At 68.7% G+C, this 230,203-nt stretch carries 194 protein-coding genes and 1 tRNA gene (2 of these 195 only partly in view); 96 read left to right on the top strand and 99 right to left on the bottom strand.

Annotation, left to right across the window (positions count from 1 at the left end; translation table 11 throughout):
• The 3 genes in view from FBZ87_RS11375 to FBZ87_RS11365 are tightly spaced (each overlapping or abutting the next) and all read left to right on the top strand, a layout consistent with a single transcriptional unit that may run on beyond the window.
• A protein-coding gene (locus tag FBZ87_RS11375) for an acetoacetate--CoA ligase (RefSeq protein WP_145610414.1) crosses the window boundary here: on the top strand, positions 1–769 show its 3' portion. The gene continues 1,274 nt to the left of window position 1, outside the view; only the last 769 of its 2,043 coding nucleotides appear in the window; its start codon lies beyond the left edge, outside the window; the stop codon is at positions 767–769.
• Entirely contained in the window at positions 766–2,178 is a 1,413-nt protein-coding gene (locus FBZ87_RS11370; protein ID WP_246134349.1) for an MFS transporter, read from the top strand. Before FBZ87_RS11375 ends, FBZ87_RS11370 begins: the two co-directional genes overlap by 4 nt.
• Positions 2,175–3,851 carry a tannase/feruloyl esterase family alpha/beta hydrolase gene (locus tag FBZ87_RS11365; RefSeq protein WP_145610413.1) on the top strand — a complete coding sequence of 559 codons (1,677 nt, stop codon included), beginning with the start codon at positions 2,175–2,177 and terminating at the stop codon, positions 3,849–3,851. The genes FBZ87_RS11370 and FBZ87_RS11365 overlap by 4 nt, the downstream gene beginning before the upstream one ends.
• 177 nt (positions 3,852–4,028) lie before the next feature.
• On the opposite strand, the gene FBZ87_RS11360 is transcribed toward FBZ87_RS11365, so the two are convergent.
• Positions 4,029–5,453, bottom strand: coding sequence for an amidase (locus FBZ87_RS11360; protein ID WP_145610412.1), 1,425 nt, complete (start codon positions 5,451–5,453; stop codon positions 4,029–4,031).
• 196 nt (positions 5,454–5,649) lie between these two features.
• Here FBZ87_RS11360 and FBZ87_RS11355 point away from each other — a divergent pair, with 196 nt between their 5' ends.
• Complete coding sequence (locus FBZ87_RS11355; RefSeq protein ID WP_145610411.1) at positions 5,650–6,531, top strand: LysR family transcriptional regulator; 882 nt, start codon at positions 5,650–5,652, stop codon at positions 6,529–6,531.
• Positions 6,532–6,617: 86 nt separating this feature from the next.
• Here FBZ87_RS11355 and aptA read toward each other — a convergent pair whose 3' ends face one another.
• The 3 genes from aptA to FBZ87_RS11340 are packed head-to-tail and all read right to left on the bottom strand — an operon-like array spanning position 6,618 to position 9,674.
• Positions 6,618–7,961 carry an omega-aminotransferase AptA gene (aptA, locus tag FBZ87_RS11350; protein ID WP_211106915.1) on the bottom strand — a complete coding sequence of 448 codons (1,344 nt, stop codon included), beginning with the start codon at positions 7,959–7,961 and terminating at the stop codon, positions 6,618–6,620.
• 10 nt (positions 7,962–7,971) lie between these two features.
• On the bottom strand, positions 7,972–9,420 hold the full coding sequence (locus tag FBZ87_RS11345; protein ID WP_145610410.1) for a sodium:solute symporter family protein: 1,449 nt from the start codon (positions 9,418–9,420) through the stop codon (positions 7,972–7,974).
• Complete coding sequence (locus FBZ87_RS11340; RefSeq protein ID WP_145610409.1) at positions 9,417–9,674, bottom strand: hypothetical protein; 258 nt, start codon at positions 9,672–9,674, stop codon at positions 9,417–9,419. The genes FBZ87_RS11345 and FBZ87_RS11340 overlap by 4 nt, the downstream gene beginning before the upstream one ends.
• Positions 9,675–10,019: 345 nt before the next feature.
• Here FBZ87_RS11340 and FBZ87_RS11335 point away from each other — a divergent pair, with 345 nt between their 5' ends.
• Positions 10,020–12,383: a TonB-dependent receptor gene (locus FBZ87_RS11335; protein ID WP_145610408.1), complete on the top strand. Its 2,364-nt coding sequence runs from the start codon at positions 10,020–10,022 to the stop codon at positions 12,381–12,383.
• A gap of 71 nt (positions 12,384–12,454) precedes the next feature.
• On the opposite strand, the gene FBZ87_RS11330 is transcribed toward FBZ87_RS11335, so the two are convergent.
• From FBZ87_RS11330 to ptsP, 5 genes are all read right to left on the bottom strand, one after another.
• Complete coding sequence (locus FBZ87_RS11330) at positions 12,455–13,348, bottom strand: LysR family transcriptional regulator (protein WP_186454703.1); 894 nt, start codon at positions 13,346–13,348, stop codon at positions 12,455–12,457.
• Positions 13,349–13,733: 385 nt separating this feature from the next.
• On the bottom strand, positions 13,734–15,011 hold the full coding sequence (locus FBZ87_RS11325; RefSeq protein ID WP_246134348.1) for a carbohydrate porin: 1,278 nt from the start codon (positions 15,009–15,011) through the stop codon (positions 13,734–13,736).
• 118 nt (positions 15,012–15,129) lie between these two features.
• Complete coding sequence (locus tag FBZ87_RS11320; RefSeq protein ID WP_145610405.1) at positions 15,130–16,911, bottom strand: fructose-specific PTS transporter subunit EIIC; 1,782 nt, start codon at positions 16,909–16,911, stop codon at positions 15,130–15,132.
• Between the two features lie 41 nt (positions 16,912–16,952).
• Positions 16,953–17,933 carry a 1-phosphofructokinase gene (gene pfkB / locus FBZ87_RS11315; RefSeq protein WP_145610404.1) on the bottom strand — a complete coding sequence of 327 codons (981 nt, stop codon included), beginning with the start codon at positions 17,931–17,933 and terminating at the stop codon, positions 16,953–16,955.
• Complete coding sequence (ptsP, locus tag FBZ87_RS11310; protein WP_145610403.1) at positions 17,930–20,461, bottom strand: phosphoenolpyruvate--protein phosphotransferase; 2,532 nt, start codon at positions 20,459–20,461, stop codon at positions 17,930–17,932. The genes pfkB and ptsP overlap by 4 nt, the downstream gene beginning before the upstream one ends.
• Positions 20,462–20,624: 163 nt before the next feature.
• On the opposite strand from ptsP, the gene FBZ87_RS11305 reads away from it, so the two are divergent.
• Positions 20,625–21,617, top strand: a complete 993-nt coding sequence (locus FBZ87_RS11305; RefSeq protein WP_145610402.1) for a LacI family DNA-binding transcriptional regulator — start codon at positions 20,625–20,627, stop codon at positions 21,615–21,617.
• A 295-nt stretch (positions 21,618–21,912) separates the two neighbouring features.
• Here the strand turns inward: FBZ87_RS11305 and FBZ87_RS11300 are convergent, their stop codons facing one another.
• Both FBZ87_RS11300 and FBZ87_RS11295 read right to left on the bottom strand, forming a co-directional pair.
• Positions 21,913–22,512 carry a cytochrome b/b6 domain-containing protein gene (locus FBZ87_RS11300; RefSeq protein ID WP_246134347.1) on the bottom strand — a complete coding sequence of 200 codons (600 nt, stop codon included), beginning with the start codon at positions 22,510–22,512 and terminating at the stop codon, positions 21,913–21,915.
• On the bottom strand, positions 22,512–22,823 hold the full coding sequence (locus tag FBZ87_RS11295; RefSeq protein ID WP_145610401.1) for a PepSY domain-containing protein: 312 nt from the start codon (positions 22,821–22,823) through the stop codon (positions 22,512–22,514). Before FBZ87_RS11295 ends, FBZ87_RS11300 begins: the two co-directional genes overlap by 1 nt.
• A gap of 113 nt (positions 22,824–22,936) precedes the next feature.
• Here FBZ87_RS11295 and FBZ87_RS11290 point away from each other — a divergent pair, with 113 nt between their 5' ends.
• The 7 genes from FBZ87_RS11290 to FBZ87_RS11260 all read left to right on the top strand — a co-directional run bounded on the left by FBZ87_RS11290 (position 22,937) and on the right by FBZ87_RS11260 (position 32,222).
• Positions 22,937–23,257 (top strand): PepSY domain-containing protein, encoded by a 321-nt coding sequence (locus FBZ87_RS11290; protein ID WP_145610400.1) that lies wholly within the window; start codon positions 22,937–22,939, stop codon positions 23,255–23,257.
• Positions 23,254–23,916 carry a winged helix-turn-helix domain-containing protein gene (locus FBZ87_RS11285; protein ID WP_145610399.1) on the top strand — a complete coding sequence of 221 codons (663 nt, stop codon included), beginning with the start codon at positions 23,254–23,256 and terminating at the stop codon, positions 23,914–23,916. The genes FBZ87_RS11290 and FBZ87_RS11285 overlap by 4 nt, the downstream gene beginning before the upstream one ends.
• A complete protein-coding gene (locus FBZ87_RS11280; RefSeq protein WP_145610398.1) occupies positions 23,913–25,271 on the top strand; it encodes a sensor histidine kinase in 1,359 nt (452 codons plus the stop codon). The genes FBZ87_RS11285 and FBZ87_RS11280 overlap by 4 nt, the downstream gene beginning before the upstream one ends.
• Positions 25,272–25,399: 128 nt before the next feature.
• Positions 25,400–26,341: a glutaminase gene (locus FBZ87_RS11275; RefSeq protein ID WP_040843375.1), complete on the top strand. Its 942-nt coding sequence runs from the start codon at positions 25,400–25,402 to the stop codon at positions 26,339–26,341.
• Positions 26,342–26,524: 183 nt separating this feature from the next.
• Positions 26,525–27,793 carry an NHLP bacteriocin system secretion protein gene (locus FBZ87_RS11270; protein WP_145610397.1) on the top strand — a complete coding sequence of 423 codons (1,269 nt, stop codon included), beginning with the start codon at positions 26,525–26,527 and terminating at the stop codon, positions 27,791–27,793.
• A 38-nt stretch (positions 27,794–27,831) separates the two neighbouring features.
• Positions 27,832–29,994 (top strand): NHLP family bacteriocin export ABC transporter peptidase/permease/ATPase subunit, encoded by a 2,163-nt coding sequence (locus tag FBZ87_RS11265; protein WP_145610396.1) that lies wholly within the window; start codon positions 27,832–27,834, stop codon positions 29,992–29,994.
• Positions 29,995–29,996: 2 nt separating this feature from the next.
• On the top strand, positions 29,997–32,222 hold the full coding sequence (locus FBZ87_RS11260) for an NHLP bacteriocin export ABC transporter permease/ATPase subunit (RefSeq protein WP_145610395.1): 2,226 nt from the start codon (positions 29,997–29,999) through the stop codon (positions 32,220–32,222).
• Here FBZ87_RS11260 and FBZ87_RS11255 read toward each other — a convergent pair.
• Both FBZ87_RS11255 and FBZ87_RS11250 read right to left on the bottom strand, forming a co-directional pair.
• The gene (locus FBZ87_RS11255) at positions 32,201–35,056 is read right to left on the bottom strand and encodes a type 2 lanthipeptide synthetase LanM family protein (RefSeq protein ID WP_186454701.1); all 2,856 of its coding nucleotides are present in this window, start codon (positions 35,054–35,056) and stop codon (positions 32,201–32,203) included. The genes FBZ87_RS11260 and FBZ87_RS11255 overlap by 22 nt on opposite strands.
• Before the next feature lie 35 nt (positions 35,057–35,091).
• Positions 35,092–35,388, bottom strand: a complete 297-nt coding sequence (locus FBZ87_RS11250) for a Nif11-like leader peptide family natural product precursor (protein WP_145610393.1) — start codon at positions 35,386–35,388, stop codon at positions 35,092–35,094.
• Between the two features lie 455 nt (positions 35,389–35,843).
• On the opposite strand from FBZ87_RS11250, the gene FBZ87_RS11245 reads away from it, so the two are divergent.
• The 22 genes from FBZ87_RS11245 (at position 35,844) to hypF (ending at position 56,189) form a co-directional block, all read left to right on the top strand.
• A tRNA-Glu gene (locus tag FBZ87_RS11245) sits at positions 35,844–35,919 on the top strand.
• Between the two features lie 385 nt (positions 35,920–36,304).
• Positions 36,305–37,405 carry a hydrogenase small subunit gene (locus FBZ87_RS11240; RefSeq protein ID WP_145610392.1) on the top strand — a complete coding sequence of 367 codons (1,101 nt, stop codon included), beginning with the start codon at positions 36,305–36,307 and terminating at the stop codon, positions 37,403–37,405.
• On the top strand, positions 37,405–39,204 hold the full coding sequence (locus tag FBZ87_RS11235; RefSeq protein ID WP_145610391.1) for a nickel-dependent hydrogenase large subunit: 1,800 nt from the start codon (positions 37,405–37,407) through the stop codon (positions 39,202–39,204). Before FBZ87_RS11240 ends, FBZ87_RS11235 begins: the two co-directional genes overlap by 1 nt.
• Before the next feature lie 18 nt (positions 39,205–39,222).
• Positions 39,223–39,804, top strand: coding sequence for a HupE/UreJ family protein (locus tag FBZ87_RS11230; protein ID WP_145610390.1), 582 nt, complete (start codon positions 39,223–39,225; stop codon positions 39,802–39,804).
• Between the two features lie 13 nt (positions 39,805–39,817).
• On the top strand, positions 39,818–40,540 hold the full coding sequence (gene cybH, locus FBZ87_RS11225; protein ID WP_145610389.1) for a Ni/Fe-hydrogenase, b-type cytochrome subunit: 723 nt from the start codon (positions 39,818–39,820) through the stop codon (positions 40,538–40,540).
• Positions 40,541–40,780: 240 nt separating this feature from the next.
• Complete coding sequence (locus FBZ87_RS11220; RefSeq protein ID WP_145610388.1) at positions 40,781–41,503, top strand: HyaD/HybD family hydrogenase maturation endopeptidase; 723 nt, start codon at positions 40,781–40,783, stop codon at positions 41,501–41,503.
• Complete coding sequence (locus FBZ87_RS11215; protein ID WP_145610387.1) at positions 41,503–41,820, top strand: HypC/HybG/HupF family hydrogenase formation chaperone; 318 nt, start codon at positions 41,503–41,505, stop codon at positions 41,818–41,820. The genes FBZ87_RS11220 and FBZ87_RS11215 overlap by 1 nt, the downstream gene beginning before the upstream one ends.
• Positions 41,817–42,260 (top strand): thioredoxin domain-containing protein, encoded by a 444-nt coding sequence (locus FBZ87_RS11210; RefSeq protein ID WP_145610386.1) that lies wholly within the window; start codon positions 41,817–41,819, stop codon positions 42,258–42,260. Before FBZ87_RS11215 ends, FBZ87_RS11210 begins: the two co-directional genes overlap by 4 nt.
• Positions 42,261–42,270: 10 nt before the next feature.
• Positions 42,271–43,122 (top strand): hydrogenase expression/formation protein, encoded by an 852-nt coding sequence (locus tag FBZ87_RS11205; protein ID WP_211106913.1) that lies wholly within the window; start codon positions 42,271–42,273, stop codon positions 43,120–43,122.
• Positions 43,119–43,343 carry a rubredoxin gene (locus tag FBZ87_RS11200; RefSeq protein WP_088872952.1) on the top strand — a complete coding sequence of 75 codons (225 nt, stop codon included), beginning with the start codon at positions 43,119–43,121 and terminating at the stop codon, positions 43,341–43,343. Before FBZ87_RS11205 ends, FBZ87_RS11200 begins: the two co-directional genes overlap by 4 nt.
• Positions 43,340–43,882 carry a [NiFe]-hydrogenase assembly chaperone HybE gene (hybE, locus tag FBZ87_RS11195; protein WP_145610385.1) on the top strand — a complete coding sequence of 181 codons (543 nt, stop codon included), beginning with the start codon at positions 43,340–43,342 and terminating at the stop codon, positions 43,880–43,882. Before FBZ87_RS11200 ends, hybE begins: the two co-directional genes overlap by 4 nt.
• The gene (locus FBZ87_RS11190) at positions 43,879–44,841 is read left to right on the top strand and encodes a hypothetical protein (protein ID WP_145610384.1); all 963 of its coding nucleotides are present in this window, start codon (positions 43,879–43,881) and stop codon (positions 44,839–44,841) included. The genes hybE and FBZ87_RS11190 overlap by 4 nt, the downstream gene beginning before the upstream one ends.
• Positions 44,841–45,182, top strand: a complete 342-nt coding sequence (hypA, locus tag FBZ87_RS11185) for a hydrogenase maturation nickel metallochaperone HypA (protein WP_145610383.1) — start codon at positions 44,841–44,843, stop codon at positions 45,180–45,182. Before FBZ87_RS11190 ends, hypA begins: the two co-directional genes overlap by 1 nt.
• A complete protein-coding gene (gene hypB, locus FBZ87_RS11180) occupies positions 45,182–46,060 on the top strand; it encodes a hydrogenase nickel incorporation protein HypB (protein ID WP_145610382.1) in 879 nt (292 codons plus the stop codon). Before hypA ends, hypB begins: the two co-directional genes overlap by 1 nt.
• A gap of 8 nt (positions 46,061–46,068) precedes the next feature.
• Positions 46,069–46,350: a HypC/HybG/HupF family hydrogenase formation chaperone gene (locus tag FBZ87_RS11175; protein ID WP_145610381.1), complete on the top strand. Its 282-nt coding sequence runs from the start codon at positions 46,069–46,071 to the stop codon at positions 46,348–46,350.
• Positions 46,337–47,479 carry a hydrogenase formation protein HypD gene (hypD, locus tag FBZ87_RS11170; RefSeq protein ID WP_145610380.1) on the top strand — a complete coding sequence of 381 codons (1,143 nt, stop codon included), beginning with the start codon at positions 46,337–46,339 and terminating at the stop codon, positions 47,477–47,479. The genes FBZ87_RS11175 and hypD overlap by 14 nt, the downstream gene beginning before the upstream one ends.
• A complete protein-coding gene (gene hypE / locus FBZ87_RS11165) occupies positions 47,476–48,504 on the top strand; it encodes a hydrogenase expression/formation protein HypE (protein ID WP_145610379.1) in 1,029 nt (342 codons plus the stop codon). The genes hypD and hypE overlap by 4 nt, the downstream gene beginning before the upstream one ends.
• Before the next feature lie 12 nt (positions 48,505–48,516).
• Positions 48,517–50,031, top strand: coding sequence for a sigma-54-dependent transcriptional regulator (locus FBZ87_RS11160; protein ID WP_145610378.1), 1,515 nt, complete (start codon positions 48,517–48,519; stop codon positions 50,029–50,031).
• 3 nt (positions 50,032–50,034) lie between these two features.
• Complete coding sequence (locus FBZ87_RS11155; RefSeq protein WP_145610377.1) at positions 50,035–51,375, top strand: sensor histidine kinase; 1,341 nt, start codon at positions 50,035–50,037, stop codon at positions 51,373–51,375.
• Positions 51,359–52,384: an NADH-quinone oxidoreductase subunit B family protein gene (locus FBZ87_RS11150; RefSeq protein WP_145610376.1), complete on the top strand. Its 1,026-nt coding sequence runs from the start codon at positions 51,359–51,361 to the stop codon at positions 52,382–52,384. Before FBZ87_RS11155 ends, FBZ87_RS11150 begins: the two co-directional genes overlap by 17 nt.
• Complete coding sequence (locus FBZ87_RS11145) at positions 52,381–53,835, top strand: nickel-dependent hydrogenase large subunit (RefSeq protein ID WP_145610375.1); 1,455 nt, start codon at positions 52,381–52,383, stop codon at positions 53,833–53,835. Before FBZ87_RS11150 ends, FBZ87_RS11145 begins: the two co-directional genes overlap by 4 nt.
• A gap of 17 nt (positions 53,836–53,852) precedes the next feature.
• Positions 53,853–56,189, top strand: a complete 2,337-nt coding sequence (gene hypF, locus FBZ87_RS11140; RefSeq protein ID WP_246134346.1) for a carbamoyltransferase HypF — start codon at positions 53,853–53,855, stop codon at positions 56,187–56,189.
• Between the two features lie 49 nt (positions 56,190–56,238).
• Here the strand turns inward: hypF and FBZ87_RS11135 are convergent, their stop codons facing one another.
• From FBZ87_RS11135 to FBZ87_RS11070, 15 genes are all read right to left on the bottom strand, one after another.
• Positions 56,239–57,087 carry a CPBP family intramembrane glutamic endopeptidase gene (locus FBZ87_RS11135; RefSeq protein WP_145610373.1) on the bottom strand — a complete coding sequence of 283 codons (849 nt, stop codon included), beginning with the start codon at positions 57,085–57,087 and terminating at the stop codon, positions 56,239–56,241.
• Positions 57,088–57,124: 37 nt separating this feature from the next.
• Entirely contained in the window at positions 57,125–59,701 is a 2,577-nt protein-coding gene (locus tag FBZ87_RS11130; RefSeq protein WP_145610372.1) for an excinuclease ABC subunit UvrA, read from the bottom strand.
• A gap of 70 nt (positions 59,702–59,771) precedes the next feature.
• Positions 59,772–60,002 carry a DUF2783 domain-containing protein gene (locus FBZ87_RS11125; protein WP_145610371.1) on the bottom strand — a complete coding sequence of 77 codons (231 nt, stop codon included), beginning with the start codon at positions 60,000–60,002 and terminating at the stop codon, positions 59,772–59,774.
• On the bottom strand, positions 59,995–61,518 hold the full coding sequence (locus FBZ87_RS11120) for an FAD-dependent oxidoreductase (protein WP_145610370.1): 1,524 nt from the start codon (positions 61,516–61,518) through the stop codon (positions 59,995–59,997). Before FBZ87_RS11120 ends, FBZ87_RS11125 begins: the two co-directional genes overlap by 8 nt.
• 54 nt (positions 61,519–61,572) lie before the next feature.
• Positions 61,573–63,309 (bottom strand): ubiquinone-dependent pyruvate dehydrogenase, encoded by a 1,737-nt coding sequence (gene poxB, locus FBZ87_RS11115; RefSeq protein WP_145610369.1) that lies wholly within the window; start codon positions 63,307–63,309, stop codon positions 61,573–61,575.
• 254 nt (positions 63,310–63,563) lie between these two features.
• On the bottom strand, positions 63,564–64,181 hold the full coding sequence (locus FBZ87_RS11110) for a helix-turn-helix domain-containing protein (protein ID WP_145610368.1): 618 nt from the start codon (positions 64,179–64,181) through the stop codon (positions 63,564–63,566).
• A gap of 172 nt (positions 64,182–64,353) precedes the next feature.
• Positions 64,354–65,175 carry an alpha/beta fold hydrolase gene (locus FBZ87_RS11105; RefSeq protein WP_145610367.1) on the bottom strand — a complete coding sequence of 274 codons (822 nt, stop codon included), beginning with the start codon at positions 65,173–65,175 and terminating at the stop codon, positions 64,354–64,356.
• A 308-nt stretch (positions 65,176–65,483) separates the two neighbouring features.
• Positions 65,484–66,446 carry an alpha/beta hydrolase gene (locus tag FBZ87_RS11100; protein ID WP_145610366.1) on the bottom strand — a complete coding sequence of 321 codons (963 nt, stop codon included), beginning with the start codon at positions 66,444–66,446 and terminating at the stop codon, positions 65,484–65,486.
• 21 nt (positions 66,447–66,467) lie between these two features.
• Entirely contained in the window at positions 66,468–67,028 is a 561-nt protein-coding gene (locus FBZ87_RS11095) for a helix-turn-helix transcriptional regulator (protein ID WP_186454700.1), read from the bottom strand.
• A gap of 148 nt (positions 67,029–67,176) precedes the next feature.
• A complete protein-coding gene (locus FBZ87_RS11090; RefSeq protein WP_145610364.1) occupies positions 67,177–69,657 on the bottom strand; it encodes an ATP-binding protein in 2,481 nt (826 codons plus the stop codon).
• Between the two features lie 77 nt (positions 69,658–69,734).
• Entirely contained in the window at positions 69,735–71,294 is a 1,560-nt protein-coding gene (locus tag FBZ87_RS11085; protein WP_145610363.1) for an MFS transporter, read from the bottom strand.
• A complete protein-coding gene (locus tag FBZ87_RS11080) occupies positions 71,291–72,379 on the bottom strand; it encodes an HlyD family secretion protein (protein WP_246134345.1) in 1,089 nt (362 codons plus the stop codon). The genes FBZ87_RS11085 and FBZ87_RS11080 overlap by 4 nt, the downstream gene beginning before the upstream one ends.
• Positions 72,380–72,384: 5 nt before the next feature.
• Complete coding sequence (locus FBZ87_RS11075) at positions 72,385–73,500, bottom strand: FAD binding domain-containing protein (RefSeq protein ID WP_145610362.1); 1,116 nt, start codon at positions 73,498–73,500, stop codon at positions 72,385–72,387.
• Between the two features lie 3 nt (positions 73,501–73,503).
• Positions 73,504–73,644 carry a hypothetical protein gene (locus FBZ87_RS29150; protein WP_186454699.1) on the bottom strand — a complete coding sequence of 47 codons (141 nt, stop codon included), beginning with the start codon at positions 73,642–73,644 and terminating at the stop codon, positions 73,504–73,506.
• A 141-nt stretch (positions 73,645–73,785) separates the two neighbouring features.
• Positions 73,786–74,784 carry an MBL fold metallo-hydrolase gene (locus FBZ87_RS11070; protein ID WP_145610361.1) on the bottom strand — a complete coding sequence of 333 codons (999 nt, stop codon included), beginning with the start codon at positions 74,782–74,784 and terminating at the stop codon, positions 73,786–73,788.
• 226 nt (positions 74,785–75,010) lie between these two features.
• Between FBZ87_RS11070 and FBZ87_RS11065 the strand changes: the two genes are divergently transcribed.
• From FBZ87_RS11065 to FBZ87_RS11050, 4 genes are all read left to right on the top strand, one after another.
• Complete coding sequence (locus FBZ87_RS11065; protein WP_145610360.1) at positions 75,011–75,988, top strand: DUF6662 family protein; 978 nt, start codon at positions 75,011–75,013, stop codon at positions 75,986–75,988.
• A gap of 84 nt (positions 75,989–76,072) precedes the next feature.
• Positions 76,073–76,594 carry an FMN-binding protein gene (locus FBZ87_RS11060; RefSeq protein ID WP_145610359.1) on the top strand — a complete coding sequence of 174 codons (522 nt, stop codon included), beginning with the start codon at positions 76,073–76,075 and terminating at the stop codon, positions 76,592–76,594.
• Positions 76,575–77,429 carry an FAD:protein FMN transferase gene (locus tag FBZ87_RS11055; RefSeq protein WP_145610358.1) on the top strand — a complete coding sequence of 285 codons (855 nt, stop codon included), beginning with the start codon at positions 76,575–76,577 and terminating at the stop codon, positions 77,427–77,429. Before FBZ87_RS11060 ends, FBZ87_RS11055 begins: the two co-directional genes overlap by 20 nt.
• Positions 77,426–77,917, top strand: coding sequence for a DUF4405 domain-containing protein (locus tag FBZ87_RS11050; protein WP_145610357.1), 492 nt, complete (start codon positions 77,426–77,428; stop codon positions 77,915–77,917). Before FBZ87_RS11055 ends, FBZ87_RS11050 begins: the two co-directional genes overlap by 4 nt.
• Here the strand turns inward: FBZ87_RS11050 and FBZ87_RS11045 are convergent.
• Positions 77,914–78,921 (bottom strand): LacI family DNA-binding transcriptional regulator, encoded by a 1,008-nt coding sequence (locus tag FBZ87_RS11045; protein WP_145610356.1) that lies wholly within the window; start codon positions 78,919–78,921, stop codon positions 77,914–77,916. The genes FBZ87_RS11050 and FBZ87_RS11045 overlap by 4 nt on opposite strands.
• 127 nt (positions 78,922–79,048) lie before the next feature.
• Between FBZ87_RS11045 and FBZ87_RS11040 the strand changes: the two genes are divergently transcribed.
• The 6 genes from FBZ87_RS11040 to FBZ87_RS11015 all read left to right on the top strand — a co-directional run bounded on the left by FBZ87_RS11040 (position 79,049) and on the right by FBZ87_RS11015 (position 84,971).
• On the top strand, positions 79,049–80,176 hold the full coding sequence (locus FBZ87_RS11040; RefSeq protein WP_145610355.1) for a Gfo/Idh/MocA family protein: 1,128 nt from the start codon (positions 79,049–79,051) through the stop codon (positions 80,174–80,176).
• Between the two features lie 25 nt (positions 80,177–80,201).
• Positions 80,202–81,254, top strand: a complete 1,053-nt coding sequence (locus FBZ87_RS11035; protein ID WP_145610354.1) for a sugar phosphate isomerase/epimerase family protein — start codon at positions 80,202–80,204, stop codon at positions 81,252–81,254.
• A 34-nt stretch (positions 81,255–81,288) separates the two neighbouring features.
• Positions 81,289–82,269, top strand: a complete 981-nt coding sequence (locus tag FBZ87_RS11030) for a sugar phosphate isomerase/epimerase family protein (protein ID WP_145610353.1) — start codon at positions 81,289–81,291, stop codon at positions 82,267–82,269.
• Positions 82,270–82,606: 337 nt separating this feature from the next.
• Positions 82,607–83,245, top strand: a complete 639-nt coding sequence (locus FBZ87_RS11025) for a TetR/AcrR family transcriptional regulator (RefSeq protein WP_145610352.1) — start codon at positions 82,607–82,609, stop codon at positions 83,243–83,245.
• Between the two features lie 83 nt (positions 83,246–83,328).
• The gene (locus FBZ87_RS11020; protein WP_211106912.1) at positions 83,329–83,979 is read left to right on the top strand and encodes a glutathione S-transferase family protein; all 651 of its coding nucleotides are present in this window, start codon (positions 83,329–83,331) and stop codon (positions 83,977–83,979) included.
• Between the two features lie 59 nt (positions 83,980–84,038).
• The gene (locus FBZ87_RS11015; protein WP_145610351.1) at positions 84,039–84,971 is read left to right on the top strand and encodes a DUF2268 domain-containing putative Zn-dependent protease; all 933 of its coding nucleotides are present in this window, start codon (positions 84,039–84,041) and stop codon (positions 84,969–84,971) included.
• 4 nt (positions 84,972–84,975) lie between these two features.
• Here the strand turns inward: FBZ87_RS11015 and FBZ87_RS11010 are convergent, their stop codons facing one another.
• The 4 genes from FBZ87_RS11010 to FBZ87_RS10995 are packed head-to-tail and all read right to left on the bottom strand — an operon-like array spanning position 84,976 to position 88,523.
• On the bottom strand, positions 84,976–85,884 hold the full coding sequence (locus FBZ87_RS11010) for a TauD/TfdA dioxygenase family protein (protein WP_145610350.1): 909 nt from the start codon (positions 85,882–85,884) through the stop codon (positions 84,976–84,978).
• Entirely contained in the window at positions 85,881–86,690 is an 810-nt protein-coding gene (locus FBZ87_RS11005) for an ABC transporter permease (protein ID WP_145610349.1), read from the bottom strand. The genes FBZ87_RS11010 and FBZ87_RS11005 overlap by 4 nt, the downstream gene beginning before the upstream one ends.
• Positions 86,683–87,510: an ABC transporter ATP-binding protein gene (locus FBZ87_RS11000; protein WP_145610348.1), complete on the bottom strand. Its 828-nt coding sequence runs from the start codon at positions 87,508–87,510 to the stop codon at positions 86,683–86,685. Before FBZ87_RS11000 ends, FBZ87_RS11005 begins: the two co-directional genes overlap by 8 nt.
• Positions 87,511–87,515: 5 nt before the next feature.
• A complete protein-coding gene (locus FBZ87_RS10995; protein ID WP_145610347.1) occupies positions 87,516–88,523 on the bottom strand; it encodes an ABC transporter substrate-binding protein in 1,008 nt (335 codons plus the stop codon).
• Positions 88,524–88,953: 430 nt separating this feature from the next.
• Here FBZ87_RS10995 and FBZ87_RS10990 point away from each other — a divergent pair, with 430 nt between their 5' ends.
• The 5 genes from FBZ87_RS10990 to FBZ87_RS10970 are packed head-to-tail and all read left to right on the top strand — an operon-like array spanning position 88,954 to position 96,751.
• Positions 88,954–90,327: an efflux transporter outer membrane subunit gene (locus tag FBZ87_RS10990; protein WP_246134361.1), complete on the top strand. Its 1,374-nt coding sequence runs from the start codon at positions 88,954–88,956 to the stop codon at positions 90,325–90,327.
• A 4-nt stretch (positions 90,328–90,331) separates the two neighbouring features.
• On the top strand, positions 90,332–91,540 hold the full coding sequence (locus FBZ87_RS10985) for an efflux RND transporter periplasmic adaptor subunit (protein ID WP_246134344.1): 1,209 nt from the start codon (positions 90,332–90,334) through the stop codon (positions 91,538–91,540).
• The gene (locus FBZ87_RS10980; RefSeq protein WP_145610345.1) at positions 91,537–94,671 is read left to right on the top strand and encodes a multidrug efflux RND transporter permease subunit; all 3,135 of its coding nucleotides are present in this window, start codon (positions 91,537–91,539) and stop codon (positions 94,669–94,671) included. The genes FBZ87_RS10985 and FBZ87_RS10980 overlap by 4 nt, the downstream gene beginning before the upstream one ends.
• A gap of 27 nt (positions 94,672–94,698) precedes the next feature.
• Entirely contained in the window at positions 94,699–95,382 is a 684-nt protein-coding gene (locus tag FBZ87_RS10975) for a winged helix-turn-helix domain-containing protein (protein WP_145610344.1), read from the top strand.
• Between the two features lies 1 nt (position 95,383).
• Positions 95,384–96,751 carry a sensor histidine kinase gene (locus FBZ87_RS10970; protein WP_145610343.1) on the top strand — a complete coding sequence of 456 codons (1,368 nt, stop codon included), beginning with the start codon at positions 95,384–95,386 and terminating at the stop codon, positions 96,749–96,751.
• On the opposite strand, the gene FBZ87_RS10965 is transcribed toward FBZ87_RS10970, so the two are convergent.
• Positions 96,748–97,440 (bottom strand): DJ-1/PfpI family protein, encoded by a 693-nt coding sequence (locus FBZ87_RS10965; RefSeq protein WP_145610342.1) that lies wholly within the window; start codon positions 97,438–97,440, stop codon positions 96,748–96,750. The genes FBZ87_RS10970 and FBZ87_RS10965 overlap by 4 nt on opposite strands.
• 107 nt (positions 97,441–97,547) lie before the next feature.
• Here FBZ87_RS10965 and FBZ87_RS10960 point away from each other — a divergent pair, with 107 nt between their 5' ends.
• From FBZ87_RS10960 to FBZ87_RS10945, 4 genes are all read left to right on the top strand, one after another.
• On the top strand, positions 97,548–98,486 hold the full coding sequence (locus FBZ87_RS10960; protein ID WP_145610341.1) for a GlxA family transcriptional regulator: 939 nt from the start codon (positions 97,548–97,550) through the stop codon (positions 98,484–98,486).
• Between the two features lie 252 nt (positions 98,487–98,738).
• Positions 98,739–100,712 (top strand): methyl-accepting chemotaxis protein, encoded by a 1,974-nt coding sequence (locus FBZ87_RS10955; protein ID WP_145610340.1) that lies wholly within the window; start codon positions 98,739–98,741, stop codon positions 100,710–100,712.
• A gap of 73 nt (positions 100,713–100,785) precedes the next feature.
• Complete coding sequence (locus FBZ87_RS10950; RefSeq protein WP_145610339.1) at positions 100,786–100,977, top strand: hypothetical protein; 192 nt, start codon at positions 100,786–100,788, stop codon at positions 100,975–100,977.
• 110 nt (positions 100,978–101,087) lie between these two features.
• Positions 101,088–103,190, top strand: a complete 2,103-nt coding sequence (locus tag FBZ87_RS10945) for a S9 family peptidase (protein ID WP_246134342.1) — start codon at positions 101,088–101,090, stop codon at positions 103,188–103,190.
• Positions 103,191–103,246: 56 nt separating this feature from the next.
• Here FBZ87_RS10945 and FBZ87_RS10940 read toward each other — a convergent pair whose 3' ends face one another.
• From FBZ87_RS10940 to FBZ87_RS10905, 8 genes are all read right to left on the bottom strand, one after another.
• Complete coding sequence (locus FBZ87_RS10940; protein ID WP_145610338.1) at positions 103,247–104,014, bottom strand: alpha/beta fold hydrolase; 768 nt, start codon at positions 104,012–104,014, stop codon at positions 103,247–103,249.
• Positions 104,015–104,129: 115 nt separating this feature from the next.
• A complete protein-coding gene (locus tag FBZ87_RS10935) occupies positions 104,130–107,234 on the bottom strand; it encodes an efflux RND transporter permease subunit (protein WP_145610337.1) in 3,105 nt (1,034 codons plus the stop codon).
• Positions 107,231–108,355, bottom strand: a complete 1,125-nt coding sequence (locus FBZ87_RS10930; RefSeq protein WP_145610336.1) for an efflux RND transporter periplasmic adaptor subunit — start codon at positions 108,353–108,355, stop codon at positions 107,231–107,233. Before FBZ87_RS10930 ends, FBZ87_RS10935 begins: the two co-directional genes overlap by 4 nt.
• 97 nt (positions 108,356–108,452) lie before the next feature.
• The gene (locus tag FBZ87_RS10925; protein ID WP_145610335.1) at positions 108,453–109,088 is read right to left on the bottom strand and encodes a TetR/AcrR family transcriptional regulator; all 636 of its coding nucleotides are present in this window, start codon (positions 109,086–109,088) and stop codon (positions 108,453–108,455) included.
• Between the two features lie 269 nt (positions 109,089–109,357).
• A complete protein-coding gene (locus FBZ87_RS10920; RefSeq protein ID WP_145610334.1) occupies positions 109,358–110,266 on the bottom strand; it encodes an alpha/beta fold hydrolase in 909 nt (302 codons plus the stop codon).
• Between the two features lie 60 nt (positions 110,267–110,326).
• Positions 110,327–111,865, bottom strand: coding sequence for a cation:proton antiporter (locus FBZ87_RS10915; RefSeq protein ID WP_145610333.1), 1,539 nt, complete (start codon positions 111,863–111,865; stop codon positions 110,327–110,329).
• A 61-nt stretch (positions 111,866–111,926) separates the two neighbouring features.
• Positions 111,927–112,577 carry a helix-turn-helix domain-containing protein gene (locus tag FBZ87_RS10910; protein WP_145610332.1) on the bottom strand — a complete coding sequence of 217 codons (651 nt, stop codon included), beginning with the start codon at positions 112,575–112,577 and terminating at the stop codon, positions 111,927–111,929.
• 30 nt (positions 112,578–112,607) lie between these two features.
• Complete coding sequence (locus FBZ87_RS10905) at positions 112,608–113,762, bottom strand: NAD(P)/FAD-dependent oxidoreductase (protein WP_422394500.1); 1,155 nt, start codon at positions 113,760–113,762, stop codon at positions 112,608–112,610.
• Between the two features lie 262 nt (positions 113,763–114,024).
• Between FBZ87_RS10905 and FBZ87_RS10900 the strand changes: the two genes are divergently transcribed.
• The 4 genes from FBZ87_RS10900 (at position 114,025) to FBZ87_RS10885 (ending at position 118,955) form a co-directional block, all read left to right on the top strand.
• On the top strand, positions 114,025–115,659 hold the full coding sequence (locus FBZ87_RS10900; RefSeq protein ID WP_145610330.1) for a serine hydrolase domain-containing protein: 1,635 nt from the start codon (positions 114,025–114,027) through the stop codon (positions 115,657–115,659).
• Positions 115,659–117,152 carry a M81 family metallopeptidase gene (locus FBZ87_RS10895; protein WP_145610329.1) on the top strand — a complete coding sequence of 498 codons (1,494 nt, stop codon included), beginning with the start codon at positions 115,659–115,661 and terminating at the stop codon, positions 117,150–117,152. Before FBZ87_RS10900 ends, FBZ87_RS10895 begins: the two co-directional genes overlap by 1 nt.
• Positions 117,149–118,438 carry an MFS transporter gene (locus FBZ87_RS10890; protein ID WP_145610328.1) on the top strand — a complete coding sequence of 430 codons (1,290 nt, stop codon included), beginning with the start codon at positions 117,149–117,151 and terminating at the stop codon, positions 118,436–118,438. Before FBZ87_RS10895 ends, FBZ87_RS10890 begins: the two co-directional genes overlap by 4 nt.
• Positions 118,439–118,571: 133 nt before the next feature.
• On the top strand, positions 118,572–118,955 hold the full coding sequence (locus FBZ87_RS10885) for a VOC family protein (protein WP_145610327.1): 384 nt from the start codon (positions 118,572–118,574) through the stop codon (positions 118,953–118,955).
• Between the two features lie 103 nt (positions 118,956–119,058).
• Here the strand turns inward: FBZ87_RS10885 and pyk are convergent, their stop codons facing one another.
• The 10 genes from pyk to FBZ87_RS29145 form a co-directional block, all read right to left on the bottom strand.
• Positions 119,059–120,477: a pyruvate kinase gene (pyk, locus tag FBZ87_RS10880; RefSeq protein ID WP_145610326.1), complete on the bottom strand. Its 1,419-nt coding sequence runs from the start codon at positions 120,475–120,477 to the stop codon at positions 119,059–119,061.
• Between the two features lie 206 nt (positions 120,478–120,683).
• Positions 120,684–121,481, bottom strand: coding sequence for an enoyl-ACP reductase FabI (gene fabI / locus FBZ87_RS10875; RefSeq protein WP_145610325.1), 798 nt, complete (start codon positions 121,479–121,481; stop codon positions 120,684–120,686).
• Complete coding sequence (locus FBZ87_RS10870; RefSeq protein ID WP_186454697.1) at positions 121,481–122,695, bottom strand: acetate/propionate family kinase; 1,215 nt, start codon at positions 122,693–122,695, stop codon at positions 121,481–121,483. Before FBZ87_RS10870 ends, fabI begins: the two co-directional genes overlap by 1 nt.
• Positions 122,696–122,699: 4 nt before the next feature.
• A complete protein-coding gene (locus FBZ87_RS10865) occupies positions 122,700–123,683 on the bottom strand; it encodes a phosphate acetyltransferase (RefSeq protein ID WP_145610324.1) in 984 nt (327 codons plus the stop codon).
• A gap of 24 nt (positions 123,684–123,707) precedes the next feature.
• Entirely contained in the window at positions 123,708–125,933 is a 2,226-nt protein-coding gene (locus tag FBZ87_RS10860) for a DUF3141 domain-containing protein (RefSeq protein WP_145610323.1), read from the bottom strand.
• Between the two features lie 363 nt (positions 125,934–126,296).
• A complete protein-coding gene (locus tag FBZ87_RS10855; RefSeq protein ID WP_145610322.1) occupies positions 126,297–127,664 on the bottom strand; it encodes an efflux transporter outer membrane subunit in 1,368 nt (455 codons plus the stop codon).
• Positions 127,661–128,767: an HlyD family secretion protein gene (locus tag FBZ87_RS10850; RefSeq protein ID WP_145610321.1), complete on the bottom strand. Its 1,107-nt coding sequence runs from the start codon at positions 128,765–128,767 to the stop codon at positions 127,661–127,663. The genes FBZ87_RS10855 and FBZ87_RS10850 overlap by 4 nt, the downstream gene beginning before the upstream one ends.
• Positions 128,764–130,335, bottom strand: coding sequence for an MFS transporter (locus FBZ87_RS10845; protein WP_246134341.1), 1,572 nt, complete (start codon positions 130,333–130,335; stop codon positions 128,764–128,766). The genes FBZ87_RS10850 and FBZ87_RS10845 overlap by 4 nt, the downstream gene beginning before the upstream one ends.
• Positions 130,332–130,793, bottom strand: coding sequence for an ester cyclase (locus FBZ87_RS10840; RefSeq protein WP_145610320.1), 462 nt, complete (start codon positions 130,791–130,793; stop codon positions 130,332–130,334). The genes FBZ87_RS10845 and FBZ87_RS10840 overlap by 4 nt, the downstream gene beginning before the upstream one ends.
• A 153-nt stretch (positions 130,794–130,946) precedes the next feature.
• Positions 130,947–132,740, bottom strand: coding sequence for a hypothetical protein (locus FBZ87_RS29145; protein ID WP_186454696.1), 1,794 nt, complete (start codon positions 132,738–132,740; stop codon positions 130,947–130,949).
• Positions 132,741–132,944: 204 nt separating this feature from the next.
• Here FBZ87_RS29145 and FBZ87_RS10830 point away from each other — a divergent pair, with 204 nt between their 5' ends.
• From FBZ87_RS10830 to FBZ87_RS10770, 13 genes are all read left to right on the top strand, one after another.
• Positions 132,945–133,460, top strand: coding sequence for a hypothetical protein (locus FBZ87_RS10830; protein WP_145610319.1), 516 nt, complete (start codon positions 132,945–132,947; stop codon positions 133,458–133,460).
• A 561-nt stretch (positions 133,461–134,021) separates the two neighbouring features.
• Positions 134,022–135,710, top strand: a complete 1,689-nt coding sequence (locus FBZ87_RS10825) for a GspE/PulE family protein (RefSeq protein WP_145610318.1) — start codon at positions 134,022–134,024, stop codon at positions 135,708–135,710.
• Between the two features lie 5 nt (positions 135,711–135,715).
• A complete protein-coding gene (locus FBZ87_RS10820; RefSeq protein WP_145610317.1) occupies positions 135,716–136,939 on the top strand; it encodes a type II secretion system F family protein in 1,224 nt (407 codons plus the stop codon).
• On the top strand, positions 136,923–137,384 hold the full coding sequence (gene gspG, locus FBZ87_RS10815; RefSeq protein ID WP_186454695.1) for a type II secretion system major pseudopilin GspG: 462 nt from the start codon (positions 136,923–136,925) through the stop codon (positions 137,382–137,384). The genes FBZ87_RS10820 and gspG overlap by 17 nt, the downstream gene beginning before the upstream one ends.
• Before the next feature lie 3 nt (positions 137,385–137,387).
• Positions 137,388–137,831, top strand: coding sequence for a prepilin-type N-terminal cleavage/methylation domain-containing protein (locus FBZ87_RS10810; RefSeq protein ID WP_145610316.1), 444 nt, complete (start codon positions 137,388–137,390; stop codon positions 137,829–137,831).
• A gap of 27 nt (positions 137,832–137,858) precedes the next feature.
• Complete coding sequence (locus FBZ87_RS10805) at positions 137,859–138,293, top strand: type II secretion system protein (RefSeq protein ID WP_145610315.1); 435 nt, start codon at positions 137,859–137,861, stop codon at positions 138,291–138,293.
• Positions 138,290–138,997 carry a prepilin-type N-terminal cleavage/methylation domain-containing protein gene (locus tag FBZ87_RS10800; RefSeq protein ID WP_145610314.1) on the top strand — a complete coding sequence of 236 codons (708 nt, stop codon included), beginning with the start codon at positions 138,290–138,292 and terminating at the stop codon, positions 138,995–138,997. Before FBZ87_RS10805 ends, FBZ87_RS10800 begins: the two co-directional genes overlap by 4 nt.
• On the top strand, positions 138,998–140,026 hold the full coding sequence (locus tag FBZ87_RS10795; RefSeq protein ID WP_145610313.1) for a PilN domain-containing protein: 1,029 nt from the start codon (positions 138,998–139,000) through the stop codon (positions 140,024–140,026).
• Position 140,027: 1 nt separating this feature from the next.
• A complete protein-coding gene (locus FBZ87_RS10790) occupies positions 140,028–140,642 on the top strand; it encodes a GspMb/PilO family protein (protein WP_145610312.1) in 615 nt (204 codons plus the stop codon).
• Positions 140,620–141,420, top strand: a complete 801-nt coding sequence (locus tag FBZ87_RS10785; RefSeq protein ID WP_145610311.1) for a hypothetical protein — start codon at positions 140,620–140,622, stop codon at positions 141,418–141,420. The genes FBZ87_RS10790 and FBZ87_RS10785 overlap by 23 nt, the downstream gene beginning before the upstream one ends.
• Entirely contained in the window at positions 141,417–143,723 is a 2,307-nt protein-coding gene (gene gspD, locus FBZ87_RS10780) for a type II secretion system secretin GspD (protein ID WP_145610310.1), read from the top strand. The genes FBZ87_RS10785 and gspD overlap by 4 nt, the downstream gene beginning before the upstream one ends.
• Positions 143,724–143,746: 23 nt before the next feature.
• On the top strand, positions 143,747–144,592 hold the full coding sequence (locus tag FBZ87_RS10775) for a hypothetical protein (RefSeq protein WP_145610309.1): 846 nt from the start codon (positions 143,747–143,749) through the stop codon (positions 144,590–144,592).
• The gene (locus tag FBZ87_RS10770) at positions 144,592–145,359 is read left to right on the top strand and encodes a prepilin peptidase (RefSeq protein WP_186454694.1); all 768 of its coding nucleotides are present in this window, start codon (positions 144,592–144,594) and stop codon (positions 145,357–145,359) included. Before FBZ87_RS10775 ends, FBZ87_RS10770 begins: the two co-directional genes overlap by 1 nt.
• A gap of 3 nt (positions 145,360–145,362) precedes the next feature.
• Here the strand turns inward: FBZ87_RS10770 and FBZ87_RS10765 are convergent, their stop codons facing one another.
• The 4 genes from FBZ87_RS10765 to FBZ87_RS10750 are packed head-to-tail and all read right to left on the bottom strand — an operon-like array spanning position 145,363 to position 147,609.
• The gene (locus tag FBZ87_RS10765; RefSeq protein ID WP_145610307.1) at positions 145,363–145,740 is read right to left on the bottom strand and encodes a hypothetical protein; all 378 of its coding nucleotides are present in this window, start codon (positions 145,738–145,740) and stop codon (positions 145,363–145,365) included.
• Between the two features lie 29 nt (positions 145,741–145,769).
• A complete protein-coding gene (locus FBZ87_RS10760) occupies positions 145,770–146,513 on the bottom strand; it encodes a permease prefix domain 1-containing protein (protein WP_145610306.1) in 744 nt (247 codons plus the stop codon).
• Positions 146,506–146,844 (bottom strand): PadR family transcriptional regulator, encoded by a 339-nt coding sequence (locus FBZ87_RS10755; RefSeq protein WP_145610305.1) that lies wholly within the window; start codon positions 146,842–146,844, stop codon positions 146,506–146,508. The genes FBZ87_RS10760 and FBZ87_RS10755 overlap by 8 nt, the downstream gene beginning before the upstream one ends.
• A gap of 15 nt (positions 146,845–146,859) precedes the next feature.
• Positions 146,860–147,609, bottom strand: a complete 750-nt coding sequence (locus tag FBZ87_RS10750; RefSeq protein ID WP_145610304.1) for a hypothetical protein — start codon at positions 147,607–147,609, stop codon at positions 146,860–146,862.
• A gap of 311 nt (positions 147,610–147,920) precedes the next feature.
• Between FBZ87_RS10750 and FBZ87_RS10745 the strand changes: the two genes are divergently transcribed.
• The 3 genes from FBZ87_RS10745 to FBZ87_RS10735 all read left to right on the top strand — a co-directional run bounded on the left by FBZ87_RS10745 (position 147,921) and on the right by FBZ87_RS10735 (position 151,412).
• A complete protein-coding gene (locus FBZ87_RS10745; protein ID WP_145610303.1) occupies positions 147,921–149,498 on the top strand; it encodes an aldehyde dehydrogenase (NADP(+)) in 1,578 nt (525 codons plus the stop codon).
• 71 nt (positions 149,499–149,569) lie between these two features.
• Complete coding sequence (locus FBZ87_RS10740; protein ID WP_145610302.1) at positions 149,570–150,496, top strand: Gfo/Idh/MocA family protein; 927 nt, start codon at positions 149,570–149,572, stop codon at positions 150,494–150,496.
• 421 nt (positions 150,497–150,917) lie between these two features.
• Positions 150,918–151,412, top strand: coding sequence for a YybH family protein (locus FBZ87_RS10735; RefSeq protein ID WP_145610301.1), 495 nt, complete (start codon positions 150,918–150,920; stop codon positions 151,410–151,412).
• 308 nt (positions 151,413–151,720) lie between these two features.
• Here the strand turns inward: FBZ87_RS10735 and FBZ87_RS10730 are convergent, their stop codons facing one another.
• The 6 genes from FBZ87_RS10730 to ytfQ are packed head-to-tail and all read right to left on the bottom strand — an operon-like array spanning position 151,721 to position 158,895.
• The gene (locus tag FBZ87_RS10730) at positions 151,721–153,529 is read right to left on the bottom strand and encodes an IlvD/Edd family dehydratase (RefSeq protein ID WP_145610300.1); all 1,809 of its coding nucleotides are present in this window, start codon (positions 153,527–153,529) and stop codon (positions 151,721–151,723) included.
• Positions 153,530–153,585: 56 nt separating this feature from the next.
• Positions 153,586–154,320 (bottom strand): FadR/GntR family transcriptional regulator, encoded by a 735-nt coding sequence (locus FBZ87_RS10725; RefSeq protein WP_145610299.1) that lies wholly within the window; start codon positions 154,318–154,320, stop codon positions 153,586–153,588.
• A 9-nt stretch (positions 154,321–154,329) separates the two neighbouring features.
• Positions 154,330–155,400 (bottom strand): galactofuranose ABC transporter, permease protein YjfF, encoded by a 1,071-nt coding sequence (gene yjfF / locus FBZ87_RS10720; RefSeq protein ID WP_246134360.1) that lies wholly within the window; start codon positions 155,398–155,400, stop codon positions 154,330–154,332.
• Positions 155,400–156,413 (bottom strand): ABC transporter permease, encoded by a 1,014-nt coding sequence (locus FBZ87_RS10715; RefSeq protein ID WP_145610298.1) that lies wholly within the window; start codon positions 156,411–156,413, stop codon positions 155,400–155,402. The genes yjfF and FBZ87_RS10715 overlap by 1 nt, the downstream gene beginning before the upstream one ends.
• Positions 156,410–157,942 carry a sugar ABC transporter ATP-binding protein gene (locus tag FBZ87_RS10710; protein ID WP_145610297.1) on the bottom strand — a complete coding sequence of 511 codons (1,533 nt, stop codon included), beginning with the start codon at positions 157,940–157,942 and terminating at the stop codon, positions 156,410–156,412. Before FBZ87_RS10710 ends, FBZ87_RS10715 begins: the two co-directional genes overlap by 4 nt.
• Positions 157,942–158,895, bottom strand: a complete 954-nt coding sequence (ytfQ, locus tag FBZ87_RS10705) for a galactofuranose ABC transporter, galactofuranose-binding protein YtfQ (RefSeq protein WP_145610296.1) — start codon at positions 158,893–158,895, stop codon at positions 157,942–157,944. The genes FBZ87_RS10710 and ytfQ overlap by 1 nt, the downstream gene beginning before the upstream one ends.
• A gap of 336 nt (positions 158,896–159,231) precedes the next feature.
• On the opposite strand from ytfQ, the gene araD1 reads away from it, so the two are divergent.
• The 3 genes from araD1 to FBZ87_RS10690 all read left to right on the top strand — a co-directional run bounded on the left by araD1 (position 159,232) and on the right by FBZ87_RS10690 (position 165,250).
• Positions 159,232–160,227, top strand: a complete 996-nt coding sequence (gene araD1, locus FBZ87_RS10700; RefSeq protein WP_145610295.1) for an AraD1 family protein — start codon at positions 159,232–159,234, stop codon at positions 160,225–160,227.
• Positions 160,228–160,645: 418 nt separating this feature from the next.
• Entirely contained in the window at positions 160,646–163,585 is a 2,940-nt protein-coding gene (locus FBZ87_RS10695) for a TonB-dependent receptor domain-containing protein (protein ID WP_246134340.1), read from the top strand.
• Positions 163,586–163,834: 249 nt separating this feature from the next.
• Positions 163,835–165,250, top strand: a complete 1,416-nt coding sequence (locus FBZ87_RS10690; protein WP_145610293.1) for an amino acid permease — start codon at positions 163,835–163,837, stop codon at positions 165,248–165,250.
• A 71-nt stretch (positions 165,251–165,321) separates the two neighbouring features.
• Here FBZ87_RS10690 and FBZ87_RS10685 read toward each other — a convergent pair whose 3' ends face one another.
• Positions 165,322–167,085 carry an alpha-amylase family protein gene (locus FBZ87_RS10685; RefSeq protein WP_246134339.1) on the bottom strand — a complete coding sequence of 588 codons (1,764 nt, stop codon included), beginning with the start codon at positions 167,083–167,085 and terminating at the stop codon, positions 165,322–165,324.
• Positions 167,086–167,212: 127 nt separating this feature from the next.
• Here FBZ87_RS10685 and FBZ87_RS10680 point away from each other — a divergent pair, with 127 nt between their 5' ends.
• From FBZ87_RS10680 to FBZ87_RS10670, 3 genes are all read left to right on the top strand, one after another.
• Entirely contained in the window at positions 167,213–168,805 is a 1,593-nt protein-coding gene (locus tag FBZ87_RS10680) for an alpha-N-arabinofuranosidase (RefSeq protein ID WP_145610292.1), read from the top strand.
• Entirely contained in the window at positions 168,802–170,310 is a 1,509-nt protein-coding gene (locus tag FBZ87_RS10675) for a glycoside hydrolase family 27 protein (protein ID WP_246134338.1), read from the top strand. The genes FBZ87_RS10680 and FBZ87_RS10675 overlap by 4 nt, the downstream gene beginning before the upstream one ends.
• 96 nt (positions 170,311–170,406) lie before the next feature.
• Complete coding sequence (locus tag FBZ87_RS10670; RefSeq protein ID WP_145610291.1) at positions 170,407–171,048, top strand: GntR family transcriptional regulator; 642 nt, start codon at positions 170,407–170,409, stop codon at positions 171,046–171,048.
• Positions 171,049–171,087: 39 nt separating this feature from the next.
• Here FBZ87_RS10670 and FBZ87_RS10665 read toward each other — a convergent pair whose 3' ends face one another.
• Positions 171,088–171,723, bottom strand: a complete 636-nt coding sequence (locus FBZ87_RS10665) for a glutathione S-transferase family protein (protein ID WP_145610290.1) — start codon at positions 171,721–171,723, stop codon at positions 171,088–171,090.
• Positions 171,724–171,882: 159 nt separating this feature from the next.
• Here FBZ87_RS10665 and FBZ87_RS10660 point away from each other — a divergent pair, with 159 nt between their 5' ends.
• Positions 171,883–172,791 carry a sigma-70 family RNA polymerase sigma factor gene (locus tag FBZ87_RS10660; RefSeq protein WP_145610289.1) on the top strand — a complete coding sequence of 303 codons (909 nt, stop codon included), beginning with the start codon at positions 171,883–171,885 and terminating at the stop codon, positions 172,789–172,791.
• Here the strand turns inward: FBZ87_RS10660 and FBZ87_RS10655 are convergent.
• The 7 genes from FBZ87_RS10655 to FBZ87_RS10625 all read right to left on the bottom strand — a co-directional run bounded on the left by FBZ87_RS10655 (position 172,759) and on the right by FBZ87_RS10625 (position 181,844).
• Positions 172,759–173,226, bottom strand: a complete 468-nt coding sequence (locus tag FBZ87_RS10655; RefSeq protein ID WP_186454693.1) for a YybH family protein — start codon at positions 173,224–173,226, stop codon at positions 172,759–172,761. The two genes, FBZ87_RS10660 and FBZ87_RS10655, sit on opposite strands and share 33 nt — an antisense overlap.
• An 82-nt stretch (positions 173,227–173,308) precedes the next feature.
• Positions 173,309–174,286 carry a glycosyl transferase family protein gene (locus FBZ87_RS10650; RefSeq protein WP_145610287.1) on the bottom strand — a complete coding sequence of 326 codons (978 nt, stop codon included), beginning with the start codon at positions 174,284–174,286 and terminating at the stop codon, positions 173,309–173,311.
• A 20-nt stretch (positions 174,287–174,306) separates the two neighbouring features.
• Positions 174,307–175,098 carry a uroporphyrinogen-III C-methyltransferase gene (gene cobA / locus FBZ87_RS10645; RefSeq protein WP_145610286.1) on the bottom strand — a complete coding sequence of 264 codons (792 nt, stop codon included), beginning with the start codon at positions 175,096–175,098 and terminating at the stop codon, positions 174,307–174,309.
• A complete protein-coding gene (locus FBZ87_RS10640) occupies positions 175,079–177,766 on the bottom strand; it encodes a nitrate reductase (protein ID WP_145610285.1) in 2,688 nt (895 codons plus the stop codon). The genes cobA and FBZ87_RS10640 overlap by 20 nt, the downstream gene beginning before the upstream one ends.
• 11 nt (positions 177,767–177,777) lie before the next feature.
• On the bottom strand, positions 177,778–178,116 hold the full coding sequence (gene nirD, locus FBZ87_RS10635) for a nitrite reductase small subunit NirD (protein ID WP_145610284.1): 339 nt from the start codon (positions 178,114–178,116) through the stop codon (positions 177,778–177,780).
• The gene (gene nirB, locus FBZ87_RS10630) at positions 178,116–180,587 is read right to left on the bottom strand and encodes a nitrite reductase large subunit NirB (protein WP_186454692.1); all 2,472 of its coding nucleotides are present in this window, start codon (positions 180,585–180,587) and stop codon (positions 178,116–178,118) included. The genes nirD and nirB overlap by 1 nt, the downstream gene beginning before the upstream one ends.
• Before the next feature lie 45 nt (positions 180,588–180,632).
• Entirely contained in the window at positions 180,633–181,844 is a 1,212-nt protein-coding gene (locus FBZ87_RS10625) for a nitrate/nitrite transporter (RefSeq protein ID WP_145610283.1), read from the bottom strand.
• A 423-nt stretch (positions 181,845–182,267) separates the two neighbouring features.
• Here FBZ87_RS10625 and FBZ87_RS10620 point away from each other — a divergent pair, with 423 nt between their 5' ends.
• The 3 genes from FBZ87_RS10620 to FBZ87_RS10610 all read left to right on the top strand — a co-directional run bounded on the left by FBZ87_RS10620 (position 182,268) and on the right by FBZ87_RS10610 (position 185,105).
• Positions 182,268–183,965, top strand: coding sequence for a bifunctional protein-serine/threonine kinase/phosphatase (locus tag FBZ87_RS10620; protein ID WP_145610282.1), 1,698 nt, complete (start codon positions 182,268–182,270; stop codon positions 183,963–183,965).
• A gap of 180 nt (positions 183,966–184,145) precedes the next feature.
• A complete protein-coding gene (locus tag FBZ87_RS10615; protein WP_145610281.1) occupies positions 184,146–184,577 on the top strand; it encodes a DUF1842 domain-containing protein in 432 nt (143 codons plus the stop codon).
• Positions 184,578–184,652: 75 nt separating this feature from the next.
• A complete protein-coding gene (locus tag FBZ87_RS10610; protein ID WP_145610280.1) occupies positions 184,653–185,105 on the top strand; it encodes a DUF1842 domain-containing protein in 453 nt (150 codons plus the stop codon).
• A 57-nt stretch (positions 185,106–185,162) separates the two neighbouring features.
• Here the strand turns inward: FBZ87_RS10610 and FBZ87_RS10605 are convergent, their stop codons facing one another.
• From FBZ87_RS10605 to FBZ87_RS10575, 7 genes are all read right to left on the bottom strand, one after another.
• The gene (locus tag FBZ87_RS10605; protein ID WP_145610279.1) at positions 185,163–186,188 is read right to left on the bottom strand and encodes an ABC transporter substrate-binding protein; all 1,026 of its coding nucleotides are present in this window, start codon (positions 186,186–186,188) and stop codon (positions 185,163–185,165) included.
• Positions 186,185–186,775, bottom strand: coding sequence for an ANTAR domain-containing response regulator (locus FBZ87_RS10600; protein WP_145610278.1), 591 nt, complete (start codon positions 186,773–186,775; stop codon positions 186,185–186,187). The genes FBZ87_RS10605 and FBZ87_RS10600 overlap by 4 nt, the downstream gene beginning before the upstream one ends.
• A 92-nt stretch (positions 186,776–186,867) precedes the next feature.
• Positions 186,868–187,152 carry a 4a-hydroxytetrahydrobiopterin dehydratase gene (locus FBZ87_RS10595; protein WP_088873057.1) on the bottom strand — a complete coding sequence of 95 codons (285 nt, stop codon included), beginning with the start codon at positions 187,150–187,152 and terminating at the stop codon, positions 186,868–186,870.
• Between the two features lie 11 nt (positions 187,153–187,163).
• Positions 187,164–187,859 (bottom strand): SDR family NAD(P)-dependent oxidoreductase, encoded by a 696-nt coding sequence (locus tag FBZ87_RS10590; RefSeq protein WP_145610277.1) that lies wholly within the window; start codon positions 187,857–187,859, stop codon positions 187,164–187,166.
• A gap of 20 nt (positions 187,860–187,879) precedes the next feature.
• Positions 187,880–189,199, bottom strand: coding sequence for a fumarylacetoacetase (fahA, locus tag FBZ87_RS10585; RefSeq protein WP_186454691.1), 1,320 nt, complete (start codon positions 189,197–189,199; stop codon positions 187,880–187,882).
• Positions 189,196–190,515, bottom strand: coding sequence for a homogentisate 1,2-dioxygenase (gene hmgA / locus FBZ87_RS10580; protein WP_246134336.1), 1,320 nt, complete (start codon positions 190,513–190,515; stop codon positions 189,196–189,198). The genes fahA and hmgA overlap by 4 nt, the downstream gene beginning before the upstream one ends.
• A 219-nt stretch (positions 190,516–190,734) precedes the next feature.
• Positions 190,735–191,205: an Lrp/AsnC family transcriptional regulator gene (locus FBZ87_RS10575; protein ID WP_145610276.1), complete on the bottom strand. Its 471-nt coding sequence runs from the start codon at positions 191,203–191,205 to the stop codon at positions 190,735–190,737.
• Positions 191,206–191,360: 155 nt separating this feature from the next.
• On the opposite strand from FBZ87_RS10575, the gene FBZ87_RS10570 reads away from it, so the two are divergent.
• Positions 191,361–192,554, top strand: a complete 1,194-nt coding sequence (locus tag FBZ87_RS10570; RefSeq protein WP_145610275.1) for an amino acid aminotransferase — start codon at positions 191,361–191,363, stop codon at positions 192,552–192,554.
• Positions 192,551–192,943, top strand: a complete 393-nt coding sequence (locus FBZ87_RS10565; RefSeq protein WP_246134335.1) for a Rieske (2Fe-2S) protein — start codon at positions 192,551–192,553, stop codon at positions 192,941–192,943. The genes FBZ87_RS10570 and FBZ87_RS10565 overlap by 4 nt, the downstream gene beginning before the upstream one ends.
• 10 nt (positions 192,944–192,953) lie before the next feature.
• Here FBZ87_RS10565 and galE read toward each other — a convergent pair whose 3' ends face one another.
• Together galE and FBZ87_RS10555 are read right to left on the bottom strand one after the other, a co-directional pair.
• Positions 192,954–193,991 (bottom strand): UDP-glucose 4-epimerase GalE, encoded by a 1,038-nt coding sequence (gene galE / locus FBZ87_RS10560; protein ID WP_145610274.1) that lies wholly within the window; start codon positions 193,989–193,991, stop codon positions 192,954–192,956.
• Positions 193,992–194,068: 77 nt separating this feature from the next.
• Complete coding sequence (locus FBZ87_RS10555) at positions 194,069–195,445, bottom strand: glycosyltransferase family protein (protein WP_145610273.1); 1,377 nt, start codon at positions 195,443–195,445, stop codon at positions 194,069–194,071.
• Positions 195,446–195,804: 359 nt separating this feature from the next.
• Here FBZ87_RS10555 and FBZ87_RS10550 point away from each other — a divergent pair, with 359 nt between their 5' ends.
• The 7 genes from FBZ87_RS10550 (at position 195,805) to FBZ87_RS10520 (ending at position 203,346) form a co-directional block, all read left to right on the top strand.
• A complete protein-coding gene (locus FBZ87_RS10550) occupies positions 195,805–197,079 on the top strand; it encodes a glycosyltransferase family 4 protein (protein WP_186454690.1) in 1,275 nt (424 codons plus the stop codon).
• Positions 197,080–197,226: 147 nt separating this feature from the next.
• Positions 197,227–198,330, top strand: coding sequence for a GDP-mannose 4,6-dehydratase (gmd, locus tag FBZ87_RS10545; protein WP_145610271.1), 1,104 nt, complete (start codon positions 197,227–197,229; stop codon positions 198,328–198,330).
• The gene (fcl, locus tag FBZ87_RS10540) at positions 198,299–199,273 is read left to right on the top strand and encodes a GDP-L-fucose synthase (RefSeq protein WP_145610270.1); all 975 of its coding nucleotides are present in this window, start codon (positions 198,299–198,301) and stop codon (positions 199,271–199,273) included. Before gmd ends, fcl begins: the two co-directional genes overlap by 32 nt.
• A gap of 147 nt (positions 199,274–199,420) precedes the next feature.
• Complete coding sequence (locus tag FBZ87_RS10535; RefSeq protein ID WP_145610269.1) at positions 199,421–200,965, top strand: lipopolysaccharide biosynthesis protein; 1,545 nt, start codon at positions 199,421–199,423, stop codon at positions 200,963–200,965.
• Positions 200,962–201,795 carry an FkbM family methyltransferase gene (locus tag FBZ87_RS10530; RefSeq protein ID WP_145610268.1) on the top strand — a complete coding sequence of 278 codons (834 nt, stop codon included), beginning with the start codon at positions 200,962–200,964 and terminating at the stop codon, positions 201,793–201,795. The genes FBZ87_RS10535 and FBZ87_RS10530 overlap by 4 nt, the downstream gene beginning before the upstream one ends.
• Positions 201,796–201,884: 89 nt before the next feature.
• Positions 201,885–202,856 (top strand): hypothetical protein, encoded by a 972-nt coding sequence (locus FBZ87_RS10525; RefSeq protein ID WP_145610267.1) that lies wholly within the window; start codon positions 201,885–201,887, stop codon positions 202,854–202,856.
• 73 nt (positions 202,857–202,929) lie between these two features.
• A complete protein-coding gene (locus FBZ87_RS10520) occupies positions 202,930–203,346 on the top strand; it encodes a hypothetical protein (RefSeq protein WP_145610266.1) in 417 nt (138 codons plus the stop codon).
• Between the two features lie 12 nt (positions 203,347–203,358).
• Here the strand turns inward: FBZ87_RS10520 and FBZ87_RS10515 are convergent, their stop codons facing one another.
• The 15 genes from FBZ87_RS10515 to FBZ87_RS10445 form a co-directional block, all read right to left on the bottom strand.
• The gene (locus FBZ87_RS10515) at positions 203,359–203,604 is read right to left on the bottom strand and encodes a hypothetical protein (protein WP_145610265.1); all 246 of its coding nucleotides are present in this window, start codon (positions 203,602–203,604) and stop codon (positions 203,359–203,361) included.
• A gap of 27 nt (positions 203,605–203,631) precedes the next feature.
• A complete protein-coding gene (locus tag FBZ87_RS10510) occupies positions 203,632–205,074 on the bottom strand; it encodes a hypothetical protein (protein ID WP_145610264.1) in 1,443 nt (480 codons plus the stop codon).
• A gap of 60 nt (positions 205,075–205,134) precedes the next feature.
• Positions 205,135–206,559: a hypothetical protein gene (locus FBZ87_RS10505; RefSeq protein ID WP_145610263.1), complete on the bottom strand. Its 1,425-nt coding sequence runs from the start codon at positions 206,557–206,559 to the stop codon at positions 205,135–205,137.
• Positions 206,556–207,755, bottom strand: a complete 1,200-nt coding sequence (locus FBZ87_RS10500; RefSeq protein ID WP_145610262.1) for a glycosyltransferase — start codon at positions 207,753–207,755, stop codon at positions 206,556–206,558. Before FBZ87_RS10500 ends, FBZ87_RS10505 begins: the two co-directional genes overlap by 4 nt.
• Before the next feature lie 171 nt (positions 207,756–207,926).
• The gene (locus FBZ87_RS10495) at positions 207,927–209,438 is read right to left on the bottom strand and encodes an undecaprenyl-phosphate glucose phosphotransferase (protein ID WP_145610261.1); all 1,512 of its coding nucleotides are present in this window, start codon (positions 209,436–209,438) and stop codon (positions 207,927–207,929) included.
• Positions 209,439–209,621: 183 nt separating this feature from the next.
• Positions 209,622–210,884 carry a glycosyltransferase gene (locus FBZ87_RS10490; protein ID WP_145610260.1) on the bottom strand — a complete coding sequence of 421 codons (1,263 nt, stop codon included), beginning with the start codon at positions 210,882–210,884 and terminating at the stop codon, positions 209,622–209,624.
• Positions 210,874–212,193 carry a glycosyltransferase gene (locus FBZ87_RS10485; RefSeq protein ID WP_145610259.1) on the bottom strand — a complete coding sequence of 440 codons (1,320 nt, stop codon included), beginning with the start codon at positions 212,191–212,193 and terminating at the stop codon, positions 210,874–210,876. The genes FBZ87_RS10490 and FBZ87_RS10485 overlap by 11 nt, the downstream gene beginning before the upstream one ends.
• A 21-nt stretch (positions 212,194–212,214) precedes the next feature.
• Positions 212,215–214,506, bottom strand: coding sequence for a GumC family protein (locus tag FBZ87_RS10480; RefSeq protein ID WP_145610258.1), 2,292 nt, complete (start codon positions 214,504–214,506; stop codon positions 212,215–212,217).
• Positions 214,506–215,183, bottom strand: a complete 678-nt coding sequence (locus tag FBZ87_RS10475; RefSeq protein ID WP_145610257.1) for a polysaccharide biosynthesis/export family protein — start codon at positions 215,181–215,183, stop codon at positions 214,506–214,508. The genes FBZ87_RS10480 and FBZ87_RS10475 overlap by 1 nt, the downstream gene beginning before the upstream one ends.
• 195 nt (positions 215,184–215,378) lie before the next feature.
• Positions 215,379–216,695 carry an outer membrane beta-barrel protein gene (locus FBZ87_RS10470; protein ID WP_186454689.1) on the bottom strand — a complete coding sequence of 439 codons (1,317 nt, stop codon included), beginning with the start codon at positions 216,693–216,695 and terminating at the stop codon, positions 215,379–215,381.
• 186 nt (positions 216,696–216,881) lie between these two features.
• Positions 216,882–218,345: a mannose-1-phosphate guanylyltransferase/mannose-6-phosphate isomerase gene (locus FBZ87_RS10465; RefSeq protein WP_145610255.1), complete on the bottom strand. Its 1,464-nt coding sequence runs from the start codon at positions 218,343–218,345 to the stop codon at positions 216,882–216,884.
• A 263-nt stretch (positions 218,346–218,608) separates the two neighbouring features.
• A complete protein-coding gene (locus FBZ87_RS10460) occupies positions 218,609–220,609 on the bottom strand; it encodes a sulfatase-like hydrolase/transferase (protein WP_145610254.1) in 2,001 nt (666 codons plus the stop codon).
• Positions 220,610–220,757: 148 nt separating this feature from the next.
• Positions 220,758–222,284: a sensor histidine kinase gene (locus tag FBZ87_RS10455; RefSeq protein ID WP_186454688.1), complete on the bottom strand. Its 1,527-nt coding sequence runs from the start codon at positions 222,282–222,284 to the stop codon at positions 220,758–220,760.
• Positions 222,229–223,113, bottom strand: a complete 885-nt coding sequence (locus tag FBZ87_RS10450; protein ID WP_145610252.1) for a response regulator transcription factor — start codon at positions 223,111–223,113, stop codon at positions 222,229–222,231. Before FBZ87_RS10450 ends, FBZ87_RS10455 begins: the two co-directional genes overlap by 56 nt.
• Positions 223,049–223,576 carry a hypothetical protein gene (locus tag FBZ87_RS10445; RefSeq protein ID WP_145610251.1) on the bottom strand — a complete coding sequence of 176 codons (528 nt, stop codon included), beginning with the start codon at positions 223,574–223,576 and terminating at the stop codon, positions 223,049–223,051. Before FBZ87_RS10445 ends, FBZ87_RS10450 begins: the two co-directional genes overlap by 65 nt.
• Before the next feature lie 737 nt (positions 223,577–224,313).
• Here FBZ87_RS10445 and FBZ87_RS10440 point away from each other — a divergent pair.
• A complete protein-coding gene (locus FBZ87_RS10440; RefSeq protein WP_145610250.1) occupies positions 224,314–225,537 on the top strand; it encodes a glycosyl hydrolase family 28-related protein in 1,224 nt (407 codons plus the stop codon).
• A 77-nt stretch (positions 225,538–225,614) separates the two neighbouring features.
• Here FBZ87_RS10440 and FBZ87_RS10435 read toward each other — a convergent pair whose 3' ends face one another.
• A complete protein-coding gene (locus FBZ87_RS10435) occupies positions 225,615–226,373 on the bottom strand; it encodes an SDR family oxidoreductase (protein WP_145610249.1) in 759 nt (252 codons plus the stop codon).
• Between the two features lie 122 nt (positions 226,374–226,495).
• Here FBZ87_RS10435 and FBZ87_RS10430 point away from each other — a divergent pair, with 122 nt between their 5' ends.
• The gene (locus FBZ87_RS10430) at positions 226,496–227,395 is read left to right on the top strand and encodes a helix-turn-helix transcriptional regulator (protein ID WP_145610248.1); all 900 of its coding nucleotides are present in this window, start codon (positions 226,496–226,498) and stop codon (positions 227,393–227,395) included.
• On the opposite strand, the gene FBZ87_RS10425 is transcribed toward FBZ87_RS10430, so the two are convergent.
• The 3 genes from FBZ87_RS10425 to FBZ87_RS10415 all read right to left on the bottom strand — a co-directional run bounded on the left by FBZ87_RS10425 (position 227,385) and on the right by FBZ87_RS10415 (position 230,030).
• Complete coding sequence (locus FBZ87_RS10425) at positions 227,385–228,452, bottom strand: alpha/beta fold hydrolase (RefSeq protein ID WP_425465728.1); 1,068 nt, start codon at positions 228,450–228,452, stop codon at positions 227,385–227,387. The genes FBZ87_RS10430 and FBZ87_RS10425 overlap by 11 nt on opposite strands.
• 174 nt (positions 228,453–228,626) lie before the next feature.
• Positions 228,627–229,088, bottom strand: a complete 462-nt coding sequence (locus FBZ87_RS10420; protein ID WP_145610247.1) for a Dps family protein — start codon at positions 229,086–229,088, stop codon at positions 228,627–228,629.
• Positions 229,089–229,331: 243 nt separating this feature from the next.
• Positions 229,332–230,030 (bottom strand): pirin family protein, encoded by a 699-nt coding sequence (locus FBZ87_RS10415; protein WP_145610246.1) that lies wholly within the window; start codon positions 230,028–230,030, stop codon positions 229,332–229,334.
• Between the two features lie 146 nt (positions 230,031–230,176).
• Between FBZ87_RS10415 and FBZ87_RS10410 the strand changes: the two genes are divergently transcribed.
• Positions 230,177–230,203, top strand: partial view of a LysR family transcriptional regulator gene (locus tag FBZ87_RS10410; RefSeq protein ID WP_145610245.1) — the 5' end (the start) only. 897 nt of this gene lie beyond the right edge of the window; the window shows 27 of its 924 coding nt (coding positions 1–27); it begins with the start codon at positions 230,177–230,179; its stop codon lies beyond the right edge, outside the window.

Below are 230,203 nucleotides of genomic sequence, written 5' to 3'. Positions count from 1 at the left end.
CAACATCTCCGGCGGGACCGACATCGCCGCCGCGTTCCTGTCGGGGAACCGGGAATTGCCTCCGACGCCCGGCCGTCTTCAATGCCGCCACCTGGGCGCCTCGATCGAGGCCTGGGATGAGGATGGACATGCGCTGCGGGGCCGCGTCGGCGAACTTGTCTGTACGCGGCCCTTCCCCAGCATGCCGCTGTTCTTCTGGGGTGACCAGGACGGCAGCCGCTATCGCTCGACCTACTTCGACGCGTGGGACGGCATCTGGCGGCATGGCGATTGGCTGACGGTGGAGGCTGATGGAAGCTGCGTCATCGCCGGACGGAGCGACGCCACGATCAACCGGCACGGCTTGCGGATGGGCACCGCCGACATCTATGCCGCCGTGGAACGCCTGGGGTCCATTGCGGACAGCCTGGTGATCGACCTCGAGGATGGCGCCGGCGACAGCAAGCTGCTCATGTTTGTCGTCCCTGGTGATGGGCGCGCCTGGGGTCCGGAGCTGGAGGCGGCCGTGGTCGCGGCCATCCGGGACACGCTCTCACCCCGGTTCATCCCCGACGCGTTCATTCCGGCACCGGCGATTCCGCGTACCCTGTCCGGCAAGAAGCAGGAACTGCCGATCAAGCGCCTGTTCCAGGGTTGGCCCGTGGCAAAGGTCATTGATCCCAATCTGACCGAGAATCCCGGCGTCATTCCCTGGTACATCGCGAAGGCTGAGGCTTGGCGGGAACGATCGGGCGCTGCGGAAACGAAAGCCGGGGGGGATATTGGATGAACGCGCGGCAGGTGGATAAAGCGTTGCGTCAACCGTCTGCCGCGCAGCCCGTGGCTGACGGGCGGGCGCCGGCCCGGAAAGAAAAAATGATGGGTTCATCAGCGGTGAACAAAGGGTCCTCGCTCTTCAAGGTCGCGTTGACGGCCGGTGCCGGCGCCACCATCGAATGGTACGATTTCTTCGTCTACGGGACGGCGGCCGCCCTGGTCTTTCCGAAGATCTTCTTCGCGGCGGACTTGCCTCCGCTGGTGGCCCAGCTGGCGGCGTTCAGCACCTTTGCCGTGGGCTTCATCGCCCGGCCGTTCGGCGGCATCGTATTCGGCCATTTCGGGGACCTGTTCGGCCGCAAGAAGGCGCTGCTGGTCGCGCTGCTGACCATGGGCCTCGCCACCACCGCGATCGGATTCCTGCCGACCTATGCGGGTGTCGGCGCCCTCAGCCCGCTGCTGCTCCTGGCCTTGCGCTTCGTCCAGGGCATCGCCGTCGGCGGGCAATGGGGCGGTGCCGCGCTCATGGCGATAGAAAGCGCTCCCCCGGGCCGGGGCGGCTTTTACGGCAGCTTCGTCCAGATCGGCGTTCCGTTGGGCGTGGTCCTGTCCAACATCGTTTTCTTCTTCATGGTGGCGGCCTTTCCGCAAAACGCGTTCGAAACCTGGGCTTGGCGCGTGCCGTTCATCCTGAGCATCGCGCTGGTTTTCGTCGGCCTCTATATCCAGACGAGGCTGGAGGAGTCGGTGGCATTCGAACAGACCGCCCGAACGCAGGATTTGACCCAGAAGGAAAAGCGCAAGTCGCCGGTCCTTCAGGTTCTGGCGCGCCACCCCAAGAAGATCGTGCTGGCGGGTGGGGCCTTCATAGCCTCGAACACATGCTTCTACGCGGCGATCACCTATGCCGTTTCTTATGGTGACTCGGTCCTGCACCTGTCGCGAAGCGCGATGCTTGCGTCCGTGGTGGCGGCGAGCGTCGTCATGGTACCCGGCCTGCTGTTTTTCGGGGCGCTGTCGGACCGGTGGGGACGATCAACCCTTTTCATGGCCGGGGCGGCACTGACCGGGCTGTGGTCCTTCGCCTTCTTCCCGTTGCTGGAGACGCTGTCCTATCCGGCCGTCCTGGTGGCGCTCATCGTGGAACTGCTGTGCCTGAGCGTGATGTATGGCCCGCAGGCGGCGCTTTTTGCCGAATTGTTCCCCGTGGAGGTGCGCTATTCCGGCGCCTCGCTTGGTTACCAATTGGGCGCCGTCATCGGTGGCGGGTTCGCCCCGATCATCGCGACGGCCTTGTTCGCGAAGTACGCGTCGACCCTGCCGATCTCCATCTTCCTGTTCGGCGTGTGCTTCATATCGCTGACATGCACCTATTTCTTGACCCGGGACGCCAAGTCATCTTCCGCCAGGCGAGGTTCATGACCATGAAGGTTTCGACCCTTAACTTTTCAAGATTCTTCGCCCCGCTCGCCATGGCCATGGCGGCTGTCGCGCTCGCCACGCCGTCACCGGCGGCCGAGACGGCGCCAGCGGCCGATGCCGCCCGCTGCGAGGCGCTTACCCAATTGCGCCTCAAGGACACCACCATCGACAGCGCGGTGATGGTTGAAAAAGGTGCGGGGGCCACTCCGGGGCTCCGCGACGCGTCGCCCCTGCCGGCCTTCTGCCGTGTTGTCGCCCATGTGCGATCGGCCCCCGATTCCGATATCGGGGTCGAGGTCTGGCTGCCGGCCGGCACCTGGGCCGGCGTCTTTCACGGCAACGGCAACGGGGGGTTCGCCGGCGTGCTTCAGGGCGGGTACGGCAGCATGGTCGGCGGGTTGCGGCGCGGGTACGCCGTGGCGACGACCGATACGGGAACGGCACCCGCGACGCCGCTGGACGGCGATGCGCTTATCGGTCATCCCCGCAAGTGGAAGGACTGGGGCCGTCTGTCCACCCACGTCATGACGGTGACCGGCAAGGCCATCACCCAGGCCTATTACGGCCGGGGTGCCACGCGCTCCTACTACACCGGCTGTTCGACCGGGGGACAGCAGGGGCTGATCGAGGCGCTCTATTACCCGGCGGACTATGATGGCATCCTGGTCGGCGCGCCCGTCATCAATCGGACCTGGGGCCACGCCGCTGTCCTGTGGGACTTCATCGCCGCCAATCGCACACCCGGCAGCCGCCTGTCGGATGCCAAGCTTCGGGTGCTGAACGACGCCGCGGTCGCAAGCTGCAACCGTCGCGGCTACGGCCTGCAGGGGGATGCCTTCATCACCGATCCCCTCAGCTGCCGCTTCGATCCTGCGGAACTGGGCTGCCAGGGGGCGGAGACCGACCAATGCCTGACGCCGGCCGAGGTCGCGACCGCCCGCGCGTTCTATAATGGCCCTACCACCACAGACGGGCGCGCTGTCTTTTTCGGCTGGCCGCCGGGCAGCGAGGTTCAGGGCCGGTTCGGCTGGGCGTTCCTGCAGAGCGCCGCCAACGGCCAGCCGCAATTCGGCAGCCTGTTCAAATGGGTGTTCGGCGCCGATTGGGATTGGCGGGGCTTCGACCTTGATCGTGACATGCCCGCGGTCGACCGCGCCTTGGGCGGCGACGTCAACGATGCCACCCGGGGAAGCCTGCGTGCGTTCAAGGCGCGCGGCGGCAAGCTGATCATCTATCATGGCCTGGCTGACACGCTGGTGCCGCCGGGCCAGTCGGTCGCGTTCTATGACCGCCAGGTGCGGGAACTGGGGGGCATGGACCAGGCCCGGGATGTTGCCAGGCTCTTTTTGGCGCCTGGGCTGATGCACTGCGGTGGCGGCCCCGGCCCCGATGCGTTCAACTCGGCGCTTGGCGGCACGCCGCAACCTCCCATCGGCGGTCCGGGGGACGACCTCTTCGCCTCATTGGTCGACTGGGCCAGCGGGGGACGCGCGCCCGACCGCGTGATCGCCACGAAGTTCGCGATGGGGGACCCGAAGACGATCCAGCTTCAACGGCCGCTGTGCGCCTATCCGCAAAAGGCGTCGTATGACGGACGCGGTTCGACCAGCGCCGCGGAAAGTTTCGTTTGCTCATCCACGCCCAACCGCTCGGAGGAGGGCGGGCAACATTGACGCGATGGGCATCTGGCTAACTGGGCCGCACGGCCTTCGACTGTCGGGGCGGTGCGCGTGAAGTCGTCGACCAGGGGTGGACATCGCCTGCCTTGAAAGCCCCTGAATGGAAGGTGGTGACCGTATCAGCCGGGGGGATCCACGGCCGATACGGCATTCAGGCGATGGCCGCCATCTTCACGACCCACGCCCCTGCAAAGAACCCTCCAATAATTCCGCCAATTCACTCCAGGGGCGCTGGGGTCCTCGTGCGTCCTCGAACCAGCGGGAAACGCGCAGTACCCCCAGGTCATCGAAGCGCCGCCCCACGATCTGCAGGCCGATGGGCAGGCCCGTCGCCGTGTAGCCGCAGTTGATCGAGCTGGCGGGTTGCTCGGTCATGTTGAAGGGCATGGTGAAGCCGATGTGGTCGAAGGGCCGCGCGGGGTCGTTGTTGGGGCTGGGCAGCTCGGCCGCGAAGGCCGGCATGGGCGCCACGGGCGAGAGGATGTAGTCATAGGCTTGGCTGGCCCGTACGCCCTGTTCGCGGATGGCCATCAGGCCGCTGAAGCCGCTGTAGACGGTCATCGCGTCATAGGCCGCGGCCGGTTCCACCCAGGCCCGGATATAAGGCAGGATCTTCCGGTAGCGGTCCTGGGGCAGATCCTTGGTTTCGGCCCAGAAGCGCATGCGGAAGAAATGGTCGAAGCCGTCGAACATCTCCGGCGTGACGAAGGGCGCCATCGGCTCCACCACCGCCCCTGCCTGCTCGAACAGGCGGGCCGCCGCCGTCACGGCTTCGGCCACTTCCGGCTCGGTGGGGGAACCGCACCCCGCGTCCAGCATCAGGCCGAAGCGCAGGCCCCGGACGTCGCCCGCCAGGTTCCGCCATGGCAGATCGGCGGGTGGCAGGCTCATGAAGTCGCGCGCGTCGGGGCGGGAGATCACCGTCATCAGCAGTGCCGCGTCGTCCACCGTGCGCGTCATGGGGCCGGCGGAGCGCCCCATGTAAGGCGGGTCGATGGGAATGCGGCCGTTGTTGGGCTTGAATCCGAAGACGCCGCACCAGCCCGCCGGCAGCCGGACCGAGCCGCCGATGTCCGTGCCGACATGCAGCGGGCCATAACCCGCCGCCGCTGCGGCCCCCGCCCCGGCGCTGGACCCGCCGGGGTTGCGCGACAGGTCCCAGGGGTTGCGGGTCAGCGGGTGAAAGCTGGAAAGCCCGGAGGAAAGCATGCCGTAATCGGGCACGGTGGTCTTGGTGAAGGCGATCGCCCCGGCCTCACGCAGGCGGGCCGTGATGGGCGCGTCCTCCGGTTGGGGGGTGAGCTCCACAGCCGCCGTCCCCATGGGCTTGGGCACCCCGCGCGTGGCGATCAACTCCTTGAGTGTCACCGGCAGCCCGTCCAGCGGGCCCAGCGCCGCCCCTTTTCGCCACCGCTCCTCCGAAAGCCGCGCGGCCGCCAGCGCACCGTCGCCGTCCAGCGCGTAGGTCGCGTGCAGCAGCGGCTCCAGCCTGTCCACCCGATCGAGAACGGCCTCCATCACCTCCACCGGGGAAAGCGCGCCCGCGGCGAAGGCGTCGGACAGGGCGGTCGCGGTCAGGTCGGCGAGGTTGGTCATCAGGCTGTCTCTTTCAGTTGGCCGGGAGAAGGTGGGGACGGGGAAGGGCCTCAACGCCAAGGTGGGGATGACGAAGCTCTGGTGGATCACCGCTGCGCCCGAGGGCCAGCGGCGGCTTTCGACTTGAGGATAGGATAAAGACCGGGCATATGTGGAAAAATGCGCATTATCGAGAAACTGTTGGGCGAATATGCCTATGCCGGACTGGGACGACGTGCACTTATTTCTGGCTGTTGCCCGCAGCGGGCGCCTGGTCGCGGCCGGCAAGGCGGTCGGCGTGGACCATACGACCATCGCCCGCCGGCTCGGCGCGCTGGAGGCGGCGCTAGACGTGCGGCTGTTCGACCGTTCGCCCCGCGGCGTGACATTGACGGAGGCGGGGCGCCTGCTGCTGCCCCATGCCGAGCGCATGGAAAGCGAGATGGAGGCGGCGGTGGCGCGTCTGGGCCCCCGGGGGGCGGCACCGTCAGGCGTGGTGCGCATTGCCACCCCGGAGGCGTTCGGCATGGCCATCGTGGCCCCGCATGTTGCGGAGTTCCACCGGCGTTATCCGGACCTGCGGCTGGACCTTACGCCCGAGCCGCGGCAGGTCAGCCTGGCCAATCATGAGGCCGACATCGCCATCGTGCTCAACCGCCCGCCCAAGGGGCGCGTTTTTGCGCGGCGTCTGGTGGATTTCCGCCTGTGCCTCTATTCGTCGGCGGATTACTTGGCGGAGCACGGCCCCGTCGCCAGCCGGGCGGAGCTGCGCCGGCATCCCTTCGTCTGGTACATGGACGAGAAGATCGACGATCCCGAGTTGCTCTACCTCAACGAGGTGATTCCCGATGCCCGGCCGGTGTTCCGGTCCACGTCCATTTCCGCGCAGCAGGGGGCGGTGGCCGCGGGGCTGGGGCTGGGGCTGCTGCACGCCTTCGCGGCCGAGGCCGATGCGCGCCTGGTGCGGGTGCTGCCGGAGGTGGAGGTGAAGCGCAGCTACTGGCTGGTGTTCCACGTCGACCACCAGCACCAGCCGCGGGTGCGTGCGGTGGTGGAGTTCCTGGACGAGCTGATCGAACGCTATCGCCCGCAGTTCTGAAACGCCCGTGGTTCTGAATCGCCCGTGGTTCTGAATCAATGGTCCCGGCGGCGCTCTGCCGTCGGGACCAGCGGGGCTCTACGATGTCAGGCGAGGTCGGCCAGGACCTTGCCGATCTGTTCGAAAATGCGGGCGATCTGCGTCGGCGTGACGATCAGCGGCGGCGACAGCGCGATGATGTCGCCCGTCACACGCACCAGTACCCCCTCATCGAAGCAGCGGTGGAACACCTCCATCGCCCGCGTGCCGGGGGCACCGGGGCGGGGGGCCAGTTCGATGCCGGCCATGAGGCCGAAATTGCGCACGTCGATCACATGGGGCGCCCCCCGCAGGGAATGGGCGGCCGTTTCCCAATGGTCCTCCAGCGCCCGGGCGTGAGCGAACAGCCCGTCACGCTCATAGATCTCCAGCGTGGCCAGCGCCGCGGCCGTGGCCACGGGATGGGCCGAGTAGGTATAGCCGTGGAAAAGCTCGATGCCCGGCTCGGCACTGTTCACGATGGTGTCGTGGACGTCGCGCGAGACGGCGACCGCGCCCATCGGCACGGTGCCGTTGGTGATGCCCTTGGCCATGTTGAGCAGATCCGGTGTGACCCCGAACCGCTCGGACGCCGTGGCTGCGCCCACCCGGCCGAAGCCGGTGATGACCTCGTCGAAGATCAGCAGGATGCCGTGGGCGCGCGTGATCTCGCGCAGGCGTTCCAGATAGCCGGCCGGCGGCACCAGCACGCCGGTGGAACCGGCCACCGGCTCGACGATGACCGCCGCGATGGTGTGCGCCCCGTGCAGGGCGATCAGCGCCTCCAGCTCATCGGCCATCGCGGCGCCGCCGGCCGGCTGGCCGCGGGTGAAGGCGTCCGCCGGCCGATACGTGTGGGAAAGATGGTCCACCCCCGGCAGCTGCGTCTGGAACCCCTTGCGGTTGCCACCGATGCCGCCCACCGCCATGCCGCCGAAATTGGTGCCGTGGTAGCCGCGCGCCCGGCCGATAAGCCGGTTGCGGCCGCCTTGGCCCCGGGCCAGGTGATAGGCCAGTGCGATCTTGAGCGAGGTGTCGGCGGACTCCGAACCGGAATTGGTGAAGAAGATGCGGTCCAGCCCGGCCGGCATGACGGCCGACAGCCGGCTGGCCAGCTCGAAGGCCTGTGGGTGGGCCAGCTGGAACGTGGGGGCGAAGTCGAGCGTGGCGGCCTGCCGGGCGATGGCGTCCACGATCTCCGCCCGGGCGTGGCCGGCATTGACGCACCACAGGCCCGCCGTGCCGTCCAGGATTTCCGCCCCATCGGGCGTGCGGTAGGTCATGCCGCTGGCGCTGGCCAGCAGGCGCGGGTTCTTCTTGAAAAAGCGGTTGTTGGTGAACGGCATCCAGAAGGACGACAGGTCGGCCTCGTTGCTCCGTAGCGGCGGGCTGCCGGCGACATCTTCAAACATTTTCAAGATCCTAGCCATGTGAAGGAAGGGAAGGGGCCGCGCGCAAGCGCGTCAGCAGGGTGGCGGCCTCCCGACGCGGGTGCAGGGCCGCGGCGGTGAGCATGACGGCGCTATTGAGCACCAGCCCCACCAGTCCGGCGTTGAGGCCGCCCACATCGATGGCGGCCAGGTAAACCCAGAAGGCGGTGGCGTAGCCCGCCCCCATGCCCAGGATCACCGCCCTGGCGCCGACGCGCGGCAGGAACAGCGCGGCGAAGAAGGCGGGCAGCGACTGGGCGATGCCGAAATAGAAGATGTTGTTGAGGGTCACGATGAACTTGCCCGACACCTCCGTGCCGATGATGGACAGCAGGATGTAGAGCGCGGTGACGACCTTGGCCCAGCGCCGCTGCCCGGCCTCGTTCAGGCCCGAGACGATGTTGCGGGTAACCAGGGGGCTGATGGCCAGGCACACGCTGCTGAGCAGCACCAGGCCCGAAAGCGTGATCGTGGCCAGCACCACGCCCACCATCCATTCCGGCAGCAGCGCCTGGGCGGTGGTGATGAACACGAAGTCTGGCTGCGGCGGCTGCAGGCCGTGGAACCGGGCGAAGTAGGCCACGCACATCAGCAGGGGAAAAAGCAGCAGGTATAGCGGCGACACCACCTGCGCCCTGCGGATGGCACCAGGGTCGCGGGCGGAGAAAAGGAAGGCCCAGGTCTGCGGGATCATGGCAAAGCCCGCCGCCTGCAGCACCATGGTCGACAGGGCGAAGACGAGGCCCTTATGGTCGCTGCCGGCCGGGGCGGATGCTGCCAATGCCGCCGCGCCGCCGACCTGCCCACCACCGGCCTGCCCGCCATCGATGTGCCAGTGGGCGATGGCCACGCCGCTGACCAGCAGGATCGCCGACAGCATCAGCACGTCCTTCAGGATGGCGACGAAGGCGGAGGCGCGCAGCCCGGCGATGACCACGTAGAGGAAGGCCATGCCCCCCGCCAGCGCCAGCAGCACCACCGGCGCCACCGGCAGGTCCAGCGAGGCCAGCACGATCTTCAGCCCCATGAACTGCGTGGTTCCCACCGGCACCAGCAGCAGGATGGCGGAGCCGGCCATCACCAGTTCCAGGGCGCGGCTGTCGAAATGGCTGCGGAAGAAATCGGGGATGGTGGCGGCGCCGTAGAGCACACCGGCCCGCCAGATGACCGGCCCCACGCAATACAGCACCGGGGCCGCCAGCAGGATGTAGCCGAAGAACCAGGTGATGAAGTCGCCGCCCTTGGCATAGACCCCGCCGGGGAAGCCCAGCATGCTGGTCACGCTGTACGTTTCCCCCACCGACAGGAAAAAGAACAGGACGGCGCCGAACTGGCCGGAGGCGGTGAAGAACTCCTTCGCACCCTGATGGGCGTGCCCGCGCTTGGAAAACAGCGCCAGCAGCAGGGAGGCGGCGATGATCGTGACGAAGGCCGGGATCATGGTGTTCCCTTTCCCCGGCCCTTCCCCTGGGTGCCGAAAAGACGGTTGCAGGCCAGAAGGCACAGGCTGGTGGCCGGCGCGCAGGCGAACAGGCACCAGATCGAACCCCGGATGCCCAGGAACGTGACCGAGGCGAAGGGCGCCCAAAGCGTCAACCCAAAGAGCAGGGTGACCGGCAGGCCCAGCGCCAACAACGCCAAACCCGACCGCGGCATGTCACTGCCCAGCCCGTCCTCTGTCCGTTTTTCTGCCATGCGGGGCTCCTTCCGGCTTGGTTTGGGGGCGACCTCCACGCGGGCACCCGCGAAAGGGGGCCGGCCCATGCTCGAAGGATGCCGTGCCCGCCCGCTGCCGCCTAGCACCACCTGCGGGACAGGGTGTCGCGCAAATCGGCCGTCATTGCAGGGGGTTACCGGCAGAGGACGTGCCCCGGAAAATGCGACAGGGTGACCGCCTCAAAGTGCTTTCGCCCGATTGTGCGTTGCAGCAGCATGAATGCGAACAGGCAGGTACGGCGCATAAACCGCCAGAAAACAGCGGAGCGCCCGGGTTGAGAGAGGGGGAGCCCCCCTATGACCATTCATGTTTGGGGATGACAGATGAACAGCCTTGTCCTTGATAAGGGCGCCCATCCGGGGCGCGATGACTTCGGTGGCGGCGTGCCCGGCAAAGGAAGAAGCGCGGGATTGAACCGGGCGGCGCTACGCACCGGCACGGCGCTGGCGCTGCTGCTGGCCCTGGCGGGCAATGCCGCCCGGGCGGCCGACCAGGCGCCGGCGGCGGAGCAGGCCGCCGACAAGGGGGCCGGGCTGGAGGAAATCGATGTCCAGACCATCCTGGTGACGGCCAACCGCCGTCTGGAGAACGCCCAGCGGGTGGGCACCTCGATCGACGTCGTGACGGGCAGCGACCTGGTCGACCGCAACGTCCAGAACGTTTATGACCTGCAATACCTGACGCCGTCGCTGCAGGTGACGCCCCAGTTCGGCAGCGGCCAGCCCGCCTACCAGATCCGCGGCGTGGGCTTCAACGACTACGCCAGCAACAATGCGCCGGCCGTGGGCATCTATATCGACGAGGTGGCCTACCCCGTCCCCTTCGCCAGCAGCGGCGCCATGTTCGACGTGTCGCGCGTCGAGGTGTTGCGTGGGCCCCAGGGCACGCTCTATGGCCGCAACACCACGGGTGGCGCCATCAACTACATCATGAATAAGCCGACCAAGGAGATGACGGCCGGCGTCGCGGTCCAATACGGCAGCTTCGACGCCGTCACGTCGGATGCCTTCGTCTCCGGCCCGTTGAACAACAAGCTCGCCTTCCGCGTGGCGGGGCAGGTGCAGGAAGGGGGCGCCTGGCAGCATAACCGCGACACCGGCGAGGCGCTGGGCGACGCGGACAGGCAGGCGTTGCGCGCGTTGCTGGATTACGACAGCGGTTCCAACCTGCGTGTGGGCCTGAACTTCCACTGGAGCCGCGATCGCTCCGACGCGGCGGGCACCTATCTCCTCAGCCCGCTGACAGCGCTCAACGCCAAATATCCCAGCCAGTATCCGGTCTATCCTGCCGATATCGCGCGGGACGCCACGGGATGGGGCACGACGCCGCAGTTCGCCTCGGAAATCGGCATCTCGCCCACCACCAAGCCCTTCTCCCACATCGACACGGTCGGCACCAGCGTGCGGGCAGACTGGGACTTCGAGTTCGCCACCCTGACCGACCTGGCCAGCTTCGATCACGCCACGCGGCAGGAGTACGACAATTTCGACGGCTCGCCCCGCAGCACGGGCGATGTCTATTTCGATACGCGCGCCAACGTGGCCGCCAATGAGTTGCGCCTCACCTCGACCGGGGACCAGGACTGGCACTGGGTGACGGGCCTGTATTACGCCAACCAGGTCCTGCACGATCGCTACGCCACCGGCTATTACGAACTGAACGGCTTCGACCGCAACGTCACCTACGGGCAGACGGTGAACACGGGCAGCGCCTTCGGCCAGGTGACCTACGACCTGACCGACAAGCTCAGCCTGACCGGCGGCCTGCGCCTGGAATACGAGAAGCGCGAACTGCGCGACTTCGGCGCCTTTTACGTCAACAACGGCGTCGTCACCAACCCCGGCAACGTCGTGCCCTATCGCGATACCGATTTCCTGGAACCGTCGGGCAAGGCGGAACTCCAGTACCGCTTCACCGACGACGACATGGCCTACGTCTCGTTCAGCCGGGGTATCAAATCGGGCGGCTTCACCGCCTACAACTCGAACGTCGCCCAGACCTCCACCACGCCCTTCAAGCCGGAAACGATCTTTGCCTATGAGATCGGCAACAAGCTGGCGGTGCCGGAATATCACCTGCGCTTCAATATTTCGGCCTTCTATTATGATTACCGCGACCAGCAGGTGCAGTCGGCGGTGGTCAACCCGCTGACGGGCCTGGTCGGTTCCATCATCAACGCGCCGAAATCCCACCTGTACGGTGGCGAGGCCGACTTCATCTGGGAGCCGATCAAGAATCTGCGCATCAATGAATCGCTGGCCCTGGCCAAGGGTTCGTTCGACGAGTTCTCCACCATCGGCACCGCGGTGAAGGTGGGCGGGATCTATGTCGGCGTGCCGACCAACCGGGTCGGCGAGACCGAGTTCGCGCCCAAGTTCACCTCGAACGGGTCGGTTTCCTATCTCTGGAACCTGGGTGATTACGGGCTGACGACGGACATGTCCTATTCAAGCCGCAGCACCTACAACTCCATCTTCGGTTCGCTCTACAATGTGGCCGGCTACACGCTGGTCGATGCCAGCGTGACCCTGGCGCCCAAGGACGACCGCTGGAGCCTGAAGCTTTTCGGGAAGAACATCTTCGACAAGCGTTATGACGTGACCCGCAACTTCTTCGTCGCGGGCAACAACATCGCGCTGGCCGGCAAGCCCGCCACCTGGGGCGTGCGCTTCTCGGTCACCTACTGACCGGGGCCGGGGGACGAAGAACGGGGGCCGGCGTTTCCACCCCCCCGTCCTTCGTCTCCGGGCTGCCCGCGTCAGGCGCCCTCCAGCGCGTGACCGATGGCGGCCGACAGCTTGCGCGCGGCGAAGGACAGGCGCCGGCCGCGGGCACAGCAAAGGTCCACCGTGGTGATCATCGCGTCGCGCTCCTCAAAGGGCAGCGCGATCAATTGTCCCGTCTCAATTTCGCGCTGGCAGCACATCACGGGCAGCACCAGGGCCGCCACCTTGCGCAAAGCCAGTTCCTTGTGGACCTCGACGGAGCTGCTCTCGAAAACCGGTTCCAGCATCACGTGGGCTTCGCGCGCCATCTGGTTCAACCGCATGCGCGACCCATGGCTGGCCCCCGCTAGCACCAGCGGCACGCTGGCCAGCTGGCGCAGCGACACCCGTTCCTCCCCGGCCAGCGGGTGGCCGGGCGCTACGATGATCTTGTGCTCGACATAGCTGCTCAGGCGGATTTCGACCTTGCTGGTCTCGGGCGAGAACATGGTCAGGCCCAGGTCGGCCTTGCCGCTTTCCACCGCGTCGAACACGTTGCTGGCGCTCGCCGTCTCGATGTGGAAAAGCAGGCCGGGGTACTGGACGTGCAGATCCGCCACCACGCGGGCCAGGATGCCGGCCGCCGGGGCCCCGGCGGCATAGATGGTCACGCTGCCGCGCTCCAGCCCCCGCAGTTCGTCCGTTGCCGCGCGCGCCTCGCGCACGTTGGCCAAGATGGTGCGCGCATACCCCAGCAGCAGCCGACCGGACTCGGTCAGCGTGATCCCTTCAGCGTTGCGGTCGAAAAGCTCCGTGCGGAAATAGTATTCGAGCGCCTCGATCTGGCGGCTGATGGCGCTGGCCTTCACCCCGTGTGCACGGGCCAGCTGGCGGAAGGATTCCGCCTCACCCAACTCGACAAAAACCTCCAGCGCCTTCAAACGCATGTCGCCGCCCAGCCTTGCCGCACCTGCCTTCACCAGGGCACCCGCGCGTCCAGCTGGGAAACACACGTGCACCTGTTCTATATTTTTCCCTGTGGATTCAGGCGTCAAGCCGGCCCCCGGGGTCGCCGCCGCCCCCACAGGGATTAACCCTGACGATGTCGGCTTTGGCCCGGGGAAGTCAAGCGGCATTGGGCGGTATGACCTCGGTGGCGGCGGTCCAGCCCACCCGCGGCCGGCCCCTGGCCGCTAAAGGAAGGGGCAAAAGAGCATGCTCCTGACCAGCGCCGGTCGGGACCCTGCCCCAATACAATTCTGCCGATTTGTCAGGCTGTTGAACGCGAGGAAGCTCGGGGCTGCCTTTCGGCGCCGATTCACCACCGGGGCGCTAGCGTCCCCGGAGCAGCGCCGCGAGGTCCAGGTCGAACCGTAAGCCGATGACGAAAGCGTCCGGGGCGTTGTGCAGGCGGGCGGGGTCGCTGAACTGGTCTGGATGGATGACATATTGCAGGTTGGGCTGGACGCGAACGGCGCGGGCCAGTTGCACGCCATAGCTCAACTCCATCATGATCTGGTCATCCGCCGGTGTGCCGCGGCCGCCAGCCGCCGCGCGGGCCAGGCGCAACGCTTCCAGGGCGTCGTGGCTGTACTTCTGCTGGTTGACGACGAAGCCGATGGTATCGTCGTCGCGCCCCGCGAAGGTGCCGCGTTGGACCAAGCCCAATTCCAGGAAATGGTCTTCGATCAGCCGGCCACTCACGCCCGTCATTGCCACGCCGAACAAGGTCAAGCCCCGCTGCGACGTGTCGTCGGGGCGCAGCACCATCTGTTCGAAACGGAAGAACACGCCTGATCGGCCGTTCAGGGTGGCGTTGGGCTGGCCGCTGACCACGGCGGCGCGTCCGCTCGCGTCGCGGAGCGGGTCGGTATAATCGGCGCCATCGTACCAGCCGCCGACTTCGTACTTGCGGGGCAAGCGGTCGTTGTCAAACGTCGTCTGATACCCCAGCGCCATCGGCGCGATGGCGCCTGTGGCGGTGGCCGTGCCCCAATCGAAGCCATGCTCGGTGCTGGACTGGTGGCTGGGGTTCACTTCGTAGGCGCCGACATGCAGATAGACCGTCGGCGTCAGCCAGGCGGTGGCGTGGGCACCCCAGCTGGATACCGGCCACCAGGTGAAGCTGCTGGTTTTGAAGACGAAGGTGGGGTTGCCGCAGGCGGAGTTGATCTGGAAATTGGCGCACAGCGCTGACCCGAGGAAGCTGATGTTGGCCACCGTGCGCCCACCCTCCACCACCAGACGACCGTCCAGCAGGGACTGTTCCACCGTGAAGCGGGCCAGGCGCGTGTTCTGCGCGCCATAAATCTCCTGCAGCGAGGTCGTGCTGCCCAGATACTGGGCCGCCAGGTTGCTGCCGTGGCGGTTCACCGCGGCGACATGCAAGGTGCCCCCGCCCCAGTCCATGGCGTTGTTCAGGTTCACGTCCGCGCCCAGCAGGATTTGGCCGGCATAGGCCGCCCCCTGGCGCATGCCGCCGCTGGGATTGGCTGCCGCCTCGCCCGTGTAGCTGGCCAGCCAGTCAATGGTCTCGCCCGTGCCTGGTTCGGCGGCCAGGGCGGTACCGGACAGCATCATGGCCAGGACGGCGACTGGAAACGTTTCCACAACAGGGCGCAAAAATGGGGTCGGCACCGAAGGTGCGATGTGACGCATGGATCATCCCTCCCTGGGTTCTTCTGGGCACGGCCTTGAGGCGGCCGTGTTGATTGGGTGGTCCCGGCCTTCAGACCGGGCGCTTCAGGACGCGCAGGGCGACGGCCGTGATCCCGGCGCCGATGGCCAGCGCCGCGACATAGCCGCCGACATGACTGACGGCGTTGGGGATAGGCAGCACGAACACGCCACCGTGGGGCACCCGCAGTTCCGCGCCGATGGCCATGGAAATGGCGCCCGCCACGGCGGACCCCGCCACCAGGGCCGGGATGACCCGCAGCGGATCGCGGGCGGCGAAGGGGATGGCCCCCTCGGTCACAAAGGCCAGGCCCAGCACCGCCGCGGCGCCGCGCGTCTCCCGCTCCTCCGCCGTGAAGTGGTTGGCGAACACTTGGGCGGCCAAGGCCAGGCCCAAGGGCGGGGTCATGCCGGCGACCATGGCCGCCGCCATCGGGGTGTAGACCTGGCTGGCGATCAGGCCCGTGGAAAAGGCGTAGGCCGCCTTATTGATAGGGCCGCCCATGTCGAAGGCCATCATGCCGCCGATCAGGACGCCCAGCAGGATGGCGCTGCTGCCCTGCATGCCCTTCAGCCAGGTGGTCAGGGCGGCCAGCGCGCCGGCCGTCGGCCCGCCCACGACGTAGATCATCAGCAGGCCCGTCAGCAAGGTGCCCAGCAAGGGCAGGATCAGCACCGGCTTCAGGCCCTCCAGGGTCCGGGGCAAGCGGATATGGCGGTTCAGGAAGGCGGTGCCGTAGCCGGCGATGAACCCGGCCAGGATGCCCCCCAGAAAGCCCGCCTGAAGATTGGCCGCCATCATGCCGCCGATCATGCCGGGCGCGATGCCCGGCCGGTCGGCGATGGAATGGGCGATGTAGCCCGCCAGCACGGGCACGATCAGCACGAACGCCCCCTTGGCCCCAACCTGGAACAGGGCGTAGGCCAGCGTGCCCTTGTGGGCGTCGTCATAGGCGTAGATGCCGCCCAGCGCGAAGGCCAGCGCGATCAACAGGCCCCCCGCCACCACGAACGGCAGCATGAAGGAAACACCGGTCATGAGATGCTTATAGGGTCCCGTGCGCCCGCCGCGCCCGGCCTTCGCTCCGGCGACGGCCGGCGGCGAAGCGCCTGCGCCCCGCCCCTCGTCCGGCGCGCCGTCTTCCGCCCCGGCCAAGGGCGTCGCCTCGGCGAGAGCCCGCTGGATAAGGCCGGCGCCATCGGAGATCGCGGGTTTGGTCGCCGACTGGAACACCCGCTTGCCGGCGAAGCGGCCCAGATCCACTTGGCGGTCTGCGGCGATGATGACGATGTCGGCGGCGGCGATCTCGTCGTCCGTCAGACCGTCGCGGGCTCCGACCGATCCTTGCGTCTCCACGCGGATGATGTGCCCCAGTGTCTTGGCACCCTGCTGCAGGCCCTCGGCCGCCATGAAGGTGTGGGCGATGCCCGTCGGGCAGGAGGTGATGGCCACGATGTGTCGTGGACCCTCGGCTTTCGACAGTGCGGCGGCCTGGGCCCGCCTGTCCCGATGCGGCTTGGCTGATTCCGGTTCAGCCAGGACCAGCGCGTCCAAGGCCGCGGCGGGGTCGGCCAGGACGGCCTCGATGCTGGTGCTGTGATGGGGCAGTGCCCCAAAGCGGTCAGCGTCCAGGATGCCCGATCCCACCAGCAGGACGGCGTGCGCGTCCTGAATCTGCGCCGGTTCCAAGGCGCCAAGGACGCCCTGCCCGGTACGCACCTCCACGGCGATGGTATGGCCCCCGTTGCTGGCGGCCTTGCGCAGGGCCTCCGCCGCCAGCAGGGCGTGAATGGTCATTTCGCCGGCGCCGATTACAGCCAACAGTGTGGACATGGTTCCTCCCCGGGCCGGGTCTTCGGCCCGCCCTTCATCCTTCAGTGCGGCGCATGCGTCGCGGTGGTTGATGCCCAATCATCGGCGGGTGTCATCGTGACCTGGTCGGCCAGGGCCTGGACGATCTCCACCCCGGGGAGGTTGGGGCCGGCGCGGCCCAACTTGGCCACGGCGAACCCGGTCGCCAGGCGGGCGATCGCCTCCAATCCCAAGCCGGCATGCAGCCCGGCCGCCAGCCCGGCCACCATCGCGTCGCCAGCGCCCACGGTGCTGCTGCCCCGCACCTCGGGGGCTTGGGCGTGCAGGGCGGTGTCGCCGTCCACGAACAGGGCGCCGCCGGTGCCCAAGGACACGACCACCAGGGGGATGCCATGCCCTTGCAGGTGCCGCGCCGCTGCCAGCAAGTCAGGCGGAGCCAAGGGCCGGCCGGTCCAGCCCTCCAACTCATGTCGGTTGGGCTTCACGCAATAGGGCAGGACGTCGGCGGCCAAGGCCCGCGCCAGCGGCTCCCCGCTGCTGTCCAAGACAACGCGGGCGCCGGTATGGGCCAGGCCGGCCACCATGCTGGCATAGGTGTCGGGGGGCAACCCGTCAGGCAGGCTGCCGGCCAGCACCACCACGGTGCCGGGGCCGACGGATTCCTCGAGATAGGTCTGGATCCGCTCCACCGTTTCCGGGGCTACCGCCAAGCCTGGCAGGTTGATGTCCGTGGTGCGGCCGTCGTGGCGATCCAGCAGCTTGATGTTGGTGCGGGTTTCGCCGGGCACGCGCAAGAAGCGGTCGAGGATGCCCTTGGCGGCGAACAGCGCCTCGAACGGGGCGGTGTTGTCGATGCCCAGCAGCCCGGTGGCAGCCACATGCAGGCCCCAGTCGGCCAGGCAGGAGGCCACGTTCACGCCCTTGCCCCCGGCATTGTGGCGCACGGCCACGGCCCGGTGCACCTGGCCTGGCCGCAAGTCGTCCAGGGTGACGGTCTCGTCGATGGCCGGGTTCAGGGTGACGGTGTGCAGATCAATGCTCATGCCATGCCTCCTTCCAGCGCCCGCACGTCCTCGGCCGCCTCGCAAGCCAAGGCCTGGGCCGCCAGCGCGCGCAGCGCCGTCAAATCGCTATCGCGCAGGCGCGCCTTCACCGCCGGCACCTCCCGCGGGGTCATCGACAGTTCCTGCACGCCCAGGCCGGTCAGCAGGGCGGCGCCGAAGGGGTCGCCGGCGATGCCGCCGCAGACGCCAACCCAGCGGTCATGCTTGGCCGCGCCCGCCACGGTGGCCTGAATCAGACGCAGCACGGCGGGATGCAGGCTGTCCGCCTGCGCGGCCAACTGCGGGTTTTGGCGATCGATGGCCAGGGTGTACTGGGTCAGATCGTTGGTGCCGATGGAGAAGAAGTCGGCATGGCGGGCCAGGCTTTCGGCCTGCAGGGCCGCGGCGGGTACCTCGATCATGATGCCCAGCGGCACCGCCGGCGCCTCGACCTCGGCCTGGATGCGCTCGCTGACCGTGCGCAGGGCGATGATCTCGGCCGCCGTGGTGATCATGGGGAACATGATGGACAGGCTGGCGCCCGCGCGCGCCGCGCGATACAGGGCGCGCAACTGCGGCTCCAGCAGGTCGGGCCGGCGCAGCAGCAGCCGGGCCCCGCGCACCCCCAGGAAGGGGTTTTCTTCATGCGGCAGGTTCAGATGGACCACCTGCTTGTCGCCGCCGATATCCAGGGCGCGGACGATCAGCGGCCGGTTGCCCAGGGCCACGGCCATGGCGCGATAGATGTCGAACTGTTCGTCCTCGCTGGGGCTTTCGCCCCTTTCCAGGAACAGGAACTCGGTGCGCATCAGGCCGACGCCCTCTGCCCCCTGCGACAGGGCGAAGGCCGCCTGGTCGGGCAGGTTGATGTTCGCCCCGATGGACACGGTGTGGCCGTCGCGGGTGCGCGCGGGCAGGGCGCGGGCCTCCGCTTCGCGGGCGCGGGCCTCCGCCTTGACCGCCAGCCATTGCCGGGCGGATGCCAGGTCGGCGCCGCCCGGTTCCAGGTACAATTGTCCCGACTGGCCATCCAGGATGGCGCTGGTGCCATCCGCCAGTTCCAGCAGGGCGGCGCCACCCCCCACCAGGGCCGGCAGGCCCAATGTGCGGGCCAGGATGGCGGTGTGTGAGGTGGGGCCGCCCGACGCCGTGGCCAAGCCCACCACGCGGGCCGGGTCCAGGCCGGCAGTGTCCGATGGGGACAGGTCCGGTGCCACCAGGATGCAGGGTGTGTCGGGCAGGTCGAGCAGCGAGTTGGCGCGCAGGGAAGGGTCGATATGGCCCAGGACCCGGCGGCCCACATCGCGCAGATCGGCGGCGCGGGCGGCCAGGACGGGATTGCCCAGCGCGGCCAACCGGCTGGCCATGCGATCCACCGTCTGATTCCAGGCCCAGGCCACGCCATGACCGTCCACCATCAACTGGCAGGCCAGGGTGATCAGGTCGGTGTCGTTCAACAACTCCGCCTGGGCCTTGAAGATGCCGGCATCGGCCGCACCCAGCCGGCGGGCGGTGTCGTCGGCCAGCGCCTTGAGTTGTTGGCGCGTGCGGCTCAACGCCTCCTGCAGCAGGCTGCCCCCCTCCGCCAGGGCGGCGGGATTGTCCGGCACCACCGGGTCCGCCGCCTTCAGCACATGCAGCGGGCCGATGGCCAGTCCCGGCGCCGCCGGCACGCCGCCGATGGCGGTCAGCGGCGCCGGGGGCGTCCAGCCGGTGCGGGGCGCTTGGCGGGCGCGGCTGGCCGCCAGGGCCGCGTCCATCTTTTCCTGGGCGCTCAGGCCGGTCATGGCTTGGCGCATGGCCGCCATCGCCCCCGCGGCGTCACCGCCGGCGGCCGACACCACCACCGTGTCACCGGCACGCAGGCCCAGTTGCAGCAGTGCGATCAGGTTCTTGGCGTCCGCCGCTTGGTCGCCGTGGCGGACCCGGACCTGGGCGGCGAAGCGGCGGGCGGTGTCCACCCAGTGGGCGGCCGGCCGGGCGTGCAGGCCGCTGGGATAATCCACCGTCCAGTCGAAACCGGGCGCGAGGTCACCCACCGCCGCGCCGGCCGCGTTTTGGTCCGCCCGCTCGCCCGGGGGCGTTTCGCGGCCCAGGGCGGCCGCGATCTCGCCGGCGTCGGTGGTCACCAACAGACGATCCAACCGGTCGCCGTCCTGGATCAGGCGGGTCAGGCGGCGCAGGATGGTGATGTGTGCGTCGGACTGGGCGGCAATGGCGACCACGAGGCGCGCGCGTTGCCCGGCGTTCCACTCCACGCCGTCAGGTACCTGCAGGATGGCCAGGCCGTTGCGGCGGACCAGGTGGCGATCCTCCCCCAGGCCGTGGGGGATGGCGACGCCCTGGCCCAGGAAGGTGTTGGCCACCTCTTCCCGCCGGACCATGCTTTGTTCGTAGGCGGGGTCGACGCACCCGGCGGCGACCAGCAGCTGTGCCGCCTCGCCAATGGCGTCACGCTTTCCAGCCGGACGCGCGCCGAGGCGGATCAGCTCGCGGGGCAGCAGGTCGCTCTCAACGGCGAAGGGCATTCTCGGAACCTCCCGATTTCATTCTTGTGCTTAGTGGTAACGTTTCCACAAAAATTGTCAAAGGGAATCCCCAGGCGGTGTCTGGGCGTATGCGCCATATTCCCTTTGAACGCACGCTGGAAGGCTTTAGACTAGGGCAAAATAACTGGAAACGATTGCGAACATGACGGTCAACATCAAGGACGTCGCCCGGGTTGCCGGTGTATCGGTTTCCACCGTGTCCCGCGCCCTGGGGGAGGGACCGGTCAGCGCTGAGGTGCGGGAACAGGTGCAGGCGGCGGTACGCGCGACCGGTTACAAGCCCAACCTGTCGGCGCGGCGGCTGCGCTCGCAACGCACCCAGACCATCGGCTTGATCGTCGCCGACATCCGCAACCCCTTCTTCACCGCCGTCGGCCGGGCGGTGGAGGACGCGGCCTACCGCGCCGGCATGCGGGTTATCCTGTGCAACACCGATGAGGACCCCGCGCGCGAGGCGCTTTACCTGACCCTGATGCAGGAGGAACGGGTGACAGGGCTGATTTTCGCCCCGACCCGCGCCACCCTAGACCGGTTGCAGGCCGATGCCCTGGATTTTCCCATGGTGCTGATCGACCGCGCCGGTCCGGGCGGTCAATTTGACACCGTGTTGCTGGACAATCGTGAGGCCAGCGCCACCCTGGTCGATCATCTGGTGTCCCGGGGATACACCCGCATCGGCGGCCTGTTCGGTGCCACCAGCACCACCGGCGTCGAACGGCGCGACGGCTATCTGGCTGCCATGGCGGCCCGGGGCTTGACGGGGGAGGCGCGCTTCGTGCCGCCGTCGGCGGAGGCCGCCGAGAACGCCGCTGCCGCCTGGCTGCGCCAGCCCGACCGGCCTCAGGCCCTGCTGGTCAGCAATGGGCTGTTCCTAACCGGCGTGGTGAAGGCGGCCCGCACCCTGGGGCTGCGCATCCCCCACGACATCGCCGTCGCGGGCTTCGACAACGAACCTTGGACGGAATTGGTTGAACCGGGCCTGACCGTCATTGAGCAGCCGGTCGAAACCATAGGCCGCGAGGCTATGGCCCTGTTGTTCCAGCGCCTGAGGACCCCCGACGCTCCGACGCGCAAAGTGGTGCTGTCCGGCCGTTGCGTTGCCCGGGGCTCGACGGCTGCCCTGCCGCGCACGTGATGGAGGCCGCAGGCCCGCACCTGGTCGCGCGCCTGCGCCCGATCGCATACAAGCCGTTATACTTGCTGAAAAAGGAGCGGGCATCCAAATCAATGTGGCACCCTCAATCGAGGACTGCTTTGCCCCGAATGCCCTATACCACGCAGCGGCGCCCACCCCGCCTGCTGAAGTATAAAATCGGCGTATTCACATGACTCCGCGGATTTTAAAATAATCAGACAGTTGATGTGCTGATCGGCCCCCGAACCGCATCTGATTCACTTAAGGCAGGGGGCTTCACGCAGGCCGTGGGGCCTCAGGCCCGCTTGCGCCCCGTGACCATGGCGCGGACCAGGTTTTCCCGGTGCAGCATGCTGGACAGGATCACTCCGCCGATGTGCAGGGCCACCAGGATGAGGGTCACCGTGGCCGCCGCGCCGTGGATGTCCTCCATCGCGTCCTCTCCCAGAACGCCGCCACCCGTATCCAGAACGATGCCGGTGGCCACGGTCAGGAGCAGGCTGGCCAGAAGCGCCACGATCATGGCGCCGCCCGCCGGGTTATGGCCCACATACCGGCCCGCCCGCCCCTTCACCAGGGCTCCCATGTAGGAGAGGAAGCCCTTTGGGCTGGGTACGAACTCGGCGAACCGGGCATGTGGGGTGCCGACGAGGCCCCACAGGGACCGCACCCCAACCGCCACCAGGATCACGAAGCCGGCGGCCTCATGCACCGGCATGATCTCCTCGGCCGACAGCCAGGCGATGGCGAAGGAGGCGGCGATGGTCCAGTGCAGAATGCGGATGGCCGGATCCCACACTCTCACCGTGCCGGTGGAAACCGCGGCGTCGGGGGAAACGGCGCCCTTGGGTACGCTGTGGGTAGAGGCGCCATCGGAGGTGATGGGCATGGTCATCAGTCCTCATCCTTTTCCGTTTTCAGGATATCGCCCGTGCGGGCATCGACGGCCAGTTCGACGCGCTTGCCCTGCGGATCACGGGCTTCGACCTTGTAATTCTTGTCGCGGTGCCGCTTGATTTCGGTGATGTCGGAATAGCCCTGGGCGGCCAGGCGCTCGACCAACTGCGGGACGGTCAGGGCGCTTGCGTCCCCCGTTTTCCCTGGCTGAGCCTGACCGGCGGGCGCGGTCTCGACGGCCAGCGCGTAGCCACCGATGGCCAGGGAACCCGCCAGCAGCGCCGCCGCAGCAATTTTGCCATACATCATGGTGTCCTCCGTATTGGGATTGGATGGTGGCATCATCCTGGCGGGGTTCCGTTGAACGGGACCTGAACGGCGCGTTCAGGCTGCGTTCAGGAAAGGAACGGTCAACTGTGCCGATGAGATGGATCGTTGCTCTTCTGCTGCCCCTGCTGGCCGTGCCCGCCGCCCTGGCGGACGCGGATCAGGACCAGGACCGCGCGCGCGCCGCCGTGGAACAGGGGCGCGCGCTACCCCTGCGCACCATTCTGGACCGCGCGGCGGCCCGCTTCCCCGGCCAGCTTCTGGAAGCGGAATTGGAGGAGGAGCACGGCCGATTGGTCTATGAGATCAAACTGCTGATGGACGGCGGGCGTGTCGTGAAACTGCATTACGACGCCCGCACCGGTGACCTCTTCGCGGTCAAGGAACGGGGGGCGGAGAAGGACCGCAGGCCATGAGGATACTGCTTGCCGAGGATGATGCGGCGCTGCGCCGTCAGCTTGCAGAGGCGCTGGCGGATGCCGGCTACGCCGTCGATAGGGCACCTGACGGCGAAGAGACCGCCTTCCTCGGGGAGAGCGAGCCCTATGACGCCGTGGTGCTGGATCTGGGATTGCCGGTGCGCGACGGCCTGTCCGTCCTGCGCGCATGGCGGGCGGCGGGCATCACGGTGCCGGTGCTGATCCTCACGGCCCGTGGAACCTGGCAGGAGAAGGTGGCGGGCATCGACGCCGGCGCCGACGACTACCTGGCCAAGCCGTTCCGGATGGAAGAACTGCTGGCCCGTGTGCGCGCCCTGATCCGCCGGGCCGGCGGGCTGGCGGCGGCGGAACTGCGCTGCGGCCCCGTGGCGCTGGACACCCGCACCGGCCGGGTGACGTTGGACGGTCGGCCCATCGCACTGACGGCGCATGAGTTCAAGGTGCTGTCCTATCTCATGCACCATCCCGGCAAGGTCGTGTCCCGCACCGAGTTGACCGAGCATGTCTATGCGCAGGATTTCGACCGCGACAGCAACACCATCGAGGTGTTCATCGGCCGGCTGCGCCGCAAGCTGGGCGGCGACCTCATCCGGACGGAACGGGGCTTGGGGTACCGTCTGGAGGCGGTGCGGTGACACCTTCTTCGCTGACGACCTCGTCACTGACCCGGCGCCTTTTCCTGCTGTCGGTCCTCTGGATCGCTCCGGCGCTGGTCATCACCGGCATCATCCTGACCGACCTGTTCCGCACCCATGCCGAGGCCGAGTTGAGCCGGCGCATGGCCCAGCACCTGGATGAGTTGGCGGCAGTGCTGGAAGTGACGCCGGACGGCGCGGTGGCGCTGGCCCGGGACCTGAGCGACCCCCGGTTCCGCCGCCCGCTGTCAGGGTTGTATTGGCGGGTCGATGGCCCTGGGGACCGGGTGCTGCGGTCGCGGTCGCTCTGGGACCAGGCCCTGGACCTGCCGGCGGATACCCCCAAGGATGGTGAGGTTCATCGCCACAGCCTGACGGGACCGAACCGGGCCCCGCTTGTGGCATGGGAGCGCAGCCTGCGCCTGCCGGGAGCGGCAACACCGGTGCGCGCGGCCGTGATCGTCGACGCCAGCGACGTGCAGGCCGCGACGGCCGGCTTTTCCCGGGTGTTGGGCGTGTCGCTGGCGCTGTTGGCCGCCGGTCTGCTGGCGGCGGCGGCGGTCCAGGTGCGCCTGGGGCTGGGCCCGCTGCGGCGGATGCGAGCGGCCCTGGCCGATCTGCGCGCCGGGCGGTCGAACCGTCTGGAAGGCGCCTTCCCTGGCGAGGTCCAGCCCGTCGTGGACGACCTCAATCTGCTGATGGAGGAGAACCGGACGATGGTGGAGCGGGCGCGGGCGCAGGCGGCTGATCTGGCGCATGCGCTGAAAACCCCACTGGCCGTCATCGCCAACGCCGCCGCCGCGCCGGGCGGCATGGACCCGGCGGTGGTGGCGGCCGAGGCGGAGCGCATGCGGGGTCAGATCGAACGGCACCTGGCCCGGGCACGGGCCGCGCCGACGCTGCTTCATTCCTCAGGCGGAACGGTTGTCCTGCCGGTACTGCGGCAAATAGCCCGCACCGTGGCTCGCCTGCATACCGAGCGCGGGGTGGACATCCAGATCGACGGCGATGCGCGGGCCCGGGTGCGCGCCGACCCGGTGGACCTGCAGGAAATGGCCGGCAACCTCATCGACAACGCCGCCAAATGGTGCACGGCGGTGGTCCGGGTGACGGCCGTAGCGGCCGGCGGCGGGATTGTCATCACCGTCCAGGATGATGGACCCGGCATTCCGGCGGACAGGCGGTCGGACGTTCTGGCCCGGGGTGCCCGCCTGGATGAGGCGGTGCCGGGTAGCGGCCTGGGGCTGACGATAACGGAGGAGTTGGCGCGCCTCCATGGCGGAAGCCTCAGCCTGGAAACCTCGCCGACCGGTGGGCTCAGCGTCTCGCTCCATCTGCCACAGGCGGCCCGCTAATCCCCAAATGGCCCGGTTGACCCCACGGGACCGGCCGGTGGCGGCGTGACGCTGTGGGACGCGACTGCTACCCTGCCCAACCGCCGGGGCACCCGCCCCTTTCCCGCCCGTCTGATATGGCAGCGCCCGTGACTCTCCAAGGTATCATCCAGGACATCGTCGACGAGATGCGGGCCGCGCCCGATCGTGGCAAGGTCGCGACCTACATCCCCAGCCTGGCCAAGGTCGACCCCGCCAGGTTCGGCATGGCGGTCTATACCGTCGATGGGGAATGCCATGCCGGCGGGGATGATGAGGTCGGCTTTTCCATCCAGTCGATATCCAAGGTCTTTTCCCTGACGCTGGCCCTGGGCAAGGCGGGGGACCAGCTGTGGGAGCGGGTGGGGCGCGAGCCCTCCGGCACGGCATTCAATTCCATCGTCCAGCTTGAGGCGGAGCGGGGCATTCCGCGGAACCCCTTCATCAATGCCGGCGCCATCGTCGTGACGGATGTGAATCTGGCGGGGCATCCGCCCCGTGAGGCCATCGGCGAACTGGTCCAGTTCGTCCGCTATCTGGCGGAGGATGAATCCATCGCCATCAATGAGGAGGTCGCCCGGTCGGAGGAGCGTACGGGCGAACGCAACCGGGCCCTGGCCCATTTCATGAAATCCTATGGCGTGCTGCGGCATGCGCCCGACCTCGTATTGGGCACCTATTTTCATGCCTGCGCCATCGAGATGACCTGCCGCCAGCTTGCCGCCGCCGGACGCTACCTGATGCTGGATGGCCGCCATCCCGGGGGCGGACGCACCATTTCATCCATACGGGCCCGCCGCATCCTGTCCCTGATGCTGACCTGTGGCCACTATGACGCCAGCGGCGACATCGCGTTCCGCGTCGGGATCCCGGCCAAGTCCGGCGTCGGCGGCGGCATATTGGCCATCGTTCCCGGCCGGGCCTCCATCGCCGTCTGGTCCCCCGGCCTGAACGCCAACGGCAACTCCCAGCTGGGCAGCCTCGCCCTGGAGCGCCTGGCCGAGGCCACGGGGTGGAGCCTGTTTAATCCAGGCCGCCTGTCAGATCGATGACGCGGCGTGGTGCCGGCCTGGACGGAAGAGTCGCGACCGCACCGGGGGTTGCAATCGCATTTTGCGAAGGCGGTCGTTGGTCTCATGCCGTTGGCATTACTTCCGGTCATCCTCGCGCACCTTGCCTTTTCGGATGAACTTCCGCACCAATGACGTTTGTTTCCCGTCATAGCGGTCGCCTTTATGAGTTCTTCCGCCCCCGCCTTCCGGCCTGCGAACCCGGACCAGCTCGACCGCATGGTGCGGGTGTCGTTCCCGCTGGGCTGGCTGGTGTTCGGCATCTTCCTGGCGGCCGTGCTGGGCGGACTGGCCTGGTCCCTGGTCGCCACCGCGCCGGTCAAGGTGGCGGGCAACGGCGTGCTGCAGGGCAGCGGCGGCGTGGCCCTGGTGACGGCGCCCAGCAGTGCTGCCATCACGGCGCTGAAGGCCAGTGTCGGCGGCGCCGTTCATGAGGGGGAGATCGTCGCCGTGCTGGCGGACCCGGTACTGGACGCCCGGCTGGAGACGGTCCAGGCCCGCCTGGCCCGGCTGGAGGCGGAGGAGGGGCGGCTGAAGGACTTCCAGGCCCGCGCCCGGGCGGCCCGCACCCGCGATGACGAGCAGCGGCGCCAGGGGTGGGAGCAGGCCTTGCAGCAGGCCCGCCAGCGGGAGGCGGCGCTGGGCCAGGTGTTGGCCAGCCAGCATGAGCTGATGGGGCGCGGCTATGCCACGCGTGAGCGCATCCTGATGACGGAGAACGACCGCGCCCAGGCCCAGCGCGACATCACCGCCGCCCTGAACGCGCTGAACACCCTGGGCGTGGAGGCGGACGAGCGCGCCATCGAGGATGAGCGCGAGCTGCTGGAGCTGGAGAGCAAGATCGGCCAGGGTCGGCAGGATCTGGCCGAGGCTATGGCCGAACGCGCGGCGCGGACCGAGGTTCGCGCGCCCATCACCGGCCGGGTGATCGAGCTGTCGGCCGCCACCGGCGACCGGGTGGCCGTAGGTTCGGCCCTGATGCGCCTGGTGCCGGAAGGTCGGGTGGTGGCGGGCGACGGGCTGGTGGCTATCCTCTACGTCGCCCCAGCCGATGGTAAGAAGATACGCCCCGGCATGGCGGTGCAGATCATTCCCTCCACCGTTAAGGTGGAGCGTGACGGCTTCATCCATGGCGAGGTCATCCGCGTGTCCGAGACGGCGGCGACGCGGGAGGCGGTGCAGCAGACGCTGAAGAACGACGCTTTCGTCACCAGTCTGATGGCCAACGGTCCGCCGTTCGAGGTGCGGGTGGCCCTGCGGCGCGATCCGGCGACCGTCAGCGGTTTCGCCTGGTCATCATCCCGGGGCGCCGCGCGGCCGGTGGAAAGCGGTACCGTCATCAAGGGCGGGGTGGTGGTGGAGCGCACGCGCATCATCGCCCTGGCCTTCCCCGCCATCGAACCGGTGCTGGACGCCCTGGGGCTTGATCCGTGACGGCAGCGGCGGCGGTATCGGGCGCGATCCGGAAGGTGATGGCGGCACGTCCACGCCCCATTCCAACGGTTTTCCAGATGGAGGCGGCGGAGTGCGGCGCCGCCTGCCTTGCCATGGTGCTGGCCCACCACGGCAAATGGGTGCCCCTGCCGGAGTTGCGCGAGGCCTGCGGCGTTTCCCGCGACGGCAGCCGCGCCTCCAACATCGTGCGGGCGGCCCGGGCCTATGGGCTGGAGGCTAAGGGCTTCCGCTGTGAGCCGCACCACTTGGCCGACATCGCCATGCCCTGCATCGTCTTCGTCGGCCTCAGCCATTATGTGGTGCTGGAGGGCATGGCGGGCGGCAGGGTGCAGCTGAACGACCCCGCTGCCGGGCGCCGCGTCCTGACAGCGGCGGAGTTCGACGCCCTGTTTTCCGGCATCGTGCTGACCTTCCAGACGGGGGCGGATTTCCGTCGATCCGGCGCCGTGCCCAGCACCTGGCGCGACATCGCGGCCCTGGTGGCGGGAACGAACGCCCCCCTGGCGCTGGCGGTGCTGGCGGGCGTCGCCCTGATCCTGCCTGGGCTGGTGGTGCCGGCGGCGACGCAGGTGTTCGTCGACTATTACCTTGTGCAGGGCCAGGCGGACTGGGGCATGCCCCTGTTGGGGGTGTTGCTGGCCACGGCGGTGGTGCAGTGGGGACTGACGGGCCTGCAGAATGGCCTGCTGGTGCGCCTGCACACCCGCATCGCCATCCTGGCGGCCGGCCGCATGGTCTGGCGCATGCTGCGCCTGCCCGTGCGCTTCTTCGGCCAGCGCCACGCCGGCGCCCTGGCTGGCCGCGTGGACTTGGCCCGTCCCCTGGGCCTGCAGGCGGCGGAACAGCCGGTGAAGGCGGCGCTGGCCCTGGCGTCCAGCGTCTTCTTCACCCTGGCCATGCTGCTCTACAGCCCCATCCTGACCCTGGTCACCCTGCTGGCCGCCGCCATTCCCATCGCCGCCCTGGCGCTGACGCAACGCCGGCTGGAGGAGCGGGTCCGCAAGGCCGGCATGGCGGCCATCAAGGTGCATGGCCGGGCCATCCAGGGCATCGGCATGGTGGAAACCCTGAAGGCCAGCGGTACCGACGACGTGTTCTTCGGCCAGTGGGCCGGCCTGCTGGCCGCCCTGGTGCGCGACCGTCAGGCGGCCGGCCGTATCGAGGCGCTGCTGGGCGCCGTGCCCGACGGTGTCATGCTGCTGAACCGGGGCCTGGTGCTGGCCCTGTCCGCCGGCTTCGTCATCGCGGGCAACATGACGGTGGGCGAACTGGCCGCTTTCCAGACCCTGATCACCGCCTTCGCCGCTGCCTTGTCCACCCTGATGCGTCAGGTCACCAGCCTGAAGCAGGTGCGCGGCCCGCTGGATCAGCTGGCCGACGTCGCCACCACGCCCCTGGCCTGGGAATTCGCGGGCGACCGGCCGGACGCGCCGGCGGCACCCGCCATCCGCGATGGCGCCAAGCTGAGCGGCGCCCTGGCCGTCCGCGACCTCACCTTCGGCTACACCCCTCAAGGGGCGATGGTGGTCAACGGCGTGGATCTGGACATCGCTCCCGGCGCCCGGGTGGCCCTGGTCGGGGCGTCGGGCAGCGGCAAGTCCACCGTCGGCCGTCTGGTGGCTGGGCTGTTCGACCCGCTGGGCGGCCACATCCTGTTGGATGGCCATCCCTTGCGCGCCGTGCCGCGCGACCGGCTGCGCGCGTCGCTGGCCATGGTGGACCAGGATATCCTGCTGTTCGAGGGCACGGTGCGCGACAACCTGACCCTGTGGGACGAGGCCGTGCCCGAAGCCCGGATCATCCGCGCGGCCAAGGACGCCATGATCCACGACGACATCGTCGCCCGCGTCGGCGGCTACGGTGGCCGGGTGGAGGAGGCCGGCCGCAACTGGAGCGGCGGCCAGCGCCAGCGGCTGGAGATCGCCCGCGCCCTGGTGATGGAGCCCAGCTTGCTGATCCTGGACGAGGCCACCAGCGCCCTGGACCCGACCATTGAACAAGCGTTGATGGACAATGTCCGCCGTCGCGGCTGCGCCTGCCTGATCATCGCCCACCGCCTCAGCGCCATTCGCGACTGTGACGAGATCATCGTCCTGAAGGATGGCAGGGTGCTGGAACGCGGCGGCCATGAGGCGTTGATGGCGGCGGGCGGCGCCTATCGCCAGTTGGTGGAGTCGTGAGCATGGAGGATGCCGACCGGCTGGAGGGGGAGGAGCGGGCAGCCCGCGATCGCCATGCCGGCCTGCTGGCCCTGCAGGCGCTGAGCGGGGTATTGGGGGGCGGGGTATTGGGACCGGACCGCGGCGCCACTCACGCGTCCCTCTTGGCTCCCCTGTCGGAACAGCCCCTGGTATTGGCCTTCGCGCATCTGGGCGCGGTGCTGGGCTTTGAGGTGCGCCTGCCGCCCCGCCAGCAGGAGGGGGCGCCGATGCCGGCGCTGGAGGCGCTGGCCCGGGCCAGCCGCGTGCGCCTTCGGGGCGTCCAACTGGATCCCGGCTGGTGGCGGCAGGACAGCGGCGCCTTCCTGCTGCTACGGCCGGCGCCGCTGTCGCCCCTGGCGCTCAGCCCCGGCGGGCGGGGCCGCTACACCGTTTATGACCCCGACACACGCGTGGCGCGGCCGCTGCCGGCGGCCGAGGCGGTACTGCTGGCCGGCCAGGCCTACGCCCTGTACCCGCCGCTGCCGGACCAGGCACTGACGCCGGGCAGCCTGGCCAAGGGGTTGCTGCGCGCCCGGATGGGCGACATCGCCACCCTGGCCGGCGGCACCCTGCTGGCCGGCGTGTTCACCATGGGTGTGCCGCTGGCCATGGGCTATCTGCTGGAAGGCGCCATCCCCGACAGCAATCTGGGCCGGGTGGTGCAGGTGGCCGTCGCCCTGGCCTTACTGGCGGTCATGACCCTGCTGCTGCGCCTGGCCACCCAACTGACCATGCTGCGCATCGAGGGGCTGGAGGGCAGCCGGGTGCAGGCGGCGGTGATGGACCGCCTGCTGCGCCTGCCCACGGGCTTTTTCCGGGGCTACTCCACCGGTGACATGGCAACCCGGGTCATGGCCGTGGCCCGCCTGGAAAAGACGCTGACCGCCTCCACCATCAACGCCGTGATGACGGGGATGGTGGCCTTGGTTTCCTACGCCGTCATGCTGGGCTATTCCTGGCGCCTGGGCCTGGTGGCTATCGCGCTGACCTTGATGTTGGCCGTCGTGACCGTGGTGCTGGGCCTGCGCCGCGTCCGGCACGAGGCGGCGGCCATCCGGGGTGACGCCCGCATGTCCGGCTTGACGCTGGAACTGGCCAGCGGCATCGCCAAACTGCGCCTGGCGGCGGCGGAGGACCGGGCCTTCCTGCGCTGGGCGCGCCTGTACGCCGAGGCCAGCCGCGCCCAGTTCGGCGCCGACCGGGCGGCCGGCCTGCTGGACACGGTGGGCGTGGGCTACCAGGCCTTCGCCACGGCGGCGCTGCTGGCGGCCTGCGTCATGGGCGGCTGGACCGACACCGTCGCCCTGGGCCTGCTGGCCGCCTTCGTCACCGCCTTCACCGCCGCCCTGGAGGGCCTGCGGGGCCTGGCGGCGGCCGCCGTGGAAATGGTGGGCCTGGCGCCCATCGTGCAGCACGCCCGCCCCATCCTCCAGGCCCTGCCGGAGGCGGCGGACAAGGCCGACCCGGGCACGCTGACCGGCGCCATCGAGCTGTCGCGCGTCACCTTTCAGTATAAGCCGGACACTCCCCGCATCCTGGACACCCTGTCGGTCAGCGTCCGGCCAGGGGAGTTCGTGGCCTTCGTCGGCCCGTCCGGAACGGGCAAGTCGACGCTGTTCCGCCTGCTGTTGGGCTTCGAGCGGCCGGATGCCGGCCTGGTGCTCTATGATGGCGTCGATCTGGCGGGCCTGGATCTGCGGGCCGTGCGCCGACAGTGCGGCGTGGTCCTGCAGCACGGCCGCCTGATGCCCGGGACCTTGATGGACAATGTGCTGGGTGCCGCCACTCACCTGGGGCAGGAGGCCGCCTGGGACGCGCTGGCCCAGGTGGCGCTGGCCGACGAGGTGCGGCGCATGCCGATGGGCCTTCACACCCTGATCACCGACGGCGGCACGGGCCTGTCGGGCGGGCAGGTCCAGCGCCTGCTGCTGGCCCGTGCCCTGGTGGCACGGCCTCGGATCATGATGCTGGATGAGGCGACCAGTGCGCTGGACAACCATACCCAGGCAGCGGTGACCGCCAGCCTGGACAAGATCGCCGGCACCCGCCTGGTCATCGCCCACCGCCTCAGCACCGTGCGGCGGGCCGATCGTATCATTGTGCTGAACCAGGGCCGGGTGGAGGAAGAGGGCGCCTTCGATACCCTCATGGCCCGCGACGGCTTCTTCGCCGCCTTCGCCCGGCGTCAACTGACGCGAGACACCTGACGGGGCAGCAGCACGTCGCAGGCGAAGTCCGGTGCCAGACGTCGGACCAGCAGGTGGCCCAGGCCGGCATGGCCTCGGAACAGGGCGGCATCGTCGGGTGCGCCCGCCACGTCCGCCGCCATCAGTCGGCCCCGTCCGGCCGCCCAGTCGGCCAGCCGGGTGTTCAGGGCGGTGTCGATTTCATCCTCCACGCCCGGCAACCGGGCGGCCAGCGTGGCCAGGATCTCCAGCCGTCCGGCCTCGCCACAGCACAGGTCGTCCACTTGGCCCAGGGAGGATGCCCGCAAGGTCGCCAGTGCGGTGTGCAGGTCGCCGGCCAGCCAGCCGTCCTTGTCCCCCATCAGGTCCATCAAGAGCGCGCGGGCCAGGGCAATGCCGGGCGCGCCATGGCACCATGTGGACGAGCTCTGCTGACGGCCTGCCCGCCAATCGCCGGCGGCCGGATTGAACAGCGTGTTCTCATAGGCCACGGCCTCCCATGCGGCGGCGTGGCACCGGGCATCGCCGGTGGCCGCATGGATGTGGGCCAGGGCGGTGGCGATACCGGCGGCGCCGTGGGACAGACCGGCCAATCCCGCCCGCCGGCGCCCGGGCCAATGCCGCCCGCCCACGCCATCGGTTTGGGAGGCGGCCAGCAGCGCCGCTCCGCAGGCGGTCATGGCCTGGGCAACGATCGGCCCGGGATTCAGGACGGCCAAGCCCCAGGCCAGGCCGGCGGCACCGTCCATCACATCGGACGCATCGCCCACCGGCCCATTCTCGATCGCCAGGGCCTGGGGCGTCGCGACCGCCAGCGCCAGGGCGTCGTGGGCCAGGGCCGGGTCGTCCAGCAGCCTCGCGCACCAGGCCAAGCCGGCGATCATCCCCCCCAGACCGCGCCCATAGCCGGGCCCGAAGCGGCGGGCCAGGCGTGGTGCTTCCCCCCGGTGGATGGCGGCCCGCAAGGGCTGCTGCGCCTGCCGCGCCAGGTCCAGCAGGCGCTGGTCGTCCAAGGCGCGCCCGGTCTCCGCCAGGAAGACGGCAATGCCACCGGCGCCGTAGCATAGGCCGGGCCCCGCCGGGGCGGTCAGGGCCGGCATCTGCTCCCATAGCCGCACCCAGCACTGCGTTCCGGGTTCCTGAGCCACGGCCAGACCGGCCACCCGGTCGGCCAGCGCGCGCAGGGTGGTGCGGACGTCGGGGCTTGGGATGGCTTCCGCCACGAAGCCCACGCCCTGGGGAGGCAGGGCGGGGGGGCGCAGGGCGGCGCGCAGCAGGGCCGTTGTCCGGTTGATCGCACCGTCATCCAATGCGGCGAAGGCCGCCGTCACCTGGTCGTACGGGGGGATGGCGAATACCGGGCCCAAGGGGCTGGCGGCCGTGCCGGCGGGTTCAACGCTCCAGGCCACGCGGTCGCCGGGACGGAAGGTGAAGGCCGGGATGTCCAGACGGTCCAGGGCCCGCGCTTCCGCCGCCAGCGCCCGCCGCCAGGCGGCCGGATCGCCCAGCAGTGGCGCGCGGCCTGCGGCCCGCGCCAAATGTCGGGTAAAGGCGGCCTCATCCTTGGCCCCCTCGCCGATCAGCGCGGGTGCCAGGACCAGCCCATAGAGGTTGGTGGCGGCCAGCAGCAGGCGGCAGCGGCTATTACGAAACCGAGCCAGCGCGCCCTCCGGCGCCATCAGCGCCGTCTTGTGTGCGACCAGGGTGCGCAGGGTGGCCTGGAAACCGTTCAGGACCGCCGCGCTGAAATCCCGTACGTCCAGGGGGACGCCGCCCAAGCTGGGACCGGGGGTGAAGCTGGGCACCGGCTGTTCGCCCAGGTGTAGCCAATCCGTGCCGGCGTGACGCACCACGGTTTGCGGCCTAAGTGCCAGGGGGCCGGAGCCGGCGGCGGCCAGGGGCGCCAATGTCGCCCCACCGTCGAAGGAGGTGTAGACCGGCAGGATGCCGTTGGTGAACAGGTGTGGGTCGTCAAAGGGATCGGCCACGCCCAGATCCGCCGGGCCGGGCTGAAACAGGCATTCCAGGTCGACAATGACGGGAAAGAGGCCCGCCGGGATCAAGTTGTCGGGATGGATGTCGCTGCCGCGCAGCAGGAACATGAGGGCCAGAAGGCCGCCGCACCGTTCCATATAGGCGTGCGCCCCGGCCGCATCGGGCAGGGGGGCAGGGTTCACCCATTCCATCCACCCATGGTCGCCGCCGTCCATCACCCACGGGACGCGGTGGGCCGGGGCGGTGCCGGCGACGTTCAGCCAGTCCAGCAGGTGCCCGAACGCCACCTCCGCCGCCAGGGCGCGGGGCTTGTAGGCGATGCGCGTGCCGTCGGCCAAGGTGACGCGAATGACCGTGCAGCCGCCGCCATGGGGGTCGGACAGGCCGGGGGTGAGGTCGATCACCGCCGGCACGGCGCCCCGCCACGCGGGATGTCGGACGGCCAGGGCGGGGGCGTCCTGGTGGAAATGGCGGGCGAAGGCCGTGATGGCGTCCACCCAATCGGTGCACATCCGGTCCAGGCGGTGGCGCAGCACGGGCCAGTCGGCCAGCAGAGCAGCGGCTTGCGGTCCCTGCGCGGCCTCGGCGAAGGCGCGATAGCGGTCGCGGGGCACCCAGGCCGGTGGCTCATCATAAAGGCGGGCGATGGCAGGCACTGCTTCCGCCGCCTGGAACGCCGCCGTCAGGGCCGGGCCGGCAATCTCGCCCAGGCGGGCCGCCAGCGCCCGTGTCGCGCCCCGCCTGGCCGGCAGCGGCAACACGATGCCGCCGGCCAGAGACCGGTCAAGATGCTCCGCCGCCCGGTCGACCAGCGGCGCCAGGATGTCCAGGAACGGGATGTCCAGGAGCGGGGTGTCCACGGGCGACGCCGTCACCGCGGGCGACTTGCCCGGTCTTACTTGGTGAAGATGCAGTAGCAGCCTTTGGTGTATATGCAGTAGGGGGAGCCGCCGCCGGAAACGTGATCCAGCGCATCGTCGTCCAGCGGTTCCATCTGCGTGGGCGCGCTGCCGGCCCGGGCGGCGAAGACGCCCTCGATCTCATCGGCGGTCAGCTGGATGCCGCGCGTGGCCGCGAAGTCCGCCAGCGCCTTGGCCGCCGCCTTCACATCACCCCCGCCGGCTATGCCCTTCAGTATTTCCGCGTCCGAGGCGATCAGGGCCTTCAGCTTTTCCAGTTCCGACTGCGACATGACATCATCCCCCACCAGTGTCCGGTCCCGGATACACGGTAAAGAGCAAGGCATCAATACGCCGGTAAGTTGCTATCGCTTTAGTGCGGGGTAGCGGGGGCGGACTTTCAAAGGCCACCTGGCCTTCAGAAGTTGGCGGCCAGCAAAGCCATAGGTCCGTCTTCAAAGAACCCCTGGGCGCGGAGAGTCCAAGCCTCGCAGGCTGTTCGCCCCCACTTCCGCGTGGGAGCCGGCACGGCATCAGAAAGATGTCTGATACCTGCGAAACCCAGTTGCGTCAGGCCAATGCCATGTGCCATATGTTCACCCCGCTTGCGGCGCCCTGATTTTTTCAAGGGGTGGCGTATCCTCCGCAAGCGAATACAGTATCTTGTACCCCTGCGGCACAGTCTGCCGTAGAATGCCATCCCCGAGGGTGGCCGCACATAGGGTGGATCACCCTCCATCCGCCTCATGTCCCCTTCGTCTAGAGGCCTAGGACACCGCCCTTTCACGGCGGCGACACGGGTTCGAATCCCGTAGGGGACGCCACGCTTCCAGCGTTTCGGCTGGATTTTGCGGGACAATCTGGGACAGAGGGATCCGCGGGACGCCAGCGGAAGTACATTCCCATAGCGACGATCACCCTCGGAAGAGCCGGGACGGCTCGCCGCGGCCGCGGGTGCCGATGAGGCAAAGGGCGGCTGCGGGAACGGCGCCTCCGCGATCATGGGCTCATCCATCCGCTGGTCAGGCGCCGTGGCTTCCGCATGCGCGGTTACCTTACAATTGGAAAGGTGCTTTCCACCCCTGAGGGGAAGCGCCGATACCATTAAGCCTTTCGCGCCCTCAATTTTTTGCCTGGCACGCTTTTTGCCCAAATGTCACCGATGCGGAGCGAGACAGCCCCGCCGGGGACGTTGGAGGAAATGCCGGAATGGCGAGCGAGACGTTTTACGAGGTGATGCGCCGGCAGGGCATCACCCGGCGAAGCTTCACCAAATTTTGCAGCCTGACGGCCGCAGCGCTGGGCCTGGGTCCCTCCTACGCCCGGGCCATCGAAACCGCCATGGAGACCAAGCCGCGCATCCCGGTGCTGTGGCTGCACGGCCTGGAGTGCACCTGCTGTTCGGAAAGCTTCATCCGGTCGGCCCATCCCCTGGCCAAGGACGTCATCCTGTCGATGATCAGCCTCGACTATGACGATACCATCATGGCGGCGGCGGGCTTCCAGGCCGAATCCATCATCGACGAGACCATCGAGAAGTATAAAGGCAACTTCATCCTGGCGTGCGAGGGCAACCCCCCGCTGAACCAGGAGGGCATGAGCTGCATCATCGGCGGCAAGCCGTACCTGGAACAGTTGAAGAAGGCGGCCGACCACTGCAAGGCCATCATCAGCTGGGGCAGCTGCGCCAGCTGGGGCTGCGTTCAGGCCGCCCGGCCCAACCCCACCCAGGCGACACCCATCCACAAGGTGCCCGGCTTGCCGGCGAAGCCCATCATCAAGGTGCCGGGCTGCCCGCCCATCGCCGAGGTCATGACGGCGGTCATCGCCTATATCCTGACCTTCGACCGGTTCCCGGAACTGGACATGCAGGGCCGGCCGAAGATGTTCTATTCCCAGCGCATCCATGACAAATGCTATCGCCGCCCGCACTTCGATGCCGGCCAGTTCGTGGAAAGCTTCGATGATGAGGGCGCGCGCCGCGGCTACTGCCTGTATAAGGTCGGCTGCAAGGGCCCGACCACCTACAACGCCTGCTCCACCGTGCGCTGGAACGGGGGCCTCAGCTTCCCCATCCAGGCCGGTCATCCCTGCATCGGCTGTTCCGAGGACGGCTTCTGGGACAAGGGCGGCTTCTATGAACGCCTGAGCGATGTCCATGGCTTCGGCATCGAGGCCAACGCCGACAAGATCGGCGGCACGGCGGCCGGCATCGTCGGCGCCGCCGCCGCGGTGCATGCCGCGGCCAGCGCGGTCAAGCGCGCCCGCTCCAACAGCGGTGCCAACGATAAGAGAGAGGGACGGGACTGATGCCCACGCTTGCGACACCCAACGGCTACCAGCTCGACACCAGCGGCAAGCGCGTCGTGGTCGATCCGGTCACCCGCATCGAGGGCCACATGCGCTGTGAGGTCAACCTCGACGGCGACAACGTCATCCGCAACGCCGTCTCCACCGGCACCATGTGGCGCGGGCTGGAGGTCATCCTGAAGGGACGCGATCCGCGCGACGCCTGGGCCTTCACCCAGCGCATCTGCGGCGTCTGCACCGGCACCCACGCGCTCACCTCCGTCCGCGCGGTGGAAAATGCCCTGAACATCCAGATTCCGGAAAACGCCAACAGCATCCGCAACATCATGCAGCTGTCGCTGCAGGTACATGACCATCTGGTCCATTTCTACCACCTCCACGCCCTGGACTGGGTGAACCCGGTCAACGCCCTGAAGGCTGACCCCAAGGCCACGTCGGAACTGCAGCAGGCCGTCTCGCCCCACCATCCCAACAGTTCCCCGGGCTATTTCCGGGACATCCAGACCCGCCTGCGCAAGTTCGTGGAATCCGGGCAGCTGGGGCCCTTCAAGAACGGCTACTGGACCAACCCGGCCTACAAGCTGCCGCCCGAGGCCGACCTGATGGCGGTGACCCATTATCTGGAGGCGCTGGATTTCCAGAAGGAGATCATGCGCGTCCGCACCATTTTCGGCGGCAAGGACATCCATCCCAACTGGCTGGTGGGCGGGGTTCCCTGCGCCATCAACCTGGATGGCGACATGGCAGCGGGCGCGCCGGTGAACATGGCGTCGCTGAACTACGTCTCTTCCATCACCGATCGCTGCATCGAGTTCGTGGAGAACGTCTACATCCCCGACATCATCGCCATCGGCGGGTTCTACAAGGACTGGCTGTACGGCGGCGGTTTGTCGAACAAGTCGGTGCTGGCCTACGGCGACATCCCCGACCGGGCCAACGACTACAGCCCCCGCAACCTGCTGATGCCCCACGGCGCCATCATCGACGGCAAGCTGTCGGAGGTGCACCCCGTCGACCTGACCGATCCCGAGCAGGTGCAGGAGTTCGTGCCCCACAGCTGGTACAAGTACCCGGATGAAAGCAAGGGCCTGCATCCCTGGGACGGCGTGACCGAACCCCATTACCAGCTGGGCCCCAACGCCAAGGGCACCAGCACCAACATCGTCCAGCTGGACGAAGGGGCGAAGTACAGCTGGATCAAGGCGCCGCGCTGGCGCGGCCATGCCATGGAGGTGGGGCCGCTGGCCCGCTACCTGGTCGGCTACATGCAGGGCAATGCCGAGATCAAGGATCAGGTTGACCGCACCCTGGTGGCGCTGAACGTGCCGCTGGACGCGCTGTTCTCCACCCTGGGGCGGACAGCGGCGCGTGCGCTGGAGGCCCAGTGGGCGGCGCGCAAGCAACGCTATTTCCTGGACAAGCTGATCGCCACCATCAAGGCGGGCGACACCTCGACCGCCAACACGGCGAAGTTCGATCCCAAGACCTGGCCGTCCGAGGTCAAGGGCGTGGGCTTCACCGAGGCGCCGCGCGGCGCGCTGGCCCACTGGATCCGCATCAAGGACGGCAAGATCGATAATTACCAGTGCGTGGTACCCACCACCTGGAACGGCAGCCCGCGCGACAACAAGGGCAATATCGGCGCCTTCGAAGCGTCGCTCATGAACACCAAGGTGGCCCGTGCGGAAGAGCCGGTGGAAATCCTGCGCACGCTGCACAGCTTCGATCCCTGCCTGGCCTGCTCCACCCATGTCATGGGGCCGGACGGGCAGGAATTGGCCGAAGTCAAAGTCCGCTGAACCAAGGAGACTGATCCTATGAAGAGCTTCATCACGAAATCGGTCCCCCGCGTCTCGGCGGCTGTCCTGGCGGCGGGTTTCACCGCCACCCCGGCCGTGGCCCATCCGGGGCATGACGGGGGCTTCGCCGCCGGCATCATCCACCCGCTGACAGGCCTGGACCATCTGGCGGCCATGCTGGCGGTTGGCCTGTGGGCGGCCACCCGGCCGGCGGCACGCGCCTGGCAGGCGCCGGCGCTGTTCGTGGCCATGCTGGCGGTCGGCGCGCTGGCCGGCCTGGCCGGCGGCGCCTTCACCCCGGTGGACACGCTGGCGGCGCTGTCGGTGACCTTGCTGGGCCTGATGCTGATCGTGGCCCCCCTACTGCCCGACGCCGCGGGCCTGGGCCTTATCGCCCTGTTCGCCACGGTGCATGGCTATGCCCATGGCATGGAGGCGGGAGGCCACCTGCCGGGCTATTTTGCCGGCTTCATGGTGGCGTCGGCCCTGCTGCACGCCGCCGGCTGGCGCCTGGGCAGCGGCCTGCTGGCCACCCGCTGGGGGCGTTGGGCTTCCGGCCTGACCCTGGGCGTCGCGGGCCTCGCGCTCGCCGCACTGTAAGGGGGGACGCGCCATGAGCGAGGCCTCCCTGGGAACTCATAAGGCGGGAACACATAAGGAAGAGGCGGTTTACGTCTATGAGGCGCCGGTGCGCTTGTGGCACTGGGCCAATGCCGCCGCCATCCTGGTACTGTGCGTTACGGGCTATCTGATCGGCTCACCCCCGCCGTCCATCCATGGTGAGCCCAGCGCCCATTTCCTGTTCGGCTGGATCCGCTTCCTGCATTTCTCGGCGGGGCAGATCCTGGTCGTCGGCTTCGTCTTCCGCTTCTACTGGTCCTTCGTGGGCAACGACCACGCCCGCGAAATCTTCCGGCCGCCGGTGTGGCGCAAAAGCTTCTGGCTGGGCGTGATCCATGAGATCCGCTGGTATGCCATGCTGGAGCGCGAGCCCAAGAAGTACAGCGGGCACAACCCGCTGGCCATCTTGTCCATGCACGTCCTGTTCGTGTGGGGCACGCTATTCATGATCGTCACCGGCTTGGCCCTGTATGGCGAGGGCCAGGGGCCGGGCTGGATCCACCGGCTGTTCACCAGCTGGGTCATTCCCCTGTTCGGGCAGAGCCAGACGGTTCACACCTGGCACCACATGGCCATGTGGGTGATCGTGATCTTCGCCATCGTCCACATCTATGCCGCCGTGCGGGAGGACATCATGTCCCGGCAGTCCATCATCTCCTCGATGTTCTCGGGCTGGCGCACCTTCCGCGATGGCGGGCCCACCGACGAACCCTGAGGTCCAGGCAAGTTTCCAATCGGAAAGGGGGGCTTCGCGGCCCCCTTTTTCATTTGGAAAATGAACTTCCAGTTCCCCTTCCAACTGGAAGGATTCTATCCGGTAAGGCGCTGAGGATGGCCCGCCATCCCCCAAAGCTTCAGCCGTTTCGGCGCTGAACGGTGCGCTGGCATGTCCCTTGCTGAACCACCCCCAACATCCGGCCCGTCGGATGACAGGGGAGTGAAAGGCGTGGAAGTGATGACGGCAAGCGGACCCCGCGTGCTGGTGCTGGGCATCGGCAACCTGCTGTGGGCCGACGAAGGGTTCGGCGTGCGGGCTGTGGAGCACATGCACCGCCATTATGCCTTTCCTGCCAACGTCCGCCTGATCGACGGCGGCACGCAGGGCATCTACCTGGTTCAGGAAATCCGCGAGGCCGACATCCTTGTCGTCTTCGATGCTGTCGATTACGCCCTGCCGCCCGGCACCCTGAAGCGGGTGGAGGGGGCGGAGGTGCCGAAGTTTCTGGGTGCCAAGAAGATTTCCCTGCACCAGACCGGCTTCCAGGAGGTACTGGCCATGGCGGAGATGATGGGCGACAGCCCCGCCCACCAGCTGCTGATCGGCGTGCAACCGGTTGAGCTGGAGGATTTTGGTGGCAGCCTGCGGCCGGAGGTCAAAGCCCAGGTGGAGCCGGCCATCGCGCTGGCGCTGGAGTATCTGGCGGGCTTTGGCGTCGCCGCCACCCCGCGCCCGGTGCCGCTGCCGGCGGAGCAGGGGATTGGGTCGCTGGAAATGATGCTGGACCGTTATGAGGCGGAACGTCCGGACGAGGCGACGGCCTTCCGCGGCGGCGACGCGCGGGTACTGGGCGCCGGCGGCTGGACGGGGCCCGCGGATTTCGAGGTGGAGATGCAGGCCCTGGTGGCCCACCCCCTTGTAGCCCACCCCATGGCGGGCGCGCCCGGGATGGACGCCTGATGTGCATCGGCATTCCCATGCAGGTGGTGGAGATCGGCGCCGGCCATGCCCGCTGCCGGTCCGGCGCGGAGATACTATCCATCGACACCAGCCTGGTGGGCGACGTCGCCCCGGGCGTTTGGCTCATGACCTTTCTGGGCGCCGCGCGGGAGGTGATGAGCCCTGAGGCCGCCCAGCGGTCCCTGGCGGCGCTGAGCGCCCTAGAGGCGGTCATGCGGGGGCAACCGGCCGACCTGGACGCCGCCTTCGCCGACCTGATCGGCCGTGAACCTCAACTACCCAGCCATTTGCGTCCCACTCCGGAGCCTGAAGCATGAGCGATGCGCGCGACGACTTTTCCCCCCTGCTGCAGTCCGTCATGGCCCGGTGCGACTACCGGGTGGTGGGGGAGGCGGAGCTGGCGGATATCTGCGCCGGGGAGCCGCTGGCGATGCTGTTCCTGTCCGGCGACCACTGGCGGGTGGCGGAGAGCGACGATGTCGCCGCCATCCTGCCGGAGCTGGACGGTGCCATGGGCGGCCATGTCGTGCCCCTGATCGCCGCACGGGCGGATGAGCGCGCGCTACAGCGGCGCTTCCGCTTCGCTCGCTATCCCGCCCTGGTCTTCCTGCGCCTGGGCGGCTATCTGGGCGCCATCGAAGGCATCCGCGACTGGGCGGACTATATGCGTGAGATTCCCGAAATCCTCGGGCGCGAACCCAGCGTTCCCCCTGCCTTCCGCCTGCCCGCCGGCTGCGGCACCGACGCTGTGCATTGAGGAGAGACTGATGAACGACGCCCATGGCGGTGCCCTGGTCGGGCCCGGCAGCCAGCCCGAAGATTTCGACGGCGGCCGGCTGGACTACATGGTGATGCCCGACGGCATGGCCATCTTCTCCGCCGCCAACGTGCCGGAGGCGGATGCCGCCCAGGCGGTGCCGCAGGGTGTGGCGGCGGGTCACGCCATCCTGGCGGCCTTGATCCGCGCGGTGGACGGCGCGGGACCGCAGCGGGTGGACCTGACGCGACTGGATGCCGCCAACCTGGCGTTCGTGGACCAGTTGCTGGGCGAGGGCGAGGTATCGGTGGTGTTCGGGACCGACGTCCAGGCCCAGGAATCCGTCTTCGCCGGGGTATGGCGGGTGCGCGAAAGCGACGCCGCCGGCCGGCGCCTGCGCGACTATGTCGATTGTGCCCCTTTCCCGACAGGGCTGGTCGAGCGCGCCTTCAACGGCGCGAGGGGCGCGGCCGTCCTGCCGGAAACGGCACGCCCCAACATCTTCAACGCGCCGCCGCTGATCGCCGAAATCAATGAGCATATTCCCCGCGTCGGGGAGGCCGGCGGCGCGGGCCATGTCATCAACCTGTCCCTGCTGCCCCATACCGAGGAGGACCTGGCCTTCCTGGATGAGGCGCTGGGGCGCGGCGGCCTTGTCATCCTGTCGCGCGGCTACGGCAACTGCCGCATCCGGTCGACGGGGACGCGAGGCTGCTGGTGGACGCAGTACTTCAATTCCCAGGACACGCTGATTCTCAACAGCATCGAGATTTGCCCCATCCCGCAGGTCGCCCTGGCGGCGGAGGAGGACTTGGCGGATTCCGCCGAACGACTGCGCGAGATCATGGAGATTTACCGGTGACGGATCATTTCTTCGCCGGATCGTTCGGGGGCGATGTCAGCAAGATCAGCCCCGGGACGAAGCTGGAGTGCAAGATCTGCTGGCATGTCTACGACCCGGCGGTGGGCGACACCTACTGGCAGGTGCCGCCCGGCACGGCCTTCGCGGACCTGCCGGAGCATTGGACCTGCCCCGAGTGCGACAGCGCCAAGGCCGGCTTTATGGTGATTGCTGACGAATGACCGACGCGCCCGCCCTTTCCACCCGCATCGAGACCGTCTTCGCCCGTATCGCGGCGACGCGCATGGCCGGCGTTCCGGTGATGAACCCGGCGCTGTCGGTGGCGATGCGGGGGCTGCACCGCCATGGCGGGCATTGGGTGGGCGTGCTGGTGACCCCGTGGTTCATGAACCTGCTGTTGCTGCCCGTGGCGGAGGAAGGGCCCCGGCAGGTGGGGGCGAAGGCGGCCCTGGCGTTGCCGTCCGGCAGGTACGAAGGCATCTGGGGGCATGAGGAGGAGTTGGGCGGGTATTGGAGCTGCTCCTTGTTCTCCCCCATGTTCGACTTCGCGGATCAGGAGACGGCAGTGGCGACGGCGGACGCCGCCCTTGCGGAAATCATGGCGGCGCCTGAGCCGGACGCCGATGACGATGGCATGGCCACGATCTGGGCGGGGAATCCTGCTGTCCCTGCGCCCGCCAAGCCGGAACCAACGGCGCCGCCCAGCCGGCGTGCGCTGTTCGGCCTGGGCCAGACGGGACCATCGCAGGCGGGATCATGACCCGCCCGGCCATCATCCTGCGGCTTCCGGCCGATGCCGGGGGCACGGCCGCGCTAAGCTACGCGCCACGTGGTGATGTCACGGGCCTGCTGGCGGCCGCGCCGGTGGAACGGGTGCCATCCCTGGTCCGGGCGCTGTTCGCCATCTGCGCCAATGCGCAGGGGCATGCGGCGGAGCTGGCGATGGAAGCGGCGCTGGGCCTGGAAGCCACCACCGGTGAACTGATGGCGCGTGAAATCCGGACATGGACGGAGGTGGTGCGGGAGCACGCCCTGCGCATCAGCCTGGACTGGGCCCGCCTGCTGGGGGAGGCGCCGGATCTGGCCGCCGCGCGCGCCTTTATGGCGCTCTCCGCCGCCGATGACCCCGCAGTCCTGATCGGGGAGGCGGTGGCCGGCCTGTCGCCCGAACGGTGGCTGGCGATGACCTCGACGGTCGAATTGGCCCGCTGGGCCGGGGCTGGCCGTACGGTGGCCGCGCGCTTCATCGCCACCCTGTTCGACGCGTCGATGCTGACGCCGACGGGCGAGGTGGATCCGGGGTCGCTGGCGGCGCGTCATGCCGACCACCCCCTCCTGTCCCGCGCCCTGCCTGCCGGTTCGCTCATCGCCTGCCATGTCGCCCGGCTGATCGATCTTTGCCGCGTGCCGGCACGCCTGAACGTGTTGCGCGCCGGTGATGCCGCCCCCTTGCGTGGCACGACGGCCGGGCCGGGCTGGGGGATGGCGTCGGTGCCCTGCGCCCGGGGCACCCTGGTCCATGAGGTGGGCGTGGTGGCCGGGCGGGTGGAGCGCTATCGTATCCTGTCACCCACGGATCGCGCTTTCGCGCCGGGTGGGTGGGCGGAGCGGCAGATCCAGGGGCTACGCGCGTGGCCGTCCGCCGATCGCGCACGATGGGCCGAGGTGATGATGCTGGCGCTGGACCCGTGTGTGGACTACGCGGTGGAGTTGGCCTGATGCATGAGATGGCCATCTGCGAGAACATCCGCGTCCTGATCGAGGAACAGGCCCGGACCCGGCATTTCAGCCGGGTGGAACGGGTGTGCCTGGAAATCGGCGCCCTGTCCGGCGTGGAGGTGGAGGCGCTGCGCTTCGGCTTCGACGTCGTCATGCGCGGCAGCGTGGCCGCCGCCGCCCGGCTGGAGATCGTCGAGACGGCCGGCACCGCCTGGTGCCTGCCCTGTGCCGTGACCGTGACAATCGGCCGGCGCTATGACCCATGCCCCCGCTGCGGCTCGCACCAGATCCAAGTGACGGGCGGGGAAGAGATGAAGATACGCGAACTGGAGGTGACGTGATGTGTACGGTCTGCGGATGCGGCGAGGGCCAGGTCAAGATCGAGGTCGACACCCATGGACATGATCACCACCATGATCATGACCACGATTACCACCATCACCATCATGACCATGATCATCACCACCACGGCGCGGACGGGACGCTGGATTACGGCGGCGGGCCTGCGGGCACTGCCGTCCCGGGCATGAGCCAGGCGCGCCTGATTCAGATCGAGGCCGACATCCTGGGCAAGAACAACGGCTATGCCGCCGCCAACCGCGCGCGGTTCGCCGAGGCGGGCATCCTGGCGCTGAACCTGGTGTCCAGCCCGGGGTCCGGCAAGACGACGCTGCTGTGCCGCACGCTGGGCATGTTGGCGGGTGAGTTCCCCTGCGCGGTCATCGAGGGCGACCAGCAGACCAGCGCCGACGCCGACCGCATCCGCGCCACGGGCGCCCCGGCCATCCAGATCAACACCGGCAAGGGCTGCCACCTGGACGGCCACATGGTGGGCCACGCCGTCGACCACCTGAATCCTGCCGACGGTTCCGTCCTGTTCATCGAGAATGTCGGCAACCTGGTATGCCCGGCGGCTTTCGATTTGGGGGAGGCGCACAAGGTGGCGATCCTGTCGGTGACGGAGGGGGAGGACAAGCCCCTGAAATACCCGGACATGTTCGCCGCCGCCGACCTGGTGCTGATCAACAAGACCGACCTGCTGCCCCATCTCGACTTCGACGTCGACCTGGCCATGGCCAATGCGCGCAAGGTCAATCACCGGGTGCGCCTGCTGAAGGTTTCGGCCCGCACGGGCGAAGGCATGCAGGCCTGGCTGGATTGGGTCCGCGGCGCCCGCCTCATGGCGCTGTCCGGCCGGCCCTCCCAGGCAGCGGAATAGGGGGAACCATGTGCCTGGCCATACCCGCGCTGGTGACGGCGCTGCATGACGGCGCGATGGCGAGCGTCTCGGTCGGCGGCATCGCCAAGCAGGTCTCCGTGGCCCTGCTGGAGCAGGTTGCGGTGGGCGACTACGTGCTGCTGCACGTCGGCTACGCCCTGCACCGTGTCAGTGAGGAGGAGGCGCGGCGCACCTTGGCCATGATGGCCGAGGCGGGACTGCTGCAGGCCGAGGTGGCGGATATGGGCGCGACAGCGAAGAGCGCGGGGGTGGTGCATGAAATACGTTGATGAATTCCGCGACCGGGATTTGGCGCGCACCCTGGCCGCCGCCATCGCCGCGGCGGCGGACCCGGCGCGCGACTATAATTTCATGGAGTTCTGCGGCGGGCACACCCACGCCATCTTCCGCTATGGCGTGCAGGACTTGGTACCGGCCAATGTGCGCTTCGTGCACGGCCCCGGCTGTCCCGTCTGCATCCTGCCCGCCCGCCGCCTGGACGACGCCATCGAATTGGCGGAACGGCACGGCGTCATCCTGTGCAGCTATGGCGACATGCTGCGCGTGCCGGGCACGGGACGGCGGTCGCTGCTGAAGGCCAAGGCAGATGGCGCCGACATCCGCATGGTCTATTCGACGCTGGACGCGCTGGACATCGCCCGCGCCAATCCGGGGCGCGAGGTGGTTTTCCTGGGCATCGGGTTCGAGACAACCACCCCGCCCAGCGCGGCCGCCATCGTCCAGGCCCAGGCGGAGGGCATCGCCAATTTCTCCGTCTTCTGCAACCATGTGCTGACCCCGCCTGCCATCCGCCATATCCTGGAGGCGCCGGAGATCGATCCCAGTCAGGCCGCCCGCCTGGACGGCTTCCTCGGCCCCTCGCACGTCAGCACCATTATCGGTTCCCGGCCCTATGAGTTCCTGGCCGCCCGCTATGCCAAGCCGGTGGTCATCGCCGGGTTCGAGCCGCTGGACGTGATGCAGTCGGTCCTCATGCTGATACATCAGGTGAACGAGGGGCGAGTGGAGGTCGAGAACCAATACACCCGGGTGGTGACGCGGGACGGCAACGCCAAGGCGCAGGAACTGGTGGATGGCATCTTTGAGCTGCGGCCCAGCTTCGAATGGCGTGGGCTGGGCAGCGTGCCGGACAGCGCACTGGCCATCCGGGCGGAGTATGCTGCCTTCGACGCAGAGAAACGCTTCACCCTCAGCGAGAAGCGGAGCCGCGAGACCAAGTCCTGCGAATGTCCCGCCATCCTGCGCGGCGTGAAGAAGCCGAAGGACTGCAAGCTGTTCGGCAAGGCCTGCACGCCGGAAACGCCCATGGGCGCCTGCATGGTTTCCTCCGAAGGGGCGTGCGCCGCCTATTGGACCTACCGGCGAATGGAAACCCTGGCGGAGATGGCGGCCGAATGACCACCCCGTCCCCCGATCTTTCCGGTGCCGTGGACATGAGCCACGGTGGCGGCGGCCGGGCCATGGCCCGGCTGATCCGCGACATCTTCCTGCGCCACCTGGCGAACCCGCTGCTGGACCAGGGGCACGACGCGACGCGCATCGACGCCGGTTCTGGCCGCATCGCCGTGACGACGGATGCCCATGTCATCTCGCCCTTGTTCTTTCCCGGTGGCGACATCGGTTCCCTGGCCGCGCACGGCACGCTCAACGACTTGGCCATGGCCGGTGCCCGCCCGGTGGCGCTGACCGCCGCCTTCATCATCGAGGAAGGCTTTCCCCTGGCGGACCTGGACCGCATCGCCGCCAGCATGGGGCAAGCTTGCCGGGCGGCCGGCGTGCCGGTGGCGACGGGTGACACCAAGGTGGTGGAGCGCGGCAAGGGCGACGGCGTTTTCATCACCACCAGCGGCATCGGCGTGGTGCCGGCGGGCGTGGACATCGGCCCACGCCGGCTGCGCCCTGGGCAGGCCGTCTTGCTGTCCGGCCCCATCGGCGACCATGGCATCGCCATCCTGTCCAAGCGCCAGGGCCTGGAATTCGGCACGGAAATCCGGTCCGACAGTGCCGCCCTGCACCGCATGGTGGCCGACATGGTCGCTGTCGTCCCGGGCATCGCGGTCCTGCGCGACCCTACCAGGGGCGGCCTGTCCGCCACGCTGAACGAACTGACCAACGCCGCCGGCGTGGGCATGCTGCTGGATGAGCGGGCCATCCCGGTCCGGCCGGAGGTAGCGGCGGCCTGCGAGCTGTTGGGCCTGGATCCACTCAACATCGCCAATGAAGGCAAGCTGGTCTGTGTTTGCGAGCCGGAGGACGCGGAGACGCTGCTGGCAGTGATGCGGGACCATGCGGAAGGCCGTGACGCGGCGCTGATCGGTCATGTTACCGTGGGCCAGCCCGGCTTCGTCCGCATGACGACGGCCATCGGCGGCCAGCGCGTGGTTGACTGGCTGTCGGGCGAACAGCTTCCGCGCATCTGCTAGCGGAGAGGAGCGATGGCCGACCTTCCCACCGTCCTGATCGTCGATGACGAACTGCGCTCCCTGGAATCGCTGCGGCGTATCCTGGAGGAGGACTTCGACGTGCTGACCGCCGCCAGCACCATCGAGGCCGAGCGGCGGCTGGCCGACAATCCGGTGCAGGTGGTGCTGTGCGACCAGCGCATGCCGGAACGCAGCGGCGTGGAATTCCTGACGGAGGTCAAGGAGCGCTGGCCGGAGGTCGTGCGCATGATCATCTCCGGCTATACCGACGCCCATGACATCATTGACGGCATCAACCAGGCCGGCATCTTTCAGTACGTCACGAAGCCCTGGCACCCGGAAAACCTGCTGCTGACATTAAAGGGCGCCTGCCGCCTCTATGCCTTGCAGCGGCAGAACGAACTGCTGGCGGTGGAGATGAAGATGCTGCCGGCCGCCGCGTCCCGCGTGGTGGGGGAGCGGAAGGAGAAGCTGCGCCGCGCCTACAATTTCGACGACGGCATCGTGCGCGCGAAGGGCAGCCCCATGGAGGCCGTGTGCGGCAGCCTGGCCCAAGTGGCGCCCTTCGACGTGCCGGTCCTGCTGTTCGGTTCCTCCGGCACGGGCAAGGAGTTGGCGGCGCGCGCCCTGCACTATGGCTCGCTGCGCTGGAACCAGCCCTTCGTGGTGGAGAATTGCGGCGCCCTGCCCGACGAACTGCTGGAGAGCGAGCTGTTCGGGCACAAGAAGGGCGCCTTCACCGGCGCCATCGAGGACCATGTCGGCCTGTTCGAGCGGGCGGACGGCGGCACCGTCTTCTTGGATGAAATCGGCGAGGTTTCCCCCGCCTTCCAGGTCAAGCTGCTGCGTGTGCTGCAGGAGGGGGAGATACGGCCCCTGGGGGGAACCCGCACGCGCAAGGTGGAGGTGCGGGTGATCGCCGCCACCAACAAGGATCTGGAGGAGGAGGTTCGGGCCAAGCGCTTCCGCGCCGACCTGTTCTATCGCCTGGCCGGCATGATCATCCGCCTGCCCGACCTGAAGGACCGCAAGGGCGACCTGCCCCTGCTGGTGGAGGTGCTGCTGGACCGCGCCATGGCGCAGATGGGCAAGCGCGTGCCCGGAATTTCGCCGGAAGCGCTGGAGTGCCTGGCCCGCTATGACTGGCCGGGCAATGTCCGCGAGCTGCAGAATGAGGTGCAGCGCCTGATGGTGCGGGCCACGGAAGGCCGGCGGCTGGAGGCGGATCTGCTGTCCCCCCACATCCTGCGGGCGGAACCGCACGGGGTCGGCGCGCGCGAGGACGATTTCGCCGACATCGCCGGCCTGGCCGGCGACCTGCGCGAGCGGGTCAGCGCCATGGAGGCGCGCATCATCCGGGAAACCCTGATCCGCCACCGCTGGAACAAAAGCCAAGCGGCGCGGGAACTGGGGCTGTCCCGCGTTGGGTTACGGGCCAAGCTGGAACGCTACGGGCTGGAGAACGTCCACCCTCTGGCACCCCCTGCGGCGCCCCCTGGGGCGCCCAAGCGCGTGACGGGGGGCTGAGCCATGGGCAGCCACGAGCCGGCGCTGCCCTTCGGGGACCGGCCGCCAGAGGCGGAAGGCGAGGGTGAACAGCTGTGGATCGACGTCATCCGCCGCATGGACGTGGTCTACAGCGACCTCGTGGCCTCGCAGGTGGCGCTGGAGGAACAGAACCAGCGCCTGCAGCAGGCGCGCGACTTCATGCACTCCGTCCTCGGGGCCATGAATGACGTGCTGATCGTTTGCGACGCGGCCGGCGCCGTGTTGCGGGTCAACGCCGCGCTGACGGCGGCGCTGGGGCGGGAGGAGGGTGATTTACTGGCGGTCCCCTTGCTGGATCTGTTCGATCCCGCCGACCATGCCGACATCCGGGCCTGCCTGGCCGAGGGGCGCGCCATCGAGGACAAGGGCTGGCACCTGCTGGCGGCGGACGGCCAGCGGGCGGCGGTATCCGTGAATGGGGCGCCCCGTCGCGATGCGCGCGGCCGGTTCGCGGGCATGGTCCTGGCCGGCCGGCCCGTGGGCGAACTGCTGCGCGCTTACCGGGATCTGGACAAGGCGCACCAGCGCCTGCGGCAGACCCAGCAGCAGCTGCTGACGTCGGAAAAGATGGCGGCGCTGGGCCGGCTGGTGGCCGGGGTGGCGCACGAACTCAACAACCCCATCAGCTTCGTGTTCGGCAACATGTACGCGCTGAAGCGGTATGGCGCCGCCATCACCGGCTATCTCGCGGCCATCGATGCCGGCAAGCCGCGGGCGGAGCTGGCAGCCCTGCGCGACAGCCTGCGCATCGACAAGGTGCTGGCCGACATAGGCCCCCTGGTCGACGGCACGCTGGAAGGGGCGGAGCGGGTGCGTGACATCGTGCAGGATCTGCGGCGCTTCTCCTCCAACCAGCGTGAGGAGCCCGAGGCGTTCAATCTGGTCCGCCTGATCCACACGGCCACCGACTGGGTGATCAAGACGCAGCGCACCAAGCCGGAGGTGCGGCTGGAGTTGCCGGCCGCGTTGGATGTGGTGGGCCTCAAGGGCCAGCTGCACCAGATCCTGGTCAATCTGGTGCAGAACGCGGTGGACGCCGTGAACGGCCGCGACGGCGCCCTTATCCGCATCACAGCGGGGGAACAGGACGGGTGGATCGTCCTGACGGTCGCCGACAACGGCCCTGGCATCCCGCCGGAGAACCAGGGCAAGATTTTCGAGCCCTTCTTCACCACCAAGCCCATCGGCAGCGGTACCGGCCTGGGGCTGTACGTCAGCTACAACATGGCAGAAAAACTGGGCGGCAGCCTGAGCCACGCCGAAGCGGAAGGCGGTGGCGCCGCCTTTACCCTGAAGGTGCCGGTCGATGACCGCAGTATCTGAACCGCCCCGCCCGCTGCGGCTCTTATGGCTGCAATCCGGCGGCTGCGGCGGCTGCACCCTGTCCCTGCTGGGGGCGGAGAAGCCGGATCTGCTGACGGCCCTGGCGGCGGCCAACGTCGAACTGCTGTGGCACCCGTCCCTCAGCGAGGCGACGGGCGGGGAAGCGCGGGCCATCCTGGAGGCCGCAGCCGCGGGCGACCAGCCGGTGGACATCCTGTGCCTGGAGGGGTCGGTCATCAACGGGCCCGGCGGCACCGGCCGCTTCCACCTGATGGCCGGGACGGGCAAGCCCATGCGCGACTGGATCGCCGCCATCGCCCGCCGGGCCGGCTATGTCGTGGCCGTGGGCAGCTGCGCCGCCTTCGGCGGTATCACCGCCGCCGGCGGCAACGAGGTGGAGGCGTGCGGCCTGGCCTATGACGGCACCCGCGTCGGCGGCCTGCTGGGGGCGGGATTCCGCTCCGCCAAGGGTCTGCCCGTCATCAATATCGCCGGCTGCCCCATCCACCCCGGCTGGTTCACCGACACGTTGCTGCAGATCGGCGCCGGCACCTTGAGCGCGGCTGACCTGGATGAGTGGGAGCGCCCCCTGGCCTATACCGCCCACCTGGTCCACCACGGCTGCGCCCGCAACGAATTCTATGAGTTCAAGGCCAGTGCGGAACAGCCGGGCGACCTGGGCTGCATGATGGAGAATCTGGGCTGCAAGGGCACACAGGCACGGGCCGACTGCAACATCCGGCCGTGGAACGGCGGCGGCTCCTGCCTGGACGGCAACTACGCGTGCATCAATTGCACGGCCCCGGGGTTTGAGGAGCCGGGCCACGCCTTCGCTGTCACACCCAAGGTGGCCGGCATACCCATCGGCCTGCCGACGGACATGCCCAAGGCGTGGTTCGTGGCGCTGGCATCCCTGTCCAAGGCGGCGACGCCCAAGCGGTTGCGCGACAACGCCGCACGGCCAGCACCGGTCCTTCTTCCCCATGACAAGCGCAAGGACAGCGCATGAGCCGCCTGATCGTCGGTCCTTTCAACCGTGTCGAGGGCGATCTTGAGGTGCGCCTCGACATCAGCGCCGGCATGGTGGCCGATGCCCGCGTCGTCTCCCCGCTCTATCGCGGGTTCGAGGCCATGCTGGTGGGCAAGCCGGCGCTGGACGCGCTGGTCTACGCGCCGCGCATCTGCGGCATCTGTTCCGTGTCGCAATCCGTGGCCGCGGCGCGCGCGCTGGCGGCGACGGGTTCCGGGCCCTTGCCGGCCAATGGCGGCCTGGCCATGAATCTGATCCACGCGGTGGAGAACGTCGCCGACCACCTGACGCACTTCTATCTGTTCTTCATGCCCGACTTCGCCCGCGCCGTTTACGCGGGGGAGCCTTGGTATGCGGGCACGGCCGCGCGGTTCACCGCGGTGAAGGGCGGCGCTGCGCAGGAGTTCCTGCCCGCCCGGGCGGAGCTGATGAACCTGCTGGGCATCCTGGCCGGCAAATGGCCCCATACCCTGGCGGTTCAGCCCGGCGGATCGACGCGCGCCGTATCGCGGGCCGAACTGGCGCGGCTGGGCGCCCTGCTGGCCGCCTTCCGCCGCTTCCTGGAGCGCACCCTGTTCGCCGATGCGCTTGAGGCGGTGGCGGCCCTGTCGACCCGCGACGCTTTGCTGGCCTGGATGGAGGCGCGGGTGGATCGGGGTGACTTCGCCCGCTTCGTCGCCGTGTCCCAGGCGGTTGGCCTGAACCGCCTGGGCCGTACCGACCTGCGGCATATGAGCTTCGGCGCCTATCCCTCCGCGGAAGGGCCGCTGTTCCCGCGCGGTATGTTCAGGCAGGGCGTCGGCAGCATCCTGCCGGTCGACCGCATCACGGAGGATGTCAGCCACGCCTGGTACCGGTCCGACCCGGACGCGGCACCGCGCCCCCCGCGCGAGCCGGGGATGCCGCCGGATGCCGCGCGGGACGACGCTTACTCCTGGTGCAAGGCGCCGCGCCTGGACGGGGAGGTGGCGGAGGTGGGCGCCCTGTCGCGGCAGCTGGTCGCGGGGCACCCGCTGCCGCGCGACCTCGTGGCACGGGACGGCGCGACGGTCGAGGCGCGGGTGGTGGCGCGGCTGCTGGAGGTCGCCCTGGTCACCATGGCCATGGAACGCTGGGTGCGCGCCGTCGACCCGGCGGCTCCCTTCATCGACCATACACCCCTGCCGATGGTGGGCGAGGGGGCTGGCCTGACGGAGGCCGCCCGGGGCTCCCTGGGTCATTGGGTGACCATCCAGGGTGGGCGCATCGCCAATTACCAGATCATCGCCCCCACCACCTGGAACTTCTCCCCCCGCGACGCCGCCGGCACGCCCGGCCCGCTGGAGCAGGCGTTGCGCGGCGCCCCCGTCCGCGAGGGGGAGGGCGATCCGGTGGCCGTGCAGCACATCGTCCGTTCCTTCGACCCCTGCATGGTCTGCACGGTGCATTGATGGAGGCCGCCGGCGCCATGGCGGGCCGTTGCATCCGGGTGCGGGGCCTGGTCCAGGGGGTAGGCTTCCGGCCCCACGTATGGCGCCTGGCCCGCGTGCTGGATATTGCCGGTGATGTCGCCAATGACGGGGAAGGCGTGATCATCCACGCCTGGGGTGATCCTGCGGCGCTGGACGGCTTTCAGGACCGGCTACGCCGCGAGGCACCGCCCCTGGCGCGCATCGACGCCATCGAGGTCGTCCCCCACCGTGGTCCGGCGCCCCATGGCTTCACCATCGCCGCCAGTGCCGCCGGATTAACGCGGACAGGCATCGTGCCCGACGCGGCCACCTGCCCCGCCTGCCGGGCGGAACTGTTCGACTCCGCCGACCGGCGCCAGGGCTATGCCTTCGGCAACTGCACCCATTGCGGTCCCCGGCTGTCCATCGTCAGCGCCATCCCCTATGACCGCGCCAACACGGCCATGGCAGCCTTCACCATGTGCCCGGACTGTGCCGCCGAATACGCCGACCCCGCCGACCGCCGCTTCCATGCCCAGCCGACGGCCTGCCCCGCCTGCGGTCCCCGGCTGTGGCTGGAGCCCGCCCCGGAGGAGGGGGCGGACCCGCTGGACGCGGCGGCCGCGCTGCTGTGCGCCGGCGGCATCATCGCCGTGAAGGGTATCGGTGGCTTCCACCTGGCCTGTGATGCCGCCAACACCAAGGCAGTCGCGGAATTGCGGCGGCGCAAGGCGCGCGATGCCAAGCCCTTCGCGGTGATGGCCCGATCGGTGGATGAGGTCGGCCGGTATTGCCGGCTGGACGACGCGGCCTGCGCCCTGTTGCAATCGCCTGCGGCGCCCATCGTGCTGCTGCCCAGGCGGCCCGATGGCGCGCCGCTGCCGGACGGGCTGGCGCCGGACCAGGACCATCTGGGTTTCATGCTGCCCTACACGCCGCTGCATCACCTGCTGATGGCCCGGGTGGACGGCCCCCTGGTGATGACGTCGGGCAACCGGTCGGATGAACCGCAAGTCATCACCAACGAGGACGCGCGGGCCCGCCTGGCCGGATTGGCCGATGCCTGGTTGATGCACGACCGCGCCATCCTCAACCGCCTGGACGACAGCGTGGTCGCTGCCACCGGCGGTGCGCCCGCCATCCTGCGCCGGGCCCGGGGTTACGCTCCGGCGCCGTTGCCTCTACCACCGGGCTTCGGCGATCTGCCGTCCACCCTGGCCATGGGCGGCGAGCTGAAGGCGACCTTCTGCCTGCTGCGGGAGGGGCAAGCCATCCTGTCCCAGCATGTCGGCGACCTGGAAAACGCGGCCGCCCTCGATGACTACCGGGTCCTGCTGCGTCTCTACCGCGACCTGTTCGATTTCACGCCGGCGGTGATCGCCGTTGACGCCCATCCGGATTATCTCTCGACCACGCTGGGCGCCGCGATGGCGCGGGAATGCGGCGCCCGGCTGGTGTCCGTGGGGCATCATCATGCCCATATGGCCGCCTGCCTGGCGGATGCCGGTATCGGATTGACGGAGGGGGGGGACGCCACCTTCGGCATTATCCTGGACGGTCTGGGCCTGGGCGCGGATGGAACGCTATGGGGCGGCGAGATCCTGCGCGGGGGATACCGTGGCGTGACCCGCGCCGCCCATATCGCCCCCGTGGCCCTCGCCGGCGGGGCCGCCGCGATGCGTCAGCCGTGGCGCAACTTGGTAACCCAGCTACGCCAAGCCTTCGGTGAAACGTGGCGGAACCAGGCCGCGCCCGTGCTGAAGCACCTGCCGCCTGAGGCGCATGTGGCCGTGCTGGAGCGCATGCTGGAAACCGGCACCAACGCGCCACCCTGCTCCTCGGCGGGTCGGCTGTTCGACGCGGTCGCGGCGGCGCTGGGTATCCATCCCGCGCGCATTGGGCATGAGGCGCAGGCCGCGATGGCGCTTGAGGCGCTGGCGCGTCCTCATATCGCCACCGCGCGTCCTTATCCGGCGGCATTTGGGGCCGACCATCCCGTGGTGATCGACTGGGCCCCGATGTGGCAGGCGCTGTTGGGCGACTTGACCGCCGGAGAGGCGCCGGGGCTGATCGCAGCCCGCTTCCACCTTGGCCTGTCCGAGGCGCTGGTGCAGGCGACGGGGCGGGCGGGGGCGGGGCCCGGCGCCCTGGTCGCGCTGTCGGGCGGTGTCCTGCAGAACCGCATCATCCTGCACGAACTCCAAGCCCGCCTGCGGGCCGCGGGCTGGCGGCCTGTGATACACGGCCAAGTACCGGCCAACGATGGTGGCTTGGCGCTGGGCCAGGCCGTGCTGGCCGCCCTCATCGCTGACGGCCGCGGACTTGATCGATGTTTTACACGACATCAGAAATAGGTTTCCTCTCGGCCCCAGGCATTCGGATGGCGCGGCCGGCGGGCGGCGGTCATCCCGCCGCTTGCAGCATGGGATAGGTGAACAGGAAGAAGTGGGTGGCGTTCAGGCCCACGTGGGCCAGGATGGCCGCCGGCAACCCGCCCCGGCGGTAGACCAGGCCATAGCCGACGCCGGCGACGGTGCCCAGCACCACCCAGCGCGGGCCGCCGCCCAAGTGGGCCAGCCCGAAGAGGGCCGAGGCTGCCAGCAGGGCGGCCGTCCGTCCCCCTCGCCAGCGCTCCAATAGGCGCGTCAGTCCGCCCTGGATGTAGCCGCGGAACAGCGCCTCCTCCGCCACGGTCACGAAGGCCAGGTTGTCGACCAGCCAGAGGCCGGCATCGGCCGGGCATTTCGGTGCCCAGGTGACGGCCCCCAGCGCCAGGGCTGCCGTCAGGCAGGCGGCTGAGGCGCCCAGCCAGCCTGCCGCGGCCGCAGTCAGCGTGGCGCGCGGCGGCCGCAGATCGCGGATCGCCGGCATCACCATCAGCAGCCACAGGCCCACCAGCGGCTTGTCCAGGTTCAGGTAGAGGCTGAAGGGCACGGCATCCGGCGTGATGCGCACCGGCCCCAGGGCGCGCGGGTTGTGAAAACCCGGCCATAGATGGGCGGACAAGGCGGCGGCCAGCGCCAGGAACAGGCCGTTACCCAGGGACCGGACCAGGGGTTGGCGGCGCGATCCCACCGCCCAGGCCGCGAGGCCCAGCAAGGCCAAGGCCCCGCCCGCCGGCCAGCCCAGCTGTCCATTCACGGCCGCCGCCGCGTAGCCCACGGCCAGGGCCCCCAAGGCCCAGAGACGGAAACGATCCGTCCAGGCGGCGGCCGTGGCCAGCACCAGGGCGATCCAGGGAAGGGTGGTCATCGGCGTCCGGTTTGGGGTGGGGGCGGCTCGGCCTTCCCTAACCCAAGCGCAGGAAGGGCCGCAAGTGGGGCGCCGTGCGGCTGTCGGGCGATGCCGCCACCACCGCCGGCACTCCGGCCGCCACCACGCGCCCGCCCTCGTCGCCGGCGCCGGGGCCGATGTCGATCACCCAGTCGCTGGCCGCCGCCACGCCCATGTCGTGGTCCACCACCACCACCGTGTTGCCGGCCGCGACCAGGGCATCCAACTGGGCCACCAGCCGCTCCACATCCGTGGGATGGAGGCCCGTAGTAGGCTCATCCAGCACATAAAGGGCGCCGCCCCGCTGGGCCCGCTGCAGTTCCGTCGCCAGCTTGATACGCTGCGCCTCCCCGCCGGAGAACTCGGTGGCCGGCTGCCCCAGCCGCAGATAATCCAGCCCCACGTCACGCAGCACCGTCAGCGACCGTTGGATGGCCGGCACGTCATGGAAGAAGTCGGATGCCGCCGCCACCGTCAGGCCCAGGACGTCGGCGATGGTCTTGCCGCGATAGGTGATCTCCAGCGTCTGGGCGTTGTAGCGGGTGCCGTGGCAGACGGGGCAGGGGGCGTAGACGCTGGGCAGGAACAGCAGCTCCACCATGACGGAGCCCTCGCCCTCGCAGCGGGGGCAGCGCCCCTTGGCCACGTTGAAGGAGAAGCGGCCGGCATCGTAACGGCGCCGCTTGGCCTCGGGCGTCTCAGCGAACAGGGTGCGCACATGGTCCAGCAGGCCGGTGTATGTCGCCAGGTTGGACCGGGGTGTGCGGCCGATGGGCTTCTGGTCCACCCGGATCAGGCGCTTGATGCCGCCCAGCGCATCCTTGGGCCCGCCCTCGATGCGGCCCTCGGTCTCGGCCACTGGCTCCTGTTCCAGCATGGCCTCGGCATCGGCCGGCGGCTCTTCCACCGCCACCGGCGCGCCCAGGGCCTTGCCCACCAGGTCGACCAGCGCCTGGCTGACCAGACTGGACTTGCCGGAGCCGGAGATGCCGGTGACGGTGGTCATGACGCCCAGCGGGAAGGCGCAGTCCAGGTTGTTCAGGTTGTTGCGGGTGACGCCGGCCAGGCGCAGCCAACTCTGGGGCGCGCGCGGCGTCCGCCGCGGTCCGCCCTCCGCCGCGAACAGATGGCGGGCGGTCTCGGAGGCCGCCACGCGCCGCAGCCCTCTGGGCGGCCCGCTGTACAGGATGCGCCCGCCGCCCTCACCGGCCGCGGGACCGACATCGACGATCCAGTCGGCATGGCGCACCACGTCCAGGTCGTGCTCCACCACGAACAGGGAATTGCCCATGGCCTTCAGCCCGTCCAGTGCCCGCAGCAGCGCCTGGGTGTCGGCCGGGTGCAGGCCCGCCGACGGCTCGTCCATCACATAGACCACGCCGAACAGGGTGGAGACGACCTGGGTCGCCAGGCGCAGGCGCTGCAGCTCCCCGGGTGACAGGGTGGGCGTGCTGCGCTCCAGCGTCAGGTAGCCCAGGCCCAGGTCCAGCAGCACGGCCAGGCGCCGGCATAGGTCGGCGGCGATGCGGGCGATGACGATGGCCGTTTCCGGCCGCGTCCGGCGCAATTCCCCCAGCCGTTCCGAGCCTTCGCCGGCATAGGCGGCGAACAGGGACGCTATGCGCTTCAGCGGCAGCTGGCCCATGGCCGCGATATCCAGGCCTTCGAAGGTCACCGCGAGCGATTCCGGCCGCAGGCGGCGGCCGGCGCAGGTGGGGCAAGGGCTGCTGACCATGAAGCTGGCCGCGCGCTTTTTCATCATGGCGCTGTGGGTGGTGGCGAAGCTGTGCATGACGTGGCGGCGCGCGCTGGAGAAGGTGCCCATGTAGTTGGGGGGCAGCTTGCGGCGGATGGCCTCCTTCACCTCGGCGGCGGTGAAACCCGGGTAGACCGGCACCTCCGGCTGTTCCTCGGTGAACAGGATCCAGTCGCGCGTCTCCCGGGGCAGGTCGCGCCAGGGCATGTCGACGTCGATGCCCAGGGTGATCAGGATGTCGCGCAGGTTCTGCCCGCCCCAGGCCGTGGGCCAGGCCGCCACCGCCCGTTCCCGGATGGTCAGCGACGGGTCCGGCACCATGCTGGCCTCCGTCACCTCATGCACCCGGCCCAGGCCATGGCAGGTGGGGCAGGCCCCCTCCGGCGTGTTGGCGGAAAAGGCCTCCGCCTCCAGCAGGGGCTGGCCCGGCGGATAGTCGCCGGCGCGGGAGTACAACATGCGCAGGAGGTTGGACAGGGTGGTAACGCTGCCGACGGAGGAGCGCGCGGTGGGCGATCCGCGCTGCTGCTGCAGGGCCACGGCCGGCGGCAACCCCTCGATGGTGTCCACATCCGGCACGCTCATCTGGTGGAACAGCCGGCGGGCGTAAGGCGACACCGATTCCAGGTAACGGCGCTGCGCCTCGGCGTAGAGGGTGCTGAAGGCCAGGGAGGATTTGCCGGAGCCGGAGACGCCGGTGAACACCACCAAGGCATCGCGCGGAATGTCCACGTCGACATTCTTCAGATTATGCTCCCGCGCGCCCCGTACCCGGACGAAGCCGGCCTTGGCCGTGTCTGTATCGGCGGCGTCTTCGGGATCATGACGGTCGTGCATCCATGCCTCCTCGCGCCGGGCAAGGTCCCGGGCCAGGGTCAAGGTGCCATAGCCGGCCGGCCCGTGGCATTCAACCTTGGTCGGGCGCTGCCGTTCGTGCCCGCTCGATGGCGGCCAGCACTAGGGGCACGTCACCCACGGCGTTGGCCAGCAGCAGGACCAGGCGGGCGTTCAGGGCGGCGCTGGCCTCGAACGCCAAGCCCTCATGCGCGGCCAGCAGGGCGGCGTAGATGTCGTCACCCTGCCCCCCTAAATGGTCTTGGGCCAAGCGGTCCTCGGCCAGGGGATCGATGTCAGTCATGGGCGGGTCCTCCCAGGGCGCGCTGATGGGCGCGGCGGATGGTGGTGGCGTCGACCCCGACGGGGAAGCGGGCGGCGACATGCTGGTCGGGCCTGATGAGATAAAGCGCGCCGGCGCCGTAGCGCTGGGCGGCCAGGCCGCCGGCCGGCAGCCGCAGCAAGGGCAGGCCCGTTTCCGCCGGGACCACGATGTCGCCCACCGCCAGCAGGATGAACCCCCGCCCCAGATGGTCCAGCAGGAAACCATCATCCAGTGGCGCGTCGGGGCAGGGCGTGCCGGGGGCCAGCAGACCGGGGGCGCCAGGCTCGGCCGGGGTCTGCAGCGACAGGCCGGCCAGGGAACAGGGCAGGGACAGGCGGCCGGAATTGACCAGGCGGCGGGCGAAGGCGTGGTCGGCCGCCAGGTCCAGCACCGCCTGGCGGAACAGGCGCTCCATGGCGCTCTTGGGCGTCATGAATGTGGTGGCGCGGGCGGAGTTCAGGATGTTCTCGTCCGCCCCCCGGCCGCGCTCCTCATCGTAACTGTCCAGCACGGCGGCCGGCGCCCGGCCTTGGACCACCAGGGCCAGCTTCCAGGCCAGGTTGTCCGCGTCCTGGATGCCGCCATTGCCGCCCCGGGCGCCGAAGGGGGAGACGACGTGGGCGCTGTCGCCGGCGAAGATCACCCGCCCGTGCCTGAAGCGCGCCAGCCGCCGGCACTGGAAGGTGTAGACGGAGGTCCAGACCAGGCGGAAGGGCCGGTCACCCACCATGGCGCGAATGCGGGGGATGATGCGCTCCGGCCGCATTTCCTCCGCCGGATCGGCATCGGGGCCCAGTTGCAGGTCGATGCGGTAGATGTCGTCGGGCTGCTTGTGCAGCAGGGCGGACGGGCCGTTGTGGAAGGGCGGTTCGAACCAGAACCAGCGCTCCGCCGGGAAATCGGCTTTCATCTCCACATCGGCGATGAGGAAGCGCTCCTCGAAGGCTTGGCCGGCGAAATCCAGGCCCAGCAGGCCGCGCACCGGCGACCTGCCGCCATCGCAGGCAACCAAATAGTCCACCGTCAGGTCATGGGCGCCGTCGGGCGCTTCCACCCGCACGGCCACACCCGCGTCCTCCGGCGTGACGCCCACCACCCGGTGGCGCCAGCGCAGGTCGATCAGGTCGGGAAAGTCGGCGCAGCGCGCCACCAGCAGGCGCTCCACCTCATGCTGGGGCAGGTTGATGAAGGCCGGCATGCGGTGCCCGTCCTCCGGCAGCAGGTCGAAGGCGTAGACCTGGCGGGGACCATGGAACAGGCGTCCCACCTTCCAGGTGACACCCCGGTCCACCATGGGCCTGGCGACGCCCAGCCGGTCGAAGATCTCCAGCGTGCGCTTGGCCCAGCAGATGGCGCGGGAGCCCACGGGCAGCCGGTCATTGTCGTCCAGCACCACGGTCGCCACGCCGCGCAGCGCCAGGTCGATGGCGGTCGCCAAGCCCACCGGTCCGGCGCCCACGACGACGACCCGCGGGCGCCTCTCGTTCCGATCCATTCCCCGATCCCCCCGGGCGCACTGTAGACGCCCGGGGGAAGGCGGGCAAAGGCCTTACCGCCAGAGGTTGGTCCTGGCCAGGTCCACCAGTTCGTCGCCCCGGCCGTTCATCACCGCCTTCAGCATGTACAGGGTGAAGCCCTTGGCCATTTCGACGTTGATGGCTGGCGGAATGGGCAGCTCGGTGCGCGCCACCACGGCGTCCACCAGCACGGGGCCGTCATGGGCGAAGGCCTCGCGCAGGCCGGGTTCCACCTCATATGGGCGTTCGAGGCGGATGCCCTTGATGCCCACCGCCTCCGCCAGCGCGGCGAAGTTGGGGTTGTCCAGGCCGGTGCCGAAAGGCAGGAAGCCGGTGGACTTCTGCTCTACCTCGATGAAGCCCAGGGCGCCGTTGTTGAAGACGATGATCTTGGCCGGCAGGCCCCGCTGCTTGAAGGTCAGCAAGTCACCCATCAGCATGGTGAAGCCGCCGTCGCCGGACAGGGACACCACCTGCCGACCGGGGAAAGCAGCCTGCGCGCCCAGCGCCATGGGCATGGCGTTGGCCATGGATCCATGCCAAAGGGAACCGATCAGGCGTCGCCGGCCGTTCATGGCCAGATAGCGCGCGGCCCACACCGTGGGCAGGCCGACGTCGAAGGTGAAGACGGCGTCCTCGGCCGCCAGGTCGCTGACGGCCTTGGCCACCTGTTGCGGATGGATGACGCCGTGGCCGGTGCCGGGGGTGGCCAGGGCGTCCAGGTCCGCCCGTGCGCTACGGTAATGGCGCACGGCCTTGTCCAGGTGGGCGGTGTCCGTCCTCAATGCCAGGCGGGGCAGCAGGGCGCGCACGGTGGCGCCGACATCGCCCACCACGCCCAGGTCCAGCGACGCCCGTCGGCCCAATTGCCCGGGGCGGATATCGACCTGCGCCACCGCGACGCCGGCCCCCTTGGGATAGAACTGGCGGTAGGGGAAGTCCGTGCCCAGCATCAGCAGCATGTCGGTATCCAGCATGGCGTAATAGCCGGAGGAAAAACCGATCAGGCCGGTCATGCCCACGTCATAGGGATTATCGTATTCCACATGCTCCTTGCCTTTCAGGGCATGGACGATCGGGGCCTTCAGTGCTTCCGCCAGCGCCACCACGGCGTCATGGGCGCCGGCGCAGCCCGAGCCGCACAGCAGGGTGACGCGGCCGCTGCGGTTCAGCAGGTCGGCCAGGGCGTCCAGCTCCGCGTCCGCCGGCACCACCACGGGCGGCTTGGGCACCAGGCCGGCGGGATTGGGCCGCACCTCCGTCACCGCCTCCTTCAAGGCGACGTCGCCGGGGATGACGACGACCGAAACGCCCTGCTCGCCGATGGCGGTGCGGATGGCGATTTCCAGGCTGCGCGGCATCTGGGCGGGATCGGACACCAGCTCGCAATAATGGCTGCATTCCCGGAACAGGTCCTGGGGATGGGTTTCCTGGAAATAGCCGGATCCGATCTCGGGCGAGGGGATATGGGCGGCGATGGCCAGCACAGGCACGCGGGACCGGTGGCAGTCGAACAGCCCATTGATCAGGTGCAGGTTGCCCGGCCCGCAGCTGCCGGCGCAGACGGCGATGGTGCCCGTCAGGTGGGCGTCGGCGCTGGCGGCGAAGGCCGCCACCTCCTCATGCCGTACGGGGATCCATGTGATGTCGCCCCGCCGGCGCAGGGCGTCGGTCAGGCCGTTCAGGCTGTCGCCCACGACCCCATAGATGCGTTTGACGCCGGCGGCGGCCAGCGTGGCGGCGAATTGGTCGGCAACGGTCATGGACATGGGCGGTCACCTCGCGGCATTGGGGGTGTGGATAAAGCCGGCCCCGGGACGGGGAGTTCCCCCGGGACCTTGCGGGTCACGACGTGCGACGGCGCCTGGCCCCATCGCCGTCGGTGGTGCGGATGCCCCCCATCTTTCCCTCGCGGATGGGTGCCGGTCTTGTTGGAGGTGGCGGTACTTTGAAGGTTAGGCGGGCAAGGGCGGGCCGTTGCCCGCAACGCTGCGACCGGCGCCGAAAACCGGAACGGACGCCTTCAATTGTCCCGGCTGTGTGTGGGCCGCCCCCAGGTGCGCCGCCAGCGCAACGGCGTTTCCCCCACGAACTGGCGGAACAGCCGGGTCAGGTGCGCCTGGTCGGCCATGCCGCAGCCATAGGCGATCTCGCTCAACGGCTGGTCGGTGGTCAGCATCAGGATCTGGGCCTGGCGCACGCGGCGCTTCACCACATAGGTATGCGGCGTTTCGCCGACACTGGCGCGAAAGGCGCGGGTGAAGTGGTTGGTGCTGAGGTTGGCCAGGGCGGCCAGCTGATCCACCGGCAGCGGCCGGGCCAGGTTGGCCTGGATATGGCCCATGACGCAGCGCAACTGCCAGGGGGCCAGGCCGCCCTTGTTGGCCCCGGTCTCGGCCGTGGGCGCCGCCGGCAGCAGGATGGCCTCATCCACCGGTGCCTTTTCCGTGCCGTCCAGCAGGGCCGCCAGCTGGTCCAGGCAACCGCGCGCCCGTTCCAGGTCGTGGTCCAGCGCCGCCTGGGCGGCGGTGACGAGCGTGACGATGCGCCGGTCGTCCCACGGCGCCGCATGAGGCAGCGGAGCCGGTGGGGGCGAGAGGAAGGAAACGGGCCGCGTCGGGGTCTGGAGGTGCGCTTGCATGGGACAGGCTCCTGGGCAGGGCGTGTTGACGTCGCCACGGTGCCCTTTCGCCCGCCCCGGAACATCCCATACCTAGGTTTGCTACCCCCCTACGCTGGTTTGTGGGGCTTCTGACAGAAACGGGGCGGGAGACAATCCTGCCCCGCCCCGTGCCCCGGCATCCGCTTGGGCCTCAGCTTCGCAGGAAGGCCAGCAGGTCGGCGTTCACCTGGTCCTTGTGGGTGGTGCAGGTGGCATGGGGCGCGCCGGGATAGATCTTCAGCTCCGCCCCGGGGACCAGGCGCGCCGTGGCCATCGCGGTCGGCCCCATGGGCGCCGTCTGGTCGTCATCGCCATGGATGATCAAGGTGGGTAGGCGGATCTCCGCCATCTCCCGCCGGAAGTCGGTTTCGGAGAAGGCGGTGACGCAGTCGATGGTGGCCTTGATGGATGCCTGTGCCGCCATCTGCAGCGTCTGGTCCAGGATCCCCTTGGACACTGCGGCCTCCGGCCGGTTGGTGCCGAAATAGAGGACGCTGAAATCCGCGACGAACTGGGGCCGGTCCTGGGCGATGGCGGCGCGGATGCCCGCGAAGCCTTCGGCCGGCATGCCCTCGGGATTATCGTCGGTCTTCAGGAAGAAGGGTGTCACCGCGCTGACCAGCGCCAGCTTGGCGACGCGGCCGGCACCGTGGCGGGTGAGATAGCGCACCATGTCGCCCCCGCCCATGGAAAAGCCCACCAGCACCACATCCCTCAGGTCCAGATGCTCGATCAGTTGCGCGACGTCGTCGGCCAGGGTGTCGTAGTCATAGCCGTCCCAGGGCTGGCTGGAGCGGCCGAAACCCCGGCGGTCGAAGGCCACGGCGCGGTAGCCGTTTCGCGCCAGGTGCAGCATCTGGTATTCCCACATGTCCGCGCTCAGCGGCCAGCCGTGGCTGAACAGGACGGGTTGGCCGTGGCCCCAGTCCTTGAAATAGAGATCGGTGCCGTCGCGCAGGGTCAGGGTGCTCATGGGACTACCTCGGTTTCATGGGGGGAAGGGCGGACGGTACCGGCCATCAGCGGGGCGGGCTTGAAGGAAAGGCGGGCGTCTGTCCGAAATCTCCGCCCGTTATAAGCGGCATCCCGTCTTTCTTCCGCCCGCCCTGTCCATTGCCCGACGCCCAGGTCCGCAGGCGGGGCATCAGCCAGTCGACCTGGGCCAGCAGCAGGGCACCGCCGCCGGGACCGGTGCAACAAGTGCCGGCCAGGGCCAGCAGAACACGCAAGGCGGGGGCGTTGGGTGCCATGGAGCGCTCCGTCGAAAGTGGTTTGGGTGGCTTAGCGGCCGAAGGCGTCGGTCAGCGCGCGTTGCGCCACGGCCAGGGCCGACAGGGTGGGGGCGGTGTCCGCCAGCCCATCCAGCCAGAAGAAGTCGTGGATGGTGCCCATCAGTCGCAGGGCGCTGGCGTCCACCTCCGCCCGCATCAGGCGGCGGGCCAGCGCTTCGCCGCCCTCCCGGGCCAGGTCCGCCTCCGCCGTCAGGATCAGCGTGGGCGGCAGGCGGCGCAGGCGATCGGGGGCAAGGTCCAGGGGCGACAGCCCCGTCCAGGCCGGCTGGCCGGGGAAGGCCTGGGCCATCAGCGCCGGCAGGTCGCAATGGTCCAGCCAGGGGGAGGACGGGGTGTCCGGCGCTGCCGGGCCCAGCAGGGGATGGAACAGCAGCAGCAGGCGAAAGCCCTCGCTGGGCGGCAGGCTTGCGGCCAGCAACGCCGCCATGGCCCCGCCGCTGCCGTCGCCGGCCGCGGCCATCCGCGCGGTGTCCAGCCCGTGGTCCCGTCCTTGAGCGCGCGTCCAGTCCAGGGCGGCGCGCGCCTGCCTCAGGGACTGGGCGGCTGGCATCCCGCCATGGTCGACGAAGACCAGGGCGGCGCCGCAGGACCGGGCCAGCGCGGCGGCCGCGCCGCCATGGGTGTCCCAGCCGCCCAGCGCCCACAGGCCGCCGTGCAGGTAGAACACCACCGGTACCGGGCGCGCCGTCCCATGGTTGGGACGGCAAAGGTACAGTGATATCGCTTCGGCGCCCGGCACGGTGAGGTGGACGACGGGTTCTTCCACCGGTGGCGCGTCCGCCTGCAGGCGCGTGGCGATGGCCCGCCGCGCGGCCGGGTCCAGGCCGGGGGCGTAGGGCAGCAATTCCGCCTCAACCACGCGGTCAAGAAAGCCTTGCACGCCCGCATCCAGGGTCAGGCAGTGCGCGGCAGGGTCCAGCCGGGGGCTCTTGGCGGTCAGGTCGTGGATCATGGGGCTATGGTCCGGCACGGGTCAGGCGATCAGGGAAACGTCGACGGCGTTGGCGCGGCGCCAGCTGGCGGGGCTGCTGCCCGTGGCCTGGCGGAACAGGCGGCTCAGGTGCGCCTGGTCGGCGAAGCCGCAGGCGTCGGCGATCCCCGCCAGGGCGTCATCGGTGTCCAGCATCAGGGCCTTGGCCCGTTCCACCCGTCGGCTGACGATGAAGGCGTGCGGCGACATGCCGAAGGTCTGGCGGAAGGCGGTGCAGAAATGGCTGGTGCTGAGCTTGGCCTCGGCGGCCAAGTCCTCGTTGCACAGGGCGCCGCCCAACCGCCGCTCCACCAGGGCCGCCACACGGCGGGCCTGCCAGGGCGCCAGGCCGCCACGCGCCGCCTCTTCCTGCGGGCGGTGCAGCAGCAAGTCGCGCACCTTGACGATGCGGTCGCGCGCCTGGGCCACGTCATGCTCCACGGCATGCATGGCCTCCTCCAGCAGGCGGGCGATGGTGGCCAGGTGGCCGGCGGCCGGCAAGCCGGCGGGGGGCAGGCCGGCCAGGGTGTGAAAGGCGTCCAGGGCGGCGGCAGGGGCGGTCATGTCTTCCTCCATCCGGTGGGCGTCCCCTTCCGCGGCGTGTCGGGCGGGGGACCGTGATGAAGGCAGTGTCGGTCAGGCGACCACCAGGCTGGGAGTTAAGCGATGTGAAGCGTTGTGTACCGGTTCCTATGCCGTTAAGCCGGGGGTGTTAAAGCAGGGGGCCGTGCCAGCCGGCGTGAGGCTCCGGCCGTGCCAGGACCATGGCCCGCGCCTCGGCATTGCCGGCCACGGCGAACATCTCAACCTGCATGGCGCTGGCGGCGGCGATGGTGTGGCCCCCCAATCGGCCCAGGGCGGCGCCATAGCCATGGACGAAGATGTTCCAGTGGTCCAGGGCGTGGCGGGTGGTGCGTTGGGCCAACCGGTCGATCCAGCCGGTGGCGAGATCCCTCTCCCCGGCGGCAATGGCCACCGGGATGGCGCCGATGGCCAGGCAGTAGCACAATGACAGGGCGTGATCGATGGATGTGGCGTCCTCCGTCGCCGCGCGCGCCAAGTCCAGGGCGTCGCGGACATCCCCCATGGCCCAGCGCAGGCGCATCAGCAGGGTCAGGGCGGCCAGCTTGGCGTCCACCTGGGCATGGTTGGCCAGGTTGACACGCACCGGATCGGCATCGGCCGCCATGACCGTTTCCAGCAATGCCAGGCCTGCCGCATGTTCCCCCCGGAAATGGTGGGACATGGCGCGCATGCGCATGCCCGTCAGCCGCTCTGTCAGGCCACCCTCGGGCCCCACGCGGGCGGCGAACGCCTCGGCCGCCGCCAGACTGTCCGCGTAGGCGCCGGCCAGGGTGTGGTGGGCCCAGATGCCCCATTGGGCACGGCGCGCCAGTCCCTCGTTGCCAATGCCTTCCGCGATCTCCAGCGCCTGGCGGAAGGCTTGGCCCATGGCCGGCACAGGCCCCCGGGTGTGCCACAGGGCGTGGCCATAGGCGGCCAGCAGTTCCACCCGCCGTGCCGGGTCGGCGGCGCCCTGTTCATCCAGGATGGCCAGGATGCGCTCCGCCCGCCCCAGGAACTCATGCGGCAGCGACAGATGGAACCACAGCGAGGCGCTGGCGACGATCAGTGTGAGGCCCAGGCCGATGTCTCCGTCCTCGCCCACCGCCCAGTCCAGGGCGCCGCGCACGTCATCGATACGGCGGCTGTGGGTGGCCAGCCAGTCGCGCGGTGCCTTGCCCTCCCACGAGGCCTGGGCGTCGCTGAACAGCGAGATCATGTGGCGGGCGTGGGCGGCGCGGACGCGGCCATCCAGGCCGGTGTCGACCAGGCGCTCATGCCCGTAATAACGGGTGGTGTCCAGCAGGCGGTAGCGGGTGGTGGCGCCGTCGCGGCTGCTGACCACCAGGGACTTGGCAACCAGGTCGGCCAGGCCGTCCAGCACCTCCATCTCCCCGCCGCTGGTCAGCCCCCGGGCATCCGCCGCGTCGAAGCCGGCGCGGAACACCGACAGGCTGATCAGCAGCACCTTTTCCTCCGGCGCCAGCAGCTCATAACTCCAGTCCAGGGCGGCGCGCAGGGTGCGGTGGCGGGGCAGGGCGGTGCGCCGGCCGCGGGTCAGCAGGTTCAGCCGGTCATGCAGGCGGCTGGCCAGTTCCGGCAGCGCCATCAGGTCGACCCGGGCGGCGGCCAGCTCGATGGCCAGGGGGATGCCATCCAGGCGGCGGCAGATCTCGGCCAGCGCGGGGGCGGTCGCGTCGTCCACGGTGAAGTCGGACCGCACAGCCCGCGCCCGCTCGAAGAACAGGGCGGCGGCGGGATAGGACAGCACGGTGGCCGCATCCTGGGCCTGGCCGTCGGGGATGGGCAGGGCGGGCAGGCGGTGCACCCATTCGCCGGCGGCGCGCAGCGGCTCTCGGCTGGTGGCCAGGATCAGCAGGCCGGGCACGGCGAGCAACAGCCGTTCGGCCAGGCCGGCCACGGCATCCACCAAATGCTCGCAATTGTCCAGCAGCAGCAGGCTGGGGCTGGCGGATAGGGCGGCCACAATGGCGGCGAAGCAATCCGTGCCTGAGGCGGGCAAGCCCAGCGCGGTGGCCAGGGTGCCCTCCACCCACGCCGCGTCGGACACGGGCGCCAAGTCGACGAAGCGCACGGTGGCCGTCTGGGCCAGCGCTGCCGCCGTGGCCAGGGCGACGGAGGTCTTGCCGATGCCACCCGGGCCGGCCAGCGTCAGGAAGCGCCGCTCCGGCAGTTCCGTCGCCAGCGTGGCCACCACCTCCGACCTTCCCAGCAGGCGCACCAGGGGCCGGGGGGCAGCGGGCTCAGCGGCCGGGCGGGTGGCGACCTCCACCGCTGGTGTCTGGGTCTGGGTGTTGCGGGTGACAGGCAGGGTGAGGCGATAGCCGCGCCCCGCCTCGTTCACCACCAGGCCGTCATCGCCCAGGGCCTTGCGCAGGCCGGACAGGTGCACGCGGACCGCGCTGTCGTCGATGGCCTGGCCGGGCCAGACCTCGGCCAGCAGGCGGTCGCGGGTCACCAGCCCGCCTCCGGCGGCGGCCAGCACAGCCAGCAGGTTGGCGGCGCGGCCGCCCAGCTTCACCGGCTGCCCCGCCTTGGCCAGCGTCATCTGCGGCACGTCGAAGGTGAAGCTGCCGAAGGTGTAGCGTACGCCCTGCTCGTTCATCATCCGAACCGCCAACCCCCAAACGGCATGTCGCAATCATCCTTTTATTTCCGCGTTTTACGCGCAAGCCCGTTCTGCCTTCAAGCCTTGGCCGGCGGTGGGCGCAGCCAGGCGGCCAGCGCGATGCAGGCAAAGGCGCCAGCCGCGGCCGCCGCGAAGCCGTCGATATAAGCGAGGACCGAGGCCTGCTGCGCCACCGCGCTGGCCAGCAGCCGGGTGGCTCCGGAAACGGGGTCCACGCCGTGGGCGGACAGCACGGCCTGGGACCGGGCCAGGCGGTCGGCGGTGGCGCCGGCCAGCGGGTCGATATGCAGGCCCAGCAGGTTGGAATGCAGCTGTTCCCGCATGCGCACGAAAGTCTGCATGAAGGCGACGCCAATCTCGCCGCCGAACAGGCGGGCGGCCTGCAACAGGGCGCCGATGGAGATGGCATCGGCCGGCGTGAGGTTCCGCACCACCAGCACCACCAGGGCCGTCAGCGCCAGGCACTGCCCCACCGCCTGCAAGGCCTGGGACGGCAGGAAGTCCAGGGTGGCCCAATGGCTGGTCAGGCTGGTGGCCTGCAGGCAGGCGATGGCGATCAGCAGGGCGCCGATGGCCAGCACCCAGCGACCATCCACCCGCGCCAGCAGCCAGCCCAGCGGCAAGATCAGGGCGAACTGGGGCAGGGCGATGAACAGCAGCACCGGACCCACCTGCAGCTCGCGGAAGTTCTGCACCACCTGCAGATAGACGGGGATGATGTAGGCGGTGGACAGGATGATGAAGCGGAAACCGGCCAGCAGCAGCATGAGCAGGAACAGGTTGCCGCGCAGCATCAGGCGCAGGTTCAGGAAGGGGCGGCGGCTGATGACCAGTTCGCGCATCGCAAACAGGGCGGTGATCAGGCCGCCCGCCACCAGCAGGCCCACCACCAGGCCATTACCCGTCCAGTCCAGCCGGTTGCCTTGGTCCAATCCCGCGTACAGCAGGCCGAAGCCCACGGCGGCGTAGGCGACACCGGGCCAGTCGTGCTGTTTCAGCAGGTCGGTGTTCAGCGGTTCCCGCGGGACGCCGATCCACACGCACAGGAACATGAGGGGCAGGACCAGGCAGTACTGCCAGTTCAGCCAGGCGATGGACCAGTTCTCGGCGTACCAGCCCTCCAGCGCCGCGCCGATGTTCTGGGAAAACTCCGAATTCATGGCGTAGGCGGCCAGGCCGTACAGCGTCAGCCGCGCCGGCAGGTTCAGGACGATGAAGCGGATGGTCAGGGGGATGAAGGTGCCGGCCCCCAGGCCCGACAGGAACTGCATGGCCAGGTAGGCCGCCAGGTTGGGCGACAGCGGCGCCAGCAGGCTGGACACGAAGAACAGGCCGATGCCCGCGAACAGCACCCGGCGGGCGCCGAAGACAATGCCCAGATAGGGGCAGGCCACCCCCACCACCATCTGCCCCACGCCATAGGCGGTGGTGATCCAGGCGCCCTCGTCGAAGCCGGCGTGCAGGCCGCCGCGCAAATCGGTCAGGCCGAAGGTGGTGACGCGGGAGCCCAGGGTGGAGAGCAGCGCGCCCAGCAGGACCCCCAGGATGCCGATATAGGCCCGCATGCCGTCCAGCGTCGGCCGGAGTTGCGGTTCGGCGGGCGCGGCGGCGGTCATTTACGGTCGTCCACATCGATGGTGGAGACGACCGACATGCCGGGCCGCACCAGGGTGCCCAGGGCGGGCACCGGGTCGAGGACGATCTTCACCGGCACGCGCTGCACCACCTTGGTGAAGTTGCCGGTGGCGTTGTCCGGCGGCAGCAGGGTGAAGACGCTGCCGGTGCCGGGGGACCAGCTATCAACATGGCCGTGCAGCTTCAGGTCGGGGAAGGCATCCACCGTCACCGTGGCGGGGTCGCCCACCCGCACGTGGGTCATCTGGGTTTCCTTGTAGTTGGCCACCACCCACACCTTGGGCAGGGCCATGACCCCGATGATCTGCGTGCCGACGTTCAGGAACTGCCCCGGGCGCACCTGGCGCTGGCCCACCATGCCGTCTGCAGGGGCGGTGATGCGGGTATAGGCCAGGTTGTTCCGCGCCAGGGCCAGTTGCGCCTCGCCCTCCCGCACCTGTGCCGTCAGCTGCTGTTCCTGCACGTCCAGGCTGGCCAGCTGGGCCTTCTGCTGGGCCAGCTGGGCGGTGGCCAGTTGCGACTGGGCCACGGCCTTGGCCGCGTCGGCGTCAGCCTGCTCCACCTTCTGCTCCGTCCCTGCGATCTTGGTGCGCAGCAGGTCGCGCTGGCGTTCCGCTTCCAGCCGGGTGCGGGTCATGTCGGCGGCGGCGCTGGCGATGCCGGCTTCCGCCTGGCGGACCAGGGCGCGCTGCACGTCCTTCTGGTTGGCCAGGTTGGCCAGCGCCGCTTGGGCCGCGGCCAGGCTGGCCTGTGCCAGATCCAGCTGGGCCTGGTAGTCCGACGGTTCGATCTGGGCGATCAGATCCCCCTTGCGTACTGTCTGGAAATCGTCCACCGCCACCGTTTGAACATATCCGGAAATCTTGGCCGACAGGGGCGTCAGGTCGCCGGTGACGTAAGCGTCGGATGAGGACTGGTGGCGGGCGGCGCCCAGCCAGCGGTCCCAGTGTCCGGCCACCACCCACACCAGCACGGCGGCGCCGGCCAGGACCAGGGTGCGCAGAACGGAAGGCATCCAGCGGTGGCCGGCGGAGGCGTCTCCAGGGGGCATCACGGTGGTATCCATGGGGGTCACTCCAATGCCGCGCCCAGGCGGCGACCATAGGCGGTGATGGCGGAACCGGCGGCGCAGCGCTCATGACTGTACAGCGCCAGGGCGTCGGTGACGCTGGGCGCCTCGGCCAGATGGCGGCGCAGCGCCAGGGCGTCGCCGGCGGCCTTGGCGACGCCCATGGCGGTGTGCGGACGCGCCACGAAGGCGGCGTCGCCCAGCAGGGCGACCTGGCCCGTGGCCATCACCGGCGCCTCGTAGTCGAAAATGGCCTGGATGAAGGGTTCCGGCTCCGCCATCACCACGGCGGCGAAGGGCGGCGGCAACAGCCGTGCAGCGTCCGCCCTCAGGGCCGCCGCCGCCTGCGCCCGCACTTGGCCCGGGGCCAGGGAATGGGGATGGGGCCGGCCCTCCGTATCGGTCAGCGTCGCCTCCAGGGCCGCCGCCGGCACCGGCCGGTACCAGACCCAGTTGTACCGCCGCTGGCCCGGCGTCGTCTCGCCGCCCGGTCCCGGCACCAGGTACCCCAGGGCATGGGACCGGGGCATCGTGTAGAAGGCGAACCGGTCGCGCAGCATGGCGGCCTCCGCCGGCAGCCGGTCTTCCGGGACCAGGCCGCGCCAGGCGACATAGCCGGCATAGCTGTTGGGCGCGGGGCCACCGGTCACGACCGGGCGCACGACCGACCCCAGGCCGTCGGCGCCGATGACCAGGTCGGCCTCTTCCTCCCCACCGTCGCTGAACAGCAGGCGGGCGCCCTGGGGGCCTTGCGTCACGGTGCGCACAGCCCGGCCCAGGACGTAGCCGTCGTCGGGCACCTTGGCCCGCAGGGTACGGTACAGATGGTCCCAGGAGATCTGAGTTTGGGGGGTGGCGTGGCGCTCGGCGATGCCGCCGTCGCGGTCGAAGTAGATGCGCTCGAACGCGACCACGCCGATGCGGGCCACATGCTCGCACCCCACGGCGCGCAGCAGGGCGAACAGCTCCCGCTGGCTGACCAGGCCGGCGCCCCGGCCGGCCAGGCCGCCGGCCGACCGCTCGTAAATGCGGATGTCGTGCCCGTCCTGCCGCAACAGAGCGGCCGCCGCCAGTCCGCCGATGGAGCCGCCGACGATGCGGATGCGCAAGGAAGCCATGACTTAGTCCCCCTTACGGCCGGCGCGGCGGCGCAGGGTCAGCATGGCCTGGATGGTGAAGGCCGGCGCGCCGGTCGGGGCGGGTGCCGCGGCGACTGGCGGCGGGGCCGCCGGCGACAGGTCCGGGGTGGGGGTTTGGGTCATCGGGAGGCTCTTGAACGGGAAGGGGCGGATGGCAGTACGATGCCTGAACTACGCCCGTGCGGCTTGGACGCCCCACGCCGGATTTGAACATGCCTCGGATGGCGATGAAGGTATGCCGGGCGCGGCTGGCGCCGTCGCGGGTCAGTGCGCCTGCGTCAATCCTACGGTCGTATAATTGGCCGGCAGCCAGCGGTAGGTGCCGTCCTGCCGGGTGATGTGGCCCAGGCCAGGGAAGGCGATATGGGCGGCGGCGACCCAGCTGCCGTCCCGCGCCGCCTGCGCCATCAGCCGGTCGCGGGCTTGGGCTGCGGCCGCCTGGTCGCTGTCATATTTCACGGTGGCGGCGGGGTCGGCGACCTGCACGGCGGCGACATGGATGATGTCGCCCCACGCCAACAGCGTCTGGCCATCCCGGCTGCGCACGCGATAGGCGGTATGGCCCGGTGTATGGCCGGGACTGGGCAGGGCCTGGATGGCAGGGTCCAGCTGGGCCTCGCCGTCGAAGGGCCGCACCCGGCCGGCATCGACATAGGCTCGCAGGCTGTCGATGGCGCCGTCGAACATGGGCCCCAGGAAGGGGGGCGTCTTGGCCTTGTTGGCCGGGTTCAGCCAGAAGTCGGCATCGCGCCGGTTGACCCGCACAATGGCGTTGGGGAAGGCCATGCGCCCGCCCTGGTCTACCCCGCCGACATGGTCGCGGTGCAGGTGCGTCAGGTAGATCTCATCCACCTCGTCCGGCGTGTAGCCCGAGGCGCGCAGGTTGGCCATCAGGTGGCCGCCGTCGGCGCCGTACAGCACGCCGGCACCGGCATCGATCAGGATCAGCCTGGTTCCGGTGTTGACCAGGAAGGCGTTGATCGACCCTTCCACCGGCGCCGCCAGGTCGGCGGCCACCAGTAGTTTGTCGGTCTCGGCCGTGGTGATGCCGGCCATGACCTCATGCACCGGGAAGGGATGGGTGCCGTCCAACAGGGCCGTCACCTCGATATCGCCCAGCATCATACGGTAGAAGCCCGGCGCCTGGGTGCGGGCCTGGGCCGCTGCCGCCCGCGCCGCCGGGGCCGGAACCGTCAGCGCCAGGACGGCGGTGAGCGCCAGGGAAAGCAGGGGCGCCAGCGGGTGCGCGGGATGGCCGGCCATGATCTGAACTCATCGGACTGGAGGGATCGGCGGAAGATGACGGGAGGCGCGTCGTCCCGTCTTGGCGCTTTCGTCGCCCTTTTGTCGCTCAGTGGGGTATCACGGGACCGACCACGATTTGTTGCGGCGACAATATGTCGCGCGCCCAAACTATGAATTGACAGGGCTATCCGGTCCGGCTCATTGCTCCTGCGACTTATTCGCACTTTTAAGGAGCCTCGGCCGAATGTCGCGCAAGACGACCCGCCCCCTGTCCCACCCCCGCCTGTGCGGTGTTACGCTGGCCTGCGCCCTTGCCGGTGCAGTCCTGGGCACGGCGCCGCGGGCGACGGCGGGGGAGCCGCTGTTCGGCTACATCTACACCACCGACCTGTTGCCCGCCGGCAAGGTGGAGGCGGAGCAGTGGCTGACCGGCCGCCTGGGCAAGGCCGGGGGCGACTTCAGCCTGTGGCAGGGCCGTACGGAGGTTGAGTACGGCCTGACCGACAATCTGCAGATCGCGGCCTACGCCAACTACGCCTGGACCCATGCCCGCCAGGACGGCGTGGACGGCAACACCGCCGTGCCCGAGACCTTCGCCGAATATACCCCCGCCAGCGACACCGCCAGCTTCCATGGGACGAAGTACGAGGGCACCTCGGTTGAGCTGATCTGGCGCCTGCTCAGCCCCTACACCGATCCCATCGGCCTGGCGCTGTATGTGGAGCCCCTGGTGGGCCCCAAGACGCGCGAACTGGAATCCCGCCTGATCGTGCAGAAGAACTTCCTGGACGATCAGCTGGTTGTGGCGGCCAACGTGACGGTTGAACAGGAATTGCGCCGCCTGAACGGCGATCCGGACGCCGATCCGCTGTCCAACGACGCGTCGGAACACTGGGACCACGAGACCGACGTCAATTTCGGCCTCGCCGCCTCCTACCGCTTCGCGCCGAACTGGTACGCCGGCGTCGAGTTTCAGAATGAGCGCGAGTTCTCCAACTTCCATTTCTGGACATCGGGTTCGGCCACCAACGTCGCCTATTACGCCGGCCCCACCATCCATTATGGCGGCGAGCGCTTCTTCGTGAACCTGACGTATCTGGAACAGCTGCCCTTCGCGCAAGACTTGGCCAACCCGTCGCCGGGCTTTGTGAAGAGCGGCCGGACCTATGCCGATGACTTTGAAAAGCGCCGCCTGCGGCTGAAGGTCGGCGTGACCTTCTGACGGCGGCGTTCCATTATCCACCGGCCCTGGGGATGGCGGCATCCCCGGGGCCGGCCTTGTTTCCTTGCGGGAGTGTCCTTGCCCATGCGTGCCCCCTTCCTGGTCCTGGCGGCGCCAGCCCTGGTGCTGACCCAGCCGGCGGCCGCCACCGTCTACCTCACCACCGAACAGGCACAGGCGGCCCTGTTCCCCGGCCAGGCGCTGACGCCGCTGCCCGTTACGCTGACCAGCGCCCAGGCCGACGCCATCGAAAGCCAGAGCGGCGTGGATGTGCGCAACAAGACGGTGCAGGCCTGGCGGGCCGCCGACGGCGGCACCTTCATCGTCGATGAGGTGCTGGGCAAGCACGAGTACATCACCATCGCGCTGGCCATCACCAAGGCGGGCGCGGTGCAGGGGCTGGAGATCCTGGAATACAAGGAAAGTTATGGCCATGAGGTGCGCGGCGAGGACTGGCGGGCGCAGTTCACCGGCAAGACGGCCGCCAGCCCGCTGAAGCTGGACCGGGACATCACCAACATCTCCGGCGCCACCCTGTCGTCCAAGCATGTGACGGATGGCGTCCGCCGCCTCCTGGCCACCTGGAATGTCGCCCTCAAGCCCTGAGGCGCGCCGCGCCCGCCCCCTGCTGGGCACCCTGGTCGAAGTGCGCATCGACGCCTGTGAGGGGGACGCCGAGGCGGCGGTGGCGGCCGCCTTCGCCGCGGTCGCCCAGGTGCAGGCGCTGATGAGCTTCCATGACCTGGACAGCGAACTGTCGCGCCTGAACCGGCTGGGCCATCGCCTGCCCGTCAGCCTGCATCCCTGGACGGTGGACGTGCTGCGCCGGGCCCAGGCCCTGCACCGGGCGACGGGCGGCCTGTTCGATCCGGCGGTGGCGCCCGCGCTGGCGGCCCTGGATTTCCTGCCGGCCCCCCTGGCGGCGGCCCCCCGGGGCGGCAGCATCGCCGACCTGGTGGTGGGCGACGGCGTGGCCTGCGGCGTCCGGCCGCTGTGGCTGGATCTGGGGGGAATCGCCAAGGGCTATGCCGTCGATCGGGCGGTGGACGCCTTGCGGATGCGGGGCGTGCGCGCCGGGGCGGTGAACGCCGGCGGCGACCTGCGCCTGTTCGGCGACACGCCCCAGCCGGTGGTGGTGCGCGACCCGGCCGATCCCTGCCGGCACTGGTCCCTGGGGGAGTTTCGCGACATCGCCATCGCCACAAGCGCCGGTTATTACGCCGCGCGATCGACGGCGGACGGGCTGGTCATGCCCATCATCGACCCGCGCAGTGATCGCGCCGTGGCGGTGGGTCCCAGCGTCACCGTGCTGGCCGATGAATGCGCGACGGCGGACGCGCTGACCAAGGCCGTGATGCTGTCCGGCACGGACGCGCCGCCCGCCTGGCTCAGGGATTTCGGTGCCCAGGCTGTGCGCCTGGAGGGAAGGATGGCGGCATGAGTGTGCAATTGGGGGCGGCGACTTCGCCCGCGCCGGCCCACACCGTGCGGGGGGCCGCCTTCGGCCTCAGCCGGGGGCATCGGCGGTGGCTGCACCGCGCCATGCTGGCCGTGGCCCTGACCGGCGTGGTGTGGATGGTCCTGCACTATGGCCATGGCCTGATCGGGGTGGACGGTCACGCCGCGCGGTTGGTGGAGGCGTGGTGCATGAAGCTGCATGGCGCCGCCGTCATGGCGGCCCTGGTCGCCTTCGGCTCCGTCCTGCCGCACCACGTGCGCCTGGCCTGGCGGGCGCGGCGTCATCGCCTGTCGGGAGGCAGCCTCATCGCCGCCGTGCTGACCTTGGTACTGACCGGCTACGGCCTCTACTACCTGGGGGATGAGGACTGGCACGACTATGCCAGCTGGGGCCACCAGGTGCTGGCGGCGGCGGCCGTGGCCGCTTGCCTCATCCATTTGCGCTCCGGCCGGAAAAGCCGCGCGCCCTAATACCGCGCCGGCCCGGTGCTGCCGCGCACCGCCAGGTGATGAGGAAGGGTGACGGAGCGGGGCGTGGTCTGCCGGCCGGCAAGGATATCCAGCAGCAGGGCCACCGCCGTCCGGCCCAGATCTTCCATGGGCTGGCTGACGGTGGTCAGCGCCGGGTCCAGGTAGCGGGCGAAGCGGATGTCGTCGAAGCCGACCAGCGAAAGGTCGTCCGGGCAGCGACGTCCCGCCCGGCGCGCGGCGGCCAGGGCGCCCATGGCCATCTCATCGCTGAAGCAGAACAGGGCGGTCGGGGTGTCGCCGCCTGTCAGCAGGCCCTGCGCCTCCCGCTCCCCCGATTCCACGGAGAAGTCGCCGGTGGCGATGCGCAGGGCCGTCTCGGCGCGATGGCGGGCGGCAGATGCCCGCACGCCGTCCAGGCGATCGCGGCTGATGGGGCTGGCCAGGGGCCCGGTGATGACGCCGATGGCGCGATGGCCCAGGCCGTACAACAGGTCCATGGCCTCCGCCGCGGCGGCCGCGTTGTCGATATGGGCGCTGGACACGCCCAGGTCGGGGCTGAACTCGCAGCCGTTGACCACCGGCGCCTTGGCGCCCTGGCGGCCGATCAGTTCGGCCAAGGTGTCGGGCAGGCGGTGGCCCAGGAAGATCAGGCCGTCGGCCTCTTTCCGGCGCAGCATGCCGGCGTACTGCTCCTCCCGCTCCGTGCTATGGCGGGTGTCGCCCAGCAGCACGGAATATCCCGCCGCCTGTGCCGCCTCCTCCGCGCCGCGGATGACGCTGGAGAAGAAGGGGTTGGAGATGTCGGGCACGGTCACGACGATTTTGGCCGTGCGCAGGGTGCGCAGGCTTTTGGCCGCGTGATTGGGCTCATAGCCCAGGGCGTCGACGGCGGCCATGACCCGTTCGCGCGTCGCCTCGCTGACCACCCCAGGGGTGCTCAGGACACGGGAAACGGTGGCGGTGGAAACCCGGGCCCGGCGGGCCACGTCTTGGATGGTCGGCATGGGGTGGAGGGTGCTTTCGATCCGCCCTGCCTGCAAGAGTTGCGAGGGCATGGCTTCACTGCTAGGATCATGTAATCGATTTCATCATTTTCGCCATGCTTGGATGGGGCGGTCGGGGGGTTGGGTGATGTCTGACGGTGTGATCCGCATGGCGATGGTGGGCGGTGGTCCCGGTTCCTTCATCGGGCCGGTGCACCGCATGGCGGCCGAACTGGACGGCCGCATCCGCCTGGTGGCCGGCGCCTTCAGCCGGGATGAGGGCAAGTCCAAGGCCGCCGCCAGGGGCTACGGCATAGACCCGGCCCGTGCCTATGGCGACTATCGCCAGATGCTGGCGGCCGAGGCGGCGCGGCCCGACGGTGCGCAATTCGTGGCCATCGTCACCCCCAACCATGTGCATTTCCCGGTCGCCAAGGCGGCGCTGGAGGCGGGCTTTTCCGTGCTGAGCGACAAGCCGGCGACCGCGACCCTGGACGAGGCAGAGGATTTGGCCCGCGTGGTGGCGGATACCCGCCGCCTCTATGGCCTGACCTACACCTACACCGGCTATCCCCTAGTGCGCGAGGCGCGGGCCATCGTGCAGCGGGGTGACCTGGGCGCCATCCGCAAGGTGGTGGTGGAATATTCCCAAGGCTGGCTGGCGGAGGCGGTTGAGAAGACGGACAACGCCCAAGCCGCCTGGCGGGCGGACCCGGCGCGTTCCGGCCTGGGCGGCTGTATCGGCGACATCGGCGTGCACGCCTTCAACCTCGCGGAATTCGTCAGCGGCCTAGCCGTCACCCGCCTGAACGCCGACCTCAACAGCGTGGTGCCCGGCCGCCGGCTGGACGACGACTGCAACATCCTTCTGAGGTTCGGCGAAGACGTGCCGGGTGTGCTGGTTGCCAGCCAGGTGGCGGCGGGGGACCGCAACAGCTTGCGCCTGCGCGTCTATGGCGCCCAGGGCGGGCTGGACTGGTGCCATGAACGGCCGGACGTGCTGACCATCAACTGGCTGGACCGCCCCACCCAGACGCTGCACGCGGCGGCGCCCTATCTGGGTCCGGCGGGGCGGGGACCGGCCCGTCTGCCCACCGGCCATCCCGAAGGCTTCATCGAGGCCTTCGCCAACATCTATCGCGACTTCGCCACCGCCATCGCCTCGGGCGGCGGCCTTGGCGGCACACCGGTGCCCACCATCCAGGACGGCCTGCGCGGCATGGCCTTCGTCGCCCGCGCCGTGGCCGCCAACGGCGCCGGCTGGGTTGATCTGTAAACGGACCCGAGCAGGGATACCCACCATGAGAACGATCAAAGGCCCCGGCATATTCCTGGCGCAGTTCGCGGGCGACACCCCGCCCTTCGACACCTTGGCCGGCTTGGCGGGGTGGGCGGCCGCCCACGGGTATCAGGGGGTGCAGGTGCCCACCGGGCCGACCAGCCTGCTGGATTTGGAGAAGGCGGCGGACAGCGTCGACTACGCGCAGGAATTCACCGGCACGCTGGCGGAAAACGGTGTGGCGGTGACGGAGCTGTCGACCCACCTGCAAGGCCAGTTGGTGGCGGTACACCCGGCCTATGACGCCCTGTTCGATGGCTTCGCCCCGCCGCAGGTGCGGGGGAATCCGAAGGCCCGTCAGGAATGGGCGGTGAACCAGCTGATGCTGGCGGCGCGTGTCAGTCGCAACCTGGGCCTGACGGCCCACGCCACCTTCTCCGGCGCGCTGGCCTGGCCCTACATGTACCCGTGGCCGCAGCGGCCAGCCGGCCTGGTGGAAGAGGCGTTCGCCGAGTTGGGCCGCCGCTGGCGCCCCATCCTGGACGCTTTCGACGCCGCTGACGTCGACCTCTGCTTCGAGCTGCATCCCGGGGAGGATCTGTTCGACGGCGCCACCTTCGAACGCTTCCTGGAGGAGGTGGATCACCATCCTCGCGCCACCATCCTGTACGACCCCAGCCATTTCGTCCTGCAGCAGCTGGACTACCTGGCCTTCATCGACCGCTATCATGCCCGCATTCGCGCCTTCCATGTGAAGGATGCGGAGTTCCGGCCCGATGGCCGCGCCGGGGTGTATGGCGGCTATCTGCCCTGGGTGGAGCGGCCGGGCCGCTTCCGTTCCCTGGGCGACGGCCAGGTGGATTTCGGCGCCATCTTCGCCAAGCTGGCGCAGTACGACTACCCCGGCTGGGCCGTGCTGGAATGGGAATGCGCGCTGAAGCATGCGGAGGATGGGGCCCGGGAAGGGGCGCCCTTCATCCGCGACCACATCATCCGGGTGACGGAACGCGCCTTCGACGACTTCGCCGCCAGCGGCGTGGACACGGCCCGCAACCGCGCCCTGCTGGGCCTATAATAAAACAAGCCGAGGAACACCCATGATCACCCCAATGATCACGACACGAACCAGCCGCCGTGCCTTCCTCGGCGGTGCCGCCGCCCTGGCCGGCCTGAGCCTGGCGCGGCTGTCTACCGCCGCCTCCACGCCCTTCTTCAAGGGCAACGGCCTGCCCATCGGCCTGCAGCTCTACACCCTGGGCGACCTGGTGGAGAAGGATTTGCCCGGCACGCTGAAGGCGGTGGCGGACATGGGCTATCGCGCGGTGGAGCTGCCGGGCTTTTACGGCCATACCGCGGGCGACTTGGCGGCGGCGCTGAAGGCCGCCGGCCTGGTGTGCGAAAGCGCCCATATCAATGCGCAGGGCAGGGGCCCGGCGCCCAGCTTGTCCGGCGACCTGGACGCGCTGGTGCGCGATGCCCACACCATCGGGCTGAAGTTCATCGTCATGCCCATGTTCACCGTCCCGGCGCGCCTGGGCGGGCTGCAAGCGGGCGAAGGCTTCGGTGATTTCCTGGCCCGGGTCGCGTCGCAGTTCACCGCCGACGACTGGAAGTCCCAGGCCGCCTTCCTCAACGAAAAGGGGGCGGCCCTGAAGAAGGCTGGGCTGCAGCTGGCCTACCACAACCACAATCCGGAATTCGCCGTTGCGGGCGGCCCGGGGGCCGGCGGCACCGCCACCGGCTACGACATCCTGCTGGCCGAGACCGATCCAGATCTGGTGAAGATGGAGATGGATGCCGGCTGGGTGGCCGCCGCCGGGCTGGATCCCGTGGCGCTGTTGCAGACCCATCCCGGCCGCTTCCGCCTGATGCATGTGAAGGATCTGAAGGCCGGCACGGTCCCCAACACCGGGCTGAAGATGGACCCGACGGAGGTCGGCGGCGGGACCTTGGACTGGCACCGCATTCTGCCCGCCGCCCACGCCGCCGGCATCAACCATTTCTATGTCGAGCAGGAACCGCCCTTCGCCCGGCCCCGGCTGGAGGCGGCGCGCCTCAGCGCCGACTACCTGGGCAAGCTGGCGGTATAGCTCCGCCAAGGCGGCGTCGGCCATCTTTGGCCGGGTCCGGTTTAGACTCTATTGTTCCCACGACACGGCCCTGGGCTGGGCGGATGAGATCCAGTACCAGGACGCGCTCCAGACTGGCGTGCCGGCCCTCGCAGAGGACAGCCGGATTTTGACATGCCCCTGCACAGGCATGCCTGTGATACCATGAACATCCAGAACCAGAAGGATCGTTCTATTGTTGCCTGGATCTGGTCGCAGCAACCAAGGCCGTCAGTGGAAGAAAGCGTCGGCTTGCGAGCGGAAACGGGATGATGGATCCGGGTGGTTGCATCCAGGTGCGTTTGTCGGGGGAAGAGTGATGGAAACGTTGGCGCGCATGCCCAAGCAGAACCGCAGCCATGCGTCGTTCGAACGCGTGCTGGAGGCGGCCATGGCGCTGCTGCAGGAGCGGGGATATGAAGATTTCACCCTGAATGAGGTCAGCCGCCGCTCCGGTGTTTCCATAGGGTCCATCTACGGCCGGGTGGACAGCAAGGATGCACTGATCCGCACGGTGCAGACCCGGGCCCTGGTGGATATCGAGGATAAGGAGCGCCGGGTGACCGATTCCGCCCGTTGGCAGGGTTACGGGTTGGACCGGCTGGTGCCGGGCGTCCTGTCGGAGCTTGGGGAATTCCTCAAGGAGAACAGTGCCCTGCTGCGCGCCTTCATGGTGCGTGCGCCCATCGACCCGGTGATCGCCCAGACGGGCAAGCGCTCGCACGAGGCCATGGCGGTGCGCTTCGAAACCCTGCTGCTGTCCCGCCGGAACGAGATCAGCCATCCCGAGCCGGAGCGGGCGGTGCACGCCTGCTTCGCCATGGCCTACGCCTCCTACGCCCGTTACCTGGGCTTGGGCTCCGCCATGGATGCGGCGGGGGAGGGTGACTGGACGGCGCTGAAGGGCGACATAAGCCTGATGGCCCTATGCTTCCTGAAGTATCGGCCGGCGTCCTGACGGCCTGCCGGCGCTGACCATCGCGTGATGCGGCCTTCCGGGCAAGACTGGGTGGCACGCCCGCTTTCCCGGAGAACGCCGCCATGTCCGATAAGCTTATGCCCCATAAGCCCACGATCATCGGCCGCGCCACGTCCATCAACGTGCGCAAGGTGCTATGGACTTGCGCCGAAATCGGCCTGGACCATACCTTCGACGGCGACTGGGTGGGGGACGCCGCCGTGCGCCGGCGGGATGAGCTGCTGGCCCTCAACCCCAACGGCCAATTCCCGGTGCTGCTGGACCAAGCCGGACCGCTGTGGCAGTCCAACACCATTTGCCGCCACTTGGCCGTGATGGCGGGCCGCGACGATCTGCTGCCCACGGCGCCGCGTGCCCGGGCATTGGTGGAGCAGTGGATGGACTGGCAGCTGGGCGACCTCAACCCCGCCTGGCGCTACGTCTTCATGGCCCGGGTAAGGCGGGCGCCGGGCTACACCAATGCCGAAGAGATCGCAGCCGGCGTGGCCGCCTGGAACCTGGCCATGGGCTTGCTGGACCGGCAGCTGCAAACCACCGGCGCCCATGTCACCGGCCCCACCTTCACCCTGGCGGATATCGTGTTGGCGCTGTCCGCCAACCGCTGGCGCCTGACCCCCATGGATCATGCCGATTGCCCGGCGGTGGATGCCTGGCTGGACAGGCTGGCGGTGCGGCCGGGCTTCACCGTCCACGTGGGACCTGGCGTGCCGTGAGGCTTGCGCGCCACGCCGCCGCCACCCATCATTCCCCGCAGTGAAAGCAGGGGGTGGGAATGCGGTCCTGGCGATTGGCGTTGGTGGGGCTGGTCGCCCTGGGCGGCACGGCGTCGGCGGCCGCACCGGAAATCCACATCCAGGACGTCATCGACTTCTACCGCGTGTATGACGCCGGCCAAGGCGCCCCCACGGCGGCGGCCTTGCAGGGCTATCTCGACCATGGCAGCGACGGGCTGCACCAGTTTACGAGCTTGCGCCATCTGACGGGCGAATCCATGGCGGCGGCCATGGAAAGGCACCCCCGGATGTTCGCCGACGCCAAGACCTGCCTGGACGTGCTGCCGGCGGTGAAGCGGCGCCTGGCGCAAGCCTTGCCCCGCCTGGGCCAGATCTATCCCCAGGCCAAATTTCCGCCCATCACCATCCTGGTGGGCCAGGGCAACACCGGCGGCACCACCAGTGCGTCCGGCGTGCTGGTGGGGTTGGAGGCGCTGTGCGGCGCCAGCTGGATGGACCCGAACGCCGAGGACCGCTTCGTCCATCTGGTGGCGCATGAATACATCCATGTGCAGCAGCCGGCGGCCCAGACGGAACCGGAACACCCGATCCTGCTGTTTCCGTCCCTGATCGAGGGCGGGGCGGAATTCCTGGCGGAACTGATCTCCGGCAACGTCGGCTATGTCCGCCTCAAGGCCTGGGCCAAGGGCCGGGAGACGGAGGTGGAGACCCAGTTCGCCGCCGACATGGACACAACCAACATGAAGCCGTGGCTGTACAACGGCGTCGGCACGGAGGAACGGCCGGGCGATCTCGCCTACTGGGTCGGCTACCGCATCACCAAGGCCTATTACGTCCACGCCAAGGACAAGCGCGCGGCCATCGCCCGCATTCTGACCATCGACGCCGACACGGCCAAAGCCTTCCTGGCCGACAGCGGGTGGACGCCGGGCATGACCCTGCCAGACAAGGTGGCGCCACCGTCGCCCTAATCCCTTACGCCGTTGCAATCCCTTGCGGTTTATCCCCCTGCACCGTGGTGCGGTAGAGGGTGCGGCGCACGTCCGGCGGGACGCCGGTGGCGAGGTGTATGCCCTGGCGGTTGTCCCAGATGACCAGATCGTCGGGCCGCCAGCGATGACGATAGATGAAGCGGTCCTGGATGCTGTGGGCGAACAGTTCCGCCAGCAGGGCCCGGCTCTCCTCCTCCGGCAATTCCACGATGCGGCTGGTGAAGCCTTCGCTGATGAACAGGGACGGGCGGCCGGTTTCGGGATGCACCCGCACCACCGGGTGGATGACGGGTGGCACTTTGGCTTCCTGCTCCGCCGTCAGGCCGGGGCGCAGTTGCCCAGTCACGGCCTGCTGGGCGCGGTTGCGGGCGGCGTAGCCATGCTCCGCCGTCAGGGTCTGCAGGCGGCGCTGCGTCTCTTCCGGCAGGGCCTCGTAGGCGGCGGCCAGGCTGGCGAACAGGGTGTCGCCCGCCCCTTCCGGAATCTCGCGGGCGTGCAGCAGGGACCCCAGGCTGGGCAAGGCCATATAGGAAAGATCGGAATGCCAATAGCGCCCGGCGTCGGCCAGGCCGATGGGCTTGCCGTTCTCGATGACGTTCGACACCACCAGGATCTCGGGGTGGCCCGCCAGGTGGAAATGGTGCTGGATGTGGATTTCCAGGGGTCCGAAGCGGCGGCTGAAGGCAATGTGCTGTTCCGGCGTCAGGTCGCCCTGGCCGCGTACCACCACCACTTGGCGCTCCGCCAAGGTGCGGCGGATGCGCAGGAAGTCGGACTCCGGCAAGGGCTGGCTCAGATCCAGGCCGATGACCTCCGCCCCCAGCACCCCGGGTATCTCGCGGATTTCGAAGGCATCGGAAGACGTGTCAGGCGTGCGCACGGCGGCGGTCATTGTTCCTGTCCCCAGCGTTGGACGGTGGCCCGGGCGGCGCTGCGGAACAGCAGCGTTTCCACGATCAGGCCCACCAGGATGATGGTCAGCAGCCCGGCGAAGACGTTGGCCGTCTCCAGCTGGGCGCGGTTGGTGTAGATGAACCAGCCGATACCGCCGGACCGGGCGCTGACACCGAACACCAGTTCGGCGGCGATCAGCGTGCGCCAGGCGAAGGCCCAGCCCAGGCGCAACCCGGCCAGGATTTGCGGCAGGGCGGCCGGTATCAGAATCTCGGCGACGAAGCGCAGCGGCGACAGACCCAGGTTGCGTCCGGCCATGCGCAGGGTGCGCGGCATGGCCCGGAAGCCGGCGTAGGAGGCCAGGGCCACCGGCCACAGCACGGCATGGGTGATGACGAAGACCAGACTGGGCGCGCCGATGCCGAACCACAACAGCGCGATGGGCAACAGGGCCACCGCCGGCAGCGGGTTCAGCATGGCGGTCAGCAACTCCAGCAGCTCCGCCCCCCAGCGGCTTAGGGCGGCGAAGGCGGTCAGCGCGGCGGCCGCGACCAGGCCACAGGCGTAGCCGGTGACCAGCAACTGCAGGGAGGTGGCGGTGCGGGCCACCAGCTCTCCCGAGGCGAAGCCCTGCACCAGGGCGGCGACCGTGGCGCTGAAGGTGGGCAGTAGCAGGGCATTGTCCAGGTGGCGGGCATAGCCTTCCCACACCGCCGCCAGGATCAACAGCAGCACCCCCTTGCGCCAGCCGGCCAGGTGCAGCCGGCGCGGCGTGGCGGGCAGGGTGATGGTCGCGTCAGCCATGGCGGCGCTCCTCCGCAGCGGAATTGTCCTCACCCAGCAAGCCGGCCTGCAGGGCCGCCTCCAGCTGGGCGAAGGCGGCGGTGCCGCGCTGGCGGGCGGCGGGCGGGATGGCGGCCAGGCCCTTCATGCGCCCAGGGTGAGGCGACAGGGTCAGGACATGGGTGCCCACGCGCACGGCCTCGTCTATGGCGTGGGTGACGAACAGCACGGTGGCGCCGGTCTGTTCGCACAAGGACAGCAGCTCATCCTGCATCTGCCGGCGGGTCAGGGCGTCCAGTGCGGCGAAGGGTTCGTCCATCAGCAACAGGTCGGGTTCAAGGGCGAAGGCGCGGGCGATGGCCACGCGCTGCTTCATGCCGCCGGACAGTGTGTGGGGATGGGCGTCCATGACCCGGGCGAGACCCACTCGACCGATCCAGTCGCGCGCCCGCGCGTCCGCCGTGGCCCGGTCCAGCCCCCGGCCGCGCTGCAGGGCGTAACGCACGTTGCCCAGCACGGTGCGCCAGGGCAGCAGCTGGTCGAATTCCTGGAAGACGGCCATGCGGTCCGGCCCAGGCTTGCCCACTGGCGATCCGCGTAGGCGGATGGTGCCGGCATCCACCGGCTGGAAGCCGCCCACGGCGCGCAGCAGGCTGGATTTGCCGCAGCCTGAGGGACCCAGCAGCACCAGCCGGTCGCCGGCGGTGAGGTGCACGCTGACACCCTCCACCGCCGTCACGGCGGTGGGGCCCTGGCCGTAGCGCAGCGTCACGTTCTCCAGGCTCAGCAGCGGTTCGGTGTCCGTGATGCGGAGTGCTACAGCACCGGTGGTAGTATTCATGGGTGTCAGCTCCCCGCCTTGGTGGCCAAACCCGGCTGGAACAACTCGGTCCAGCTGGTCGGGTTCCGCTTGATCAGGCCGATCTTGAACAGGAAGGCGGAGAAGACGGTGCTTCGCTCCGGCGCGGTGGTGAAGCGCACCTGCGGGTCGCGGATGATGGCCTCGACGAAGGCGGGCTCAAGCTTGGACTTCTCCGCCGCGATGTACAGCTTGGCCGCCTCCGCCGGGTTGGCGGCGATCCAGGCGTTGGCCTCGTCCAGCGCCGCCACCAGGGCGGCAATGGTCTTGGGATTGGCCTCCACGAATTTCTTCGTGGAATAGGCGGCGTTGAAGGTGTGCGGCCCCCCCAGCACGTCGTAGCTGTTCAGCACGGCGTGCGCCTTGCCGCTGGCCAGCTGCTGCTGCACGAAGGGCGGTGAGGTGAAATGGGCGGTGATTTCCGACTGGCCGGACAGCAGCTGGGCGGTGGCGTCGGGGTGGGGCAGGCTGACCGTCAGGTGGTCCAGCTTGTCGTACTGGCCGAAGGTCTGGTCGGCCGCCATCTGCAGCACGATGGGCTGGAAGCCCACCTTCACCGAGGGCAGGGCGATGCGGTCCTTGTCGGTGAAGTCGCGCAGGCTTTTGACCGCCGGGTTGTTGCTGGTCAGTACATTGGGCATGGAGCCCAGGGCCACCACGCCGATGATGTCGGCGGTCCCCCGCGTCTTGTCCCAGGTCAGGATCATGGGGGCGATGCCGGCGCTGGCGATATCCAGGCCGCCGGCGATCAGCGCCTCGTTCATTGCGGCGGCGCCCGACAACTGGATCCACTCCACCTGTGGCGCCGGGATACCGGCCTTCACCGCCTGGCCCTCGATCAGGCGGCGCTCCTTCGCGACGATGAAGGGCAGGTAGCCGATCCCGAACTGCTGGGCGATGTGCAGATCTTTCGTTTCCGCCCGCGCCTGCTGTGCCAGCGGCAGCAAGGCGGCCACGGCCAGGGCGATCAGCAGGCGGCGGGTGGGGTGGGGCATGGCGGTGATCTGCCTTTAGTCCGGTGGCCGGGTTGGGCGTCGCTATTTCACAGAGGCGACATCCGATATTGGGAAATGTGGAGTGAACCGTTAACGAACGTCAAGTGTAAATAATATGAAATAACAGTATAAATACGTAAAAATGAAAATGGCAGTTTTGTCTATGATCCGGGCGGGGCTTCGACGCGCCGCCCGGACCGGGGTTAAACCTAGGTAGAAGATGGGTAAACCTAGGTAGGGGATGAGGATGGGCCAGATTAAGCGGAGTTAATAAATCGCCCACGCTGGCTAAACCCCGCCGGCGTTAGCGTCCCGCCCATGGTGCCCCCACCCTTGGCTTCCTGCGACTTGGACGATGCCGCCGATGTTTCCCCCTTTTCCTCTTCGCGCCTTCCAGCTTAGCGCCCTCAGGGGATGCTGTTTGGCCGGCGTGGCCACGCTGGCGTTGGCCGGCTGTTCCGTGGGGCCGGATTACCAGCGCCCCGACACTCCGCCCCCGGCGGTGTGGAAAGAACAGGCGGGCACGTCCCAGCCCTCTGCGGTTCCCGCCACCGCTTGGCCGGCGGCCGACTGGTGGAAGGGTTTCGGCTCCGCCCAGCTGGACGCCTACATCGCCCAGGCGCAGACGGCCAACGACGATCTGGCCGCGGCCATGGCCCGGGTGCGCGAGGCCGACGCCCAGGCCCAGGTGGCAGGCGCCGCCCTGCTGCCGTCGGTGGGCGCCAGCGCCGATGTCGATCATCAGCGGACCAAAAGCGCCGGCGCGGCCCAGACCGCCACCGCCCACAGCGTGGGCCTGAACGCCAGTTATGAACTGGACTTCTGGGGCAAGAACCGGGCGACGGCCAACGCCGCCCTCGCCACGGCGGACGCCAGCCGCTACGACCTGGAAACGGTGCGCCTGTCGGTGCTGAGCAGCGTTGCCACCAGCTATTTCCAGTCCCTGGAACTGCGGGAGCAGGTGCGGGTGGCGGAGGACAACCTGGCCAACGGCCAGGCCACGCTGGACGGTCTGCGCCGCCAAGCCGACGCGGGCATCGCCACGGCGCTGGACGTGGCGCAGCAGGAAAGCACCGTTTCCACCCTGAACGCCAAGCTGCCGCCCCTACGCCAGCAGTACCGCCAGTCGGTGCACGCCCTGGCCATCCTGCTGGGCCAGATGCCGGAGGCCGTGGAGCTGTCGGAAGACGATACCCTGGCCCGGCTGTCGCTGCCCCAGGTGACGCCGGGCCTGCCTTCCGAATTGCTGGCCCGCCGGCCCGACGTGGCCCAGGCGGAGGCGCTGCTGAAGGCGGCCAACGCCAACATCACCGTGGCCCGCGCCGCCTTCTTCCCCAGCATCGACCTGACGGCCTCCGGCGGTTATGCCAGCAACGCGCTGTCCCATCTGTTCGATCCGGGCAGCGCCCTGTTCTCCCTGGCCGCCGGGCTGACCCAGCCCATCTTCGAGGGCGGGGCGCTGGAAGGGCAGTACGCCAACGCCCAGGCCCGGTATGACGAGCTGGTGGCGACATACCGCAAGTCCGTCCGCGCCGCCTTCGGGAATGTGGAGGACGCGCTGACCGCGGTGCGCGAGACGACGGAGCAGCTGGCGCGGCAGGAGCAGGCGACCGCCACGGCGCGCCATGCCTATGAGCTGGCGCAGGCCCAAATGGCCGCCGGGACCATCACCGTCCTGACGGTGCTGAACACCGAAACCGCCTTGTTCACCGCCAACGATGCCTTGGTCCAGGCCCGCTTCGCCCGCCTGCAGGCCTTGGTCAGTTTGTACAACGCCCTGGGCGGCGGCTGGAAGCAGAGCTGATATCATGAGCGAGAACCCCATCTTGAAGCCTATCCGCATCAGCCGCACCCGCGCCGTTATGGCCGGCCTGGGCGGCGTCTTCATCCTCGCCGCCGCCGGTGCCGAGTTGCTGCCCAGCACCGCCGGCAAGGCCGCCCCCCCGACAGCCAAGGGGGGCGGCGCCGTCGCTGTGGACACGGCCGTGGCCACGCCGGCCGACGCGCCCGTCTACCTGGCGGGGCTGGGCTCCGTGCAATCGCTGAACACGGTGACGGTCACCACTCGCGTGGATGGCGCCCTCGACAAGGTCGCCTTCACCGAAGGCCAGACGGTGAAGCCGGGCGACCTGCTGGCGCAAATCGACCCGCGCCTGTACCAGGCAGCGTACGACCAGGCGCTGGCTACCAAGGCCAAGGATGAGGCGCAGTTGGCCAACGCCCGCGCCGATTTGGAGCGCTACACCCGCCTGGCACCGCAGAACCTGGCCAGCAAGCAGACGGTGGACACGGCCAAAGCCCAGGTCGACCAGTTGCAGGCCCAGATCAAAAGCGACCAGGCCGCCATCGACAACGCCAAGACCCAGCTGGACTATACCCGCATCACCTCCCCCATCCAGGGGCGGACGGGCATCCGTCAGGTCGACCCTGGCAACAACCTGCATGCGGCCAGCGGCACCGGCATCGTGGTGGTGACGCAGATGCAGCCCATCTCCGTCATCTTCACCCTGCCGGAAGAGGACCGCCTGGCCGTCAGCCAGGCTATGGCCCAGGGTCCGCTGACCGTCACCGCCGTGTCGCGCGACGGCAAGACGGATCTGGCCACCGGCACCGTCATGCTGGTGGACAACCAGATCGACCCCACCACCGGCACCGTGCGGCTGAAGGCCCAGTTCCCCAACACGGATGAGCATCTGTGGCCGGGCCAGTTCGTGAACGTGAAGCTGCTGAAGCAGACGCGCCGCGGCGCGCTGACCATCCCCAGCGCCGCTTTGCAGCGCGGGCCCAACGGCCTCTACGCCTATGTCGTGAAGCCGGACTCCACGGTGGAAATGCGGCCCATCGAAACGGCGGAGACCACCGGCGACACGGTCGTCGTGGCCAAGGGCCTGCAGGCTGGTGAGCGCGTCACCACCAGCAACGCCTACCGCCTGCAACCGGGCGTCAAGGTGACGGTGGCCGGCGAGGCCAAGACGGCCGACGCCAGCTCCACCAATACGGAAGGCAAGCAGCCATGAGCCTCTCCAGCCCCTTCATCACCCGGCCCATCGCCACCTCGCTCCTCATGCTGGGTGTGCTGCTGGTGGGCATGGTGGCCTATCCGCTGCTGCCGGTGGCGCCGCTGCCGCAGGTGGATTTCCCCACCATCCAGGTCTCGGCCAACCTGCCGGGCGCCAGTCCGGAAACCATGGCGTCCAGCGTGGCGCAGCCGCTGGAAACCCAGTTCGCCGCCATCCCTGGTGTTGCCCAGATGACGTCGACCAGCACGCTGGGCAGCACCCAGGTGACGCTTCAGTTCGACCTCAACCGCAACATCGACGCGGCGGCGCAGGACGTGCAGACCGCCATCGACGCTGCCGGCGGCCAGCTGCCCAAGAACCTGCCGTCGCCGCCCACCTATCGCAAGATCAACCCGGCCGACAGCTCCATCCTGGTGTACTCGGTCCATTCCGACAACCTGCCCCTGACCACGGTCGACGACTTCGCGGAGAACGTCATCGCCCAGCGCCTGTCCCAGATCCCGGGCGTGGGCCAGGTCTCCGTCGGCGGTCAGCAGAAGCCGGCCGTGCGCGTGCAGGTGGACCCGGCCAAGATCGCGGCCCTGGGCATCCAGCTTGAGGACATCGCGGCGGTCATCCCCACGGCCACGGTCAACGCGCCCAAGGGTTCCATCAACGGCATCGCCCACAACTTCGTCATCTACAACAACGACCAGCTGTTGAAGGCGGAGCCGTGGAACGACGTCATCGTCGCCTACAAGAACGGGGCGCCCGTGCGCATCCGCGACATCGGCGTGGCGGTGGACGGGCCGGAGAACAACCAGCTGCTGGCCTGGCAGAACAACGGCCCCGGCATCATCCTGCAGGTGTTCAAGCAGCCCGGCGCCAACATCATCGACATCGTGTCGAAGGTGGAAAATATGCTGCCCCAGGTCATGGCGGCGGTGCCCCCGGGCGTGAAGATGGACAAGGTCATCGACCGCACCACCACCATCAAGGCCTCGGTGGAGGATGTCCAGTTCACCCTGCTGCTGACCATCTTCCTGGTGGTCATGGTCATCTTCCTGTTCCTGCGCAACCTGTGGGCCACGCTGATCCCCGGCGTGACCGTGCCGCTGGCCCTGTTCGGCACCGCGGCGCTGATGTACCTGCTGGGCTTCAGCCTGGACAACCTGTCGCTCATGGGCCTGACCATCGCCGTGGGCTTCGTCGTCGACGACGCCATCGTGATGGTGGAGAACATCTACCGCCACATCGAGGAGGGCATGTCGCCCAAGGAGGCGGCGCTGAAGGGGGCCGGCGAGATCGGCTTCACCATCATGTCCATCAGCGTGTCGCTGGTGGCCGTGTTCATCCCCCTGCTGCTGATGGGCGGCATCGTCGGCCGGCTGATGCGCGAATTCGCCATCACCGTCACCATGACCATCGCCGTCTCCGCCTTCGTCTCGCTGACCCTGTCGCCGATGATGAGCGCGCTGTTCCTGAAGGATGAGAAACACGCCCGCCACGGCAGGGCCTACCTGTTCATCGAGGGCTGCTTCGACTGGCTGGTGGCCAAGTACGGCCGCGGCCTGGACTTCGTGCTGCGGCACCAGCGCCTGACCCTGATGGTGTTCTTCGCCACGGTGGCGGCCACCGGCGTGCTGTACGTCGCCATCCCTAAGGGCTTCTTCCCCCAGCAGGACACCGGCATCATCGCCGGCCTGGCCGACGCCTCGCAGGACGTGTCCTTCAATGAGATGGTGCGGTTGCAGCACCAGCTGACCGACATCGTCGCCCAGGATCCGGACGTGGCCGCCTGGGCCACCTCGGTCGGCGGCGGCGGGCGGCCCATCAACAACGGCTTCATCGTCATCGGCCTGAAGCCGCGCGGCCAGCGCACCGCCACCGCCGACCAGATCATCGCGCGCCTGCGGCCCAAGCTGGCCAAGGTCAAGGGCGCCACCCTGTTCCTGCAGGCCAGCCAGGATTTGAACGTGGGCGGCCGCCTGGCCCGCACGCAGTACCAGTACACCCTGCAGGACGCCGACCTGGGCGAACTGAACGACTGGGCGCCCAAGCTGCTGGACAAGCTTAAGGGCCTGCCCCAGTTGCGCGACGTCGCCACCGACCAGCAGACCAACGGCACCACCCTGAACCTGGTGATCGACCGCGACCAGGCCGCCCGCTTCGGCATCCAGCCCTCGCTGATCGACAGCACCCTCTATGATGCCTTCGGCCAGCGGCAGGTGACCCAGTACTTCACCCAGCTGAACAGCTATCACGTGGTGCTGGAAATCACGCCGGAGCTGCAGTCCAGCCCCGACACCCTGAACAAGCTGTACATCAAGTCACCCGTGACCGGTCAGCAGGTGCCGCTGTCCACCTTCGTGAAGTACGACACCAACCATGTGAACTTCCTGTCCATCAACCACCTGGGTCAGTTCCCGGCGGTGACCCTGTCGTTCAACCTGGCGCCCGGCGTGTCCCTGGGCGAGGCGGTGCAGGTCATCCAGCATGCCCAGGCGGAGATGGGCATGCCGTCCTCGGTCAACGGTACGTTCCAGGGTACGGCCCAGGCCTTTCAGGCCTCGCTGGCGACCCAGCCCTATCTGATCGCCGCGGCGCTGGTGGCCGTCTACATCATCCTGGGCATGCTGTATGAAAGTTACATCCACCCGCTGACCATCCTATCCACGCTGCCGTCGGCGGGCGTGGGGGCCCTGCTGATGCTCATGATCTTCCACTACGACCTGTCGGTCATCGCGCTCATCGGCATCATCCTGCTGATCGGCATCGTGAAGAAGAACGGCATCATGATGGTGGACTTCGCCATCCAGGCGGAACGGGAGCAGCACATGGCCCCCATCGAGTCCATCCGCCAGGCCTGCCTGCTGCGTTTCCGCCCCATCATGATGACCACCATGGCGGCCTTGCTGGGCGCCCTGCCGCTGATGCTGGAGAACGGCACGGGCTCCGAACTGCGCAAGCCGTTGGGCATCACCATGGTGGGCGGCCTGATCCTGAGCCAGATCCTGACCCTGTTCACCACGCCGGTGGTCTATCTCTACCTGGACCGGGTGAACGACTGGCTGAACCGCCGGGGCAAGGCCAAGGCGGCGCATGAAGGTCACGCCCGGCCGCGCGCGGCCCTGGGCACGGGCGATTGAGGGGGGACGCGCCATGAAGGTGCTGCCATGAAGGTGCTACTGGTCGAGGATAACGAACGGGTGTCGCGCTTCGTCGTGAAGGGATTGCGCGAGGCGGGACACACCGTGGAGCATGTCGACAACGGGCGGGACGGCATGTTCCTGGCGACGGGCGAACCCTTCGACGTCATCGTCATGGACCGCATGCTGCCGGGCGACATCGACGGGCTGACCATCATCGAGACCCTGCGCAAGATGGGCACGCAGACGCCGGTCCTGATCCTCAGCGCGCTCAGCAGCGTGGATGAGCGCATCAAGGGCCTGCGCAGCGGCGGCGACGATTACCTGACCAAGCCTTTCGCCTTCGGCGAGCTGCTGGCGCGCCTGGACGCCCTGATGCGCCGGTCGCCCACCGGCGCCGTGCCGGAAACCAACCTGGCGGTAGGGGACCTGCGCATGAACCTGCTGTCGCGCAAGGTGACCCGGGGCGAGCGGGTCATCACCCTGCAGAACCAGGAGTTCAAGCTGCTGGAATACCTGATGCGCCATGTCGACCAGGTGGTAACCCGCACCATGCTGCTGGAAGGCGTCTGGGGCTATCACTTCGACCCCCAGACCAACGTGGTCGACGTGCACATCAGCAAGCTGCGCCAGAAGATCGAGGGGGAGGGGGAGCCGCCGCTGCTGCGCACGGTGCGCAACGCCGGCTACATGATGACGGCGGGCGGCTGACATGGCGCCGGCCCCCGCCTCGCCCTTGCGCTCATCCGCCTATACCCTGGCCTTCAGCTATGTGCTGCTGGGCCTGGTGACCCTGGTGCTGTTCGCCGCCCCCCTGGGCTATGCCTGGCGGGTCACCATCGACGACGGCCGCACCGAGATCCTGCAGGAGGACGCGCAGCGCTTCACCGAGGTGTTCCGCCAGCGCGGGCCCGATGGGCTGGTGGCCTTCCTCAATGAGCGCATGAGCATGCAGATCGCGGCGGAGCGCCTCCTGCTGCTGACGGATGCGGCGCACACCGTGCTGGCGGGCAACCTCCCGGCCTGGCCCGGCGACTTTCCCGAACGGCAGGGCGTCTACAACGCCCCGATCAAGCTGAACGGCCGGACGGTGCAGGCGCGCCTGGTGCATGTGGTGCTGCCCGGCGGCTATCACCTGGTGGTGGCGCGCGACATGGCCCACTTTCGTCCGCTGGAGCAGCGCTTCTGGTACAGCCTGCTGGCGGCGATGTGCGTTCTGCTGCTGCTGGGCATGCTGGGCGGCTTCCTCATCCGCCGGGCGGTGCTGCGCCGCATCGACGATCTCAGCCGCACCGCCACCGGCATCGTCCAGGGCGACCTGTCGCGCCGCCTGCCCACCACCCGGGGGCAGGACGAGTTCAACACCCTGTCGCGCACCATCAACGGCATGCTGGACCAGATCGAGCAGCTGGTGCACGGCGTGCGCAACGTCTCCAACGCCATCGCCCACGATTTACGCACCCCCTTGGCGGAGCTGCGGTCGCGGCTGGAGGAGGTCAGCGTCACCCGGCCGCCCCTGGCCGAGACCTATGCCGAGGTGGACGGGGCCGTGGCCGACGTCGACCGGGTCATCGGCATCTTCAACGCCCTTCTGCGCCTGGCGGAGATCGATACCGGCGCCCGCCGTTCCGGCTTTGCCGAGGTCAACGTGGCGGAGGTGGCGGCGGGCGCCGTGGAATTCTACCTGCCGGCGGCGGAACTGAAGGGCGTCTCCCTGACCTTCCAGGGCGATGAGGGTATGATGACCATCCTGGGCGACCCCATCCTGCTGGCCCAGGCCGTGGGCAACCTGATCGACAACGCCCTGAAGTTCACGCCCGAGGGTGGCGCCATCACGGTGGAGGTCGGCAGCGGCGCGGATGGCAAGGTCGAGATGTCGGTCAGCGACAATGGCCCCGGCATCCCGGACGATGAAAAGCCAAGGGTGACGGAACGCTTCTACCGGGGCGACGCCGGCCGCGGCACCCCCGGCGTCGGCCTGGGCCTCAGCCTGGTCAGCGCCGTCGCCAAGTTGCACGGCGGCGCCTTCGACCTGGCGGATAATCATCCGGGGCTCAAGGCGCGGATGCGCTTGGCTTAGGGCGACATGCGGCGGGCGAACTCCTCCACCTCCGCCATGCGCTTGGGCAGGATGGCGCCGTAGATCTCATCCACCCGCTGCCTTACCTCCGGCCGCGCCAGTTCCGGGCGGCCGCCGGCGAAGGGTGGCTCGGGCGCATATTCCAGCATCAGCAGCAGGGCCTCCGCCGCGTCGGGGCCCACGATCTCGGCGGCCACGGTGAAGGCGAAGTCCAGGCCGGCGGTGACGCCGCCGCCGGTGATGATGTCGCCGTCGCGCACCACGCGGCCAGCGTCGGGAATGGCGCCGAACCGGGCCAGCTGGCCGCGCCAGGCCCAATGGCAGGCCGCCCGCTTGCCCTTCAGCAAGCCGGCCCCGGCCAGGACCAGCGACCCGGTGCAGACCGAGGTCAGGTAGCGGGCGCCCCCGGCCAGGCGGCGCACCTGGGCCATGGTCTCGGCGTCGTTCAGCACGGCGGCAATGCCCATGCCGCCGGGAATGAACAGCAGGTCGCAGGCCTGGATGTCGGCCAGCCGCTCCGTCCCCTCAAACCGCAGGCCCTCGTGCGAGGCGATGGTGCCGCCGGTGGCGGACGCCACGCGGGTGGTGATGCCGGGCAGGCGGCTGAACACCTGGTGCGGGGCGGTGAAGTCCAGTTGGGTCATCAGGGGGAAGACGACTTCAACGATGGTGAAGGCGGGCTGGCTCATGGGAAAGCTCCGGGCTGGCGGCATGGGATGGCCCAACCGTGCCCTCGACAGGTGTTGGCAGCAATGCCATAAATCCCACCTTTCCTGCCAATGATGGTACAACACCCATGGCCCGCACCATCGCCTTCCTGGCTTATCCCGGGTTCCAGATCCTGGACGTCACGGGACCCCTGGCGGCGTTCGAGATCGCGGGCCGCTACGCCCGCCAACCCTATGACATCCGCGTCATGGCGCTGGCGGCGGGGCCGGTCGCCAGTTCTTCCGGCGCCCTGCTGATGGCGGGGCCGCTGGTGGACCCGGCACAGGTGGACACGCTGGTGGTGGCGGGTGGCGAGGGGGTGAACGCCGCCAGCGCCGTGCTCGCCTTGCTGGACTATGCCCGTGCCGTGGCGGGGCATGCTCGGCGGGTCACCAGCGTCTGTTCCGGCACCTTTCTGCTGGCCGCTGCTGGGCTTTTAGACGGGCGACGGGTCACGACCCACTGGTACCGCACCAGCTCTTTCGCCCGGCGCTTCCCCCAGGTGCGGCTGGAGGCCGACCGCATCTTCATCCGCGACGGCGTCTTCTGGACGTCGGCCGGCATCACCGCCGGCATCGACCTGGCGCTGGCCCTGGTGGCGGAGGACCAGGGCGAGGCCATCGCCCGGCGCACCGCCCGCCAACTTGTCGTGCCCTACCGCCGCCAGGGCGGACAGTCGCAATTCTCCACCCTGCTGGAGATGCAAGGCACCAGCAGCCGCTTCGGCGACCTGCTGGCCTGGGTGCGCGACAATCTGGCGCGTCCCCTGACGGTGGAGGAACTGGCGGCGCAGGCGGCCATGAGCCCGCGCAACTTCGCCCGCGCCTTCGCCGCCGAGCAGGGACTGACGCCGGCCAAGGCGGTGGAGCAGCTGCGGCTGGAGGTGGCGCGGGATTTGGTGGAGGAAAGTCCGGCTTCGCTGGACCGTATCGCTATCGAAACGGGATTCGGCGACACCGAGCGCATGCGGCGGGCCTTTATCCGCACCTTCGGCGCGCCGCCCCAGTCCCTCCGCCGGTCGGCCTAGTGCCGCTTCAGCCGGGCAAGCGCGGAAATCTGGGGCGGTTCCGCCGGGTGGCAAGGTTCGCGGCAATGGCGAATTTTATGGGCGCCCACTGCCTTGGTCGAAGGCGGTTGCCCTTTAAAGGTGCAGATGCGGAAAACTTCTCGCACATGCAAAAATTTGGCGTTTAACCTCTTTGAAAACTGATCTAGTCTGTTGCTCAACGGGGCTGGCCTTGACCGTCCCTATAAACAGACATGACAGTGCGAGGGGGCAATGAACTCCAGACCGTATGCTGGCATGCGCTCGATTGAGCAGACGGGCAAACGAACCAAATTTGTCTACAGGATTGTGGCTTTCACCGCAGTATTTGTGGCGCTGGCTTTCAGCATCTTGGGATATGTCATTTATTCCGTCTCAAGTGATACTCTGACCACTCAAATCAATACTCAGATCAAATCGACCGGCGAGTCGGCCGCCGATGGCATCCAGAAATGGCTGATGGGCCGCGTTTCGCTGGTGCGGAACCTGGCCGATGACGTGGCGGCCGGCGACGGCACCCATGTCATGGGCCTGCTGCAGGGACCGACGCTGAGCGGCACCTTCAGCCCTGTCTATTACGGCGACACCGCCGGCGTCTTCACCATGGTCCCGGCGCTTGATTTGCCACCCGGCTACGACCCGCGCCAGCGCGGCTGGTACAAGGCGGCCGATGCCGCGCGGCAGACCATCATGACGCAGCCGTATGTCAGCGCGTCGGGCGGCAACCTGGTGCTGACCATCGCCAGCCCCGTCATGAAGAATGGTGCGCTGGCGGGCGTGGCCGCCGGAGACCTGGACCTGGAGATGGTCAAGACCTTCCTCAAGTCCTTCGACCTGGGCGGCAACGGCCAGGTGTTCCTGATCGACGGCGACGGCACGGTGCTGGTCCATGCCGACAAGGACCGGGTGATGAAGAAGCTGGCCGATGGATTCGACATCCAGCAGCATCTGGGCCGCACGCCGGAGCAAGCGGGCGACACCCTGACCTCTTTCTACCCCATCAAGGACCTGCCCTCGGCCCACTGGTACGTGGGCGTGACCATGGACGCGACCAAGGCCTTCGGGCCGCTGCGCTCCCTGGGCATGCTGATCATGGTGGCCACGGGCGTCACGGTGGCGGTGCTGGTGCTGCTGCTGGGGGCGGTGACCTACCGCCTGGTGGCGCGGCCCATCGATGAGATCACCGGCACCATGATCGCGCTCAGCGAGGGCGCCGTCGACGTGCCCACGCCGGCCCTGGACCGCCGGGATGAGATCGGCGCCATGGCCCGCGCGCTGGAGGTGTTCAAGCGCAACGCGGCCGAGGTGGGCAAGCTGCACCAGGAACGCACCCAGCTGCAGGAGGCGGCGGAGCGGGAACGCCGCGCCACGGCGGAACGGCTGGCCAACGACTTCGAGGCCAACGTCTCCTCCGTCCTGAAGCTGGTGGCCCAGGCCAGCGGCCAGGTGGACGCGCAGAGCAATCATCTGGCGGCCGGCCTGGCCGACGCGCGGCGCAGCAGCGACGCGGTGCGCGTGGCGACGGATGAGACGTCCAGCAGCGTGGAGACGGTGGCGGTGGCGGCGGAACAGCTGTCCGCCTCCATCGGCGAGATCGCGACCCGCGTGACGCAGAGCGCCGAGATCGCCACCGACACCGCCTCCCGGGCGGAGACGGCGCGCCAGACCATCGAGCACCTGGCCGGCCAGATGGAAAAGATCACGGAGATCGTGAACCTGATCACCCAGATCGCCAGCCAGACCAACCTGCTGGCCCTCAACGCCACCATCGAGGCGGCGCGGGCGGGGGAGGCGGGCAAGGGCTTCGCCGTCGTGGCGTCGGAGGTGAAGAACCTGGCCAACCAGACCGCCAAGGCGACGGAGGACATCACCGCCCAGATCGAGGCCACGCAGCAGGCCAGCGGCCGGGCGGTGGCGGAGGTGCGCACCATCGCCGAGGTATCGGCCCGGGCGCAGGAGGTGGCGGCCAACATCGCCTCGGCCGTGGAGCAGCAAGGGGCGGCGACGCGGGAAATCTCGCAGAACGCCAGCATCGTCGCCCGCGGCACCCGTGCCGTCACCACCAACATCCACGCCGTCAGCGACGTGGTGGTGGACAGCGCCGACCGCGCCAGCCACGTGCTGGGCACGGCCGGGGAATTGGCGCAGCAGCTGAAGACCCTGGACGAGCAGGTCAGCCGCTTTGTCACCGCGGTGCGGGCGGCCTGACGGAACGCATCCAATCGGCCGGTCGGGGGTTGTGGTCCGAACGCGACCCAACCCCCACCGGACGGAGGATGCCATGGCACCGGAACCCAAGGACCAGCCCACGAACGGACGCCCCGACGCCAACCCCGACGCCGTGCGGCCCGGCACGCCCGGTGCCGGTGAGAACATCTGCCGCCGCTGTGGCGGCACCGGCAGGGTGGATGGCGCGCCCTGTCCGGATTGCGGCGGTACGGGCCGGGTGGTGACACCGGTTGGCGGCGGCTGAGGCGGGAACATAGGTCCCATCTGGCGGCGGCCCCGCAAACATGACAGGCTGTGCGCCTGTACCGGGAGCGGGGCCCGGGCCGACAGAAGAACACTGCAGATGGGACCCACATGACTTCACGTTTGCACCGGGCGGCGTTCGCGCTGGCCCTCACGCTGGGCGTCGCACCCTGCGCGCTGGCGGCTTCCCCAGCCCCCACCGGCACCACGCCCGAGGCGGTCACCCCCGCCCACACCCTGACGGCGCGCGACGCCTTCGCGCTGGCGCAGGCCAAGGACGTGCAGATCAGCCCGGACGGCAAGCGCATCGCCTATACCCGCTCCAGCGAAGACATCATGACAGACAACGCGCGTAGCGAGGTCTGGCTGGTGGACGTCGCCAGCGGGCAGCAGACCCCGCTGGGCGTGCCGGGCAGCAGCCGGGCGCGCTGGTCGCCGGACGGCACCCGCCTGGCCTATGTGGCCAAAGGCCCGGGCGACAAGCCGCAGATCTGGGTGCGCTGGTTGAGTGGTGCGGGCAGCGGGAACAGCGCCGCCATCACCGCCCTGCCGGAAGGCCCGTCCGACATCGCCTGGTCGCCGGACGGCAAGCAGATCGGCTTCACCATGTTCGTGCCGGAGGAGGGCAGCAGCCTGGGTTCTCCCCTCGCGGCGCCCGAGGGTGCCAAGTGGGCCGATCCCATCAAGGTCATCACCACCATCAACTACCGTGAGGATGGCGAGGGCTATGTCCGCCCCGGCTTCAACCACATCTTCGTGGTGCCGGCCGATGGCGGCGCCCCGCGTCAGCTGACCACTGGCCAGTTTGACGACGGCGGCGCCCTGTCGTGGATGCCCGATGGCCGCCATATCATCTTCAGCACCAACCACGGCAAGGACTGGGAACGCGATCCCCTGAACTCCGACGTCTTCTCCGTCGACACCACCACCGGCGGCCTGACCCAGCTGACCACGCGCCGCGGTCCCGACCAGGAACCGGTGGCGTCGCCGGATGGCAAGCACATCGCCTTCGTCGGCTTCGACGACAAGGAGCTGGGCTACCAGAACAGCGTGCTGTCGGTCATGAACGCCGACGGCAGCGAGGTGCGGGCCCTGACGGCCGGCTTCGACCGCGACCTGGGCAGCCCGCGCTGGGCGGCGGACGGCCGGTCCATCTACGCCACCTACACCGACCACGGCGTGACCAAGGTCGCCCGCGTCACCCTGGACGGCAAGATCACCACCGTGGCCGAGGGCCTGGCGGGCAGTGAGCTGGACCGTCCCTATTCCGGCGGCGGCTTCAGCGTGTCCAAGGATGGCGCGGTGGCCTTCCCATGGGGCGATCCCACCCACCCGGCCGACGTCGGCCTCAGCACCGGCCCGGGGGAGCAGAAGCGCCTGACCACCCTCAACGCCAGCCTGTTCGCCGGCAAGACGCTGGCCAAGGTGCAGCCGCTGCCCACCACCTCCACCGCCGGCGGCCTGCCCATCGACGCCTGGATGGTGACGCCGCCGGACTTCAACCCGGCCAAGAAGTACCCGCTGGTCCTGGAAATCCATGGCGGGCCCTTCGCCAGCTACGGCCCCGTTTGGTCGACGCAGGACCAGCTGTATGCCGCCGCCGGCTACATCGTCGTCTACGCCAACCCGCGCGGGTCGACGTCCTACGGCGAAAGCTTCGCCAACCAGATCCACCACAACTACCCCAGCCAGGATTTCGACGACCTGATGAGCGTGGTGGACGCGGCCATCGCCAAGGGCTCGGTCGATCCCAACAACCTGTTCGTCACCGGCGGCTCCGGCGGCGGCGTGCTGACGGCCTGGATCGTGGGCAAGACCGACCGCTTCAAGGCGGCGGTGACGCAGAAGCCGGTCATCAACTGGACCAGCGAGGTGCTGACCGTCGACGGCTATACCTTCATGGCCAAGTACTGGTTCGGCAAGATGCCGTGGGAGGACCAGGAGCAGTACTGGCGCCGGTCGCCGCTGAGCCTGGTGGGCAACGTCAAGACCCCGACCGCCGTCATGGTGGGCGAGGAAGACCACCGCACACCCCCCAGCGAGGCGGAGCAGTACTACGCCGCCCTGCAACTGCGCAGCATCCCCACGGCCCTGATCCGCGTGCCCGGCGCCAGCCACGGCGGCCTGGCCGAACGCCCGTCGCAGCTGGTGGGCGAGACCAACGCCATCCTGGCCTGGTTCAAGAAGTACCGCACGGATACCGAGGCCAAGTAAGCGGTCTCTGTGCCAAGGAAAAGCCCCGGCCGGGTTGCCCTGGCCGGGGTTTTTTGTCAGCCGGCCTGGCTGTCGAGGAAGTTTTCGATCATCTGGGCGAACCGGGGTGGGCACTCCTGCATGGGGTAATGGCCGCAGTTGGGCATCACCATCAGGGTCGCGTTGGGATGCCAGGCGAGGAAGGTGCGTTCCATCGCCGCGGCGTCCAGGCCGGGATCCCTGTCCCCGACCATGACTAAGAAGGGTGTCGCCAGCCCGCGCACCTCATCCACGAAATGGGCCGTCCGCATCATGTGCAGGTAGTGCGGACGGCACTGGGGCGCCACGCGGCTCCGGTTCTGGCGCAGCTTCACCTCCGCCCACTGGTCCGACAGGCCGGTCACGTGTTTGATCAAGCGGCGGAAGGCGTCGTCATCCTCGCAGACGCTGGCGAAGAAGGCGGCGGTCTCGTCCGGCAAGGGGTTGCCGGCGGCGGAGAGGGGGCAGACAGCGACCGCGCTCTTGATGCGCGACGGCACGTCGGCCGCCAGGCGCTGCGTCGCCATGCCGGTCATGGAATGGCCCACGACATGGAAGCGGGACCAGCCGAGACGGTCGGCCACGGCCAGGCAATCGGCGGCGATCTCTTCAATGGTATAGTCGCCCGCCAGGTGCATGGACCGGCCGTAACCGCGCAAATCCACCAGGGCGTAGGTGAAGCGGTGAATGTCCAGATAGGGCCACATGGGTGCGTATGTGCTGGCGTCGCCCAGCCAGTCATGCAGGACCAGCACGGGTTCCGGCCCCGTGCCGTGCAGCGTGACGCCCAATATGTTTCCGGTCATTTCGAACTTTCCTTTTCAAGGCTGCGGGAAAGCCAAAAAGGAAACGCCCTTCCGGCGGACCGGAAGGGCGTTCGAAACTGGGACCAGTCCTATCATACCTCGGCGCGAAGTCAACTCACTCCGCCGGCACCGCCCGGGGATAATGGGGCGCTTCCTCGTGCGCCGCCGCCCCGTCCGCCTTCACCCGGAACCACAGGGCGTAGAGGGCGGGCAGGAAGACCAGGATCAGCACCGTTCCCACGGCCGTGCCGCCGATCAGCACAAAGGCCATGGACCCCCAGAACACCGACTGGGTCAGGGGGATGAAGGCCAGCACGGCGGCCAGGGCCGTCAGGATGACGGGGCGGGCGCGCTGCACCGTGGCCTCGATCACCGCGTGATAGGGCGACAGCCCTTCCTCCTGGTTGGTGTGGATCTGGCCGATCAGGATCAGGGTGTTGCGCATCAGGATGCCCGACAGGCCGATCAAGCCCAGGATGGCGTTGAAGCCGAAGGGCTGGTGGAAGATCAGCAGGACGGGCACCGCGCCCACCAGGCCCAGGGGCCCCGTCAGGAACACCATGGCCATGGCCGACAGCGACCGGGTCTGCAGCACCAGCACCAGCAGGATCAGGGCCGCCATGATGGGGAACATGGGGGCCAGCGCGGCGTTGGCCTTGCCCGCTTCCTCGATGTTGCCGCCCATGTCGATGCGGTAGCCGGCGGGCAGCTTGGCGACGATGGGGGCCAGGGCCTTCTCGATGGCCATGGACACCTGGGGCGGCTGCAGGGCTTCGTCGATGTCGGCCTGGACGGTGATGGTGGGCACGCGGTCGCGGCGGCGCAGGATGGGCTCCTCCGCCCGCACTTCCACATGGCCGATCTGGCTCAGGGGCACCAGGCGGCCGTCGGCGCTGGTCAGGGTCATGTCGCCCAGGCGGGCGGGGTCCAGCCGGTCGGGGCCGGCGCTGCGCGCCGTCACCTGCACCACGCGAATGTCCTCACGCACCTGGGTCACCGGGGCGCCGGTCAGCAGGAACTGCAGCTGCTGTGCGGCGTCGGTGGGGTTCAGGCCGATCAGGCGCAAGCGGTCCTGGTCCAGCACGAAGTGCAGGGTGGGCGCCCGCTCGCCCCAGTCCTGGTTCACCAGGCGGGTGTCGGGGTTGGCCCGCATGACGGCCTGCACCTCATCGGCGATGCCGCGCAGCACCGCCACATCGGGCCCGCTGACGCGGAACATGACGGGGAAGCGCGAGGGCGGACCGAACACCAGCTGCGACACGCGCACCCGGGCCTCCGGCGCCAAACCATCGGATATCGCCTGGCGCAGATTGTCCTTCAGCCGGTCGCGCGCCTTGTCGTCCGGGGTCAGGACGATCATCTTGGCGAAGGACGGGTCGGGCAGCTCGGGATTGTAGGACAGGAAGAAGCGCGGGGCGCCCTGGCCGACATAGGTGGAGACGATCTTCGCCTCCGGCTGCCGGCGCAACCAGTCCTCCACCTTCTTGGCCGCGGCGCTCGTGGCCTCGATGCTGGTGCCCTCGGGCATCTGCACCTCCGCCATGATCTCCGGCCGGTCGGAGGTGGGGAAGAACTGCTGCTTGACGAAGCCCATGCCCACGCCGGCCAGCAGGAAGGTGCCGACCACGGCCAGGGCCACCCGGCCGCGATGGTCCACGGCCCAGGTGATCAGGCGGCGCAGGCGCTGGTAGCGCGGGGTGGCGTAGATGGCGGCATGCCCCCCCGGGATGGGGCGGATGTTGGGCAGCAACTGGACGCCCAGGTAGGGCGTGAACACCACCGCCACCACCCATGAGGTGATCAGGGCGAAGCCCACGATCCAGAAGATGTTGCCGGCATACTCGCCCGCGGTGGACTTGGCGAAGCCCACGGGCGTGAAGCCGATGATGGTGACCAGGGTACCGGACAGCATGGGGGCGGCCGTGTGGCTCCAGGCGTAGGCGGCGGCCTTGATGCGGTCGTACCCTTCCTCCAGCTTCACCACCATGATCTCGATGGCGATGATGGCGTCGTCCACCAGCAGGCCCAGCGAGATGATCAGGGCGCCCAGGGTGATGCGGTCGAAGGCGCGGCCGGTGATCTGCATGATGACGAAGACGGCGGCCAGGGTCAGCGGCACGGCGGCGGCCACGACGATGCCCACGCGCCATCCCAGGCTGGCCAGGCTCACGAACATCACCACGCCCAGGGCGACGAAGAACTTCAGCATGAATTCACCCACCGCCTCGTGGATGTTCACCGCCTGGTCGCTGACCTTGCTCAGCGTCAGGCCCACCGGCAGTTCGGCGGCGATCTTCTTTTCTTCGGCATCCAGGGCCTTGCCCAGTTCCAGACCGTTCCAGCCGTCCTGCATGACCACGCCCAGGGCCAGGGCCGGGTCGCCATCGTGGCGGATCAGGTAGGTGGGCGGGTCCTCATAGCCGCGCTTCACCTCGGCCACGTCCGACAGCTTGAAGGTGCGGCCGCCGGCGACGATGGGGGTGTTGCGGATCTTCTCCAGGTCATCGTAGGCGCCATCCAGGCGGATGAAGACCTGCGGGCCGTCGGTGTCGATGGACCCGGCCGGCGTGACCGTGTTCTGGCGGGCCAGGGCGTCGAAGATGTCGCGGGCGCCGATGCCCAGGGTGGCCAGGCGGGCGTAGGTGAAATCGACGAAGATGCGCTCGGGCCGTTCGCCCAGGATGTCGATCTTCTTCACGCCCGGCACGTGCAGCAGGCGCTGGCGCAGGGTTTCCGCCTCGCGCGTCAGCTGGCGGGCGGGCATGCCCGGTGCCTTGACCGCGTAGACGGCGAAGTCGGTGTCGGAATACTCGTCGTTGACGAAGGGGCCCAGGGCGCCGGACGGCAGGGTGCGGGCCTCGTCCCCCAACTTCTTGCGCGCCTGGTAGAATTGTTCGGGCACGGCCGAGGGCGGTGTCTTGTCCTGCAGCGACAGGGTCATCAGCACCATGCCCGGCCGGGTGAAGGTTTCCACCTTGTCGTACCAGCGCAGTTCCTGCAGGCGCTTCTCCAGGGGTTCGGCCACCAGGTCCTGCATCTCCTGCGCCGTGGCGCCGGGCCAGACGGCGCTGACGGTCAGCACCTTGATGGTGAAGGCGGGGTCCTCGGCGCGGCCCAGCTTGAGGAAGGCGAGGACGCCTGACAGGGTGATGGCGATCAGCAGAAACAGGGTGATGGCGCGTTCGCGGACCGCCAGGGCCGACAGGTTGAAGCCGCTCATTTGAGCACCGCCTGGGCCGAAGCCCCGCTAGTCGGGGCCACACGCACCTTTTCGCCTTCATGCAGGAAGTGGCCGCCCAGGGCCACCACCCGCTCGCCGGCCTTGACACCGCCCAGCAGGGTGGCTTCCTCGGCGCCCAGTTGACCCACGGTCACCGGGCGGAAGGCGATGGTCGCCCGATCACCGCCGGCTTCGGGCGTCAGCACCCAGACGCCGGGGCCCTTGCCCTCGTCGTTCAGGGCGCCCAGGGGGACGGAGACGGGCGGGGTGTCGTCGCCGCTCAGGGACAGGTGCACCGTCACCGTAGCGCCCAGGGGGGCCTGGGCGGCGGCGCCATCCAGGACGTAGCGGGCCTCATAGGTGCGGGTCTGGGTGTCGGCGGCGTCCGACAGCTGGCGCAGGGTGGCGGGGGCGCGCACGGCGCTGCCGTACAGGGTGGCGGCGGCGTGGGAGCCCACGGCCGGCCGCACCGTTTCCGGCAGGTTCACCGCCGCCTCGCGCGGGCCGGCATGGGCCAGGCGCACCACGATCTGGCCGGCGGTGACCACCTGGCCCGGTTCGGCCAGCGTATCCATCACCGTGCCGTCAGCGTCCGCCACCAGAGTGGTGTAGGCGCTGTCGTCCTGCGCCACCCTCAGTTGGGCCAGCGCCGCGTCCAGTTGGGCCTGGGCGCCGTCGGCCGCGGCCTTCTTCTGGTCGTAGGCGGAGGGGGAGACGGCGCCGTTGCCCACCAGGGCGCGATAGCGCGCCTCATCCGCCCGGGCCTGGGTCAGGGTGGCCTTGATCATGGCCACCTGGCCCTGCTGGGTGGTGATGGCGTGGGCGTAGTCGGTGTTGTCCATGCGCATCAGCGGCTGGCCGGCCTTCACGGTCTGGCCGGGGTCCACCAGGCGCTGGATGACCTTGCCTGCGACGCGGAAGCCCAGGCCGCTCTGCACCTTGGCGGTGACGACGCCGACATAGGCGCGCTCGTCGTGCGCCGCCGGCTGGGCCGTGGCCACGCGCACCAGGCGCTCGGCCGTGCGCGGGTCGGGGGCAGGCTTGTCACAGGCGGAAAGCGAGGTGCCCGCCAGGGCCAGGACGGCCAGGGTCAGCAGGCGGGAAGATACGGGGTGCCGCATGGCGAAGCTCCATCCCTGAAGGAGCCTCGACCATACAGACGAGTGACGATTTCGTCAATCCGTCACTCGTTATGCTTCATGCGTCACTTATCACATGTCAGGGCCGCAGGCTGCGCAACACCAACCCGGCCACCGCCGCCGTGGTGGTGTCCAACATGTCCAGCTTCTCTTCCAGCATCAGGGGGTGGGCGAACGGCCACAACGTCTCCTCGATCGCCAGGCACACCTCGTCCAGCGGGGTCTCGCGCTCGAATTCCCCCGCCTCACGTCCGGCGACGACCAGGGTGCGCACCATGTCCCGCAGTTCTTCCTCGTACGTCGTGCCGGCGTGCCAGTTCTCGGTGACGGCGGTGACGACGATGTCGTGCAGCCGGCGTTCCTCGAAGAACAGGGCGGCGCCGGCCCGCGCCAGGGTGGGATAGACGCGGCGCAGGCGTTCCGCCGCGGACGCGGGCTCACTCATGATCACCCGCAACTGCGCGGTGATCTCGCTCAGGCAGCGGGCGCAGATGGCCTCGCCGATGGCCTGCTTGCTGCTGAAGAATTTGTAGATGTAGGCCGTGGACAGGCCGATGGCCTTGGCTAGGTCCGCCACCGTGGTCTTGTGATAGCCGTAATAACGGAAATGCTGGTCGGCGGCTTCGACGATCTGGGCGCGGCGCTCATGGTCGAGGGGGCCGCGCTGGCCGGTGGAGGCCGGGCTGGCGGGGGTGGGGCGCGCTGCGGTGGTCATGGGCGTGCGACCTTCAAAAAAAGGGACCTGGCGCGAACCGATCCGCTTGCCGCCCTATGGCCGTGCCGGGCCGCAAGCCCCGCGGATGATGGGTCCGAAAGTCCCTATGTATGTGACAACTGACACATTGACAATATCGTCACTCAGATAGTGTATAGAATAATTATTAGGATGCAACCATTATCGGGCCGTCGCCATGCCCACCGGAAGCGTGGGTTGGCCGGCGAGGGCGACAAGTCCGCCCACCTTTGATCCCGCGACTGGAAGGATTAGGCCAAAAAGTCCAGGAAGGCGGCCAGCACCTCGTCCGGCCGCTCCTCCTGCAGGGTGTGGCCGCAGTCCAGCGCCCGGCCGCGCACATCGTCGGCCTTCTCCCGCCAGGTGGCCAGCACGTCGTACAGCTGACCCACCGTACCGTGGGCGCCCCACAGGGCCAGCAGCGGCGCCGTGACCCGCTGGTGCCCGTCGGCCGCGTCGTGCGCCAGGTCGATGGTGGCGGCGGCGCGATAGTCCTCGCAGATGGCGTGGCGGGTGGCGGGGTCCTGGTAGCAGCGCAGATACTCGGCGAAGGCCGCCGGTTCGGTGGCGCCGGCGATCTTGTTCTGCCGGTCGATGTGGCTGCGCAGGAAGAATTCCGGGTCCGCGGCGATCAGGCGTTCCGGCAAGGGCGCCGGCTGGATCAGGAAGAACCACCAGAAATACCGGGTGGCGAATTCCTGGTTGGTCAGGGCGTACATGGTGGCGGTGGGTGCCACGTCCAGAAGGGCCAGGCGGCTGACGGCGGCCGCATGGTCCAGCGCCATGCGGTGCGCCACCCGGCCGCCCCGGTCGTGCCCGGCCACGGCGAAGCGTTCGTGCCCCAGCGCCCGCATCAGCAGCACCATGTCCAGCGCCATGGCGCGCTTGGCATAGGGCGCGTGGTCGGCATCGCTTTCCGGCTTGGCGCTGTCGCCATAGCCGCGCAGGTCGGCCGCCACCACGGTGAAGCGCCGCGCCAGGGCCGGGGCGATCTTGCGCCAGGTGACATGGGTCTGTGGATGGCCGTGCAGCAGCAGCAGGGGCGGGCCGTCACCGCCGACGGCCGCCCGCAGGGTGACGCCGGTGTCGACGGTGACGTCCGCCAGGCGGAAGCCGGCCAGGAAGGGGCTGGGGCCCCGCTCAACGAGGGTCGCGTTCATGCCGCCAGCATGCCCCCAGCCGGTTGCCGGCGGTGATGCAAGCTTTGCATAAGCCGATGCTCAGCTTTCGGCCAGTTCCAGTTCATCCGGCAAGGCCGCCGCCAGCTCGGCCCAGTCCAGCTCCTGCTCCAGGGTGTGGAACACGTCGTCGTCGATACGACCGCTGCGCCGCAGGTTGGCCAGGGCGCGGCGCTTGGCGGCGATGGTTTCGCGGCGCAGCTGGGCGGTTTCGCTGGCCTCGCGCGGGTGCCGGCCGCTGGATAGGACGGCGCGGTCGCGCTCATAGATTTCGCGCATCAGGCGCGCGCCGTCGCCGTCCTTGTCCTTCAGGCTGGCCAGGGCCGCATCCAGCAGGGCGCCGCGGGCGAACGTCAGGTCCTGGCTCAGGCTGTCGTCCGCCGGAAAGCGCAGCAGGCGGATCAGCGGCCCCAGCGTCAGGCCCTGCGCCACCAGGGTGCCCAGCACCACGGCCAGGGCGCACAGCACGATCAGGTCGCGCTCGGGGAAGCCCTCCGGCAGGGCCAGTGCCGTGGCCAGCGTCACCAGCCCGCGCATGCCGCACCAGGATACGACCAGCCCCTGGGCCAGGCTGGGCGGCTGGTCGTACCAGCCCCAGCGGGCGATCAGGTTGACCAGGCGGTTGTACAGCATGACCCAGGCTAGCCGCACGCCCACCACCACCGCCAGCACGGTGCCGGCGAATTCCAGGGCGCGGTCCAGCTGCCCGTCGCCCAGGTGGCTCAGAATGCTGCGCGCCTGCAAGCCGGTCAGCAGGAAGGCCAGGACGTTCAGCAGGAAAACCACCGTGCCCCACACGGCGTAGGTGTTGACGCGGTCGCGGGCCCGCTGGCGATAGGGCACGTGGTGGGCCAGGGTCATGGCGTTGGCCACCACGGCCAGGATGGCGGACAGGTGCAGCCGGTCGGCGATGACCCAGACGGTGAAGGTGCCGGCGAAGCTGGCGATGGTCCCGCCCAGCGTGCCTTCCAGCGGCCGCGACAGCACGATGTAGGCGCGCGCCGTCAGGTACCCTACCAGCAGGCCGCCGGGCACAGCCAGTGCCACCTCCGGCGCCAGCTTCTCCAGGCTGCCGTCCCGCGCCCAACCCACCGCCGTGGCGAAGATCAGCAGGGCCACGGCGTCGTTCAGCAGGCTTTCGCCCTTCAGCACGGTGACGGTGCGGCGGGGCAGGCTGAAGCGGCCCAGCATGGTGGTGGCCGCCGCCGCGTCCGGCGGGGCGACGATGGCACCCAGGGCCACGGCCGCCACCAGGGGCATGCCCGCCAGGGCCACGCCGGCCCAGGCGACGGCGGCCGTGGTCAGCACCACGGCCAGGCCGGCCAGCGCCACCAGTGGAATCCATAAGGGCCGCAGGGATCGCGGTGGCAGATCATAGGCGGCGTCCAGCAGGGTGGGGGCGATGAACAGGGTCAACGCCAGGCGCGGGTCCATGCTGATCTGGGGCGACCAGGGCAGGGCCGCCACCAGCCCGCCGGCCAGGGCCAGCAGGGCTGGATAGGGCACGGCCAGGCGGCGCGACACCTGCAGCAGCAGGATGGCGACCACCACCAGCGTCAACATGCTTTCAAACAGCGCCACGTCGGTCCCCGCCTTCCCCCAGCCGGGGCAACCTAGCATTTCGCCGGCGTAAGGGCAGCCGTCAGGCGGGGCGTTCGGCGGTTTCTTCCGCCAGGGTGATCAGGTCACCCTGCAGGTTGCTGTCGTCGCTGGAACAGACGCCCAGCACCAGGGCGCGCTCGCAATCCTTGGCCAGGTAGGCATGGCCCATCATGCTGTCGATGTAGATGCCCTGGCCCTGGCGCAGGGTGACGGGGGCGTAGAACTCCAGGTGCACCTCGATGGTGCCCTCGACCACATAGATGAACTCCTCCCCCTGGTGGCGGACCAGGTCGCCAAACTCCGCCAGGGTGTGGGCCAGCACCTGGGTCAGGATGGGCACCATGCGCTTCCGCCGCAGGTCGGTGCACAGGTATTCGTAGTCGTAGGCGCCGGTGTGGATGCGCACGGAATTGCTGTCGCCGGTCAGGCTGCGCCGGCCGGTGATGACGGGCGGGGCGCCCTTGGCGGTGGCGCCGGGGCCCCGGTCCTGGGCCAGGAATTCGGCCATGCTCAGGCCCAGCCGGCCGGTGAATTGCTCCAGTTTGTCGTAGCTCAGCGACAGCTTGTCGCCTTCCACCTTGGCCAGGGTGGACAAGGGGATGCCCACCTTCTCGCTCATCTGTTTCAGGGTCCAGCCGTTGCGCTGGCGCAGCGCGCCGATCAACTGGCCCAGGGTGGCGTTCTTCTTCATCCGGCTGTCCATGGGGGGCGTGACCCGCCTTTATTCCAGTGGTACGGCCGGTTCGCAAGCGGCACCGGCCAGGCGGGACGGCAGCACGTTGGCCAGCACCAGCCCCTCGGCCAGGATGTCGTCGGGCACTGGGCGGTCCAGCACCAGGCTGGCGGCCAGCCGCGCCAGGGCCGGCGCCATCTGGATGCCGTAGCCGCCCTGGCCGGCGCACCAGTAGAGGCCAGGCACGGCGGCGTCGGGGCCCACCACCGGCTGGCGGTCGGACGCGAAGGTGCGCAGGCCGGCCCAGCTGTGGGTGACGCGGCGCACCGGCAGGTCCAGCGCCTGCTGCACCCGGTCGACGGCGATGGCCACGTCCAGCTCGTCCGGCTGGGCGTCGCAGGGCTCGGTGGGGGTTTCGTCCGCCGGGGACAGCAGCAGCTTGCCCGCGTCGGGCTTCATATAGAATTGTTCATCGGTGTCGAAGACACCGGGCCAGCGGTCGGTGTCGTGGCCCGGCGGCGGATCAACCAGCAGGGCGGTACGCTTCAGCGGCCTCAGCCCCAGGGGGGCGGCGCCGAAGGCCAATCCCACCTGCTCCGCCCAGGCGCCGGCGGCGTTCACCACCTTGGGGGCCGCCACATGGCGATCACCCACGCGCAACACCCACAGATCGTCCTCGCGGCGAGGCTGGTCGGCCAGCGCGTCGGTCAGCAGGGTGGCGCCCCGGCGCTTGGCCAGGCGCAGATAGCCCTGGTGCAGGGCGTCGACGTCGATGTCCATGGCGCTGCCTGTTTGCGCCAGGGCGGCCATGGCCACGTACGCCGGTCGCAGCAGGGGCATTTGGGCCATGGCGTCGGCCACGGGTATCGTCCGCACGCTGTCGCCGATTTCCTCCAGGAAATCCATCAGGCGGGGCACCTGCGCCGCCGTCGCGACGTACAGCAGGCCGCGCGGCGACAGCAGCGGGTGGTCGGCGAAGCCCTCGGGCGGCGCATCGAAAAAGGCCCGGCTGGCCCGGGTCAGGGCCCGCACGTCCGGCCCGCCGTAGGCGGCGGCGTAGAGGGCGGCCGACCGTCCGGTGGCATGCACGCCCGGCCGCGCCTCCGCCTCCAGCACCAGCACCCGCGCGTGGGGGCTCAGCTCTGCCGCCAGGGCGGCCCCGCCCATGCCGGCACCGATGACGATGACGTCATACCTTTCCAATTCCATCTCCCAGCCGGCGATATTCTCCAATCAGAGAAATATTTGGCACGTGGGCGCTCGTCTGTCCAGCCGCAATCTCGCGATCTGCCGGTGACGTTTCAGGTATGTTCATAAAATGAAACACAATAAATACGTTATATAACAATGATCTATATGACAGTTCCTGCACCAGCCAGGCGGAGTTGTTCTCAATTTGGAGAATAATCTCTTGACAGGAAATGAAGCCATCGCGAACTATCCCATCAACGGCGGGAGGGCGGCGATGGGCAAGGGAACGGGCTTGGTCCCGGCTGCGGTGGAGGAGGCGAGGGCGGCGGTGGATGGGGCCGCCCTGGACGCGATCTTCGCGGCCCTGGACACGACCCATCTGCCGGGCGTGGCGGTGGGGGTGGCGCTGGATGGCGTGCCGCTCTATCGCAAGGGCTTCGGCCTGGCCAGCCTGGAGCTGCCGGTCACCCTGTCGCCCACCATCCGCATGCGCATCGGCTCCACCACCAAGCATTTCGGCGCCCTGGCCTACATGCTGCTGGTGGAGGCGGGGTTGGCTGGGCTGGACGACCCGGTGGCCCGGCATGTGCCGGAGATGGCGCGCGCGGCGGCCGGTGTCACCATGCGCCAGCTGATGACCCACCTCAGCGGCCTGCGCTGCAGCCTGGAACTGGCGCTGCAGCTCAGCGGCCCCGGCCACCATCTGTCCACCGCCGACTGCATGCGGCTGATGGCGGATGATGACGACGTGAATTTCCCGGCGGGGGAGGAGTGGTGCTACAACAACGGGGGCTACGTCCTGCTCTCGCTGGCCATCGAGCGGCTGTCGGGGATGAGGCTGGGCGACTTCTTCCGCGACCGCCTGTTCCGCCCCCTGGGTATGAACGACACCCTGCTGCGCCTGGTCGACACCGACTATGTGCCCAACAGCGCGTCCCTGCACATGGCGGATGGCAAGGGTGGCTATTACCGCCAGCCCATCGGGGCGGAGATCGCGGCCGAGGGCGGCATCGTCTCCACCGTCGATGACATGCTGCGCTGGCTGGTCCACCTGCGCGCCGCCCTGGCGGGCCGGCCGACGGTGGGCAGCGCCGAGACCTGGCGCCGCATGGTGGAACCGGCGGTGCTGGCCAACGGCTATGTCACCGGCTATGGGCTGGGCCTGATGGACACGCCCTATCGCGGGGTGCGCACGGTGCATCACGCCGGCGGGGTCATGGGCGGGTCCAGCCAGATGATCACCCTGCCCGACCATGGGCTGGACATCATCGTCATGGCCAACCGCGCCGGCCTGGACCCCATCGATCTGGCTGCCCGCGTCATCGACGCCTGCGTGCCGGCCCTGGGCCTGAAGCTGGAGCCGTATGAGGGCGTCATTCCCACCGGCACCTATTACAACCCGCACAACGGCGGCACCTTCGGCCTGGCGCGGCAGGGGGGCAAGGCCATCATCAGCATGGGCGGCATGGGCCTGCCCTTGGTGCGGGCGGATGACGGCCTGCTGCGCCCCAACGTCGCCATCTTCCACATGGGCCTGGATGTGCCGGAAACGGAAGAGGCGCCCAAGACCCTGCGCGCGATGGAGTTCGGGGTGGAGCGGGAGCTGGTGCTGCTGGAACCGGACCCCGCGGCCGATCTGCGTCCCCAGGCTGGCCGCTATGTCGCCGCCGCCTCTGGCACGACGGCGGTGGTGGAGCCTGACGGGGATGGCCGGACGGGTCGCCTGGTCCTCACCGGCCGCCATGGCGCCCTGCGCCACCGTTTGGCGAACCTGGCGCCCGGCCTGTGGGACGCCAAGCCCCTGGATCTGCCCGTGCCCATCGTCGGCGGCCTGATCGCCTTCGACAGTCAGGGCTTTACCTTCAACAGCGGCCGCACCCGCCGGCTGCGCTTCCGCAAGGTGTCCTGATGCGTACCGGTCCCCTCACGGTTTTCGTCGCCGGCCTGGTGCATGAGACCAACAGCTTCTCCCCCCTTCCCACGTCCATGCGGTCCTTCACCAACGACCTGCGGCACTTCGGCGGTGATCCGGCCACCCTGGCGCGGGCGCGGGTGCTGCCGGCCTATGGCGATCTGTTCACGGTGGCGGAACGGCACGGCGACCGGGTGATCGACGGCCCGACCGCGGGGGCCCAGCCCTCCGGTCCTGCGCCGCGGGGCGTCTATGAGGGCCTGCGCGACGCCCTGCTGGCCGACCTGAAGGCGGCCATGGCGGCGGAGCGGGTGGACATGGTGGTGCTGACCCTGCACGGCGCCATGGTGGCGCAGGACTATCCTGACTGTGAAGGTGACCTGCTGACCCACGTGCGGGCCCTGGTCAGCCCGGACATGCCGGTGGGCGTAACCCTGGATCTGCACGGCAACGCCACCCGGGCCATGGTGGATAGCGGCGCTGTCATCATCGCCTGTAAGGAATATCCCCACATCGATTTCCTGGCCCGCATGGAGGAGCTATACACCATCCTCTCCGCCATGGCGCGCGGTGGCCCGAAGGCCCGGACCCACATCCGCAAGGTGCCGGTCATGGGCCTGTTCGGCACGACGGAGCAGCCGATGCGGGGTTTTGTCGACCGGCTGGCCAGCTATGAGGGGCGGGATGGCGTGCTGTCCGTTTCCATGATGCACGGCTTCATCTGGTCCGACACCGAACATACCGGCGCCGCCGTCCTGGCGGTATCGGACGGCAGCGACCTCGCCGCCGTCGATCGCGTGCTGGCCGCCGTCGCCGCCGACTTTCAGGCCATCGTCACGGCAGCCCCCCTGCAGGAGCGCCTGCCCCTGGACCAGGCGGTGGACAAGGCCGTGGGCCTGATGGGGTCCGGCAAGCCGGTGGTCCTGGCCGACAGTTCCGACAATCCCGGCGGCGGGGCGGCGTGCGACAGCACCTTCGTCCTGCGCGCGCTGCTGGACCGGGGCGTCCAGGACGTGGCGCTGGGCATGATCTGGGACCCGCAGGCGGCCTTGATCGCGGCCGATGCCGGCGTGGGCGCCAAGCTGCCGCTGCGCATCGGCGGCAAGGTCGGGCCCCTGTCCGGCGACCCGGTGGATCTGGAGGTCACGGTGACGGCGGTGCGCGACGACATCCGCCAGCGCGGCCTGGCCACGGATGGCGACGACCCTATCGGCCTGGCCGTGGCCCTGCGTGCCGGCACCTGGGACATCGTGCTGAACAGCACGCGGCAGCAGACCTTCTCCCCCGGCTGTTTCACCGAATTGGGCATCGACCTCTCGGCCAAGGCCCTGGTGGTGGTGAAGTCCACCCAGCATTTCCGCGCCACCTTCGATGCCATTTCGTCGGCCACCGTCTACTGCGACGCGCCGGGGTCCCTGAACATGAACCTGGGGGCACTGCCTTACCGCCATCTGCGCCGGCCCATCTGGCCCTTGGACCCCGTGTCGTGACCAACGCGGCGGTGCCCATGCCGGCGGCATCATGGGGGCGCCTCCGCGCCCTGATGGTCCTGGCGCTGGCCATGCTGGCGGGGATGGTGGCCCGCACGCTGCTGTCGCCGGTGCAGGAACTAGCCAAGGCCGACATGGGCCTGTCCGACAATCAGATGGGCCTGATCCAGGGCATGGCGCTGGCCCTGCCCGTGGCGGCGCTGGCGGTGCCCATCGGCCGGCTGGTGGACCGTACCCGGCGGGTGACCCTGCTGCTGGCCCTGTCCGCGCTGTGGATCGCGGGCACGGTCCTGTCGGCCCTGGCCTGGGATTTCGCCAGCCTGTTCGTGGGCCGCATGCTGGTGGGGCTGGGGGCCGCCGGCGCCGTCCCGGCCATCCTGTCCCTGACCGCCGACCTGTCCACGCCACAACGCCGGGGCCGGGCCGTCATGGTTATGGTGATCGGTCAGGCGGCGGGCATGGCGGCGGCCTTTGCCGGGGGTGGGGCCCTGGTGGGGATGCTGACGCCAGCGGCGGGGCTGCCTGTGGGGTTGACCGCCTGGCGCGCCACGATGCTGCTGGTGGCGCTGATGATGCTGGCGGCCACGGCTTTGCTGATCTGGTTGGCCGAGCCCGCCAGGCAGGGAGGCGCGGCCGACGCGGCGCCGGACGTATCGCTACGGCTGGGGCCTGCCCTGGCCGAACTGTGGCGCCTGCGCCGCCTGGTGGCGCCCCTGATGGCCGGCATGATCACCGTCAACATGGGCGACGCCGCCGCCACCGTCTGGGCGGTGCCGGTGCTGACGCGATCCTTCGGCCTGCAGCCGGCGGACTTTGGCGGCTGGATGGGCGTGCTGCTGGGGTTGTCGGGGGCGGGCGGCACCGTCCTGGGCGGCCTGGTCGCCGATTGGGGGCACAAGCGGAATGCCGGGGGCGGCATTTTGTGGGGGGCCTTGGGCGGTGCGGCGCTGTCGGTGCCGGCCGCCCTGTTCGCCCTGGCGCCCGGCGTGCCGCTGTTTGCCCTGCTGCTGGCGCTGCTGATGGTGGCGGGCGCCATCGTGGCCGTGGGCGTGGCCTCGGCCATCACCCTGCTGGTGCCCAACCATCTGCGCGGCCTGTGCCTGGGCCTCATGAGCGCCCTGGGTGTCTTCATCAGCCTGGGCCTGGCGCCCAGCATCGTCAGCCTGCTGGCGCAGGCGCTGGGGGGCGAGGAGCACCTGCCCCTGGCCCTGGCGCTGGAGGGGGCGGTGGCCAGCCTGGTGGGGGTGCTGACCTTCCGGCGGGCGCTGCGCGCGGCTCGTTCTTAAGGACAAGGGACAATAAACCCTTGAATTGTTTTTCAAGGGAAAAAGTCAATCCTCATATGGCAGCATTGTTGAGTTTTCCCGCCTGTCTATAGTCATCCCACCCATTCCGCGAAGAATTGAGGGGAGGAAGACTATGGCGATCTACACCCACGTTTCCGTCGGCACCAACGACCTGGCCAAGGCCCGGGGCTTCTATGACGACGTGCTGGGCAAACTGGGCCTGAAGCGGGTGGCCGACCTGGGCGACAACGGTTCCATCTGGGGTGAGGACAAGCCGTCCTTCTTCGTGCTGAAGCCGGCCAACGGCCAGCCCGCCACCGTCGGCAACGGCGTCACGGTAAGTTTCGAGGCGCCCAATCGCGCCATGGTCGACGCCTTCCATGCGGAGGCCCTGGCAAAAGGCGGTGTGTGCGAAGGCAAGCCGGGCCCCCGTGGCTGGGCGCCCAACGCCTATGCCGCCTACGCCCGCGACCTGGACGGCAACAAGCTGGCCGCCTATTGCTTCAAGCCCGAGTGACCGGTTCCACGATCTCATGAAAACGGCGCCGCAGCGATGCGGCGCCGTTTGCTTTTGAACACAAGTAGCCGGACGCGATTGCGCCCGGTGCCCATGGGTGTCCTTACCCGCCGATCTGCAGCATGCGCAGGTTGTTGGTGGTGCCGGCCTGGGCGAAGGGGATGCCGGCCACGACGATGATCTGGTCGTGCAGCTTGGCGAACTCGGCGCTCTGCGACATGGTGGTGGCGACATCCACCATCTGCTCGTAGGAGTGGATGTCCTCCGACAGGGCGCTGTGCGTGCCCCACAGCAGGCACAGGCGGCGCGACACGGCCTGGTCGGCGGTGATGGCCAGGATGGCCACTTCCGGCCGCTTGCGGGCGATACGGGCGGCGGTGGTGCCGCTGGAGGTGAAGGCGACGATGACCGGCGCCCGCACGGCTTCCGCCAGGTCGGCGGCGGCGGCGGCCACGGCATGCGGCGGCGTCTGCTCTTCCGCCGGCTCCGACGCGCGGATGAGGGAGTGGTACAGCTTGTGCCGCTCGGTCGTGGCGATGATGCGGTCCATCATGGACACTGCTTCCAGCGGATAGGCGCCGCTGGCGGATTCCGCCGACAGCATGACGGCGTCGGCGCCGTCATAGATGGCGGTGGCCACGTCCGATGCCTCGGCGCGGGTGGGGGTCGGGGCGGCCACCATGCTGTCCAGCATCTGGGTGGCGACGATGACCGGCTTCACCGCCAGGCGGCAGGCGCGCACCAGTTCCTTCTGGCGGCCGGGCACCTCCTCCTGCGGGATTTCCACGCCCAGGTCGCCGCGGGCCACCATGATGGCGTCCGACAGGCGGATGATGTCGTCGATCTGGTCCAGGGCCTGCGGCTTCTCGATCTTGGCCATCAGGCCGGCGCGGTCGCCGATCAGGCCGCGCGCCTCGATCATGTCGCTGGGCTTCTGCACGAAGGACAGGGCCACCCAGTCCACGCCCAGGTTGAGGCCGAATTCCAGGTCGGCGCGATCCTTGGCGGTCAGGGGCGACAGGTTCAGCAGGGTGCCGGGCAGGTTCACGCCCTTGCGGTTGGAGATGATGCCGCCCACCACGACCTCTGCCGTCATGCTGTCGTCGCCCAGGCTGGTCACCTTCACCCGCACGCGGCCGTCGTCGATCAGCAGGTGATGGCCCGGCAGGACGGCGGCGAAAATCTCGGGGTGCGGCAGGGGGATGGCGTCGCGGTCGCCGTCCTGGCCCTTCAGCACGAAACGGATGGTGTCACCCTTGGCCACCGCGATCTTGCCGTCCTTGATGGTGCCGACGCGGATCTTGGGGCCCTGCAGGTCCTGCAGGATGCCGATGGGCCGGCCCACTTCCTTTTCCAGCGCCCGGATGTGGGCGTGGACCTTGGCATGGTCCTCATGGGTGCCATGGCTGAAGTTCAGGCGGAAGGTGTCCACCCCCGCCAGGAACAGCGCCTTCAGCATCTCGGGTGAGTTGCTGGCGGGTCCGACGGTGGCGACGATCTTGGCACGGCGGTGGCGACGCATTGTTGTTTTCGGCCCTGGCGGGCCGCCCCAGAAGTGAAGGCCGGTTGGAAACGGTGCCCGGGCGCATCGTCGGCATGGCCAACGGTTGCCCGGTCCGGTTGGCGGCGATGGTAACCGCTTCGCCCGCCGACAACAACACGGGGATATGCGAAATTCCGGTTAAAGGCGGTAATTTTACTACATGGCAGATGGGCCCTCTGGGCGGGTCATGCCACGATGTTGGCACCCCCATCGATATAAAGGGTGCTGCCCGTCAGGCGCCGGGCGAAGGGGCTGGCCAGGTAGGCGCAGGTGTAGCCGACGTCCATGATATCGACCAATTCCCCAACCGGCGCGCGGCTTATGGCGTCGTTCAGGAGGCGATCGAAGTCCTTGAGACCGGATGCCGCACGGGTCATCAGCGGACCGGGCGACAGGGCGTGCACGCGAATGCGCTGTGGTCCCAGCTCATGCGCCAGGTAGCGGCACGACGCCTCCAGCGCTGCCTTGACGGGCCCCATGACGTTGTAATTGGGCACCACGCGGTCGGCACCCAGATAGCTCATGGCGAACATGGCGCCGCCGTCAGCCATCAGGGGAGCCGCCAGCTTGGCCATGCGGATGAAGGAATGGCAGGAGATGTCCATGGCACGGGCGAAGCCCTCGGCTGAGCAGTCCAGCAGGCCGCCCTTCAGATCCTCCTTGGGGGCATAGGCGATGGAATGCACCAGGATGTCCAGCCCGCCCCAGGTTTCGCGCACCGCGTCGAATACCGCCTCCAGCTGTCCCGGCGCCGTCACGTCCAGGGGCAGGAACAGGCGGGCGCCCAGTTCCCGCGCCAGGGGTTCCACATGCGGCTTGGCCTTGTCGTTCAGGTAGGTCAGGGCCAGGTCCGCCCCCACCTCGTGGAAGGCCTTGGCGCAGCCATAGGCGATGGACTGGTCGTTGGCGATGCCCACCACCAGGGCGCGCTTGCCGGCCAGGATGCGGTGGGGGGTGGGCAGATTGGATGTCTCGGTGCTCATCAGTTCGCTCCCGTCAGCAGGCGCCGCGTGTGGCGGGCGATCATCTGTTCCTCATCCGTGGGCACGATCCAGACGGCCGTGCGGCTGTCAGGCGTGCTGATGCGCGCGGCACCCTCACCGGGGTGCGCATTGGCCCCGCTGTCCAGCTCCACCCCCAGCCAGGCGGTGTGGCGGCAGACCGCCTCGCGCACGCCGGCGCTGTGTTCCCCGATGCCGGCGGTGAAGACCAGGGCGTCCAGCCCGCCCAGCGCCGCCGCCAGCGACCCGATCTCCCGCCCGATGCGATAGGTGAACAGGTCCACCGCCAGCTTGGCCCGGGGTTCGGGCGAGGTTTCCAGCGTGCGCATGTCGCTGGAAATGCCGGAGACGCCCAGCAGGCCGGACCGCTGGTAGAGCAGCTTTTCCAGGTCGCGCGGCCCCATGTGCATCTCATCCATCAGGTACAACAGCACGCCGGGGTCCAGGGTGCCGCTGCGGGTTCCCATGGGCAGGCCCTCCACGGCGGTGAAGCCCATGGTGCTGGCGACACTGCGCCCGGCATCGATGGCGCACAGGCTGGCGCCGTTGCCCAGGTGGGCGACGATGACCTTGGCGTCGCCCAGCCCCAGGGCCGGCAGCTGGCCAGCGATGTACTCGTAGGACAGGCCGTGGAAGCCATAGCGGCGCACGCCCCGGTCGGTGATGTCCGCCGGCAGGGCGAAGGCCTGGGCCAGGACCGGCTGGGTGGCGTGGAAGGCGGTATCGAAGCAGCCGACCTGGAACAGGCCGGGCGTGCTGGCCAGGATGCTGCGCGCTGGTGCCAGGTTGTGCCGCTGGTGCAGGGGCGCCAGGGGCACGAAGGCGGCCAGCCGGTCCAGCACGGCGGCGTTCAGCGCCGCCGGGGCGGTGAAGTCGCCGCCGCCGTGGACGATGCGATGGCCCACCGCCTCCACCGTGTGGCCTTCCAGATGGGTGTTGATGAACGCCATCAGGAAGCGCGTGGCGGCGTCATGGTCGAAGGCACCGGCCTCGGCACCGGTCCAGCGCCGCTCCCCCACCACGTCGCCGGCGGGATGGCGGGCGATGAAGTGGGCGTTGTCGGTGCGCAGCCCCTCGATCTGGCCCTTCAGGAACAGTTCCAGCTGCCGGGTCTCATCCGCGAACAGCGAGAACTTGATGCTGGAGGAGCCGGCGTTGATGACGATGATGGCGTTGCTGATCTTTCTCCGGCGCATGGGCTTACCCCACCGCCTTGGCCGAGAGGGTGCGGCGGTGGCGGGCGATCAGGGCCGCCACCGCGCAAGAAGCCAGGCGTGCCGGCACACTGTCGGCCCGGCTGGTCAGGATGATGGGGACCCGGGCGCCCAGCACGATGCCGGCGGCGTCCGCACCGGCCAGGAAGGTCAGGCTCTTGGCCAGCATGTTCCCCGCCTCCAGATCCGGCACCAGGATGACGTTGGCATGGCCGGCGACGGGGGAGGTCAGGTGCTTGATGGTGGCGGCCTGGGGGCTGATGGCGTTGTCCAGCGCCAGGGGGCCGTCCAGGATGGCGCCGGTGATCTGCCCGCGCTCCGCCATCTTGCACAGGGCGGCGGCCTCGATGGTGGAGGGGATCTTGGGGTTCACCGTTTCCACCGCCGACAGGATGGCGACGCGCACCTCGCCGAAGCCCAGGATCAAGGCCAAGTCGATGGCGTTCTGAACGATGTCCACCTTCTCCGCCAGCGTGGGCGCGATGTTGACGGCGGCGTCGGTGATGATCAGCGGATCGTCATGCCCCGGAATGTCCATGACGAAGCAATGGCTGAGGCGGCGGGCGGTGCGCAGGCCGGTGTCCGTCTTGACCACGGCGCCCATCAGCTCATCCGTGTGCAGGCTGCCTTTCATCAGGGCCTCGGCCTTGCCCTCCCGCACCAGTTCCACCGCCCGCTGGGCGGAGGCGACGCTGTGCGGCGTGTCGACGATGGGCAGGGTGCCGATGTCCAGGCCCGCCTGCTCCGCCACGGCGCGGATGCGCGCCTCGGGTCCCACCAGGATGGGGGCGATCAGGCCGAGGCGGGCGCCGTCCACCGCCCCCTCCAGCGCGCTCAGGTCGCACGGGTGGGCCACCGCCGTTGGCGGCGGGCCGGCTTGGTGGGCGGCGGCGATCAGGCGCTGGTACTTCTTGTGCCGGGCGATGTCGGCCTGCACCGTGGGGGTGGTCGCGGCGGTCGGGCTGTCCATGGCGGTCTCCATAGCGGGGCGGTTTCAGGCGATGGCGGAGGTGCGGCGGCGGGGCTTGGGCGCCGCCGGCGGGGGTACGGCCTGGAACAGCGCCGTCACCTTGTCCAGGCGTGCCGTCACGTCGGGGCCTGGCGCCTCCCCCGCCTCGACCACCTGGCGCAAGGCGTCGGCGGCGCGGGCGCGCGCCTCCGGGTCCGCCGGCAGCAAGTCGGAAAGGGCCGCCATGGCCGCCGCCGTGTCCCGGTGCAGCAGGGCCGACTGCTCCCGCACCAGGGCCTTGAACTGGGCCAGGGTCAGGCGCGCCTGCGCCGGGGCCTGGTCGCGCAGGGCTCGCAGCACGGCGAAGCGCCGCTCGTCGGCGCCGGCATGGGCATCCGCCTGCAGGACGTACAGCAGGCCGCGGACGACGGCTGCGGGGATGCCGCCCTGGCGCAGCCGGTTGGCGCCGACCTCTGCATCCTCAAGGTCGGCCAGCACCGGCCGGTCCCGCGTCGAGGCGTTCACGCCGACGGCGGCTTGGAGCAGGGCGGAGCCGTAGAAGGTCAGGAAGAAGGTCTCCGTCGCTAGATCGCGCAGGTCACGCCACGTGTCCAGCATCTCCACGATGCCGTCCGACATCGTCTCCTGCGCCTTCAGGAAGGGGTTGTCGTCCGCCACGGGCCGGCGGTGGGCGCGGACGACGTTCGCCAAGCCGGCGACGGGCAGCATCATCGGGTTCTTGTCGGAGAAGATCTCGAAGCGCAGGCGGTTGGGGTGCATCCGCCGCAGCCACTCCGCGCCCTGGTCCGTCGCCATGCGCTTAACAACCGGGCGCAGGGTGCGGCCATACAGGTCGCGGTTCAGGGCGGAGACGCGGGCCACGGTGGCGAAGCGGCGGTCGTCGCGCGCGTCGTTGCCGCCCAGCGCGCGGATGTCGTCCAGGCAGCGCCGCTCGAAACGGGTCAGGTAATGGCCGGACACCAGCTCGGCATGGGCCACGCCCGTTTTTTCCGTGAACACCGCCTCATATAGGCCCGGCGGCAGGACGTCGATCAGATCCATGGTCCGGGTGAACTCGTCATGCTCCTTGGCCGCGACCTTGGCGGAGACGAAGATGCCCAGGTGGCCGATGCTGGGGTGCAGGGAATAGACGATGGTCTGGCCGCCGGCCGCCAATTCCGCGTCGCTGTCGTAGAGATCCAGGATCCAGTCCAGCGCCTGCTGTGGCGGGGTGATGTCGTCCCCCCAGGAGCAGAAGACGACGATGGGTGACTTGATGGCCCGCAAATCGACCTTGGTGCCGTCCGACAGGGCGATGCCGCCCCGGGTCAGGCGGTTGCCCAGGAACAGCTCATCGGCGATGTATTGCATCTCCCCCGCGTTCAGCAGGATGGGGCTGCCCCACCAGCGTTCGAACTCCAGGAAGCGCGGGCCTTCCGTGTCCACTCTGGAATAGACGGCGTAGTTCTTTTTCCACAGGGTGTTGGCGGGGTTCATGCTCTCGAAATTGGCGATCAGGGCGGCGCCGTCGAAGATGCCGTTGCCCAAATCGCCGCTCAGCGTCGTCAGCCAGGTGCCGCCCAGCAGTCCGCCCAGATAGCGCAGCGGGTTCTTGGCATGCACCCCCGCCCAGTACGACAGCGGCGACCCCGCCAGCACGATGGGGCCCGTCAGGTCCGGCCGGGTGGCGGCCATCATCATCACCTGCCAGCCGGCCTGGCAATTGCCGATCAGGCTGGGCTTGCCGTCCGCCTCCGGATGCAGGCCGGCCACCGTTTCCACGAAAGTGGCCTCCGCCCGGCAGACATCCTCCACCGTCTGGCCCGGCACCGGCTGGGGCAGGAAGCCCACGAAATAGCAGGGATGCCCTTCCGCCAGGGCTACGCCGATTTCGCTGTCATGCTTCATGCCGCCGATGCCGGGGCCGTGGCCGGCGCGGGGATCGAAGACGACGAAGGGACGCAGGCGGGGATTGGTGGGCCGTCCGTCTGGCGGCAGGATGCGTACCAGGCAGTAGTTGACCGGCCGCGCCAGCGTCCGTCCGTCCGTCACCAGCTCGTAGGGGAAGCTCAGGACGTTGGGCCAAGCCTCGTCCATATAGCGGAAATGGTCGTTGCCGCGCTGGCGCAGCACATCCAGGAACAGCAGGGAGCGCTGGCCCGCGTCCACCCAGTAATCCACGGCCTGCCGGGCCAGGGTGGCCCAGGGGGCGAGGGGCGGCGATTCCGTCCGCGTGGGGGTCGTCGCGATGGCCGCCGATGCCGTATCCATGAAGTTTCCTCATTTCAGGAAGAATGCTGCATAGCGGTAATAGTAGAGGAGAAATATGAAAGATAGGCGAAATTCTCCAGTCAAGCCTGTTAGTTCGGCGACGAAACCAATTGAAGGCGGACTGGTGTCTATTTATGTAGTTCGAGGCTTTGTTGAATATAGAACGCTTTGCTTATTATTTGATCGCAAAACGCTGAATTCTTGAAGCTGGGGCCATGCTCCCCGGCTTCACCCTGGACGGAATGGATTTGCGAACCATATCAGCGACCTACCAAAAAATATGCGTCACGGAGGATATAGATCGCCTTCCGGTGATATCCGCGCGCTACCGCAGCCGCACATACAGCCGAGGATTGTGGCGCCTCACGGTGAGGTGGGGCGCCAGCCGCCGCCCAGCGCCTGGGCGAGGGTAATGGCGGCGGCCAACCGGTCGGCGCGTGACTGCACCAGGGCCAATTCCGCCGACAGCAGGCCGCGCTCTGCGTCCAGCTGCTCCAGATAGGGGGAATAGCCGGCGCGGTAGCGGCTGGTGGCGATGGCCAGGGTGCGGGCCAGGGCATCGCGCTGGCGTAACAGCACCGTCTCCTGCTCCCCGCTGCGCTGCACGCCGGCCAGCCCGTCCTCCACCTCGCGGAAGGCGGTCAGGGCCGCCTTGCGGTAGCCGAAGGCTGCCGCGTCCCGCCGGGCCGCCGCGCCGTCGGCCTGGGCCCGCAGGCGGCCGCTGTCGAACAGGGGTGCCAGGATGCTGCCGCCCAGGGTGAAGACGTTGACCGGGTCGATCAGGCTGCTGACCACGGTACCGCCGGCGGCGCTCAGCTGCACGTCAGGCAGGAAGGCCGCGCGTGCCGCGTCCAGGCCGTGGTCGGCCGCCACCAGTTGCTGTTCCGCCTGCGCGATGTCCGGCCGGCGGCGCAGCAGGTCGGCCGGCAGGCCCGCCGGCACCGGCGGTGGCGTCAGGCCGGCCAGGTCCAGTCCGCGCTCGATGGCGCGCGGGTTTTCACCCAGCAGCAGGCTCAGGCCATCCTCCTGCCGGGTGATCGCCAGTTCGGTGGCGGGGATGAGCTGGGCCGTGGCCTCATATTCGGCTTGCGCCTGTGCCAGGTCCAACTGGGCGGCGTAACCCGTCTCCGCCCGCCGCCGGGCCAGGTGCAAGGAGGCTTCGCGCGCCGCCAGGGTGCGTTTCAGCACATCCAGCCGGGCGTCCAATGCCCGCAGCCCGACATAGCCGGCGGCGGCCGAGGCGGCGACGGCCAGGCGCACGCTGTCATGCGCCGCCTCCGTCGCCAGCAGCGTGGCGCGGGCGGCTTCGCTGGCATCTTCCAGGCGGCTGAACAGATCGAGGTCATAGGCGGCGGTGGCCTGCCACTGCCCGGCCGTCTGCTGGCGCGGCTGACCAAAGGGGCTGACGTCGCGCTGCCGGCCGCCGCCGGCGGCGAAGGCCACGTTGGGCAGGCGCTGGGCCTCCGCCAGGCGGTATTGCGCCCGCGCCTCCGCCACATGGGCGGCCCCCGCCATCACGTCGGTGTTGTTAGCCAGGGCCTGGTCGACGATGCGGGTCAGCACCGGGTCGCCGAAGGCCCGCCACCACGCGGCCTCCACGGCGCCATCGGCGGTATCGCGACCACGCCAGGCGGGCGGCGGCTCCACGGCGGCGGTCAGCGGCGCCTCCGGCCTGGGGCCGGTGCAGGCGCACAGGAGAAGAAGCGCCAGGGGATGGGCCAACCGCCTCATCGTGCGGTCCCCGGCGCGGTCCCGTCGGGCTTGGCCCCGCCGGCGGTATCCACCCGCGTCTCCACCGACATGCCGGGGCGCAGGCGGTCGGCCAGGGGCTGGCCGGGGGTGATGGCGATGCGCACGCCGATGCGCTGCGGCACCTTGATGAAGTTACCGGTGGCGTTGTCGGGCTTCAGCACCGCGAATTCGGAACCGGCGGCCGGCGACAGCATCTCCACCGTGCCGGTCAGTTCGGCCCCGTCCAGCGCGTCGACGGTGAAGCGCGCCGGCTGCCCCACGGCCATGTGCGCGGTCTGCGCCTCCTTGTAATTGGCGATGATCCAGCGGTCGTCCGGCACCAGCGACAGGAACTGGGTGCCATTTGTGACGTACTGGCCCAGGCGTACGCCGACCTCGCCCACCTGGCCGTCCTCGGGGGCGTAGATCACCGTATGGTCCAAATCGATCTCCGCCAGGGCCAGCTGGGCCTGCGCCGCCTCCACCTGGGCCTGCAGCCCGTCGCGGCCCACGTCCACCGTGCGCACGTCCTGGCGGGCGATCTCGCCCCCTGCCTCGGCCTGGCGTACCTGCGCTTCCGCCTGGGCCAGGGCGGCCTGGGTCTGGTCGCGCTCCCGGATGGAGACGGAGCCGTCGCGCACCAGGTCGGTCACACGCGCCATGTCGGCGCGCGCCCGGGCCAGCTGGGCGCGGGCGTTGGCCAGGTTGGCGGTCTGGCCCGCCAGGCTGGCGGTGCGCGCGGCATGGGCCTGCGCGCTGTTGGCCAGGGCCGCGCGCTGTGCCGCCAGGTTGGCCCGGGCCTGGTCCACCCGGGCGCGGTAGATGCGGTCGTCGATGCGGGCCAGCACCTGCCCGGCCTTGACGTGGGCGTAGTCGCCGACCAGCACCGCCACGACATAGCCGCTGACCTGCGGGGCGATCACCGTGGTGCGCCCCCGGATGTAGGCGTTTTCCGTCGCCTCCACCGCGCCGGCGAAGGGCGGCAGGCGCCAGGCGGCCAGCAGGGCCAGGATGGCGCCGACGGCGACGCCCAGGATGGCCAGGGCGGTCAGCCGGCCGCGCCGGGGCGGATGCCAATAATGGTGGGTATCGGGGGCGCTCATGATCCGCGTCTCCGGCGCAGGGTGTTGAACAGGACGAGATAGCCGACATAAAGCGCGTTCAGCAGCGCCAGGCCGGCCACGAACAGGAAGACGTCGTTGAAGGCCAGCACGGCGGCCTCGCGCCCCAGGGCCTGGCCCAGCGCGCCGCCGCCCCCCATCGCCAGGCGGGCCACCACCTGCGGGTCGGACGCCACCAGATGTTCCGACAGGGTTTGGGCATGCCAGTGGGATGAGGCCACCTGCAGGCTGCCCAGCAGGGCCGACCCCGCCAACCCACCCACATTCTGGGTGATGCTGAACAGCACCATGAAGGTGACCAGGTAGTCCGGTCCCTTGGCCACCATGCGCAGGAAGCCCAGCACCAGGGCCGGCCCGATGAACAGGGTGGTGCCGAAGGCGATCAGCGCCTGGCTGAGGTACAGCTGCGGCGGGCGCACCAGGCTGGTGGCGTCGCTGTCGAGCCAGGCGCCGGCTGCGATCAGCAGCGAGGCCGCGATGATCTGGTAGGGCAGGCGCCGTTCCGACAGGGTCAAGGCGGCCGTCAGCGTGCCGCCCAGCATGGCCAGGACCACGATGGCGAACAGGGGGTGCAACTGGTCGTTGATCAGGCCGCCCGCCGTCAACAGGCCGACCGCGCCATAGGTCTGCTCCGCCAATGACACCCGCATCAGCAACGCGGCGGCGGCGAAGCGCGCCATGTCCAGCGTGGTCAGCCAGTGGACGCGGATCAGCGGCCGGTTCCGCCGCCGCTCGATCAGCCAGGCCAGGGTGAACAGGGGCACGGCCGCCGCCAGCGCCCAGCCCAGCCAGGGCGTGTCCACCCACCACAGCAGGCGGCCTTGGCCCAATACACCGCAGACCAGCACCAGGCAGGGCAGCATCAGGCCGATGACGGCGAAGTCCAGCGGCTGGAAGGCGGGCGCGCGGTCGCTGGGCGGCAGGGGCAGGGCGGTGATCGCCGCCAGCACCGCCAGCGCGATGCCGATCTCCATCAGATGCAGGCCCTGCCACTGGTGTAGGGCCATCATCTCCACCGGCACCAGGCGGGCCAGCGGCGTGCCCAGCTGGGTCAGGCCGATGCCGATGACCAGGGCCAGGGGCCGTAGGCGGCCAGGAAACACCTGCAGCAGGTTGTAAATGGTCATGGTGGTCAAGCCGGCCGCCGTCATGCCGCTGACGGCGCGGATGATGGCGGCGGCGGCGAAGCCGGGAATGACGAATTGCAATAGGCCGGCCAGGGCGTAGGCCACCAGCAGTGTGCCGGTCACCGCCGGAATGCCGAATTGCACCCGCGCCTTCACCAGCATCAGGTTGGCGCCGGCGTTGAAGGCGACATAGAGGGCGGGAAGCCAGCTGGCTTGGTCGATGTAGACGCCCAGTGCGCCGGACAGGCTGGCCAGGTTCACGTTCACCAGCGCGTTGCCCAGGGTGGCCGCCACCCCCACCAGCACGGCGACGGCGGCATAGCCCAGCCGGCGGCCCAGCGGGTGCGCCGGCGCGGCGGGCGAGCCGACGAAGGTCGGCCGCTCCTCCGGCCGGAACGCATAGTCGTCGCCGATGACCGTCATGGGGCCGCCGCCGGGTCGCGCAGCTGATGCAGCATCAGCGAGGTGTCCAGGTGGACGCGGTAGTCGACGATCCAGCCCCGCTCCCACCGGCAGATGGCCAGGCGCGGCACGTCGAAGGCCCGTTTGAGCGGTGCGGCGTCCGGACCGTCCAGCAAATCGGCGGGCAGGGTCAAGCCGCCGCTGGCGGTGCCGGTCAGCCGCGCCACGGCGCAGCTGTGGTGGCCGTCGTGGCTGCTGAACAAGTCCAGGTAGGACTCCACATGGATGCGGGCATCGGGGAAGGCGGCGCAGAAGCGGATGGCCTGATCAATGTGCGCGCGCTTGTGCAGGGGTGGTGCCGCACCATCGCCGTGCGCCACCAAATCCTCCCCCAGGAACTCGGCATAGTCGTGCCAGCGCCGGTCGTTCCAGGCGCGGTCCAGGGCGCGCATCCGGTCGAGCGTGCGGCGTACCGCCATGTCAGGCCCGCGGCGGGCGCTGTGACATTCCAAGTGTCAACCCCATCAGCACCACTCCCCATTTCCCCGGAAGCCGTCCTCCGGTTGCCTCTCGGGGGCCAATGCTAGGGGCGGGGGCCGACGGGGATGGAGTGAGCCATCCGGCGCTTACGGTTAGCCTGCCTGGACCGCCGCCTTGGGCGGCAGCAGCCGGTCCATCACCGCCTGAAATCCCGGGCGGTCGCGCCAGGCGTCGAAGCGGCTGTCGGTGCGCAGCCAGACGGTCGACAGCTCCCGCCGGTCGATGGCGTGATTGAGGGCCGCCAGGCCGCGCGCCTCATCGTTCAGGGCGGCGGCCAAGGTGGCGCGGGCGAAGGCGGTGGCGGGGACGGTGTCGGACGTGGCCAGCAGGCGCCAGCCCCGCTCCGGCTCGCCCAGCCAGCCCTCGATCTCCGCGCGGGCGTAAACCAGGTCGGGATGCTTGGCGGTGGTGCGTTCAATGGGGCCGACCAGGGCCCGGGCCCCGTTGGGGTCGCCGCCGAAGACATGGGCCAGGGCGCGGCAGACCAGCACCTCCGCCGATAGGCCCGCCGCCTGTCCGTCCGCTTGGGGCCCGGCGGCGATCAGTTGGGCATGGCGGCGGCCCTGATAATGGCTGATGGCCTCCGCGATGTCTTGTTGCACGGAAAAGGGCTCGATGGCGCGGGCCTCGCGGAACAAGTGCTCCGCCTCCTCCTGCCGGTCGAGGATGGTGAGAAGGACGCCGTAGAGGCGGACGGCGCGGGCGTGATCGCCCAGGCGCAGGGCGCGGGCGAAGTCCGCTTCCGCCGCCGGGGCGTCGCGGTCCAGCCAGGCGGCCACGGTGGCGCGCGCCGTCAGCGCCTCCACCGACTGGGCATCAATTTCCAGGGCACGCCGCACGGCGGCGTCGGCCGTCGCCTTGGCCTCGGCATGGCTGAGCAGGCCCAGGCGGAACAGGTCGCACTGGCAGTCGGCCACGCCCGAATGGCCCCGGGCGAAGTCGGCCGCCCCCTCCGCCACCCGCTGGAATATCTCCAGCGCCTCATAAAGGGCGGTCGGCGTCTGCTGGTCCTGCAGCTGCCGGGCGCGATAGATGCGGGCGTGCGCCTCCAGCGCCACCGGGCCGGGAGAGATGCGCGAGGCGCGCATGGCGCTGCTGTCCAGGCGCACCCGGCTCAGCACCGTGGCGGCGATGCGTTCCTGCAGGCGCAGATGCTCATGGTCGGGGGCGTCGAAGCGGTCGGACCAGATGACGAAACCCTTGGGGTTCGACACCTCCACCGTCACGCGCAGCATGCCGTCCTGGCGGCGCACCGTGCCTTGCAGCACGGCATCCACCCCCAGCTCGCGCGCCAGGGCGGGCACGGTCCAGCCCTGGCCGTGCGCCTGGAAGGCGACCGCGCGCGAGGTGACGCGCAGGCCCTGTGCCCGGCCCAGGGCATAGATCAGTTCGTCCGTCAGGCCGTCGGCGAAGCTTTCATCCTCGGGCGCGCGGCTCAGCGCCCGCAACGGCATGACGGCCACGGCGGCGCCGAAACCGGGGGTGTAGGTCGGGCCTTCCGCCAGGGGTGCCGGCGCGTCCATCTCTACGGCCGCCGGCGTGGTGTTCAGGGTGAAGTGCGGGACGTAGCCGCCGGTCGGCAGGCTGACGACCACCGGATCGGCCCGGCCGGGGCCGGCGTAGTGATCCTCCAGCTTGCGGCGCAGGCGCCGCGCCTCTACCCGCACGGTGCTGTCGATACGGGGGTCGTAGGGCGGTTCGCGGCCATAGACGGCGTTGCCGATCACCGCCTCCCTCAAGGTGGCGCCGCCGTCCTTCAGCGTCTCCTCGACGATGAAGTGCAGGAAGGCCAGCAGCCGTTCCGACCCGGCGAACTGGGGGCTGGCCCGCAGCCGATCGACCTGTTCGCGCACGGCCCAGGGCGACGGCGTCTTGGTGGGATCCACGGGGGCCCTGTCCTTCTGAAAATTGGGGCTGAAAATTGGGCTGAAAATTTGACTATTGCGCAATTTATGACGGGCACCGCCAGCGCCGGTCAAGGCGGGCGCCCCGTCTCACAGGTTGGTATAACGGTTAGCGGGCACGGACTAACGGTGCTTGGACCTTGTGAACCATTATTGTCCGGTGGGGCGGGCGCAAAGGGGGATGGGATGGTGGAGTTTCCGTGGTTGCAGATATCGGGCGCCGTCGCCGGTGGGGTGGTCGGTGGCTTCTCGGGCTTCGTGGCCAATACCTTTCATGAACGGCGCGTGCGCCTGCGGGCCAAGCGCAACATCGCCTGTGCCCTGATTGGCGAGATCGGCGCCCTGTCGCAGCATATCGAGGAGAATTACCTGTCGATGCTGCGCGCCGACCTGCAGGCCTGCGGCGACGCGCCATCGGTCGTGCATCACGCCTTCCGCGGTGACCGCGACTACATGCCTGTATTCCGTGCCCTGGGCAGCACGGTGGGCTACCTGCCCACGCCGCTGCCGCGCGACCTCGTCTCCTGGTACACCAGCCTGGCGGCGGGGCTGGAGCGGGCGCGGGCCCTGCATGAGCTGTCCGGCCAACGCGACCCGGAGGCCGTGGCCTTCGCCGTGCGGCTGGCCAAAATCCAGGATGCGGCGTTCATCGACCTGCTGGCCCGGTCGCGCAAGCTGCTGGAAAGCTTAGATCGTATTTAGGATACGATCTTATAAAATTCGTTCTGAAATGCGTTCATTTCAAGGGTGGTCTTCCCATAGGAAGGATCAGCAACGTTTTATTGTGGGCTTTGACTGGCAGCGCGCCTAAACGGACGTGTCTATAAATTAGGCGCTTAAGAAAATCCGAAATGATTCAAATACCTATCGACGGATTTTTGTAAATGTGCCGCCAGCGTTAAATCTAAAATTTTATGAATATTGTCTTTGTTGTTAAGCAAGATACCTTGCCGAGGCCTGGGCCGTGCCTAGATGAAAGGCATAGGCGGGGGCCGAAACACCAACTTATCCCATCTGTTCACGGGCTGTTATCGCCTGATTTATATAGAATTTCCAAGATGATGAGGGAATCGCCGTCGATTCATGGGTCGGACATACCCCCTAAGAGCTAGACGTTGAGACCTAGGCCCTTCGCGATATATTAACCTTTACGACCTAGAACTATTCCCTAGCAAAGCACCCGGTATATTCCGCATCCAGTTTTAAAAGGTATACTACGTGACCGCCCATCAACACTCAGCTGTCCGTGCTGTTACCGATACCATGCAGCGGCACGACCACCAGGACGACCCCTTGACCCGCGTCCTGTCCGCGTTGGCGGCACAGGGCCAGCTGGCCAACGGCGCGGTGGCGCGTGCGCAGGCGGCGGGTGGCCGGGTGGACCGTCGGCTGGTGGACCTGGGCCTGGTGTCGGAAGAGCATATGGCGGGGGCGTACGCCCAGGCCCTGGGCCTGGCGCTGTGGCCGGCCGACCATTTGCCCGAGGCGCCGGTGATGGTGGAAACGGCCAACCTGTCCTTCCTGAAGACCAAGCTGATGCTGCCCCTGACCGCGGGCGGCACCCCTGGCGACGGCACCCAGGCCGTGTTCGCCGTGGCCGACCCGCTGGATACCCAGGCGTTGAAGGCCGCGGCCTTCCTGGCCGGCCGCCCGGTGCGGCCCGTGGTCATGACCGGCACCGCCATCGCCGCGGCGCTGGACCGCCTGTATGAGGCCGCACCGGCCGCCGCCAACCAGGACGAGATACCGGACCTGCTGGAGGGCGATGCCGAGCGCCTGCGGGACCTTGCCAGCGAGGGCCCGGTGGTGCGCCTGGTGGGCAACGCCATCCAGGCGGCGCTGGCCGCCGGCGCCACCGACATCCATGTCGAGCCCATGGCTGACCGCCTGGTCGTCCGCCACCGCGTCGATGGCATCCTGCGCGAGGCCGAGGTGCTGCCCCGCCGCGTGGCCGCCGGCTTCATCACCCGCGTCAAGGTCATGGCCGGCCTGGACATCGGCGAGCGGCGCCTGCCCCAGGACGGCCGCATCCGCCAGACCCTGCAGGGCCGCGAGATCGACTTCCGCGTCTCCACCACCCCGACCGTGCATGGCGAGGACGTGGTGATGCGCATCCTGGACCAGCAGACCGCCGGCGGCCGGCTGGACAGCCTGGGCCTGCCCGCCTGGGTGGCGGACCCGCTGGCGGCCGAGCTGGACCGCCCCCACGGCATCGTGCTGGTGACGGGACCTACCGGCAGCGGCAAGACCACCACCCTCTACGCCGGCCTGCGCGGCATGGACGCCGCCCGCCGCAAGATCCTGACCGTCGAGGACCCGGTGGAATATCTGCTGGACGGCATCAACCAGACCCAGGTGAAGCCGGGCATCGGCCTGACCTTCGCCCATGCCCTGCGCAGCTTCCTGCGCCAGGACCCCGACGTCATCCTGGTGGGCGAAATGCGCGATGGCGAGACCACCAAGGTGGCGGTGCAGGCGGCCCTGACCGGCCACCTGGTGCTGTCCACCCTGCACACCAACGACGCTGCCGGCGCTGTGCCGCGCCTGATGGACATGGGGGTGGACCTCTACCTGCTGGCCTCCACCCTGAACGGCGTGCTGGCCCAGCGCCTGGTGCGCACCCTGTGCCCCCACTGCCGCCAGCCCCACGCCCTGTCGGCCGAGGCGGCGGCGGCCCTAGGCCTGCCGGCGCGCCTGACCACCGTCTACCGCGCGGTGGGCTGCCCCGCCTGCAACGGCACGGGCTACCGCGGCCGCTGCGCCATCGCCGAGTGGCTGCCCATCAACGACCAGGTCCGCGCGCTGATCCGCCAGGGAGCGTCGTCCGCGGAGATCGAGGCGGCGGCGGTGGCGACCGGCGGCATGGTGCCCCTGTATCAGGACGGCCTGCAGCGGGTGTTGGATGGTGTGACCACGCCTGAAGAAATTTTGCGCGTGACCAAGGCGGATTAAGAAAAATGACGACGATGGCCATGACCAACTTCACCTACCGATCCGTCGATGCCAATGGCCGCGCGAGCCGGGGCACCATCGAGGCCGCCGACCGCCGCGCGGCCGTCGATCAGCTGATGCAGCGCGGCCTGACGCCGCTGTCGATCAAGGCGGAAGGGGCCAGGAGCACCTTCGGCGGAAGTGGTGCCAAGGGCCTCAAGCGGGCGGAACGGCTGTCCCTGGTGCGGGACCTGGCCAACCTGGTCTCCGCCGGCTTCGCGCTGGAACCGGCTCTGGGTCTGGTCGCCGACCAGATGCAACGTCCGGCCGCCGGTGCCCTGGTGGGTGAGATTCGCGCCCGGGTGCGCGCCGGCGACAGCCTGGCGGCCGCCCTGGCGGCGCAGGGCGGGGTCTTTCCGCCGGAGTTCGTCGGCCTGGTTGCGGCGGGGGAGCAGGGCGGGTCCCTGGCCGCCGCCCTGGGCCACCTGGCGAGCTTGGAGGAGGATCGCGCCCAGTTCCGTCAGCGCCTGATCAGCGCCATGACCTATCCCGCCCTGATCGGCCTTCTGACCCTGGCGGCCCTGGCCCTGATGGCCGGCTATGTCCTGCCGCAGTTCCAGGACCTGTTCGCCGGCAGCAAGGCCAAGCTGCCCGCCGCCACCGCCGCTGTCCTGGCCATCGGTGACCTGCTGGGCCGCTTCGGCCCCGGCCTGCTGGCGGGCGGCGCCCTGGCCGTGCTGGCGACCCTGCGCGCCTACCGCCAGCCCGAGTTGCGCCTGCGCATGGACCGCATGCTGCTGGTGGCCACGGGCCCCCTGGGCCGGCTGATCGGGGACGCCCAGCTGGCGCTCTACACCCGCACGCTGGCCAGCCTACTCAGCGGCGGCGTGCCCTTGGCCTCCGCCCTGTCCACCGCCGGCGGCTGCGTCGCCAACCGCGCGTTGGCCGGCGCCGCCGACCGGGTGCGCGTCGCTGTGCGCGGCGGGTCCGACCTCAGCCGCGCCGTGCAGGCCGAACCGCTGTTCCCCCGCCGGCTGTCGCGCATGCTGGCCATGGCGGAACAGACCGCCAGCCTGCCCCAGGGCCTGCTGGATCTGTCGAAAGTGTTGGAGCGCGAAAGGGGCTTAGCGCTGGATAGGGCCTTGTCTTTGGTGACGCCCGTCCTAACCCTTGTTCTCGGCGGCATGGTCGGCGGCATCTTCGCCGCCCTCATCGCGGGGATCCTCAGCCTGAATGACATCGCCCTCTGACATCCTGGACCTGAACCCCATCTTCCGTCGTGACCGCGGGAGGCAGTGGGGGTTCACCCTGGTCGAGGTGCTGGTGGTGCTGGTGATCATCGGCCTGTTGGGCCTGCTGGTCGCCCCCAACCTGGTCGCCCGCTTGGGAAAAGCGAAGGGGGAGGCGGCGCAGGCCCAGATCAACACCCTGGTGGCGGCTGTTGACCTGTTCTACGTCGATGTCGGCCGCTATCCCACGATGCAAGAGGGGCTGGAGGCGCTGGTGACCGCGCCCGCCGGCGACGCCAGCTGGCGCGGGCCCTACCTGCGCAAGCGCCAGGCCCTGATCGACCCCTGGGGCAACGCCTACCGCTACAAGGTGCCGGGCGACCACGGCGCCTATGACATCTTCACGTACGGCAGCGACAACGCCCCGGGTGGCGAGGGTGACGCCCGCGACGTCACCAGCTGGTAGGTCATGATGATGGCCGAGGTCCCACCGCGGCATGCGGCCGGCTTCACGCTGGTCGAGGTGCTGGTGGTGCTGGTGATTCTGGGCATCCTGGGGGCGGCCCTGGCCCTGGGCATCCAGGACCGCCTGCCCGGTCTGCGCTTCAGCGCCGCCGTCGCCGCGCTTGAGGATGAGCTGCGCAACCGCCAGGTGGAGGCCATGGTGACCGGCCAGCCGGTGGCTTTTTCCCTGGATGACCTGAAGCATCCCGCCGGGGGTGCCGCCGGCCGGCGGCTCCGCCGTATCGCTGCCGTGACCCTGGCCATCGACAGCGCCGATGCCGGCCGGCCCGGCGCCGTGGTGTTCCTGCCCGGCGGCTGGTCCCCCGGCGCCGAAATCCGCCTCAGCGAAGGCGACCGCGCCGCCACCGTGCGGGTGGACTGGCCGCTGGGCACGGTTCACCGCGAATAGGAAGGGGCCAGATTGACGGGAATACCCATGCGCCGCGCGGCCGGCTTCACCCTGCTGGAAATGCTCATCGCCCTGGCCATCTTCGGCCTGGGCACGGCGCTGCTGATGCAGTCCGCCTGGTCCGGCGCCTGGGCGGCGCGGCAGGCGTGGGGAGAGACGGCGGCCTTGCGCCTGGCCCAGTCGGTGGCGGCGGAGGCGGGCGTTGCCATCCCCCTGGCCGACCGGCCCACGGACGTGTCGCTGGAGGGGACGGGAGGGGGGGTGCTTTACCGTGTCAAAATTGTGCCGGTGGCCGTTTCCCCGACCGGCGACCGGGACTATCGGGTAGAAGTCCGCGACATGGCCCCGCCGCCCCAGACAATCACAGGCACAATCGCAGGCGCGCCTGGGACGGCGCGGGGAACGGAGGGGCCCGTATTGGCGGTCGTCACCAGCCGGGCCATGGTGGACGACACGCGATGACGGCGATGGCCCGCGCGATCCTGAATACCCCCAGCGGGCGCTTTAATGGCCGCTCCGACAGCCGCTCCGATGGCCGCCAGGGCATGACCCTGGTGGAGGCGCTGGTTGCCCTGGCCCTGCTGGGCATGCTGGCTGTGGCGGCCGTTGGCCTCCTGCCCCTGATGAACCGCATGGCCGACCGCAGCGGCGCCCTGCAGCGCGCCGCCGCCGACCTGGGCCGGGTGCATGACTTCACCCGCTTCCTGGTGACCAACGCCATGACGCCCGCCGACCTGGGCGCGGCCGGGGTTGATATGCCACCGTTGGAACGCGACGCCCGCCATTTCGACGTGCTGGCGCCCCTGCCCACCGGCTTGGGCCGGGGCGGACTCTACCGCATCGCCCTGACGGTGGAGGGGCCGGCCGGCCATCTGGCCCTGCGCCTGCGGGTGGCGCCCCTGCGCCCGGACGGCCCGCCGCCGGGCGACGGCGTGCTGGTCGGCGGCGCGACGCGCATCGCCTGGTCCTATTTCGATGCGCAGGCCCACGCCTGGACCGACCGGTGGACGGATCCCGCCCGCGCCCCGGCCCTGGTGCGGCTGGACGTGGCGCTGGCGGGTGGGGACGGTCCCTGGCCGCCCATGATCGCCGCCCCCCTGGTGCGGGGCGGGGTGCTGTGCGCCTACGATCCCGTGCAGGGCGGCTGCCGCCCGGGAGGGTCCTAGATGCCCACCCTGGCCCGCCGCCTGACACGCGTGGCCGTGCTGGCCATGGACGGATTGGCCGACGGTGTCGTCGCGGCCTTGCCGCGCCGCTGGCGCCAGCCCCTGGGGCTGGAGGTGCCGGTCGTGTTGGTGCCGCCCGGCGGCGCCGGCGTGACCGCGCCGGTGGGGCGCGCGCCCGTGCGCCTGGTTCTGGATCCGTCGGACGTGCACACGGTGGATGTGCCCCTGCCCAAAGGCGGGCTGGGCGGTGCCATCGTCGACGCGCGCGGCTTCGTCGAGATGCAGGCCCATCGCTTCATGCCCCTGCGTCCCGACCTGCTGGCCTGGGACGTGGTGATGGCGCCGCGGGGCGACGGGGGCGGCACCGCATCCGCCTATGTCGCCCGCGTCTACATGGTACGGCGGACGGTGCTGTCGGCGGCGCTGGGCTCGGCGGTGGCGGCGGGCCTGACCTTGGCCGGCGTCACCGCGTTGGTGGCGGGCGGACGGGCGCCGGAATTCCTCCGCTTCAACACCCTGCGTGTGCGCCGGCGGGCCTTGGGGATGGCCATGGTCGCCGGTCTGTTCTGGCTGGCGCTGCCCATTCCCTTCGCGGTCGCCATCTGGATCCTGGACCAGCAGACCGCCAACGTGGAACAGAAGCTGGCGGCGGTGGCCAAGGAGGCGCGGGCCGTGCAGGACCTGCGCGACCGCATCCTGTTCCTCAGCCCCGACGCCCCGGCGACCGCCGTGCTGCTGGCCCAGCCGGGCCGGGGCCAGGTGCTGGACGAACTGGCGCTGGCCTTGCCCGACAGCGTCTGGCTGAAGGACATGACGCTGTCGCCTCAGGCCGTGACCCTGCAGGGCCGGGCATCCGACCTGGCCGATGTGCTGGCCCGCGTCCGGGCGGCAGGCCCCTTCACTGATCCGCATTTCACTGACCCCGCCGACGCCGCGGCCGCCCCGCCGGCCGCGCCCGTGGCCGGCCAGTCCGGCGGCCCGGTGCGCGACTTCACGCTGGTGACCAGCCTCGCCGTGGGGAGGCCTTGAGATGGCCGCCGCCCCCCGCCCCGTGTTTGTGCTGGCCATCGCCCTGTGCCTGCTGGCGCTGCCCCCCTACCTCTACCTGGCGCCCCTGGTGGATGGGGTGCAGGAGGCGGCCAGCCGCCGCGTCGCCCGTCTGGACCAGTTGGAAAGCGCCCGCGTCCTGCTGACCCAGAGCGATGATCTCAGCCGCCGGGCGGCCCTGTTCGACCAGGCGTTGGGGACACACACCCTGCTGCGCAGGGGCGCGGACGTGGCGGCGGTGCAGGCCGATGCCGAAGGTGACATTCGCGGCGCCCTGCGGCAGGCCGGCGTCACCGTCCGCACCCTGACGGCGCGATCGGACGCGGGCCGCGGCGCCTACCGCCGCATCCACCTGTCCGTGGCGGCGGAGGGGGACGCCGTGGCCGTGACCAACGCCGTGGCGGCGCTGGACGGCGTGCGCCCCCGCCTGCTGCTGCGATCCGTGCATGTGCATGCCGACGCGGCGGAACCGGCGGCGGCCGGGCCCAGTTTCGGCCGGGCCGCGCATGGCCCCGCGCCGGGCCCCGTGCCGGGCGAAGACCGCCCCGTGACCCTGGAGCTGGAGATCGACGTCTATGCCGACCTGGCCGCCTCTTGACCGGCCCGCGGTGATGCTGGCGACGGCCGGCCTGGCGATTGGTGCCGGCCTGGCACTGGCGGTGGCCGTCGATGCGTCGGACCAGCCGTTGCGTGTGCGCGCACCGCTGCCGGCGGTTCCGGCACTGGCCGGCCCGACCGCCATGGGCCTCTCCGCCGAGCCGGGGGAGGCGGCGCGCCGCCCCCTGTTCACGCCCGACCGGCGCCCCCCCCTGAAGGGAGGGGGGGCGGTGGCGCCGGATGGGCCGGACCTGCAGGTGACGGGCGTCGTTACCGGCGCGGCGGGCGGGGCCGCCACCGGCCTGGACCGCAAGACGCAAAAGCCATTCAGCGTGCGCCTGGGTGATGACCTTCAGGGCTGGACGGTGGAGGCGATCGGCCGCGCCACCCTGCGCCTGCGCCGGGGGGCGGCCGTGCGCGACTATCCCCTGGTTCTGCCGCCGCCGCCCACGGCGGGCGTTCCCATCGTGCCCGCGGCGACGCCTGCGCCCGCACCGTCTCCTGTTACGAGTGCTCCCGGTGGAGGAGCGCGTCCGCCGAGCGCATCTCTGCCCGCTGCGCCCTCCGCCCCCGGTGCAACCTCGGCCACCGGCACGCCGCCGCCATCCGGTGTGGTGCCGGGGCCGACGGCGCCCTCTGCCAAGCCTTCCGGGGCGCCGCCGCCGGCGACCGGCCCCACCGCCAATCCGCCGCCGCCCGATCCCCAGCAGCTGGATGCCCAGCCCAGCCATCCGCCCTCCCGGCCCCCTTCTGACAGTACGCCCAGGCAGCAGCCATGAACCCAGTCCGACCCAGTGCTCCGCCCCGCCTGCTGCTCGCCGCGTGCCTGGCCTTGTTCGGCTGTTCGGAAACCACCGTGACGCGCGGGCCAGGCACGCCCTTGCCGTCCTCGCCGCCCGCGGCCACCGCCCCGGTCAGCAGCGTCATCGGCCCCAATGCCCCGCCGCCGCGCGTGCCGGCGCAGACCGTGACCGGCACCGGGCAGCTGGTGCGCCAGACCCGGCCGGTTTCGGGCGTGACCCCGGCCGGCGCGGACGCGGGTGAGCCGGTGGAGATGAACTTCGTCAACGCCGATGTCCGTTCCGTGCTCGACGCCGTCCTGGGCGGCATGCTGGGCTTGAATTACACCATCGATCCCAAGGTGCAGGGCCAGGTGACCATCCGCACCACCCGGCCGCTGGTGCGGGGGCAGGCGCTGGCGGCGGTGGACGCGGCCCTGCGCACCCAGGGCTTCGCCATCATCGGCGGCGACGGTTTCTACCAGGTAGTGCCGGCGGCCGACGCCGCCGGCCAGGCGCCGGTGCAGACCACCTCGGCGGCGGAGCGCACGGCGGGCTTCAGCACCGCCATCGTGCCTATCCGCCATGTCTCGGTGGCGGAACTGGACAAGATCGTCCACCCCCTGACCCGCCAGGGCTTCATCCAGCTGGCGGACGCCGGCCGTAACATCTTCATCGTCAACGGCACGGCGCATGAGATCGAGTCCTTCACCCAGCTTGTGGCCAGCTTCGATGTCGACTGGCTGGCCGGCCTGTCCTTCTCCCTCCACACCCTGCAGTCGGTGGAGCCGGCCCGGCTGGAGGCGGAGTTGCGCCGCGTGCTGCAACTGGACGGGGGGCCCTTGCAGGGCATGATCGACTTCGTGCCCATCAACCGGCTGAACGCCCTGCTGGTGGTGGCCAAGCGGCCAGAGTTGCTGCCCACCGTGGGCACCTGGATCGACCGGCTGGACCGGCCCGGCCCCGACGGCGGCAAGGTGGTGCACTTCTATGAGGTGCAGAACGGATCCGCCGTGGAGTTGGCCAACGCCCTGAACCGGTTGGTGGGCCGTGCCGGCGCCGAGCAGCAGCAGGCGGAGCAGCAGGGCCGGGGCCGTGCCGGCGGCCGGTCCACGACGACGACCACGGCGATGACCGCCAGCCGGGGCGGGCTGTCCACCGGCGCCAGCACCAGCCCGCCCAGCGGCAGTGCCGCCACCGGCGCCTCCGGTTCCGCCGCCAGCGCGCCGGCCAGCCCCGTGGCCAGCGGGGCCACCCTGCCGGCCAGCGGTGGCGGCGAGGGTGGGGGGGAAGAGGACGGGCTGTCGGAACTGAAGGGTGTGCGCGTCGTGGCGGATGAGCGGCGCAACGCCCTGCTGATCTTCGGCTCCGGCGCGCAGTACGCCCTGCTGGAACAGGTGCTGACCCGCCTGGATGCGCCGCGCGAGCAGGTGCTGATCGAGGCGACGATCGCCGAGGTGACGCTGAACGACCAGCTGAACTTCGGCGTCCAGTGGTTCCTGGACCGGGGCAGCAGCACGGCGGGCTTTTCCAACACCAACGGCGCCACCGTGGGGGCCAGCTACCCCAACTTCAACTACACCTTCCTGACCCCCAATACCCGGGTGGTGCTGAACGCCCTGTCCAGCGTCACCGACGTGCAGGTGCTGTCGGCCCCCCGCCTGATGGTGCTGAACAACGAGACGGCGCGCCTGCAGGTGGGGGACGAGGTACCGGTGGTGGTGCAGTCGGCCACCAGCACGCTGACCAGCGACAGCGCCGTGGTGAACTCCGTCGAATATCACGACACCGGCGTGATCCTGGAAGTGACGCCGCGCATCAACCGCAGCGGCGCCGTGGTGCTGGACGTGAACCAGGAGGTCAGCACCGTCACCAACACCACCACGTCCGGCATCGACAGCCCCACCATTCAGCAGCGCAAGATCACCAGCGTGGTGAACGTGCAGGATGGGGAGACGGTGGCCCTGGGCGGCCTGATCAGCGACACCTCCAGCCGCAACGGCGCCGGCATCCCCTACCTTCGCGACATCCCGGTGCTGGGCAAGCTGTTCGGCACCGACGGCCATACCAAGGGCCGGACCGAGCTGCTGGTCTTCCTGCGCCCGGTCATCGTGCGCGACGCCACCCGGGCGCGCGAGGTGACGGACGCCCTGCGCGCCAGCATGAGCCGCCTGGAAATCTTCGCCGGCGCCACCGTTGGCACGCCGGTACCGCCGCCGGCCGTGGTGCCGCCGCCGGTACAGACCATGCCCTTGCCGGCCACGCCGCCGTCCTACGAGCCGGCGGCGCCCATGGGGCGATGATGGCCGGGGGCGGGCCTAGGGGAGTGGGCTCCAGCAGGGACGGCTATGCCCTGCTGCTGGTCCTGTTCCTGCTGGCCATGGCCACGGCGGTGGGCCTGGTCGTCATGGGCAATGGCCTGTCGGCGCGCAAGCTGGCGCGCGTCGCCTCCATCGCGGCGGGGCAGGACCAGCGGGCGGCGGCCGCAACCTGGGTGGCGCTGGACGCCCTGCTGGCGCGGGGGGATGCCGACATCCCGCCGCCCCGGCGGCTGGTGCTGGACGGCCAGGCGCTGACCGTCATCGTGGCGCCGGAAACCGGCCGCATCGACCTCAACGGCCTGTCGCGCAAGGCGCTGGCCCAGGCCATCCACACCCTGGGCTTTTCGGAAGGCCAGGCGCTGAAGGCGGCCGATGCCATCGCCGCCTGGCGCGGCATGGATCCCCCGGGCGCCAGCGGCCTGGACCTGACCATCGATCCCGTGCGCGCCCTCTGGTCGCTTGAGGACCTGGATGCCATCCCGGGCCTGGATCCGGACGTCGCCGCCTGCCTTCGCCGCTGGGGCACGGTTTATGCCCGGGGCCCGTTCCGTGGCTTGGCGCCGCTGGTGCGCCGCCCTGGCGCGAAGCCGGCGGCGGGGGAGGGGCGGGGCGAGGGGCCGCTGGGCCTGGTCGCCGGCGGCATGGTGCGGGTGACGGTGGCGGAGGAGGGGCGGCCGCAGGTACGGCGCAGCGTGCTGCTGTATCGCGGCGTGGGCCGGCAGTCGGCCGGTTCCGGCACGGAGGCCGAGTCTCCCTGGCTTACGCTGGAATGGCAGCGCCCCGTCCTGGCCGGCCGCGACGCCTGCGCCGTGACGGATCGTCTGGGGACCGACCGGGGCGGGGTTCCCTGATGGGCGCGGCGGACGACAGCCTGTGGACGGCGCTCTCCCTCATGGCAGCCGCCCTGCTGGGCCTGGTGGCCGGCAGCTTCGCCATGGCGCTGGCCTGGCGCCTGCCGCGCGACGAGCCTTGGGTGACGGGACGGTCGCGCTGTCCCGCCTGCGGCACGCCGCTGGCGCCCTCGGCCCTGGTGCCGGTCTTCTCCTGGCTGGCGCTGGGGGGGCGGGCGCGCTGCTGCGGCGCCCCCATCCCGGTGGCCTATCCGGTGGGGGAGGCGTTGGTCGCGCTGGCCTTCATGGTGGCGGTGGCGCGCCTGGATTGGGGGCCGGAGACGGCGGCCCTGTGCCTGCTGGCCACCCTGCTGTTGGCCAGCGCCGTCATCGACCTGCGCCACCGCATCCTGCCCGATGGCCTGACCCTGGCGGCGGCCCTGTTGGGCCTGGGGTGCAGCCTGGCGGGTTGGACCGTGGCGCCGTTGCCGGGCCTGGCGGCGGCCGTCCTCGTCGCCCTGCCATTGCTGGCGGTGCGCTGGGCTCTCAGCCGGCGCTTGCGTCGGGTGGCGCTGGGCCTGGGGGATGTGAAGCTGTTCGCGGCCGCCGCCTGGTGGGTCGGCCCGGCCGGCATGCCCTGGCTGGTGCTTCTTTCCGCCGGCCTAGGCCTGGCGTTCTATCCGATCTGGTGGCTGGCCCGGCGGCATCAGGGGCGGGAGTGGACCGAAATGCCCTTCGGTCCCGCCATCGCGCTGGCCTTCTACGCGCTGGCCTGCTTCAGCCTGTGATCGTCACTTGTCGCCGGTATAGGCGGCTCGGCATTCGCCCACGTTGGCGCAATTCAGGGACTGGGCGCCCGCAACGGTGCCGGTGTTCGCGGTGTTGTTGCGGGTCAGGCGGTCGCCCCGGCTGACCGGCGGCGGCTCAGGGGCGTAGATGCCTTTCAGCCGGCCGTATTCCTCATCATGGAAGGCCTTCACCTCTTCCGGCGAGGGCAGGAAGCTGGGGGTGACGATGATATCCTCGCCCATGGTCGCGTCTTGGCCCGGGTTCGTCGCCGGCCCGGCGGCCACCGGGGCGCCGCTCTGCGCCCGGGCCGCGCCCGGCGACAGGGCGGCCGCGAGCACAAGCGCGAGCCAGCCCGCGCTTGTGATCGATCGCAATGTCATGATCAGCCCCCTTGGGTCAGCTAGGTATCTCAGCTTCGTATCAAGGCGTCGTCGTCACCGCCGCACTCCGCCACCGCCTTCTGCCAGAAATGCCAGGCGATGTAGGGCGCCAGGGTCAGCAGCAGGTTGATGGCGATGTGGCGCAGGCAGTCGTTCAGGCCGGGCCAGGGCGTGGCCAAGGCGAAGCGGATTTCCAGTTCCATGATGCCGTGCGGATCGGCGGGCCGGATGAAGTCCAGGGTGCCGCTGCCGCCGATGATGCCCACGATCAGCATGGCGACGCTGGGCCACAGCGCCGCCATGCGCTGGCGGGTGGCCATCCAGGCGAAGACGGCCGCCAGGGCCAGGGGCAGGACCAGGCCGTGAACATAGGTGATGGTGGCGAAGGCGCTGTCGAACCAGTCGGGCAGCACGGGCCGGGCGTCCGGCGTGGGGCGATGCGTTTCCACGATGGCGGCGACGGCGGCGATGGCCAGCCCGTATGTCATCGCCACGCCCAGCATCGACCCCAGGCCGTAGACCGCCCAGGGTGCCCGGGCGCCCCAGGACCGGAAATCGCCGCGCGCCACCATCGCGCGGACTAGGTCGTCGGCCGTGCCCAGGCGGGCCAGGGCGCGGCTGTGCGCCTCCTCCGGCGCCAGGCCGGCGGCCAGTTCCTCGTCCGCCAGGTCGGCGGCGTGGTCGCGCAGTTCCGCGACATAGCGGCGGGCATGGCGGGGGGCGATGCCGGCGGTCAGCAGCCGGTGGCGCAGGGGGCCGAACATCTCAGGCATGTTGCACCCCGACCAAAATGGACTGGATGGCGCCGGTCAGGCGCGACCAGTTGCCGGCCAGGTCGTCCAGGCGCTGGGCGCCGGCGGCGGTCAGGGCGTAATAGACGCGGCTGCGGCCATTGACCGTCTTGCGGCTTGAGGACAGGGCGCCGTCGCGTTCCAGCGCATGCAGCACCGGATAGATCACGCCCTCGCCCAGGGCGATGGCGTCGCGGCTGCGCTCCCGGATGGCCTGGACCAATTCATAGCCGTACATCTCCTTCTCCCGCACCAGGCGCAGGATCAGCAGCTCGGGCACGCCGCTCATGAAGTTGGAATTGTTCTCTGCCATGGGACGTCTCTTGTCTCAGGTCTCGATCAGGTGGCCATGCTCCGGGCCGCCGGGGCTTTGGGGGACGGCCTTGCGCCAGATGTGCCAGGCCAGGTAGGGCGCCAGGGTCAGCAGCAGGATCGCGGCGATGTGCCCCAGTGCTGTGTTCAAGTTCACGTAGGGGCAGATGAAGGACCAGCCGATCACCAGCTCGACATAACCATCCGGCACCTTAGGCAACTGCACCTCCGCCACACCGGCGCCGCCGACGATCCCGACGATCAGCAGCGCCACGCTGGGCCACAGGGCCGGCATGCGCTGGCGGGTGGCCATGACGGCGAGGGCGCCGCCGACCAGCAGCGGCAGCACTAGGTTGTGCAGATAGCCCAGGGTCATGGTCGCGGCACCGAACCAAGGGGGCAGTATCGGATGGGCGCCGGGGGCGGGGCGATGCGCCACTAGGATGCCGACGATGGCGCCCAAGGCTAGACCATAGGTGGCCAGGACGCCCAGCAACGGGGCGACGCCATATACCGCCCACGGCGCGCGGGCGCTCCAGGATCGGAATTCACCGCTCTGCAGCAGGGCCTGGGCCAAGACCTCTTGCCCGCCCAGGCGCTTGAGCGCCAGCGCCTGCGCCTCCCGCAAGGGCAGGCCCGCGGCCATCTCCTCCGCCGTCAGGTCGGCCGCATGCTCCCGCAGTTCCATGACGTAGCGGTGCGCATGGCGGGGGGCGACACCGGCCGTCAGCAGGCGTTCACGCAGGGCGTGGAACAGGTCGGACATGCGCGTCTCCGGGGGCGAGGAGCGACGGCGCACCCAGGCGCCGGTCAATACCTTGCAGCGCGAGGTATAATGCCTTGCGCCACAAGGTATGGCAAGAGCCATCCGCCATGGCTGCCCCGCCATTGCATGTTACCGGTATCAGGCCTACATTCCCGATCGTGACCGTTGATGCCGCACGCCCTCGAATGGCCCAGCTAAAAGGCACGTCCACCGGGGAAGTGTGGATTTATCGTACAAATTTGGCTAACAAGGGGCGGCGCCCCGGCAACAGGCCACCCGTCGGGGGGCCACCAGAGGGATAGGAACACCAGATGTCTTTGCACGGTAAGCTGCTGATCGGCAGTGCCCGCGTCGCCACCGACGCCACCTTCACCGCCATCGATCCCGCCACCAACGGGGCTCTGGACACCGCCTTCGCTCAGGGTGGCCCCGACCATGTGGCCCAGGCCTGCGCGCTGGCTTGGGAGGCCTTCGACACCTTCCGTGAAACCAGCCTGGAAGTGCGGGCCAGCCTGCTGGAAAAGATCGCCGACAACATCCTGGCCCTGGGCGACGCCCTGCTGGAGCGTGTCGGCCAGGAAAGCGGCCTGCCGCGCGCCCGCCTGGAAGGCGAGCGGGGCCGCACCATGGGTCAGCTGCGCCTGTTCGCCAGCGTGGTGCGCCAGGGTGATTGGCTGGGCGTGCGCGTGGACCCGGCCATGCCGGAGCGCAAGCCGCTGCCCCGCGCCGACCTGCGCCTGCGCCACATCCCGGTGGGCCCGGTCGCCGTGTTCGGCGCCAGCAACTTCCCCTTGGCCTTCTCCGTGGCCGGTGGCGACACCGCCTCGGCCCTGGCCGCCGGCTGCCCGGTGGTGGTGAAGGGCCATCCCGCCCACCCCGGCGCCAGCGAGATGGTGGGTGAGGCCATCGCCGCCGCCGTCAAGGAACTGGGCCTGCCCGAGGGCGTGTTCAGCCTGCTGAGCGGCACCACCAACGAGTTGGGCGGCGCCCTGGTCGCCGACCCGCGCATCAAGGCCGTGGGTTTCACCGGCTCCCGCGCCGGCGGTCTGGCCCTGGTGCGCATTGCCCAGAGCCGTCCGGAGCCCATCCCCGTTTATGCGGAGATGAGCAGCATCAACCCGGTGCTGCTGATGCCCGCCGCCCTGAAGGCGCGTGCCGAGGCCCTGGGCCAGGCTTTCGTCGGTTCCCTGACCATGGGTGCCGGCCAGTTCTGCACCAACCCCGGCCTCATCATCGCCGTCGAGAGCCCCGACCTGGAGCGTTTCATCGCCGCCGCCACCGAGGCGATCGGCAAGACCACGCCCTTGGTCATGCTGACCCCCGGCATCGCCAAAGCCTACAAGCAGGGCGTGAAGGCCCTGGCCGACAGCCCCAGCACCACCATCCTGGCCCAGGCGGCCGAGGGCGAGGGCAACACCTGCTCCGGCGTGCTGTTCAGCGTGACGGCGGCCGACTTCCTGGCCGACCCGGCCCTGGCGCACGAGGTCTTCGGCTCGTCCTCCGTCATCGTCCGCTGCCCGGACATCGACGCGGTGAAGGCGGTGCTAGAAGGCCTGGAAGGCCAGCTGACCGCCACGCTGCACCTGGATGAGGCGGACTATGACGCCGCCGCCACCCTGCTGCCCACGCTGGAACGCCGTGTGGGCCGCATCCTGGCCAACGCCTGGCCGACGGGTGTCGAGGTTTGCCATTCCATGGTGCACGGCGGCCCGTACCCGGCCACCTCCGACTCCCGCACCACCTCGGTGGGCACGCTGGCCATCGACCGCTTCCTGCGCCCGGTCTGCTACCAGGACCTGCCGGATGCGCTGCTGCCGGCGGCGGTGAAGCATGGTAATCCGCTGGGCCTGAACCGCCGCGTCGACGGCGTGGTGCAGCCCGGCAAGTAAGTCGCCACGGGGGGCGGGCCGGAAACGCGGCCCGCCCCTTTTTTATAAAAATCAGGGGAGCTCAAGAGCGCATGTCACCGATCAAGATCGGCCTGGTGGGCGTGGGCAAGATCGCCCGCGACCAGCACCTGCCCGTCATCGCCGCCAATTCGGATTATGACCTGGTGGCGGTGGCCAGCCGCAATGCCACGCTGGACGGCGTGGACAGCTACGGCAGCCTGGACGCCCTGCTGGACGCCCGGCCGGAGATCGAGGCCGTCGCCCTCTGCACCCCGCCGCAGGGCCGCCATGCCCTGGCCCGCCACGCGCTGGAGCGTGGCGTCCATGTGCTGCTGGAAAAGCCGCCGGGGGCCACCCTGGCCGAGGTGCACGACCTGGTTGGCCTGGCCAAGGAAAAGGGTCTGGCCCTGCTGGCCACCTGGCATTCCCGGTACGCCCCGGCGGTGGAACCTGCCCGCGCCTGGCTGGCGGGCCGCACGCTGAAATCGGTGTCGGTGTCGTGGAAGGAAGACGTGCGCCATTGGCACCCGGGCCAGGAGTGGATCTGGCAGCCGGGTGGCCTGGGCGTGTTTGATCCCGGCATCAACGCCCTGTCCATCATCACCCACATACTGCCGCGTGCCCTGGTGCTGAAGGCCGCCACGCTGGAATTCCCGGCCAACCGCCAGGCCCCCATCGCGGCCCAGCTGGACTTCCAGGACCTGTCCGGCGTGCCGGTGCGGGCGGAGTTCGACTGGCGCCAGACCGGCCCCCAGAGCTGGGACATCGTGGTGGAGACCACGGATGGTACCCTGGCGCTGAACCGTGGCGGTGCCGCCATGAGCATCGACGGCGTCGCCCATCTGGAAGAACCGGAGGCGGAATACGCCAACCTCTACGCCCTGTTCAGCCGCCTGGTGCGCGACCGCCAGGTGGATGTGGACCTGGCCCCGCTCAGCCATGTGGCCGATGCCTTCCTGTGCGGTCACCGCGTGCTGGTGGAAGAGTTCCACGACTAAGCCCGACTGCTGCGGTTCCAGGGTCCGAGAAAGCCGGCAGCGCCCCCGCCGGCTTTTCATTGGTGTGAAAGCGCTTGGAGGGAACGGTGGAGCCATCCACGACTTCTGGAAGGTGTCGGGAATATCCATGACATCTACGATCCAGATGAATGCGAGAACCGTCGTGCTGTCGGTAGCTATGGCACGGTCTTTCCGACCTATGACGCTGATCTTTTTCAGCCGTCTTCGCTCAAGGTCGTAATGATCGCCAGCGCTCATACTTCGGACGATAAGCTCCCGCCGGCGATGTGGGGGTTCCACACTTTGCCCAGAACTGGTGACAGGCCGGCAGCAACGGCGTAGCCTCATGCATGGCGGGTAGGGCGTCCCTCCAGCGGCTAGCCGCTAGGATCAAGTGCGGTGCCATGAAGAGCGGGGCCTCATGAGCAATCAGCCAGCACAGTTGTCAAATCTAGTTTGCGGGTTCGCGAAACGAATCGTGGTAATATGCGGATTATTGACTCTAAATTCCGCCGCAATGGCTGAAGAGAACTGTGCAGGTGCTAATATATTGAGCGCTGACTGGGCATCAGATTGGAGCGATAAAAATCTGGAAAGTGTGTTGGCGTTGTATTCGTCAGATGCGATATTCCTGCCGAGTTCGCATGAGCGCTGGGCCGGTCTTACGGAAATTCGCCAAAATTTCGCGGCCCTACAGGAAAAATTTGCACCTGACATTCATCTGAAGAGCCTTGTCTGCGAAGCCTCCGGTGATCTCGCTTACGATAGTGGGCAATACGAAGAAGTATTACTGCCAATAAAAGGTGGGCCGGTGATGCACTTCAGTGGTGATTACCTTTTCATCTTTCGGCGCGAAGCATCTGTGTGGAAAATTCTAGAGCAAACTTTCACGGTCTACGATCCGAAGAATCTGTAATTTCATGAGCGGCTCCTGGCTTTAACAAAAAAGGTGATCGCCTCTTTTGATAAAGGGATTGCGCTCGCTGAACAGAACGGCAGTGCCAATCCGGAAACATTGCGCAAGCATCTCGCACGGCTGTCGTCGCAGGAGGTTCAAAGACAGTTAGGGCAATCGCGTCGCCATCAGCCTGCTGCTAGACCTGTCCTTCAATCCGAGGCTCGCGGCGGAATACAACCGCATCCGCGGACTTCGTCATCCCCATTGGGGAAAAGGAAAAGGCGGCGGCGCTTCCTTGGGCGCCGCCGCCTTTTCCTGTCCGCGCCTCAATGGTTGTCGCGCGGGATGCCGTTGGTCTGGGCCACGCGCTGGTACTTCACCGCCGGCTCCAGCACGGCACCGTCGCCCAGTTGGCCGACCATGCCGCGCTGGATTTCCTGCCACGGCGTCTGGCTGGCCGGGTACTGGTAGCCGCCGGCTGCCTCCAGCGCCTGGCGGCGGGCGGCCAGTTCGGCGTCGCTGATCAGGATGTTGGCAGTGCCGGCCTTGAGGTCGATGCGCACCCGGTCGCCCGTGCGCAGCAGGGCGATGGTGCCGCCGGCCGCCGCCTCCGGCGAGGCGTTCAGGATGGAGGGGGAGCCGGAGGTGCCGGACTGCCGGCCGTCGCCGATGCAGGGCAGGGCGGTGATGCCCTGCTTGATCAGGTAGGCGGGCGGCCGCATGTTCACCACCTCGGCGGCACCCGGGTAACCCACCGGGCCGGCGCCGCGCATGAACAGCAGGGTGTGGGCGTCGATGCCCAGGGCCGGGTCGTCGATGCGGTGGTGGTAATCCTCCGGCCCGTCGAACACCACGGCCCGGCCCTCGAAGGCGTCGGGGTCGTCGGGGTTGGACAGGTAGCGGTCGCGGAACTCATCCGAGATCACGCTGGTCTTCATGATGGCGTTGTCGAACAGGTTGCCGCGCAGCACCAGGAACCCGGCATCCTTCTTCAAGGGCTGATCGAAGGGACGGATGACGTCGGGCAGCTTGATCTCGGCATCGCGGCAATTGTCGCCGATGGTCTTGCCGTTGGCGGTCAGCGCGCCTTCGTGGATCAGGCCCTGTTTCATCAGTTCCGCCACCACGGCCGGCACGCCGCCGGCGTGATGATAATCCTCACCCAGGTATTCGCCCGCCGGCTGCAGGTTCACCAGCAGCGGCACCTTGTGGCCATGGGTCTGCCAATCCTGAAGTTCCAGGTCCACGCCGATGTGCCGGGCGATGGCCGCCAGATGGATGGGGGCGTTGGTGGAACCGCCGATGGCGGAGTTCACCACGATGGCGTTCAGGAAGGCCTCGCGCGTCATGATATCCGACGGCTTCAGGTCCTCGTTCACCATCTCCACGATGCGCTTGCCCGTCTCATAGGCGATCTGCTGGCGCTCGCGGTAGGGGGCGGGGATGGCGGCCGACCCCGGCAGTTGCATGCCCAGCACCTCGGCCAGGCTGTTCATGGTCGTGGCCGTGCCCATGGTGTTGCAATAACCGGTGGAGGGGGCGGAGCTGGCCACCAGCTCGATGAACTTGCGCTGGTCGATCTCGCCAGCCGCCAGCATCTGGCGGGCCTTCCACACGATGGTGCCGGAACCGGTGCGCTCGCCATTGTGCCAGCCGTTCAGCATGGGGCCGACGGACAGGGCGATGGCCGGGATGTTGACCGTGGCGGCGGCCATCAGGCAGGCGGGCGTGGTCTTGTCACAGCCGATGGTCAGCACGACGCCGTCCAGCGGGTAGCCGTGCAGCAGTTCCACCAGGCCCAGGTAGGCCAGGTTGCGATCCAGGCCGGCCGTGGGACGCTTGCCGGTTTCCTGGATGGGATGGACGGGGAATTCGATGGCGATGCCGCCGGCTTGGCGGATGCCCTCGCGCAGGCGCTGGGCCAGCACCAGGTGGTGACGGTTGCAGGGGCTGAGGTCCGACCCCGTCTGGGCGATGCCGATGATGGGCATGCCCGACTGCAGCTCATCCAGGGTCAGGCCGTAGTTCAGGTAGCGCTCGAGATACAGCGCCGTCATGTCCGGGTTGTCGGGGTTGTCGAACCAGGCGCGGGACCGCAGTTTGGGCTTGCCGTTGGAAGGATCGGACGACGTCATTGCAGGGCTTTCTTCAGGAATGCGGTCAAGGCGTTGAATGGGAAGGCGGGGGAACTTCAGGCGGCGTCGGGGTCGGGCAGGTCCAGCCGGCCGAACCCGGAATCGATGACGGCCAGCATGGCGTGCGCGGCGGCCGCGCTGTCGCCCGCCTCGATGGCGTCGGCGATGGCGGCGTGGCTGTCGACCACCTCCTGCTGCAGGACGGTTTCATCCACGGGGGACGAGAGCGAGAACGAGGCCAGCAGCGCCGCCTCGATCACCGCCGCCAGCGACCGCATCATGGGGTTGCCTGAGGCGGCGCTGACCGCGACGTGGAAGGCCAGGTCCGCTTCCGCGAAGCTGCGGCGGTTGTGTCCGGGCTCCGCCATGCGGGCGACGGCGCGGCGCATGTCGGCCAGCTGTTCGGGTGTGCGGCGCTTGGCCGCCAGGGCGGCGGCCCGCGGCTCCACCGCGCTGCGCATCTCATAAAGGTGGCGGCGCATGGCGTCGTCCAGGCCCAAGCTCACGCGCCAGGACAAGAGGTCGGCATCGAAGAAGTTCCAATGCGTCGGGTCCTGCACCTTGGTGCCCACCCGCGTCTTGGAGACGACCAGCCCCTTGGCCGCCAGGGTTTTCATCACCTCCCGCAACACCGTGCGCGAGATCTGGAAGCGGACCAGCAGGTCCGGCTCCGGCGGCAGGTTCACGCCCACGGGCAGGGCGCCGCTCAGGATCTCCATGCCCAGGGTACGCACGATCTGTTCATGGTGCGACAGGGGGCGTTCAGGCGATGACCAGGTCGAGAGGGTCATGGGCGCGGCTCAGCTGGCGGACGGCGCGGCGGCGCCGGAGGAGGGACGGGAGGCGGGGGCCGACGTGGCCTGATTGGGTGTGTTGGGCGCGGCGGGACCTGCCCCCGACCGGCCATACCGGGCAGAGGCCACCAAAATCAAGCGTTGTACGGCGATGAACAGGAAGAGCAGCGCCCCGATGGCGATTTTGGTCCACCAGCTGGACAGCGTGCCGTCGAAGGTGATCCAGGTCAGGATCAGCCCCTGGATCAGCACGCCGATGAAAGAGCCGGCCACGCCACCCACGCCGCCGGTCAGCAGCGTGCCGCCGATGACCACCGCCGCGATGGCGTCCAGCTCCACCCCGGTGCCCGTCAGGGCATAGCCGGACCGGGTGTAGAGGGAGAAGACGATGCCGGCCAGCGCCGCCATCAGACTGCAGAAGGCATGCACCAGGATCGTGGTGCGCCCGGTGTTGATGCCCATCAACTGGGCGAAATGGCCGTTGCCGCCCAGCGCGAACACCCGCGCGCCGAAGCGTGTGCCGTGCAGCAGGATACCCCCGGCCAGGAAGGTCAGCAGCATGATGCCGGCCACCAGCGTCAGCCGGCCGCCCCCGGGCAGGGTCAGGGCTGCGGCTGCGAGGGTGTCGTAGGCGGCGTTGTGGATGGGGATGGAATCGGTGCTGATCAGCAGGGCGCAGCCCCGGGCGAGGAACATGGCCGTCAGGGTGACGATGAAGGCCGGCGCCTTCAGGTAATGGATGGCGGCACCCACGCCGGTGCCGAACAGGCCACCCAGCGCCAGCACCAGGGCGAAGGCCAGCGCCGGGGGCAGGCCGGCGCCCTCGATCAGGCGGGCTAGCGCCACCGTGGTCAAGCCCATGACGGCGCCCACCGACAGGTCGATGCCGCCGGCCACCACCACCACGGTCATGCCGACCGCCAGGATGCCCAGAAAGGCGTTGTCTGTCAGCAGGTTGCCCATGACGCGCAGGCCCAGCATGGCCGGATATTGGGCGGCGCAGACGGCATAGATCAGGACGAAGACCACCACCGTCGCCAGCAGCGGCAGGGTGCGGGTGTTCATGAAACGGCCCATCACGCCTGGGCCTCCTTATTCTTGAAGCGCGCCAGCAGGGACTGGGCCAACGGCCGGAAGGCGGGCGATTGCTGGGTCAGCACGGCGGCGACCACCAGCGCCATCAGCACCAGGTTCAACTCCGGCGGCAGGCCCGCCCGCAGGATGGCGGTACGCATGGCCTGCAAGACCAGGGCGCCCAGGACGGAGCGGCCAATGCTGAACCGCCCGCCATACAGGCTGGTGCCACCGATGACGACGGCCAGGATGGCGTCCAGCTCCAGCCACAGGCCGGCGTTGTTGGCGTCGGCCCCCTTGATGTCGGCCGTGGCGATCAGGCCGGCCAGCGCCGCCATCAGACCGGACCAGACATAGACGGCGCCCAGCACCAGGCTGGTATGGACGCCGGCCAGGCGGCTTGAGCGCGGATTGGTGCCCACCGCCTCAACGAACAGCCCCAGCGCGGTCGTCCGCACCAGCAGGCCGGTAAGGCCCGCGGCGGCCAGGGCCAGCACCACCGGCAGGGGCAGCGCCGCCAGCGTCGCGCCGGCCACGGCGATCAGGTGCGGCTCGGTGAAGGTCAGGATGCGGCCCTCGGTGATCAGCTGGGCGATGCCGCGTCCGGCCACCATCAGGATCAGCGTGGCGACGATGGGCTGCAGGCGGAACACCGCGACCAGCAGCCCGTTCCACAGGCCGCAGACCAGGCCGGTGGCCAGCGCCGCCAGGATGGCCAGTGGCCAAGCGAGGCCGGCGTTCACGCCCGCCGCCGCGACGGCGCCGGATATCGCCATGATGACGCCCACCGACAGATCGATACCGCGCGTGGCGATGACCGGGGCCATGCCCACGGCCAGCAGCATGACGGGCGCCCCCCGGTTCAGGATGTCGATCAGGCCGCCGAACAGCCGCCCGTCCTGCAGGCGCAAGTCCAGGAAGCCCGGTGCCACGAAGACATTGACCAGCAGCGCCAGCACCAGCAGCGCCAGCTGTGGCCGCGCGGCTTTCAGGCGGATCAGAATAAAGGCGCTCATGCCGCACCTTGGGTGTGATGGTCCGCCGCGATGGCGTTGACGATGGCGGCGGGGGTGATGGAGTCCCCCTCCAGCAGGCCGGCGGGGGCGCGATCGCGCATGACCAGCACCCGGTCGGAGTAGGCGGCCACTTCCTCGATCTCGGACGAGATGACGTAGAGGGCCATGCCCCTGTCCCGCAGGTCCTCCAGCAGGCGCACGATTTCGGCATGGGCGCCCACGTCGATGCCGCGCGTGGGCTCATCCAGGATCAGCAGGCGGGGTTCGGTGGCCAGCCAGCGGGCCAGCAATGCCTTCTGCTGGTTGCCGCCCGACAGCAGCTGGATGGGCTTTTCCGCATCCGGCGTGCGGATGTCCAGCAGCTTGATGTAGCGGTCGGCCAACTCATGCTGTTGCGCCGTGGACAGCCGTCGCCACCAGCCGCGCTTGGCCTGCAGGGCCAGCACGATGTTCTCGCGGATGCTGAGGCCGGCGACGATGCCGTCCAGCTTGCGATCCTCCGGGCAAAAGCCGAAACCCAGGCGGATGGCGTCGCGCGGGCTGCGCAGGGTGACGGCCTTGCCGTCGACCAGCAGCTGGCCCTGGTCGGCCGTCTCCACCCCGAACAGCAACAGGGCGGTTTCCGTGCGGCCGGAGCCCAGCAGCCCGGCGGCCCCCAGCACGGCGCCAGCGTGCAGCGCCGCGTCGAAAGCCCCCACCAAGCGGCGCCGGCCCAGGCCTTCCGCCCGCACCAGCGGGGCGCCGGCGGGGATGGCCGCGGCCGGGCGGCGGCTCAGGTGGCTTTCCGCCGTGGGTGTCTTGCCCAGCATCATGGCCACCAGGTCCAGGCGGGGCAGGTCGGCGGTCCGCCGCTCCCCCACCAACCGGCCGTTGCGCAGCACGGTGATGCGGTCGGTCAAGGCATAGACCTGATCCAGGAAATGGGTGACGAAGACGATGGCCAGGCCCTGGTCGCGCAAGACGCGCAGCAGGGTGAACAGGGTCTGCACCTCCGCCGTGTCCAGGCTGGCGGTGGGCTCGTCCAGGATCAGCACCTTGGCCGACAGGTCGACGGCGCGGGCGATGGCGATCAGCTGTTGCACGGCGGTGGAGAAATCCGACAGCGGCCGGCTGGCGTCGATGGCCAGGCCGAAGCGGCGCAGCAAGGCGCCGCCTTCCCGATTCATGCGCGACCGGTGCACCAGGCCCCAGCGCGTGGGCTCCCGTCCCAGGTACAGGTTCTGCGCCACCGACAGGTTGGGCAGCAGCGTGATCTCCTGATAGACGGCGGCGATGCCGGCCTTCACCGCACCGCCGGGCCCGTCCGGGTCGATCGCCACGCCGTCCACGGTGATGGTGCCGCCGTCACGCGGCTGGGCCCCCGTCAGCAGGTTGATCAGGGTGGACTTGCCGGCGCCGTTCTCCCCCAGCAGGGCATGGATTTCCCCCGCGCGCAGGGTCAGGTCCACGCCGTCCAGGGCGCGCACGCCGGGGTATTGCCGGGTCAGGCCCCGGGCCGCCAGCACCACCGGGGGTGGGGTGACCGCCATCAGTACAGATCCTTGCGACGGGCGTATTCGGCGGCGGCGGTGTCGGGCTCATACAGCTTGGACGGCGTCTGCACCCACTTGGGCGGCGGGGCGTGGTCCTTGCGGTAGGCCAGCAGGATGTCGTAGGCGCGCGGCGCCATGTCCGGGGCCAGTTCCACCGTGGCGTTGGCATCGCCGTCGGCCATGGCCTTGAAGATATCGGGCACACCGTCGATGGACACGGTCAGGATGTCGGTACCCGGCTTCAGGCCCGCCTCCTTGATGGCCTGGATGGCGCCGATCATCATGTCGTCGTTGTGGGCATAGACGGCGCAGATGCTGCCCGGCGCCTCGGCCTTCAGGAAGCCCTCCATGACCTCCTTGCCCTTGGCGCGGGTGAACTCGCCCGACTGGGTGCGCACCAGGTGCAGGTTGGGGGCGGTCGCGATGGCCTCCTCGAAGCCCTTCTTGCGGTTGGCCACCAGGCTGGCGCCCACCGTGCCCTGGATTTCCACGATGCGGCAATCGCGGCCCTGCACCTTGCCCGCCAGCCAGCGGCCGGCCACGCGCCCCTCCTCGATGGTGTCGGAGGTGACGGCCGTCAGGTAGAGGTCGACGTTGGGTGTGTCGATCTGCCGGTCCAGCAGGATGACGGGGATGTTGGCGGCCTTGGCCTCGCCCAGCACCTCATCCCAACCGCTGGAGACCACGGGGGCCAGCAGGATGGCGTCCACGCCCTGCGCGATGAAGGAACGCACGGCCTTGATCTGGTTTTCCTGGCGCTGCTGCGCGTCGGAGAATTTCAGGGTGATGCCCCGCTGCTCCGCCCCCTGGCGGGCCAGCTTGGTCTCCGCGGCGCGCCAGCCGGATTCCGACCCGATCTGGGAAAAGCCCACCGTCAGGCCCTTCTTGTCGCCGCTGTCGCATCCGGCCGCCAGGCTGCCCAGCAGCACCGCCGTTCCGATACCCAGCATCCGACGCGCCAGACCCTGGCGAGAGATTTTCCGGCTTCCCAGCAGCGTTTTCATATCCATCCCTGTCTCATGTTCACCCCGTCGGGGCCGTCCGCCGACTATCCTTTCCAGGAGATGGCGGGCGTTTGTTATGGGTCATATGATATTATTTATGGGGGCTACTCAAGCCCCTTTGCATTCCCGGACGTCGCCCCTCTTGTGACGAAGTCGCTTGCCCCCGAAAAGGCTTGGACTAGACAGAAATAGTATTATTAAATGAGCACGTCCAGCCCTCTGGTGCCGTCATCCCGGCAGGGTGGACCACAGTCACGCAAAACAATCGTCAGGGAAACACCCATGGTCCTGCGTCTCCTCCAATATATCGACGCCACGGGCGCCCGTGCCGTCGCCGCCCGCCACGATGATGGCCCGGCGCACACGGTGCCGGGCGTCGCCAGCGTCTATGAGCTGGCGCAGCGGGCCATCGCCGCAGGCGTGGCCTTGGCGGCGGCGGTCGAGGCGGCGGGCGTGGGCGGTTCCGTGGACTTGGCCGCCCTGGTGGCCGAGGGCCGCCTGCTGGCGCCGCTGGACCATCCCGATACCGCCCACCTGCTGGTCACCGGCACGGGCCTGACCCACCTTGGGTCGGCGGAGGGCCGGGACAAGATGCACAAGGATCTGGCCGATCCCGCCAAGCAGACCGATTCGATGCGCATGTTCCGCCTGGGGCTGGAGGGTGGCAAGCCGGCCGCCGGGCAGGTGGGGGCACAGCCGGAATGGTTCTTCAAGGGGGACGGCAGCATCGTCACGGCGCCCGAGGCGCCGCTGGCTTCCCCCGCCTTCGCCCTGGACGGCGGGGAGGAGCCGGAGATCGTGGGCCTCTACGTCATCGGGCCGGACGGCACGCCCTTCCGCCTGGGCTACGCCCTGGGCAACGAGTTTTCCGACCATGTGACGGAGCGGCAGAACTATCTCTATCTGGCGCATTCCAAGCTGCGGCCCTGCTCCTTCGGGCCGGAACTGCTGGTGGGGCCGCTGCCGGCCGACATCCGGGGGGCGACGCGTATCGTCCGCGACGGCCAGGTGGCGTGGGAGAAGCCCTTTCTGTCGGGTGAGGCCAACATGTGCCACAGCCTGGCCAACCTGGAACACCACCACTTCAAATACGCCGGCTTCCGCCGCCCCGGCGATGCCCATGTCCACTATTTCGGCACCGCCACCCTGTCGTTCAGCGACGGCTTCACCACTCGGCCGGGCGACCGGTTCGAGGTGGAGGCTGTACCCTTCGGCCTGCCGCTGCGCAACCCGCTGACGGTGAAGGAAGCGGAAGCGGTGACCGTGACGGCGCTGTAGCCCGCGACTGCGGGTGCCGGAGATTTCTGGGGAGCCGAAGGCGGACTGGAAATCGAGCCAAGGCCACGGATGTGGCCGCCCGGCGCCTGAGGGGGCATTTGAGCGGTCACGATCAAATGCCGCACGTATAAGCGCCACGCCCGCGCACCGGTGCCCATCCTAAGCCGGATGGGTGATTTTTACGGCGACACCTTTGCAACCGCCCTCCCCACCGGGGAGGGCGGCTTTTGGCGTCTGTCTGTCGCGACGCGAGTTAACTATTTGAAGTAGCCCAAAGTTTGGTCGCCGCTGATGCGTCGGCGACACACTTTCGAATAAATCATACGATATACGATATAAGATATTTGACAGGTCCGTGGCATTTGCGGGACGGTTGTTCAGCGCGCACTAACGGGGGTGCGCGGTCTGGGAGATAAGAATGCAAAAGATTCATGCGAAGTCCGCCCCCGGGTCGGTGCTCCGCTCGGGCCGCGCGTCGGTCCTGGCGGCGGGGGCCGCCATGGTGGCATTGATGGCGGGTGGCCAGGCGCTGGCCCAGTCCGTCGATGACCTGCAGGAAATCGTCATCACCGGTTCGCGCATCAAGCAGGCGAACCTGACGACGGCCAGCCCCCTGACCACGGTGGGGTCGCAGGACCTGCAGTATCAGGGCACGACCAATATGGTGGACGCCCTGAACCGTCTGCCGCAGGTGACGGCGGACGCCAACGATAACGTGTCCAACGGCGCCGACGGCACGTCGCGCGTCAACCTGCGCAACCTGGGTTCCAACCGTAACCTGGTGCTGATCGACGGCCAGCGCATGCTGCCGCCGGAAACCGCCGACATCAACTTCATCCCCACCGCGATGGTGGACCGGGTGGATGTGGTCTCGGGTGGCGCCTCGGCGGTGTACGGTTCCGACGCCGTGTCGGGTGTCGTGAACTTCATCCTGCGCAAGAACCTGGATGGCGTGCGCGCCGACGTGCAGTACAGCATCGCGCAGCACGACAACGGCAACACCGCCCTGCGGTCCCTCAGCCAGGCCAAGAACTTCACCACCGCGCCCAGCGAGGTGTGGGACGGCATCAAGAAGGACATCAGCGTCGCCGCCGGCACCAACTTCGACGGCAAGAAGGGCAACGTCACGCTGTTCGCCGGCTATCACTATTCCATGCCGGTGACGCAGAATAAGCGTGACTATTCCAACTGCGACCTGAACCTGAAGGACGCCAACACCTTCATCTGCGGCGGCTCCAGCAACAACGCCTATGGCCTGTTCTATCCGCTATCGGGCCCCAACGCGAACACCACCCTGGTGAACGCCAAGGACGGCAGCAAGACCTGGGTGCCGTACAACAGCAGCTTCGCCTACAACTACACGCCTACCAACTACATCCAGCGCACCGACAAGCGCGAGACCGGCGGCCTGGCCGCCCACTATGAATTTGCCAAGGAAATCGAAGCCTACGGCAACTTCATGTACATGAACGACCACAGCTTCTCGCAGGCGGCACCGTCCGCGCTGTTCCAGGGCACGACGTTCAACATCAACTGCAACAACCCGCTGATGTCGTCGGCCCAGGCGTCCACGCTGTGCGGCGCCGACGCCGGCACCAACACCGATGCGCAGACCTTTATCGGTTACCGTCTGACCGGCCCCGGCAGCCAGCCGCGCCGTGACGACCTGCGCCATATCGATTACCGCTTCACCGGCGGCTTCCGCGGCGAGGTGTGGGACGGCTGGAGCTACGACGCCAACTTCCTGTGGTCCAAGGCCATCCTGAACGAGACCTACATGAACAACGTCGACAACACCAAGGCGCAGCGCGCCCTGGAGGTCGTCAACGTGAACGGCGTGCCCACCTGCAAGTCGGTGATCGACGGCACCGATCCGACCTGCGTGCCCATCAACGTCTTCCAGTACAACGGTATCAGCCAGGCCGGTTACAACTACCTCTATTCCCCCAGCCATACCCATGGCGCCCAGACGGAAAAGGTGGGCAGCCTGGCCATCAACGGCGACCTGGAGCAGTACGGGATCAAGAGCCCGTGGGCCAAGAAGGGGGCGGCCATCGCCCTGGGCTTCGAACACCGCGAGGAAACGCTGCTGTTCGAGGCGGATCAGGTGGCCCAGGCCAACGGTACCCTGCCGTCCCACGGCAGCATCAGCGTGGATGAAGGCTACGGCGAACTGCAGTTCCCCATCATCCAGGACAAGCCCCTGGTCGAGGAACTGCTGTTCAACACCGGCTACCGCTACTCCAAGTACGACTACCTGGACGGCGGCGTCAGCACCTACAAGTTCGAGCTGCAGTACGCCCCGGTCAGCGACGTCCGCTTCCGGGGCAGCTACAACCGCGCCGTCCGTGCCGCCAGCATCTCCGAACTGTTCGCGCCGACCACGCTGGGCAACGTCGCGGCGGTGGATCCCTGCTCCGGCTCCAGCCCGACGGCCTCGGCGGCCCAGTGCGCCCTGACCGGCGTCACCTCGGCCCAGTACGGCCACATCGCCGACTGCCCCTCGGCCGTCTGCGTCACCCAGGGCGGCGGCAACAGCGCGCTGAAGCCGGAAACGGCGGACACCTTCACCGCCGGCGTGGTGCTGACCCCGACCTTCATTCCCAACTTCTCCGCCACGCTGGACTACTACACCATCAAGGTTGACGGCTACATCTCGGCGCTGGACGCCCAGACGGTCATCAACCAGTGCGTCCAGACCGCCAATCCGTACTTCTGCGGCCTGTTCCACCGCGCCAAGGGCTCGGGCGTGCTGTTCGGCACCGACGGCTACATCATCGCCGGCAACCAGAACACCGGTCACCTGCAGACCTCGGGTGTCGACATCGACGTGTCCTACAAGCTGGCCTTGGAAGACGTCGTCAACCGTAACTGGGGCGACCTGGACTTCAACCTGACGGGCAGCGTGTTGCTGACCCGTGAGACCCAGCCGCTGCCCAGCCTGGGCACCTATGACTGCACCGGCCTGTTCGGGCCGACCTGCGGCCAGCCCAACCCGCGGTGGCGCCACCAGTTGCGCACCACCTGGTCCAGCCCGTGGGTCCCGGCCACGGTGTCCGTGAACTGGCGCTTCATCGGCCCGACGTCGCTGTCCAGCAACACGGCCAACGACTTCCTGGCCTCCGACTTTGTCGGCATCAACGCCAAGCTGCCGTCGTACAGCTACTTCGACCTGGCGATGACCTACAAGATGACCGACTACCTGTCGCTGCGCGCGGGTGTGAACAACATCCTCGATCGCGACCCGCCGGCCATTGCCTCCAGCCTGCTCAGCAGCTTCGGCAACGGCAACACCTATCCGGGTGTCTACGACCCGCTGGGCCGCACCATCTTCGTCGGTGCGACGGTGGAGTTCTAAGGCCTGGGCCTGGAACGCATATATCCCCGCCCGGGTGGTCCCGGGCGGGGTTTTTTGTTGGAAAGCGGGCCTTCCGCGCCACAAAATGTCGTTTGAAACGGCTAGGGCAGTTAAGGTGTTGACGCCCGCGCTGATCGGTGTCCAAACAGCTTTCAGCCGACATGCGTCGCCCCAGGGCAAGGGGGCGGGGCCCCTCAGGGAAAAGGTCGGCGGCGGGGGCTAAAACACGTTCTAGATGGGGACTGCTTTATGACGTTCTGGACGCGCCGTAAGGCGTTGGACGCTTTGGCGCACGTGGACCAAAGCCGGCAGTTGCGCAAGACCTTGAGCTGGCCGCACCTGGTGGCCCTGGGCATCGGCGGCATCATCGGCACGGGCATCTATACCCTGACCGGCATCGGTGCCGAGCGCGCCGGCCCCGCCGTCATCCTGGCCTTCGCCGCCTGCGGCATCCTCTGCGCCTTCGCGGCCCTTACCTACGCCGAAATGGCCACCATGATGCCGGCGGCCGGCAGCGCCTACACCTACACCTACTCGGTACTGGGCGAGGGGTTGGCCTGGATCATCGGCTGGTCCCTGGTGCTGGAGTATGCCGTCACCTGCAGCGCCGTGGCGGTGGGCTGGTCCGGCTATATGGTCGGTCTGCTGGAAAGCATGGGCATCCATTTGCCCAAGGAACTCATCGCGGGACCTTATGCCGGCGGTATCGTCAACCTGCCGGCCATCGTCATCACCGCGCTGGTCACGGCGCTGCTGGCAAAGGGTGCGAAGGAAAGCGCCACGGTCAACATCGCCCTGGTCGCCATCAAGATCATCGCCCTGGCGGTGTTCGTCGGCCTGACGGTGTTCAGCCTGGTGCCGGAGAACTTCACCCCGTTCATGCCCTATGGCTTCGTCTCCCACATGGACGACGCCGGCCACGTGCGTGGCGTGATGGCGGCGGCGGCCATCGTTTTCTTCGCCTTCTTCGGCTTCGACGCCGTGTCGACCTCGGCGGAAGAGGTGAAGAACCCTGGTCGTGACCTGACCATCGGCATCCTGGGGTCCATGGTCATCTCCACCATCATCTATATGATCGTGGCCGCCTGCGCCGTGGGCGCCTGGCCCTTCGCCGAATTCGCCGCCAGTGGCGAGCCGCTGGCCTTCATCCTGCGCAGCCTGGGCCATCCGGGTGCGGCCTGGGCCATCGGGGCCGCCGCCATCGTGGCCCTGCCCAGCGTCATCCTGGTGATGATGTTCGGCCAGACCCGCGTGTTCTTCGTGATGTCGCGTGACGGCCTGCTGCCGCGCGGCCTCAGCGACCTGGGCGCCGACCGCCGCTCGCCCGTCAAGGTGACCCTGCTGGTCGGTCTGTTCGTGGCCCTGTTCGGCGGCTTCCTGCCGCTCGCTACCATCGCGGAGCTGTCGAATGCCGGAACGCTGGCGGCCTTCATCTCCGTCTCGGTCTGCGTCATGGTCCTGCGCGTGACCAAGCCGGACATGCCGCGCCTGTTCCGCTGCCCCGCCGTCTGGGTGGTGGCCCCGCTGGCGGTCATCGGCTGCCTCTACTTCCTCTACTCCCTGCCCGGCACCACGCTGCGCAACTTCGCCATCTGGCACGTGATCGGCCTGGTGATCTACCTGGGCTACAGCCGCCGGGCCAGCCTGCTGAACAAGACTGTGTAAGGCGCTGACCCGTAAACGAAAAGGCCGCCAACCCCCCGGGCGGCGGCCTTTTCTTTTGTCGACTGGCGCCCTTATTTCCGCCGCGCCTCGCCCCAGGCCTTGGCCTGTTTGATGTAGTCCGCCATGGCGGCGCGTTCCTTGGTGAAGGTGTCGTCGACCACGGTGATGGTGGGGATGGCGCGCTGGTGGGGCGGGATCTCGGGCTTGTAGGTGCCGAAGCCCGCCTCGTGCACGCCGGTGCTGCCCCGGCCGGGGGCCGGGCGGCTCAGATGCTGATAGCTGCGGACATAGCCGTCATAAGCCGCCGGGGCCAGGGCGTAGCGCGTGACATGGCTCATGGGGATGAAGGCCATCTGCGCGTCGTACAGCATCTCCCCCACCGGCGGGATGCCGGGGTGGCGCTGGGCCAGATCCTGCACCAGCAGGCGCGTGCCCTCATGCATGTCGGCCTTGGTGTTGTTGATGGCCGCCCCGGCGATGTCCAGGAAATAGCCGTCGACGCCGAACTGCCGGATGGTGGCGGAGATGCGCTCCCCCAACCAGCGGCGCCAGGACTCCACGCCCAGGTTCATGAAGGGCATCCAACCCTCCCCCGAGCGATCGTTGTCCCAGTCCACCCAGTTCAGGTCAAAGGAATCGCCGTCCACCCGCTCCGTCGTGGCGTCGGCGAACAGTTTGAACTCCTCCCACACCTTGTTGGCGCTGTTGGTGCCGAACATAGGGACGATGCGGAAGCCCAGCTTCTGCGCCTGGCTGACCAGGCGCTTGAAGCCCTCCGCCCCGCCCATGCGCGGGTCGGGCTGGTACAGGGGGTAATTCCAGTAATAGCGCCCGTCCCAGGCCGGCAGGAAGACCATGACGCGCTTCGGGTCGATCTGCGTGGCGGCCCAGCGCAGGATCTCCAGGATGCGGGCATAGTCGTTGAAGATGTAGCCGGTCCAGTGCGCGCCGTGGATGCTCAGCACCAGGTCGACCTCCCGCATCCACGCCGGCATATCCGGCCGGGTCGCCAGCGACGGGATGCCGTAGGTCTTTTCCACATGGGCGAAGTGCGGGGCGGCGGCGGCCGCGTAATCCGCCGCGGGTCCCACCCGCCACGGCGGGGTCGCCAGGCTGTTGGCTTTGGCCCAACCCTCGCCCTCATGGATCAGCTCGATGCGATAGCCATCCGGCCCCGGCTGGAAGAAGAAGCGGCAGGTCCGTACCGCCGTCTGCCGCGCCGACAGGGCGAAGTGACGGCCATCGGCGGCCTTCAGCACGGCCAGGGGTGTCGCCACCCCATGGAAGAAGTTGGGATATTCGAAGACCTTCTCGTCATCCTTCAAATCGGTGAAATCCTGGCCGGAGACGGAGATTTCACCGCGCGGCAGGCCGCGTACCACGGTGGTGATGGACTTTACCGGGAGTTGGGCCTCGGCCTTGGCCGTCCATTGCACCGTGCCGTCCGCCTCCACCATGAATTCGGCCACCAGCGTGCCCGGCGCCTTCTCCTGACCGCCGGCCCACAGCAGGCCGTCGCAGGTCAGCGAGGTGCGGTTACCGTCGCGCACCACACGCGTCACCGTGGGGTCGATGGCGTAGGCGTTCTCATACGTCTGCACCCGGAAGCCCATCAGCAAAGGGCCCACCTGCACCGACGCCTCGGGGAAATCGAAGCTGAACTGCAGCACCGCCTCGCCCCTGGCCGGGGTGTAGACGCCGCTGCGCGAGGTCAGCAGCTGCAGGTCCGGGCTGGGCGCGCCGGACGCCGCTGCCGCCGGGGCGGTGGCGGCCAGCGCCGCGGCGGTGCCGGCGCCGCTGGCCAGGAAGGCGCGGCGGGTTACGGGATGGGGCACGGATGACGTCTCCTGTTCCTGCTTGTTCTTTTCCGGCGGTGGTCGGTCCGCGAATGGTTTACAACCTCGCTGGCGCCGGATAGTACTATTATACGACTTAAAAACACCACAGGGAGTGCCTCCAGGAATGATCCGTGCTCTTCGCCCCGCCGGGCGCCTCGCCGCCGCCGTTCTGCTGGCGGGCACCGCCCTGGGCGGTACGATGGCCTTCGCCGCCGCCCCCTCGGCCACGGTGACCGTTCAGGCCGACCATCCCGGCCCGGTCATCGCCAAGGAGATCTATGGCCAGTTCGCGGAGCATCTGGGCACGCAGATCTACGGCGGCATCTGGGTGGGGCCCGACAGCCCCATCCCTAACATCCACGGTTACCGCAAGGACGTGGTGGAGGCGCTGAAGGCCTTGCATGTGCCGGTGGTGCGCTGGCCCGGCGGCTGCTTCGCCGATGAATACCATTGGCGCGACGGCATCGGCCCCAAGGAGCGCCGCCCCGTCATCGTGAACACCAACTGGGGCGGAGTGGAAGAGAACAACGCCTTCGGTACCCATGAGTTCATGGACTTCTCGGAACTGATCGGCGCCGGAACCTACGTCAACGGCAACCTGGGCAGCGGCAGCGTGCGCGAGATGGCCGACTGGGTCGCCTACATGACGGCGGACAACCACGGCAGCCTGGTGCAGGAGCGGCGGGCCAACGGCCGGGACAAGCCCTGGACGCTGAACTGGTTCGCCGTGGGCAACGAGGTCTGGGGTTGCGGCGGCAACATGACGGCGGATTACTATGCCGACCTGCTGCGCCAGACCCGCACCTTCCTGAAGCCGGGCGCCGGCCAGCCGACGAAGTTCATCGCCGTGGGTCCCAGCGATGACGACACCGCCTGGACCGAGACCATCATGGCGCGGGCGGCCAAGGAAATCGACGCGCTGTCCATGCACTATTACGACGTGGCCTCACTGAACAGCGTGCCCAAGGGCACCTGGAAGGTGAAGGGCTCCGCCACCGACTTCAATGAGACCGAATGGTTCGCCAGCATCTTCGGCGCCTACCAGATCGGCACCTACATCAGCCACCACAGCGCCATCATGGACAAGTACGACCCGGAGAAGCGGGTCGCCCTGGTGGTGGACGAATGGGGCACCTGGCACGACCCGACGCCGGGCAGCAACCCCGGCTTCCTGCAGCAGCAGAACACCGTGCGCGACGCGGTGGTGGCGGCGATCAGCCTGAACATCTTCCATGCCCATGCCGACCGCGTGCGCATGGCCAACATCGCCCAGATGGTGAACGTGCTGCAGGCCATGATCCTGACCGACGGGCCGCGCATGGTGCTGACGCCCACCTACCATGTCTTCGATATGTACAAGGGCTTCCAAGGCGCCACCAGCCTGCCCGTTGCGGTGACGGGGCCGGACTACAGCCAGGGCGGTCGCACCGTCCCCGCCGTCAGCGCCTCGGCCGGTCGCGGCACGGACGGCGTCACCCGCCTGGCCCTGACCAACGTCGATCCCAACAAGGCGGCCCCCGTGCAGGTGCGCCTGGCGGGCCTGAAGGCGGGCAAGGTGACGGGCCGTATCCTGACGGGCCCGGCCATGAACAGCGACAACACCTTCGACCATCCGCAAACGGTGGTGCCGACAGACTTCAGTGACGCCAAGCTGTCAAGCGACACCGTCAGTGTGACCCTGCCGGCCAAGTCTGTGGTCGTTTTGGAACTGAAATGACCAAGTGTGTCCTTGGCGTCCTGGCCGGTGTTCTTCTCACCAGCCAGGCGTGGGGCGCTGATCTGACGGGCGACTGGGTCTTCCAGGCCGCCCCGTCCTTCCCCCGTTTCACCAAGATGGTCATCCGCCAGGACGCGGGTGGCCTGCACGGCACCATCACGTCCGAATGGTATGGCGACCTGCCCATGCTGGACCTGAAGGCGACGGGGGAGGGCCCGGCGGGGGAAAGGTTGGTCTTCCATATCGACAACGGCAATCCCAAGCTGAAGCCCCTGGACCTGACCCTGGCGCCGGATGAGTCGGGCATTCGGTTGACCGGCCAGGTCTGGTACGAGAAGCAGGACGCCACCGCCCATCGCGCCACGGCGGCGGAGATGGCGGCCCTGGACTTTCCCACGTATCCGCTGCCCGCCCCGGCCCATGTGCCCAGCAACGGCCTGGCCCGCACCCCGCCCATGGGGTGGAGCAGCTGGAACAAGTTCGCCGAGGCCATCGACGACAAGACGGTGCGGGAGATCGCCGACGCCCTGGTGCGCAGCGGCCTGCGCGACGCCGGCTATGTCTATGTCAACATCGATGACGGCTGGCAGGGGGAGCGCGGCCCCGATGGCGTGCTGCATCCCAACGCCAAGTTCCCGGATATGAAGGCCCTGGCCGACTATGTCCATGCGCGGGGGCTGAAGCTGGGCATCTACAGTTCCCCCGGCCCCAAGAGCTGCGCCGGCTATGCCGGCAGCTACGGCCATGTGGAGCAGGATGCCCGCACCTGGGCGGAATGGGGCATCGACTACCTGAAGTACGACCTGTGCTCGGGCGAGGGCTTCTACCACACCGCCGATACGGTCCAGGCGGTGTATCAGCAGATGGGGGCGGCGCTGAACGCGACCGGCCGCCCCATCGTCTACAGCCTGTGCGAATACGGCCGCTTCGACGTGGGCGCCTGGGGCCGTGACGTGGGCGGCAACCTGTGGCGCACCACCGGGGACATCGAGGACAGCTACGCCAGCATGGCGACCATCGGCTTCGACAAGAACGGCGTGCCGCGTCACACCGGCCCCGGCGGCTGGAACGATCCGGACATGCTGGAGGTCGGCAACGGCGGCATGACGACCGAGGAGTATCGCACCCACATCAGCCTGTGGGCCATGATGGCGGCCCCCTTGCTGATGGGCAATGACGCCCGGTCCATGCCCCGGGACACGCTGGCCCTGCTGGGCAATGCCGAGGTCATCGCTATCGACCAGGATCCGCTGGGCCGCCAAGGCTTGCCGGTGCGCAAGCAGGACGGGACGGAGGTTTGGACCCGGCCCTTGGCCGACGGCTCGGTCGCCGTGGGCCTGTTCAACCGCACGGACAAGCCGATGGCCATGACCGCCGATTGGCCCGCCCTGGGCCTGGGGGATCATCCCAGCGTGCGCGACCTGTGGGCCCACCGCGGCGTGGCGCCGGGTGCCGCTCATACGGTGCCGGCGCACGGCGTGGTGCTGTTGCGCGCCACCCGGTAGGTGTTAGCGCTAACAGTGCCAGCGGATTTTCATTCGGGAAATGCTATGATGGGGCACGGCAGTTCGCCGCGACCCTCTCCCGACTGAATCCGCCGCATGAGCATTATCGTTCGCAGCCTGCCTGACCAGGCCTATGAAATCGTGCGGGAGCACATCCTGCTGGGCACCATGGCGCCGGGCACGGCGGTGCAGCAGGCGGCGGTGGCCAGCCAGCTGGGCATCAGCAAGATCCCCCTGCGCGAGGCCTTGGGCCGGCTGGAGCAGGATGGCCTGGTCACCTCCTTTCCCAACCGGGGCTATGTGGTGAACACGCTGACGGCGGAAGAGGCGACGGAGGTGTTCGCCCTGCGCCTGAAGCTGGAACCCGGGGCGACGGCGGATGGCGCCCGGCGCGCCACCCCGGCCGACCGCGAGCACGCCCGGGCCGAGCTGCTGGCGCTGGAGCGGGAGCAGGGGACCGCCGGCACCGGCCACGTCACCCACAACCGCGCGTTCCACATGGCGCTGATCCGCCCGGCGGGCGGCATCACCAGCCAACTGATGGAACGCCTGCACATCCTGTCGGAACGCTATGTCCGGGCGCACCTGGAACCCCAGGGCCGTGACGACAGGGCGCGGGACGAGCATCGCGCCCTGTTCGATGCCTGGATGGCCGGCGACGCCGCGGTGGTGGAGACGCTGACCGCCCGGCACATCCAGGGCACGCTGGAGGATTTGCAGCGTGAGCTCGCCGGCTGACCGGAACGCGGCGGGTGTGACCCCGCCGCGCTTGACGCCTCACGCTGCCACGGCCGTCACCTTCGGTGCCGCCTTCACCCAGGCGGGCTGTTCCCGCATGTGGTCCAGATAGCGGTTGATGTTGGGGAAGGGCGTCCAGTCAAAGGGCGTTACGCTGCGATAGCCCTCCAGGCAGACCAGGCCGTAGTCGGCCAGGGTGACGCCGTTGCCCACCAGGTAGGTGCGGCCGGCCAGGTGGCTTTCCAGCACGGGGGCGAAGCGGGCCAGATCCTGCTGGAAAAATGCCATGACCTCGGCCGCCGGCTCGCCCAGGCCATTGCGGGGCTTGATGATGCTTTCGAAGATCAGGGTGCCCCAGGCCTTGTTGAAATGCGCCTGCTCCCAGAACTGCCAGCGGGTGATGTCGGCGCGCACGGCGGGATCGTCCGGAAACAGGGATGAGCCGCCGGCCTTGGCCACCAGGTACTGGTTGATGGCGCAGCTCTCCCACAGCGTCAGGCCGCCGTCCACCAGCACCGGCACCATGCCGTTCGGGTTGAGGGCCAGGAAGCCGGGCTGCCGCGTTTCCTGCTTTGTGAAGTCCAGGGTGCGGACCTCGACCGTCAGGCCCAGGTGGTGGACGACGGCCAGGACCTTGCGGACGCTGGGGGAGCCGGGAAGGGTGTAGAGTTCCATGATGCGTATGCTCCTTGGGTTTGGGGAACACCGCTAAGACGCTGGCGGCGCTGCAAAAGATACGGACCCGGACCGGCAAATATTTTTCGCACCCCCTGTAACCTTCCGCCGCCCTGGATCGTCCTTGGGGGATGCACCCCAGCGGAAGGCGTCATTCCCATGCTTCAGATCCACCCCCGGCCCCAGACGGATTTCGACCGCCTGGTGCGCAACCTGCGCCCCCGGCTCTACACCTTCTGCGCCCGCATGGTGGGCTCGGTGGTGGAGGGGGAGGACGTGGTGCAGGAAACGCTGTTGAAGGCATTGCAGGCCTGGCCGGGGATCGAGCGGCTGGACAGCCCTGAGGCCTGGATGTTCCGCATCGCCCGCAACGCCGCCCTGGACGTGCTGAAGCGCGGCGGCCGGACGGAGCCGCTGGAGGATCATGAGCATCTGGCGGTGGAGACGACGGACCCGCTCAGCCAGCGTGAGCTGGCGGAGTTCGGCCTGCGCCCCTTCATGAAGCTGTCGCCGGCCCAGCGCGCCTGCCTCATCCTGATGGACGTGCTGGGCTACACCCTGGCGGAGATCGCGGCCATGCTGGACATGAGCGTGCCGGCGGTGAAGGCCGCCCTGCACCGGGGCCGGGCCAAGCTGCGCGCCCTGGCCGCCACGCTGGAGGAACCGGCACCCCTGGTGCTGTCGGCGGAGGAGCGGGCGCACCTTGCCCGCTATGTCGCCCTGTTCAACGCCCGCGATTTCGACGCCGTGCGCGCCTTGCTGGCCGACGATGTACGCCTGGATTTGATGGGGGAGTTCACGCGCCACGGCCGCGCGGGCGTAGAGCCCTACTTTGGCAACTACAGTCGCCTTCTGGGCTGGCATCTGGTGCCTGGCAGCATCGACGGCCAGCCCGGCCTGCTGTCCTACCGCGACGGCACCATCGCCAACTTCATCTTCATCAGCTGGCGGGACGGGCGCATCACCCGCATCCGGGATTTCTTCCACTGCCCGGTGGCGCGCGGCATGGCCGACGCCCGTCCCCTCGACGCGGCTTCACTCCCGGAGGGTGGGGCCATCCATATCTGATTCCCGGCTGAGATGCCCCGTCAGGCTTTCGGGAGCAATGGGGACGGAGGTGTGCTCCTGCGCGATGAGCCACGCCGTCTTTCCCTGGGGGCCTTCACGCTTCACCAACTGCCAGCTCAAGCGGTTCTGCATGGACCGCAGCTTGGCCCCCTCCGGCGTCAGGGCGGTGTAGGTCAGGAAGGCGCTGAGGCCCGCGGCCTCACCACCGCCCACCACCCGCACCGCCTCCGCCGCGACCTGCACGCGCTCATCATTGAGCCCGCCCAGCCAGGCCTCCACCGACTGCCGCCAGGCCGCTCGGTCGGGATAGGACCAGGTGTCCCAGGTGTCGAACACCACCACATCCTCGGCATAAAGCGCCAGCAGCGCCTCGGGCTTCCGGTCCCACACCGCCTGGCGGTAGGCCTCCAGAACCGACTTCACCTCTTCTTCCATATCGCTTCTCCTGTGGGCGTTTGAGCCTGGAAGACGAATGACAGGAGTTGAAGGATACAGGGGCGATTGGGTTTTTTTAGGATCAAGCGGGGGAGGCCCGCCGGCCCGCCCAAATCTCCGCCGCCACCCGGTCGGCCTCGGCCGGCTCATTCGCCAACCCCAGCGCCAGCACCCCCAGGGCAATGGTGGCGATGACCGTCGCCGTTTCCGCGTCCCGCCCCGGTTCGCCGCGCCACACGGGCAGCAGGCCCGGCACCTCCGCCTTGCTGGCGGTCAGCGCGGGGAGGGGGAGTTCCCAGCGCTCGGCGTCGGCTTGCAGATAGGCGGTGGTGGGCTTGGCGGGATTGCGTTCCACCTCGCCGCCGCCGCCCTTGACCACCACCAGGCGGGGGCGGTTCAGGCGCTGGGCGACTCCTAAGTGCAGATCGATGTAGGGCGGGTGGAAGACGCCGTCGACGGCGGCCTGGGTGTGGAACGGGTCCAGCAGGCGGCAGACGGTGTTGATGGGGCTGCGCAGGCCCAGCAGGTGGCGCAGGTTCAGCAGATGGTCCAGCGCCGGGCTGAGCGCCGACAGGGGCAGATAGGCGAAGCCGGTCTCGGCCACCAGGCGCTTGGCATCCTCGTGGCTGGTGGCCGGGCGCAGGCCCAGCTCCCCCAGGGCGTCGGGCACGTCGCGGCCCTGGGTGAAGGCGTTGGACCCGTGCATGATGACGCGGTGCCCGGCCTGGGCCAGCGCCAGGGCGGACAGCAGGAACCAGGGCTCATCGCGGGTGCGGCCGGCGCCGTAGGATGGCCAGTCCAGGTCGGCGGCGCCGGTGCAGGCGCCGTCGCTGATGCCGGCGGCGTCGCGCGCGGCCTCCACCAGGCCCGCCACCTCATCCGGGTCCTCCCCGCGATAGCGCAGCAGCATGAGGAAGGCGCCCACCTGGTGGGGGTCGGCCTCCCCCTTCAGCACCATGCCCAGGGCCGTGCGCGCCTCTTCCCGTGTCAGGGAGCGGGAGCGGCCGGGGCCGCGCCCCAGGGTGCGGACGTACTGGGCGAAGACATGTTCATCCGTCATGGCGCAGGCAAACTCAAGTTTCAGGCGGCGCGGGACCGCACCTCGTTCATCGCGGACTCTACCGCGTCCTGCCGCCGCAACGCCACCACCCGTCCCACCAGCACCAGGGTGGGGCCGCTCACCGCCGCCGCTGCCACCAGGGCGGCGATGTCGGCCACCGTGCCGGGCAGGCGCCGCTCGGTCGCCAGGGTCGCGTTCTCGATGGCGATGGCTGGGGTGCTGGGGTCCAGGCCGGCGGCCAGCAGGCGCTGGGTCACCTGGCCCAAGGTGCGGCCGCCCATATAGATGGCGATGGTGCCGTCGCAGGCGGCCAGCGCGTTCCAGTCGTGGGTGGGTACCCTGTCGTCGGCGCCGTGCCCCGTGATCAGGTGCAGGCTGCGGCTGTAGCCGCGCTGGGTCAGCGGCATGGCCATGGATGCCGCCGCGGCGCAGGCCACGGTGATGCCGGGCACCACCTCCGCCACCACGCCGGCGGCGGCCAGGGCCGCCAGCTCCTCGCCTGCGCGGCCGAAGACCATGGGGTCGCCGCCCTTCAGGCGCACGACATGGGCGCCCGCCTGGGCATGGGCGACGATCAGGCGGTTGATGGCGGCCTGGCTCAGGGTATGCCGGCCGCAGCGCTTGCCCACGTCGATGCGCCGGGCATGGGCGGGGGCTAGGTCCAGGATGCGCGGGTCGACCAGCTTGTCGTACAGCAGCACGTCGGCGCTCTCGATGCGGCGCAGGGCCTTCACCGTCAGCAGCTCGGGATCGCCGGGGCCGGCGCCGACCAGGCTGGCGCGGCCGGTGACGTTAGGCTGAGGCATGGACATCGCGCAGGATCTCCTTCAGTTCGGGGATGCAGGACCCGCAGTTGGTGCCGGCCTTGAGGCAGGCGCCGATCTCCTCCGCCGAGGTCAGGCGGTTGGCGACGATGGCCTCCCGGATAGTGACCAGGCCGACGGAGAAGCAGGCGCAGACGGTGCGGCCGGCTGACTTCACGCCCGTGGCCCCTGACCCGCCGGGGGCGCGGCCGGACAGCAGGCTGGGCCGCGCCGCGTCCGTCACCTTGTCGCCCAGCAGGGCCGCCAGCACGTCGCGGGGCGGCAGTTGGGCGCCGTCGCCGGCGGCCAGGAACAGGCAGGCCTCCAGCCGGCCGTCCACCAGGATGGCGACGCGCAGCAGGCCGCGCCCGGCATCGGTCAGCTGCAGCCACTCCGCACCCGCTGGCGGATGCAGCAGGCCCTCGACGAAGCGCGTCAGGGCCGCCCCCGCTAGCAGGGCGTCCGACCCCACGATCTCAAAGGCGTGGCCGTTGCTGAGCGGCACGCGGGACCAATAGGCCACACCCTGGGGTCGCACGGCGGCGCGGTGCAGCAGCAGGCCGCGCCAGGCCACGGGCACCGCCTCCGCCCGCACCGGCGTCAGCTTCAGTTCCGGCTGGCCGGAGATGGGGTCCAGCGCCGCATTGACCAGGCGGCCGGCGGGCCCGGCGGAGCAGAACTCATCCGTCCAGTGCATGGGCAGGAACATCTCTCCCACCCGCTGGCCGGCATCGACGGTAGCGCGCACCACCGTGCCGGCGTGGACGCTTTCGATGCGCACCAGGTCGCCGTCCTTGAGGCCCAGGCGCGCGGCGTCGGTGGGGGACAGGGCGGCGCGTGGTTCCCCCGAGTGCGCCAGCAGGCGGGGCACGCGGCCGGTGCGGGTCATGGTGTGCCACTGGTCGCGGATGCGGCCGGTGTTCAGCACCAGGGGGTAGGTGTCATCGGTGCGGCTGGTTGGCGGGCGCCAGGGGGTGGGCACCAGGCGGCCCCGGCCGCTGGGCGTGGCGAAGCCGCCCTGGCCGAACAGCCGCCCGCCCTCATCCCCCGCCCAGCGCACGGGCCAGCGCACCGGCGCCAGGGCGTCGTACTGCCCATCGGTCAGCATGGCCAGGCCGCTGATGTCGAAGGGGCGGCTGCCGGCGTTCTCGAAACCCGACAGGGCGGCGTGCTCCCGGAACACCGCCGCCGGGCTGGTCCAGGAAAAGGCGTCCTTCCAGCCCATGCGCTGCCCCACGGCGGCCAGTACGCGCCAGTCTGCCCGCGCCTCGCCCGGGGCGGGGCGGAAGGGGCGCTGGCGGCTGATGACGCGTTCGGAGTTGGTGACGGTGCCGTCCCGCTCCCCCCATCCCGCCGCCGGCAGCACCACGTCGGCCAGGGCCGTGGTGTCGTTGGGCCAGCAGTCGGACACGACGACGAAGGGGCAGCGTGCCAACGCCTCGCGCACCCTATCGGCCCGGGGCAGGCTGTCGGCGGGGTTGGTGGCGATGATCCACAGGGCCTTGATGCGGCCGTCCAGCACGGCGTCGAACATCTCCACGGCTTTCAGTCCCGGCTTGGTCGCCAGGTTGGGCGCCCGCCAGAAGCGGCGGACGCGGTCGAGGGACTCTGGCTGGTCGAAGCGCATGTGGGCGGCCAGCTGGTTGGCCAAGCCGCCCACCTCGCGCCCGCCCATGGCGTTGGGTTGCCCGGTGATGGAGAAGGGGCCGCAGCCGGGCTTGCCGATGCGCCCCGTCGCCAAATGGCAATTGATGATGGCGTTGACCTTGTCGGTGCCCACGGAGGACTGGTTCACCCCCTGGGAATAGACGGTGACGACCCGTGGGGTGGACGCGAACCAGTGGTAGAAGCGGGCCAGGTCCACCGGGTCCAGGCCGGTGAGGGCCGCGGTCTGGCCGGCCGTCTGCCGGGCGGCGGCAAGGGCGGGCTCGAACCCCTCCGCATGCGCCGCCATCCAGGTGTGGTCCAGCACATCCTGGTCGGCCAGATGGGCCAGCAGGCCATTGAACAGGGCGACGTCGGCGCCGGGGCGCACGGCCAGATGCAGGTCGGCATCCTCACACGTCGCCGTGCGGCGCGGGTCGATCGCCACGATGCGCAGCGGCCGCTTGGCCTTGGCGGCCAGCAGTCGCTGGTGCAGCACCGGGTGGCACCAGGCGGAATTGCTGCCCACCAGCACCACCAGGTCCGCCAGTTCCAGATCCTCGTACGTTCCGGGCACCACGTCGGCGCCGAAGGCGCGGGTGTGGCCGGCGACGGAGGAGGCCATGCACAGCCGGGAATTGGTGTCGATGTTGCCGCTGCCGATGAAGCCCTTCATCAGCTTGTTGGCGACGTAATAATCCTCCGTCAGGCATTGGCCGCTGACGTAGAAGGCGACGCTGTCTGGCCCATGCTCGGCGATCGTAGCCCTGAAACGGTTCGCCACCAGGTCCAGGGCCTGGGTCCAGTCCGCCGCCCGCCCGTCGATCAGGGGGCGGGTCAGCCGCTCCCCATCCCTCAGCGTTTCCGCCAGCGCGGACCCCTTGGAGCAGAGGCGGCCCCGGTTGGCCGGGTGGTCGGTGTCCCCCACAACCTGGCCGTCGGCCTGGGCGACGACGCCGCAGCCCACGCCACAATAGGGGCAGGTGGAGCGGACGGTGCCGGTGAGGGCACCGGCTTCAGCGTCCCGTGCCATCCCCTCCGGCATCACGCCACCATGGCCAGCAGGATACGGCCGTCCTGCACCCGCACGGGGATGCGGGTGACGCAGCCCTCATCCGGGGCGCAGGCCTCGCCCGTCTCCAGGTCGATCACCCAGTTGTGCAGGGGGCAGGTGACGGCATGGCCGTGCACGGTGCCTTGCGACAGGGGGCCGCCCTTGTGCGGGCAGCGGTCATCCACGGCGAAGACGGTGTTGTCCAGGGTGCGGAAGACGGCGACGTCGCCCCGGGGGGTGGCGACCACACGGGCACCCTGGCGGGGGATGTCGTCCACCGCACCCACCTCGACCCAGCGGCTTTCGATACCAACGCTGTCCATGGTCATCACTCCACCGTCGCCAGGGTGCGGAAGGGGGCGGCCGCCGCCTTGCCCGGCGTGCGCTCGGCCCAGGGGTCGTCCTGGCTGAATTTCTGGGCGTACAGGAACTTGGCGTAGAGCGCCTTGCGGCCCGCCGCGTCGTCCACGATGCGCTGCTTCACATGGGCCAGGCCCACCCGCTCGATCCAGGGCGCCGTGCGCTCCAGATAGCGGGACTCCTCGCGGTAGAGCTGCAGGTAGGCGCCGCAGTACTCCAGCACTTCTTCCTCCGTCGTGACCTTGCACAACAGGTCGGTGGCGCGGACATGGATGCCGCCGTTGCCGCCGACATGCAGTTCCCAGCCGCTGTCCACCGCCACGACGCCGAAGTCCTTGATGGTGGCCTCGGCGCAGTTGCGCGGGCAGCCGGATACGGCCAGCTTCACCTTGTGGGCGTGCCAGGACCCCCAGGTCATGCGCTCCAGCTTCACGCCCATGCCGGTGCTGTCCTGCGTGCCGAAGCGGCACCATTCAGAGCCCACGCAGGTCTTCACCGTGCGCAGCGCCTTGCCATAGGCGTGGCCGGAGACCATGCCGGCGTCGTTCAGATCCTTCCACACATGGGGCAGCTGCTCGCGCGTCACGCCCAAGAGGTCGATGCGCTGGCCGCCCGTCACCTTCACCGTGGGGATGGCGTATTTGTCCACCACGTCGGCGATGGCGCGCAGCTCATCGGCCGTGGTCAGGCCGCCCCACATGCGCGGCACCACGGAATAGGTGCCGTCCTTCTGGATGTTGGCGTGGTTGCGCTCGTTCACGAAGCGGGACTGCTGGTCGTCCTGGTACTCACCGGGCCAGGCCACCAGCAGGTAGAAGTTCAGCGCCGGGCGGCAGACATGGCAGCCGTCGGGCGTGGACCAGCCCAGGGTGGACATGACCGCCGGCATGGTGCGCAGCTCCTGGTCCACGATGGCGCGGCGCACCTGGTCGTGGCTGTGGGCCGTGCATTTGCACAGCGGCTTCTCACCCGTGGGTTTGGCGTAGCCGTCGCCCAGCGACAGGGCCAGCAACTGTTCCACCTGGGGTGTGCAGCTGCCGCAGGAGGCGGACGCCTTGGTGCGGGCGCGCACCCCCTCCAGCGTGGTCAGGCCATGCTCCGCGATGGCACCCATGATCTTGCCCTTGCACACGCCGTTGCAGCCGCAGATCTCGGCATCAAGGGGCAGGGCCGCCACGGTGGCGGTGGGGTCGGCGGCGGGGGCGCCGGCCGCCAGGCTGGCGAAGGCCTGGCCGAAGATCAGGGTGTCGCGCAGATCGCCCAGCGGCTTGTCCTCGCGCAGCAGCTGGAAGTACCAGCCGCCGTCCTGGGCGTCGCCATACAGCACGGCGCCCACAAGGCGGTCGTCGCGCAGCACTAGGCGCTTGTAGGTGTTGCGGGCGGCGTCGCGGAAGACCACCTCCTCCGTCGTCTCGTCACCGATGAAATCGCCGGCGGAGAAGACGTCGATGCCCGTGACCTTCAGCCGGGTGGCCATGGCGGCGGGAACGTAGTCGCTGGTGGCGTCCTCGCGCGCCAGATGGTCGGCGCAGACCTTGGCCATGTCCCACAGCGGAGCCACCAGGCCATAGGTCTTGCCGCGATGCTCCACGCATTCGCCCACGGCGAAGATGTCGGGGACGGAGGTGCGCATGTCGTCGCCCACCTCGATGCCGCGGTTGATGGCCAGGCCGGCGGCCCGGGCCAGGTCGATGTTGGGGCGGATACCGATGGCCAGCACCACCAGGTCGCCCGGGATTTCCCGCCCGTCGGCCAGGCGCACGCCCTGTACCCGGCCCTCGCCGAAGATCTCCTCGGTCTGGCCGTTGGTGAAGAAGTTCATGCCGCGCTCGTCCAGCTCACGCTGCAGCAGTTCGGCCGCCGCCTTGTCCAGCTGGCGTTCCATCAGCGTGCCCATCAGGTGGACGACGGCCACCTGCATGCCCCGGCGCAGCAAGCCGTTGGCGGCCTCCAGCCCCAGCAGGCCGCCGCCGATGACGATGGCGCGCTTATGCTTTTCCGACGCCTCGATCATGGTGTTGACGTCGGCGATGTCGCGGAAGGCGCAGACGCCGGGCAGGTCCAGGCCCGGCACCGGCGGGGCGATGGGGCGGGACCCCGTGGCCAGCAGGACCTTGTCATAGGCCACCACCCGGCCGCTGGCCGACGTCACGGTGCGGGCCTGGGTGTCGATGGCCGTCACCGCGTCACCGGTGACGAGATTGATCCCATTCTCCTCATACCAGGAGCGGGGGTTGATGACGATCTGCTCCAGGTCCTTTTCGCCGGCCAGCACGGATGACAGCATGATGCGGTCGTAGTTCACGTGTGGTTCGGCGCCGAAGACCGTGATGTCGTACTTCAGCGGGTTGCGCTTCAGCAGTTCGTCCACCGTTCGCATGCCGGCCATACCGTTGCCGACAACCACCAGCTTCTGGCGCGGGGGCATATGCGTGTCCATGGGGGAACCCTTCCCTTGAAATCGCTAAGTCTGGAGTGCTGTCAGTCAGACGCGGGCCGCGCCCAGGGCGGCGGCGCCCCAGGTGGTGCGCCACCGGCGCTTCACGCCGGTCAGGCCGACCAGGGCCGCCAGGGCCAGCAGGGCGAACAGCAGGAAGCCCGCCTGGTAACCGCCGGTCAGCTGCTTGGAGTAGCCGAGGCTGGAGGCCAGGTAGAAGCCGCCCACGCCGCCCATCATGCCGACCAGGCCGGTCATGACGCCGATCTCGCGGCGGAAGCGCTGCGGCACCAGCTGGAACACGGCGCCGTTGCCCATGCCCAGGGCCAGCATGGCGACGACGAAGACGGCCAGGGCCATCCAGGCCTGCGGCAGGGCGAAGCTGACGACCACCAGGGCGCCGGCGGCGACCGTGTACATGACGGTCAGCGAGCGGACGCCGCCGATACGGTCGGCCACCGCACCGCCGATGGGCCGCACCAGGGACCCGGCGAAGACGCAGGCCGCGGTGAAATAGCCGGCGGTGATGGGGCTGAGGCCGTACTGGTCGTTGAAGTAGATGGTGAGGGAGGAGGCGAGGCCGACGAAGCCGCCGAAGGTGACACTGTAGAAGAACATGAACCACCAGGCGTCGCCGATCTTCAGCACCGCCAGGTATTCGGCCAGCGACTTGGCCGGCGGGCATTCCGGGCTGTCTTTGGCCAGCACGGTGTAGACGCACAGCGTCAGGGCGAGCGGGATGGCCAACAGGCCCAGCACGTTGTTCCAGCCATAGGCGACGGCCAGGGCCGGCGCGAAGAGGGAGGCGAACACGGTGCCGGAGTTGCCGGCGCCCGCCAAGCCCAGGGCCGTTCCCTGGTGTTCCGGCGGATACCAGCGCGAGGCCAGCGGCAGGGCCACGGCGAAGCTGGCGCCGGCCACGCCGAGGATGGCGCCGGTCAGCAGCGTGGCGTTGAAGCTGTGCACCCCGAAGTACCAGACGGCGACAAGGCCGGTGATCACCACCACCTGCGCCAGGATGCCGGTGCGCTTGGGCTTCAGGTGGTCCACCAGGATGCCGTTGATGACGCGGAAGAAGGCGCCGGCCAGGACGGGAACCGCCACCATCAGGCCCTTCTGCGCCGGCGACAGGCCTAGGTCCTTGGCGATCAGCACGCCCAGCGGGCCCAGGATGACCCAGGCCATGAAGCTCATGTCGAAATAGAGAAACGCCGCGAACAGGGTCGGCAGATGTCCAGCCTTCAGAAAACTCTTGTTCATCGGGTGCGCCTCCGGGCAGGGCCGTGGGCCTTTGGCGATGGGGGCTGCCATGGGTCAGGCGCCGCCTATCACCAGAAGGGGTGGTGGATCGGGATCAGGCCGCAAGGGGCCTTGGGGTGGGGTAGGGCCCGGTGGAACCGGACGCTGACAGGCCGCCGTTGACCCGCCGATCAGACCACAGGGGACGCGCGCCGTTGCGCCATCCCGGAGGCGGGACCGCCCCGCCGTTGGGGCCGTCCCGATGCAGAAAAGAACCTTTCGGCCCCCTGCTCGTGTAATGTTCTTCGCAACCGCCGTGCCAATTTCGCTGTCGCGGAAAACCTGGGGTTTTGGAAAAAGGCCGACGGCCTAAATGCCTAATTATTGCGCAATCGCCAAGCTGGCCGCGCAAATGATCAAATTATAGGCAATACTGGGGTGGGAATGGGGGTACGGCAGATCGAACTGCGCGTCGGCTGGTGCAGTGAAACCGGCCGCCGCCCGCGCAATGAGGACTACGTGGGCGTGTGCCTGGGTACCGCCACCCAGCGGGCCCGTCAGGGGGCGGTGGCCGCCATCGCCGATGGCGTCTCTGGGGCGCCGGGCGGCCGCGTGGCGGCGGAACTGGCGGTGCGCGGCTTCATCGATTTCTATCTGGGCGAACGCCAGACCCTGGGCATCCGGCGGGCGGCGGCGCACGCGGCGGAGGCCATCAACCGCTGGATCCACGCCCAGGGACGGGCGGACCCGGAGCGCGCGGGCATGGCCACCACCCTGACCGCCGTCATCCTGCGCGACCGCCGCGCCCATATCCTGCACGTGGGCGATACCCGCCTTTACCGCCTGCGCGACGGTCGGCTGACCCAGCTGACCGAGGACCATGTGCACAGCGGTCCGGACCAGCGCCACATCCTGCGCCGCGCCATCGGGCTGGAGGATGCGCTGCGCGCCGACTACGCGGCCGAACCCTTGCGCGAAGGCGACCGCCTGGTGTTGCTGACCGATGGCGTGCACGGGGTCTTGTCATCCCGCGACCTGGCCCGCCTCACCTCCGGTGAACCGACGCCGGAGGCGGCCAGCCAGGAGATGGTGGCGGCCGCCCTGTCCGCCGGCAGCCACGACAACGCCACCGCCCTGGTCATCGACGTGGTGGCCCTGCCGCCGGCCGACCAGGGAGAACTGGCCGACCTGACGGCGGAGTTGCCCATCCTGCCCGTGCCCAAGCCGGGCGATGTGGTCGACGGCTATCGCGTGGGCCGCCAACTGTCCGATGGCCGCTACAGCGCCCTATTTCTGACCGAGCCGGCGGGGAAGGAGGCACCGCTGGTGCTGAAGTTCCCCAAGCCGGCGGTGGCGGACGATGCCGTCTATCGCCTGGCCTTCGTGCGCGAAGGCTGGGTGGCCGCCCGGGTGCGCAGCCCCTGGCTGGGGGAGGTGGTGGAGGTGCCGCCCGGCCGGCAGACGCGGCTATACACTGTCATGCCCTATTACCCAGGGCAAACCCTGACGCAGCGCCTGGCGGCGGCGCCGCGCGTGGGCGTGGCGGAGGGCGTGCCCCTGGCGGTGAAGCTGGCCAAGGCGGTGGCGGCGCTGCACCGCGCCGGCATCATCCACCGCGACATCAAGCCGGACAACGTCATCATCGATGGCGCCGGCGGACTGCGCCTCATCGACCTGGGCGTGGTGCGCTTGGCCGGATTGGAGGATTTCCCCGCCGAGCAGATCCCCGGCACGCCCAGCTACATGGCGCCGGAACTGCTGGCGGGGGAGCCGGGCGATGAGCGCACCGATCTCTACGCCTTGGGTGTCACCGTCTATCATCTGTTCACCGGCGCCTATCCCTACGGCGAGGTCGAACCCTTCCAGCGCCCCCGCTTCGGCGCTCCGGTGCCCTTGCAGCAGCGCCGCCCGGACCTGCCCACCTGGCTGGACCTGTCGGTCATGAAGGCCGTGGCCGCCAACCCGGGCAACCGGCATGGCGACGTGCTGGAATTCGCGCTGGAACTGGAGGCCGGTGCCGCCCACCCCGCGCCCCGCCCCACCCGCCGCCGCTCCTTCTACGACCGCGACCCGGTGCGCTTCTGGAAGCTGACGGCCCTGGTGCTGCTGATCCTGCTGATCCTGTCGCTGGTGCGGGACTAGGCCGCGCATCGGCATGCAACTCCATGGTGTTAATCTATGAGATATGCAACCTACATGATTTAGCGCAACTCATTTGAAACCTTCTGTGATGTATATCTATGGTTGTGTTCTATCGCGGCGATAAACGCCGCGGCAGGCACCCATCAACAACCTGAAACGCCTTTCAGAAGGAAACGAACCATGAGCAAGGCTGAAACCAAGTACGCGCTGTTTCCGCTGCATCTCCAATCCAGTGGCGGCCCCGGCGCCCCGACGGACGATCTGCGCCTGCTGCTCGATCCGTTCAAGAACGAGGTGACCGGTTCCTCCGTGGTGACCCAGGCCACCAATCCTGTGGTGCGGGTGGCCTCGCACGTCACGGGTGATCTAATCCACCAGACCGTGACGGGTCCGGGCTCCACGATCCGCATCGACCTGACCGGCTGGCCGGAGATCAACTGGCCGCCACATGCCGGCATCGGCCCGGTCATTCCGGAAAACTACAGGGCCATCCTGGTGGTGGACACCAACTATACGGCAGGCGTTATTCGCTACGAATACCGGACCGACCTGACCGGCCCGTGGCACGTGGTGGAACAGCCGGTGCACATCGTGAAGGCCGCTGCGGCCTAAGTCACCGTTCCCGATTTCGAAAAATCAGCGCCGCAATTCTTGCCGGGCGCAACCCTTTCCTGAAGGAATCCGATCATGAGCACCACTGCACTTCCGACCCCCATCCCGGCCGGCCTGTTCCCACTGGACGTCGTCACCGTGACGCCGCCCGGTGCGCCGACGAATACCCTGCACCTGGTGGTGTACACCCCCAAGGGCGAGGTGACCGGTCATTCGCAGGTGACCCAGACCACCAACCCTTCGGTGAACGTGACGTCCCACGTCACCGGCACCTGGCGCTATGAACTCACCGGCGGCGGCTTTCCCGGAACGGTCAGCGTCGTCCTGCAGGGTTGGCCGGAGATCAAGTGGCCGCCGCGAGGTGGCATCGGCCCCGTCATTCCGGAAAACTACCGGGCAACCTTGCACCTGTCCCCCAAGGGCAGCGTCATCAGCTACGACTACCGCGACGCCGCTGGCGAGTGGGTGTCGGTGGGTGAACAGCCCGTGAAGGTCAGCTTCGGGGCGCATGCCGCCGCCGCCGCCTGACCCCTGCCTCCATCCCCGTTACTGAAGGCCGCGTCCAGCCTGGGCGCGGCCTTTTTGTCAGGCGACCGTTCGCGCCGCCGCCGCATACAAATCCGGCCGATAGATGCGTGCGGCCAATGCTTCCGCCTCCGCGCCGCTGACCGGCAGGTCGCGCCAGCGGGTCATCTGGTCCAGGAACCAGCGGGCCTGATCCAGGGTGGGGCGGGTGGCGCTGCCGAAGACGCAGATGTCGGTGTCCTGACCAGCACCGTCACGGGCGCCACCGGGCAAGGAGGCGGCGATGACCTTGGGCGCCAGGTTCAGGAAGGCGGGCTGGGCCAGGGTGGCGGCGATGGCGAAGATGTTGGTCGGGTCGGCGCAATCGGCGGCGGCACGCAGCAGGGCGCGCAGCAGGCCTTGCAGGGCCTCGGGCTGTTCATCGGCCCAGGCTTCGCGCACCGCCAGGCACTTCTCTGGATGGCCGGGCATGATGTCGGATGACAGGGCGACGGTGCGGCCCACGCCGGCGGCCGCGGCCACCGCGCCCCAGGGGGCACCGGCGCAGAAGCCGTCGATGCGGCCGGACTCGATGGCGGCCACGCTGTCGGCCGGGGGCACGATGGCCCAGTCGACATCCGCCTGCGGGTCGATGCCGGCGGCGTGAAGCCAGCTTTTGAACAGCAGGGCGTGGGTGGACCATGCATGGACCACCGCCAGGGTGACGCGGGGCCGGCCACGCAACAACTCGGCCAAGCGCTGGCCGGCCTCGGCGGCGTTGGGGCGCCCCCCTGCCAGGATGGGCCCGGCCAGTTCGTTGGACAGGGTCACGGCGTCGCCGTGCTGGCTGAGGCTCATGGGGATGATCAGGCGGGCCGCCGCCGGCCGCAGGCCCAGCGCCATGGCCAGCACCAGGGGCGGCAGCATCACGGCGGCATCCAGCAGGCCATAGGACAGCTTGTCCGCAAGGTTGGCCCAGCTGGGCTCCACCGACAGGGTGACGTCCAGCCCCTCCGCCGTGAACAGGCCGGCGGTCTGGGCGTGGATGACCGGGGCGCTGTCGGTCAGGCGCAGCAGGCCGATGCGGACGGGGCGCGAAACGGTCATGAGCCGCCTCCCTTCTTCTCTTCAGTGGCGGCCACGATGTCGGCGGCCACGGCGGCCAGCTTGCGGCTCTGCTCCATGGCCTGGCGGCGCAGCCAGCGATAGGCCTCCGGCTCCGCCATGCCGCGCTGGCGCATCAGCAGGGCCTTGGCCTGGTCCACCACCTCACGCTCACGCAAGGACGTCTCGGCCTTGTGCAGGCTGGTTTCCACCTGGCGATAGCGGCGGAACATGGCCACGGCCGCCTGCACCACCGGCTTGATGGCAGGCAGCGAGGCCCCGACCACGTTGTAGGAACTGACGCCGGCCTCGATCGCCGCCTCCATGAAGGCCGGGTCGTCCTGGTCGACGAACATGACGATGGGGCGCGGGTCGTGGCGCGAGATGGCGCGGATGTCCTCCAGCCCGTCGCGGTCGGGGCGGGCCATGTCCACGATCACCAGGTCGGGGGCGGTGCGCAGCACGGCATCCGCCAGCAGCTCGCCAGCGGCCAGGCGCACGATTTCCGTGGCGCCCGCGGCGGCCAAGTCGGTCTCCACGATGCGCCCGGGGTCGTTCAAATGGACTGTGTCGGCGATCAGAACCTTCACCGGCGGCCCATGAAGCTGGTTGGCGGGGAAACACCCTTAATCGCCAACCGGGCTGTCATGCAAGCGCGGTGATGCCGATTGTGTCCGTCAGGTTAGAGGACGGGCAACAATCGGTCGATGGCCTGGGCCATGTCCACGTCGCGCTGTGACAGGCCGCCGGCGTCGTGGGTGGTCAGCCGGATGTCCACGCGGTTGTAGACGTTGAACCATTCCGGATGGTGGTCCGCCTTCTCCGCCAGCAGGGCCACCTGGGTCATGAAACCGAAGGCGGCGCGGAAGTCGGTGAAGACGCAGCGGCGGGTGATGGCGTCGCCCTCCGGCGTCACGGTCCAACCGGGCAGGGGGGGAAGGTCGGCGGCGTTCAGGCGCTTGACCATGATGGGCCTCTTCAGTCGGCGGTGGGGGCGGTGACGGGGACCAGGGCGCCATTGATGGCGCGGGCGGCGCGGCTGGCCAGGAAAACAATGGCATCGGCCACCGCCGCCGTGGCCGTCCAGCTCTTGGGATCGACGTTCGGCATGTCCGCCCGGTTCTGCGGCGTGTCCATGACCAGCGGCAGCACGGCATTGACACGGATGCGCCCGCCCAGCTCTGCCGCCAGGCTTTCCGTCAGGCGGGCCACGGCGGCCTTGGAGGCGGCATAGGCGCCCATGCCGGCGCCGGCCTTCTCCGCCGCCGCGGCACCCACGTTGACGATGGCGCCGCCGTCGGACAGGCCGCCATCCGCCTCGGGCACGATGGCGGCCCGGCACATGTTCAGGCAGGTGCGGGCGTTGATAGCGAACAGCGTCTCCCATGCGGCGGGATCGCCGTCCGCCACCGTCTGCCAGCGGAAGCCGCCGGCGACGTTGACCAGCACGTCGGCCCCGCCCATGGCGACCTTGGCCTGGCCAAAGGCGGTGCGGGCGGCGGCCTCATCCGTCAGATCCACGCCGCCCAGGTGCAGCACGCCCTCCGCCACGGCGACGGGTGCCGGCGCATGGTCGATCACGGCGACGTGATGGCCGGCCGCCCGGAAGGCCTGGGCCACGGCGGCACCCAGGACCCCAGCGCCGCCGGTGATGATGACCTTCTGCTGGGTCATGATAATCCCCTTTTCGTTTCTCAGACGTTCAGCGCGGGCGTCACCTGGCCCCGGCAGTCGCCGAAGCCGATGGAGACATAGCCGTCGGCCACGGCGCGGCCGGCCAGGATCAGCTCATCGCCGTCGGCCAGGAAGGTGCGCGTCTCGCCGTTGGGCAGGGTGATGGGCGCCTTGCCGCCCCGCGTCAACTCCAGCAGGCTGCCCACGCCGCTGTCGTCGGGGGTGGAGATGGTGCCGGTGCCCAGCAGATCGCCGGGGTTCAGGTCGCAGCCGTTGCAGGTGTGGTGCGCCACCAGCTGCGCCGCCGTCCAATAGAGGTTGGTGGCGGGGCCAATACCCAGGCGGTGCGGGGCCTGTCTGTCCTCGCGCATCTTGGGCGTGCGGATCAGCACCGACAGCTCGATGCCATAGGCGCCGCGCTCCTGATCCGTCTCATCCCACAGATAGGGCAGCGGCTTGGGATCATCGGCGGCCCGGGCCGGCTGCCGGGTGCGGAAGGGGGCCAGCGCCTCCGCCGTGATGATCCAGGGCGACACGGTGGTCAGGAAGTTCTTGGCCAGGAAGGGGCCCAGCGGCTGGTATTCCCATGCCTGCAGGTCGCGGGCCGACCAGTCGTTCAGCAGGCTTAAGCCGGCGATGTGGCTGTCGGCCTCACCGATGGCGATGGGCGTGCCCAGTTCATTGCCCGGGCCGATCCAGATGCCCAGCTCCAGCTCCAGGTCTAGGCGCTGGCTGGGGCCGAAGGTCGGCGCCTCCGCATCCGGGGCCTTGCGCTGCCCGTTGGGACGGCGCACCTCCGTCCCCGTGACCCGCACGGAGGAGGCGCGGCCGTGGTAGCCGATGGGCACATGCTTGTAGTTGGGAAGCAGCGGGTTGTCCGGGCGGAACTGCCGGCCGACGTTCAGGGCGTGGTGGATGCCGGCATAGAAGTCGGTGTAGCCGCCGATGGCCGTGGGCAGGTGCAGGGTGCAGTCCACCGCGTGGTAGAGTAGGCCTTCCACAATGCCCTGATCATCGCTGCCGGTGGCCAGCAGCTGCGACAGCCGCCGGCGTAGGGCTCGGCGCGGGCCTGCCCCCAGGGCCAGCAGCGGGTTCAGTGTCGGGCCACTGGCGGCGATGGCGGCGTCCAGCGCGTCGCCCGTCAGCAGGCCGGACCGGCCGGCCTTGGCCAAATCCAGCACCCAGTCGCCGATGGCGACACCGCCGCGCGGCGCCTCGTTCCGGGTGCTGAACACGCCCAGGGGCAGGTTCTGGATGGGGAAGTCGGCGTGGCCGTTGGCGCTGCTGACCCAGCTGGTCAGGGCCGGGTTGTGCGTTTCATCGATCAGGGGAATGTTCATCGCGGCAGCTCGGCCTTGGTGAAGCCCGCCCAACAGTCATCATAGTCCAACTGCATCAGCGGGGTTTCGGTGGCGAAACGGGTGGGTCGGATGACCCAGCGGCTTTCGAACATGAAGGCCATGGTGTTCTCGATCTTATGCGGCTTCAGGTCCGCCGCCACCGCGCGCTCGTAACTGGTGCGGTCGGGGCCGTGGCCGCTCATGCAATTGTGCAGCGAAGCGCCTCCGGGCGCAAAGCCGCCGGCCTTGGCGTCATACTGGCCATGGATCAGGCCCATGAATTCATTCATGACGTTGCGGTGGAACCAGGGCGGCCGGAACGTGTCCTCCGCCACCATCCAGCGCGGCGGAAAGATGACGAAGTCGCAGTTGGCCGTGCCGGCGATTTCGGATGGCGCCGTCAGCACCGTAAAGATGGACGGATCCGGATGGTCGTAGGACACGGTGTTGATGGTGTTGAACCGCGCCAGGTCGTACTTGTAGGGCGCCAGGTTGCCATGCCAGGCCACCACGTCCAGGGGACTGTGGTCCAGGGCGGTGGTCCACAGGCGGCCCTGGAACTTCTGCACCACCTCGGTCGCCTCATCCACGTTTTCGAACCAGGCGACGGGGGTCAGGAAGTCGCGCGGGTTGGCCAGGCCGTTGGCGCCGATGGGGCCCAGGTCGGGCAGCTTGAACGGCGCGCCGTAGTTCTCGCAGACATAACCCCGGGCGGTGCCGTCCGGCAGCAGGACGCGGAAACGCACGCCGCGCGGCACCACGGCGATTTCGCCCGGCGCCACCTCCAGCCGGCCCAGCTCCGTCTCCAGGCGCAGGCGGCCCAGCTGCGGCACCAGCAGCAGCTCGCCATCCGCGTTGTAAAACACCCTTGCCGTCATGGGCTGGTTGGCGGCGTAGAGGTGGATGGCAATGCCGGTGTTGGTGCCCACGTCGCCGTTGCCGCCATAGCTCACCAGCCCGTCGACGAAGTCGGTCGGCGCGTCGGGCAGGGGCAGCGGATCCCAGCGCAGGCGGTTGGGCGTGGGCGGCACCTCGTCAAACGGGCCGGACCGTAGCAAGCTGGCCCGCCCATATGCCGTGAAGGGCGCATGGCTGGCGGTGGGGCGCAGGCGGTACAGCCAGGAGCGGCGATTCTCCGTGCGCGGGGCGGTGAAGGCGCTGCCCGACAGCTGCTCGGCATAGAGGCCGAAGGGCACCTTCTGCGGCGAGTTGCGGCCCACGGGCAGGGCGCCGGGCACGGCCTCGGTCGCGAAGCTGTTACCGAAGCCGCTCATCATGTCAAAGGGCGGGTTGTCTCGGATGCTGTCCTGGGTCATGGCCGCTGCCTCCACCAGATCGTTTCATTTGAAACGATATAAGGGGCGATGTCCGCCGCTTGTCAAATGGATAAACGCCGCCGGACTTTGGCTCCCGGCCCGGGTGGCCGGCGGCCTCCGCGAAAACCTTTCAATCGCGCTGGCGGAACCCGGTGGGCCTGAAAAGGTTTCGCGGGCTAAACACCATCGGTGAAAGGGACTCACCGAAAATGGAAAAGATCAGATCGGCAGGGCGGTAGTGTATTTCACCTGGCTGAGCGCGAAGTGCGAGGCGGCGGCGGCCACGGCCGGGTGGGCCAGCAGTTCGCGCATCAGGAAGCGTTCGTAGCTGGCGACGTCGGCCACCACCACCCGCATCAGATAATCCCACTCGCCCGACATGCTGTGGCAGTCCATGATCTCGCCACGCGTCTGGATAAAGGCCTCGAATTCCTGCCTGTCCTTGGTGGCGTGGCTTTTCATGCGCAGCTGGCACATGACGCTGACGCCCCGGCCGACCTTGGCGGCGTCCACCAGGCGAACGGTGGCGCCCAGGATGCCGGCCCCCTCCAGCGCCTTGATACGCCGCCAGCAGGAGGCTGGGGAGGCGCCCACCTCTTCCGCCAGGGCGGCATGGCTCAGGCTGGCATCGCGTTGCAGGGCGCGCAGGATGCGGTGGTCGATTTCATCGAACTGATCAATCTCTTTCATTTTTTCCAATCCGGTGAAATGCGCTTCCCATATTGGGTTCCCATAGCGCGTCAATGAAAAGACATTGTCACAGGTTTCGCATAAAATCATTCAGCAACGATAGGGGTGCCGCCGCTGGGGGCGGATCCAGCCCCGCCCATAAGGGAGTCTCCACGATGTCCGCCCCGACGCCTTTCGACGCGCTGACGCCGCAGCCTGCCGATGTCCTGCTGTCCCTGATCGCCCTGTACCGCGACGATCCGCGGCCCAAGAAGCTGGACCTGGGCGTGGGCGTCTATCGCGATGACAGCGGCGCCACGCCGGTGATGCGCGCCGTCAAGGCGGCCGAGGGCCGGTTGCTGGAGACGCAGGGCAGCAAGAGCTACCTGGGGCCCGAGGGTGACATCCGCTATACCGAGCTGCTGCAGCCCATCGTCTTCGGAAAGGCCATGCCGGCCGACACGATGGTGGGGGTGCAGACGCCCGGCGGGACCGGTGCCCTGCGCCTGGCGGCGGAACTGGTGAACGCCGCCCAGAAGAACGCCAAGAGGCCGGGCGCCAAGGTCTGGCTGGGCACGCCAACGTGGCCCAATCACGCGCCCATCATGACCTCCGCCGGGCTGACCGTGGCCACCTACCGCTATTACGACCAGGCGACGCAGACCGTCCTGTTCGATGAGATGATGTCGGCCCTGAAGGGCGCTGACGCCGGTGACGTGGTGCTGCTGCATGGCTGCTGCCACAACCCCGTCGGTGCCGACCTGGATCAGGCCCAGTGGCGGGCGGTGGCGGAGGTAGTGGCCGAGCGCGGCCTGATCCCCCTCATCGACCTCGCCTACCAGGGCCTGGGCGACGGGCTGGAAGAGGACGCCGCCGGCGCCCGGCTGGTGTTCGACGCCGCGCCGGACGCCCTGGTGGCCTATTCCTGCGACAAGAATTTCGGGCTCTACCGGGAACGCGTGGGCGCCCTCTATGCCAAGGGCGGCACGCCCGCGCGCACCGCGCTGATGCGTTCCAACATCCTGCTGCTGGCCCGCGTCAACTGGTCCATGCCGCCCGACCACGGTGGTGCCCTGGTGCGCGTCATCCTGGATGACGCCGGCCTGACCGCCGACTGGCGGGCGGAGCTGAACGCCATGCGCACCCGCATCAACCAGGTGCGCCAGGCCTTGGCCGCCGGTGACGCCTGGCTAGCCCCGTTGGGGCGCCAGCGGGGCATGTTCTCGCTGCTGCCCCTGTCGCCGGAGCAGGTGGGCCTGCTGCGCCGCGACCATGCCGTCTACATGGTGGGCAACGGTCGCGCCAACCTGGCCGGCCTGACGCTGGCCACCGTGCCGCAGTTCATCGACGCCCTGCGGGCCGTCCGTTGAGCGACGCGCCCGTGCCGGGCGGCATCCGCCCGCGGCTGACCCGAACGCCGGCCGGGGTGCGCTTGTGCGCGATGGCGGAGCTGGCGCCGCTCGGCGCCCGCAACTTTGTGCTGGAGATCCAGGGGGACCGCTTCCACGGCTTCGTGGTGCGGCGGGGGGAGGCGGTCACCGGCTATGTCGACCGCTGCCCCCATGCCGGCGTGCCCCTGGCCTTCACCCTGGACGACTACCTCGCCCAGGACCTGACCGGTCGCGACGTCATCCGCTGCAGCTGGCACAGCGCCCTGTTCGACATCGACACCGGGCGCTGTGTCGCGGGCCCGTGCCCCGGCCAGGGGCTGCTGCCCTGGCCGGTGACGGTGCGCGACGGGGTCATCGAGACGGCCTAGTGGCCTGCCGTCAGGCGGTCTTGCGGGCTGGCGAGCCTTCGCCGACGGCCATGCCTATGTCCCTGGGGGCTTGCAGTTCGCGCAGGCGCCGGCGCCAGGCGTCGGCGATCTGCACGTCCAGCCCGCTGCGCTCCGGCGTCCAGCCCAGGATGCGGCGCGCCTGGGTGGCATCGCCGACCAGGGCCGGCGGATCGCCCGGCCGGCGGGGGCCGACGTGCCAGGGGATGGGCAGCCCGGTCACCCGCTCCGCCGCCTCCATGACCTCGCGCACGGAATAGCCGTTGCCGTTTCCCAGGTTCAGGGCCATGGACGTCCCGTCGTTCAGCAGATGCTTCAGCGCCAGGATGTGGGCATCGGCCAGGTCGCTGACGTGGATGTAGTCGCGGATGCAGGTGCCGTCCGGCGTGGGGTAGTCGGCGCCGTTGACCGTCAGCCCATCCTTTCGCCCCAGGGCCGCATCCAGCACGTTGGGGATCAGGTGCGGCTCGGGGTCGTGGTTCTCCCCCAAATCGCCGTCCGGATCGGCACCGGCGGCATTGAAATACCGAAGGATGACGGCGCGCAGCCCCCAGGCGGGTTCGCAGTCGGCGATGATGCGCTCCATCATCTGTTTGCTGGCGCCGTAGGGGTTGATGGGCGCCTGGGGGTGGCCCTCGGTGATGGGCACCCGTTGCGGCACGCCATAGACGGCGCAGGTGCTGGAGAACACGAGGTTGGTGACGCCGGCGTCGCGCATGGCCTCCAACAGGCCGACGGAGCCGGAGACGTTGTTGCGGTAATACAGCAGCGGGTCGCTGACGGACTCGCCCACATGGGCATAAGCCGCGAAATGCATGACGGCGCAGGGATTGTAGTCGCGCAGCACGGCGGTCAGCCGGTCCACATCGCCGATGTCCCCCACCTCCAGCGGGCCGTACAGCACGGCCTCCCGCGGGCCGCGGCTGAGATTGTCATAAGTGACGGGGCTGAACCCCGCCTGGGCCAGCGCCTTGCAGGCGTGGCTGCCGATGAAACCGGCGCCGCCGGTCACCACAACGGTGTCGCTCATAGCCTATTCCCTTCACAGTCTTCTCCCCGACAACTCGGGGGGCTTTTGATGGGTCCGCGATAAATCGGGGGGGCGGATCAGGAGGCGGGATGCGGTTGCATCCCTTCCTCAACCGGCGGCTTTTCCATCGGGGTCGCGGCCCGCCGGGCGAAAAAACGGCACAGGGCCCGGATCTCCTCACCGGCGACGAAGGTCTCGTCGGGCAGGGCCAGCAGGCGCTGCCGCTTGCGTTCGTACTCCTCGACCGTCAGATCCTGAAAGAAGCGGACCATGGTCTCTTCCAGCGGCTGCCCGAAACCCCAGCCCACATCGTGGCGGCGCACCAGGCGGTCGACCTCGAACCCTTGGACGCTGAGGCAGGGCACACCGAAATAGCCCGCCTCGTAGAAGCGGTTGGGCAGCAGCCAGCGTGAATTGTGCTCGGTGTTTTCCAGGTCCAGCGCCCAGGCGAAGTCCACGCCGGCATACATGTCGGCCAATTCGCCCGGGTGGTCGTAGCGGCCGCCGTAGACGATGTTGGGGCAGGACTCCAGCGTCTTGAAAAAGCGCTTCTCATCCACCGTGGTCAGCACGCCGCGAAAACGGATCTGCAGCCGGTCGGGCAGGCGCTGGGCCAGGCGGTGCATCAGGTCCACCGTTTGCTCCCCCCGGATCAGGCCGAAATAGCCGATGACCCAGGGGCGGTGCGGCGGCATCAGAGGCTTGGTCCCAGCGGGCTGGGCTTCGGGCTGGGCTTCGGCCGCCACCGTGGCGGCGGGCTTCGGCCGCTCCGGCAGGCCGACACGGGGCAGCTTGTTCTCCACCAGCAGCCAGGGCCCCCGGAACTTCTGTGTGGGAGCGTAATAATGCCGGTGGAAGCCGGGGGAGGACAACACCAGCAGCTTCACCTGGGTCAGGCACAGGCGTTCCACCAGGCGCAGCATGAAGGAGCGCAGGCCGTGGGCCACGAACATGGGCTGGATATCCAGCACCTCGTATGCCACTTCCGCCCGCCGGCTGATGAACAGCTTCATGACCAGGGCCAGCAGCAACTGGTCGATGTTGCGGGCGTACAGGATGGTGGCATCGGTCAGGCGGGGGCGGTGGCGGAAGATGACGCGCAGGGCGCCCGCCAGCGCCTGCAGCCGATGGGCGTACTTGCCGTCCACGGTCCGCCCCAGCAGCACGTGGGGCCAGGGTGGCCGATAGCCGCTGTTGTACCGCTCGCGCTCAAACCCCAGGACCAGGACGGGCAGGCCGTTGTCCAGGAATTCCCGCACCCGTTTGATGGTGCTGACGTCGGTGACGTCCTGGGTCAGGAACACCACGCCGGCCTTGTCCGCCGGAGGGCCGCCGGGGCCGACGCGCTGGGCCATCCAATCGCCCAGGACGTCGCCGCCGGGCATGCCGCCCTGCGGCGCGGCGGCGGCGTCGGTGGGTGAAACGGCGGCGGTGGCAGCCTGACTATTGTCCATCAATGCTGCACTGGGAATTCTTGACGGCACGGAGCGTCCCCATTAGCGGCCAATGCGAAGTAATTCATCATGGACCTGGGCGGATTTTCCGTGCTGTGACAAAACAGGGCCGCCTTATCATTAAATGGCATACGCCTTTTTTCCGTTGGGGTAGCCCCTGTGACTGAAATGGGGCAGATAAAGCACCCCCGGTCACAGGTTGGTCACTGGCGGGTTTGACGCCGGGCTTGTTTGATTTCAACCACGACATCAGCGGGTTCATGTGCCCGAACCACCTGTCCACAACGCCGCGGCGCCGGACGGGGGTTCCAGGCGCCCCGATCCCGACCGCCGATCAACCGACCGGAGTGACCAAGGCCGTGGCCGTGCACACCCCCCAGTCCCAATCGCATCCGTCCGGGCGCCCCGTGCAGCCGCCGCCGGTTTTCGGTGGGTTTTCCGGGGAAGAGGCGCCCGCTCGTCCGATCCTTACGGAGGGTGAGGCGGGCGAGCGCCGTTTCGACCATGTGGCCATCACCTCGGTCTTCGGCGATCCCACCCATCCCCGCACCTGGTCGGGTGCCCCCCGCAACCTGGGCGTGGCCCTGGAAAAGTTGGGCGTGACGGTGGAGGGCTTCCACCCCCACCTGTCCAAGACTTTCAAGATGGGCTTGGCTGCGCGCCATGTTATGGGCGGCTACGGCAGGCTGATGACATCGGAGCAGCTGTACCGCGCGGCCCCCGCCCGGCGCCATCTGGCCCGCCAGCTGGCAGCCAAGGCGGCGGAGCGCGGCACCCGCCACATCATCCACACCGGCGCCCTCGACCTGCCGGCTGTGGAGGCGCAGGCCACGGCCGATCCCATGGCCGACCGGGCGCATCGTGTCCACCACTACCTTTATTGCGATCACACCTGGGCGCTGGCGGCGGAGCATCGCCCCGACATCGCCGGCTACAGCGCCCGCGCGCTGGAAGCCTATGAGGAGCTGGAGCGGCGGTCGCTGCACTGCGTCGACCACATCTTCACCTTCGGCCGCTATGCGCGCGACCACATCATCAGCCATTACGGCGTGCCGGCGGCGCGGGTGACGGCGGTGGGCTCGGGCATGGGCGACATCAAGCCCTACATCGGGCCGAAGGATTACGCCAAGCCCAAGCTGCTGTTCGTCTGCAAGCACCTGTTCCGGGAAAAGGGCGGCGAACTGGTCATCGAGGCCTTCCAACAGGCGGTGCTGCGCCGGCCGGACCTGACCCTGACCATCGTGGCCGACCCATCGGTGCGGGACCGGGTGCCGGAGCATCCGGCCATCGACTTCCGGTCCGCCTTGCCATGGGCGGAGCTGCAGGAGCTGTATCGCCGTTCCTCCCTGCTGGTGCAGCCCATGCTGAACGACCCCTGGGGCCAGGTGTATCTGGAGGCGCTGATCTCCCGCACCCCGGTCCTGGGCTTGCACCGCAACGGCCTGCCCGAGATCACCGGTGATGGCCGCTACGGCTTCCTGGCGTCGCGCGCCGACCCCCAGGTGCTGGCCGACCTCATCATCCACGCCGTGTCCGATCCGCAGCGCCTGGCCGTCATGGGCGCCCGCGGCCAGAACCACGTGCTGGAAACCTACACCTGGGACCGTGTCGCCCGCGCCGTTCTGTTCCCGTGAGGGCACGGGCACGCCGGCCGGCCGCCAGGATAAGGGGCGCCTAGAACAAGGGAAAGAAGCGCCCCCGCGAACAACAACCCTGAAAGAACAGAACTCCCAAGATTTTGCTGAAAACAGCGATCAACCCTTTGATGAACGGAGCAGCGTATGTCGAATAGAACCGCGTTGATCACCGGTATCACCGGCCAGGACGGGTCTTACCTGGCCTCGTTCCTGTTGGCCCGTGGTTATGTGGTCCACGGCCTCAAGCGCCGTTCGTCGTCCATCAACACCGACCGGCTGGACCACATCTACCGCGATCGCCATGAGGGCGGCTTCGAGTTCTCGCTGCACTACGGCGACATGACGGACAGCATGGTGCTGACCCGTCTGATCGCGGAGACGCGGCCGACCGAAATCTACAACCTGGCAGCCATGAGCCACGTGGCCGTCAGCTTCGAGATGCCGGAATACACCGCCAATGTGGACGCCACCGGCACCCTGCGTCTGCTGGAGGCGGTGCGGTCGCTGAAGATGCAGGACGATGTCCGCTTCTACCAGGCGTCCACCTCCGAACTCTACGGCGGCATCAGCAGCGAGCCGTTGTCGGAGACGACGCCCTTCCATCCGCGCAGCCCCTACGCGGTGGCCAAGATGTACGGCTACTGGATCACGGTGAACTACCGTGAGGCGTACAACATGCACGCCTCCAACGGCATCCTGTTCAACCATGAATCGCCGGAGCGGGGCGAGACCTTCGTCACCCGCAAGATCAGCCGCGCCGTGGCCGCCATCGAGCGCGGCCTGCAGAACTGCTTGTACCTGGGCAACCTTGAGGCCCGCCGTGACTGGGGCCACGCCCGCGACTATGTCGAGGGCATGTGGCTGATGCTGCAGCAGGACAAGCCCGACGACTATGTGCTGGCCACCGGTGAGGCCCATTCGGTGCGCGAGTTCGTGGAACTGGCCTTCCATTGCATCGGCCGCCCGCTGGTGTGGCGTGGCGAAGGCGTCAACGAGCGCGGCTACTGCCGCCGCACCGGCAAGGTGCTGGTGGCGGTCGACCCGGCCTACTACCGCCCGGCCGAGGTGGACTTCCTGCTGGGCAACCCGACCAAGGCCAAGACGGTCCTGGGCTGGGAGCACAAGATCGCCTTCGAGGAACTGGTCTACGAGATGGTGAACGCCGACCGCGCCCTTCTGGATCGCACCCCCGTCAAGCAGTGGGAAGGACAGCACGATGCACAAGCCCCCTTACGAGCTGCGCAATAAGCGCGTCTGGGTCGCGGGTCACCGCGGCCTGGTGGGCTCCGCCCTGGTGCGGCGGCTGGAGCGGGAGGGGTGTGATGTCCTGACCGTCGGCCGCCACCACTGCGACCTGCGCAACAGCGGCCAGGTGGACAAGTGGATGAAGGACTTGCGTCCGGATGCCGTCTTCCTGGCGGCGGCCCATGTCGGTGGCATCCATGCCAACGACACCCGGCCTGCGGAGTTCATCTACGACAACCTGATGATCGAGGCGAACATCATCGACAGCGCCCACCGCTCGGGCGTGGAGAAGCTGTTGTTCCTGGGGTCCTCCTGCATCTATCCGCGGATGGCGCCCCAGCCCATCCCGGAAGAGGCGCTGCTGACCGGCCCGCTGGAGCCGACCAACCAGTGGTACGCCATCGCCAAGATCGCGGGCATCAAGCTATGCCAGGCCTACCGCCGCCAGTACGGCTGCGACTTCACCTCGGTCATGCCGACCAACCTGTATGGTCCCGGCGACAACTTCGACCTTATGGCCAGCCATGTGGTGCCGGCCCTGATGGTCAAGGCGCACAAGGCCAAGCAGGAAGGCGCCAAGACCTTGGAAATCTGGGGCAGCGGCACGCCCTTGCGCGAACTGCTGTTCGTCGATGACGCCGCCGACGGCATGGTCTTCGTCATGAAGCACTATTCCGAGGAGGAGCCGCTGAACCTGGGCAGCAGCCAGGAGGTTTCCATCGCCGAGCTGGCGGAACGGATCTGCCGGGTGGTGGGTTTCCAGGGCCAGATCGTCCACGACCGCAGCAAGCCCGATGGCACGCCCCGAAAGATCATGGACAACAGCCGCCTGGAGGCCTTGGGCTGGCGCGCGCCGACGTCGATCGACGACGGCCTTGCCCAGACCTACCGCTGGTATGTGGAAAATATCGGCTCCGTCCGGGGCGCGCCGGTGGTCCATGCCTGATAGCGACGATTCCCGGGCGCGGGCTCTCCCCGTCGCCTGGGTCGTCGCCGCCAATGCCCGGTTCGGCGATTGCCCTCGCCGGGCCGGGCATTGGTTCCACCCCAACAACGGCGGTCCGTGCTTCAGGGCCGCCGGTGAGAGGTGTTAATGCGTGATCGGAACGGCGATCTGAATACCGCCCACCTGATCGGTGACATCGGCCGCCGGGCGACCCGCGGGGGCACGGTCATGCTGGGGGCCCAGGTGGTGAAGCTGGTGGCCCAGTTCGGATCCGTCATCGTGCTGGCGCGCGTGCTGGCACCGGCGGAATTCGGCCTCATCGCCATGGTCGGCGCCATGACCGCCCTGTTCGAGATCGTGAAGGAACTGGGCCTGTCCGCTGCCACCATGCAGAAGACGGATATTACCCACGAACAGGTCAGTGCCCTGTTCTGGATCAACACCGGCGCCGGCTGCCTCATCGCCGCCTGTCTGGCCCTGGGTGCGCCCGTCATCGCCCGCTTCTACGGGCAACCCGACCTGGAAGCCGTCACGCGCTGGCTGGCCCTGGGCTTCGTCATGAGCGGCGCCACCGTCCAGCATTGGGCCCTGCTGCGCCGGCAGATGCGCTTCTCCGCCATCGCCATCGCCGAGACGGGCAGTGAGCTGATGGCCTTCGTCGTCGCTGTGGTCCTGGCCTTCCAGGGCTGGGGCCACTGGGCGCTGGTGGCCCAGCGCCTGGCCGCCCCGCTGCTGGTCATGACCGGCTGCTGGATCTTGTGCCGATGGCGGCCATCGCTGCCCCGGAGAACGCCGGGAATACCGGAACTGCTGGGCTTCGGCCTGTCGGTCTCGGGGTGCGGTATCCTGGCCACCCTGGCCCGCAGCGTCGATCAGATCCTGGTGGGCCGATTGTTCGGCGCCGCGACCCTGGGTCTGTACGAACGTGCGGCGCGTCTGGTGCTGGTCCCCATGAACAGCATCAATGCGCCGCTCTATTCCGTGGCTATGCCGGCCCTCAGCCGCCTGGTGGATGAGCCACAGCGCTTCCGCCGGGCGTTCGGTGTCCTGATCGAGCGGGTGGCCATGGTCACCATGCCGGCCGCCGCCGGTGCCGCCGTGGCCTCCGACTGGGTGACCAACCTGCTGTTCGGCCCGAAGTGGGAGGCGATGTCCCCCCTTATCACCTGTTTCGCCCTGGTGGCCGCGGTGCAGCCGACGCTGATGACGGCCGGCCTGATCTACCTGCCTCAGGGGCGGTCCCGCGACCTGCTGCGTTCCACCGCTATTGACGTGGCCCTGGCCATTGCCTCCTTCGTCGCGGGCATCCCTTATGGCGCCGTGGGCGTGGCGGGGGCCTATGCCGCCATTGGCCTGGTCATACGTCTGCCGGTTTGCTTCTACCTGGCGGCGGGGCAGGGGCCGGTGACCCAGCGTGATCTATACCTGCGCATCACGCCCTCGGTGGTGGCGTCGCTGGCCGTGGCCGCCGTCGTCTGGATCCTCAGGAACGGCGTGATGCCTGAGAGCCTGCTGGCGGCGCCCCTGGTGGCCCTGGCGGTGGCCGCGGTGGTGGGCATGCTCACCGCCGGGGTCGCCTTCCTGCTGATGCGGCCAAGCCGGGACGCCATGACCGGCGTGGTCCGGTCTCTATTCTCCCGGCACCCGCCGCAGCCGGTATCGACGACCTTCGCCGAGGAGGTGGCTGAATGATCCCCGGTGCGCTGAGGCGCGGTGCGAAGCAACTGGTTCGCACCGTCTGTCCCACGCCGATGATGCTGTGGCTTGAACACAAGTATTTCGAGCATTTCGGTGAACCCGAAACCCGCCTGGTACGCCATCTTTGCGAGCCCGGGCGCGACGCCATCGACGTGGGCGCCAACGAAGGCTGCTACATCCACTTCATGCGCCCCCATGCCCGGCGCGTGTACGCCTTCGAGCCGGTGCCCTGGCTGGCGGAGCGCCTTGCGGCCAAGTTCGGTGACGAGGTGGTGGTTTACCCCACGGCCCTGTCGCGAACCTCGGGCATGGCGCAGCTGCACATCCCCGTGGTAGCGGGATTGCCGGAAACCGGCTTGTCCACCCTGTCGCCTACAGCGCTGGCCGACCAGCCGGCGCAACGCGAACTGAACGTGACCTCCTCCCCCCTCGACGCCGTCTATTCCGGCGACGTCGCCTTCATCAAGATCGACGTGGAGGGGCATGAGGAGGCGGTGCTGGAAGGCAGCCGGGAAACCATCGCCCGTTCCCGCCCCCGCATCCTGGTGGAGATCGAGGAGCGGCACGCCCGCGGTTCCATCGACCGCATTGCGCGCTTCTTCGACGCCATCGATTACCAGGGCTATTTCCTCTACCACAACAAGCTGCGCCCCCTGGACGACTTCGACGTGGCCACCATGCAGCGGCCGGAAGACATCCAGGACTACCGCCCCGGTCTGGCCCGCAGCCAGTTCGCCGACTATGTGAACAACTTCCTGTTCCTGCCCCGCCAGGAATCCCCCGGCACCCTGGCCAACATCGCGGCCGAACTGGCGCAGGAATAGAGTGGCCTGCGCCCGCCAGCGCTCGCGCACAGGTTGACAAGAACAAACAAAGAACATACGGTGCTCTTCCGGCAACAGGGAGAGCGAACATGGATGGTTGGCAGCGTCGATACCGCCTGAGCAACGGCCCTGGCGGCCTGGGCCTCAGCTGCACGGCCGAAGGCGTGGGGCTGGCTGGTGTTCCCCTCCTGGTCAAGGGTGCCGGCGGCTTCCAGGCCCGCCCGGCGGCCGAGGTGGCGGTGTTGCTGAGGCGCGCCTATGCCGGCGTGGAGCCGGGTGCTGCCGTGCTGCCCGGCCTCACCAAGATCGCCGACGCGCTGAACCGGGGCGACCTGGCCCAGGCCATGATCCGCGCCGTGCACCTGCGCCTGCCCGACCTGGACTGGGACGCCGCCGTCCGTCTGGCGCGGGCCAACGACAACCTGGTGAAGTACAGCCCGGATCAGCCTCGGGATTGGCATGGACGCTGGGCAAGTGGGGGCGGCGGGGAAACGCAGGCGAAGTCCCCTCGCGACGGGTTGGCTGTAAGCGTCAGTTATCAGCCGCAGGCGCAAGGCGCGAAGAAAAAAGGGGGAGTTATCCCTGTAATGGCGTCAACGATACCGAGCCCAAAAGAAGCGGAGAGGATCTTCAATGAGCAAATAAGGGATTTGCGTGAGAAAGGTATTTTACCAACTCAGAATAAAATTATGGGTAATTTATTTCCAGACTTTGTGTTTCAGCCGGTCTATGCAGTTTTGTATCTAGATGACAGTGTGCACAAATTTGCGACATTAAAAGAAGCGCAAAGAGATGCAGCCAAATATCCTGAAGAAAGAAGAATTGTTGGTGGTAATACAAACGGGAACCGTAGTGAAATCTATATGACGGCAGCAGGGGAATCAGAAATTCCTGGACTAGGATCGACGTCACGCGAACAGACAATGAGATTTGTAATTATGCATGAATGGGGGCACCACAGCCAAGGAGGAGGGTGCACGTCTCCGGATGCTAATGAAAGGGAGATCTGCGCAGATGATTTCTCACTCCATCATCAGGGGACTGAAAATGGGCATCGGTAGGCTGGTTAAGAGTGGATGGATATGCCGCACCCTGTCCGTTCTTTCATGTTCTGCGCTGTTATGCCTTTTCCTCATGTTGAAGTTCGCTCCGATGTCATTTTATGGAGAAGATACGGAGCGTTCCGCGCTGGCGGCTCTCATGAATTACCTCGCAACGGGCAGGGAAATGACGGGGGAATATTATTTCTCCATCAATAGATCGGATCCAAGTGATGAGATTTTCGATGAAATGAGAAATAAATACCCCAGGGCAATTATTCATAAATTCAGCGAAAGCGAAGGGTATGAATTTTGTTTCGGGATGTATATTGACGATGGCCATGAACCAAATTGCGCGCCACACCCATTGATGCATGCCGACTTCATAGCGATGCCATTGTGGCATATCGCGCTGGTTTCGGCTGGCGTGACGGGCTGTGGCGGCCAGTTCTGGGTTCTCAACGCGTTCGGCCGATGGATCGTGCTCACCGGATGGGTCGGATGTGTGTAAGGGGCCCAAGCTCTATATGACCAGCGACAGCCCGGTTTCCTGCGTCATGGCGAGGCGCCGGTCGCCTACCTGGGCCGACAGGGCATAGGCTGCCCGCATCATGGCGGCCGCAGCCCGCCGTTCCGATGGGCTGGGGGCCAAGTCTATGGCGCCGCCGGCAATCTCGAACGGCGACAGGGCTGCGGCAGCCACGCTGGTGGGCACGTCGCTGGGAGAGTCGGGGTCGGTGGGGGAGGGGGCGTCGGGCCAGAGGTCCATGGTCGGTGCTCCCTCTTTCGGGTCGAATCAGTGCAGGGCCGCCAGGGGCGGGATGGTGGGCGGGGCGGGCGGCAGGGCCGCAGCCGGCAGGATCACGGGCGGCTCCAGCGGGGCGGGGACGGGAGCCTCCGCCGCGCGCTTGGCCCGGGCGTGCAGCACGCTGCAGGCGCCGATCAGGAACAGCACGGTCCAGGTCTTGGGGCTGACATAGGCGCCGGACGCCTGGCCGAGCACCGCCCAGGACAGCCAGCACATCAGCACGGCGCGCACGCCCAGGGCGCGCAGCCAGCCGCTGATGGCCAGGATCATGACGATGCCGCCGCACAGGCCCAGATAGACCCAGTGCAGGAAGAAGTAGTTGATCAGCACCTCGTTGGGCTCTGGGATGTTCCACAGCGGGCTGAAGGCGCCGGAGCGCAGGAAGACGTCGGCGATGTTGTCGCTGACCAGCTGCTCCCCCGTCAGGCCAACGCCCAGGATGGGGTGGTGCTTCACCACGTCCACCGCCACCAGGAAGGGCCCAATGACGCGGTAGAAAAAGCTCTCGTCGTTGCCAGAGGCGATCTCGTGCAGGCGGTTGGCGTAGACCGTGCTGCCCACGATGGCGAAGGCGGCTATGGCCAGGATGCCCACCGCCGCCAGCTTCAGGATGCGGGTGGTGGTGGACTGGCTGGCGTCGTCGCTGGGGCCCAGCTCGTGCAGCGCCAGCAGCAGCACCAGCAGCAGCAGCGTGGGGCCTGGCATGGCCACCATGGCCGCGGCCGTCATGGCCAGATAGCCCAGGCGCTTGTACTTCCAGTCACTGGTCAGCAGCCAGGAAAAGGCGAACAGGGTGTAGGCGAAGGTGACGGCCGATGGCTCTGTCGTGAACAGCTTGGGTCGCACGCGGCCGTACAGCATCTCGTCCCGGATGTCGGACTCGTAGATGCCCTGGTGATAGATCGCCAGGCGGACCGCGTCGCTGATGCGGTTCAGGCCGGCATAGCTTTCCAGCAGGGTGCCGATGACGATGGTGATGATGAATACCAGCATCAGGCGCGAGAACGCCGCCGCCCCCGCCTCGACCACCGTCAGGAACAGGGCGTAGGAGATGACCAGGGAATACATCATCTGCAGCAGGCCCGTGGTGCGCTTGGACAGCAAATCCAGGCCCGGCGCGTAAAGGATGGAGGCCAGCAGCAGCAAGGTCACGCCCAGGAAGGCCGCCAGCCCGGTGGGGGAGATGCGATGCCGCCGGCGCCACAACAGGACGACACCGGCCATGCCGGCGATGGCGGCGGGGAAGGGCACGTTGGGCGTGATCTGGATGGAAAAGCCGGTGTAGATGCCCAGCAGGAACACCACCAGCAGGACCCAGTCGGTGCGGGCCATGCCCGGTCCGGGCGCGTCCACCCCCCCGTCCAGGCTCCAGGATCGCTGCGGCGCCCATGCGCCGATATCAGGGGCCGTCCACTGGGTCACAAGGGTCATCACTCTGCCTCAGGGCTTGGTGGCTATGGTGTAAGGGCCGATCTTTTCCAGATGCGCCGGCTAGGGACGATGTCGGGGCCGGCCGTTGCCGCCGATGGCGACCAGCGTGCCCGGCGGATAGGGCCGGGGCGGCGGGGGCGGGGCCGGGATGGGCGCGGATGGCGCCGTCTTACGCTTGTGGGCCTCGGCGTGCAGGATGCTGCAGGCCGCGATCAGCATCAGCACGGTCCAGGTCTTGGGGCTGACATAGGCGCCGGACGCCTGGCCCAGGATGGCCCAGCCCAGCCAGCACAGGGCCAGGGCGTGAACGCCCAGGCTGCGCAGCCAGCCGGTGATGGCCAGTATCAGCACCACGCCGCCGCAGATGCCCAGGTATACCCAGTGCAGCCAGAAGTAATTGGTCATCACCTCCTGCGGATCCGGGATGGCCCACAGCGGGGAGAAGGATCCCGAACGCAGGAAGACCGTGGCGATGCTGTCGGCGATCATCTGCTCGCCCGTCAGGCCGATGCCCAGAATGGGGTGGTTCTTCAACACCTCCACCGTCACCAGGAAGGGGCCGATGACGCGGTAGAAGAAGCTTTCGTCATCGCCGTTGGCGATATTATCCAGACGGGCGGAATAGACGGAGCTGGCGATGACGGCGAAGGCGATCAGGGCCAGGGCGGCGATGGCGCCGATCTTGATGAGGCGCACGCTCAGCAGGGTGGGCGCGTGCTCCTCCCCCTTGGGCACCATCTCATGCAGGCCCAGCAGCAGCAGCATCAGCAGCAAGGTGGGTCCAGGCATGGCGACCATGGCCGCCGCCATCATGGCGAGATAGCCGAAGCGCTTGTATTTCCAGGTGCTGGTCAGCAGCCAGCAGAACGAGAACAAGGTATAGGAGAAGGTGACGGCCGATGGTTCCGAGGTGAACAGCTTGGGCCGCACCTTGCCGTACAGCAGCTCGTCCCGGATGTCGGCGTCATAGACGCCGGAGGTGTAGATTTTCTGTCGCACGGCGTCGCTGATGGCGGCCAGGCCGGCATAGGTCTCCAGCAGGGTGCCGACGATGATGGTCAGGATGAAGACCAGCATCAGCCGGCAAAAGGCGGCCGGCCCCGCTTCCACCACCGTCAGGAACAGGGCGTAGGAGATGGACAGCGAATAGATCATCTGCAGCAGGCCGGTGGTGCGCTTGGACAAGAGGTCCAGCCCCGGCGCGTACAGGATGGATGCCAGCAGCAGCAAGGTCACGCCCAAGAAGGCGGCCAGGCCGGCGGGCGAGATGCGGTGCCGCCGGCGCCACAGCAGGATGACCCCGGTGATGCCGGAAATGGCGGCGGGAAAGGGGACGTTGGGGGTGATCTGGATGGCGAAGCCGGTGTAGATGCCCAGCAGGAATCCCACCAGCAGCACCCAATCCACCACCCCCAGCGGCTGGCGTTGCGCGGCGCTGTCTTGGGGAACGGCGCCATATCCCGCCCATTCTGTCCAGGTCGTCATGCCGCGTTGATGGCCGTCAGCAACTGCGGCCCCCTGCTGGTCCAGTGGAAGCTGTCACGGCAGGCGCGATAGGCCGCGTCCTGCAGATTGTTCAGGCGGTCCAGATCGTCGATGGACTGGACCACGCCCATGGCCAGGTCCTCATGCCCCGGGTACAGCAGGATGCTTTCCTCCTGCTCCAGCGGCACGCCGGCCACCGAGCCCTTCAGGGCCAGGATGGGCAGGCGGTTGAAAACATAGTCCAGCACCTTCAGCTTGAATCCGCCGCCGTTGCGCTCCGGAACCAGAGCGATGCGGGCCGCGTCCATATGGCGGCGCACGTCGTCCACCGTGCCGGTGAAGCGGGTGGCCAGGACGCGCTTGCGCATGCTGGCCAGGAAGGTGGCATCGCCGCTGCCCACCACCTCCAGCTCCACGCCGTTGGCGGCGAAGATGGCGTCGGCCACGCTGATGAACTCTTCTAGGTTCATGCGCTTGGCGATCCAGTCGAAGCTGCCGACGATGACGGCGCGGCGGGGCAGGTCGCGGCTGATGGGCTTCTTCTCACGCTCCGTCGCGCGATAACCCGGGGTCACCACGGCCATGGCCTTGTCGGGCCAGCGCTCGCGATAAAGGTCGGCGTCGTCGGGGGTGATGGCGGTGATCAGGTCCGCCTCTTTCACGATGGCGCGTTCCAGATGCGTCACCTTGGCGGCGTCGAAGCGCATCGCCTGGTGCTTCAGCAGGTTGGATTGGTTTTGCGCCAGCTGGGCGCGCAACGATTCCTCGTGGTTGTGCGACACGTAAACCAGCTTGGGCCGGTTGTGGCGGTCGGGGTAGCGGCGCAGGAAGTCCGCCAGCGCCCACCCCGACCCCACGCCGTCCAGCACCACACTGTCCCACGATTCCGTCGCCAGCAGGCGGCGCAGCCGGGCATGCATGTCCGGCGTGCCGCAGCGGTGGGCGATGTTGGGCAGGGGGGACCGCAGGCTGCTCCAGCGCGAGCGGGGCTTATGCTCTGCCAGGTGCCAGGCGATGGCGCCGGCGCCGGGCGTCTCGCGCGCGCCATCGGCGCGCTTGCCGTCCGGCCGGCTCAGCCCCAGCACCGCCATGTCGGCGCCCGCTTGTGCCAGGCTGCCGATCAGCCCCCCGGAATAGATGAACTGTCCGTTGTGGGGCGGGTCGGGGTCGGCCAGCGTGATCCAGAGGCAGCGCATGGGCTACGGTCCCTTCTGTGGTGGTCTGCCGCCGGCACCCTCAGGCGCCGGGCGCCGCCATCCGGCGGCTTGGCTTGTCCTCAGTTTCCAGTCCACCGCGTTCCCCGGAAACTTCCGGCGGCCGCAGTCGCGTCCTACAACGGCAAGAGGCACAGCCTCTTGCCGTTGGCGTCAGTAGGCGTTCTTGGTGAAGATGCTGCTGGTGATGGTGCGGGCGATGATTTTCAGGTCGCCCAGCACGGTCCAGGTCTCGATGTAGCGGAGGTCGTGCTCCACCCGCTTCACGATGTGTTCCACGGTGCTGGTCTCGCCCCGCCAGCCGCTGACCTGGGCCAGGCCGGTGATGCCGGGCTTCATGCGGTGGCGGCTGTCGTAATGGGCGACGGCGTCGCGGTACAGCAGGCCGCCCGCCTTGGCCGACTGGGCGTGGGGGCGGGGGCCGACGATGGACATCTCGCCCCGCAGCACGTTGATGAACTGCGGCAGCTCATCCAGGCTGGTGCGGCGCAGGATGCGGCCCAGGCGGGTGATGCGGGGGTCGTTGCGCTGCGCCAGCTTCTCGGCGTTCGCATCCGCCATGTGGTGGTACATGGAGCGGAACTTGTACACCTCGATCAGCTGGTTGTTGTAGCCGTGGCGCTTCTGCTTGAAGAGGATGGGGCCCTTGCTCTCCAGTTTGATGGCCACGGCGATGGCCAGCATGATGGGCGAGATCATGACCAGGATGATGGCGGCCAGCACCCGGTCCTCGACCGTCTTGGCAATGGCCCGCCAACCGGTCAGCGGGTGGCTCAGCAGGTCCAGCACCGGCGGCTCATCGCCGGCACCTTCGCGCCATCCGCCCGCTTGGCGGTGGATTTCCACCTGATCCAGGCTGATGCCCACGTCCACCGGCGCCAGGCTCAGCTTGGCCAGGGCCGCGCCCAGGGCGTGATTGTCGTCCGACAGCGGCATGGCCAGGATCACCCGGTCCACCCGGCCCTCGCGGATTTCGGTCAGCAGGTCGTCCAAACCGCCGCGGATGGGGTAGCCGACGCAGAAGCGCGCGTGGCCGGCGCGGTTGTCGTCATAGACGCCCACCACGTGGCGGTCGTCACGCGGGTTGGCGCGATACCGGCGCAGCAGGCGCTGGCCCTCCGGCCCCGTGCCGACGATGGCCACGGCCTGGGTCAGGCGCCCGGCGCGCTGGCAGGTACCCACGGTCAGGCAGGTCGCCAGGCGCCCCGCCACCAGGGCCCCCAGCGCCAGCAGCGACCAGATGGCCAGCCAGCTGGTCATGGGTGGGTCGAAGGCGCCCAGCAGGTACAGCAGCGCGACCAAGCTGCCGGCCGTGGCAGCCCAGGCCAGGGCCAGGGGCAGCAGTCCATCGGCCGGCTTGTACAGGCGGTTCAGCTGCCGCGCGCCGGTCCAGCGCAGGGCATACATGCCCAGCGCCAGGCCGATGATCAGCACCAGGCCGAACAGGGGGCGGGCCACGGTGCCGTCCGCGAGGGCGGAGGCGGCTAGGCCGGTAGCAAGGATGGCCAGGGCGTCGATGGCGGCGACGGTGCCGGTGATTACCTGCGGCGCCAGGGGGCGGCCATTGCGCAGGCGGTGGGTCTCGGCCGCGGGAACGGCTACCGCCTGGGTCTCCCGCAGCGTGACGAGGGGGGTGGAAAGGGCTTCGGACAGGGCTGGGGGCATGGGTTGGGTTCCTGAATGCGGCGACCGGTGGCCACGGCCGCCCACGCAGGTGCGACGGTCTGGCCAAGGGTGGCTGATCAACAGCCGAGTTCGCCTAAATCAGGCCACGCCTGAATCAAGAAGTCCTGTGACCAAGCTGGGACCTGTTCGCACTTGCGGCAAATGATCCCGGATATACTCCGATCAGGGAGTGCCCATGAGGCTGGAAAATATTTCGGAAGCGAAGTTCTGCGGACTCTGATGGCGGATATAGTTGGCTGCCGCTTCTTGATCGAAATAGCTACGGGTGTCGCTTTCCGATATATATTCTATTCCTTTGGAGAGAACTTCGCTATCGGTCGTATCCAGCGCGAGACCTAACCTATGGGTTCGGGCCAGGCAGCCCAGCAGGCCCAAATCCTGCGTCAGCACCGGCTTGCCCGCCTGCGCCGCCCACAGCAACACGCCGCTGGACCCCACGAAGCGCTGGTAGGGGGCCAGCACGACCGACGCCTCCTTGATCAGGGCGTTGATCTCACCGCTGGTCAGGCGGCGGTCCTCCAGGTGAATCCACAGCTCGGGCTGTTCCTGGATCACCTTTTTCAGGGCGGCATACACCCGGTCGCGCAAGGCGGGATCCACCTTGCCGGCGATCATGACGCCCACCTTGGCCGCCGCTTCCGCCGGTAGCTGGCACAGCGCGTCAAGCAGGGACAGCACGCCCTTGCGCTCGCTTAAGAATCCGAACAGCAGCAAGGTGACGCGATCGGTGGGCATGCTGTCGGCCAGCGTCCGTTCCTCTGCCGTCTCGTTCACGAAGGGATGGACGGGGTCGACCACGGTGCGCACCTTCCCCCCCTGGCCGTAGTGGTCGTGGGCGTAGGTCGGGAAGTACGGGTCCAGCGTCAGGACGCGGTGGACTGCGGAATTGCGCAGCATGAGGGGGTAGAGCAGGGCCTTGCGCGCGTCGCGCAGCCACTCCTTCAGGCTGGGCTCATAGCTGCCCAGGGCGCGGTAGTGGACGGACGGGCGGAACAGGATGCCGCACAGGCGGCGGCCCCGCGCGCCCAGCGACAGCGCCAGGGGCAGGGTCAAATGGTCCAGCGACAGGAAGTGCCCGGCTTCGGACCCCGTGCGCTCCAGATAGCGGCGCATGACCCACCAGCGGGCGAAGCCGCGCACCGGCAGCAGGGGGTGGCGGCACAGCGCCTGCTCCGACGGTTCCAGCGCCAGGACCTGCACGCGGTCGTGGCGACTGGCGGCGCCATCGGCCGCCAGCTCGTCATACAGTTCGCGCGCCACGACGAAGGTGACGCGGTAGTCCCGCTTGTCCGCGGCGGCGAAGTGCATCAGGTGCTTCAGCCATTCGCAGGGGTGGCCCTCCGCGTCCGGCTCGAAGATGACGAAGGAGCGGGGGCCGTCGGCCAGGGGTTTGGCCTGGGCCCCCGCTGGTGACTTACTTGGCATAGAGCGCATCCAGTCGCCGGACCAATCCCCCCAGGACGTGGGACCGGGAATAATGCTGTTCCACGAAACGCCGGCCCCGGGCCCCCAGTTCCCGGCGCAGGCCCGCATCCCGCACCAGGCGCAGCACGGCCTCGGTGAAGGCCGCGGTGTCATGGGGTGGCACGCAGATGAAGGCGCCGCTGCGTTCCCGCAGGTGCCACAAGGGGCTGTGCGGGTTGGCCGTGGTGACGAAGGGGCGGCCCACCGCCATGATGTTGAAGATCTTGGATGGGATGGCGAAGGCGGCGGCCTCCGGCTCCTGCGGTACCAGGTGGATGTCGCCCTCGGTCAGGCCCTGGCGCAGCTGGTCGGGGGGAAGCAGGCCGGTGACGCGGACCCGGCGCAGCGCGCGGGCGGCGATCTCCTCCTCCAGGGTGGCGCGCATGGCGCCGCTGCCCCGCAGGATGATCTCCACGTCGTCGGTCTGGCGCTGCAACTCCTCCGCCATGGACAGGACCTGGCCCAGGCCCTGCTTCAGGCCGAAGTTGCCGCTGTACAGCAGCCGCGCGGCGATCTTGGGCGCCGGGATGATGGCCGGTCCATCGTTGGCCGGCACCTTGGGCGTGTCGGGATATAGGCGGTCGGTGTCGACCCAGATGGGCACGACCTCGATGTCCTGCGTCACGCCTAGGTCCCGCAGTTGCTCGGCCATGTGGTCTGTCAGCACGACGATCAGGTCCACCCGGTTCAGCACGGTGCGCTCGCACCAGCGCATCGCCTTCACCAGGCCGCCGCTGGACACCATGTTCAACCCCTGGGCCATGCCGGACTGGATGTCATGGATGATGGCAACGTGCCGGCCGTCGCGCTGGCGGACCAGGCAGCCCAGCGCGACGGTAAGGATGGAAGGACAGAGGCTGATGACCAGGGGCTTGGGCTTGAGCCGGCCCGAGGCCCGGGCCCACAGCCCCGCCAGCAGGAAGCTGGCCTCGGCCAGGATGCGCGCCTTGGCTGACCCCTTGCGGGGGATCATGGCCCGCAGGCGTTCGACCCGCACCCCGTTCAGCACCTCGTGACCGCCCTTGAAGTCCTTGTACTGGGTGAAGACTTCGTTGCCCGGATAATAGGGTAGGCCCGTGAACACCGTGGTCTCGCAGCCCAGCCGGGTCAGCCATTCCGCCAGATCGGCGCACTGCGGGGCAGAGCCGATAAGTTCCGGCGAATAGGCGCGGGTCAAAAGGGCCGCCTGGGGGGAGGGGACGGAGGAAGGAGGAAGATCTATCCCCTTCACCCCCTCTGGCGGCAAGTCACGCAGGGCCTCTCGCTCCATGGCGCTGTCCTCAAGTGTGGATCAGCCGAAGTGATCGGCCAGGGGGCGGGCGTAGTCATAGTTCAGCGGGCCGTAGCCGTACTGGCGGTAGCGGCGCGGATCGACCCGGGACATGATCACGCCGGTCAGGTCGCACTGCACCTCCACCAGCTGGCGCAGGGCCTGCAGAGCGGCGTTGCGGCGCGTATGGTCCCAGCGCACGGTGAACAGCACCTTGTCCACCATCCGCGACATGGCCAGCACCTCGGCCCCCACCAGCACCGGCGCCGTGTCGATCAGCACCAGGTCATAGTTCTTGGCGAAGGTCTGCAGCAGAACCCGCATCCGGTCGGACGTCAGCATGCGGGTGTCCTTGGACGTCCAGTGGCCGGCGGTGATCAGCTCCAGCCCCGACAGGGTGTCGTGATGGATGCAGTCGTCCAGCACCACACTGTCATCGGTCAGCAGCGAAGCCAGGCCGTGCTTGTTCGACACGTTGAACAGCTTGTGCTGCGAGGGTGAGCGCCAGTCGCAATCCACGATCAGGATGCGCCGGCCGTGGCTGGCCAGCAGGCGGCCCAGGGCGGCGATGATGACGCTCTTGCCTTCGCCGGGCGCGGCGGAGGACAGCAGCACCGTGCGGGGGCTGTACTCCATCTCCGACAATTCCAGCGCGATGTGGATTTTGCGCAGGGTTTCGGCGAAGGGGGACACCGGCTCGCGCAGCACCTGGGCGGTGGGCGACTTGCCCTTCACCTCCGGCACCAGGGCCACGACCGGGATGCCCGTGGCGCTTTCGATCTGGCTGCTCTGGCGGAAGGTCTGGTCGGCCTCCTCCATCAGCAGCGCGATCAGCATGCCGGCCACGGCGCCAACCAGGGTGCCCAGCAGCAGGATCAGGGCCTTGGGCGGATAGCTGGCGGACACCGGCGGGGTGGCGCGGGAGATGACGCGGGCGTCGGGCGCCTCCAGCTGCTGGCGGCCGATCAGGCGCTTCTCCTCCGTCAGCATGGTTTCCAGCAGGTGCCGGTTGACGGCGGCGTCGCGCTCCATCGCCTCCAGGTGGATGGCGTTCTGGTTGTCTGAGCCCAGGGAGCCCTTGGCCTCGTTGAAGTCGCGCAGCACGGCCTGGTAGCGGGCGTTGGCCGTGCGGGCCACGTTCTGCAGGCCGTTGATGATGCCCTGCATCTCCGCCTTGATCTTGCGCTGGGCGTCGGCGATCTGCGCCTTGGCGTCGGTGACCTGCGGATGCTTGTCGCCGTAGGTGGCGGACAGCTGCGCCAGGCGCTGCTCGGCGGCGGCCTGCTGCTGCTTCAGCGACTGGATCAGCGGGTTGTTCAACACTTCCGGCACGCTGTCGCCGGTGATGCCCTGGCGCATCAGGTTCTGGGCGTCGCTCAGGTGCGCCTCGGCGTCGGCCTTGGCGGTCTGGGCGGTGATCAGCTGGGTGTTCAGCTCCGTCAGGCGCTGGCCCATGATGCCGGTGCCGTTCTGCTGATCATACAGGCCGTATTGCTTGCGGTAGTCCTCGATCGCCTTCTCGCTGTCCTCGACCTGTTTGCGCAGGTCGGCAATGCGGCCCTCCATGTACTCCTCGACCCGGCTGGCAGTGCCGACCTTCACGTCGCGCTGTTCCGCCAGATAGGCGTCGGCGACGGCGTTGGCGACCAGCGAGGCGGTTTCCGGATCGCGGGTGGTGGCGGATATCTTCAGGACGTCCGAACGGCCGACCGTGGCGATGTCCAGCTTGGACAACAGGATGTCGACCGTGCGGTTGTTGATTATAGCGGCCGTGCGGGCCTGCTGTTCCGGCGTTTCCGGCGGCTTGGCCTTCGGCTTGGTCAGCCATTCCGCCACGCTGGTGGGCACCAGCCGGGCCCAGGCGGGGATCTGCGGCGCCGCTGTCTTGGCGTCCGGATTGAACTCCGGATCGTCGTTCAGGTGCAGCCGGTCGACCACCTTCTGGGCCAGTTCGCGCGACTGGGCCACCAGCCCCTCGCTCTGCACCCGCTCGGCGTTGAAGGTCATGGACGCCATGGTGGGGCCGATGCCTTCCAGCGAGGGCTGGGGCACGCCCACCAGCACCCGGGATTCCGAGGTGTAGCGCGATGGCATGCTCCAGCCGACGATGCCGGCCAGCAGGGCCGTGCCGACGGTGCAGGCCAGCACCAGGCGCCGGTGCGCCCAGATCTTGCGGTAGGTGTCCAGCACGTCCCGCTGCTGTTGCTGCGGCGGGGGCATGTAGACGGGGCGGGGGGCCGGCGGGGCGGCGGTGAGGCGCCGGGGGAGGATGGGACCACCACCCAGGGCGCGGGGCTGCTCGGGCAAAGTCATCAGAAATAGCGCTCCCGGACTGTGATGACGTCGCCGGGTTGGACCGGCGTCGTCGGTTCGGCGTCGACCTGGGTTTTGCTGCCGTCCTTGGCGGTGCGCTGCAGACGGAAGTCGTCGTCACGGGCGCGGTAGGTGAACCCGCCGGCCAGCGCGACGGCGTTCAGGACCGTCATGCCGGAGACGTAGGCGTAGCTGCCGGGGGTCTTGACCTCGCCCAGGATGTAGAAGGGCCGGTAGCTCAGCACTTCCACGCTCACGTGGGGGTTCTTGATGTAGTTGGGCGACAGGCTGCCTTCCAGCGCCTTGCCCAACTGGCCCGCCGTCAGCGAGCCGGCGTGCACCTGGCCCACCAGGGGGAAGGACAGGGTGCCGGTGCCATCGACGGCGTATTCGCCGGACAGATCCTGCTGGCCGAACACGGTGATGCGCACCCGGTCGCCCGGGCCCAGCTGATAGTCGGCGGCGGCGACGCCACCCCCCACGCTGGGGCCGGCGGGCGCGCCGGGCTGGGATGCCGGGTCGTTGCTGGCGACGGCACCCCCAGCGGTGGCGTTGGGCGCCGGCGGCTGACCGGCGTTCTGGGCGTAAGCCGCGTAGGGAAGCGCTAGGGCCCCGGCCACGACGGCCAGGACGGCCAGCCGGGACGAGGATTTGCGGGGGAGGCGGGAAGGCAGCATTCCGGCACCTTCTGCTTGATCGGAGGCAGCCCGGCCGCCTAGGCGCCGGGGTCTCGTTTGTGGGTCTGGTGGTGACGGCCCGTTTTTCGTGGGGCTCACACGATAGTTTTATCAAAAGTGGGGGGCGGCGGTTGTGATCAAACGGGGGCCGCCCCCGCCTGCGCTGTGATCACGATGGATACAGCCAGTATTCCCTTACAGATGAAGGGTTAAGCCAACCAAAATGTTGTGGTCGGCGTACCCGATTCCGGTGCCATTAGACGACCGGATTTGGTAATTGTAGCGGACGTTGATGGCGGTCATTTGGTTCATCATGTATTTCGCGCCAAGACCAACGCCATAGACATCATCTGTTCGGCCTATATTTTGAAAATCGTCAGCCTCATGGCTTAGCTGCAGGTGAAGGATGAGGTTACGCAGCAATTCATGATCGGCGGCCACGGTTTCCTTGGTGGCGAAATAGCCGGCCGCCCCGACGACGATGGTTTCATCGATGTCGCGGGTGATCTCGCCGGTCACGGTCGTCAGCGGCGTCACGTTCCAGGTGACCTTGGCGCCGCCGGTGGGGGCGGAGAAGGTGCCCAGGCGGACATCGTCATAATCCTGTGACCGATATCCGGCGAACAGGTCGATGGAGGTGATGCCCGTCAGGTTGTACTTGCCGCCGACCAGGACGGTGTAGCCGTTGGAATTGCGGTTGAACCCGCTCATGTCCGATGTGCTGTCGTAGCTGCGGGTATTGTAGGCGCCCTTCACATACAGCTCATACAGGCCTTGGATGGTGTAGCCGGTGCGGACGCTGACCTCGTTCTCATCATGGTTCTGGCGTTCCCACAGGATGGTGCGGCCGTCGAAGGTCTGGGCGTTGGCGAAGTCGTAGCGGTTGTAGCTGTCGCCCAGCTCGACGAACAGGTTGCCGAATTCCTTGTGCCCGACCACGTTGGCCGAGGCCTGGTTGTATTCGGTCGGGTCGGCCTGGCCGACGATGTTATTGGGCGAGGTGCGGGGAAGGTGCCACAGGCTGTAGTCGGCGCCGCCGGCGATCCATGCATCGTGGTAGACCTCTAGCCGGCCGTCCGCCCCGATGTCATAGTTGGCGTAGTTCTCGCGGCTGTGCTGGGCGTACCAGTCGATGTCGCCGCTGGCATGCAGGTTCAGCTGGTGCACGTTCCAGTTGGACTTCAACTCCAGCTTGGGCTGCAGCACCGTGATCAGGTCGCTGGTGTCATGCCCCTGCGTCGCATAGATGTTGCTGTCGAAGACCTCGTCCAGCGTGACGCTGGGATAGAGGATGAAGCCACCCATCCGGATGCCCGGCGGATCGAATTCGGGGTGCTGCCGGGTGGCCACCGTGTCGTCCGGCGACGTTTCCGTCTGGGCGTTGGCCGGGACGGCGGCCAGACCGCCGGTCAGCGCCAGCCCGGCGGCGGCCAGCAACAAGCGCCGTTTCAGGCCGCCGGCTTCCGTCGTCTCCGCGGCCGGGTGAAGCCGGGCGAGAGGGCGATCGTACATCACCCTCCCGAACGACGGGATGGCATGGCGTCGATGGTATTCAGGCATCGGATTTGACCTCGGGCTTGGCGCGTTGCCCTTGCGGGACCGCGTCTTGGTTTAAAACGGGTTGCCCCCCGTTCCCCGCCCGTTTCCGCGTCAATTGGCTCCCTCTCCCGGGTTGGGTCCCGGAAAATGGGGCCGCGCTCACGCGCGGCCGTAGGTATCGGACAGACGCACGATGTCGTCTTCGCCCAGATAGGCGCCAGATTGCACTTCAATCAGGTGCAGGGGCAGTTTGCCGGGGTTCTCCAGGCGGTGCTCCATGCCGATGGGGATGTGAACGGACTCGTTCTCCCGCACCAGCCGGTTTTCGCCGTCGCGCTGCACCAGCGCGGTGCCCTGGACGACGATCCAATGTTCCGCGCGGTGGTGGTGCTTCTGCAGGCTGAGGCGTGCACCCGGCTTCACCATGATGCGCTTGACCTGGAAGCGGTAGCCGATGTCCACGGCGCGGTAATAGCCCCACGGCCGGTAGACCGTGGTGTGGTGGGTTTCCTCCGACCGGTTGCGGCGGCGCAGCTGCTCCACCACCTTGCCCACGTTCTTGGCGTGGGCGGCGTCGGCCACCAGCACGGCGTCGTCCGTGGCGACAATCACCAGATCCTCCACGCCGATGGCGGCCACCAGGCGGCCGTCGGAGTGGACGTAGCTGTTCTTCACGTCCTGCAGGATGACGTCGCCCTGCTCGACATTGCCGGCATCGTCCTTGTGGCTGACATCCCACAGGGATCGCCAGGACCCGACGTCGCACCAGGCCATTTCCACCGGGATGACGGCGGCCTTGTCGGTGTGCTCCATGACCGCGTGGTCGATGGACAGGGACGCGGCGGCAGTGAAGCAGGCCTCATCCAGGCGGAAGAAGCCATTGTCCTCCTTGCCGGCGGCAATGGCCTCGCGCACGGCGGTCACCATGTCCGGCTGCAGGCGCTCCAGCTCGGCGATGTACTGGCGGGCCGACATCAGGAAGATGCCGCTGTTCCACAGGTAGTTGCCGCTGGCGAGATAGCGCTCCGCCGTCTCCGCGTTGGGCTTCTCGGCGAAATGCTCGACGGCGCGCACGCCATCCACGCCCGCCAGCGGGGCGCCGGTGCGGATGTAGCCGTAGCCCGTCTCCGGCTTGTCGGGCACGACACCGAAGGTGACCAGGTGGCCGGCCTGCGCCGCCGGCACGCCCTTGGCCACAGCCAGGTAGAAGTCGGGTAGCGAGCCGATCAGATGGTCACAGGGCTGAGCCAGCATCAGGGCGTCGGGATCGCGGTCCATCAGCCATAGGGCGACGGCGGCGATGGCGGGCGCCGTGTTGCGGGCGGCGCTCTCCAGGATGATGGTCTGCGGTTCGATCCCCATGCCGTGCAGCTGCTCGTGGATCATGAACCGGTGTTCCTCGTTGCAGATGACAACGGGGTCGGCGAAGCCGGCGTCACCCAGGCTGCGCGCCGCCGTCTCCTGCAACAGGGTCCGGTCCGAGGTCAGGGCCAGGAATTGCTTGGGATGGATCGCCCGGGAGAGGGGCCACAGCCGGGTGCCGGCGCCGCCGGACAGAAGAACCGGATGGATTTGCGTGGTCCGCAGGGCTCGGGTGGACACGCGCTCCGTCACGTCATGCATTTTATGACCGCTCCGCTTCAGGGTGGGAACCTTTGCAGATGACGCTACGGGGCAGGCTGAACTGGGGCCAGTGACCAAGCCGTGGCCGGGGGATTCTCAAGGAGAACCAGGACCACCAGGCGCATCCGGATACCGCCTTTACGCCTAGGAAGGGTAGGACGGTGGTGCTCGCTTTCAAGGGCGGGTGCGTCACGCTGGCACAGATGCGGCAACGCCGCCCGTTTGGGGGCGGCGTTGCACGTTATGGGCGATGTTGTGGGGGATCAGGGCGCCAGGGGCGGCAGGTCCCGCGCCTCCAGCCGGGCGAGCAGCTCGGCCAGGCTGTCGGCCTCCGCCTGCACGGCGGCGCGGGTGGTCCAGCCGGGCAGGTCATGGCGTGCGGTGGGCGGCGACGCCCTCACCTGCACCAGGTTGACGCTCTCGTTCGGGTCGTGCCGCAGGTCGTACATTTCCCATTCCTGGGGCATGCGCCCGTCCGGATCGTGATAGCGGGACAGCTTGAAGTCCGGGGTGCGCACGCAGCGGACATGATTGGGCTGCCGCACCGGCCCCGGTGTCAGGCCCGGCACGGGACCTTTGCCGTGAGACCCTTCGCGCACGGCGGCCACCGTGGCGTCGAACACGGCGAACTGGGCGTAGGAGGCCGTCTCGTGCGGATCGCCGATGGGCGGCAGCGGCTTGGTGATCTCATCGTCGGTGATGAACAGCACGCCCCGGCGCGGCAGGCCGTTGGGTTCCGTCACCACATCGGTTTCCCCGCGGATCAAGGGGGCGAGGTCGGCGCCGGGCAGGGGTGGGACAGGCCCGCGGACCGCCGCCAGCTGCCGGGCGGCCTCATCCTGGTCCGCCCCGGCCAGGCCCAGGATGGTGGGCAGGATGTCGATATGGCTGGTCACCTGGTCCAACTGCCGCAGGCCACCCGGCACGCGATATGTGGACGGCGGAAACTGCACCACGACGGGAACGTGCAACGCCTCCTGATAGGCGGTGTGCCATTTCTCGATCATCATGCCGTGGGCGGCGGCATATTCGCCGTGGTCGGCCAGGAAGACGACGATGGTGTTTTCCGCCAGGCCCGATTCCTCCAGCGTGCGCAGCACGCGGTCGATCTGCGCATCCACCACGGCGTGCAGATAGGCATACAGCTGGATGAAATCCCGGGCCGAGGTCGTGGGGTTGTCGGCCAGCTGGAAGGGGATGCAGCTTTTCAGCGTGACCGCCACGGCCGCGTCCATCTTGTCCGTCGGCACGGCGCCGCCCGCGCCCGTGCCCACCTTGGCCGAGAGGGCCAGGCCCATCTTGTAAGCATAGTCATACTGGCAGGACGGCTTGGCCGACAAATCCTCATCCAGCGTGGGCGGATTGTGGGCGCAGGCTTGTGGGAAGCCCAGGGGGTTCAGGGCGACCTTCAGGGTGCCGCCGGTGGGCGGGGGCGTGCGGTCGCCCTGCAGGGGCACAGTCAAGGGGCCGAAGACAGACTGGGTGGCACCCACCGTCAGGCCATTGGGCAGGGTGACGGGCGTGCCGGTGTCGGACGGTAGGGCCTGGGCGATCACCGCCGGGTATGTCGCGATGTCATGGGGGTTGGCGAAGGACGCGACGGCGAACCAGGGGCGCGCCTTGGACAGGTCCGGTGGCGTCGCGTCGGGCGCCTTGTCGCTCTTGACGGCGGCGGCGCGGTCATAGTTCAGCCCCAGGGCCTTGCGCCGCAGGAAGGTGCAGACACTGTCGGCGAAGCCGATGTCGCGGTACAGGCCCAGGTTGTTGGGCGAGGCGCCGTGCGGCTCGGGGTAGGATTCTTCCCAATCATCGAAGCCATAGGCCTGCAGGCTGTGGTCCGGCGGGTTGCTGACGTGCCACTTGCCGAAATAATGGGTGCTGTAGCCGGCGGCCCGCATCCAGCTGCCCAGGGTGGGAATACCATCCGGCGCCAGCCACGGGAAGTTGGCGGCGTCACCGTTCTTGAACAAGCCGTCGGTTTGCGTCACGCCGGTGCGGGTGCCGTACTGGCCGGTATAGATCGTGGCGCGGCTGGGGGTGCAGGCGCTGGCGGCGATGGTGTGGTTGCGCAGCACGACGGCGTTATGGCGGAGGCGCAACAGGCCGGGGAAGAAGGGGGCATAGGGATTGTGGGCATCCACGGTGCCCTGGAATCCAAGGATCTGCTTCAGCGCTTCAGCGAAGCCGCCTTCAGGTCCGTAAGAGAAGCGCGGAAAGCGATACTGGTCGGTGGTGACCAGCAGGATGTTGGGGTTCGTGCTCATGGCGATACGTCCCTCCCGTGTCGGACGCCGCCCGGAGCGTGGTTGTCACGCAAATGCAACTAAAGAGAGACAAGGCGGCGCTCGACACTATAATAGAGAGTGGCAACCACCCCAAGAATTTTTCCCTTGAAAGTTGTGCTGAAGGGCTTCACGTCACGGACGGCAGGACGATGTGGACCTTCAGGCCGCCACCGATGCGGTTAGTGGCGGTGACCGTGCCGCCCAGCGCCTCGACATTGCGCTTCACGATCCACAGGCCCAGGCCGGCGTGGCCGGGCGATCCCGCCTTGGCGTCGCGGCGGGCATGGTCGGGCGGGCGCAGGGAGAAATAGCGGTCGAAGATGTTGTCGATCTTGTCCGGGTCGATGCCGGGGCCGCTGTCCTCAATGGTGAGGTTGATGACGCCGTCCTCCTCCTGCAGGCGCACGGCGATGGCGCCCGCGTCGGGGGTGAAGCTTACGGCGTTGTCCAGGATGTTCTCCACCACCACGGCCAGGGCGACCTTGCCGGCGCGGACCAGCACGTCGGGGGGCAGCTGGCGGCTGAGGCGGATTTGCCGCGCCACCAGCACCTCGCGATAGCTTTTCAGGATGTCGGCGACGATCTGGGTCAGGTCCACCGCCTCGCGCGGGGATTCGATCATGTCCGCCATGGTGTTATCCAGGCATTGCGAGGCGGAGATCAGCGCCTTCAGCCGGTCCAGCGACAGCTCGATCAATTCGGCGGCGCGCTTGCCCCGGGCGTGCTCCGCCGGGATCAGGCGCTTCAGCGGCTCCAGGCAGGCCTGAATGGTGGCGACCGGGCCCTTGAAGGAATGGGCGTTGTCCTCCGCCGTCTGGCGGATAACGCCGGCCACATGGTGCAGGTCGTGCACCAAGCCGTCGAAGTCGCGGGCCACGCTGTCCAGCTCGGGGATGGCGTTGCGGCTGGCGAAGGTGTTGCCCGCCACCCGGCCCTGCCGGATTTCGCGGGCGACGTGGCGGAAATGGCGGATGTGGCGGCGCACGGACAGGGCGGTCAGCAGGGCGATGACGGCCACGGCCAGGTACAGCATCAACGACAGCCGCACCTGTGGCGTCTGCCAGTAGGGGCGGCCGATGGCGGTCGCCAGCAGTTCCGATGTGACGTGGGAAGAAACCAGGACCCAGCAGCCCCAGCGGCTCTGGATGGGCACGACGGAGGTCAGTATTTCCTCATGCCCCGTGGGCTGGGTGTAGCGGATGTCGACCGGCTTGTCCCAGGTGCAGCTTTCCGCCACCTGCGAGACGATGCCATGGCGTTGAAGGTTGTCCAGGATGGCGCCCAGGTCGGCCGCGCCGACCTTGGGGGCCGAAGCCAAAAAGTAGAAGCCGCCGTCCTGGCCGGCGGCTCCACCCTTGGGCTGGAACATCAGTTTCAGGTTGGTGCCGTCGCCGCCATATTTCGCCAGCTCCTCGTTCAAGGACGCGGTGGGCGGACCGCTTTCGCGGTTCAGCAGCGGCTTCAACGCCTGGGCGATGAGCCAGCTGCTGTACCGCAGGTTCTTGGTGACAATCTCCCTTTCCTTGCGGTCCGCCGTTTCGAATTGGCCATAAAGGATGAAGGGAAGGGCGGCGAAGATGACGAGCAGGAAGCCCAGTCTAACCGTGAGTGATCCGGATATCCTGCGGGCGGCCCACCTCAGACGCCGCGGCATCGACGGTTGCCGGGTCACGCCATCGGTAGCCGAAGGCCGCGAAATTCTCAATTTCCGCAAAGCCACGATCGATAGCATTGAACTTGCTCCGGATCCGCTTGATCGACGAGCGCACGTTGGTCCGGAAGCCATCCTCGCCGCTGCCGGCGACGAACCCGCTCCAATGCACGCGGTCGTAAATGGCCCGGTAGGTGACGTGCTCGCCCAAATTGGCCACCATGAACTCGACGATACTAAATTCGGTAACCGTAAGCATCACGTCGCGACCCTGCCAAAAGGCTCGGTTGACCTTAGGCTTAAGGGTAAGCTTGCCGCAGACGATCTCATCCCCCGACTTAGCCGCAGGGGTAGGAACGGCCGCCGCGGGCGGCTGCAAAATCAGGCGGATGCGGCGGGCCAGAACAGACATGCCGCGGGTCTTGTCGATGAAATCAACGGCGCCGCGGTCCAGGGCCAGCGTCTCGTTGGCGGGCATGGACATGCCGGTCAGGAAGATGACCGGGATGCGGCAGCCGCGTCGCCGCAGGTCGGGCAGCAGGTCAATGCCCAGCGTGCGCTCCAGGCACCAGTCGATGACCAGAATGTCGGCGGCGCCGTCATCCAGGCCCGAACCGTCGGGGCTGGTCAGGTAGTTGATCAGCGACTTCGCGTCGGCGAAGCCGGTGACGGTGAAGCCCAGGTCCTCCAGTTCGCCCGTGGCCGCCTCGCGAAACGCCTCGTCATCGTCGACAAGGACCACGCGGGCCGGCACGGCCGGCAGGACGTCATTTGGCTTGAGCCACGGACCGGAGGTCGGCCAGGCAGTAGCGTTTGCGGTCGACGGTGTCATTGTCACTTGTCACCTCATAGCTTAGGACGCGGTAAGCCTGCGTCTTGATGTCGGGGTACAGTGTCAGGTCGACGGTGCAAGTCCCGTGGCGGTAAAGCCATTCCTTCCCCGGGGACAAGTCCTGCTGCGAGGAGGGGGGACCCATCAGGGCCTGTAACTGGGATTCGTCCATACCCACCAGGTCGATATCGGACGACGCCATGGCGCCGGCGCTGGCCGCCGCCGGTGTCGTCTGGGACGGGGTGGGGGAGGAGGGGGTGCGGCGGGCGGCCGCCACGCGGGCGGTGTCACCCGTCCCGGTGGCGGGGGCCGCCGGGGCCTTGGCACGGGTTGGGGCCGGTCGGGTGACCGCGATCTTCTGGGGGGCGGGCTTGGCCTGCTCCCACGGCGGCAACCAGGCGGTGCAGCCCGACAGCAGCATCAGCCCTACCAGGCCTGCCCGATGCCAAAGTTTTGCGTACACCACAAAAAACCTCCATAAGGGACGACCTCCGTCAGCCCGCCCTTCGGCTGAAGCCAAGGGGCCGGTCACGCGCATCTATGGGGTGGTCCCTCCCGGGGAGCCTGCCTTCGAAGGCGGGTGGTCCCCGGTAGTGGGGCCGCCGCCTTTTTTATGGTTAAGAAGTCATCCGTCCCCGTTACTGGCACGGGATCATGGCATCACCGTGGCGTGGGGCCGGTCGCTTGCTTCACTACCGAAAGGCACTGGTTGGACAGAGCTGCTTGGTTAGGTCGATACCGATTGAGCAAGTGGTGATTACATACAATTTAACATAAAGGCAATCTATCAAACGGATTGGTGCCGTTTGCAAGCAGGGGAACAATGCCCTGCAGTGGCGCGTGGCTGCTATTGGGCATTCGGCGAACACAGTTTCGTCACATGGCGCGGGTGGCATATGTCTATTGCAGTGCGGCATATGACGAAAACCTGCCTATGTCTCCAGTGGTGGATGAAGTCGGTATAAAATGGCGGGAAATTTGCTGTCGGAGGTATACCGAATGCTACCTCTATTTGCGCGGTTTTGGTCTTGCGAGACTGTACGTGTCGGTGAATTCTGATACGGCACCGCCGAAAGAGAGCTGCCACCCTCTTCCCCCATAGGTCTAGCGCTCCTTAAGCTGGAACTTCCTAAACGGCCAGGAAATTCAGGCTTCAACAGGGACAGTGGCGGAACACATTGTTCTTCAGCGAGGTAAATCATGGATCGCCGACATTTGATCGCGGCCGGTGCCGCGCTGCCCTTCGGCTTGTCTGCGGTGGCCGCCGCGCGCGCGGGCGCACCGGCCCCTGATGAGGCCGAGGGGGCCGTCCAGGTGGCGCAGACCACCACGGCCAAGGCCACCCCAACCATTTATGACTATGGCGCGGTTGGCGACGGCGTCACGGACGACAGCGCCGCCTTTTCCAAGGCCTTGGCGGCGGCGGCCACCAAGGGGCTGATGGTCATCGTGCCGGCCGGCACCTACGCCATCGCCAAGACCATCTCCTTCGTATCCACCCAGGACGCGGGCAAGCCCTGGGGATTGCAGGCGCAGGGCGCCACCCTGGTGTCGACCATCACCAACGGCACCGACATCATGAGCCTGCAGGCGGTCAACACCGTCCGCTACTTCCGCATCCTGGGCGCCATGAAGATTCTGGGCAGCGGCAAGGACGGCAACGGGCTGCGTATCATCGCCTACGGCAGTTCCTATTTCTTCTACAACGTCACCTTGGATGGCTTGTGCATCGAGGGCGCGGGCCTGAACGGCCTGCTGTTCGAGGGCAACGTCTTCGAATCCCTGCTGGTCGGCTGCTTCTTCCAGGACTGCAAGCAGAACGGCGCTGTCTTCGCCCAGTCCAAGGGCGGCGTTTGCTCCGCCATCACCGTGGTGGGCTGCTTCTTCGCCCAGAACACCAAGTGCGGGATGATGGCCACCAATTTTGATTCGACATACGGCGGCACCACCGATGTCCGCATCTTCGGCGGGTATTGCCGCGACAACGGCAGCTACGGCTTCTATTACAACAACGGCACCTCCAGCGGTGCGGCCATCGAGCAGGTGGGCTTCGAGAACAACTGCCGCTCGCTATCACCGGGCGACCCCAATGGCGCCCATGTCTACGGCTTGGTGCAGATGCGGTTGCGCAACTGCACCGGCTATAATGAGGGCGGCGGGGCCACCTACATGGTGCGCGGCTGGTTCAGCAACCTGACGGTGCTGGACAATTGCGACCAGTCGTCCGGCGGGGCCATGGCAACTACCGGCAAATCGCGGCTGGCGCAGGTGAACGGCAACGCCGCCGGCCACGTGCTGATGCGGCAGTCGGGCGGCGGCTTCGACATGGTCAACGGCGCCGGCTGCACCTGGGCGGCGGAGAATTGCTACGGCACGTCCCCTGTCGGCGCGCTGAATTTGAAGACCACGATGACCTCCGGCTGATCCACGTAGCCGGATTCCGGTTAAGCCGCATGGACCGGCGGGATCATCGCCCGCCAGTCCATTAGCATGTTACCCTGTCACCACGGCAGGGCGCCTTCGTCGTTGAAAAAGCCGCCGGTCGGCCCGTCGTCCGGCAGCAGCGCCAGGCGGATGGGCGTCGCCGCCCCTTGCGCGGGCGTCCGCGGCCCACTGTGACGGTTGAGGTCGGTGGCGCAGTGGCCGGGGCAGGCGCTGTTCACCTTGATGGGCGTGTCCTTCAGCGCCTTGGCCAGCTGCGCTGTGACGCCGTTCAGCGCCGCCTTGGACGACGCGTAGGCCGGGACGGCCAGCCCGGCGTAGGGATGCCGGGGGTCGCTCATATTGGTTAGCGAGCCCAGGCCGCTGGAAACGTTGACGATGCGGCCGGCAGGCGCTTGGCGCAGCAGCGGCAGCAGTGCCTGGGTAACGGCGACGGGGCCGAAGACGTTGGTTTCATAAACGCGGCGCATCACTTCCACGTCCACCAGGGGCTTGCCTTCGCGCGCGGCATCAGCCTCTTCCCGCGCGGCGATGCCCGCGTTGTTCACCAGGATGTCCAGCCGGCCGAAGCGCTGCTGGATGCGCGCCGCTGCATCCAGGATAGAGGCCGGATCGGTCACGTCCAGGGTCAGGGCGTGGGCGTGCAGGCCTTCCTGGGTCAACTGGCCGGCGGCATCGCGGCCCAGCGCCTCGTTCCGACAGCCCAGCAACACGGTAATTCCGTGCCGCCCCAAGCCCCGCGCGATCTCCAGCCCGATGCCTTTGTTGGCGCCGGTAATGAGGGCCACACGCGAATCGATGGGGAGGGGATTTGTCATGATCATTCTCCGGTCAGGAAACGGCCCACGGCGCCTGTGCGTGGCCGGTCTGGACCAAAGAATGACCAGCGCTGTATCCTATAAGAAGAATCCAGTTATCCTACTATTGGGACTATCAGGCTATGGACAGCCCCCTACCCGCAGGTGTTTCCGTAGACGGCGGTAACCGGGCGTTCGCCGCGTTTCTGCGTGACCGGCGTCGGCATCTCGACCCGGCCTCGGTCGGCCTGCCTGTGGGCCGGCGGCGGCGCACTCCCGGCCTGCGGCGGGAGGAGGTGGCGCAGCTGGCTGACATAGGCACCGCCTGGTATACGGCGCTGGAGCAGGGGCGAGACGTCCGTCCGTCCGACCAGGTATTGGCCAACCTGGCGCGCGCCCTGCGCCTGACGGCGGTGGAACGGGACCATTTGTTCACCCTGGCCGGCCGCCGGCCCCCGGCGCGGCTGGAGGGCACGGGCGACGGGGTGGACGCGCAGTCATTGGTGTTGTTACGCCGTCTCGAACCGGATCCGGCCTACATCGTGGATGCGCGTTGGGACGTGCTGGCCTGGAACCAGGGAGCGGCGGACCTGTTCCGTTTCGACGCCGAGGCGCCAGCCTATGCGCGCAACATGCTGTGGCGCTACTTCACGCGCTCCCCCTCTCCGGAGGAACGGTCGGATTGGAACGCCACCGCCCGCGCGCTGGCCTCCATCTTTCGGGGACAAAGCGCCGCCCATGCCAATGATCCGCGATTCCGAACCCTGATCGACGATCTGCTGGCGGCCAGCGACACCTTCCGCCGGGTGTGGCCGGGGCAGGAGGTGCGCGCCCTGTGCGCGGGGCGCAAATGGCTAGACCATCCGCTACGGGGCCGGCAGGAGTACGACTTCGTGCCTCTGTCGCTGCCATCCATGCCGGGGGCGTCGCTGATGGTCTATCTGGCGCGCCCGGCGGCGGCGGACAGCGACACGGGTATAGGGGAGCACGCCATGGAGCGCACCCCCCTTCCCAGGCCGTTCACAAAGCCGCTCAGCCCTTAACGAACGCCAGCAGGTCGGCGTTGATGGTGTCGGCGTGGGTCGTGGCCATGCCGTGCGGCAGGCCCTTGTAGACCTTCAGGGTGCCGTTCTTCACCAGCTTGATGGCCAGGTGCGCGGAGTCCGCGATCGGCACGATCTGGTCGTCGTCACCGTGCATGATCAGCACGGGCACGTCGATCTTCTTCAGATCCTCGGTGAAGTCGGTTTCCGAGAAGGCCTTGATGCAGTCGTAATGGGCCTTGATGCCGCCCATCATGCCCTGGCGCCACCAATTGTCGATCACGCCTTCCGACACCTTGGCGCCGGCGCGATTGAAGCCGTAGAAGGGGCCCGCCGGGATGTCGCGGTAGAACTGGGCGCGGTTGGCCACCAGCTGGGTGCGGAAGCCGTCGAACACCTCCAGCGGCAGGCCGCCCGGATTCTTGTCGGACTTCACCATGATGGGCGGCACCGCGCCGACCAGCACGGCCTTGGCCACGCGGCCCTTTTCGGCGCGGGCGACATAGTGCGCCACCTCGCCGCCGCCGGTCGAATGGCCGACGTGGATGGCGTTCTTCAGATCCAGTGCCGCGGCCAGGGCGATGACGTCGGCCGCGTAGGTGTCCATCTCGTTGCCGGTGTCGGTCTGGGTGGACCGGCCGTGGCCGCGGCGGTCATGGGCGATGACCCGGTAGCCATGCGCCAGGAAGAACATCATCTGGTTGTCCCAGTCATCGGCGCTCAGCGGCCAGCCGTGATGGAAGACGATCGGCTGCGCCGTCTTGGGGCCCCAGTCCTTGTAGAAGATCTGGACGCCGTCCTTGGTGGTGATGAAGCTCATGGCATGGGTTCCTTTGTCGGCCATATGCGGGCCGGTGGCGGGGGAAACGGTTTCGGTGGGGGCGGCAAGGGCCGTTGCGGCGCCAGTGGGCAGCATGGCGAGGGCGGCGATGGCGCCGCCGCCCATCAACACGGCGCGGCGACCCGTGCCCGGCCCGCCCCCGGTGACGCCCAGGCTAGAGGCGGCCGGCTGGTCGTCGCCGGCTGGGGATGGGTGGATGTCGTTGTTCAGAGTCATGACCCTGCTGTTCCTGGTATGTCCGGGGTGTGTCCGGAACCGGGACCCGGCCCCCGACGGCGCCCAAGGTAGGGGCGACCGGGGGCCGGTGACTTGCAGGGTTGAACGCGATTTGGCGGTTTGTGCGCTGAAATGATGAACCGGCCGAAAGAAAAGCGGGCCGGAACAAGGGGATCAGTCCTTGGCGATGGTCTGGTTCAGGAACCAGGCGCGTTCTTCCGCCTCGTCGATCCAGTTCTCCAGCAGGCTGGCGGAGGCGACGTCGCCCGCCTCGTCGCAGACCTCGTGCGCTTCGCGCAGCATGCCGGCCAGGGTGACGTTGTCCTCGTGCAGCTCGCGCAGCATGTCCAGGGCGCCCACCTTATCGGCATCGTTGTCCTTGATGCGCTGCAGCTTGGCGATTTGCCCGATGGACTTCAGGGTGGTGCCGCCCACCTTGCGCACGCGCTCGGCAATGGCGTCGGTGGTGGCGAAAATCTCCGCCGCCTGCGCGTCCAACAGCAGATGGTATTCGCGAAAATGCGGGCCGGAGATGTGCCAGTGGAAATTCTTGGTCTTCAGGTACAGGGCGAACATGTCGGCCAGCAGCGGCGTCAGCGCGCCCGGGACGCCTTGGAAATTCGGCTTGGTGCTCATGGGTCGGAACTCCCGTCGTGGATCGTAAGGATGCGTGGGGCGTAACAGCCCGTTTCGCTCCTGTCTTGTAGGGTTGCCCCCGTCTTGAACGGTTGCGCGACGATCGCCAGGAACCGCCGGTATTGGCGGCCAGCATCAAGCATTTAGGTCCTTGCCGCGCCATTCCAAGCCCATGGGCCGGTACTCGGCCGGTGATATAGGGCCGAAGGGCGGGGCGCCGCCGCGGCGGCGCCCCGGTATTCGTCAGGCGGCGTCAACCAGCACCACCTCGGCGTCTTCGACAGCCACCACCTCGACCGTGGCCTGGTCGGTGATGGCGGCGCCATCACGGGCCTCGATACGGACGCCGTCGATTTCCACCACGCCCGTGGCCGGAACCAGGTAGACATGGCGGCTGGGGTCGACGGTCAGGGTCACCCGCTCGCCCGCCTTCACCGTGGCGCCCATGACCCGGGCCTTGGCGCGGATCGGCAGGGCGCCCTCATCGCCGGTGAAGCCGCTGGCCAGGGTGACGAATTTGCCGGACCGGTCGGCCTTGGGGAAGGGCTTGGCGCCCCAGGAGGGCGTGCCGCCCCGCGTTTCCGGCTGGATCCAGATCTGGAAGATGCGGGTGGTTTCGTTCTCCAGGTTGTACTCGGCGTGGCGGATACCGGAACCGGCCGACATCACCTGCACGTCGCCGGCCTCGGTGCGGCCTTCGTTGCCCTGGCTGTCCTGGTGGGTGATGGCGCCGTCGCGGACATAGGTGATGATCTCCATGTCGGCATGCGGGTGCGGCGGGAAGCCGGACTTGGGCGCGATCTCGTCATCGTTCCAGACCCGCAGGCTGCCCCAGCCCATGTTGGACGGGTCGTAGTAGCTGGCGAACGAGAAATGGTGCTTGGCCTTCAGCCAACCATGGTTGGCGCCACCCAGCTTGGCGAACGGACGACGTTCAATCATGACAAAGCTCCTTGCTTTCATCCTTGGCGCGGCGTCGGTGGGCGCCGCTGACAGGACCTAAGATGGCCCTGGTTGACGCTGGCGAAAATAGAAACTATGGAACTTCATCATTTCCATTTTTGACGCCATGACACCGGAGAGTCCCCATGCCCATCCCCGACCTTGAGGCCTGG

Source organism: Nitrospirillum amazonense, assembly GCF_007828035.1.
Lineage (GTDB): Bacteria > Pseudomonadota > Alphaproteobacteria > Azospirillales > Azospirillaceae > Nitrospirillum > Nitrospirillum amazonense.
Note: the sequence above shows the minus strand (reverse complement) of the source record. Positions and strands in the feature narration are given on the sequence as shown.

Coding starts and splice junctions, on each gene's coding strand:
- cobA (WP_145610286.1), bottom strand. CDS start 175,098: ATGTCCATGCCTCAGCCTAACGTCACCGGCCGCGCCAGCCTGGTCGGC.
- FBZ87_RS10660 (WP_145610289.1), top strand. CDS start 171,883: ATGCTTCAGATCCACCCCCGGCCCCAGACGGATTTCGACCGCCTGGTG.
- FBZ87_RS11155 (WP_145610377.1), top strand. CDS start 50,035: ATGGGCAGCCACGAGCCGGCGCTGCCCTTCGGGGACCGGCCGCCAGAG.
- aptA (WP_211106915.1), bottom strand. CDS start 7,961: ATGTTTGAAGATGTCGCCGGCAGCCCGCCGCTACGGAGCAACGAGGCC.
- FBZ87_RS11160 (WP_145610378.1), top strand. CDS start 48,517: ATGGCCGACCTTCCCACCGTCCTGATCGTCGATGACGAACTGCGCTCC.
- hypD (WP_145610380.1), top strand. CDS start 46,337: ATGAAATACGTTGATGAATTCCGCGACCGGGATTTGGCGCGCACCCTG.
- FBZ87_RS10665 (WP_145610290.1), bottom strand. CDS start 171,723: ATGGAACTCTACACCCTTCCCGGCTCCCCCAGCGTCCGCAAGGTCCTG.
- FBZ87_RS10790 (WP_145610312.1), top strand. CDS start 140,028: ATGGCCGCCGCCCCCCGCCCCGTGTTTGTGCTGGCCATCGCCCTGTGC.
- FBZ87_RS10940 (WP_145610338.1), bottom strand. CDS start 104,014: ATGACCGGAAACATATTGGGCGTCACGCTGCACGGCACGGGGCCGGAA.
- FBZ87_RS10725 (WP_145610299.1), bottom strand. CDS start 154,320: ATGACCCTCTCGACCTGGTCATCGCCTGAACGCCCCCTGTCGCACCAT.
- FBZ87_RS10715 (WP_145610298.1), bottom strand. CDS start 156,413: ATGAGCGCCTTTATTCTGATCCGCCTGAAAGCCGCGCGGCCACAGCTG.
- FBZ87_RS10970 (WP_145610343.1), top strand. CDS start 95,384: ATGGCGCCGGCCCCCGCCTCGCCCTTGCGCTCATCCGCCTATACCCTG.
- FBZ87_RS11150 (WP_145610376.1), top strand. CDS start 51,359: ATGACCGCAGTATCTGAACCGCCCCGCCCGCTGCGGCTCTTATGGCTG.
- FBZ87_RS10535 (WP_145610269.1), top strand. CDS start 199,421: ATGCGTGATCGGAACGGCGATCTGAATACCGCCCACCTGATCGGTGAC.
- FBZ87_RS10470 (WP_186454689.1), bottom strand. CDS start 216,695: ATGTACGATCGCCCTCTCGCCCGGCTTCACCCGGCCGCGGAGACGACG.
- FBZ87_RS10825 (WP_145610318.1), top strand. CDS start 134,022: ATGCAGCGGCACGACCACCAGGACGACCCCTTGACCCGCGTCCTGTCC.
- FBZ87_RS10495 (WP_145610261.1), bottom strand. CDS start 209,438: ATGCCCCCAGCCCTGTCCGAAGCCCTTTCCACCCCCCTCGTCACGCTG.
- FBZ87_RS11000 (WP_145610348.1), bottom strand. CDS start 87,510: ATGAATACTACCACCGGTGCTGTAGCACTCCGCATCACGGACACCGAA.
- FBZ87_RS10485 (WP_145610259.1), bottom strand. CDS start 212,193: ATGGAGCGAGAGGCCCTGCGTGACTTGCCGCCAGAGGGGGTGAAGGGG.
- FBZ87_RS10870 (WP_186454697.1), bottom strand. CDS start 122,695: ATGCGCCGGAGAAAGATCAGCAACGCCATCATCGTCATCAACGCCGGC.
- FBZ87_RS10895 (WP_145610329.1), top strand. CDS start 115,659: ATGCGTACCGGTCCCCTCACGGTTTTCGTCGCCGGCCTGGTGCATGAG.
- gspD (WP_145610310.1), top strand. CDS start 141,417: ATGAACCCAGTCCGACCCAGTGCTCCGCCCCGCCTGCTGCTCGCCGCG.
- nirB (WP_186454692.1), bottom strand. CDS start 180,587: ATGGACACGCATATGCCCCCGCGCCAGAAGCTGGTGGTTGTCGGCAAC.
- FBZ87_RS11260 (WP_145610395.1), top strand. CDS start 29,997: ATGGAGGATGCCGACCGGCTGGAGGGGGAGGAGCGGGCAGCCCGCGAT.
- FBZ87_RS10855 (WP_145610322.1), bottom strand. CDS start 127,664: ATGAGGCGGTTGGCCCATCCCCTGGCGCTTCTTCTCCTGTGCGCCTGC.
- FBZ87_RS10610 (WP_145610280.1), top strand. CDS start 184,653: ATGAGCACCACTGCACTTCCGACCCCCATCCCGGCCGGCCTGTTCCCA.
- FBZ87_RS11075 (WP_145610362.1), bottom strand. CDS start 73,500: ATGGCTTCCTTGCGCATCCGCATCGTCGGCGGCTCCATCGGCGGACTG.
- FBZ87_RS10860 (WP_145610323.1), bottom strand. CDS start 125,933: ATGGATACGGCATCGGCGGCCATCGCGACGACCCCCACGCGGACGGAA.
- cybH (WP_145610389.1), top strand. CDS start 39,818: ATGAGCGAGGCCTCCCTGGGAACTCATAAGGCGGGAACACATAAGGAA.
- poxB (WP_145610369.1), bottom strand. CDS start 63,309: ATGTCCATGACCGTTGCCGACCAATTCGCCGCCACGCTGGCCGCCGCC.
- FBZ87_RS10740 (WP_145610302.1), top strand. CDS start 149,570: ATGTCACCGATCAAGATCGGCCTGGTGGGCGTGGGCAAGATCGCCCGC.
- FBZ87_RS10680 (WP_145610292.1), top strand. CDS start 167,213: ATGATCCGTGCTCTTCGCCCCGCCGGGCGCCTCGCCGCCGCCGTTCTG.
- FBZ87_RS11235 (WP_145610391.1), top strand. CDS start 37,405: ATGCCCACGCTTGCGACACCCAACGGCTACCAGCTCGACACCAGCGGC.
- FBZ87_RS10510 (WP_145610264.1), bottom strand. CDS start 205,074: ATGACCCTTGTGACCCAGTGGACGGCCCCTGATATCGGCGCATGGGCG.
- pfkB (WP_145610404.1), bottom strand. CDS start 17,933: ATGAGCATTGATCTGCACACCGTCACCCTGAACCCGGCCATCGACGAG.
- FBZ87_RS10865 (WP_145610324.1), bottom strand. CDS start 123,683: ATGGACAGCCCGACCGCCGCGACCACCCCCACGGTGCAGGCCGACATC.
- FBZ87_RS11065 (WP_145610360.1), top strand. CDS start 75,011: ATGTCGCGCAAGACGACCCGCCCCCTGTCCCACCCCCGCCTGTGCGGT.
- FBZ87_RS11070 (WP_145610361.1), bottom strand. CDS start 74,784: ATGGCCGGCCATCCCGCGCACCCGCTGGCGCCCCTGCTTTCCCTGGCG.
- FBZ87_RS11135 (WP_145610373.1), bottom strand. CDS start 57,087: ATGACCACCCTTCCCTGGATCGCCCTGGTGCTGGCCACGGCCGCCGCC.
- FBZ87_RS10490 (WP_145610260.1), bottom strand. CDS start 210,884: ATGCCAAGTAAGTCACCAGCGGGGGCCCAGGCCAAACCCCTGGCCGAC.
- FBZ87_RS10465 (WP_145610255.1), bottom strand. CDS start 218,345: ATGCATGACGTGACGGAGCGCGTGTCCACCCGAGCCCTGCGGACCACG.
- fabI (WP_145610325.1), bottom strand. CDS start 121,481: ATGAGCACCGAGACATCCAATCTGCCCACCCCCCACCGCATCCTGGCC.
- hypF (WP_246134346.1), top strand. CDS start 53,853: ATGGCGGGCCGTTGCATCCGGGTGCGGGGCCTGGTCCAGGGGGTAGGC.
- FBZ87_RS10475 (WP_145610257.1), bottom strand. CDS start 215,183: ATGCTGCCTTCCCGCCTCCCCCGCAAATCCTCGTCCCGGCTGGCCGTC.
- FBZ87_RS11030 (WP_145610353.1), top strand. CDS start 81,289: ATGATCACGACACGAACCAGCCGCCGTGCCTTCCTCGGCGGTGCCGCC.
- FBZ87_RS11210 (WP_145610386.1), top strand. CDS start 41,817: ATGAGCGATGCGCGCGACGACTTTTCCCCCCTGCTGCAGTCCGTCATG.
- gmd (WP_145610271.1), top strand. CDS start 197,227: ATGTCGAATAGAACCGCGTTGATCACCGGTATCACCGGCCAGGACGGG.
- FBZ87_RS10960 (WP_145610341.1), top strand. CDS start 97,548: ATGGCCCGCACCATCGCCTTCCTGGCTTATCCCGGGTTCCAGATCCTG.
- FBZ87_RS10655 (WP_186454693.1), bottom strand. CDS start 173,226: ATGGAAGAAGAGGTGAAGTCGGTTCTGGAGGCCTACCGCCAGGCGGTG.
- FBZ87_RS10480 (WP_145610258.1), bottom strand. CDS start 214,506: ATGACTTTGCCCGAGCAGCCCCGCGCCCTGGGTGGTGGTCCCATCCTC.
- FBZ87_RS11250 (WP_145610393.1), bottom strand. CDS start 35,388: ATGTCGCAGTCGGAACTGGAAAAGCTGAAGGCCCTGATCGCCTCGGAC.
- FBZ87_RS10900 (WP_145610330.1), top strand. CDS start 114,025: ATGGGCAAGGGAACGGGCTTGGTCCCGGCTGCGGTGGAGGAGGCGAGG.
- FBZ87_RS10435 (WP_145610249.1), bottom strand. CDS start 226,373: ATGACAAATCCCCTCCCCATCGATTCGCGTGTGGCCCTCATTACCGGC.
- ytfQ (WP_145610296.1), bottom strand. CDS start 158,895: ATGCTGGGTATCGGAACGGCGGTGCTGCTGGGCAGCCTGGCGGCCGGA.
- FBZ87_RS10770 (WP_186454694.1), top strand. CDS start 144,592: ATGGGCGCGGCGGACGACAGCCTGTGGACGGCGCTCTCCCTCATGGCA.
- FBZ87_RS11130 (WP_145610372.1), bottom strand. CDS start 59,701: ATGCACGACCGTCATGATCCCGAAGACGCCGCCGATACAGACACGGCC.
- FBZ87_RS11190 (WP_145610384.1), top strand. CDS start 43,879: ATGACCCGCCCGGCCATCATCCTGCGGCTTCCGGCCGATGCCGGGGGC.
- FBZ87_RS10975 (WP_145610344.1), top strand. CDS start 94,699: ATGAAGGTGCTACTGGTCGAGGATAACGAACGGGTGTCGCGCTTCGTC.
- FBZ87_RS11220 (WP_145610388.1), top strand. CDS start 40,781: ATGACGGCAAGCGGACCCCGCGTGCTGGTGCTGGGCATCGGCAACCTG.
- FBZ87_RS11320 (WP_145610405.1), bottom strand. CDS start 16,911: ATGTCCACACTGTTGGCTGTAATCGGCGCCGGCGAAATGACCATTCAC.
- FBZ87_RS11110 (WP_145610368.1), bottom strand. CDS start 64,181: ATGCAAGCGCACCTCCAGACCCCGACGCGGCCCGTTTCCTTCCTCTCG.
- FBZ87_RS11060 (WP_145610359.1), top strand. CDS start 76,073: ATGCGTGCCCCCTTCCTGGTCCTGGCGGCGCCAGCCCTGGTGCTGACC.
- FBZ87_RS10595 (WP_088873057.1), bottom strand. CDS start 187,152: ATGGTCAAGCGCCTGAACGCCGCCGACCTTCCCCCCCTGCCCGGTTGG.
- FBZ87_RS10840 (WP_145610320.1), bottom strand. CDS start 130,793: ATGGCGGTACGCCGCACGCTCGACCGGATGCGCGCCCTGGACCGCGCC.
- hypE (WP_145610379.1), top strand. CDS start 47,476: ATGACCACCCCGTCCCCCGATCTTTCCGGTGCCGTGGACATGAGCCAC.
- FBZ87_RS10995 (WP_145610347.1), bottom strand. CDS start 88,523: ATGCCCCACCCCACCCGCCGCCTGCTGATCGCCCTGGCCGTGGCCGCC.
- FBZ87_RS10800 (WP_145610314.1), top strand. CDS start 138,290: ATGACGGCGATGGCCCGCGCGATCCTGAATACCCCCAGCGGGCGCTTT.
- FBZ87_RS10850 (WP_145610321.1), bottom strand. CDS start 128,767: ATGAGCGCCCCCGATACCCACCATTATTGGCATCCGCCCCGGCGCGGC.
- FBZ87_RS11050 (WP_145610357.1), top strand. CDS start 77,426: ATGAGTGTGCAATTGGGGGCGGCGACTTCGCCCGCGCCGGCCCACACC.
- FBZ87_RS10985 (WP_246134344.1), top strand. CDS start 90,332: ATGAGCGAGAACCCCATCTTGAAGCCTATCCGCATCAGCCGCACCCGC.
- FBZ87_RS10530 (WP_145610268.1), top strand. CDS start 200,962: ATGATCCCCGGTGCGCTGAGGCGCGGTGCGAAGCAACTGGTTCGCACC.
- FBZ87_RS10525 (WP_145610267.1), top strand. CDS start 201,885: ATGGATGGTTGGCAGCGTCGATACCGCCTGAGCAACGGCCCTGGCGGC.
- FBZ87_RS11005 (WP_145610349.1), bottom strand. CDS start 86,690: ATGGCTGACGCGACCATCACCCTGCCCGCCACGCCGCGCCGGCTGCAC.
- FBZ87_RS10520 (WP_145610266.1), top strand. CDS start 202,930: ATGTTGAAGTTCGCTCCGATGTCATTTTATGGAGAAGATACGGAGCGT.
- hypA (WP_145610383.1), top strand. CDS start 44,841: ATGCATGAGATGGCCATCTGCGAGAACATCCGCGTCCTGATCGAGGAA.
- FBZ87_RS11265 (WP_145610396.1), top strand. CDS start 27,832: ATGGCGGCACGTCCACGCCCCATTCCAACGGTTTTCCAGATGGAGGCG.
- galE (WP_145610274.1), bottom strand. CDS start 193,991: ATGAGCGACACCGTTGTGGTGACCGGCGGCGCCGGTTTCATCGGCAGC.
- FBZ87_RS11340 (WP_145610409.1), bottom strand. CDS start 9,674: ATGGCAGAAAAACGGACAGAGGACGGGCTGGGCAGTGACATGCCGCGG.
- FBZ87_RS10950 (WP_145610339.1), top strand. CDS start 100,786: ATGGCACCGGAACCCAAGGACCAGCCCACGAACGGACGCCCCGACGCC.
- FBZ87_RS10765 (WP_145610307.1), bottom strand. CDS start 145,740: ATGACATTGCGATCGATCACAAGCGCGGGCTGGCTCGCGCTTGTGCTC.
- FBZ87_RS11365 (WP_145610413.1), top strand. CDS start 2,175: ATGACCATGAAGGTTTCGACCCTTAACTTTTCAAGATTCTTCGCCCCG.
- FBZ87_RS11045 (WP_145610356.1), bottom strand. CDS start 78,921: ATGCCGACCATCCAAGACGTGGCCCGCCGGGCCCGGGTTTCCACCGCC.
- FBZ87_RS10615 (WP_145610281.1), top strand. CDS start 184,146: ATGAGCAAGGCTGAAACCAAGTACGCGCTGTTTCCGCTGCATCTCCAA.
- FBZ87_RS29150 (WP_186454699.1), bottom strand. CDS start 73,644: ATGACCCAAACCCCCACCCCGGACCTGTCGCCGGCGGCCCCGCCGCCA.
- FBZ87_RS10430 (WP_145610248.1), top strand. CDS start 226,496: ATGGACAGCCCCCTACCCGCAGGTGTTTCCGTAGACGGCGGTAACCGG.
- araD1 (WP_145610295.1), top strand. CDS start 159,232: ATGGTCCTGCGTCTCCTCCAATATATCGACGCCACGGGCGCCCGTGCC.
- hybE (WP_145610385.1), top strand. CDS start 43,340: ATGACCGACGCGCCCGCCCTTTCCACCCGCATCGAGACCGTCTTCGCC.
- FBZ87_RS11120 (WP_145610370.1), bottom strand. CDS start 61,518: ATGGATCGGAACGAGAGGCGCCCGCGGGTCGTCGTCGTGGGCGCCGGA.
- FBZ87_RS11205 (WP_211106913.1), top strand. CDS start 42,271: ATGAACGACGCCCATGGCGGTGCCCTGGTCGGGCCCGGCAGCCAGCCC.
- FBZ87_RS11015 (WP_145610351.1), top strand. CDS start 84,039: ATGCGGTCCTGGCGATTGGCGTTGGTGGGGCTGGTCGCCCTGGGCGGC.
- FBZ87_RS11360 (WP_145610412.1), bottom strand. CDS start 5,453: ATGACCAACCTCGCCGACCTGACCGCGACCGCCCTGTCCGACGCCTTC.
- hypB (WP_145610382.1), top strand. CDS start 45,182: ATGTGTACGGTCTGCGGATGCGGCGAGGGCCAGGTCAAGATCGAGGTC.
- FBZ87_RS11300 (WP_246134347.1), bottom strand. CDS start 22,512: ATGACCATGCCCATCACCTCCGATGGCGCCTCTACCCACAGCGTACCC.
- FBZ87_RS10575 (WP_145610276.1), bottom strand. CDS start 191,205: ATGAAAGAGATTGATCAGTTCGATGAAATCGACCACCGCATCCTGCGC.
- FBZ87_RS10955 (WP_145610340.1), top strand. CDS start 98,739: ATGAACTCCAGACCGTATGCTGGCATGCGCTCGATTGAGCAGACGGGC.
- FBZ87_RS10515 (WP_145610265.1), bottom strand. CDS start 203,604: ATGGACCTCTGGCCCGACGCCCCCTCCCCCACCGACCCCGACTCTCCC.
- fahA (WP_186454691.1), bottom strand. CDS start 189,199: ATGAACATTCCCCTGATCGATGAAACGCACAACCCGGCCCTGACCAGC.
- FBZ87_RS10695 (WP_246134340.1), top strand. CDS start 160,646: ATGCAAAAGATTCATGCGAAGTCCGCCCCCGGGTCGGTGCTCCGCTCG.
- FBZ87_RS11295 (WP_145610401.1), bottom strand. CDS start 22,823: ATGATGTATGGCAAAATTGCTGCGGCGGCGCTGCTGGCGGGTTCCCTG.
- FBZ87_RS10755 (WP_145610305.1), bottom strand. CDS start 146,844: ATGGCAGAGAACAATTCCAACTTCATGAGCGGCGTGCCCGAGCTGCTG.
- FBZ87_RS10820 (WP_145610317.1), top strand. CDS start 135,716: ATGACGACGATGGCCATGACCAACTTCACCTACCGATCCGTCGATGCC.
- FBZ87_RS10730 (WP_145610300.1), bottom strand. CDS start 153,529: ATGACGTCGTCCGATCCTTCCAACGGCAAGCCCAAACTGCGGTCCCGC.
- FBZ87_RS10605 (WP_145610279.1), bottom strand. CDS start 186,188: ATGACCGTTTCGCGCCCCGTCCGCATCGGCCTGCTGCGCCTGACCGAC.
- FBZ87_RS10810 (WP_145610316.1), top strand. CDS start 137,388: ATGATGATGGCCGAGGTCCCACCGCGGCATGCGGCCGGCTTCACGCTG.
- FBZ87_RS10805 (WP_145610315.1), top strand. CDS start 137,859: ATGCGCCGCGCGGCCGGCTTCACCCTGCTGGAAATGCTCATCGCCCTG.
- FBZ87_RS10505 (WP_145610263.1), bottom strand. CDS start 206,559: ATGACGACCTGGACAGAATGGGCGGGATATGGCGCCGTTCCCCAAGAC.
- FBZ87_RS10650 (WP_145610287.1), bottom strand. CDS start 174,286: ATGACGGATGAACATGTCTTCGCCCAGTACGTCCGCACCCTGGGGCGC.
- FBZ87_RS10845 (WP_246134341.1), bottom strand. CDS start 130,335: ATGACGGTCATCGGCGACGACTATGCGTTCCGGCCGGAGGAGCGGCCG.
- FBZ87_RS11055 (WP_145610358.1), top strand. CDS start 76,575: ATGTCGCCCTCAAGCCCTGAGGCGCGCCGCGCCCGCCCCCTGCTGGGC.
- FBZ87_RS11285 (WP_145610399.1), top strand. CDS start 23,254: ATGAGGATACTGCTTGCCGAGGATGATGCGGCGCTGCGCCGTCAGCTT.
- FBZ87_RS11175 (WP_145610381.1), top strand. CDS start 46,069: ATGTGCCTGGCCATACCCGCGCTGGTGACGGCGCTGCATGACGGCGCG.
- FBZ87_RS10450 (WP_145610252.1), bottom strand. CDS start 223,113: ATGACACCGTCGACCGCAAACGCTACTGCCTGGCCGACCTCCGGTCCG.
- FBZ87_RS11335 (WP_145610408.1), top strand. CDS start 10,020: ATGAACAGCCTTGTCCTTGATAAGGGCGCCCATCCGGGGCGCGATGAC.
- FBZ87_RS11370 (WP_246134349.1), top strand. CDS start 766: ATGAACGCGCGGCAGGTGGATAAAGCGTTGCGTCAACCGTCTGCCGCG.
- FBZ87_RS11100 (WP_145610366.1), bottom strand. CDS start 66,446: ATGATCCACGACCTGACCGCCAAGAGCCCCCGGCTGGACCCTGCCGCG.
- FBZ87_RS11085 (WP_145610363.1), bottom strand. CDS start 71,294: ATGACCGCCGCCGCGCCCGCCGAACCGCAACTCCGGCCGACGCTGGAC.
- FBZ87_RS10910 (WP_145610332.1), bottom strand. CDS start 112,577: ATGAAGAAGAACGCCACCCTGGGCCAGTTGATCGGCGCGCTGCGCCAG.
- FBZ87_RS11330 (WP_186454703.1), bottom strand. CDS start 13,348: ATGCGTTTGAAGGCGCTGGAGGTTTTTGTCGAGTTGGGTGAGGCGGAA.
- FBZ87_RS10785 (WP_145610311.1), top strand. CDS start 140,620: ATGCCGACCTGGCCGCCTCTTGACCGGCCCGCGGTGATGCTGGCGACG.
- FBZ87_RS10710 (WP_145610297.1), bottom strand. CDS start 157,942: ATGGCGGTCACCCCACCCCCGGTGGTGCTGGCGGCCCGGGGCCTGACC.
- FBZ87_RS11010 (WP_145610350.1), bottom strand. CDS start 85,884: ATGACCGCCGCCGTGCGCACGCCTGACACGTCTTCCGATGCCTTCGAA.
- FBZ87_RS11040 (WP_145610355.1), top strand. CDS start 79,049: ATGTCTGACGGTGTGATCCGCATGGCGATGGTGGGCGGTGGTCCCGGT.
- FBZ87_RS10625 (WP_145610283.1), bottom strand. CDS start 181,844: ATGAACAAGAGTTTTCTGAAGGCTGGACATCTGCCGACCCTGTTCGCG.
- FBZ87_RS10670 (WP_145610291.1), top strand. CDS start 170,407: ATGAGCATTATCGTTCGCAGCCTGCCTGACCAGGCCTATGAAATCGTG.
- FBZ87_RS11105 (WP_145610367.1), bottom strand. CDS start 65,175: ATGAGCACCCTGACCCTGCGCGACGGCACCGATCTCTATTTCAAGGAC.
- yjfF (WP_246134360.1), bottom strand. CDS start 155,400: ATGGGCCGTTTCATGAACACCCGCACCCTGCCGCTGCTGGCGACGGTG.
- hmgA (WP_246134336.1), bottom strand. CDS start 190,515: ATGACCCAGGACAGCATCCGAGACAACCCGCCCTTTGACATGATGAGC.
- FBZ87_RS11025 (WP_145610352.1), top strand. CDS start 82,607: ATGGAAACGTTGGCGCGCATGCCCAAGCAGAACCGCAGCCATGCGTCG.
- FBZ87_RS11080 (WP_246134345.1), bottom strand. CDS start 72,379: ATGGATACCACCGTGATGCCCCCTGGAGACGCCTCCGCCGGCCACCGC.
- pyk (WP_145610326.1), bottom strand. CDS start 120,477: ATGCGTCGCCACCGCCGTGCCAAGATCGTCGCCACCGTCGGACCCGCC.
- FBZ87_RS10980 (WP_145610345.1), top strand. CDS start 91,537: ATGAGCCTCTCCAGCCCCTTCATCACCCGGCCCATCGCCACCTCGCTC.
- FBZ87_RS10965 (WP_145610342.1), bottom strand. CDS start 97,440: ATGAGCCAGCCCGCCTTCACCATCGTTGAAGTCGTCTTCCCCCTGATG.
- FBZ87_RS10675 (WP_246134338.1), top strand. CDS start 168,802: ATGACCAAGTGTGTCCTTGGCGTCCTGGCCGGTGTTCTTCTCACCAGC.
- FBZ87_RS11305 (WP_145610402.1), top strand. CDS start 20,625: ATGACGGTCAACATCAAGGACGTCGCCCGGGTTGCCGGTGTATCGGTT.
- FBZ87_RS10420 (WP_145610247.1), bottom strand. CDS start 229,088: ATGAGCACCAAGCCGAATTTCCAAGGCGTCCCGGGCGCGCTGACGCCG.
- FBZ87_RS10620 (WP_145610282.1), top strand. CDS start 182,268: ATGGGGGTACGGCAGATCGAACTGCGCGTCGGCTGGTGCAGTGAAACC.
- FBZ87_RS11270 (WP_145610397.1), top strand. CDS start 26,525: ATGAGTTCTTCCGCCCCCGCCTTCCGGCCTGCGAACCCGGACCAGCTC.
- gspG (WP_186454695.1), top strand. CDS start 136,923: ATGACATCGCCCTCTGACATCCTGGACCTGAACCCCATCTTCCGTCGT.
- FBZ87_RS11240 (WP_145610392.1), top strand. CDS start 36,305: ATGGCGAGCGAGACGTTTTACGAGGTGATGCGCCGGCAGGGCATCACC.
- FBZ87_RS11355 (WP_145610411.1), top strand. CDS start 5,650: ATGCCGGACTGGGACGACGTGCACTTATTTCTGGCTGTTGCCCGCAGC.
- FBZ87_RS10750 (WP_145610304.1), bottom strand. CDS start 147,609: ATGTCCGACCTGTTCCACGCCCTGCGTGAACGCCTGCTGACGGCCGGT.
- FBZ87_RS10735 (WP_145610301.1), top strand. CDS start 150,918: ATGAGCAATCAGCCAGCACAGTTGTCAAATCTAGTTTGCGGGTTCGCG.
- FBZ87_RS10920 (WP_145610334.1), bottom strand. CDS start 110,266: ATGAACGCGACCCTCGTTGAGCGGGGCCCCAGCCCCTTCCTGGCCGGC.
- nirD (WP_145610284.1), bottom strand. CDS start 178,116: ATGACCATGGACAGCGTTGGTATCGAAAGCCGCTGGGTCGAGGTGGGT.
- FBZ87_RS10935 (WP_145610337.1), bottom strand. CDS start 107,234: ATGAGCGGCTTCAACCTGTCGGCCCTGGCGGTCCGCGAACGCGCCATC.
- FBZ87_RS11230 (WP_145610390.1), top strand. CDS start 39,223: ATGAAGAGCTTCATCACGAAATCGGTCCCCCGCGTCTCGGCGGCTGTC.
- FBZ87_RS11090 (WP_145610364.1), bottom strand. CDS start 69,657: ATGATGAACGAGCAGGGCGTACGCTACACCTTCGGCAGCTTCACCTTC.
- FBZ87_RS10590 (WP_145610277.1), bottom strand. CDS start 187,859: ATGACCCAGCAGAAGGTCATCATCACCGGCGGCGCTGGGGTCCTGGGT.
- FBZ87_RS10570 (WP_145610275.1), top strand. CDS start 191,361: ATGTCCGCCCCGACGCCTTTCGACGCGCTGACGCCGCAGCCTGCCGAT.
- FBZ87_RS11145 (WP_145610375.1), top strand. CDS start 52,381: ATGAGCCGCCTGATCGTCGGTCCTTTCAACCGTGTCGAGGGCGATCTT.
- FBZ87_RS10925 (WP_145610335.1), bottom strand. CDS start 109,088: ATGACCACCGCAGCGCGCCCCACCCCCGCCAGCCCGGCCTCCACCGGC.
- FBZ87_RS10555 (WP_145610273.1), bottom strand. CDS start 195,445: ATGGACAATAGTCAGGCTGCCACCGCCGCCGTTTCACCCACCGACGCC.
- FBZ87_RS10945 (WP_246134342.1), top strand. CDS start 101,088: ATGACTTCACGTTTGCACCGGGCGGCGTTCGCGCTGGCCCTCACGCTG.
- FBZ87_RS10745 (WP_145610303.1), top strand. CDS start 147,921: ATGTCTTTGCACGGTAAGCTGCTGATCGGCAGTGCCCGCGTCGCCACC.
- FBZ87_RS11020 (WP_211106912.1), top strand. CDS start 83,329: ATGTCCGATAAGCTTATGCCCCATAAGCCCACGATCATCGGCCGCGCC.
- FBZ87_RS10690 (WP_145610293.1), top strand. CDS start 163,835: ATGACGTTCTGGACGCGCCGTAAGGCGTTGGACGCTTTGGCGCACGTG.
- FBZ87_RS10500 (WP_145610262.1), bottom strand. CDS start 207,755: ATGCGCTGCCTCTGGATCACGCTGGCCGACCCCGACCCGCCCCACAAC.
- ptsP (WP_145610403.1), bottom strand. CDS start 20,461: ATGCCCTTCGCCGTTGAGAGCGACCTGCTGCCCCGCGAGCTGATCCGC.
- FBZ87_RS11125 (WP_145610371.1), bottom strand. CDS start 60,002: ATGACTGACATCGATCCCCTGGCCGAGGACCGCTTGGCCCAAGACCAT.
- FBZ87_RS10795 (WP_145610313.1), top strand. CDS start 138,998: ATGCCCACCCTGGCCCGCCGCCTGACACGCGTGGCCGTGCTGGCCATG.
- FBZ87_RS11345 (WP_145610410.1), bottom strand. CDS start 9,420: ATGATCCCGGCCTTCGTCACGATCATCGCCGCCTCCCTGCTGCTGGCG.
- FBZ87_RS10415 (WP_145610246.1), bottom strand. CDS start 230,030: ATGATTGAACGTCGTCCGTTCGCCAAGCTGGGTGGCGCCAACCATGGT.
- FBZ87_RS10830 (WP_145610319.1), top strand. CDS start 132,945: ATGGTGGAGTTTCCGTGGTTGCAGATATCGGGCGCCGTCGCCGGTGGG.
- FBZ87_RS11290 (WP_145610400.1), top strand. CDS start 22,937: ATGAGATGGATCGTTGCTCTTCTGCTGCCCCTGCTGGCCGTGCCCGCC.
- FBZ87_RS10930 (WP_145610336.1), bottom strand. CDS start 108,355: ATGCGGCACCCCGTATCTTCCCGCCTGCTGACCCTGGCCGTCCTGGCC.
- FBZ87_RS10425 (WP_425465728.1), bottom strand. CDS start 228,452: ATGACTCTGAACAACGACATCCACCCATCCCCAGCCGGCGACGACCAG.
- FBZ87_RS11215 (WP_145610387.1), top strand. CDS start 41,503: ATGTGCATCGGCATTCCCATGCAGGTGGTGGAGATCGGCGCCGGCCAT.
- FBZ87_RS10760 (WP_145610306.1), bottom strand. CDS start 146,513: ATGCCTGAGATGTTCGGCCCCCTGCGCCACCGGCTGCTGACCGCCGGC.
- fcl (WP_145610270.1), top strand. CDS start 198,299: ATGCACAAGCCCCCTTACGAGCTGCGCAATAAGCGCGTCTGGGTCGCG.
- FBZ87_RS11035 (WP_145610354.1), top strand. CDS start 80,202: ATGAGAACGATCAAAGGCCCCGGCATATTCCTGGCGCAGTTCGCGGGC.
- FBZ87_RS10440 (WP_145610250.1), top strand. CDS start 224,314: ATGGATCGCCGACATTTGATCGCGGCCGGTGCCGCGCTGCCCTTCGGC.
- FBZ87_RS10885 (WP_145610327.1), top strand. CDS start 118,572: ATGGCGATCTACACCCACGTTTCCGTCGGCACCAACGACCTGGCCAAG.
- FBZ87_RS10460 (WP_145610254.1), bottom strand. CDS start 220,609: ATGAGCACGAACCCCAACATCCTGCTGGTCACCACCGACCAGTATCGC.
- FBZ87_RS10640 (WP_145610285.1), bottom strand. CDS start 177,766: ATGGCACGGGACGCTGAAGCCGGTGCCCTCACCGGCACCGTCCGCTCC.
- FBZ87_RS10455 (WP_186454688.1), bottom strand. CDS start 222,284: ATGCCGCGGCGTCTGAGGTGGGCCGCCCGCAGGATATCCGGATCACTC.
- FBZ87_RS11095 (WP_186454700.1), bottom strand. CDS start 67,028: ATGACCGCCCCTGCCGCCGCCCTGGACGCCTTTCACACCCTGGCCGGC.